The organism is Mesorhizobium sp. M1428 (assembly GCF_040317515.1).
In the GTDB taxonomy this organism is placed as follows: domain Bacteria; phylum Pseudomonadota; class Alphaproteobacteria; order Rhizobiales; family Rhizobiaceae; genus Mesorhizobium.
This window is the reverse complement of sequence record NZ_JAMYKT010000007.1, coordinates 1-226,867: the sequence shown is the minus strand read 5'-3', so window position 1 is coordinate 226,867 and position 226,867 is coordinate 1. Positions and strand designations below refer to the sequence as shown.

Below are 226,867 nucleotides of genomic sequence, written 5' to 3'. Positions count from 1 at the left end.
CCGGCAATGAGGCCACCGATGCCAATCGCCGCAACCGTATCGACGCCCGGTCTGAAGTCCAAATATGTCTTGCCGGGCTTGAAGACAGCAAGATCAAGCACTTCATCGAGACTCTGCTTGATTTCCGGCAACTGGTCCACAGTTGCGATGTAGCTCATCACGAAAACGCCCTCCCTGCCGAGAAAGCGAACGTCGTAGTTAAGCGTGTGGACTGCATCGTTTCCGAACTGCAGTTCCTTGGCCCAGTGCAGGCGCTTGTTGACTGCGTCGTACACGGGCGGTGATGCCCAGCCGATCAGAGTGATGGGCGAATAGCCGTCCTTTACCCTTTGATCGTTGCCCGACAAGGTATCCGCCCGCATGTTGCGCAGCAGTTCATTGTAGTCGATGGATCCCGCCTCGCTGTCGTCGACGTAACCTATCTTCTCCCATCTCAGCTCTATTCCCCAATTGTTCTCGGCAATGGGGTCATTGCTGACTGGAAAGATCATGCCGAGCGATTCGGAAGCGGCGTCGGGTGGATTGCCCCAGGCTTCCGTCAGGACGGAGGCAGTATCTTTCTTGTTCAGAAAATAGAATTTGTCCTTGAGGTCCAGGTGCACGCCTTCGGCTAGGTCTATCGCGCCAGTCTTCGGATCGATCTTGTCCAGGAACGCTTTGCCGGCGTCATTATACTTTTGATAGGATTTGAAGAAGTCCGCGGACTTTTCCGCAAATGCGGGGCAGATCGAAAAGGCAAGCACCAAGCCAAGCCAAAAAAAAAACGTCCTGCCCATCCCTGATCCCCCGATCGTCGCCCAATTCGTCTTTTGATATCTCACGGCCGATGCTGAATCAATACTTCGACGATCAATGTCCCAAGGGACAGCTTGTTATTTTCCTGCCGTGAAACCGCGTATGATCTTCTCTGGCCAGCAATCTGCCACGGCCGTCACTGGAAATCGAAAGCCGACAGCCCAGTCACCATCTCGTCGAGGCCGAGCGGACGTGTCACGGGTGGCTCGGCGCGGGCGAGGCAGCCGATGCGTTCGCACAGCCGACAGGCAGGGCCTATCGGCGCCGCCGGCGCGGCGGCGCTCTGTCCGGTCTTGCCGATGGCGGCTGGCCCCGGCAATGCCGCTCCATAGACGACCTCGTCGCGAAAGCCGATGTCGCAGCCGAGCAGCAGCGCCGTGCGCCGCGGTCGCTCGGCAAACGAGCCCTGCGGCCCCTCGAGCGTGCGGGCCATGCAGAGAAACGCTGCGCCGTCGGGCATTTCCACTGCATCGACCAGGATCTGGCCGGGCTGGGCGAAGGCGGCATGGACCGGCAGCTTCGGACAGCCGCCGCCGAAGCGGCTTTGCGGAAAGCCGTGGCTGCCCGCCTTGCGGAACCGATTGCCGGCACTGTCGACCTCGAGCATGAAGAACGGCACGCCCGACGCACCCGGCCGCTGCAGCGTGGTCAGCCGGTTCGCCGCCTGCTCGAAGGAGACGCCGAAACGCGACCGCAACATGTCGATGTCATAGCGGGCACGGACCGCGGCGGCGTGAAAAGGCTGATAGGGCATCATCAGAGCGTGCGCGGCATAGCGACCGAGCTCGAAACGCGCCAGCCGGCGGGCTTCGTCCGTGGCCAGCTTCAGCGCCTGGATCTCGGCGGCGACAGCGACGCTCATGCGGATCAGGCAGGCCTCCATAGCCACCTCACGCAGCTGATCGAATGGCGACAGGCGCTCGGACAGAAACAGGCGCTGCGAGTGACGGTCATAGCGACGGCGCCAGTTGGGCATGGTGGCGACCGGCAGTACCTTGACGACGATGCCGAATTCACGCCGCAGCCAGGCCTTCAACGCACTGAACAGATCGTCGCCTGGATCGAGCACCGACGTGAATGCCTCGGCTTCTTCTTCGAGCGCAGCAAAATGGTTCGGCCGGCGTTCGAAAATCTCATGCACCTCGTCGATCGGCAGCCTGGCACCCGAGAGGGCGGTGGCCTTGCCCTCACGCGCGAGCAGCTCGTTGATATCCGACAATCGCTCGGCCTGCTCGCGATAGGCGCGAAACAGCTTTATGACAGCGGCGGAAGCGTTCGGCGCCGCCTCGGCAAGCTCGATGAGTTCCTGGTCGCCCGGCAGTTCGCCGGCGAGCAACGGATCTGAAAACACTTCCTTCAAGTCGGCAACCGACCCCCTCGCCTCGCCCTGCAATTCATGCGGGTCGACCTTGTAGACGGATGCCAGCCTCAGGATCAGTTGCACCGTCAGCGGCCGCTGGTTGCGCTCGATGAGATTGAGATAGGACGGCGAGATGCCGAGCCCTTCGGCCATCGCCGTCTGGGTCAGCCCTTTGGCGTTGCGGATGCGACGAATGCGCGGCCCGGCAAAGATTTTGTGGTCGGCCAATCGACTGCCCTTGACAGAAATTTACATCCGCCAATGGCATGGCGGTCTTTACAATCATGACAGATTTACAACTCTCATCAGTCAAACACAACACAGGTTTTCTCTTATTTTTTGGCTAATCTGGAGGTTTAGCTCGCTCGCGTCGAGCCGGCATGTAAATGATGTCACACATATGGCGCACATATTTTCCCCCGCGGCGCCTTCCGAAACCGGCATCAAAACCGCCTGGAGTGACCAATGACCGACTTTTACAACCTTGTCCCGTCGGCGCCGCAAGGCCGCTTTGATGGCATCGAAAGGCCCTATTCGCCGGACGACGTGAAGCGGCTGCGCGGCTCGGTGCAGATCCGGCAGAGCCTCGCCGAAATGGGCGCAAACCGGCTGTGGCAGCTCATCCACGAGGAGGATTTCGTCAACGCGCTGGGTGCAATGTCGGGCAACCAGGCGATGCAGCAGGTGCGGGCCGGGCTGAAGGCGATCTATCTGTCGGGATGGCAGGTCGCCGCCGATGCCAACACCGCTTCCGCGATGTACCCGGACCAGTCGCTCTATCCCGCCAATGCGGCGCCCGAACTGGTCAAGCGCATCAACCGCACCCTGCAGCGCGCCGACCAGATCGAGACTTCGGAAGGGAAGGGGCTGTCGGTCGACACCTGGTTCGCGCCTGTTGTCGCCGACGCGGAAGCCGGCTTCGGCGGGCCGCTCAACGCTTTCGAGATCATGAAGGCGTTCATCGAGGCGGGTGCGGCCGGCGTCCATTACGAGGACCAGCTGGCTTCGGAGAAGAAATGCGGCCATCTCGGCGGCAAGGTGCTGATCCCGACCGCCGCACACATCCGCAACCTCAACGCGGCGCGCCTTGCCGCCGACGTCATGGGTACGCCGACGCTGGTCGTGGCGCGCACCGACGCGGAAGCGGCAAAGCTCCTGACCTCCGACATCGACGAACGCGACCGGCCCTTCGTCGATTATGGCGCCGGCCGCACTGCGGAGGGCTTCTACCATGTCAGCAACGGCATCGAGCCCTGCATTGCCCGCGCCGTCGCCTACGCGCCCTATGCGGACCTGATCTGGTGCGAGACCTCCAAGCCCGATCTGGGGCAGGCCAGGACGTTTGCCGAGGGTGTGCGCAAGCATCATCCAGGCAAGCTGCTTGCCTATAATTGCTCGCCGTCTTTCAACTGGAAGAAGAATCTCGACGACGCGACGATTGCGAAGTTCCAGAAGGAACTCGGCGCGATGGGCTACAAGTTCCAGTTCATTACGCTGGCCGGTTTCCACCAGCTCAACTTCGGCATGTTCGAGCTCGCCCGCGGCTACAAGGAGCGGCAGATGGCCGCCTATTCGGAACTGCAGGAGGCGGAATTCGCCGCGGAAGCCAATGGCTACACCGCCACCAAGCATCAACGCGAGGTCGGCACCGGCTATTTCGACGCCGTCTCGATGGCGATCACCGGTGGCCAGTCTTCGACCACGGCCATGCATGGATCGACCGAGCACGCCCAATTCAGGCCGGCGGCGGAATAGCGGAATAGCAGACAAACAGAGGGAACGCCCAAACGGGCATGGCAACACAACAGACAGGGCAACACAGGGAGAAGACCAATGGCGTCGATAAGCCGCGTCAAGGAACGGGCCGAAGAGCAGGCCACCAGCATGAATGTCGACCAGCAGGCGACCATCCGAATGCTGGCAAACGATCTGCACAGGCTCAATCAGTCGGTGATGAAGGCGGTCGAGGCCGGCGTCTCGGTCGAGCTGGTGCGCTCGGCACGGCACCATGGCGGCGACGGCAACTGGGGCGATCTGCTGATCCCGGTCATCGTCACGCAACGGAACCACGACTGATGAATTCTACCGCACCGCGCCTATTTTGAGCGCATGTCATCGCACCTCGCACGCCGCGGCTCTGCCTAGTCCGGCAGAGCCGCTAATGCAACGATTTCAATGACAAGATCAGGCTGCGCAAGCGCTGCAACGCCAATAACTTCCGATGGCGGCGGGTTGTTGTAGCTGCAATGCTTCGGGCAGTGTTCGGCAAAGAATTCGTCCAAGACGTCCAGGCGAAAATTGGGCGAACTCAGCACGCCGCCATCGGGAAATGGCCCCTTAACAAAGAAGGTCAGCCTGATGAGATGCTCGAGCGCGCTGCCAAGCTCTTCCAGATCTGACTTGATGTTGGTGAGAATTGCGCGCCACTGTGCCGCTGCATCGCCAATGGCGGCGCCGCCGCTTTTGCCGATCGGATCGTAGTCCTCGGCGGTCGCGGTGTTTCCGGAAAGGTAGACGAATCCCTTTGCGCCGGTAACGACCGTACCCTTTCCCCATGGCATCAACCGGCCGTTTTTGAATTTCCTGTGAGTCACGAGTTCCATTGTCATCTCCCGTCGATAAAAGAGACGTGCCTAGCCAACGAGGAAGGGTAGTCCGGCGAGGCGATACGACAAGCTCGCGACAGACCTGCCTCGCCTTCGTTCAACCTTACGTCAAACCGGCTACAGCTGCGAGTTGACGTGTCGCGCTGCAAAGCCAAGCTTCGCTGAAGCCTGCCCGGTTGTGGTGGCAACTTCTCCTTCGGGCGGCGGTAAAGAAAAGCACTTAATTTTAATTTTATTGTTTCTTGCGATATTCTCCTGATATGCCATTTGAGCTTGACATGAGCAGTGATCTCACGCCAATTACCTCTCGAGTTTCAACCCTGCATTGAAACATTGAACAACGGCCTGCCCCGCCATGTGCCCAGCGAATCGTGATATCGAGACTGCAAAACAGCTGCCTTTCGTTAGCCGGGACATGGAGACGCGGATGCTCCCGGATTTCTCGCGGGTGCTGGTGGTCGGAAAATCACCGATCAACCGCGTCGTGGTTTCAAAGATCGTGGAGCGGTCCGGCCTCAAACCGATCTCGGAAACTCCCGAAACCGCGGCAAAGGCCTTGCGCGCGCTGATTCCCGGGGCTGTCGTTCTCGACGGCGGAGCGGAGAACGGGGACTGCGACGCCTTGCTGTCGGGTATCGATGCACTGCGAAGAGCGTCAGGCAGATCGCTTCCGTCGGTGATCCTGCTTTCGGTCAAGACCGGCACTCCGGAGAGCCTGGGCCTGTCCAGCGTCATCGATGCAGTGGTCGTCAAGCCGATCACCACCGAACGGCTGCAGCCGGTGATCGACCGGCTGATCGCAATTAGCCGCAATTGACGCCTACCGCGATGCCTCGGCTGAAGACCTGATCAATCAATCTCGCCGATATGCTCGATCAATCCCGGCAGTTCGCCGAGATTGGCTATCTGGCGAAAGCGTGGCGCCGAGACCGGCGGCTCAACATGTTCCAGCACCCAGGTCAGCTCGTGCGGAACGTGGATGCCCCAACTGCCGGCTTCGATGGCCGGCACGACGTCCGATTTGAGCGAGTTGCCGACCATCATGCCCTTTTCCGGGCCGTCGCCGTGGCGGCTGAAGATGCGGCTATAGGTGGCCGCGCTCTTGTCGCTGACGATCTCGACGGCATCAAACAGCTCGCCCAGGCCGGATTGCGCCAGCTTGCGTTCCTGGTCGAACAGGTCGCCCTTGGTGATCAGCACCAGGCGGTAGGCGCCGGCCAGCTTTTCCACGGTTTCGCGCGCATGCGGAAGCGGCTCGATCGGATGGCTGAGCATCTCGCGGCCCGCGGCGAGAATTTCGGCAACGGTTGAGGCCGGCACCTGGCCCTCCGTGACCTCGATCGCCGTCTCGATCATCGACAGCGTGAATCCCTTGATGCCGAAGCCGTAGACCGCGAGGTTGCGCTTCTCGGCCTCCAGCAATCTTGCCGAGATCCGGTCCGCCTCGGCGTGGTCGGCGAGCAGTGCGGCAAAGCGCTTCTCGGTCACGCGGAAGAACTGTTCGTTCTGCCACAGTGTGTCATCGGCGTCGAAGCCGATCGTCGTCAGTTTGCGGCTGTGTTGCATGCGGCCCATTAATTGCAGCGTTGCGGGAGGCCGACCCTAGACCAGGAGGCTTTTATCCGGAAGTCGTTGTGTTCCCCCGGTTATCGAGGCGCACGCCAGCTGGCTCCCCTTCCCTTTCGTCGTCGGCAACGGCTATACTCCACAATCTGCAACAAATCTGGTGATTGATGCCGCCTGCAAAAAAGGAAGTCCGTCCGTCGAGCCGCGGAGGACGCGCCCGCACGCCTGCCTTCGTGAAAAACCAACGTGGCGTCAAGAACTGGAAGGAAGTCAGCGCCTGGCTGGAATGGCGCGGCATCGAAGACATCGAATGCATCACACCCGACCAGGCCGGGGTTGCGCGCGGCAAGATGATGCCATCGAAGAAGTTCACCTCCAACACCTCGCTGGCGCTGCCTTCGGCGGTGTTCATGACGACGATCTCGGGCGGTTATCCGGAGGACGGCAATGGCTTCCACTATCCGGAGGACGATGGCGACCTCAAGCTGATGCCCGACCTCTCGACGCTGACCGTGGTGCCGTGGGAGGAGGACCCGACGGCGGCAGTGATCTGCGACCTCGTCCACCAGGACGGGCGCTCGGTCGAGTTCACGCCCCGCAATGTGCTGAAGCGCGTGCTTGCCGCCTATGACAAGCGTGGGCTGAGACCGGTCGTGGCGCCCGAGATCGAGTTCTACCTGGTGCGCAAGAACCCCGATCCGGACTATCCGCTGACCCCGCCAGTAGGTCGATCGGGACGGCCGATCGGCGGCGGCGCCGGCTATTCGATCGCCGGGGTCAACGAATTCGACGAACTGATCGACGACATCTACCATTTCTCCGAAAGCCAGGGCCTGGAGATCGACACGCTGATCCACGAGGAGGGCGCCGGCCAGCTCGAAATCAATCTGCGTCACGGCGATCCGATCGAACTCGCCGACCAGGTGTTCATGTTCAAGCGCACCATCCGCGAAGCGGCGCTCAAGCACGAAATCTACGCCACGTTCATGGCCAAGCCGATCCAGGGGCAGCCCGGTTCGGCCATGCATATCCATCAGTCGATCATCGACAAGAAGACCGGCAAGAACGTCTTTTCGGCGGAGGACGGCTCGGAGACCGAGGCCTTCTTCCATTTCATCGGTGGCATGCAGAAACATGTGCCGAACGCGCTGGTGATGTTTGCGCCCTACGTCAATTCCTACCGGCGGCTGACGCAGTCGGCCTCGGCGCCGGTCAACAACAAATGGGGCTACGACAACCGCACCACGGCCTTCCGCGTGCCCCGCTCCGACCCGGCAGCGCGGCGCGTCGAAAACCGCATCCCCTCCTCGGACGCCAATCCCTATCTGGCGATGGCGGCATCGCTCGCCTGCGGGCTGATCGGCATGACCAACAAGATCAAGGCCGAGCCGCCTGTTCTGACCACCGCCAACGAGGACCAGATCGACCTGCCGCGCAGCCTGCTCGAAGCCGTCGACCTGTTCGAGGCAGACGAGGAACTCTGCGCGCTGCTCGGCAAGTCATTTGCCGCCACCTATGCGGCGATCAAGCGAGCGGAATTCGAGACCTTCATGGAAGTGATCAGCCCGTGGGAGAGGGAGTATTTGCTGCTGAATGTGTAGTAGGGGAGTAGGGGAGTAGGGGAGTAGGGGAGTAGGGGAGTAGGGGAGTAGGGACGAATGGCTGAGAAAACGGGTTCCTACAAGGATTTGATAGTCTGGCAGCAGGCCATGGACCTTGCTGTGGCCGTTTACGGCGCGACTAAATCATGGCCCAAGGAAGAACTTTATGGACTGACCAGCCAGGTGCGGCGCGCTGCAAGCTCGGTGCCGTCGAACATTGCTGAGGGATATGGCAGAGAGATCCGAGGTTCCTATCAACAATTTCTCCGTATCGCTCAAGGATCATTGAAGGAACTGGAAACTCAGCTTCTGATCGCCGAGCGTACCGGCATCGCGCCGAAGGCGACCGCGGCTTCATTGTTGGCGAGTACCGAAAGCTTTGGGAAGCTTCTTCGCCTTCTGATCCGCAAACTGTCACCCGACTAGCTTCCCTACTCCCCTACTCCCTACTCCCTACTCCCTACTCCCTACTCCCCTAGCCGAGCATCATGACCTACCAATCCCCAATCTCCCCCGGCCGCTCCTGGTACGAAGACACGGCAGGACCGAGGCCCGAATATCCGGCGCTCGACGGCGACCGGACATGCGATGTGGTGATTGTCGGCGGCGGCTTTACCGGCCTGTCGGCGGCGGCTCACCTCGCCAAGACAGGCGCGGATGTCGTGCTTATCGAAACGCATCGTTTCGGTGATGGCGCATCGGGCCGCAATGGTGGCCAGCTCGGCACCGGACAGCGGGCCTGGGCAGAGGAGTTGGAAGCGGAGTACGGCTTTTCCCGCGCCAAGGCGCTGTTCGAGCTGGCCGAAGAGGCCAAGGCGCATCTGCTCGATTTCGCCGCGATGCACCAGATCGAGATCGACTATATGCCCGGCCAGATGTCGGTAGCGCACAAGAAGCGCTATGTCGACGACTACAAGGCTCATGCCGAGATCATGGCGAGCCGTTTCGGCTATCCGCACATCTCATTCATGGATGCCGCGGAGACAGCCGGGCGGCTGGGCTCGACGCATTATTTCGGCGGCACCCGCGACACCGGCACCGGCCACATCCATCCGCTGAAGCTGGTGATCGGCACAGCGAAAGTCGCGGCGCGGGCCGGCGCAAAGCTATGCGAGCAGACGCCGTCGACCGGCATCACCTCCGGCGGCGGCAAGGTGAGGGTGACGACGCCGAAGGGCACGATCATCGCCGGGAAGTGCTTGATCGGGGTCAACGCCTATGGCGGCACGCTCGAACCGGTGAGTGCCGCGCATATCATGCCGATTGGCTCGTTCATCGGCGCGACGGTACCGCTGGGAGCCGATTCCAAAGTGTTGCCGGGTGGCGAGGCAGTCGACGATTCGCGCTTCGTCGTGCGCTATTTCCGCAAATCGAAGGATGGGCGGCTGCTGTTTGGCGGGCGCGAGATCTACGCGGTCAACGATCCCAAGGACATCCACATCCACATCCGCCGGCAGATCGCCGAGATTTATCCGGCATTGAAGGACGTTGAGATCACCCATGGCTGGGGCGGTTATGTCGGCATCACCGTGCCGAGAAAGCCGTTCGTGCGCGAAGTGATGCCCAATGTGATCTCGATCGGCGGTTATTCCGGCCACGGCGTCATGCTGTCGAACTTTTTCGGCAAGCTTTATGCCGAGACGGTCGCCGGCAACCGCGACCGGCTGAAGCTGATCGAGGACCTGAAAATTCCACCCTTCCCCGGCGGCCGGCGTTTGCGCGCGCCACTGCTCTTTCTCGCGCTCAACTGGTACGCGTTGCGGGACAGAATCTAACCAGACGTTGCAGAACCCTTAACCAGGGCGCAGAATTCGCGCCACGGGCGCAGTGATGCCACAATCGCGGGCGAAAGATGATGCTCGTGGGCAGCTGAACGGGGAATTTTTGCGGGCCTGCCCGCTTTTGGTTTGGGACCGATGCCGATCGAAATGCCGGCTCTCCGGCATCGGTCGTAAGAACATCGGCCCGCAAATGGAGGTGGCAAGAGTGAGAGAGCCCTTCAGTTTCGGCGCGCCGGAACGACGGCGCCTTGCGATGCAATTCGGTTACGATATGCGGCCGACGTTCTGGCACGGGGTCCGGTCGAACGCGCATCTGGTAATCGCCGCGCTTGGCACGGCCGCACTGCTCGGCGTTGCCGCGGTGGCGCTGTGGCTGGCATTGCCGGCAAATGAGCGACAAGCGGCCGCAAGCCCTGAGCAGATCGTTCCGACCATCCCGGTCAAGACGACGAAGATCATGCCTGCCAAGGTTGCTGCGGCGCCGAGGACGACGGGCAAGGCAGATGCAGTTTCCCCAGCGGTGGCCGCAGCGGAAGCCGAGATACCGGCGCTGGCTCCCAACGATCCGCGCTGGACGGGGCCAAAGACGGCATCGGCCGCCGCCACGGCAGCATCCGACCAGCTGGCAAGCCAGACCGAGCAGGCGGCCGATAAATCGTCTGCTTCGGTGGCATTCGCCGACCCGGCGGCAAAACCCGACGCTGCGGCATTGTTTGCCAAGGTGGCGGCTCCCGGCAGCTCGACGAAGAACACAGGGCCTGACGGCGCGCAGACCGCCGCCATTCCCACGCCCAAGCCGCAACCGGCGGCGCAGACCGCGAGCGAAGACGACAACAGCACCAAGGCAAAATCCGGACGGATCCTGAGATCCGTTACCATGCGCACCGGCCCAAAGAAGAATGCGGCCGCCATTCTCACCGTGCCGGCCAAGACCTCGGTGCAAGTGATGAGCTGTAAGCAATGGTGCCAGATCGTCTACAACGGCAAGCGCGGCTGGGTCTACAAGAGCTACGTCAAAACCGGGGCGTAGGGCCGGCAGAGCGATTGCGGGTCGCTCGCCATCAGCCAGTCCTCCGCCGGATGACTGGACCGTTCAAATACAACGCCCGCCATCGACTTCCAGCGCCACGCCGGTGATGAAAGCCGCCTCGTCCGAAGCGAGCCAAAGCGCGGCATTGGCTATGTCGAGCGGCGTCGAAAGCCGGCCGAGCGGGATCGACGCGCGGAACTTCTCGCGGATCTCGGGTGTGTCGGCGCCCATGAATTTCGCGAGCATGCCGGTCTCGCCGGCAACCGGGCAGAGGCAGTTGACGCGGATGTTCTTCGGCGCGAGTTCCACCGCCATCGATTTGGTCGCGGTGATCGCCCAGCCTTTCGATGCGTTGTACCAGGTGAGGCCAGGCCGCGGCCTGATACCGGCCGTGGAGGCCGTCGTCAGGATGACGCCACCGCCTTGCCGCTCCATCACCGGTACCACGGCAAGCGCTGCGTGGTAGATCGCCTTCATGTTGACTGATGTGATCAGGTCAAAGGTCGCCTCATCGACTTCCAGCATATCACCGTTGCGATGGGTGTAACCGGCGTTGTTGACCATGATGTCGATGCGACCGAAGGCGCTCATTGCAGCATGGACCATGTCGTCGAATTCGGACCGCAGCGAGACGTCGGTCTGGGTCCAGATCGCGTTTTCGCCGATCTCGCCGGCGACGCGCTCTGCACCCTTGGCGTTCAGATCGGCGACGACTACCCGCGCGCCCTCCTCGGCAAAGCGCCTGGCCATGCCCTCGCCAAAACCCGAGGCGGCGCCGGTGATGATGGCGACCTTGTTTTTGAGGCGCATGCTTTTCTCACTCATCGTTGAAGACGATCGACGACGCGTTTGGCCACGGCCATCGAAAGATGTGTGTCCATTGCCGATTTCTCCTTTGGCTTTCGCCTTGATCCCGCTCTATGCTGCACCTGCGAACGCTCCCGGAAGCATCGCTTGCCGACAAGCCTCCGGCTAGCGCCGGTGTCAAGAGCACACGCGGATGTGACGCAATGGCACTGGCAAGTTTAAATCGATTAGATTATATCAGCCGCGTTATCGCGACCGGCGTCAGAGCGGACAGACCATGACCAGCCAGATCATCCCCGTCGACCCTTTCGACTTCATCATTTTCGGCGGCACCGGCGATCTGTCGGAACGCAAGCTTCTGCCATCGCTGTACCACCGCCAGCGCGACCACCAGTTTTCCGAGCCGACGCGCATCATCGGCACATCACGTTCGAAGATGACAGACGAGGAGTTCCAGTCTTTCGCCAGGCAGGCGATTGCCGATCATGTGAAACCGGAAGATATCGACGCCACGGAACTGAAGACGTTCCTCGCACGGCTCTCCTATATCCCGGCAGATGCAACAACTGGTGCCGGCTTCGACAGGCTGAAGAAGGCGATCGGCGACAGCGAACACATCCGCGCTTTCTATCTGGCGGTGGCGCCGGCGCTGTTCGGCGACATCTCGCACAAGCTGAAGGAGCACGGGCTGATTACGCCGAATTCGCGCATCGTGCTGGAAAAGCCGATCGGCCGCGATCTCGCTTCGGCGCGCGCGCTCAACGACCTGGTCGGCGACGACTTCCATGAAAGCCAGATTTTCCGCATCGACCACTATCTCGGCAAGGAGACGGTGCAGAATTTGATGGCGCTGCGCTTTGCCAACGCGCTCTACGAGCCGCTTTGGAATTCCGCCAATGTCGATCATGTGCAGATCACCGTGGCCGAGACAGTCGGCCTGGAAGACCGCGTCACTTATTACGACAAGGCCGGCGCATTGCGCGACATGGTGCAGAACCACATGCTGCAACTGCTCTGCCTCGTCGCCATGGAGGCGCCGTCGTCGATGGACGCCGATGCAGTCCGTGACGAAAAGCTGAAGGTGCTGCGGGCGCTGAAGCGCATCAACGGCAACGAGGCGCCGAAGCACACGGTGCGCGGGCAATACCGTGCCGGCGCCTCGGCCGGCGGGCCGGTGAAAGGCTATGTCGAGGAGCTCGGCAAGAACAGCAACACCGAGACTTTCGTTGCGCTCAAAGCCGAGATCGGCAACTGGCGCTGGGCGGGCGTACCGTTCTACCTCCGAACCGGCAAGCGGCTGGCGACGCGCGTTTCGGAGATCGTCATCGAATTCAAGCCGATCCCGCATTCGATCTTCGGCGAGAGCGCCGGGCCGATTTCCGCCAACCAGCTGGTCATCAGGCTGCAGCCCGACGAAGGCGTCAAGCAGTTCATCATGATCAAGGATCCAGGGCCGGGCGGCATGCGGCTACGCCAGATCCCGCTCGACATGAGTTTTGCGCAATCCTTCGACGGCCGCGCCCCCGATGCCTATGAGCGGCTGATCATGGACGTCATCCGTGGCAACCAGACGCTGTTCATGCGCCGCGACGAGGTCGAGGCGGCGTGGAAATGGATCGACCCGATTCAGGATGCCTGGGAAAGCGGAAGGCAAGAGGCGCAAGGCTACACCGCCGGCACATGGGGTCCCTCGGCCTCGATTGCGCTGATCGAACGCGACGGGCGGACATGGCACGAGAGCAATTAGGCGGCGCCTACAACTGGCACGAATTTGCCGGACGCCAGGAGTTGGCGACAGCACTTGCCGGCCACGTCGCCGGCCGCCTGTCAAAGGCGATCGCCGAGCGCGGCACGGCACTGCTGGCGGTCTCGGGCGGCACGACGCCGGCGAAATTCTTTGCGGCGCTTTCGACCGTTCCGATCGCCTGGGAAAAGGTGACGATAACATTGGTCGACGAGCGCTTCGTGCCGCCCTCATCGCCCCGCTCCAATGCCGGCCTGGTTGCCGCCAACCTGCTGCAGAACGCGGCCGCCGCCGCGAATTTCGTGCCGCTCTACCACGCCGCGGCAACGATCGAGGGGGCAGCGGTCTCCGACAGTGAGGCGCTGCAAGTGCTGCCCTGGCCACTCGACGTTGTTGTGCTCGGCATGGGAACTGATGGCCACACCGCCTCGTTCTTTCCGGATGCCGACAACCTGGCAAGATTGCTCGATCCGTCGTCGCAAAGGATTGTGCTTCCAGTTCACGCGGCAAGCGCCGGCGAGCCACGGCTGACGCTGTCACTGGCGCGGATCATCAATGCCGCCTTCATCGCGCTGCATATCGAGGGCGCGGAAAAACGCACCGCATTCGAGGCCGCGCTTGGAACTGGAACACGACAGCCCATTCGCGCCGTGCTCGATGCCACTCAAAAGCCCTTAGAGGTTTTCTGGGCACCCTGATCTCAACTTGGCTGCAGGTCCCGGCAACAGCCGGAAGGTGTTTGCGGGACCTCGCCTGAAAGGACCGACCGCCATGACAGCAAGACGCGACATCGAAGCCATCACCCAGCGCATCCGTGAGCGCTCCAAGCCCGGTCGCGCGGCCTATCTCGGCCGCATCGCCGAAGCCTCGAACCGCACCGCCAACCGGGCCGTGCTGTCTTGCGGCAACCTGGCCCACGGCTTTGCCGTCTGCAGCCCTTCCGAAAAGGTAGCGCTTGGCGGCGACCGGGTGCCGAACCTCGGCATCATCACCTCCTATAACGACATGCTGTCGGCGCATCAGCCTTTCGAGACGTTTCCGGCGCTGATCAAGGACGCGGCCCGCGAGGCCGGCGGCATCGCCCAGGTGGCCGGCGGCGTACCGGCGATGTGCGACGGCGTCACCCAGGGCCAGCCCGGAATGGAGCTGTCGCTGTTCTCGCGCGACGTGATCGCCATGGCCGCGGCGATCGGCCTGTCGCACAACATGTTCGATGCCGCCGTCTATCTCGGCGTCTGCGACAAGATCGTGCCGGGGTTGGTGATCGCGGCGCTGACCTTCGGCCATCTGCCGGCAGTCTTCATCCCGGCCGGGCCGATGACGACCGGCATTCCGAACGACGAAAAAGCCAAGATCCGCCAGCTCTATGCCGAGGGCAAGGTGGGGCGGGCCGAACTGCTCGAAGCGGAATCAAAATCCTATCACGGGCCGGGAACCTGCACTTTCTACGGCACAGCCAATTCTAACCAGATGCTGATGGAGATCATGGGGCTGCACACGCCCGGTGCCTCGTTCGTCAATCCGGGCACACCACTGCGCGACGCGCTGACCAGGGAAGCGACCAAGCGGGCACTGGCGATCACCGCGCTCGGCAACGCCTACACGCCGGTCGGGCGGATGATCGACGAGCGCTCGATCGTCAACGGCATCGTCGGCCTGCACGCCACCGGCGGTTCGACCAATCACACCATCCACCTGATCGCCATGGCAGCGGCGGCCGGCATCGCCATTACCTGGCAGGATATTTCCGACATCTCGGAAGCGGTGCCGCTGCTGGCGCGGGTCTATCCGAACGGCCTTGCCGATGTGAACCACTTCCACGCCGCCGGCGGGCTGGGGTTCCTGATCCGCGAACTGCTCGACGCAGGCATCCTGCACGAGGATGTGCGGACGGTGTGGGGCGAAGGGCTGCGCCCCTATGCGGTCGAGGCCAAGCTCGGCGCCGACGGCGGCGTCGTGCGCGAGGCCTCGCCGCGCCATAGCGGCGACGAGAAGGTGCTGGCGCCGTTCAAGAAGGCGTTCCAGCCGAGCGGCGGTCTGAAAGTGCTTTCGGGCAATCTCGGCCACGCCGTCATCAAGACATCGGCGGTCAAGCCGGAGCGGCGCATCATCGAGGCGCCGGCCAAGGTGTTCGACAGCCAGCAAGGCCTGAACGAGGCGTTCAAGGCGGGGTCGCTGACCGGCGACTTCATTGCCGTCATTCGGTTCCAGGGACCGAAGGCCAATGGCATGCCGGAATTGCACAGGCTGACCACCGTGCTCGGCATCCTGCAGGACCGCGGCCAGCATGTGGCGCTGGTCACCGACGGGCGCATGTCGGGCGCTTCAGGCAAGGTGCCGGCGGCGATCCACGTGACGCCGGAAGCGGCGGAGGACGGGCCGATCGCCAGGATCCATGACGGCGATATCATCAGGCTCGACGCCGAGGCCGGAACGCTCGAAGTACTGGTGCCAGCCGGCGATTTCGCACTGCGCCGCCCCGCGGACAGCGACCTCATAGGCAATGAATTCGGCTTCGGCCGCGAGCTTTTCGCCGGGTTCCGGCAGTTGGTAGGCCGCGCCGACCATGGCGCCAGCGCCTTCGGTACGGCGTGACCCTTTTTCGGCCATGAGGAAGAGCGGCCGATGGCTGCTCCCCCTTTATTTCTGCGCAATTCCGGACGGAAAACCGTTCCACACTTTTCCTGGAATTGCTCTGGATCTATTGAACCGTCAGCTCGGCTCGCGCACCGGCCCTGACCGTGACCGTGCCTTCTTTCGAGCTGTTGTCCGGTTTCTCCGAAACCACCGCGTAGTCGCCGGACGACAGGGTGGCTTCATACTTCTGGTCATAGGCGTAGCCGACCGACTTGCGGGTTCCGTCGATGTTCTTCCTGGCCTCGAATATCTCGATCTTCGAGGCCCCTGGCGCGGTTATCGTCAGCATGCCGGCGTTTATCGCGATCTTCAGATCCTGATGGTCGCCAACCTTGACGCTGAACGGCTGCTCGGCCACCGCAAGGTCGACCGTCGCGACCATTACATAATCGTCGGGCGGCAGATCGAACTTGCTGTCCGGACCGTAGGCATAAGTCACCTCCCGCCTGGTTCCGTCGACGTTCTTTTTCGCCTGGAGCACCTTGAAACCAACGCCCGAACCCTCGGCCTTGTCACCGCCGGCAGCATAATAGGCATTGGCAACGATACGCCCGACGCCGACAATGATGTCCTTGTCGATGACCCTGCCGGCGGCAAGCAGGATCGTCTCGGTAACCATGCCCTGGCCGATCGTGACGGTCACCTTCTGGTCGCCGGCCGGCAGCACGACTTTCGTGTCGCCGTAATAGGTCGGCGGGGTATCGACGCCGGGATAGCCGATTACGACAGCCGCGCCGTCATCTACGTCCGCTCCTTCGCTTGGCCTGGGGTGGATGACCAGCGTGCCGGCATTCAGGTTGAAGTGCGGCTTGGCGACCTGGCCAGGCTCTATCTTGATCTTCTGTTCGGCCCTGGCCTCGCCGGCGCGCGCGACGACGATGTAGTCGCCCGGCTCCAGATTGCCTTTGTAGGCGCCATATTCGGTGATGACGGGATCGCCGCGCGTGCCGTCGGAATTCGCCTTGTAGATCTCCCAGGCATTGCCGTCGGTGACGGGATCGCCACCCTCGGCAAGCACGACGGTGGGCACGAAATTGGACTCCGCCGGCTTGGCGGGGGTCGGCTGGGGAGCAGGCTGCGGGGCGGGAGCCGGTTCAGGGACGGGTGGCGGAGGCGCGACGGTCTCGACCAAGGCGTCGTGCAATGCCTTTTCATCCGATGCCTCGACATATTTGCCGCCGGTGTTGTCGGCGAGGCAAGCAACCTGCTTGCCCTCGGCCGCCGTCAGGCCGAAGCCGACAACATTGACGGTGAAGTCGACGCCGGCAGCCTCCAGTTCCTTGCCGAGCGCACAGGGGTCGCCATTGCATGTCTCGATGCCATCGGTGATGAGAACGACCGTCGCCTTCTCCTCGGTGTATTTCAACGCCTCCGCCGCTTGCTTGACCGCGGCGGTCAGCGGCGTCTTGCCCTGAAATTTCAGGCTGTCCGCCGCGGCTGAGATCGCACTTGCCGAGCCGGCCTGTGGCGGCACGATCAGTTCGATGTCGTCGCAACTGGCCTTCTCGCGATGGCCATAGGCCATGAGGCCGATTTCCTCGTCGGCCGGGACCGATTGCAGCACGTTCCGCAGCGATTGACGGGCGATTTCGAGCTTGGGCTTGCCGTCGATCTGCGCCCACATCGAGCCGGAGGCATCGAGAATGACGATGACGCGATCGGCGGCGAAGCCGAACCCCGTCATCCACAGCAGCAGGGCCGCCGCAGCGGCGCTCCGCACGAATCCGGCCATTGAATATCTCCCCGTCAGTCGCCGCCGCTCGGCGCCGGAAAGCTATTTGACGCTGCGTCGCGACACAAGCCCGGGCGGAGCACGAAGCTCCGCCGCCTCTGTGCAAAACCCTCAATAGGTCGTGCGGCGTTCCTCGGAAGGTGGCCGGCCGAATTGCAGCCGGTAGCTCTGGGCAAAATAGGAATGCGAGGTGAAGCCGGTGGCGATTGCCACGTCGAGGATCGGCATGTTGGTCTGGCGCAGCAATTCGCGCGCCCGCTCAAGCCTGAGCCGCATGTAATAGCGCCCGGGCGTCACACTGAGGTGGCGCAGGAACAGGCGCTCGACCTGGCGCACCGACAGGCCCGCCGACTTGGCGAGCTGCACCGCCGACAGCGGCTCGTCGAGATGGTCGGCCATCAGCTCGACGATGCGCCGCAGCTTTTCTGACTTGCCGGTCAGGTCGCGCTCCGGGCCGACACGCTGGCGGTCACCGGCCGAGCGGATGCGCTCATGCTGGAACTGGTTGGCGACGCCATTGGCGAGGCTCGAGCCGAAATCGCCGCGCACGATCTCCAGCATCAGGTCGATCGAGGTGGTGCCGCCAGCGCAGGTGTAGCGCTTGCGGTCGATCTCGAAGACGTTGCCGGTGCAGTTGATCTCCGGAAAGCGTTCGAGGAAACCGGCGCGGTTTTCCCAATGTATGGTGCAGCGATAGCCATCGAGCTGCCCTGCCTCGGCAAGCAGATAGGACCCGACCGAAAGCGCGCCGAGCGCATTGCCGCGCCGGCCCCAGCTGCGCAGCGCCGCCAGCACCTTGCTCTTGCCGGGAAATTCCGTCGTTAGCCCGACCGAGACGAACAGGATGTCGACCGGCGGCAGATCGGCAACGGCGTAGTCGATCTTGAGCGGCAGGCCGTTAGACGCCATGACGGCATCGCCGTCGGCCGACACCGTCGTCCAGCCATAGAAATCGCGGCCGAGCAGCCGGTTCGCCGACCGGAACGTGTCGATTGCCGCGGCCAGCGAGAACATGGAGAACTTGTCGACCAACAGAAACCCGAACTGCCGGCCGCCCTGAACGGGATCATTGGTGACCGGCCGCTCTAAGGGGACAGTGAGGTTGGGCAAGGACGCTGCTCTCTGGTCAGAAGGAAGGCCGTTTCAACCCGGCTGCGAGGTAGGCGGAAGCTAGCGTGTTGGCCATCAGCATGGCAATGGTCATCGGCCCGACGCCGCCAGGCACCGGCGTGATGGCGCCGGCCGCCTTCGCTGCTTCGGCAAAGGCGACATCGCCGACAAGGCGGGTCTTGCCTTCGCCCTTTTCAGGTGCGGCGATGCGGTTGATGCCGACGTCGATGACGGTGGCGCCAGGCTTGACCCAGTCGCCGCGGACCATTTCAGGCCGGCCGACGGCTGCAACCAGAATATCGGCGGTGCGGGCAAGCGCCGGCAGGTCCCTGGTGCGGCTGTGCGCGATGGTGACGGTGCAGTTGGCGGCAAGCAGAAGATTGGCCATCGGTTTGCCGACGATGTTCGAACGCCCGACGACGACCGCATTGAGGCCGGACAGGTCCTTGCCGCGCACGCGTTCGGTCAGCAGCATCGAGCCGGCCGGCGTGCAAGGTACGAAGGCGGTCTCGAGCTCGCCGGTGCCAAGCTTGCCGACATTGATGAAGTGGAAACCGTCGACATCCTTCTCCGGCGCGATGGTCTGGATGATCTTGCCGGCATCGATATGGCCGGGAAGCGGAAGCTGCACCAGGATGCCGTTGATGGCCGGATCGGCGTTGAGCTGGCCGATGATCTTCAACAGGTCCGGCTCGGAGGTTTCGGCCGGCAGCGTGTGCTGAACCGAATGGAAGCCGCATTCCTTGGCGGTGCGCGATTTGGAGGCGACATAGACCTGGCTCGCCGGATCCTCGCCGACGATGACCACGGCGAGACCGGGCTGCCGTCCGCCCTTTTCCGCGAGTTCGGCGGTCAGGACCTTGACCCGCCGCACCACGTCTTCGGCGACGCTTTTTCCGTCAATCAACTCAGCCATGAACCACCCTCGACGCCTATCGCGTAAGCCTGCCGCGTCAAAACATCCATGCGGCGCGCTCCAGATATCTTTTATGCAGGTCGTTGCCCAGAACCATGCGCAGGCGGGCGGACTGCAGCGCGGCATTTTCACGAAAATCGAGCCGGGCAATCCCGTCAATGCGCCGTCCCATGCCGTTAACTCGAAACCGGCATGTTTTATTCGACGCTTAGAAATAGCGGCGGCGCGTGCGGTTTTCGGTGAGCTCCCGAACGACCTCGCGGAATTCGCGCAGGCTGGCGCGGATTTCTTCGATCTGGGTTTGCTGATCGGCGGCTTCCGAGGCCTGATTTGCCGCCTTCGACCAGGCCTGAGTATGGGCCGAATGCGGCGGCGTGGGTTGCTGCGGATAGAAGACAGGCGATATGGCTGCGCTGGAATTTGTCGCGGCGGAAGTCTCGCCGGACGCCATCTCCTCCGGCGCTCTGCCGGGCATGAGCCTGCGCAGCGCTGACAACACGGCGCCGATCGGACCCCGACGCGCTGCCCGGTACGCTTTGTCCTCAGCGGAGCCGGCATCGGGGCCGCCAAGGGAGCCAGCGGGTTCGAAAACTACATCGGCAGCTGCAGCCTCTTCCATCAGCATGGTGCCGGCCTTTGGCTCATCAGGATCGGGCTGGCTGATACCGGCGGCTGCCAACAGGATCGGGCTGGCACGCGCTTCGCGGCGCGAGCGGGCGAGACGATGGCGTGTGGCGGCATCCTCGCGCCATGACGGGCCTGCGCGGTCCTCTAGCGAAACCAGCGACGCTTCGTCCCCGTCGCTCGCTGCCTCGACGAACGACAGCAGGGACTGCTCGTTCCTCCAGTGTTCACGATTATTCCTATAAGCCATGGTTTCTGGAGCTTTCCCCTCGGGCTGGGACGTAGCGACCGCCACTGGTTAAGCGATGCTAAACAGGCATAGGAAATAAAAGGTTAATTTGGTCGCCGCGCCACTGCACGACTACATGCGCATGCCAACCGCAAGGTCCGGGTTTCCGCCTGATCACGGTCCCAACAGGACTTCCCCGCCCTGCCGCGAACGTCTATGGGGAAGCCATCTCTATGGGAGGCTTTCGATGACGATCAGGCTTGTTCTCGCCGGTTGCGGCAATATGGGCTACGCCATGCTCTCGGGCTGGCTGAAAGCCGGCAAGCTCGCTCCGGCTGCGGTGTTCGTGGTCGAGCCCAGTGCCGAGTTGCGCAAGCGTGCCGAAGCACTGGGCTGCTCTGCTGCCGCGGATGCCGGCGCCATCCCGGCAGACGCCGTGCCGGCCCTCGTCGTCCTTGCGGTCAAGCCACAGGTGATCCGCGACGTGACCGCTGGCTACATCCGCTTCAACGATGGCCGAACCACTTTCCTCAGCATCGCCGCCGGGACGCCGGTCGCCACGTTCGAAGGCGTTCTCGGCGACCGCGCGCCGATCGTGCGCTGCATGCCCAACACGCCGGCGGCGATCGGCAAGGGCATGATGGTGGTGTTTTCCAACAGGCTGGTTTCCGAGGACACCAAACGCCTTGTCGCCGACCTGCTTTCGGCGAGCGGGCAAGTGGCCGACATCGACGACGAAGGCCTGATGGATGCGGTGACGGCAGTCTCCGGATCGGGGCCGGCCTATATCTTCCACTTCATCGAAGCGCTGACCGTGGCCGCCGAGAAGGCTGGCCTGCCTGGCAAGGTCGCAAAGCTTCTGGCCATGCAGACGGTCTACGGCGCCGCCTCGCTTGCCGCCGAAAGCGGCGAGGAGCCTGGCGTGCTCAGGCAGCAGGTGACCAGCCCCAACGGCACTACGGCTGCCGCCCTTGCCGTGCTGATGGGCGAGGACCGTCTGACGCGCCTGCTCACCGAAGCGGTGGAAGCGGCGCGGCTGCGGTCGATCGAGTTGGGGAAGTAGGGCTTTTGAGAGAAGCCGGTCGGCGGCGATCGTCTGCCGTGCGTTTCAGCGGCAATAGCCGCCTTTAGAAAAGCAGGGCTCCTTCGCGCCCCCCTCTGTCCTGCCGGACATCTCCCCCACGAGGGGGGAGATTGGCAGTTTGGGCGCTTCGCTCACGAACTGCGATGCACCTACCCCGCCCCATACAGCATCTCGTCCTGCAGCCGGCGCAAGGCGAACAGCCTGGTCGTCGGGTCGGGCGCAGCATTGTCGGCGGTGAGCAATTCGCCTTTCCTCACCGGTTTCAGCACCTTGCCGCCTTCGAGCAGACCGACCGGCACGGCGCGGTGGGCGCGGGCTTCTTCGACGGTCATGGTCCAGGAGCGGTAGCAGGTCTCGCCGATCGCGTCGAAAACCTCGCCTGCCGCCAGATCCCGCTTGGCCACCGCGCAGACCTCGGCAACCGGCCGCGGCAGCGGCACCATGTCGGGTTTGCCGTAGAGCGCGATACGAGCGGCCGTCAGCGGAACTTCCAGCGAGGTCAGATGGTAGGGCCTGAAGAAGCTGTAATAGGGGCCGTGGCCGATATGCAGATCGTCCATGCGCTCGATGATGCGCGGATGCGTCGCCTCGACGATGACGAAGACGCCGGGCGCCACGCCCTTGCCGACGGTGTAGTCGACGACGCCCTTTTTCGACAGGATGCCGCCCTGCTCGCGCGGGATCAGCACCTTGACCAGCTCGTCGCGATCGGCCTTGGGGCCGTGCATGCCGGGAACGTCGGGCACCAGCCCGGTGGCGTTGGCAATGGCGCACATCTCGACCATGGTTTTCGAGCCGTCGACGAACTCGACCAGCATGCGCGGGTTCATGTTTCGGCGCAGCGCTTCGGCGCGGTAGTCGTCGGGAACGGCGTCGTGGTTGAGCGGGTTGTTCTTGCCCTTGCCCGCGGAGACGATGGTGTAGCCGAGCGCCGAGGCGAACTCGATCAGTTCCATGCAGCTCGACGGCTCGTCGCCGGCGCCGACCGAATAGACGACGCCGAGCCTGTCCGCCTGCTGCTTCAGATAGCAGCCAATGGTGACATCGGCCTCGACATTCATCATCACCAGATGCTTGCCGTGCTGCATCGCCATCAGGTCGAAATCGGCGGCGACGCCGGGCTTGCCGGTAGCATCGATGACGACGTCGATAAGCGGATTGGTGACCAGCATTTCGTTCGAGGTAATTGCGATCTTGCCGTTTTCGATCGCCTGGCTGACCTTCGAAGCGCTGTCCGCTTCGGCTGCCATCGCCTCGTCGCCATAGGCAATGCGGATGGCGTCACGCGCCGTATGCGGCCGGCGGGTCGAGATCGCGCAAACCGAAATGCCCGGCATCAGCATGCCTTGCGTCACCAGGTCGGTGCCCATCTCGCCCGAACCGATAACGCCGATGCGCACCGGGCGGCCTTCCGCGGCACGCTTGGCAAGATCGCGGGCAAGCCCGGTCAATGCGACATTGGTCATACTGGAAACGTCCACTGCTTTTTGATTTGAAGCGGGAATAGCAGGGAACGGCAACCCATTGCCAATCGAAACCGGCCGCGGCGGCGATTTCTTGCGCGTGATGCCAAACCGCAATTGGCTCAATCTTGGAACAGCCGACCAATTCGACGGGCGAGAGGCTGCAGCAGAAACAACACGCGCCGCCAGAGCGAGGAGCCGGCTAACAATGGACGGAAAATCTTAGGCAATCCTTTAGTCGTTGCTGCCCAAATAGGGAAATGGAATGGCGTGCCCGTATTTTCACGCATGTGTTCCGCTCTCTGCAAGGAATCGGCGAGAGCGGCAACGTTGCTACTATATTTGCCCTGTCGTTGCCGATCGTCGTCGGTGCAGCGGGCCTCGGTGTCGAAACGTCCTACTGGTACTATAGCAGCCTGAAATTACAGGCTGTGGCGGATGCGGCAGCCTATGCCGGCGCTCTGGAAAAGGTTTCGGGATCCGACAAGCCAACGATAGTCTCCGCCGCGACGCTGTCGGCGACGACGAACGGCTGGGAACCGGCAACAGGTACGATCGAGGTCTTCATCCCTCCGTCTTCCGGCCCGAATGTCGCGAAAAAGGCGGTCGAGGTTATCGTTCATCAAAAGCTTGATCGATTTTTCACGGCAATATTTACGCAAAACTCGGTTGGCGCCCAGGCAAGGGCGGTGGCTCTTATCACCGACGCTTCAAAAGCCTGCATGCAGGCGCGCGATCCTTCCGCTTCCAAAGCGGTGCTCTTTTCCGGCAGTTCGACCACAAAACTGACCGGCTGCTCCGTGATGTCCAATTCCATAGCTGCGGATGCTATCAAGCTTCAGGGATCGGCCAACCTTCAGGTCGATTGCCTCATATCAGCCGGCGGCGTTTCGTTGAACAACCCTGTAACAACCGTTTGCGCCAGCCCCATAACCCAGGCCTTACCCGCTGGTGATCCCTTTATCGACTTGCCGACGCCACCAGCCACAACTCCCTGTCAAAACTCGAGATTGTCAACCCTGACCCCCGGGACATACTGCAGCGGGTTGAGCCTGAGCGGCAATGTTGTCCTCTCGCCCGGCATATACGTCATCCAAGGCGGTGATTTCAAAGCGAACTCCAACGCGAATATCTCCGGCGACGGAGTCATCATCTATCTGGCCGGCAGTTCGGGCGTCAGCATGAACGGCAACGCCACAATCAAGCTTAGCGCACCGACGTCGGGCACGTATTCCGGTGTCCTGTTTTACGGCAACAAGGGTAACCCGACGGGATCGAACACGTTCAATGGCACGGCGGATTCGCTTTTGACCGGCGCCCTGTATTTTCCAACCCAGGCAGTCAATTACCTCGGCAATTTCTCTGGCAAGGGCGGTTGCACCCAGGTCGTCGCCGGTACCGTGCAGTGGTCTGGCAATACGAGCATCAGCCAGGATTGCACGAGCCTCGGAATGCGTGACATTCCGGCCGCACAATCAATAAAGCTAGTCGAGTAATCTTCGTGGCACGGATTTCAGTCCGGATGTTCCGGAGCGATTCAGGTGCTGCCGCGGTCGAGTTTGCGCTGGTACTGCCGATCCTTTGCCTGGTACTTCTCGGCATTACTGACGGCTGGTCTTTTGTATCAAGCGCATTGTCGATGCGTGCCGGCGTTAAAACGGCGGCCAATCTAGTGATGCAAGGCGCAGCCGACGACGTGACTATCCAAGTCGTCGCCCTTTCGAGCTGGGAAACCCATCCCGATGACGCGCAGGTGACGCTGCGCCGGAAATATATGTGCGGGACCATCGTGGTCGATCCATCTGTCCTGTGCGACAGTTCGAAAGCTCCCGCCGTCTTTGTGGAAATACAGGCGACAGCCACCTGGTCACCGCCCTTCAGTTTTGGCGCGTTTTCCCTCTCGCGCGAACTCAGTCATCAACAGGTGATTCGTGTCCGCTAAGTCGAGAGCTTTCACGGGGGATGCATCAGGCGGAGCTGCATTAGAGTTCGCGCTGATCGCGCCTTTCCTGATAATGCTTTTGATCGGCATCTTTGCATTCGGCTGGGCTCTGAATGCCATGTCGAGTGTTCGGTACACGCTGGAAACGTCGTCACGTGCGCTGCAAATGAAAAACTCGCTGACGCAGGCCCAGATCCAAGCCATTGCCACGGAAAAATTACTGGATTTGGGATTGAAAGACGTCGAGGTGACAATAGCAATCGACGCCCCCAGCGGCGGCTTTCGCATGGCACATCTGACCGCCCAATATGCATTCGCAGTCGAGTTCCCGTATTTCGACCGATATCCGATAAATTATCAGACAACCGTCACAGTTCCCCTGACTGCATCGTGAGCACGACCTGGCCAGTCGAGCGGCACCTTTCGATGTTCGCTGCGCGCCGCCTTTATAGGCGATCGCCTTGTACAGCGTGCCGTTGCCGGCTTTGTTCCGGCCGAGCCTCTCCCCTCGCCCGGCGCTGCGCCGCCGCTACTTGTTTGTTGACAGGCATGCGAGGCCTACATGTGGAATTTGGCAGCAGAGGGCTGGAGGCTCCTCAAGCAGAGCGTCATCGGCTTTATCGACGACAATGCGCTGAGCCATGGGGCGGCGATAGCGTTTTATGCCACGACCTCGCTCGCGCCGATCCTGCTCATCATTGTCGCTATCGCCGGCATGGCCTTCGGGCACGAGGCGGCGCAACTCGCGCTTTCGGCACAGATCGCCGGCCTGATGGGGCCGCAAAGTGCCGATCTGCTGCAAGCGACGATCGAAAACGCCTCGCAGAAGGAAGCGGGAACCCTTGCCAGCATTCTGGGGCTGGTCACGCTGTTCGTTGCCGCATCCGGCGTGTTCGGCGAAATGCAGCTGGCGCTGAACGAAATCTGGAAAGTCAAACCGAGCGGGGCAACGATTTCACGGCTGGTCCGGGCACGCATTGCAAGCCTGGGCCTGGTCGCCGCCCTCGGGTTCCTGCTGCTGGTGTCGCTGGTCGTAAGCGCCGCAATTTCGGCGCTCGGAGAAGTCATCAACGCCTACCTGCCGTTCGGCACCATCATCCTGAGCGCGATCAACGGGATCGTCTCGTTTGCCCTGATCACGCTGCTGTTTGCCGCGATTTACAAGGTGCTGCCCGACCGCAGCCTGCAATGGCGCGATGTCGGCCTCGGCGCCGTGGTCACCGGGTTTCTGTTCACCATCGGCAAGTCGCTGATTGGCTGGTATATCGGAACCAGCGCCATCTCATCATCATACGGCGCGGCCGGCGCGCTGCTTGTCGTGCTGTTATGGGTCTATTATTCGGCGGAGATATTTCTGCTGGGCGCCGAATTCACGCGAGCCTATTCGGTCCGACACGGCAGCCGGTCCGATTTGAAGAACAAGGTGGAATCGCATGAGAAATGAGTTCACACCGAAATTCGACCTAGCCGGCAAGGTGGCGCTGGTCACCGGCGCCTCGCGCGGCAGCAGCCGCGCCTGCGCCTGCATTTGCTGGCCACATCCCGCTCGGCCGCATCGGCGACCCGATCGACGTCGCCGGCACCGTGGTGTTCCTCGCCTCGCCGGCGGCGTCGCTGATCAATGGCGCGAGTATATTGGTGGATGGCGGTTGGTCGGTAGCGTGATAGGGCTCTTTGGCTGGTAGTGCGACACCGCCTCTCCCACTCCGGAAGAAGCGCGCGGACTTCGCAGCTCGTTGAGCGGTTCAAGGTTAGTCCAAGAGGTCTTTTATGGGCGAAAAATCTCAATTGAACAGTGAATTCGACGAACCGCGGAATGAGCCACTCTTCACGGCTATCTCGCAGAAAGACCCCGCCTTCCTTGCAGCTTACGATCGCGCGCTTGCGAGTGTGCCGACATTTGTCGAACACCCGCGATCCCGACGAGTCCGAACGTCTTGGGGAGGACCACTTTGTTTTCCTTTGGCTTGCCGCAGTGCATTATCATGCTGAGGAGCGGCTATTTTCGGGTACGTTTTTCGAGGTGCCACCCGAGCTTCAGAAATGGCATCAGGTTGGACAGCGGCTTGCATTTGAAGGCGATGATATTTTCGATTGGATGGTTCTCGACGCGGGGCACTTGCAGGGGGGATTCACATTGCGCGTAACCCGAGACAAGCTTCCTGAGAAAGATCGTGGCTCATACGATCGATACATCGGAGTTTCAGTTTATGAGCCACTGCCGTCCTGATTCAACGCATGCTTGATGGCCTGGTTTTTCGTTGGAGGATTGGGCAACCGCACTGGTCAAACCAGCTTTCTCATTCATTGCCGGCGAGCCAATGGACCATGTTCGCCATCAGTCTTCCGTAGAACGGCCATCCGAGGAAATCCTGCGAGAGCCAATGCGGGCCGATATCGGTTGCCCAGGCAATCGTGCGGCCGCGGCCATGGCTGCCGACGGCAAGGAGCGGCCAGTCGGCGCCGCGATGGTGGCAGGTCGCCAGAAGCCGGGACGAACCGTCGCGCCTGAATTCCAGCTTGTTCATGCCGAGAATCGGCGGCAGCGGCCCCTCCACTCCGGACAATATCGGATGTGACGGCTGCAGGATGGAGGCCTGCAGGCCTTGCGGCACCTCCATGCCGTCACAGAAGGGCAGGCAGCGGACCGGCAGCACATCCTCAACCGGGGTGTCGTGGAACCGCGCCGTCCCGAACATGCCCTGAAAGCCCATGTAACCGCCGGCCAGCATCAGCCCGCCGCCACCTTCGACATAGGCCTTGAGCAGATCGAGGCGGTTGACGCCGACACGCCCGGCGCGGGCATCCGGCGTCACCAGCAATGTCAGGGCGCCGACATCGGAGATCACCACCGCCTGATATTGGGCGAGCGCATCGAGTTCATAGGGAAACTCCGCGCTGCAACGCTCACCGCCGATCTGCGTGACCGCGATGCCTTCACTGGCCAGCGCGGTATTGAAGGCGGTCGCACCATTTGTCGAGGCCGCGCTTGTAAGTACATCGCTGCCGATGGCGACCGACGTCGTCGCCGCAAAGGTTTCGCCTGCAAGCAATATCTTCATTGCCGCCCCCGCACTGTTTTCATTCGAGATGTTTTAGGAGGGGCGCCGGATGGACCCGGCGCCCCGCTGGAACTTGAGCTCTAAAGGATCAGAACTTGAACTCGGCCAGATTTTCGGGGGTCACGATCTTGGCCGGACCAAGGATCAGTTCGCCGCCGGCGCCAATCGTGTATTCGCCGAGCCTGCCTGCCGTGAACTTCTCACCCTCCTTGCCGGTGATCTTGCACTGCGCAAGCGCCTGGGCTGTCTGATAGGTAAGATAGCCAAGATCGGTGACGTTCCACCAGATATCTTGAGCCGCCCCGTCCTTAATGTATTTCGAGATCAGAGTGGCCGGCGCGAGGCCGGTCAGCTTGACCTTGCCGATCATGCCCGCTTCCTCGAGTGCACGCGCGGCCGCCGGAAGGCCGATGCCTGCCGGGACGATGATCACCTTGAGATCGGGAAACGCCTGGACCAGCGCCAATGCCTGCTGCTGGTTGATCTGTTCGCTTTCTTCGCCGTAGGCCACCTGCACCAGCTTCATCTTGGAGAACTTCGGCTCGGCCGCCATCTTCGCCTTCATGAAGTCGATCCAGGCGTTCTGGTTGGTCGCCGTCGGCGTCGACGACAGGATCGCGAATTCGCCTTCACCGCCACTGAGGGCGAATGCACTTTCGAGCATCATTTCTGCCAGACTGTCGCCCTTGACCTGATTGACAAATGCCGCGCGGGCATCGGCGGCCACATCGGAGTCATATGAAATCACCCTGACGCCTTGCTGAACGGCGCGCTTCAGCGCAGGCGCGACGGCATTGGCGTCGTTGCCGGCAATTGCGATGACCCCGACCTTCTGCGACACGAGGCTGTTGATGAATTCGATCTGTGCCTCGGCAGTCGCCTGCGATGGGGCGACCTGGGTAGCGGTGCCGCCAATTTCCTTGGCCGCCTCTTGTGCGCCTCCGAAGGCCACTTTGAAGTAGGGGTCCGTGTCGAGCTTGGGCAGGAAACCGACCGTTACGGGTTCCTTGGCGCACTCCTGGCTGAAGGCCAGCGACGTTGGCGCAAGCAGAACCGCGGATGCGAGCAGGGCTAATCTAAACGCTTTCATTGTGACTCCTCCGTCAAAATTCGGGCTTGAAGGAAGGGGCCCGAGATCACCCCTTTGTCTCCCGCATTGCGCGGGATCTATTGAGCATCTCCTGTGTGGAGCGCCAGTAATTGCCGACCAGCAGCGAACCGATCAGAAGCAGGCCGATGATCATGCCCTGCGCGTCGCCACCGATCTGGTTCAGCGCCAGCACGTTACGGATGATGGCGATGAGGACCAGTGCCAGCATGACGCCGGTCAGGCGGCCCTTGCCGCCAAAGACGCTGACGCCGCCGAGCAGCACGATGGTGATGACATCGAGCTCCATGCCGAGCGCGTTGTTGGCGCGGGCGTTGGAAAGGCGCGCGGTATAGACGATGCCGGCTATCGCCGCGACGACGCCCGAGACGACGAACAGGTTCAGCACCATCCGGCGCGTGTTTATGCCGGAATAGCGCGCCACTTCGGGGCTGCCGCCGAGCGCGTAGATGCGCTTGCCGGTCGGCGTCTTCTGCAGCACGACCGCGAACACCGGCGCCAGCACCAGGAAGGGCACGATGGTCCACGGTATCTCGGTGCCCGGCAGGTTGTTGATGCCGAAGTCGACGACCGCGGGCGGCAGGATGTTGACCGAGCCGGTGCCGAGCAGGATGTAGCCAATGCCTCGATAGAGCGCCATGGTGCCGAGCGTCACAACCAACGACTGCAGTCCAAGACCCGAGACCAGATAGCCGTTGAAGGCGCCGAGCAGGCCGCCGACGGCGAGCGTCAGCGGGATTGCGGCAAGCGTCGGCACACCGGCCTGGACCAGCAAGCCAAAGACGACGGAGGTCAGCGCCAGCACCGAGGCGATCGACAGGTCGATTTCGCGGGTAATGATGAGCAGCGTCATCGGCAGGATCAGCAATGCCTTTTCCGAGGCGCTGGCGGCCAGTTGCGAAAGATTGAAGCCGGAAACGAAATTCGGCACGAAGATCGCGGCATAGAGGAAGATGGCCACGCAAGAGGTCGCCAGCAGCAGATCCCAGAAGTCGATCGAACGGAGGAACTTTTTCACCGCGCCCTCGCCTGTCTTGCCTGCTCGGCACGCCGCACGATGAAGGTGTCGATGCCGATGGCGACCAGGATAACCAGGCCGTAGACGCCCTGCAGCCACAGCGGGTCGACGCGCACCAGCGTCAGCCCGTTCTTGATGACGAGCAGTGTGAGGGCTCCGAGAATGATGCCGAGCAATGTGCCCGAACCACCGCGGATGGCGACGCCGCCGACCACCGCCGACGCGATGACGGTGAGTTCGAAGCCGAGCGCGACGCGGGCGTCGATGGTCGCATAGCGCGATGCCCACAGCGCGCCGCACAGGCCGCCGAGCAGGCCGGCCATGCCAAAGGCCAGCAGGATGCGGCGGTCAACGGGGATGCCGATCAGACGCGCGCCGTCCGGATTGGAGCCGGCGGCGAACAGTTCGCGGCCGACGGCGGTGCGATAGAGCAGCACATAACCCAGGCACAGGATGACGATCGCGATGACGACGATCAGCGGCACGCCGGCGATCTTCAGGCCGGTCATGTCGAGCCAGGCTTGCGTGACTTCGTCGGCGCTGATCTGGTCGCCGGCCGCCCAGATCGAGTTGAAGCCGCGGAAGATCGACATCGAGGCCAGCGTGACGACGATCGCCGGGATCTTTCCCCTGGTGACGACGAGGCCGTTGATCAGGCCGGCGACACCACCGACGGCGCATGCGGTCATCAGGCCGATGCCAATGTCGAGCCCCGGATAGGCCTGGACCATGCTGGCCGCCATGTAAGCCGACAGGCCGATCACCGCTGCGATCGAAAGGTCGATGTTGCGGGTGATAAGCACCAGCATCTGCGCGAGTGCCGCTACGACGAGCAGCGCGGCATCCATCGACACCGCGGTCAGGTTTGCAGCGCTCACCATGCGCGGGTTGATGATGGTGACCGGGATGGCGACCGCCAGCATCGCGGCGAGCAGGCCGAACTCCCGCCGCTTCAGTATGTCGAGCGGTCCTTTTCTTGTCTCCTCACCGGCGGCCTGTGCCGCCGCATCGGCGCTTTCGCCGGCTTTCGTCGCTGCTTCCAGCACCTTTTCCTGGGTAGCTTCGCCCCTGCTGAATTCGGCCGTCCGATGGCCTTCGCGCAGGACGATGATGCGGTCGCACATGCCGATGAGCTCGGGCATTTCGGAGGAGATCAGGATGATGGCCATGCCTTGCGCTGCAAGGTCGGCGATCATTGCATGCACTTCCGCCTTGGTGCCGACGTCGATGCCTTGCGTCGGTTCGTCGAGGATGAGGACGCGCGGTTCGGTGCGCAGCCACTTGGCCAACACCACCTTCTGCTGGTTGCCGCCGGACAGTTCCTTCACCGGCTGCGCGTAGCCGGAAAAGCGAAGCTTCATGCGCTTCAGCCAGTCCGAAACCAGATCGATCGCGCGGTTCGTGCCGTAGACGCCGGAGCGGGCCGCCTTGTCGAGGACGGGCAGCACGGCGTTGTCGAGGATGGAAAAATCCATCACCAGGCTCTGGCCCATGCGGTCTTCCGAGACATAGGCGATGCGCGCATCCATGGCGTCACGCGCCGACGCGAAGCGCACAGTCTCGCCGTCGATCAGGATTTCGCCGGCATCGGGCTGGTCGATGCCGAACAGCACGCGCGCGATCTCGGTCCGCCCGCTGCCGACCAGGCCGCCGAGCCCGAGCACCTCGCCGGCATGGAGCTTGAAGTCGATATTGGAAAAGCCGCCGGCGTGTGAAAGCCCCCTCGCCTCCAGCACCAGTGCGCCGGTGGCGTGGTTTCGCTGCGGATAGAGGTCGGTGACCTCGCGGCCGACCATCATGCCGATGGCGGCGGCGCGGCCAAGCTCGGCCTTCGGCTTGACACCAATGAGACGCCCGTCGCGCAGCACCGCGATGCGGTCGGCGATGCGGAAAATCTCGTCCATGCGGTGGCCGACGAACATCATCGCCACGCCGTGCAGCCGCAGGTCGGCGACGACGGCGAACAGCCGCTCGACCTCGCGCTGCGACAGGGCGGCCGTCGGCTCGTCCATGATCAGCACCCGCGCGTCGAGCGACAGGGCGCGGGCGATCTCGACCAGTTGCTGTTCGGAGGTGCGCAACGTTCCGAGCCGGGTTTCGGCCGGCACGTCGAGGCCGACTGTCGCCAGCACCCTGCGCGCGCCGGCAAGCATGGCGGCGTTGTCGATACCGCCGAAGCGGTCGCGCGGCATATGGCCGAGATAGATGTTTTCCGCCACCGAAAGATCCGGGAAAAGACCGGGGTGCTGGTGCATGACCGAGATGCCGGCAGCCTGGGCGTCGTGCGGCGAATGAAAGACCACAGGCTTGCCATCGACTTCGACATGGCCGCCGGTCGGGAGATACACGCCGGCCAGCAGCTTTACGCAGGTGCTTTTGCCGGCGCCGTTTTCGCCAAGCAGAGCCAGCACCTCACCTGAGCGCAATTCGAAGGACGCGTCCTTGAGGGCAATCGTGCCGCCGAAGGCTTTTGTCGCCTGAACCAGGGCAACGGGGACAGCCGCGTCGCTCTTCACCATGGCATCGGCTTCGCCTAATGCGCCCAAGTGCAGCACCTTTCCTCCCTGGTCCTGTTTTTTCAATTTGCTATATTAAATGGCTGAATGCCGCAACTGGAAAATTGACTTCCATGGCCGCGAGGGGCACTGTCGCGTCGCGCACGGGTGCGATTGGAGTGCTCGACCCCGCGGCACCCTCAAAGCTGCAAGCGGCTGGAGTGGCTCTGCGGGAATGAAATGAGGAGGCGCCGGTTTTGTCCGGAAAAGGCAGCAATTCGGTCAAGGTTCGGCATTATAACGAGCGCTTCGTGCTGGATGCCATTCGCCGCCTGAAGGAGGCATCCAAGTCCGATTTAGCGCGCGCCGCAAATCTGACGCCGGCTGCAGTCGCAACCATTGTCGACGGGCTGGAATCGTCCGGATTCGTAAAGCAAGTGGGAAAAAGGTTCGGACAACGCGGATCGCCATCCACTCTCTACCGACTTGCACCCGAGCGTATCTACAGCGTCGGCATCAAGATCGGCCGTCGAGCGCTGGAAGCCGTGCTCGTCGACTTTGCCGGCGAGGTCCGCTCCCGCGAGTCGCATGAATATCGCTTTCCAGATCCCGATATGGTGCTCAAGGCCGGCAACATGTCGCTCGCCAATTTCGACAAGCTGGTCGAGGGGCTTGGCGATGCCAGCATTGTCGGCGTCGGCATCGCCTCGCCATATTTCCTCGGCGGCTGGAGCGAAGAGCTCGGCTTTCCCGACGATCTTGGCAGCCGCTGGGAAGCAATCGATCTGACGACGTTCTTTGCCACAAAGCCGACGACCCCGGTCTTCGTGGAAAACGACGCGTCATCGGCCGCACTCGCCGAACTCATCCAGGGGACCGGCGCGCGCTTCCGCGACTTCATGCATATCTCGATCGATACCTTTGTCGGCGGTGGACTGGTGCAAGGCGGCAAGGTCCATACCGGGCCGCACGGCAACAGCGCCGCGCTCGGTCCTTTGCCGGTCTCGCCTTCAAGCCTCGATTCGGTGGCGGCCAAGCCGGCGCGCTACCAGAGCCTACTGCATCGCGCTTCGATCTATGTGCTGGTCAATCATCTCAAATCGCGAGGCATCGAGATCAACCGCGTGCGCGAGCTCGATCCCTTGCCGCCGGGGGCGCGCGAACCGCTGTCCGAATGGATCGACGATTGCGCCAATGCGCTGGTCGAGGCGATCATCGCCATCACTTCGGTCATTGACATCGAGGCGATCGTTCTCGACAGCATCCTGCCGCGGCCGATCCATCTCGAGTTGCTGGCAAAGGTGCAGACCCAGTTCAACAGGGTCAGCGCCATCGGCATCGTGGCGCCGGAAATCGTCTCGGGACAATTCGGCCCCGAGGCCTCGCCGATCGGCGCGGCGATGCTGCCGTTCTCGGCCCTGCTAGCGCCCGACAGCGGCGTGCTGATGATCGGCAAGGACAGAACAATGCTGCCGGGCAGCCTCTCGAGGCTTGCCGGCCAAAGCCAGCAAGCAAGAAGTCCGGCGACTTCAACGGGATAAGATGGCGCTGCGAACGGCAATCAAGCTTTGGATAGCATCAACATCAGCTCGCAGTCCGGCACGGGCACGGCGGGCTTTTTGCGCCGGCACCGGAACTTTTAGCGGCTGCTAATCTTCATTCGTAACCAACATCGAAATGCGGATCGGTCCGCGCTCCGCTCAGTACGGGCCCAGGAAGCAAGGAGGAACATATGAACTGGGATCAAATCAAGGGAAAATGGACGCAGTTCAAAGGCAAGGCGAAAGAGCAGTGGGGTGACCTCACCGACGATGATCTCGATCGGATCGAGGGCAACCGGGACCAGCTGGCAGGCCGGATCCAGGAGCGATATGGCATCGCCAAGGAAGAGGCGGAGCGCCAAATAGATAACTGGTCCAGAAGCATCAGCTAGGTCTTGGACGCAACGCCTTACGCTGCCCATCACCCGGCAAATGTGCGTCGCCCGCCGTGCCGACTGGTGCGGCGGGCTCTTTCGACAGCAAGGCCCGCGAGGAACCTTTAGCCATATCTAATGTTCTACATGCGTGGCGGGCTTCGCCTCGGCGTGCGCCCAGCCCGTAGGCGAAGGAGCGTAATGATGAACAACATTATCTGGCTGGTCGGCGCCATTGTGATCGTAATCGCCATTTTGAGCTTTTTGGGTCTGCGGTAGCGTCCTAGCCCTCTCTTCGACCTCTTCGCCTCGGCAGCGGCTCCCCCGCCGGCATGGCCTCGCTGTCCGTTGCACTCAAGCAGGTCAGACTTAGGTCCCAAGCAAAATACTCCAGGATTGGACCGAAGCCCCGGCTGAGGAACGTAGCCCGCCGGCTCACGTTGTGGTGAGCTTTGGCGCGACGAAGATGCGTCCGGGCGGAGAGTTCAAAGCCAGGGAGGAGAGGCCCGACGCTCCGAACGAGCTTCGGGCCTGGCCGTAAATGCAAACGATCAGCAGACTGTTCAATTCCCATGCCCAGGCAGCACGTGCCGTTGCCAGGCTTCAGGCCGCCGGGATTCGCCGCCGCCAGATCAGCGTCGTCGGATCTTACAACGACAACGATGAACCGATCAGCGTTGCTGGATATTACGATGATGAGGTGAGCGTTCTCTGGCGGGGTGCGGTTGCTGGTGCCGCACTTGGCGCGACGGCTGGTCTGTTGGCCGGTTTCAGTGCTTTTGGAGCTCAAGACATTGATCCTGCGGGCATGACCGGGATGGCCCTGGTCGGTGCGGCGTGGGGCGGCTTTGCCGGCGTGCTTCTCGGAACTTTTGCCGATTTCGCCCAGAAGCCGCGCAAGCCGAAGATCGCACAGGGTGTCGTACTGGTGATGGCACGCGTCGATGAAAGGCAGGCCAGCGCCGCGCATACGGTGCTCCGGAGTTTCGCGGAGATGCCTTCCGGGCCGATGAAGAGGAGCACTTTGCCGAATTCAAGCCGGCTCCGCGTCCGATCTGGTGCCCGATGAAGTTTGTTTCGCGAAACAGGAATTCAAACCGGAGGCGCCCGACGAAAGCTTGGCAAACCAACACTTTGGAAGCATGCGGGCTACTTGCCGTCGTGCTGTCCTTTATTCTTACCGTTCTGTTGGTTGGTCTCATCCTTGGCTGAACCCATGCCCTTGCCACCGGCGACACTATGCCCGGCAATTGGCGAAGGTTGTGGCGAGTTCGAAGGATTAAACCATTCGTGCTAAGCGTTAATAGCTTGTCGCCATAGGAGAGGACGCCAACGTGGACAAACGGGCTGAAGGAGACGCGGAGAAATTGGCTCGAGGCGAGTTCGAGCTCAAAGCCGAACGATATGGCGTGAACGCCTTTCTTCTCGTTGTCGAACTTGTAAATCTGCTGGAGAAGCGCGGAACGATCAGCAGCGACGACGTCGCGAAAATAGCCGAGGCCGCCGCACTTGCCGTTGCCGCATCCAGCGAACCCGACGTGAGCAGCATCAATCTGTTGCAGGCCATCGCTGCCGCACGCCGGCCCAAATAGGCTTATAATCAAATCCGCCGGCAATCAGCGCCAACAAGCGCCATATATTGAACTGATCTCGATCGAGCGTGCGGAGCCATTCCATGTGCAATGACTACGAGCAGCACATCGCCTGGGCCGAGTATTGCCGGATGATGAAATCGCTGGCGCTCAATATCCCCAGTCATCAAACCGAACTGGATCTGCCGCAGGCGGATGACATCCACATCAACGATCCCGCCCCGGTAATGCGGGCTGCCTGCGACGCAATCGAACTGGCGTCGATGACGTTCGGCTTTCCTCCGGCCGGACCAAAAGGCGGACCTGTGTTCAACTTTCGCTCGGAGGGCCGGCAGTTCGGCAACAGCAAGCGCTGTCTCGTTCCCGCGTCGGCATTCTTCGAATTCACGGGAACGAAATATCCAAAGACCAAGCACAGGTTCTCGCTGAATGGCCATTCGTTCATGGCAATTGCCGGGCTGTGGCGCGAGGGTGTCGGCAACAAGCCGCCGACGTTCACGATGCTGACGAGCGAGCCAGGCCCGGATGTCGCGCCATATCACAACCGGCAAGTGGTTGTGCTGCGGCCATCGGACTGGGCGGCGTGGATCCACCTGACGAGGTCCGAGGCTGAACTCCTGCGACCGCTGCCGGAAGGGTCGCTCCAAGTGGAGACAGCTCGGGCAGGTTCGGAGTAGGAACCATCGGGATAATTGCCCGCTGAGCTGCGGCCGCGCTGCATAGTCACAGCGACGCGCGCCATGCTCAGAACGGATGCCCGCACGATATAAGCGCTTCAGCCCCGCTTGACGTAGCCGGCGGTGACCTCGTCCTTGTGGGCGGCGAAAGCTTCCAGGACTTCGGTTTTCTCAGGCTTCGGAATTTTGAAGTGATCCAGGGTCCGCCCGAGTTCCGCTGCGACCTCATCGAATTCCGCTGGGGAGATCCGCAGGTCGCGATGCGCTTCCTCGAGGCCGAGCGGCGTCGCGCCGGGCTTGGTGGCGACGAACTTGAAGGGCCCACCGGAAACGTCGCAGACCCACAGCGTGCGCATGAACTTGAGGCCGGGCAACCTTTCAAGGTTCTTGGTGTGCCATTTGCGCAATTGCGGGTTCTTGGACTTCTGGCCGACGATGGGGTTCTTCACGACGGCGTCGCTGAAATGATCGATCACCGCTGCGATGGCGAACACACCCCCCAGTCGCTCATACAGACTTTTCTCGGATGTGGTTTTCTTCGTCTGGGCGAGCGCCTTGTCGGCAGGCAATACCGACGTTGATGCGGCGGCCAGCGCCAGCCCGGCGACAACACTTCGTCTCGTGAAAGAGGCCGAAATTTTCATCCCTGGTTCCCTTCGAGGTTAGGCCAGAGCAAGCCGCAGCCTGACTGGCGGGCTTCATGAAGTGACATTCGGACACTTTTCCATATTTAGCATCGTCTAAGGAACTAACGAGTCCTTCGCCCGAATTATTCCGATGGACGGCGTTCTCACGGTCCGCGGAAAAGGGCGAAGGCCGCGCGGATGAGGAAGGCTTAAGCACGCGTCGCGGCACGCGGCAGAGGGCATCTGACTTGCTCATTGAGCCAGCAAGATCGACAGGGCCGCCGATGCGGCCGAAGCGGCCGACCAAACGGCTGTGCCAAAGCGGGACCAGACCAATTCGCCTCGGAACGCCGCCAGGCTAGTGCGCCTTCTCTGTGCCTTTTGAGCGACGAAGAGACCTAACTTCCTCCAGCAGTTCGCGCTCATTGGTAGTCACGTTTCGGAAGATTGCGACAATCATCACCGCCAAGGCTTCGGCATCCAGGCTTAGAGGGTCAATGCGTTCATCTGCGCAAACCTGATCAAACACGCGTTCACAAATAGCCAAATCGTGAGGGCTGAGGCGAGTGCGATTGAAACGCCGGCGCGACATTTGCGAGCCTTCGAGGCCCGCTGCCCGTGGAAAAGAGGCGGGTCTTGGCAAGAAACGCGAGGGTTGAGTGATTGTTCCCGGCTGCAAGCTTTGTTACGCCGCCTGCGGCAGGGGCAGACCAGATGCTTTCCCACCTCGACCTTGGCATTTTCCTGGCATGGCGAGATGCTTGGCACCTCAGGCATTTTCGAGCGCCCGCCCGAACGGCTCTGGCTGCCATGCGCGGACTGATTTTGGACGGCTGGACCGTTGGACTCACGTCAGACACAGTAGTCTGGGCAAGACTGCTTCGAACCCTAAACGGGGCCGTCGACTACCGTTTTGCTTCGAGATCAGCGTGGCCGATTTTTGGACCGCCCCAAAATCGCTCGAACCTTTCTTAGCTTCGTCGGGCAGACTGCAGGATCCGTCTAAGAACGTGCTTTGCCGGAGGCGGAACTCACTTCTCGAATTAACTTCCTGATTATTGCCGATTGAAAGGCAGCGGCACTGTCGGCGGGAATGACGAACGAGCCGGGTCCTCCGATCACGTGCCTCGAATAATATTCCGTCGTCGTCTCACCATTTTCAACGTCAGCGCCTATTGGAAGGCCATTAATTACAATGGCTTTCTGGAGTGCTCTCTGACGGCTGTCCTCGACGGACGTTCCGTCATTGTTTGATCCGTCGCCTGAAATATCGATGATTCTGCGCAACGTTGGGACAGGCAGTTTGTCAAAGGCGTCCACAGAGGCGTCGATCGCGTATGAGATCGACGTATTCGATCCGCGCGGACCAGATCGTCGCCTTTCCGACTTCTTCCGGAGTGCCTCAGCGATGACGGCCGCATCATTTGCATCGGAAAGAATGGTCCAGCCCACCCTGGTTTCCAAGGAGCCGCGGCTCGACCATTCGACAAAGGTGACGGCGATCTTGCCGTGCACACCCTCTTTGATCACGTTAAGCACGGTTGCTGATTCCAAAGCAGCGGCATAGCTCTCGCGCTGTAGCTTGGCCTCTATGTGGTTGATGGAGCCGGACATGTCGGCCGCAAGAACGATTGCGACGTCGACTTCGTTAATCGGATCGTCAAAGACAACCTTCTCGCGATTTTCATCAGGAGAGAGACCGTTCGTATAAGGATTAGCGTGAGTATACTGGACAGAGACCAGCACAATTTTCAGCAATCCTGCGACCAGTGCGCTAAAGGATAGGACATGCATCTGCCATCTATCCTCATGAGCTTATGAAACTCTGGGGGGCGGTTGATCGCTGACTTCTATTAATTCTGAAGGGAACTCAAGTAGTTGAGATAAAAGGGGGTTACTCTCCTAACATTAGCTTTCTCTATATTAGCTGTGACTATTTCAAAAGTCAACAAAATGGAGGGAGAGACACGGGGTAGGCAGCATGCCGGAGCGGAACGCGAGAACGGCTGCACAGGAGGACGCTCCAGCATCTTTTTATTAGCTAGTGCTAATTAGCAGGCATATGATCTTCAACATGTGGCCGAAGCGGCAACCGGAAAAGGGAATGGCGCGGCGCCGAGCCACTGCCGCGGTCGTCCTTGCGGCACTTTCGTCGCCAGGGTTTTTGGTTCCCTCGAGGGCGCATGATGCCCCGTCCGGCTGGGGCTATCCGCCGGCCTGCTGTCACGGCGACGCGGAACACGGCGAGTGTCAGCGAATCCCAGCGCGGGCGGTTCATGTTCGTCCCGGTGGCTGGGTTGTCATCCTGAGGCCTGGGGATCATCGGAAGATCACGCGGCAGCAGCGATTTGCCTTCATCCGACCGAAGAGCATGAGAACTGTTTTCTTGCACCGCCCGATGCCATGTGACCCGGGAGCGGCGCTGCGTCCGAAAAATCGCGAGATGCGGGAACGGCGCTGCAAGCCGGGTCCAGGAGCATGCTGGGTCGGCGCCCTAAAGGCCGCAATTACACGGCGAGTCAAAGGGCAATGAAATTCAGGCGCAACACAAATCCTCGGTGACCGAAAATCTGGTGCTGCGAGAGAGGATTGAACTCTCGACCTCTCCCTTACCAAGGGAGTGCTCTACCACTGAGCTACCGCAGCCGCCGATGGCGGGGCTTCTGCCATATCGAACCGGCAAGCGCAAGGCCAAGACAGGGGCACAAAACGGGGCCGGGTTGAAAGGCCGCACCGGTCGATCGTTGCGGACATGGCCGTGCCACAATGTTGGCTATCCCTTGATCCGCACCGGCGGGTCGCCGGCCGGGACGGAACGATGAACGGCAAGACAGTTTCTCCGAACAAGGATGGACCACCGGAGAAGGATGGTTCAGCGAAAAAGGCCGGAACGGGCCGCAAGGATCGGCTGGCCGAGCAGCTGCGCGCCAACCTGCAGAAGCGCAAGGCGCAATCGCGCTCGCGAAGGACCGGCGACGCCGACGAGCGGCCGGAGGGGCTGCAGGCGGCGATGAAAAAAGATTAACGCGAATCGGCTATGTTTATCGCCGGTACTTTGGCCAAAGTCGGCGTGGGCCAAAGTGGGGAGTAGCCTGTTTCTTGAACCAAGCCGGCCAATGGTCTAGACGGCCGCAACAGACTCAACCGATTTAAACCGGCCTTTGCGCCGAGGGGACGCTCTTCATGGATCGCATCAGAATTGTCGGCGGCAATAAGCTTGCCGGAAGCATCCCGATCTCGGGCGCCAAAAACGCCGCGCTGCCGCTGATGATCGCCTCGCTTTTGACGGACGACACGCTGACGCTGGAAAACGTGCCGCATCTGGCCGATGTCGAGCAGCTGATCCGCATCCTCGGCAATCACGGCGTCGACTATTCGGTCAATGGACGCCGCGAAAAGCAGCAGGAAGGCTATTCGCGAACCATCACTTTCTCCGCCCGTAACATCGTCGACACGACGGCGCCTTACGAGCTGGTGTCGAAGATGCGGGCCTCGTTCTGGGTGATCGGCCCGCTGCTGGCCCGCATGGGCGAGGCCAAGGTGTCGCTGCCCGGCGGTTGCGCCATCGGCACGCGCCCGGTCGACCTGTTCCTGGAAGGTCTGCAGGCGCTGGGCGCCGATATCGATGTCGACACCGGCTACGTCATCGCCAAAACCAGGAACGGCAGGCTTGTCGGAAACCGTTATGTGTTCCCGAAAGTCTCGGTCGGCGCCACCCATGTGTTGATGATGGCGGCCTCTCTGGCCAAGGGCGAGACGGTGCTCGAAAATGCCGCCCGCGAGCCCGAGATCGTCAACCTCGCCGAATGCCTCAATGCCATGGGCGCGAAGATCTCCGGCGCCGGTACGGCGACCATCACCATCGACGGCGTCGAGGCGCTGTCGGGCGCCCGTGTCAGGGTGATCCCCGATCGTATCGAGACCGGCACCTATGCGATGGCGGTGGCGATGACCGGCGGCGACGTCGTGCTGGAAGGCGCCCGGCCCGACCTGTTGCAGACGGCGCTCGACATCATCTCGCAGACGGGCGCTGAGATCACGCAGACCAATTCCGGTATCCGCGTCAGGCGCAACGGCGCCGGCATTTCGCCGGTCGACGTGACGACGGCCCCCTTCCCGGCTTTCCCGACCGATCTGCAGGCGCAGTTCATGGGCCTGATGACGATGGCCAAGGGCAAGTCGCGCATCACCGAGACGATCTTCGAAAACCGCTTCATGCACGTCCAGGAACTCGCCCGGCTCGGCGCCCACATCACGCTGTCCGGCCAGACGGCGATCGTCGAGGGCGTCGCGAAGCTGAAGGGCGCGCCGGTCATGGCGACCGACCTTCGCGCCTCGGTGTCGCTGGTCATCGCCGGCCTTGCGGCCGAAGGCGAAACCACGGTCAACCGCGTCTACCACCTCGACCGCGGCTTCGAGCGGCTGGAGGAAAAGCTGTCCGGCTGCGGCGCGGAGATCGAGCGCATTTCGGGCTAGAGCCTTTCCGCAAGGCTTGCGGTCCGGTTGCGCGCATCGCCAAGACCGCCTAACAGAAGGCCAAATGTAAACCTTCGCAGGTGCGAATTCCGCATGAATGGCCTCAAGCTTGTCGCACTCGACGATCAGGATCTGAGCATCATCTCGGCGCATGTCCAGGATGCTGTCATGAAGGTCAGCGATCTCGAATACCTGCCTTCGGTAAAGCGCTTCGTGCTGACCATGAACCGCTTCGTCTGGGAGGCGAAATCCGGCTTCTTCCGCCAGCACAATGAGCGGCGGCAGGCGGTGCTGCATTTCGACCGGGTGCTCGGCGCCAAGACCAGCGGCATTGCCCGCGACAAGCCCGACGAAGTGCTGTCGCTGCTGGCGATCAGCTTTCTCGCGCTCGACAAGCCGGCCGGCATCGTCGAGCTGATCTTTTCGGGCGGCGGCACAATCATGCTCGACGTCGAATGCATCGAGGCACGGCTTGCCGATGTCGGCGGCGCCTGGGAAGCGACGTCGCGCCCGGTCCACAGGGTTTGAGCCGATGGCCGTCACGCTTCGCCAATCCGACCCCGATTTCGAGCAGCGCTTTGCCGCGTTCCTGCTGACCAAACGGGAAGTCTCGGCCGATGTCGACGCCGTGGTGCGCGAGATCATCGCCAAGGTGCGCGCCGAGGGTGACGCGGCGCTTATCGGGTACACGCAGAAGTTCGGCGGCGGCGACCTGGCCAGGCTCGGCATCGCCGTCTCCAGGGATGACATTGCCAGGGCCTACCAAGCCGCCGATCCGCAGACGGTCGAAGCGCTGAAATTCGCGCGCGAGCGCATACGCTCCCATCACCAGCGGCAGCTGCCGCAGGACGACCGCTACACCGATGCCGCCGGCGTCGAGCTCGGCTCGCGCTGGACGGCGATCGAGGCCGTCGGGCTCTACGTGCCGGGCGGTACGGCGAGCTATCCAAGCTCGGTGCTGATGAATGCCGTGCCGGCCAAGGTCGCCGGCGTCGAGCGCATCGCCATGGTGGTGCCGGCCACCGACGGCGAGGTGCCGCCGCTGGTGCTGGTGGCGGCCGACCTTGCCGGCGTCTCCGAAATCTACCGCGTCGGCGGCGCCCAGGCGATCGCGGCCCTTGCCTATGGCACCGAGACGATAAAGCCGGTCGCCAAGATCGTCGGCCCCGGCAATGCCTATGTCGCTGCGGCCAAACGCCAGGTGTTCGGCACGGTCGGCATCGACATGATCGCCGGGCCGTCGGAAGTGCTGGTCGTCGCCGACGGCAGCAACGATCCCGACTGGATCGCCGCCGACCTGCTCGCCCAGGCCGAACATGACGTGTCGGCGCAGTCGATACTGATCACCAACGACCGTGCCTTTGGCGCAGCGGTCGAACAGGCAGTCGAACGCCAATTACAGAACCTGCCGCGCCGAGAAACGGCGGCGGCGAGCTGGCGCGATTTCGGCGCCATAGTCCTGGTGCCGACGATCGAGGCAGCACTGCCGCTGGTCGACCGCATCGCGGCCGAACATGTCGAGCTTGCCATCGACGACCCCGAGGCCTTCCTGGCGCGGATGCGCAATGCCGGCGCGGTGTTTCTCGGCCGCCACACGCCGGAAGCCATTGGCGACTATGTCGCCGGCTCCAACCACGTGCTGCCGACGGCGCGCTCGGCGCGCTTTTCGTCCGGGCTTTCGGTGCTCGATTTCGTCAAGCGCACGTCGATCCTGAAGCTCGGGCCGGAGCAGTTGCGGGCACTGGCGCCGGCGGCGATCACGCTGGCCAAGGCGGAAGGCCTCGATGCACATGGACGCTCCGTCGCCATCCGGCTGAACATGTAGAAATGTCCGACTACGACCAAACCCGCGCCAGGCTGATCGATGTCGAGCTCGACGAGACGATCGGCCGCTCGACGCCTGATGTCGAGCATGAGCGGGCGGTGGCGATCTTCGACCTGATCGAGGAGAACCGCTTCCAGCCGGTCAATGACGACGGCGCCGGGCCGTACCGGCTGAAACTGTCGCTGGCCGAGTCCCGGCTGGTGTTCGCGGTGGCGCGAGAGGACGGCGCCGCCGTGGTCACCCACATCCTGTCGCTGACGCCGCTTCGGCGGATCGTCAAGGACTACTACATGATCTGCGAAAGCTATTACGATGCCATCCGCACCGCGACGCCCAGCCACATCGAGGCGATCGACATGGGCCGGCGCGGCCTGCACAATGAAGGCTCGCAGACGCTGATGGACCGGCTTGCCGGCAAGATCGAGATTGACTTCGACACGGCGCGCCGGCTGTTCACGCTGGTTTGCGTGCTGCACTGGCGAGGCTGAACTGGCTGCCCCGCTGCCCCGCCCGATCCTGCCCCGCTCGATCCTGTTTGTCTGCGGCATGAACGCCGTGCGCTCGCCGATGGCCGAATTGCTGGCGCGCAAGGTGCTTCCGCCCACCACCTTCGTCGCCTCGGCAGGAGTGCGCGGCGGCGAACGCGATCCGTTCGTCGATGCCGTGCTGGCCGAAGAAGGGCTGTCGCTTGGCGAACGGCACCCGAGAACGATGGACGACCTCGAGGACGACTATTTCGATCTGATCGTGACGCTGGCGCCGGAAGCTCACCACACCGCGCTCGAGCTCACCCGCTCGCTGGCCGTTGAGGTCGAGTATTGGCCGATGCCCGACCCGACCGGCGTCAGCGGCACGCGCGAGCAGATCATGGCCGCCTACCGCGACGTACGCGAGCGGCTGAAGGCGCGGATCGGCCGCCGTTTTCTCGGCAACGGGGCTGAAAACGCCGCGGATTAAGCATGTTCACAAGCGGACGTTTATCATATAGGTTCCGCGCAACTTTCCGGCCGGGGCGCTGGAAGTACCCATCCAAGCAAAGGTATCGAATGCCGAAGGAAGAAGTCCTCGAGTTTCCGGGTGTCGTGACGGAACTGCTGCCCAACGCGATGTTCAGGGTCAAGCTCGAAAACGAACATGAAATCATCGCCCACACGGCCGGCCGCATGCGCAAGAACCGCATCCGCGTTTTGACCGGCGACAAGGTCCTGGTCGAGATGACGCCCTACGACCTGACCAAGGGCCGCATCACCTACCGCTTCAAGTAAGTTCAAGGACCCGGCCGGGATCGCGATGGGCATTTTGCAGAAGCTCGTGCTTGCCTCGGGTTCGCCGCGCCGGATCGAGCTGCTGCAGCAGGCCGGCATCGAGCCGGACCGTGTGTTGCCGGCCGATGTCGACGAGACGCCGCTGCGCGCCGAACACCCGCGCTCGCTGGCCAAGCGCCTGGCGACGCAGAAGGCCGAAAAGGCGCTGGCCTCGCTGAAGACCGAGACGGACTACGCGCCGAGCTTCGTGCTGGCCGCCGACACGGTGGTTGCGGTGGGGCGGCGCATCCTGCCCAAGGCCGAGACGCGCGACGACGCCGCCAACTGCCTCGGGCTTTTGTCCGGCCGTTCGCACCGCGTCTATTCGGGCATCTGCCTGATCACGCCGGGCGGCAAGCAGCGCTTGCGGCTGGTCGAGACCAGGGTCCGCTTCAAGCGGCTGCCGCGCGAGGAGATCGAGGCCTACATCGCGTCGGGAGAATGGCGCGGCAAGGCCGGCGGCTATGGCGTCCAGGGGCTTGCCGGCGCCTTCGTCGTCAAGCTTGTCGGCTCCTACACCAACGTCGTCGGCCTACCGCTCTACGAGACGGTGGCGCTTTTGAGCGGGGAAGGGTTCAAGGTGCACGCCAACTGGCTGTCGGGTGCGCGGCTATGAGCCCGGACGACAAGGTCACGCCGTTACGTCCCAAGCGGCCCTGCCCCGAATGCGGCAAGCCATCGGCGCGCGAAACCTATCCGTTCTGCTCGAAGCGCTGCAAGGACATCGACCTCAACCGGTGGCTGAAGGGGGTCTACGTCATCCCGGGTCGCGACGACGAGGACGACAACGACGACCAGAAATAGCGCCGTCCGCCTGCGGTTTTCCACAAGCTTGGGACGGTTTCGCGGCCGCGATCGTGACCGATGATCGGCCTTGCCGACTGCCTCTCGTTTCCCGCCTGAAATCAATGTCCAGGCCCTGTTCCCATCCGGATAGATCGGATGGAACAGGGTCTGGCGTTTTGTCTTTTCCGAAAACCGGATTCCACTTTTCGGGATCATGCTCTAAGCGCTGGACAGGCCGAATTCCCGTGCTATAACCCACGCGCTTTCAAGGGGTGCCGACGGCGCTTTCATGAACCCGGTGTGCAGATTGCCGCGTGCCGGAGCAGGCCCAGATAGCTCAGTTGGTAGAGCAGCGGACTGAAAATCCGCGTGTCGGTGGTTCGAATCCGCCTCTGGGCACCACTACTTCCTCATATAAAATTAATGGCTTGCGGTGTCGCCAACTTGGCGACTTACGGCATTTCATGTCGCGCCGCGTTGCGAACTGATTGAGCCAAGCGAAGCGCAGCCAAAAACGACACTCGATACTTTCCTGCCAATGGCTTCAACAAAGACCAGCCTCATGGCAAATGCTCGGTTTCAAATTTCATGTGCCCGCCGGCTTTACCGCTTTCTGGCAACCACCAGGAAATTCTGCGCAAGCCCCGCCGGAATCCTGGCACTTGCGCAGATCCTTTCAAACGGCACGATCAATATTTCGCAGAGTCTTGGCAGCAAATTCCCGGGTCGCGGCAAAAAACCGTACCCAACTATCCGCTCGACAATAAAGCCATTTGCAATGAGCATCTGCTCGTATCGTTTAATGCTCAAAGTGTGGCGGACTGTCCCTCCTGCATAACGGTTCAGAATGCGGCAGACCAGCCCTATTGGCGAGGTCGCATTCATGTGGATATTCGAGATTAGCAATCCACCTTCGTTCAAATGCGCGCTGATGGCCGACAGTGCATCCTTCCTGAGCTCATCTTCAGCATTGAGGAAGAATCTGAATGCCGTGACCACGTCGAACCTTTCGACAAGCGGAGAGAACGTAAGATCAGCGCGGACCAATCTCACGTTCTTCGGAACCCGTGCGCTAGCCAGCATAGATTGGGAGATGTCAACGCCGACGACTTCACCAAAAAATTGAGCGGCGATATTTGCTATGCGGCCTGTGCCGCATGCGAAGTCCAGGCATTTCCGGTTCGGCCCGCCGACAGGCAGGAGAGTACGTTCGACCAAAGGCTTTTCGATACCCGACCACAGAGCTGCATAGTAGCCGGACCGGAACGTGTCGGAGTAATGGGCACCGTACCCAACCGTCTGATGGCTTGCTCGGTAATCCGGACGAGCGGGTGCACGGTTCTCATGGGCGCTCCCTAACGGTCGCCACTGCGCCCGCAGAAATCTGCGAATGCCAACCAACGATCTCACCGTGAGCACCATGCAACTCGCGCCTCTAGTCTGGCCCGACGCATGCCGTCGCGGGCAATCCGTGCCCCACGATGCGCGCGACGACCTGTTCGAAATTGCGTGGGTCGAGGCCGTCGACACGCATCAGCGGCCATTTGTCTTGCAGGCATTGACCGATCTCCCTCGCGATATCCGCTTGCTTCAGGCCCCTGACCACTCCGACTTCGAGAAGGCGCTCTAGGTATGGCTGCCGCGCATACCGCTCAATGAGCCGGTGGCGCAGCGTTTCCCCGGGCGCGTCGACTTGAATGAGGAGATCCGGTCGCGGCAGGAACGTCAGGCAATTACGAACCATGTCGATACTTTGATCTCGTCCCAACAGGACGAGCGCACACAACGCCTGAACGATGCCCTCTTCGAAAATGAAGTACCCTTCTGAGGCCTGCGCCGTATTCCAGGCTTCGAAGAGCAAAACGACGTCGACCTTCAGACGCAATGCCCATATTCGACTTTTTGGAGGGATCGATGCCAAAAGCCGCGCAGCGGCCCCCTCGCTCGGCGGGGTCGAGAACAAGACCGGACTCGCGGTGGCGAGCTTGTGCACCAGACGCTGGATGCCATGGCGTGTCTCCGGGCCTTCATCCTCGACCGAATCGACTTCGCTGCCGAAAGAGACAAAATCAATCCGGCGATAGCCGTTGACGGTCTTCACACGGATGTCGTGTTTCGCCAGCTCACGGCAAAGGGCGCGGAGAAGGGTCGTCTTGCCTGCGCCCGGCGGACCGAACAACTCGATAATCATGTAGGGATCTCCCGAACAGGAAGCAGAAAGATCGGATGAAGCGAACTCGCCCGCTCCGGCGGTGTGGCGAGCGTAAATACTCTGGCATCCGCCTGGCCGAGTTGACCCCGCTCGCTGGCATCCTGCCGACGCCGCAAAAAGTTTTGGAGGAGATGCGATGCGGCGGAAGATTGCCTTTCCATGGCGTGCAGTCCCGTCTGTTGAGCCGCGACAGCGTTGCCGGTTGACGTGAGAACTTGCAATTGCTTCTCGATCGCCTGCGCTTGCGGCTGGTCGACACGCCTGTCGCTATCGAACTGGCTCGTCGCCCGTGCCATCTCCCGATCGATCGAGCGCCCCTCGGTTGCCCGTTGGTCGACGTCGGTCGTGGTGGCTTCCAGGCGTGCGAGCCTCGACGACGCCGACCCCGGCGCCTGCGCCAACACCTCCGTCGTCGCGCCGCTTGCGCCCATACATGGACCTCAGAAAGTCTCTAAAAACGCCTGGGGATCAAAGCTTACTGTGAGCGCCGAACCACACCATCATCCATCTGAATGACTGTCGGCACCACGGCACGCGCGTTTGGGCGCTGAACAGGGCAACGAGTTCAGGCCGAGCGGGCGCTTTTGGCTTGACGCGACACAAACGCGACATTCGGCCTAAAATCTGAACAATATCAATGACCGACAGCGGACTGAAAATCCGCGTGTCGGTGGTTCGAATCCGCCTCTGGGCACCATTTTTCCCTGTACGGCCCGGAGACATAGGTAACAACCTCGCGCCGATCGGCGATCGGATTGTCGATGGCGTGCAAGAATTATCTGGACCATGGCGCCAGCGACCCCTGCTCGCGGGCCAAATGTCGATGAAGAACGTCTTCGGCATCTTGGATCCCGCTTTGGCCATAACCGCTCTACAGACCGAGGGCGCAGCCGTCTTTGCGCGGTTCAGAACCGCCCAGCAGGGTCCCGTTTGCCCAGTCGATGCGAATGGCCTGCGCACCGCCGATCGGGTCCGTGGCGGGAATGATTTCGAAACCGCGCCGGCTAAGTTCAGCCGCGGTTTCGCCAGCGAGCCCGTGTTCGGCCTGGACCTTCATGGTGCCGCTGACCGGGGCGACCCGCGGCAGATCAATCGCCTCCTGCAGATCCATCCCGAAGTCGAGCACCTTCGTCAGCAGGTGCGCGTGGCCCATTGCCTGGTAGTAGCCACCCATAACGCCGAAAGGCATTTCTGCCCGGCCGCTTCTCGCAAGCATCCCGGGTATGATGGTATGCAAAGGCCGCTTGTTCGGCGCCACTGCATTGGGGTGCCTGGGGTCAAGCGAAAAGCTTTGCCCGCGATTGTGCAAGACGACACCGGAGCGTGGCGAGACCAGGCCCGAGCCAAAGCTGTCGAAGACCGAGTTGATGAAACTGACCGCATTGCGATCCTTGTCGACAACGGAAATATACACCGTGTCGCTGTGCAGCGGCATATCGAACGCGGGCAGGTCCGCGCGAGCGCGCTTTGGGTCAATCATGCCGGCCAGACGATCGGCCCAGGCATTCGACAACATGTCGGCCACCGGGACCTCGGACGCGTCGGGATCGGCGACGAGCAGGTCACGCGCGGCGTAAGCGAGGCGTGTCGCTTCGATTTCCAGGTGAAGCCGGTCGGCGGATTGCGGGTCGCCGTTGGCTTGGAAACGCGAGAGGATGTTTAGAATGAGCAGCGCGATCACACCCTGGCCATTCGGCGGACATTCGAACACATCGCAGCCTCGAAACGCCGTGCTGATCGGGGTCACGTATTCGCCTGTTGCCGAGGCGAAATCTTCGAGTGCGTGCAATCCGCCGAGCCCACGAAGATAGGCGACCATGTCTTCGGCCACAGGGCCAGTGTAGAAGGCCTCTCGTCCTTTTTCGGCGATCAGCCGCAGCGTTGCAGCCAACTCAGGCTGGCGATGCACTTCGCCAACGCGTGGTGCGCGGCCGTTTGGCAGGAAAATCCGTTTCGCCGTCACATCGGAGGCCAGAAGTTCTTCCTCCAACGCCCAGTCACGATGGACCCGCGGTGAAATGGCGTAGCCTTCCTCGGCGAAACGTATAGCGGGGGCCAGGATTTGATCGAAGGGCATGTGTCCATGATCAGCGTGCAATCTGGTCCAGGCATCGATCGCTCCCGGGATGGTGACGGAGCCAGGAGAATTGCGGGCCACCTCGGCCATGCCACGTTCGAGGAACCAGTCAATTGTGAGGGCCGCGGGTGTCCTGCCCGATCCGTTGTAGGCGATGACCTCGCCGGATCCGTTTCGCGACAGGAGAGCGAAGCAGTCGCCCCCAATGCCGGTCGAGGCTGGCTCGACGACACATTGCACTGCGCAGGCTGCGATGGCGGCATCCATGGCGTTGCCGCCGGCCGCCATGATCTCGACCGCCGTCAGGGTTGCCGACGGATGAGAGGTGGCGGCCATGGCCTCGCGTGAAACGACGACCGAGCGCGTTGGTTTCTCAAAATTTCGCATGCTATGCCCTTCTGATCGTGCTCAAGAGGCGGCGTCGCTCATCGTCGAGGGGCGGTGCCGCAGATGCCGCGACATCCAGTATTCGAGTGCCGCCAAGGCACGGATGATCGCGAAGTTCAAAGTGAGATAAATGGCGCCCGCGCAGATGAAGACTTCAAAGGCGCGGTAGGTCTGCGAGATCAATCCCTGCGCAATTCCAGTCACCTCCATCAAGGTCACGATGGAAGCCAGAGACGTGCCCTTGATCATCAGGATGATTTCATTGCCGTAACTCGGCAGCGCCTGGCGAAAGGCCAGCGGCAGGATAACGTGCCGATAAGTCAGACAGGTGGACAGGCCGACAGACCGGGCCGCCTCGACAAGGCCGCGTGGCACCGATTGAATCGCGCCGCGGAGGATTTCGCTGCCATAGGCGGTGGTGTTGAGTGTCAGGGCGATGATTGCGCACCAGTAGGGTTCTCGGAAAACGGCCCATAATCCAATTGCCGACAGTTGGTGCCGGAACTGACCAAGGCCATAATAGGTCAGAAAAATCTGCACCAGCAGAGGCGTGCCCCTGAACATGGCAACAAAGCCACGGATCGGCAAAACGACGAAGGGCGATTCCGATTGCTGGGCAAGCGCCAATGTGACGGCAAGAACGAAGCCGGCAACAATGGAAGTCAGGGCCAGTTCCATCGTAAGCGGCAGACCGGCAAGGAGCTTCGGCAGGATCTCGAGGAAAAAACCGAAATCTATCATGCCGACCGGACGCGCCAAGGCGCCTTTCGTTCCAGACGGTAAAAGGCATGGCCGGTGACGGAAGCGATAGCCAGATAGAGCAAGGCTGCAGCAATGTAGAAGATAAACGGTTCACGGGTCGAACCTGCAGCGATCTGTGCCTGGCGCATCAGTTCAACGAGGCCGATTACCGATATCAGCGACGAGTCCTTCAGAACCAACTGCCACACATTGCCGAGACCCGGCAGGGCGTATCTCAGGAGCTGGGGAAAAATAACCTGTCGCAGCCGCTGCAGCCGGTTGAGACCAAGCGCGCAAGCGGCATCGTGCTGTCCCTGGTCGATGGCGAGGTAAGCCCCTCGATAGACCTCGGCTTGATAGGCGCCCGAGATGATCGCGATAGCCAAGGTTCCAGTGGCAAAGGCCGGAACGCCGACGAATCCGGATCCGCCCAGGCTATGACCAAGCGAGGTCAGGGCGACGCTTCCTCCATAGTAAAGCAGATAAATGGTCAGAAGGTCGGGCACGCCTCTGAAAACGGTGCAATAGCCAAGGGCCAAGAACCTCAATACCTTGGAGTTGCGGAGACGCCCGGCCGCTGCCAGCCCACCGAATACAGTGCCAAGCGCAAAGCCCAGCACAGACAGAAGCACTGTAACCGAGGCCGCCACGAGAAGAGCAGCCCCCCAACCTCCGTGCTGGAAACCAAGCAGCCGGAATGCGTCAACCATTGATACCCCCGGCAGGGCGAACGGCTCAGCTCCGGAACGTGGTCAGGAATGGCCGTTCGCCGACAAGCGCCTACTTGACTGGAGTGACGTCGCTCTTGAGCCATTTAAGCGACAGGGTTTTGATCGTGCCATCTGCGATCGCGGCGTCGATGGCGCCGTTGAGCATGTCTTTCAGCTTGGTGTCCTCTTTGCGGATACCGGCACCGGAGCCAAGACCGAAGAGCCCCCCGACAAATCCTGGTCCTGCAAGCGTATAGTCGCTGAACTCCGGTTTGCTCAGCGTGGCGGCCAGCGCTGTCTGCTGTGCGAAGAGCGCGTCGATGCGACCGGCGGCGAGATCGAGATCGTGTTGCTCGGTGGTCTTGTATTCGCGAATCTCGGCGACGTCCGAGAAGTATTTTTTCACGAATTCCAGGTTCGCCGTTGCGGCCTGAACGCCAATGATCTTTCCCTTCAGCAATGGCTTGAGCTTGTCGATTGCCGCCTGCGCAGAGGCTTCATTGTCCAGCTTGAACCGCTCATTGGAAATGCCGAGCTTGCCCAGTTCGCTATCCTTTGCGACCGCGAAACCTGAGGGATCCACCGCATATGGCTGGGTAAAGTCGATGACCTTCAAACGTTTTTCAGTGATGAACATGCTCGCCATGATCACGTCGAACTTGCCGACGGTCAGCGCGGGGATCATGCCGTCCCAGTCCTGTGCGACGATCTTGCACTCGATCTTCATTCGCCCGCACAGATCATTGGCGAGATCGACTTCGAAGCCGTCCAGCTTGCCGTCGGCTGTTGTGAAATTCCAGGGCGCGTAGGCTCCTTCGGTGGCAATGGTAATTGCCTTTGGTGTTTCTTGTGCAACGGCGGCCTGGACCAGGCCGAACAGGACCGACGCAATGGCTGCGATGCGGCTAATTTTCATGTCATTCTCCTCTTTTTGCCGGTATGGCAGTTCCCTTTCGTCGTGCCGGATTATCTTCCGGCTTCAACGAGTTAGATGATATTTCCTAGCGGCGGCCGGGACTTGCGAAGTTGGCCAGAAGCGGTGCCGTCTCGACGATATGATCCCGCATGACGATCTCTGCCTTGCCGGCATCACCTGACCGCAGCACGTCGATCAGGATCTCGTGCTCGGCACGCGCGCTGGCGGGCTTGTCGACATAGTCGAACCAGATGCGCAGGTAGGGCTCGATCACGACGTGCAGGCTGGCAATCTGCCGGACCAGCTTGGGTCTGTTGCTCAATTGGCAAATCTGCAGATGGAAGGCCTGATGGCGCACGACCCAGTCGCTGCTGCCGGTCTGGCTGGCGCGCTCCATGCGGTCGAGCTGGCGTTCCAGTTCTTCAAGCACTTCGACATCGATGTGCGGCATGGCAAGCCTTACCGCCAACCCTTCGAGCGCCGAGCGTATTTCAAATGTTTCGTAGATCTCATCGAGGGTAAGCCCGGCGACGATGCAGCCACGGTTCGGGCGAATGACCACAAGACCTTCCGCGGCCAGCTGGCGGAATGCTTCGCGAACCGGCATGCGGCTCATGCCGATTTCAGTCGCGATCTCTTCTGGGATCAGCCGGTCCCCGGCCCGATAACGCCCCATCCTCAGGGCCCGCTGAATGTGGCGATAAGCCTCCTCCTCGGCGGTCGTGATGCCCAACGGCCCGATTGCGTCAGCTGCCATGTCCAGGGTCCAATCAGAGCGTATCTGTGTATCCACTTATCCAGTTGTCAGAACCTGTGTCAAGCACCGATGCTTGCGCGCGTTGGAATTTCTCTTGTGAGAATAAGCACTTGGTAGGGAAAATCGGGCAAGCACACCGTAATCGGCTAGCCGCTGATCGGCCTACTTTTCAACGTCCTGCAAAAAAAGGCCCGCCGCCCCATTTGCGAAGCGGCGAGGCCCCATATTCGGGGACGTTGCCGGGGTTACCGGCAGTGCCTACAGTGCAATTCAGGTGCCAGAATTGTTGATCCAAAACGGGTCACCGCACCGGAGGCGCGAACGCGGACCTTCCGCGATCACGCTACTGCCGCGCTTTGCCATTCCTGCTATGTTATTTTCTGGCGGACCTGATTTTTTCCGCCTGGCCGGCGCCCCATCAGGCAACTTACCCCAACGCGCCCCCCAAGTGGCGCCGGCCATTTTCCCCTTATTGGGGCACGGGCGCGCCGATTCTGCGCTTTCGAGCTATGGCAATCCGCCGGCGAGCCGCTTTGTCCAGCCTGCAATTGTCAGCCCGCACGCGATTCCCGCGCAGTCGGCCACCCAGTCGAACAGATCCGGGTCGCGCCCTATCAGTTGCACGGCCTGAAGACCCTCGATCGCCGCGCCGGTGAGAACGAGGAGTACAATCAGCTTCGCCTTGCGTTCCGGCCAGCCGAGACTTCCGAGAGCCGCAAGGACGACGAAGGCGGCGGCGTGATTGAGCTTGTCGTAATCAAACGTGAAAGCCAGGCCAAGACCCTGCAGGAGGCGCTCCGGCAAAAGGGCGAACAGCAGAACGCCGGCAAACGCGGCCGGAAAGGCAATCCTTGCCACGATCTGATAAGAATCCAGGCGCCACAAGGATAGAATGGCCTTTCCGAATGTGCAGGGGGCACCGCCGATCGCTGAATTGAGCGCGAGCGCGGCGTCCAATTTCCGCCGTCCGGGCGTCCGGTGCATCGTCAGAATGAATGAATGCCGCGGTTCTGCCGCTGCACAGGCCGAACTGCTGGGAGTGCTCTGCAATGGTGCGGCTTCCGCGATCACGCAATTACCTGCTGCGCCAGCGCGGCTACTATCTGGCTGCGGCGGACCTGATTTCCGCTTGGCCGGCGCTGCGTCAGGGCACCTTACCCCATGCCACGCGAAGCGGCGCCGGCCAGAATTCCAACGGTTGAGTGAGGAGCGACCCGCGTCAAAAGCCCGCCGCCCTGTCGGACGACGGGCTCCGTTGCCTGGGCGCCAGGGCGCCGCGGTAGCGACTGATGCTACTAATGCTCCCGCAGGTCTCCAATATGCTGCTGCCGGACGGCGTTGCGCATCGGCTAAACAAACGAAGCCCGCGCCTCTGGCGGAGGGCGCGGGCCGACCGGGTTGCAGCCCGATCTGCAGCTGAAACCCGGGAGGTTCCCGCTGCTTAGGATAACAATCAGAGACTTCTAATGTTCCGGTTTAGGGAAGATGCCGGCTGCTTCAGAAATCTCATGGTCGGAGCGATGACGATCGAGGCGTCAGCTCGTGCGCAAGTCGATCTGGAAAATCCGCTCGTCGAAGTGCCGCGTTTCGACGGCAAAGGTCAAGGCCACGTCAAGGACCAGACCGCCATAGTCGTCCCGGACCTTGACTGCAATCCTGCGATGAGGAAGGCCATCCCTGGCCATCTCGCCCAATGTGCGAAGGGCTTCTTTCCTGACCAGCGGGACATCGTCGTATAACGTTCCCTGATCGTCGGAATAGACGATTCCGTCTTCATCGGAATCGAAGAAGTAGCGGGGCATTGCGCTTGGCCGAAGCGGCGGCATCCGGGCACGTTGTCGATAGCTGGCCGCGATCTCGGCCAATCGCGATCAGTGCCTCTCCACCGTTGGCTTGGCCGCCATCTCACTTGCGCTCGCGCAATGCCTTCACCGCCTGCGAGAGGATCATCCGGTCGCCGCCGGTCCTTTTGATCAGCTTGCTCACCTGGCTGGGCGAAACACCATTTTTCCGCGCGAAATATTCGACCTCGTAATACTCATCCGCCGAAACGCGATTGCGATCGCTGAAGTCTCGCTTGGTCTTGTCGTCGGCCATTTCTGTTCTCCTCGCCCCTTCTCTTCGCTTCAGGGGGTCAACTTTGGTGCACGCAGCAATTTAAGGGTTCGCCCGCCACAAAGTGACGGGCGAACCCTTATCGGCGCAGGAAGGGACAGGGCTGCGCAGATGCCGGGTTCGATCGGAATGGAAACAGCCAAGATCGGTGCGAGCAACCGTCGACTTTTTCCATGGAATCCTCCCGGAACGTGCAGCCAGCAACGGCTAGGCGCCGCGGCGGTTCCGGGTCACGCGGCAAACCCACCCTTTGCGCACAAGGATCAGACTTAGGTCCTGCGGCAACACGTCGATTGGTCCCTGCCGGGCGGGACCGAAGCCCCGTCGACGGAACGTTTTCAGCTGCCTTCCGTTCGAGGGAGCCTTGGCGTGAAGAGCGGACCGAGTTCGCAAAGGAGACGACCCATGAGAATGCATCTTTCCACCGCGGTGGCAGGATTGTTGCTGCTGGCAGGCGTCGGTGCCGCCGCGGCGCAAGACGTTGTCATCGAACCGCAGCAGGAAACGGTCATCAAGGAGTATGTGAAGAAGCAGCCGCTGGCCTCGGTGAAAATCCCTGGGGTGGAGCTCAATATCGGCTCAACGCTTCCCGATACTGTCGAGCTTCATGAAGTCCCCAACGTCAAATACCGCTATGTCGTCGTCGACAACCGCACCGTCGTCGTCGACCCAGGCACGCGCAAGATCGTCAAGATCATCGAGTGACGTGAAAGCTTCGGGCAGCCATCGCCCGCCGCTCAGAAATGAGCGGCGGGCGATGTATGCGTCAAGGGTTCCTCGGCGTCCTCGCTCAGCAGGAACCTGCCGTACTATTGAGGGCCGGGGGGCCTCACAGGCAGTTTCAATGCGAACAATCAGCAGACTTTTTGATTTCCATGACCAGGCGGCGCGAGCCGTCGAAGCACTTCAGGCGGCAGGAATTGCGCGCCACCAGATCAGCATCATCGGGCCCTACGACGACGAAATCGGCGCCGTCTTGCGCGGTCCAGGCACCGGTGCCGCCCTTGGCGCGGCGGCGGGTTTGTTGGCCGGCCTAGGCGCCTTTAATATTCCCGGCATCGATCCCCTCGGCGCGGGATGGCTGGCATCGGCCCTCGTCGGTGCAGCCTTGGGCTGCGTTGTCGGCAGACTTTTCGGCACATTGTCCGATATCGGCAAGCAGCCAGGCAAGCCGGATGCCGCACAAGGTGTGATCCTGGTGCTGGCGCATGTCGATGAAAGGCAGGCCGACACCGCACAGGCGGTGCTTGGGGCTTCCGTTCAGGCAACGCAGTCTTTGGCCAGGGCGGCATGAAGATTCAGCTCGAGCAAAGCGCTTGACCAGGCCGCGCAGCGGGACGGCGATCCAAGCGCGAATTCAAAAATCTCTGGCAAGCCGCCGCCAGAAAGTGTTGAACACCGTGCCGATCACATTCGGCGAGCGGTTGCGCTCGGCGAGGCTTGATGATTTGCTGTCGGTTTGCGGAGAACGAATAATGCATGAGCCTGTCGGTCAAGACGAATATGGGTCGACCAGCCCGTTCGATCCGGACGATCTGTCGAGGTTGAACGCAATCGGCCCGAGCGCCGGCAGCAACGATTTCGAAAAATACGCAGTCGCCGTGATCATCGTGTTCGGCGCCCTGATCATCGGTGGCCTGATGGCTGCCGGCTTGAGCTTCGGGCGCCGCAGCACCTTCTTTTTCGCGCTTGGCGGCGCCACAGCGGCATGGATATCCGGCAATGCGCTTCTGCTCGACCGGCCGCGCATCTACGCGCTATTCGTCGGCATCGCGGCACTGATGCTGATAGCGTCGACGATCGCGCTGGTCACCTGATTCAGAGCGTAATCTTCTTGTCGACCATGATCTTATCCGTAAACCGGTCCCCACTTTTTGGGCCTAATACCCGATAGCCTTGCCGGATGCGGCGCGGCTGTCGATGGCGCCATTGTAGCGGGCGCCGCCACCCTTCTCGATTTCCGCCAGGCTCTTGCCGCCGACCAGGATGCCGGCCGCCTGGCCCCAGGTCGTGTCGGCAAGATCGAGGTGGTAGCCCATGCCGGTGAGCAGCTTTTCGGTATCGGGCGACAGGCCGAAAGGTTCGATATAGACCGTGTCGGGCAACCATTGGTGATGGACGCGCGGTGCGTCGATGGCCTCCTGGATGTTCATGCCGTGGTCGACGACGTTGACGATCGCCTCCAGCGTGATGGTGATGATGCGTGAACCGCCGGGGCTGCCGATGACCATGAACGGCTTGCCGTCTTTGGCGAGGATGGTCGGGCTCATCGACGACAGCGGCGTCTTTTTCGGCGCGATCGCGTTCGCCTCGCCCTGGACCAGGCCATAGAGATTAGGCACTCCGGGTTTCTGGGTGAAATCGTCCATCTCGTTGTTGAGCAGAATGCCGGTGCCGGCGGCGACAACGCCGGCACCGAAAGAGCCGTTCAGCGTGTAGGTTACCGCGACAGCGTTGCCATCATTGTCGATGATCGAATAATGCGTCGTCTCGCTGCTCTCGCCAAAGCCCTTCGGCATCAATTCCTGCGAGACGCCGGCCCGGAACGGATCGATCTTTTCGCGGATTTCCCTGGCGTAATTCTTGTCGAGCAGTTTTGCGACCGGGTTGTCGACGAAACCGGGATCGCCGAGCGCCGAATTCCGGTCGACATAGGCGTGGCGCATCGCCTCGACCATAACGTGAACCGTCTCGGCCGAACCGGCGCCGAGATAGGACAGCGGATAGAGCTCAAGCACGTTGAGGATCTCGCAGATGATGATGCCGCCGGAGCTCGGCGGCGGCGAGGAAATGATCTCGTAGCCGCGATAATTGCAGGTCGCCGGCTTGAGCTCACGAACCACGTAGTTTTCGAAATCGGCCCTGGCCAGAATGCCGCCCTTCTCGCCGCTCGCCTTGACGATGGCGTCGGCGGTCGCGCCTTTGTAGAAGGCATCCGCACCGCGCTCGGAAATGGCGCCAAGCGAAGCCGCGAGATCGGGCTGAACGAGGCGCTCGCCGACAGCATAAGGCTTGCCGTCCGGCTTGAGGAAAATGGCTGCCGCCGCTGGGTCCCTCGCCAACCGCTCCGCGCCGCCCCGGAGCGAGGCCGCATCGCCCTGCTCCAGCACGAAACCTTCTTTGGCAAAGCGGATTGCCGGCGCCAGCAAGTCCTGCCGAGACAGCGTGCCGTATTTCTCCCGCGCCATCTCGAAACCGGCAACCGAGCCCGGCACGCCGACCGCCAGATAGCCGTCGAGACTGGCGCCCTTCACCGGCTTGCCGTCCTTGTCGAGATACATGGTTTTGGTCGCGGCCAACGGTGCGCGCTCGCGAAAATCGAGGAAGGTCGAGCGACCGTCCTTGAAGCGGATGGTCATGAAGCCGCCACCGCCGATATTGCCGGCGGTCGGATAGACAACGGCCAGCGCATAGCCGACGGCGACCGCGGCATCGACGGCATTGCCGCCCTTCTTCAGCACCTCGACGCCGACTTCCGAGGCCAGATGCTGGGCGCTCACCACCATGCCGTGCTCGCCCTTCGCCGGCTGCGGCGAGGCGGCAAAGGCGAGGAACGGTACGAAGGTCAGGGTGAGGGAAAGGCTGACGGCGATTAGGGTTCGGCGGGTGTTGTGCATGGCCGTTCTCCGAGGCGTGGGGTAGACCTAGGAAACGCGCTTGGCGGGGTCGAGTCTACTGACATTAATGGGAAGGCGAGGGTTCAGGCCGGCGGAACTGCCGATCTCCCCCCTTGCGGGGGAGATGGCCGGCAGGCCAGAAGGGGGGTGCTGTCCCTCCGACCTCTCCAGCAATGCGCGGGCACATCCTCTGGCTATTTTGCAGGTTGCACGATTCGACGTTGGAGATCCGTCCCACCCCCCTCTGTCCTGCCGGACATCTCCCCCGCAAGGGGGGAGATCGGATTTCGCCTTTGGTTTTCGCCAACATTCAACGCTGACAGGCAACTTTGTTCTTGCTTTGTGCCGGCAGCTATGCTACTAATTCCGGTATGGTGCTAATTGGCTCCAACGACCCGCCCTTCGTGGCGGGTTTTCCATTTTCACCCCAACATCAAACAATCCCGCCACCGACGCTTGCGACCGCCGGCCGTTCGGCTGCGACCTTCGCCCGGTAGCCGGCGGCGCGGTAGGCGGCGACCGGATCGATGGCGCCACCGGTCTTCAGCCGCGCCATGGCGAGGATCGGCTCGACGTCGGTGCGATAGGCTGTCTTCAGCGTTTGCGTCGCCATCAGCGCGTCATTGGCGTCCTGAAAGCCTTCGAGCGCCTTGCGGTCGACCAGCAGCGCCTGGGCATAGGCGCGCTGCACCTCGACCGCCGACAGCATCAGGCTTTCGATCGGATCGGTGACGTTATGGCTTTGGTCGAGCATGTGGGCGGGATCGAAACCTTCGTCACCGGCAAGCTCGGCATCGACCAGTTCATTGAAGACGAGGAACAGGCGGTAGGGATCGATCGAGCCGGCGTCGAGGTCGTCGTCGCCATATTTCGAATCGTTGAAATGGAAGCCGCCGAGCTTCTTGAACTGGATCAGCCGCGACACGATCATTTCGATGTTGACGTTGGGGGCGTGATGGCCGAGGTCGACCAGGCAGAACGCCTTGTCGCCAAGCTCTTTGGCGATGATGTAGTTGGTGCCCCAATCCTGCACAACGGTCGAATAGAAGGCCGGCTCATACATCTTGTGCTCGGTGAACAGCTTCCAGTCGTCCGGCAGCCCGGCATAGATCTCCTTCATCGCGTCGAGATAGCGCTCGAATGCCCTGGCGAAATTGACCTGGCCGGGAAAGTTCGAGCCGTCGCCGATTCATACCGTCAGCGCTTTGGAGCCCAGCGTCCTGCCGATCTCGATGCATTCGAGATTGTGCTCGACCGCCTGCCGGCGTGTTGCTGCATCGGCATGCGACAGCGAGCCGAATTTATAGGAAAGTTTCTGGTCCCTGGCGTCGGAGAAGGTGTTGGAGTTGATGGCGTCGAAGCCAAGGCCGAAGCGGGATGCCGCCTGTTTCAGCCGGTTCGGATCGGCCTTGTCCCAGGGAATGTGCAGCGAGACGGTCGGCGTCGCCTGCGTCAATTGCCGGATTACGGCGCAGTCCTCGATCTTGTCGAAAATGTCACGCGGCTCGCCGGCGCCGGGAAAGCGGGCAAAGCGGGTGCCGCCGGTGCCGACGCCCCAGGACGGGATGGCGACGGCGAATTTCTCGACCTTGTCGCGGATGGCGTCGATGGCGATGCCGCGGCGGTCGAGGCGCTCGCCGAGAGACTCGTAGTCGCGTCTGAGATCGGCATCGCGCGCGGCATTGTGCCTGTCGACGAGGTCGGCGGAGATGATGGTTTCGGACATGGTGGTTTCCTCCCAATTTGCGTTGGTCGGCGCTGCCCCTCACCCTTACCCTCTCCCCGTAAAGAACGGGAAGAGGGGGGATCACCGGCGTTGGAGCGCTTCCCTTCTCCCCGTCACTATACGGGGAGAAGGTGCCGGCAGGCGGATGAGGGGCAGCGCAACCCTTAAAGACGGTCGCTTATCGCGTAAAACTCTGCGCGTTGCCGGCGTCGACGTTGATGATGTTGCCGGTCGATTTGGCCGACATATCGGAGGCGAAGAAATAGATCGCCTCGGCGATGTCTTCGGGGAACACCGACCGCTTCAGCATCGAACGCGAGCGGTAGTGCTCCTCGAGATCGTCGGTCGACATCTTGTAGGCGGCGGCGCGCTGTTCCTTCCACTCGCCGGTCCAGATCTTCGAGCCGCGCAGCACAGCGTCGGGGTTGACGACATTGACCCTGATCTGCGCTTCCGCGCCTTCCAGCGCCAGGCAGCGTGCCAGATGGATCTCGGCGGCCTTGGCCGTGCAATAGGCGGCGGCGTTTGGCGATGCGGCAAGCCCGTTCTTGGAGGCGACGAAGACGACGTTGCCGCCGATCTTCTGCGCCCGGAACAGCCGGAACGCTTCCCGCGAAACCAGGAAATAGCCGGTCGACAGGATGTCCATGTTCTTGTTCCACAGCGCCAGCGTGGTGTCCTCGATCGGCGCCGACGTTGCCAGACCGGCATTCGACACGAGGATATCGATGCCGCCAAATTCGACCGCCGTTTCGGCAAAGCCGGAGATCACCTGATCCTCGGACGTGACGTTGATGACGACGGGCCGGACGAAATCCTTGCCATAGGCCTTGGCAAGCTCGTCATTGGCGCTGGCAAGGGCTGCTTCGTCGATATCGGCCAGCACGACGCAGGCGCCCTCGCGCAGCAGCCGGTTGGCGGTGGCCCGGCCGATGCCGCCGGCGCCGCCGGTGACCAGCGCAATCTGGCCGGCAAGAGCCTTTGGTTTCGGCAGGCGCTGCAGCTTTGCCTCTTCGAGCAGCCAGTATTCGATGTCGAAGGCTTCCTGGTCGGGCAGGCCGACATAGGTCGACACCGTCGAGGCGCCGCGCATGACATTGATGGCGTTGACGTAGAATTCGCCTGAAATGCGCGCCGTCGCCTTGTCGCCGGCGAAGGTGAACATGCCAACGCCGGGCATCAGATAGACGACGGCGTTCGGATCGCGCACGGGCGGCGAATCCGGGTGCTTGCAGCGGTCATAATATGCCTGATAGCCGACGCGATACTCCGCCACATCGTCGGCAAGACGGGCAATGACGGCATCGACGTCGGGATTTTGGGGGTCGAACTCGATGACCAGCGGCCGGATCTTGGTGCGCAGGAAGTGGTCCGGGCAGGACGTGCCTAGTGCCGCCAGCGGCCGCAAATCCCTGGAACTGACGAATTCGAGCACGGCAGGGGAATCGTCGAAATGGCCGAGCTTGTGGCTGTTCTCCGAGATCAGGCCGCGGATCCTCGGCATCAGTTTTGCGGCCACGGCGCGACGCGCCGGCGCATCGAGGGATTTGACGACTTCGCCGCCGAAGATCGGCTTGCCCTGGCTCTTGCGCTCGAACCAGTCGATCGCCTGGTTGATCACCGAGATCGTCGTCTCGTAGCATTCCTTCGGCGTGTCGCCCCAGCTGAACAGGCCATGGCTTGCCAGCACGACACCCTTGGCGTTGGGGTTCTCGAGGCAGAATTTCTCCAGCCACAGGCCGAGCTCGAAGCCCGGACGTTTCCATGGCAGCCAGCCGATCGTGTCGCCGAAGATCTCCTTGGTCAGCGCCTGCGAATCCTTGGCGGCAGCAATGGCGATGATCGCATCGGGATGCATATGGTCGACATAAGGCTTCGGCACGAAGGCATGCAGCGGCGTGTCGATGGAAGCCGCGCGCGGGTTGAGATTGAAGGTGCAGTGAGGCAGATAGCCGACCATCTCGTCTTCGTGTTCGAGGCCGCGATAAAGACCTTTCAGCGCACGCAATTTGTCCATGTAGAGCGTGGCGAAGCCGTCTGTTTTAATCGAGGCGCTGTCGCCGCCCGAGCCCTTGACCCACAGCACTTCCACGCTCTCGCCGGTGAGCGGATCCTTTTGCCAGATCTTGGAGGAGGTGTTGCCGCCGCCATAATTGGTGACGCGCTTGTCGGAGCCAAGAACATTCGAGCGATAGACCAGACGTTCGGGCTCGCTCATTGCTTGCGCTTTTGCGTCATCCCAAAGATTGGCGAGGCGCGTGCCGGAGCGCTTGTCGAGCATAGGTATCCTCCCTTTGGGACACGCAAACGGCGCGGGTCCCTTTTGTACGAATTTCTACGCAAGCGGCGGCCTTGTCAATCACAAACGATCAATATCAGTCATATTGCATCGCACAACGAAATTATCTGATCGGAAATGATTGACACTGCGCGCTTTGGGTGCCTAGATGCTCAGGCAGGGAGGAACCATGCACGAAAAAGAGCGCCACAGGATCATTCTGTCCGCCGTCCAGGAAAAACCTGTGGTGACGGTGCAGGAGATGGTCGACCTGACGGAGTCGTCGGAGGCGACGATCAGGCGCGACATCGCGGCATTGCATGTGCAAAAGCGGCTGCGCCGCGTGCGCGGCGGGGCCGAGGCGCTTTCGCCGCCGCAGTTCATCGGCCTTGCCGGCCGGCCCTTCTCCGTCAACGAGACCATCAACGCTTCGCAGAAGCGGGCAATCGCGCGGGAAGCCGTGGATCTATGCAAGGACGGCGAGCCGATCATCATCAATGGCGGCACCACCACCTTCCAGATGGTGCATTTCCTGACCGGCCGCCGCATGCCGATCTTCACCAATTCCTTCCCGATCGCGGAGCACCTGCTCAGGCACTCCAAGAACACGGTGATGCTGTCAGGCGGCACCATCTACCGCGAGCAGAACATCATCCTGTCGCCGTTCGACAATGACGTGACGCGCAATTTCTACGCGCGCCGCATGTTCATGGGCGCACAAGGGCTGGGGCCGCTCGGTCTTATGGAAGGCGACCCGCTGCTGATCCAGGCCGAACAGAAACTGATCGACCAGGCAGACGAGTTGGTGGTGCTGGTCGATTCCTCGAAATTCCGCAAACGCTCGAGCCTGATCCTGTGCGGCCTGTCGCGCATCGCCACGGTGATCACCGACGACGCCATCGAGGATCGCGAAGCCAAGATGCTGGAGACCGCCGGCGTCACGCTGATCATCGCCCGCACAACGGCAACCAACAAGGAAGAATCTTCGCTGCAGGCCTGAGAAAAACTCACGCCCGCAGCGGTGATGGAATGCAACGCTCAAGGGAGGATATTCGATGAGCTTTCTGAAGAAATTGATGGTTACGGCGGCGTTCTCCGCCGCCATGTTCGTGAATGCCGCCTACGCCGAAAACGTCAAGATCGCGCTGGTGGTGAAGTCGCTCGGCAACGGCTTCTTCGACGCCGCCAACAAGGGCGCCGAAGAGGCGGCCAAGGAGCTCGGCGATGTCGACATCATCTACACCGGCCCGACCAAGGCGACCGCCGAAGCTCAGATCGAAGTGGTCAATTCGCTGATCGCCCAGAAGGTCAACGCCATCGCCATTTCGGCGAACGACGCCGACGCGCTGGTGCCGGTGCTGAAGAAGGCGATGCAGCGCGGCATCACCGTTATCTCGTGGGATTCAGGCGTCGCGCCGGAAGGCCGCCAGCTTCACCTCAACCCCTCCGACACCAACCTGATCGGTGAGACCATCATCAAGCTGGCCGCCGACTATCTGCCGGAAGGCGGCGATGTCGCCATCCTGTCGGCTTCTTCGACCGCGACCAACCAGAATGCCTGGATCGACGCGGCCAAGAAGGTGCTGCCGGAGAAGTTCCCCAAGATCAAACTCGTCGCCACCGTTTATGGCGACGACGACTCGGCCAAGAGCACGGACGAGGCCAAGGGTCTTTTGAAGTCCTATCCGAACCTCAAGGCGATCATCGCACCGACCACGGTCGGCGTCGTTGCCGCCGCGCAGGTGGTGACCGATGAAGGCCTGATCGGCAAGGTCAACGTCACCGGCCTGGCGCTGCCGTCGGAGTTCAAGAAGTTCATCGACAATGGCGCCAGCCAGGCGGTTGCGCTGTGGAACCCGATCGATCTCGGCTATTCCGCGGTCTACCTCGCCCATGACCTGGCGGTGAAGAAGGAAGAAGGCAAGCCCGGTGCTACGCTGTCGATCGGCCGCGTCGGCAAGGTCACGCTCGACGACACCAACTCGGCTGCGATGGCTCCGCCCTTTCAGTTCGACAAGTCGAACATCGAAAAGTTCTCCAAGATCTATTGATCCTGGAGCCTTCGAAACGGTGCGGCGGGGCTCAGGTTCCGCCGCGCTTTCAAACGAACCTTGTTTCAGGGCTTGATACGATTATGGACACGACAGCCCAACACGAAGTGGCGAAGGAAGCGCCTTTGTCTCCCGGACCGCGCCTGATGCTGTCCGGCATCTCGAAAAGCTTTCCCGGCGTGCGGGCGCTGCACGATGTCGGCCTGTCGCTCTATCCCGGCCAGGTAACCGCGCTGATCGGTGAAAACGGCGCCGGCAAGTCGACGCTGGTCAAGATCATGACCGGCATCTACCAGCCTGATGCTGGCACGATCAGCATCGACGGCCAGCCGGTCACACTGCCCAGCGCCCACGCCGCGTTCGGGCATGGCATCACCGCCATCCACCAGGAAACGGTGCTGTTCGACGACCTGACGGTGGCCGAAAACATCTTCCTCGGCCATGCGCCGCGCACGCGTTTCAAAACCATCGACTGGCGCACCATGCGCAAGAATGCCCGCGAGGTGCTCGACACGATGGGCGCCGGCCATATCGACGCCGATGCCAGGCTGAAGGATCTCGGCATCGCCAACAAGCACCTTGTCGCCGTCGCCCGCGCCATGTCGATCGACGCGCGGATCGTCATCATGGACGAGCCGACGGCAGCGCTTTCGATGAAGGAGATCGAAGAGCTTTTCCTGCTGATCGAATTCCTCAAGAGCGACGGCAAGGCGATCCTGTTCATCAGCCACAAATTCGATGAGATCTACCGCATCGCCGACCGCTATACCGTGTTCCGCGACGGCGAGATGGTCGGCGAAGGCCTGATCAAGGACGCCGGCCAGAGCCAGATCGTGCGCATGATGGTCGGCCGCTCGGTCGATCACATCTTTCCGCAGCGCAAGGCCGAGATCGGCGCGCCGGTGCTCGCCGTCTCCGGCCTGTCGCATCCGACCGAGTTCGACGACATCGGCTTCGAACTGCACAGGGGCGAAATCCTCGGCTTCTACGGCCTTGTCGGCGCCGGGCGCAGCGAGGTGATGCAGGCGATATCAGGCATCACCCGCACCAGCGGCGGCACGATCACGCTGGAGGGCAAGGCGATCGCGCCGAAATCAGCGGCGGATTCGATCAATGCCGGCATCGTCTATGTGCCGGAGGAGCGCGGCAAGCAAGGTGTGGTGATCGGCCTGCCGATCTTCCAGAATGTCTCGCTTCCCTCGCTCAGGCGTACCTCCAAGTCCGGCATGTTGCGGCTGGCGGAAGAGTTCGCCCTGGCCCGCGCCTATACCGAGCGGCTCGACCTGCGCGCTTCCTCGCTCAGCCAGGATGTCGGCACGCTGTCGGGCGGCAACCAGCAGAAGATCGTCATCGCCAAATGGCTGGCGACCGCGCCCAAGGTGATCATCCTGGACGAGCCGACCAAGGGCATCGACATCGGCTCGAAGGCAGCCGTGCACGGCTTCATGGCCGAGCTCGTCGCGCAAGGCCTGTCGGTGATCATGGTGTCGTCCGAACTGCCGGAAATCCTCGGCATGTCCGACCGCGTCGTCGTCATGCGCGAGGGCCGCATTGCCGCGGTCTACGACAATAAGGGGCTCGACGCCGAAACCTTGGTCAGGACGGCAGCGGGGATCGCGGCATGAAGGCTTTTCTCAGATATCGCGAGGTCTGGCTGCTGGCGGCAATCGTCGTGCTGATCGGGCTGATCTCAACGCGGTTTCCAGGTTTTGCCGATCCGGCCAATCTGCGCCAGGTGTTCAACGACACGTCGATCCTGATGATCCTGGCACTCGGCCAGATGGTCGTCATCCTGACCCGCTCGATCGACCTGTCGATGGCTTCCAATCTCTGCTTCACCGGCATGGTGGTGGCGATGCTGAACGCCGCACATCCGGCAATCCCGACCCCGCTGCTGATCGTCATCGCACTTCTGGTCGGGCTGGTGCTCGGCGCCATCAACGGCCTGCTGGTATGGCGGCTGAACATTCCCTCGATCGTGGTGACGCTCGGCACGCTCACCATCTACCGCGGCGCCACCTTCGTCATATCAGGCGGCGCCTGGGTCAATGCCGACCAGATGAGCCCTGATTTCATCGGCCTGCAGCGCGCGGCGTTCCTCAGTATTCCGGTGCTGTCGTGGATCGCCCTTTTGGTCATTGCCCTGTTCTTCCTCGTGATGACACGCACCGCGCTCGGCCGCTCGATCTATGCCATCGGCGTCAACCCGACCGCATCGGTCTATGCCGGCATCGATGTCGGCCGGACGAAATTCATCGTCTTCTGCATCTCGGGGATGATCGGCGGCCTCTGCGGTTATCTCTGGATCTCGCGCTACGTCATCGCCTCGGTCGAGGTCGCCAATGGCTATGAGCTCAACATCATCGCCGCCTGCGTCATCGGCGGCATTTCGATCGCCGGCGGCATCGGCTCGGTCGGCGGCGCGGTGCTCGGCGCGCTGTTCCTCGGCATCATCTCCAACGCGCTGCCGGTGATCAATATCTCGCCCTTCTGGCAAATGGCGATTTCAGGCAGCGCCATCATCCTGGCCGTGGTGCTCAACGCGCGCGGCGAACGCCGGCAAGGCCGCATCATTCTCAAAAAGGCGGAAGCGGCATGACCGACACCCCTGCCCCACGCCACATTCCCGATCGGCTCGACAAGCCTTTCACTGCGGCGGTCTTCTCCTGGGAGGCGCTGCTGGTCGTTGTCGCTGTTGCCATTTTTGCCGTCAACAGTTTTGCCTCGCCCTATTTCCTCGACCCATGGTCGCTGTCGGACCTGACTTTCAACTTCACGGAAAAGGCGCTGATCGCGCTCGCCATGGCGCTGCTGATCATCTCCGGCGAAATCGACCTGTCGGTGGCCGCCATCATCGCACTCGCGTCAACAATGATGGGCATGGCGGTGCAGGCCGGTGCTGGCACTCCGGTGCTGATGGCAATCGGCCTCATCGTCGGGCTCGGCTGCGGCGCCTTCAACGGCCTGCTCGTCACCAGGCTCGGCTTGCCGTCGATCGTCGTCACCATCGGCACGATGAGCCTGTTTCGCGGCATTGCCTTCATCATCCTGGGCGACCAGGCCTACAAGGGCTATCCCGCGAGCTTCGCCTTCTTCGGCCAAGGCTACGTCTGGTGGGTGGTGTCGTTCGAACTGACGCTGTTCCTGGCCGCGGCAGTTATCTACTGGTTCCTTTTGCACCGGACGAGCTTCGGCCGCCGGGTCTTTGCCATCGGCAACAACCCGGTCGCGGCGCAGTTTTCCGGGGTACGTGTCGGCCGCATCAAATTCATCCTGTTTTGCCTGACCGGCCTGATGGCGGGCATCGCCTCGGTGCTGATCACATCGCGGCTCGGCTCGACCCGGCCGTCTATCGCGCAGGGCTACGAGCTCGAAGTCATCACCATGGTGGTGCTCGGCGGCGTCAGCATCCTGGGCGGCGCCGGCAGCATTCTGGGTGTGGTGCTGGCCGCCTTCATCATGGGGCTGGTGACCTTCGGCCTCGGCCTGCTCAACGTGCCGGGGATCGTCATGTCGATCTTCATCGGCCTGCTGCTGATCATCGTCATTGCGCTGCCGATCCTGTGGCGGCGCGTGCAGCGGGAGCGCTTTGCCTGATGCCGGAGAAATACGCGTTCAAGATGAGGCTCAATCCGGGCATGAAGGCCGAATACAAGAGGCGCCACGACGACATCTGGCCGTCACTCGTCGCGTTGCTGAAACGGGCCGGTATCTCCGATTATTCGATCCATCTCGACGAGGAGACCAACACCCTGTTCGGCGTGCTGTGGCGGCGCGATGACCACGGTATGGACGAATTGCCGAAGCATCCGGTGATGCAGCGTTGGTGGGCCGAGATGGCGGACATCATGGAGACCAGGCCGAACAACGAGCCGGTGGCGGTGCCGCTGGAAACAATGTTCCATATGGAATGACCCGCCACGTCGCCGTCATCGATATCGGCAAGACCAACGCCAAGGTGGCGCTGGTCGATCTTGCCGCAGCAAGCGAAGTCGCGCTGCGCAGGATGGTGAACGAGCCGGTTCGGCAAGGCCGGTACCCGCACCATGACGTCGAGCGGTTATGGGCGTTTATCCTCGGCAGCCTGGCCGAGATCGATCGCGAGCAGCGCATCGATGCGATATCGATCACCACCCATGGCGCAACGGCCGTGCTGGTCGACGCATCTGGCGAACTGGCGCTGCCGGCGCTCGACTACGAATTCGACGGGCCGGATGCCCTTGCCGGGGACTATGACACGATCCGTCCGGCGTTCTCCGAGACCGGCACGCCGCGCCTGCCGGCCGGCCTCAATCTCGGTGCGCAGCTGTTCTGGCAGCAGAATCGCTTTCCGGCGGATTTCGCCAGAACCGCCGCGATGCTGATGTATCCGCAATACTGGGCCTTGCGCCTGACCGGCGTCGCCGCCAGCGAGGTGACTTCGCTCGGCTGCCACACCGATCTTTGGAACCCGTGGAAAGCGGATTTTTCGTCGCTGGTCGACCGGCTGCAATGGCGCCGGCTGATGGCGCCGGTGCGGCAGGCCAAGGACCGCCTGGGCCCGATCCTGCCCGCTCTGGCGTGGCAAACCGGCCTCGACCCACAAACGCCGGTGTATTGCGGCCTGCACGATTCCAACGCCTCGCTGCTGCCGCATCTCCTATCCGGCAAGCCGCCTTTCTCCGTCGTCTCGACCGGCACCTGGGTGGTGTCGATGGCGGTCGGCGGCAGCAAGGTCACGCTCGATCCGGCACGCGACACGCTGGTCAATGTCAACGCACTCGGCGATCCCGTGCCCTCGGCGCGCTTCATGGGCGGCCGCGAGTTTTCCGTGCTGACCGAGGGCCAATCGGAGAACTGGACGGACGACGATGTTGCCACGGTGCTGGCGCGCAAGACGTCCCTGTTGCCCTCGACCCAACAGGGTTCGGGGCCGTTTCCGCATCATACCGCATCATCGCTTAACGCGGACGGGATGAGCGCCGGCCAGCGCTTTGTCGCCATCTCGTTCTACCTGGCGCTGATGACCGCGACCTGCCTCGACCTGATCGGCGCGGACGGTCCCACCATCGTCGAAGGACCCTTCGCCCGCAACCGGCTGTTTACCCGCATGCTGGCTGCGGCGACAGCACGCGCCGTCATTGCCTCCGAGGCTGCGACAGGCACCAGCATCGGGGCCGCCTTGCTGGCGTCGGACCAGGGGACACCGCAAGGCAGGGGCGAAAGGACCGAACCGTCGGCCGATCCACTCTGGACAAGTTACGTGCGCTCCTGGCGTTCGGCGGTCGACGAACGAGCCTGACCGCCGAGCTCATGGCGCCCTGATGTCGGGAGATGCCTAGCCCGCGTAGAGCAATCCTTGCGGATCGATCTCCGGCTTGCGGCCGGCAACTATGTCGGCAAGGAACTTTCCCGAGCCGCAGGCCATGGTCCAGCCGAGATGGCCGTGGCCGGTGTCGAGGTAGAGATTGTCGTACCGCGCCCGGCCGATGACCGGCACGGAGTTCGGCATCATCGGGCGAAGTCCAGCCCAGAGCTCAGCCTTGCTCTCGTCGAAGGCGCCGGGGAACAGGTCCTTGCCGGTGTTCAGGATCGAGTTGAAATCGCGTGGCTTGAACGTGCGGTCGAACCCGGTGAACTCCGCCGTCGAGGACATCCGCAGCCGATTTCCCAGCCTGGAATAGCCGATCAGCCGATCCTCGTCGGCGCCGCCCATGATCGGCCCCTTGCTTTCATCTTCCAGCGGAACAGTCACGGTATAGCCCTTCACGGGGTAGACGGGGAGGTCGATGCCGTAGCGGCGGCCGAGCAGGCCGCTCTCCGGCCCCATGGAAATGACCACCGCGTCGCCGGCCACCGGGCCGGCCGAGGTCATCACGGCGCGCACGCGGCCGCCGTCGATCTCGAGGCCTTCGACAGTGGTGCCGTAGAGGAACTGGACGCCGAGTTTCTCGGCGGCATAGGCAGCGAGGCGCTGCGTGAATTGGCTGGAGTCGCCGGTCTGGTCGATCGGCGAATAGACGCCACCGGCAATCTTGTCCTTAGCGCCGGCGAGGCCCGGCTCGAGCTCGACCAGCCGGTCGCGGCCGACGATCTCGATCGGCAGGCCGTGTTCGCCGAGATAGCGGTAATTGTCGGTGCCGGTGTCAAAGCTCTGCTGCGAGCGGAAGAAATACAGAATCCCCTTCTTGCGCTCGTCATAGTGGATGCCGGTTTCGGCGGAGATGGCGTTGATGCAGTCGCGCGAATAGAGCCCCAGACGCAGCTTGACGTCGGTGTTGGCGCGCATGCGCTTATGCGTGCACTGGCGCAGGAAGCGCAGGCTCCAGGCGAAAAAATATGGATCGAAGCGCAGGCGCACCTTGATGCCGAGATCGTGGTTATAGAGGCCGCGCAGGAACGTCTTCAGCGCTGCCGGCGAGGCCCAGGCGGTGGCGTCCCCGGGCGACACCAGGCCGGCATTCGACCGGCTGGTGCCGCGTGCTGCCGCCGGATGGCGCTCGATCACCGTCACCTCATGGCCGTCGCTGGCCAGACAATAGGCCGCCGCCGTGCCGACGACGCCGGCTCCAAGCACCAGGATTTTCATTCCGCCCCCAGCGCGCTGAACCAACCTTTGCGGAGAGCCCACTTCACCCCAGAGCCGAATTCTTGCTGGTCAGGATGCGCTCCCAGGCAAGCGCATCGGCAACAATCTGGTCGAGGTTGTCGCGCTGCGGGGTCCAGCCGAGTTCGCCGCGCGCCAGCTCCGAATTGGCGACGACCGCGGCGGCGTCGCCGGCGCGGCGATCGCCCATCCGCACGTCGAAATCATGGCCGAAGACGCGGCGGACGCTGTCGATGACCTCGAGCACCGAATAGCCGTGGCTGTAGCCGCAATTGGCGACCAGGCTCGATCCGCCGGCACGCAGCCGCTGCAGCGCCAGCCGATGCGCCGCCGCCAGGTCGCTGACGTGGATATAGTCGCGCATGCAGGTGCCGTCCGGCGTCGGATAATCGGTGCCGAACACCTGCATGAAGGGACGCTTGCCGAGCGCCGTCTCGCAGGCGACCTTGATCAGATGCGTGGCACCGGGCGTCGACTGGCCGGTGCGGCCCTTCGGATCGGCGCCGGCGACGTTGAAATAGCGCAACGCCGTATAGCGCAACCCATGGGCAATGGCTGCGTCGCGCAGCATCCATTCGCTCATCAGCTTGGACAGGCCATAGGGCGATTCCGGCGCAAGCCGGGCATCCTCGCGCACCGGCTCCAGGCCGGCGCCGCCATAGACGGCGGCGGTCGAGGAAAAGATGAAATTGGGCACGCCTTCGCGCACTGCGGTCTCGATCAAGGTGCGCGTCTTGCAGGTATTGTTCTCGTAATAGGCAAGCGGGTCGGCGACCGATTCGGGGACCACGATCGAGCCGGCGAAATGGATGATCGCGTCGACCTTATTGTCGCGGATGATCGAGGCGACCAGTTCCCTGTCGGCGACATCGCCGACGACGAGCTTTGCTTCCGGGGCTACTGCCCATTCAAAGCCGGTGGAAAGCCGGTCGAGGACGACGACGCTGTCACCCGTGTCCAGCAATTCCCAGACCATATGGCTACCGATATAGCCGGCCCCGCCTGTCACCAAAACCGTCATCCGCATCCTCGCTATTCATGATTTATCGGAACTGTCTCAATCGTCGCCTTACTGGAAAACCTGCCGCCAAGCCATTAGAACCTGCGGTAACCGGTCTCATCGGCGTGTGGCATTGTCCTGAAACAAGATTGATCCACATCAAGGGAATAGGCCACGTTCCGTGGTCGTTAGGAACAGGCTCGGGGCGTGGCATTTTGACCAAAAAGGCCAGGTGGACGACGAATGGGCCAATGACTATGATCCCGCGCAAAACTGGGAAGGCGACATGAACTATCAGCGGTTTTTCGAGGAAGCGATCGACCAGCTCCATGCAGAGCGCCGCTACCGCGTCTTCGCCGACCTTGAGCGTATCGTAGGGAAATTCCCGCGCGCCATCTGGCGTGCCAATGGCCGCGCCGAGGAAATCACCGTCTGGTGCTCCAACGACTATCTCGGCATGGGCCAGCATCCCGACGTCATTGCCGCGTTCCAGAAGGCGGCAGGCAAGATGGGGTCGGGGGCCGGCGGCACCCGCAACATTTCCGGCACCAGCAACCCGCTGGTCGAGCTCGAACTGGAGCTGGCCGACCTGCACGACAAGGAAGCGGCACTGGTTTTCACCTCCGGCTTCGTTTCCAACGAGGCGTCGATCTCGACCATTGCAAAGCTGCTTCCCAATTGCCTGATCATCTCGGACGAGCTCAACCACGCTTCGATGATCGAGGGCGTGCGGCGCTCGGGCGCCGAGAAGAAGATCTTCCGCCATAACGATGTCGCGCATCTCGAAAGCCTGCTGCAGACCGCCGGCCGCGAGCGCGCCAAGCTGATCGTCTTCGAGAGCGTCTATTCGATGGACGGTGACATCGCGCCGATCAAGCAGATCGTCGATCTCGCCGAGCGTTACAACGCCATGACCTACATCGACGAGGTCCACGCCGTCGGCATGTACGGGCCGCGCGGCGGCGGCATCACCGAGCGCGAAGGGCTGGCCGACCGCATCGACATCATCGAGGGCACGCTGGCCAAGGCGTTCGGCACGCTTGGCGGCTACATCGCCGGCAACACTGCGGTGATCGACGCGGTGCGCTCCTATGCGCCGGGCTTCATCTTCACCACGGCGTTGCCGCCGGCGATCGCTGCCGCGGCAACCACCTCGATCCGCCATCTCAAGCGTTCGCAGGCCGAGCGCGACGCGCAGCTGCGCCAGGCGACACGGACCAAGCAAGTGCTGGCCGCGGCCGGCCTGCCGGTGATGGAATCGCCTACCCACATCGTGCCACTTCTGGTCGGCGATCCCGAGCTCTGCAAGATGGCCAGCGACCGCCTGCTCGGTGTGCACGGCATTTACATCCAGCCGATCAACTACCCGACAGTGCCGCGCGGCACCGAACGGCTACGCATCACGCCGACACCGTTCCATTCGGACGCGCTGATCGCCTCGCTGCAGGACGCGCTGGTCGAGACATGGGACGCGTTGGGGATTCCCTACGGTTCGGCCGGCCGGCCTTCGGTGGCCAAAAGCGACCGCGTCATTCCGTTGCTGGTGCCGAAGTCGGGCGGGTAACTCCGCCGCCACGGGCAGCCGCCTATCGGTGCCGCCTCATTTTCAGTGCTGCGATGCCTGGCGCAAACCTCAACACACTTCACACACTCGTCATCCATTTCGCCAGCCGGTGCGCGGCTTCCTCGAGCTGGTCGAGGCGGCGGTGGAAGCACAGCCTGAGGAAGGCTTCGCCGCCGGGGCCGAAGGCGGTGCCGGGAGCCAGGCCGACATTGGCGCGATCGACCATGTCGAAGGCGGCAGCGCGGGAATCGCTGATGCCGTCGACTGCGAAGAACAGATAGAATGCGCCCTGCGGTACGGTGAACCGGGCCCTGCCGGTTTCGGCGAGAATGCCGCAGACCAAGTCGCGCGCCGCCCTCGCCCGCTCGACCTGCTCGACGATGAAGGCGTCGCCTTCATCGAGGGCAATGACGGCGCCGCGCTGCATGAACTGCGCAACGCCGGAAGTCGAATACTGGACCAGGTTCTCGAACACCTGCTGCAAGGCGGGATGGATCTTGATCCAGCCGATGCGCCAGCCGGTCATCGCCCAGTTCTTGGAGAAGGAATTGACGAATAGGATGCGATCCTCATCGGCCATGATGTCGATGAAGGACGGCGCGCGGCCATGGCCGTAATGAAACAGCGAGTAGATTTCGTCGGCGATGATCCACAGGCCCCTCTCGCGGGCGAGATCGAGGATCGCCTGCAGCGTCTCCTTGTCGGCGGTCCAGCCGGTCGGGTTGGACGGCGTGTTGACGAACAGCGCCTTGGTCCTTGGCGTGATCGCCGCTGCGATCTTGTCGACGTCGCAGGACCAGCCATTGCCCGACTGGTCGAGCGTGACCGCGACCGGAACGGCGCCGGCCACCCCGGCGGCGGCGGCGAAGTTCGGCCATGCCGGCGACAGGTAGACGAGTTCGTCGCCCTTGCCGGCCACCGCATCGATGGCCATCTGGATGGCGTGCATGCCGGAGCCGGTGACGATAAATTCCTCGTTGGCGAAAGTCTTGCCGAAATGCCTGGTGTAGTAGCGGGCGAGCGCCTGCCTGAGTTCAGGAATGCCCCGCTGCCAGGTGTAGAAGGTCTCGCCGGCGGCCAGCGCCTTGGCGGCGGCATCGGTGATGAAGGCAGGCGTCGGCAGGTCGCCCTCGCCGGCCCAGAGCGGTATCATGCCGTCGCGGCCGCGGCCACGGTTCATGACGGCGACAATGCCGCTTTCAGGCGCCGCACGCGCCTCGGCGCGCAGAGTATCGATCAGGGTCATGGATGGGTCCGTTTTCGTTTGCTCGACTGCTAGCGTGTTTCAGGGCGGACGAAAACAGAAAACCCCGGCCGCAAGCGACCGGGGTTTTGGTCCAGAAAGTTGCCGCAGGCGCTACTTTCTGGCGAGGAGATCGCGAATTTCGGTGAGCAGCGCGACGTCGGCTGGCGGCGGAGCGGCCGGGGCGGCCGGTTTTTCACGCTCCAGCCGCTGGCGCAGATTGTTCACCGCCTTGACCATCACGAAGATGATGAAGGCGAGGATGAGGAAGTTCAGCGCCACGGTGATGAAGCTGCCATAGGCGAAGACCGCACCCTGTTTCTTTGCATCAGCCAGCGAGGTTGCATTCACCGCGGAAGACAGGGGTATGAAGTAGTTGTTGAAGTCCAGTCCTCCGAAGATCGCGCCAACAATAGGCATGATGATGTCGTCGACCAGCGAGGTGACGATTTTGCCGAAGGCAGCGCCAATGATGACGGCAACGGCCAGGTCCATCACATTGCCCTTGGAAATGAATTCCTGAAACTCTTTCAGCATTCGACTCCTCCTTGTCCTGACCGGCCGTTCTGCCGTCCGCTCCCCCGGCATCGACCGGCAGGCAGAATAGCAAAAACCTGCGGTTGCAACAGGAACAAAAGCTGGTTTCAGCCGGTCACGATTGCCCGACGCAGTCGATATGATACGCCGAAAGCCGCGATGGACTCGATCGCCAAGCTGTGATTGCGTCTGCAAGGCCGGATGAAAAAGCCGGCGCAGGGAGGAAGTTCGAGGCGTGCAGGGCTGGTTCATCGTCATCATCGCGATCGCCTATGTGACGTTGCTGTTCGTCATCGCCAGCCTGGGCGACCGCCGCTCGACTTCAACCGGGCCCGGCTGCGCCCGGCCGTTCATCTATGCGCTCAGCCTCGCCATCTACTGCACCTCCTGGACCTTCTTCGGCTCGGTCGGCCTGTCCTCCGAGCGCGGCCTCGAGTTCCTCGGCATCTATATCGGACCGGTCCTGGTGTTCGTGTTCGGCTTTCCGCTGCTGCAGCGCATCGTCAGGCTGGCCAAGACCGAGAAGATCACCTCGATCGCCGACTTTCTCGGTGCCCGCTACGGCAAGAGCTTCGCTGTCGCGGCGATCGCCACGCTGATCGCGACCATCGGCGCCGTGCCGTATATCGCGCTGCAATTGAAGGCAATCTCCGGCTCGGTCAGCCTGATGGTCGAGCATTATACCGGCTCGCCCCCGTCGTTCGATCCGTTCGTCAGCGACATCTCGCTGGTCGTGGCCATGCTGCTGGCGCTGTTTGCGGTGCTGTTCGGCACGCGCCATGCCGATGCCACCGAGCACCAGGACGGGCTGGTGCTGGCGGTGGCAGTCGAAACCGTGGTCAAGCTCGCCGCCTTCCTTGCGATCGGCCTGATGGTCACGTTCCTGATCTTCGGGGGGCCAGGCGACATGTTCGACCGGCTCGCCGAAAACACGCAGGTGCGCCAGGCGATGGGCTACAACACCTCACTCGCCACCTGGCTGGTGCTGACATGCCTGAGCGGCTTTGCCATCCTCATGCTGCCGCGCCAGTTCTACGTCACCATCGTCGAGAACCGCAGCGAGGCCGAGCTGCGCACCGCGACATGGGTGTTTCCGCTCTATCTGGTGGCAATCAACCTGTTCGTGCTGCCGATCGCATTGGCCGGCCTGGAGCTGGTCGGCCCCAGGACCAGCAGCGACCTCTATGTGCTGTCACTGCCGCTTTTCAGCGGCCACGACGTGCTGGCCATGGCCGCCTTCATCGGCGGCCTGTCGGCGGCGACCGCAATGGTGATCGTCGAAAGCGTTGCGCTGTCGATCATGATCTCCAACGACCTGATCATCCCGCTGTTCGTGAGGCGATTGCTGCGGACCACGACCTCAGAGAGCGAGGACTGGTCGACGCTCATCCTCAATGTGCGGCGGGCGGCGATTTTCATCATGCTGTTCATCGCCTTTCTCTACTACCGCGAGAGCACCAACAGCGCGCGGCTGTCCTCTATCGGCCTGATGTCGTTCGCCGCGATCGCGCAGTTCGCGCCGGCAATGATCGGCGGCCTGGTCTGGCGCGGCGCCAACGGCCGGGGTGCCGCGCTTGGCATGGTCGCCGGCATCGTCGTCTGGAGCTACACGCTGCTGCTTCCGTCGCTCGTCACACCCGATACTGGCATCCTGGTCCACGGCCTGTTCGGCTTCGATGCATTGCGGCCGCAGGCGCTTTTCGGCACCGTCGCCGAGCCGCTGAACCATGGCGTGCTGTGGAGCCTGTCGATCAACACGCTGTTTGTTGTGTTCGGCTCGCTGTCGCGCGCCTCTGTGCCGCTGGAACGCATCCAGGCGTCGATCTTCGTGCCGCGCGAAGCGGGTCCGCTGCCCAGCCTGCGCCGCTTCCGCACCACGATCACCGTCAACGACCTCAAGGACACGATCGCGCGCTATCTCGGTGTCGAACGGACCGAGCGGTCCTTCCAGTCGTTCGAAAAGAGCAGCGGCACTTCACTGCTCGGCAACGAACAGGCCAGCATGGATGTCATCCGCTTCTCCGAGCAGCTTCTGGCCAGTGCCGTCGGCTCCTCTTCGGCGCGGCTGATCCTGTCGCTGCTGCTGCGTCGCAACGACCGCGAATCCAAGGACGCCTTCCGTCTGCTCGACGACGCCACCGAGGCGCTGCAGCACAATCGCGACCTGCTGCAGATCGCGCTCGACCAGATGGAACAGGGCATCACCGTCTTCGACCGCGATTTCCGGTTGATCTGCTGGAACCGCCAGTACCGGGCGCTGTTCGACCTGCCCGACGAGATGGGCCAGGTCGGAGTCTCACTCGATCGTATCCTGCGCCACCTTGCCGAGCGCGGTGACATACCGGCAGACCAACGCGTCACCATGCTCAACCGCCTGACCAGCTTCGTCAGCCCATGGCAGATGGAGTTGAAGACCAGCGGACGCATCCTCGAATTGCGCTCCAATCCGATGCCGGACGGCGGCATCGTCGCCACCTATGCCGACATTTCCGGACGTGTCGAACAGGATCTGGCGCTGAAGCGCGCCAACGAATCGCTGGAACAGCGAGTGAAGAGCCGAACCGCCGAGCTCACCCGCGTCAATGAGGAGCTGGCGCAGGCGCAGATGCTGGCCGAGGAGGCCAATCTCGGCAAGACCCGCTTCCTCGCTGCCGCCGGCCACGACATCCTGCAGCCGCTGAACGCCGCCCGCCTCTATTGCTCGTCGCTGATCGAGAAGACCGGCAAGGGACCTGCCGGCAAGGCGGCGATGAATATCGAATCGTCGCTGGAATCGGTCGAGACCATCCTCGGCGCGGTGCTCGACATTTCGCGCCTCGATGCCGGCGCGATGAAGCCGGACGACACGAGCTTCGGCCTGGACGGGCTGCTGCGCCAGATCGGCAACGACTTCCGGCCGCTTGCCGCCGAAAAGAAACTCGAGCTCTCGATCATGCCCTCGTCGCTCAGCGTCATGACGGACCGCAATCTGCTGCGCCGGCTGATCCAGAACCTGGTCTCAAACGCCATCAAGTATACGCGCCATGGCCGCATCCTGGTCGGCGTGCGGCGGCGCGGCGAACTGGCCGAGATCCAGGTGATCGACACCGGCATCGGCATTGCCGGCGACAAGCTCAACACCGTGTTCCGCGAATTCACCCGGCTCGATGAGGGCATGCGCGAAGCGGAAGGCCTCGGCTTGGGGCTCTCCATCGTCGACCGCATCGCCCGCGTCCTGCGCCTCGAAATCCGGATCTTCTCCAATCCCGGCAAAGGCACGCGCTTTTCCGTGCTGCTGCCGGTGGCGGCCGTGCAGGCACCGCGGCGCGAGGCCGAGGCGAAGCCGCCTGCCCGTGTCGCGGCCTCGCTTGCCGGGCTCAATGTGCTCTGCATCGACAACGACGCCCGCATCCTCGACGGCATGCGGCTGCTGCTGGAGGGCTGGGGCTGCAGCGTCGACACGCTTTCCGGCGCGGAGGATATCGAGAGGTCCGGCATGCATCGGCCGGACATCGTGCTTGCCGACTATCATCTCGACAACAGGACCGGCCTTGAATTGATCGCCCAGTTGCGTGCGATCCATGGCGAGGACCTGCCGGCCGTGCTGGTCACCGCCGACCGCTCGAGCGAGGTTCGCGCCGCCGCCGGCAGGCTGGACGTGCCGGTGATCAGCAAACCGCTGAAACCGGCGATGCTGCGCTCGATGATGGCCAGGGTCAGGCCGCTGGCGCCGGCGGCCGAATAGGAATCAGCCGGCCGTCTGCAACGGGTCGCTGCCGATCTTGGACAAAAGGATGACCGCCTGGGTGCGGCTGTCGACGCCGAGTTTCTGCAGGATGGCCGAGACATGCGCCTTGATCGTCGCTTCGGAGACCCCGAGCTCATAGGCGATCTGCTTGTTGAGCAGTCCCTCGGCCAGCATGCCGAGCACGCGCGTCTGCTGTGGGGTCAGCGCCTGCAGCCGCTTGATCAGGTCGGAAATCTCGGGATCGCGCTCCACCCCGAGATCGATGCCGACGGGAGCCGCGATATCACCTGCAAGCACCGACTGCACCGCATTGCGGATCTCCTCCATGCTGGCCGATTTGGAGATGAAGCCGGAGGCGCCGAGATCGAGCGCGCGCCGGATCGTCACCGGATCGTCATGCGCCGAGACCACCATCATCGGCACCGCCGGATGGATGCCGCGCAACGAAATCAGGCCAGAAAGACCGCTTGCCCCCGGCATCGAGAGATCGAGCAGCACCAGATCGACATCCTCATTGGCCAGGACCAGCGCCTTGGCGCTTTCGAAATCGCCGGCCTCGTGAATGGCGGCAACGTCGCCGATGCCCGCGAGTGCCTCCCTCAATGCACCGCGAAAAAGCGGGTGATCGTCGGCAATGACGAATGTGTAGCCCAACGGTGATATCCCTCCCCGAATCCCGTTTGCGATTTTCCGCCTTGCAGGATCTGAACAATCATAACGCTACGCCTGCTGTTCGGCGTGGCCGGCTTGCTATTCCCGCCCCAGGTCTTTTTGCGAATTGCCTAGGTCTTTTGCGAATTCGGCTTGGCGCCGTCTTCGTCCTTGTCCATGTCCTTGACGATGTCCATGAAGCTGCGCAGGAAGCGCTCCATGTAGCCCATCGTCTTGTTGAAATCCTCCTCGCTGGGCAAAGTCGATTCGAAACGCGCGGCAAGCGAATTTTCGAGTTTGGCGACGCGTTCGTCGAGAGCCTTCACCGAATTTTGCAGCCGGTCGACCTCATCCTGCAAGGCGGCACGTTCGTCGGCCGCCGTCTTGCAGACAAGCTGACCGGAGCGCTCCTCGCAGAGCGACATGGCGCCGGTTTGCGTATCCATGCGCACATAGCCATTGGCCGATTTTTCCAACCGGTAGCGATCGGCTTCCTCGGAAAAGGCCGAGGCCGCGACAAGCGACACCAGTGCTGCGGGGATCAATACGTGTTTCAGACGCATGTTTTCCTCCATGAGCCAGTTGGTTCAATGTATCACATGTTTGCGCCTGAAATGGGGAAGAGTTCGGAGCGTCCGAAACCCGCTTGCCCCTTCCCCGCATGATCTGTTCGGACTATAGCGCAACGATGTCCGAGATCATCTACAAGATAGTTCCCGAGGCGCTGTGGCGCGAGGCTGAAAGAGAAGGCCGCTTCACCGGCGCGCCGATCGACGTCGCCGACGGCTTCATCCATTTTTCCACCGCCGGGCAGGTTCGAGAAACGGCGGCCAAACATTTCGCCGGCCAAAGCGGATTGCTGCTGGTCGCCGTCGATAGCGCGCGCCTCGGCGATGCGCTGAAATATGAGGTCTCGCGCGGCGGCGCCTTGTTCCCGCATCTCTATGGCGGGCTCGGCCTCGATGCGGTCGTTTCAGTGCAGGCATTGCCGCTCGGCGCCGACGGCCGGCATGAATTCCCGGCGCTGGGGGCCGAATGAGCGCGTTCGACCGGATCGGCCAGAAACTGTTGTTCACGCTCGATCCGGAAACCGCGCATGGGCTGTCGATTGCCGCGCTGAGATGCGGGCTGCCGGTCTCCGGGCGCCCTTTGCTAGACGACAGGCTAAGGGTCAGCCTTTGTGGACTCGATTTCCCGAACCCGCTCGGCATGGCTGCGGGTTACGACAAGAATGCCGAAGTGCCTGACGCACTGCTCGGCCTGGGCTTCGGCTTCGCCGAGGTCGGCACCATCACACCGCTGCCGCAGACGGGCAATCCGAAGCCACGCATCTTCCGGCTGCCTTCGGACGGGGCGGTGATCAACCGGCTGGGTTTCAACAATGAAGGCCACGCCGCCGCAGAGAAGCGTCTTGCCGCCCGAAAAGGCCGCCCCGGCATCGTCGGCATCAACATCGGCGCCAACAAGGACAGCGCCGACCGCGTCGGCGATTATGAGCGCGGCGTGATCCGGTTCGCGCGATATGCCAGTTATCTGACAATCAATATCTCCTCGCCGAACACGCCGGGCCTGCGCAACATGCAGGCGCGCGAACAGCTTGGCGAGCTCCTGTCGCGGGTCATGGCTGCGCGTGCGGCGGCACCGGAAAAACCGCCCGTCTTCCTCAAGATCGCGCCGGATCTGGTCGAGGCCGAGCTGGAGGACATCGCCGCCGAGGTCACTGAGAAGAAAATAGACGGCGTCATCGTCTCCAACACCACGATCGCGCGAGCGGGACTGCGCAGCAACGATTTTGTCGAGGCCGGCGGGCTTTCGGGAAAACCGTTATTCGAGCGCTCGACCACCGTGCTGGCAAAAATGCGGAAACTGCTTGGCCGGGATCCTGCCGTCATCGGCGTCGGCGGCGTCGATTCCGCCGAGACGGCGCTGGAAAAGATCCGTGCCGGCGCCGATCTCGTCCAGCTCTATACCGGCATGATCTATGCCGGGCCCGCGCTGCCGGGGCGCATTCTTTCCGGCATGGCCCGTTTCATGGACAGTCAAGGGCTGAAGTCGCTGCGCGAGCTTCGCGACAGCCGCCTCGATCAATGGGCAGCGAAGCCGCTTTAGCGATCAGCCAAAGGCTGTGCGCACCCGCAGCCGCAATATGGCGAGCAGGCTGAAGCCACGCACCAGCAGGAAGACATGCAACGCCGCCCATAGGCCGTGATTGCCGAAGGCCGGCGCCAGGATCAGCAGAGCGGCGCTGAACGACAGGAACGACAACAGCATCATGTTACGCATGTCGCGCGACCATGTCGCGCCGATGAAAACCCCGTCCATCTGGAAAGCTAGCGCGCCGCTGAGCGCGGTGAACGCCGCCCAGGGCAGGTAGATATCGGCAATGGTGCGAACGTCGGTCGAGGTCGTGATCAGGGCGACGAGATCGGTGCCCTCCAGCAGGAAGAAGAGCGTCGCCGCGCCCGACAGCCCGAGCCCCCAAAGCAGCGTCAGCCGCACGGCCTGGTCGAACGCCGTGGCGGCGCGGGCGCCGATGGCGCGCCCGGCGAGCTGTTCGGCGGCGGTGGCGAAACCATCGAGGAAGTAGCCGGCAACCAAGAAGAGGTTCATCAGCACAGCGTTGGCGGCCAGCGTCAGAGTGCCGAATTGTGCGCCTTGGCGCGTGAACAGCGCAAAGGCGGCGAGCAGCGAAAAGGAGCGGATCATGATATCGCGATTGAGCGACATCATGCGCAGGAATGCCGGCAGATCGAGGACGCGGTGGCGCGGCAGCCTGGGCGCCGCCCAAAAGCGACGGCCGACAATGGCGAGACCAAGCAGCATGGCGACGAATTCGCCGGTGAGCGTTGCCCAGGCAACGCCGGCAACGCCCCAGCCGAGCTCTAGGCCAAGCAGGAAGCAGAGGGCGATGTTGATGCCGTTCAGTATCAATTGCAGCATCAGTCCGAGCCCGCCCTCGCCGCGCCCCAGCACGTAACCGAGGATGGCGTAATTGATCAGGGAGAACGGTGCTGCGAGCATCCTGATGCGGATATAGACGTCCATCGCCGCGCTGACGCGCGGTTCGGCGCCTATGAACCATTGCCCGGCAGTGGAGACCAGGGGCGCAAGCGCGGCAAGCACGACGCCGGCGACGACCGCGATCAGCACGGCGCGCCAGAACACCGCCTGCTCCTCCAGCGCATCGCCGCGCCCGAAGGCCTGGGCGACGAGGCCGGTGGTGCCGGAGCGCAGGAAGTTGAAGGTCGTGAAAACGACGTCGAAGATCAGGGCGCCGGCCGCCAGGCCGCCGAGAAGGGCGGCGTCGCCGAACTGTCCGACCACCGCAGTATCGACAATTCCGAGCAACGGCGTCGTCAGATAGGCAAGCGTCATCGGCACGGCGATGGCGAGCACCGAGCGTGGACCGCGGGTCTCGCTGAGGGCGCAGCTCGCAACGGCCGGCACGGTGCTGGCAGCGCGGCTGGCCTTGCTGAACGGCATCGCCTGCAACACCGCCGGCGGCAGCCATCACGCGCGGCGCGCGCAAGGCGCCGGCTTCTGCACTTTCAACGACGTGGCCGTGGCCGCGCTGGTGCTGCTCGCCGAAGCTGCTGTCCAAAATATCCTGGTCGTCGACCTCGACGTGCATCAGGGCGACGGCACGGCGGATATCCTGAACGACGAGCCGGGCGTGTTCACCTTCTCCATGCATGGCGACCGTAACTACCCTGCGCGCAAGATCGCCTCCGATCTCGACATCGCCCTGCCCGACGGAACCGGCGATGCAGCCTATCTGGAGCGGCTGGGCGCCATCCTGCCGGAGCTGTCGGCGCGAGCGCGCTGGAACCTCGTCTTCTACAATGCCGGGGTCGACGTCCATGCCGAGGACCGGCTCGGCAGGTTGTCGCTCACGGATGACGGGCTGCGCGCTCGCGACGATATGGTGATCCGCCATTTCCGCACGCTTGGCATACCGGTGTGCGGCATTATCGGCGGAGGCTATTCGACGGATGTCGCAGCACTCACCGCACGCCATGCCATCCTGTTCGAAGTGGCCGCTGCCTACGCCTGAAAATTCACTTCCGGTAGTTAGCGATCCTGAGCAGGATGAATGCCGGCACGACGATCGCGGCACCGAGCAGGATGTAGCCGAGAAAGCGGTCGATGGCGTGGAAGCCCAAATTCCACAGGTCTATGAAGAATTTGCGGATGCCGTAAAGCACGTCCATCGGCGACCAGCCGAAGGCGTTCATGACCAGGCCGACGAGGAACGACACCACGAGCAGCTTCAGGATCACCCGGAGCGGCGTATCGCCGAGAAAGCGGTTCAGTGCGGACAAGGGCCTGTCTCCACAGTCGGGTGCCGCGATTCGGGCACATGCCAAGAAATACGCAGTCGCCCGCGCCGCATCAAGGCGGCGCCTCAAATCGGATTGCGCATCGGCGCCGGGCCATGATATCGGAGGAACCAGCGCGGGTATGATGTAATGGTAGCTTGTCAGCTTCCCAAGCTGAACGCGCGGGTTCGATTCCCGCTACCCGCTCCAGCTTTTGCCCCGGTGCATTGCACTTGTTCTGGTCAGGCTGAAAACCAGCGGCTTCACAGGCATTTTTTTGCAGCCGGCTGGCCGTCTTTCATCTGTTTGGCCGATGTGCCAGTTCGTGGAATATCTCACATTGAGGGTCGGCGGGGCCTCGAATGACCCCAACCGGAAAGTCTACCCTTGGCCCGCTGGCGTCTGCTGGCGGGCTTTTTTTTGAGCATCACGCGGTATTGCCAACGTGCACCGGCGCCGCTCAGGCGGGCCCGTCTGGTCGTCTGGCTGGCCATGGAATGCGCCCGCTACCCGCGGAATGCGCCCGCTACCCGCTCCAACCCTCAGCCCACCTCCCGCAAAATAAAATCGTGCAGCATCTTGGCTGCCGGTGACAGCGCGCGGTTCTTTACCGTGATCAGGCTGTAAGGCCTGACCTCGATGTCGAACTCAGTCTGGACGACATCGATAGCGCCGGCCAGGCCTTCGGGGTTCTGAATGAACTTCGCAACCTGGACCGACACCGGCGCGATGGCGTCGGATTGCGCGACCATGACCAGAGTCAATAGCAGCGAACTGGTGTTGAGGATGCGGTCCGGCAGCGCGATGTTGCGGTTCAAGAAGTTGCTTTCCATCGCCTGGCGCAGCGGCGAGCCGCCCGACTGGAAGACCCAGTCATAGGCGGCGGTGTCTTCCAGCCGCACTGCCTTGCCCTTGGTCAGCGGGTGGCCGCGGCGCACGATCAGGCAGGCCTTCTCGACGCCGATGACGCGGGCTTCGAACAGCCGCGGATTGAGGTCGTCGGGGATGCGGGCGATGATGAAATCGTGGCGCGAGGCGATCAACTCGCGCGCCAGCACATTCGAGGTCTCGACCTGCATGGTGATTTCGATGCGCGGATAGAGGCGCCGGATCTCGCGGATCGCCGGCACCGCCAGCTCGATCGCCGGTGCTGTCACCGCGCCCAGGAACACCGAGCCGCCCTTGCCCGCCTTGAGCTCGAAAATCTCACGGTCGACCTCGCGCATCTCGAGCAGGATCGATCGCGCGCGCCGTGCCAACGCCTTGCCATAGGGTGTCAGCGTGATGCCGCGCGGCAGCCTTTCGCAGAGCTTGACGTCGAGCACCGCCTCCATCTCGGCGATCATGCGCGAAGCGGCCGGCTGCGAGATGTTCATGACCTGGGCCGCGGCACTCACCCGGCCGTGCTCGTCGAGGGCTGCGATCATGCGCATGTGACGCAGGCTCAAGCCGCTGCGCAGCAAGGTTCCGCCATCACCCGGGATTTCATCGTAACCGGCTGATATTCCACCAGGATTTCGCAGCGCCGCCATGATTTTTCCCTACTTCTGCGCCCGGCGCCCCGGCTGATCATCCGGCAGCCTCGCCACTAGCTTTAGCCATATCGGTTTCGATATAGCAACCATCAAAGATCGCATTTGACAGTTATGGCAAAGCGACACACCCTTCGCGCGTCCTGAGACTTGACGATCGGCGACGAGGGAAAACTCGTATCGATTGAAACCAGAGTTTCGGGGCCGATTGGGAGGATACCGGAGATCGATTGAGGGCAGCGGCGCGTTTGGCGCTCCTGCACGATTGCGCGGCCCACGAAACCCAAGGGTACGCGTCCATCAACCAGGGAGAGTTAATGTGAAGATCATCAAGACACTGGCCGCCGTCGCGGCCCTAGGCATCGCGGCCATGACGCTGCCGGCGCAGGCGGGCGAAGGCCTGATCGGCGTTCTGATGCCCACCAAGACCTCGCAGCGCTGGATCAACGACGGCGACGCCGTCAAGTCCCAGCTCGAGGCTCTGGGCTACACTGTCGACCTGCAATATGCGCAGGACGACATTCCGAACCAGCTCAGCCAGCTGGAAAACGAAATCACCAAGGGCCCGAAGGCGCTGATCATCGCTTCGATCGACGGCACCACGATGGGCGATGCGCTGCAGAAGGCGAATGACGCCGGCGTCGTCGTCGTCGCTTACGACCGCCTGATCAAGAAGACGCCAAATGTCGACTACTACACCACCTTCGACAATTTCGGCGTCGGCGTCATCCAGGCCAAATCGCTGCTCAAGGGCCTTGGTTATCCCGAGAAGAAGGGGCCCTTCAACATCGAGCTGTTCGGCGGTTCGCCGGACGACAACAATGCGTTCTTCTTCTATAACGGCGCCATGTCGGTTCTTCAGCCGCTGATCGACGACAAGACCCTCGTCGTGAAGTCCGGCCAGATGGGCATGGACAAGGTCGGCACGCTGCGCTGGCTGGCGGCAACCGCCCAGGCCCGCATGGACAATCTGCTCTCCGCCAACTACTCGGACGGCAGCCGCGTCGATGGCGTGCTCTCGCCCTATGACGGCCTGTCGCGCGGCATCATCGCTTCGCTGCGCGCCGTAGGCTACGGCACTGCCGATCAGCCATGGCCGATCGTCACCGGACAGGACGCCGAGACCGCTTCGGTCAAGGCGATCATCGCCGGCGAACAGTATTCGACCGTGTTCAAGGACACCCGCGAACTCGCCAAGGCGACGGTCGAACTCGTCGACAAGGTGCTCTCGGGCGGCAAGCCGGAAGGCCTCGACACCAAGACCTACAACAACGACGTCAAGGTCGTTCCCTCGATCCTGTTGACGCCGCATGATGTCGACAAGTCGAACTACCAGGCGCTGGTGGTCGACTCCGGCTACATCAAGGCCGAAGAACTGAAGTAATCGCGGTTACAAAGCCTGGGGTCCTGCGCAGGCAGGGCCCCTTTTCGTTGGCGAGCCAGCCCGGTATTGTTTGCGGACCTCGCAGGAGTGGTATTCTCAATGGCATCGACGATTTTGGAGATGCGCGACATCACCAAGACGTTTCCCGGCGTCAAGGCGCTGTCGAACGTCAAGCTTATGGTCGAGGAAGGCGAGATCCATGCCGTGGTCGGCGAGAACGGCGCCGGCAAGTCGACGCTGATGAAGGTGCTGTCGGGCGTGTATCCGTCCGGCACCTATGACGGCCAGATCATCTATCGCGGCGATGAGTGCCATTTCAAAGGCATCCATGACAGCGAGCGCAAGGGCATCGTCATCATCCACCAGGAGCTTGCGCTGGTGCCGATGCTGTCGATCGCCGAAAACATCTTTCTCGGCAACGAGCACGCCAGATACGGCGTCATCGACTGGAATGCAAACGAGGCGCGCACCAGCGCCCTGCTCAAGAAGGTCGGCCTCAAGGAAGACCCCAACACGCTGATCACCAATATCGGCGTCGGCAAGCAGCAGCTGGTCGAGATCGCCAAGGCACTCAGCAAGGAAGTGAAATTGCTCATTCTCGACGAGCCGACGGCGAGCTTGTCCGAAAAGGACAGCCAGGCGCTGCTCGATCTGCTGCTCGAATTCAAGCGGCAGGGCATCACTTCGATCCTGATCTCGCACAAGCTCAACGAGGTGAACCGGGTCGCCGACAAGGTCACGATCATCCGTGACGGCCGGACCATCGAGACGCTGGCCAAGAAGGACATCTCGGAGGACCGCATCATCACCTCGATGGTCGGCCGTTCGCTCGACGACCGCTATCCGCCGCGCGAGCCGAAGATCGGCGAGACCGTTCTCGAAGTGAAAAACTGGTCGGTCTACCACCCCATCCATGCCGAGCGGCAGGTCATCAAGGGTATCAACCTCAACGCGCGCAAGGGCGAGGTGGTCGGCATTGCCGGGCTCATGGGCGCCGGCCGGACCGAGTTTGCCATGAGCCTGTTCGGCCGGTCCTATGGCCGCCGCATCACCGGCGAGGTGTTCCTTAACGGCAAGCCGATCGATGTCTCTTCGGTGAGCAAGGCGGTGGAACACGGCATCGCTTACGTTACCGAGGACCGCAAGACCTACGGTCTCAACTTGATCGACCATATCAAGCACAACATCACGCTCGCCAACCTGCCTGGAGTGTCACGCCATGGCGTGATCGACGATTTGCGCGAGCTTTCGGTCGCCAACGATTATCGCGGCAGGACCAATATCCGCGCCTCGAGCGTCTACCAGATGACCGGCAATCTTTCTGGCGGCAATCAGCAGAAGGTGGTGCTGTCGAAATGGCTGTTCGCCAATCCGGAAGTGCTGATCCTCGACGAGCCGACACGCGGTATCGACGTCGGGGCCAAGTATGAAATCTATACGATCATCGCGCGTCTCGCCTCCGAGGGTAAGGCAATCATCGTCATCTCGTCGGAAATGCCCGAACTGCTCGGCATCACCGACCGCATCTACGTCATGAACGAAGGACGCATCGTCGGCGAAATGGCGGCAAGCGACGCCAGCCAGGAAAAGATAATGCGCGCCATCGTCCGCGGAGAAGGAAAAGCATCATGAGCACCGAAAGCGCTCCCGGGCCGCAGACCGGCGTTGCCCAGGACCTACAACAGGGACCTCGCATTGCCGTCTCGGCGCTGGTCACCAACTTGCGCGAATACGGGTTGGTGCTGGCGTTGATCGCAATCATGGTGTTCTTCCAGTTCACCACGTCCGGAACGCTGTTCAAGCCGGTGAACCTCAGCAATCTGGTTCAGCAGAACAGCTTCATCATCGTGATGGCGCTGGGCATGCTTCTGGTGATCGTTTCGGGCCATATCGATCTCAGCGTCGGCTCCGTCGCCGGCTTCATCGGCGCACTGGCGGCGATGATGATGGTCATCTGGCCGCTTGGCCCATTGAGCAATCCGCTGGTGGTGTCGATCATCTGCCTGATCGTGGGTGGCGCGATCGGCGCGGCACAAGGCTACTGGATTGCCTATCACCGAATACCGAGCTTCATCGTCACACTGGCGGGCATGCTGATCTTCCGCGGCATCTGCCAGGCGCTGCTGGGTGGCGGGTCTTCGGTGGGGCCGCTCCCCGTCGGCTTCAAGGCGCTCAGTTCCGGCTTCATTCCGGACCTGATCGGCCCATTGACGCTGATACCGCCAACCGTGAACGCCGCCGGCAAAACCATTGTCGGCAGCGGCCTGACGCTGCACCTGACGACGATCGTGATCGGCCTCGTCGCCGTGCTCGCCTATGCCTATTTCGGGCTCAGGGCACGGCGCACCCGCGAGAAGCATGGCTACGAAGCCGAGCCCTTCTCGCTGTTCGTCGTCAAGACCCTGGTGATCAGCGCGCTGGCGCTGTTTCTCGTCTACCAATTCGCCACCTACAGGGGCCTTCCCATCGTTCTCATGGTGATGGGCGTGCTGATCGCGTTGTTCGTCTTCGTTACCAAACGCATGACGATCGGCCGTCGCATCTATGCGATGGGCGGCAATGCCAAGGCAGCCCAGCTATCGGGCATCAAGACCGAACGGCTGACGTTGATGGTGTTCATCAATATGGGCGTACTGTCGGCACTCGGCGGCCTGATTATCGCTGCGCGCCTGGGGCAGGCTGTGCCGGCGGCCGGCCTCGGCAGCGAGCTTGACGTCATCGCCGCGGTGTTCATCGGTGGCGCTTCGGCGATGGGCGGCGTCGGCCAGGTCATCGGCGCGGTGGTCGGCGGTTTCATCATGGGCGTCATGAACAACGGCATGTCGATCATGGGCGTCAATGTCGACTGGCAGCAGGTGGTAAAAGGCCTGGTGCTGCTCGGCGCCGTCGTCTTCGACGTCTACAACAAGAACAAGGCTTGAGAGGCAACCAGGAGGCATACGGGTCACATCGCGGCGCTGCCGGGCGGCGCAAAAAAGTCCCCCGAGGGACCTGATCCGCGAGCGCAATCCGGACGAAGAATTTCAACCGAGGCGCGGACAGGGTCCGGGCCACGCAGGGTAGGGTTTGCCGCCAAAGGCAGGCCAGCCCGCAATTCAGAGAGGGTTACCATGCTGATCTCACAGATCCTCGACGACGCCGAGACGATCCGCGTCGTTGCCCGCAACAGCGGCAAGACCCGCGTCATTAACGGCGCCCGCAGCGTCTATTCGCTGGCGATGGAGGCCGCGCGCACCGGCAGCGGGCTTGTCGCCCTGATCGAGCGCAAGGGCTTCGGCGAAACCGTCGATCTCGACGCAGCCTACAAGAAGGGCCGGCTGCTGTCGCCGATCAACCATCCCGATCCGGCCCATCTCCATCTCACCGGCACCGGGCTGACGCATCTCGGCTCCGCCGCGACCCGCGATTCGATGCACAAGAAGCTCAGCACGGACGGCGAGGAACAGCTGACCGATTCCATGAAGATGTTCCGCATGGGGCTTGAGGGCGGTAAGCCGGCGAAAGGCCAGATCGGCGTGCAGCCGGAATGGTTCTACAAGGGCAACGGCACCATGGCAGTGGCGCCCGGGGCCGCGCTTATGTCGCCCGCCTTCGCCCAGGACGCCGGGGAGGAGCCGGAAATCGCCGGTATCTATGTGATCGGCGACGACGGCGCCCCGTTCCGCGTCGGCTTCACGCTGTCGAACGAGTTTTCCGACCACGTCACCGAGCGCGTGAACTATCTCTTCCTTGCCCATTCCAAGCTGCGCAACGCTTCGTTCGGCCCGGAGATCCTGATCGGCGATCTGCCGTCCGATATCCGCGGCGCTTCACGTATCCTGCGCGACGGCAAGCTGCTTTGGGAAAAGCCGTTCCTGTCGGGCGAGGCGAACATGTCGCACACCATTGGCAATCTCGAGCATCACCACTTCAAATACTCGGCCTTCCGCCAGCCGGGCGACGTGCATGTGCACATGTTCGGCACGGCGACGCTGTCCTTCGCCGACGGCGTCAGGACCGAGGCCGGCGACGTGTTCGAAATCGAGGCCCCTGATTTCGGCCTGCCTCTGCGCAACCCGCTTGAAATCGAGCAGCCGGTGAAGGTCGCGGTGAAGGCGCTTTGAGGCGTCGATGACAGCGTGATCTCCCCCCTCGTGGGGGAGATGGCAGTTCCAACCTCAGCGCGCGGCGCGGAAATGCTTGGACAGTTTCAGGCCCTGCGCCTGATAGTTCGAGCCGAGGTCTGTGCCGTAGAGCGCTTGCGGCCGTTTCAGCATGTGCTCGTAGATCAGCCGTCCGACGATCTGGCCGTGGTCGAGGATGAACGGCACTTCGTGGCTGCGTACCTCGAGCACCGCCCGGCTGCCGGTGCCGCCTGACGCCGAATGACCGAAACCCGGGTCGAAGAAACCCGCATAATGGACGCGGAACTCGCCGACCAGCGGATCGAAGGGCGTCATTTCGGCGGCGTAGAGCGGCGGCACATGCACCGCCTCGCGCGACACCAGAATATAGAATTCGTCCGGATCGAGCACCAGTTCGCCGGCGCCGCTCTTGTAGAGCGGCTCCCAGAAATCGACTACATCCTGCGCGGCGCGCTTGTCGACGTCGACCAGGCCGGTGTGGTGCTTGCCGCGATAGCCGACCAGCCCATCCTTGTCGCCGTCGAGGTCGATCGACAGCGCGATGCCGCCGCCTGAGATGTTGGGCGGTTCAGTGGCGACCAGCATCTCGGCGCGGTGCAGTTCGTGCAGGTCGCTTTCCGACAAGAGCGCATTGCCGGTGCGGAACCTGATCTGCGACAGCCGCGAGCCGGTGCGAACGACGATCGGGAAGGTGCGCGGGCTGACCTCCAGATAGAGCGGACCTTCATAGCCGGCGGCGATCTTGTCGAACTCGTGGCCACGGTCGGTCATCACCCGAGTGAAGATATCGAGCCGTCCGGTCGAGCTTTTCGGGTTGGCGGAGGCGGAAATATGCGCGGGCAGCGCCAGGCTTTCGAGCAGCGGCACGATGTAGACGCAGCCGGTTTCCAGCACGGCACCTTCGGCGAGGTTGATCTCGTGCAGCTTCAGCCGGTCGAGCTTGTCGACAACCCTGTGGTCCGGGCCGGGCAAGAAGGAAGCACGCACCCGCCAAGCCTTGTCGCCGAGCCTGAGGTCAAGGCTGGCCGGCTGGATCTGATCGGCATCGAGCGTGCGCGGCGATTTTAGCGCGCCCGTCTGGAACAGCGCGGAAATATCCTGATCGGGAAGAATGCCTGTCTGCCGCAAGGGTCTGGCTCCGTTCGAACGCCGGGCGAGGTCTTGTTCTGTCGCAGGTCCGACCATGGACGCCTTTGGCACCTGCTTGGTACAACCCTCTTAATCATGCCGGCAATTGACGCAAGCGTGGCGCGGGTCTAAAGCTCGTTATCCCGTGGTGATTTGGCCGGTCGGCTTGCAGCCACGTTAAACAAGTCGCTAAAGGACCGTCGGGCCGCAAGGCCATATGGACCGGTTGCGACTTTCGCGACCGGTTTTTTGTTGTTTGGACCAATTTTGGTGTTTGGATAGAATGATGACCAAGAAGCGCGACTGGAAGCCTCAGACCGCACTCGTGCATGCCGGGACGCTGCGTTCCAGCTTCGGCGAGACCTCCGAGGCGATGTATCTCACCCAAGGGTATGTCTACGAGACGGCGCAAGCGGCGGAAGCCCGCTTCAAGGGCGAGGAGCCAGGCTTCATCTATTCGCGTTATGCCAATCCGACCGTCGACATGTTTGAAAAACGCATGTGCGCACTGGAAGGAGCCGAGGACGCGCGCGCCACTGCATCCGGCATGGCGGCGGTGACGGCAGCATTGCTGTGCAGCGCCAAGGCTGGCGACCATATCGTGGCGGCGCGCGCACTGTTCGGCTCCTGCCGCTGGGTGATCGAGACGCTGGCGCCGAAATACGGCATCGAGGCAACGCTGGTCGACGGCACAGACATCGCCAATTGGCAAAAGGCGGTCAAGCCGAACACCAAACTGTTCTTCCTGGAAAGCCCGACCAATCCGACGCTGGAGGTGGTCGACATCGCCGCCGTCGCGGCACTTGCCAATTCGATCGGCGCCAGGCTGATCGTCGACAATGTCTTCGCCACGCCCTTGCAGCAGAAACCCCTGCAGCTCGGCGCCCACATCGTCGTCTACTCCGCGACCAAGCATATTGATGGCCAAGGGCGCTGCCTTGGCGGCATCGTTCTGTCGGACAAGAAGTGGATCGACGAGAACCTGCATGACTATTTCCGCCACACCGGCCCCAGCCTCTCGCCCTTCAATGCCTGGACGCTGCTGAAAGGCCTGGAGACGCTGCCGCTGCGCGTACGCCAGCAGACGGAAAGTGCCGGCCGCATCGCGGATTTCCTCGCCGAGCGCCCGCAAATCGCCCGCGTCATCTATCCCGGTCGCGCCGACCACCCGCAAGCGGCCGTGGTCAAGAAGCAGATGTCGGGCGGCTCGACGCTGATCTGCCTGGATGTGAAGGGCGGCAAGCAGGCGGCCTTTGCCTTCCAGAACGCACTCGAAATCGTGCTCATTTCCAACAATCTCGGCGACGCCAAGAGCCTGATCACCCATCCGGCGACGACGACGCACAAGAACTTGACCGATGAGGCCCGCGCCGAGCTCGGCATCGGACCGGGCACGCTCAGGCTGTCAGTCGGCCTTGAGGACGCCGACGATCTGCTCGAAGACATCCAGCAGGCGCTGAGAGTTGCCGGATAAGGGCTGGACGAACAGAGGCGAGCGGGGACGCGCCGATCAGGCGCCGGACGGGGTCTGTTCCAGCTCCGCGACGGCCTTGCTCTGGATAGTCATCACATTGCCTCGCCAATCGACGGCGCCGCTCAGCCATCCGCGCGCCCAAATGGCGGGAAGCATCAGGTCTCGCGCCATCATCGCCGGGATCGTGCGCAGCGACAGGTGCCATCCCTTGGCCGAGGCCAAGGCGCATTCCGGCAGGTAGGCCGCGACCAGCACGGCGGTGGCGGTGGCCGGCAGGCTGACGCCGGCGTCAGCCGCGGCAACCAGCGCAAGCACCAGCGGCGGTGCCGCGCCGATCAGGATTTCGGGGGCAAAGAACAGTGCAAAGGTGACGCGGCGCAGCCGCGCCCAGCGCGCCTGCCGCGACCAGATCTCGCCAAGCGTGCGCCGGCCGAGCGGCTGTTCGAAGGGCGAGGCGACAAGATTGACCCGCAGTCCGAGCCGGTTGACCAGCTTGGTCGCGGCGGCGTCCTCGGCGATCTCGGCAGCAAGCGCGCGGATGCCACCATTGGCGTCGAGCATGGGCTTGTTCCACAACATGCTCTTGCCCTGGGCGAAGCCGAGGCCGAGCGCCGCTCCAGCGTACTGCCAGCGCGCCTGCAGCGTGTTGAGAAAGGCGCATTCTACCTCCCCCCAGAAGCCGTCCGGCCGCGAGCCGATCGGCGTCGAGCAGACGAGGCCGGTGTCGTGCCGCCACGCCGCCATCAGGTGCTGGACGTAATCGCTCGGCATAAGCACGTTGGAATCGGCAAGGATGACCCAGCGATAATGCGCCGCCTCCCAACCCTTCACACAATTATTGAGTTTCGGATTGCCGCTGATGCGGTCGTCACCGACTAAAAGGCGGGCGCGAATAGCTGGAAAGCGCGCCATTGCGGCGGTGATCGGCTCGACCACCGGGTCGTCGGCATGGGCGACGCAGAAGATGAGTTCGTAGCGCGGCCAGTCGAGGGAGAAGGCGCGCTCCAGCGTCTCTTCGGCAAACGGCTCGACGCCGCGCGCCGGGATGACGATCGATACCGGCGGCGCGTTGGCCGCGGGCGGTGCAATCCTGGCTGGTCGCTTTAGCTTCAGCAAGGCTAACAGGATGCTGGCGAGATTTGAAAGAAGGAGGGCTATGGAAAGGAGAGCGGCTGCGAATGTCGGTTCCATCGAGATCTGGTCACTCCAGAAATGCTGGCCGCATGACGGCCGTTTTCAACAAATCGACAAAACGCTGAGTCGCCCGGCACAAGCCTGCACACCATCATTGTCATGTGTCACTCAAATGACATTGTTTTTCGGCACCTGCGCTTGAGATCGGGCAAGAAGATGCCGCGCATCGTTGACCAAACTGCGCTGAGCATCGAAAGTTCCATCTACATTGCTTTGGAGCAGTTTATGTACAGCGCCGTCACCCGCAACATCGAAGTGCAGGTCAGGCCGTTCTATCTGGAGGATCACTCCGACCCGCCACAAAACCGCTATGTCTGGGGCTACCAGGTGACCATCGACAATCAGTCGGACGACTTCGTGCAGCTTCTGTCGCGCTACTGGCACATTACCGACGGCACCGGCAAGGTCGAGGAAGTGCGCGGCCCCGGGGTCGTCGGCGAGCAACCTGGACTCAACCCCGGCGACAGCTATCAGTATACGTCTGGATGCCCGCTCTCGACCCCGTCCGGCATCATGGTCGGGCACTACACAATGCGCAACAAACGGGGTGAGACCTTCGACGTCGCCATCCCCGCCTTCTCGCTCGATTTGCCGGGCACGCGGCGCACCGTCAATTGACGTTCACTTGGATTCCTCTCCCCGCCTTGCGGGGGCGAGGAAATCCAAGTTCTGCGAAGGCAGCCGCACTGATGCTCGTTATTGAGCCGCTGCAAATTCCGCCGGATCGAAGTCATATTGTTTCGAACAGAATTCGCAGGCCACGTGAATGCTGCCATCCTCGGTGCTGTCCCTGATCTCCTCGGCGGAAAAGCCTTCGAGGATGCCCTGGATCTTCTCCCTCGAGCATGAGCACTGGTCGGCGACCGGCACCCCGCCGAAGACGCGGACGCCATGCTCGTGGAAAAGCCGGTAAAGCAGCCGTTCGGCGCCGATCGTCGGATCGATCAGCTCGGTCGGTTCAATAGTACCAAGCAGCGCCAGCAGCTCCTGCCAGGAATTGTCGGCCGGGTCGTGGATTTCCTCACGCGGATCGCCGTCGCCACCGGGAAAGTCGGGGACGCGCATGCGCTCCGCCGACTGCGGCAGGAATTGTGCCAGCAAGCCACCGGCCCGCCATTGCTCGCGGGCACCGCCGACGCCGGGCGTCAGAAGCTTGGCAACCGAAAGCCGGAGGTCGGTCGGAATCTGCTCCGACTGGCGGAAATAGGTGCGTGCGGCATCTTCCAGCGTGACGCCGTCGAGCTGGACGATGCCCTGGTAGCGTTGCGTGTGGGCGCCCTGGTCGATGGTCAGCGCCAGGACGCCGCTGCCGAGCAGCGTCTGCGGTGACGTCTCGCCGGCAGAAGTCAAAGCCTGCAGCCGGTCGGCATCGAAGCGGGCATAAGCGCGCAGCGCGTGCGGCGTGGAGAAATCCGCGACCAGCATGTCGACCGGCCCGTCGGTGCGGGTCTGCAGAATGAACTTGCCCTCGAACTTCAGCGAAGTTCCGAGCAATACCGTCAGCACACAGGCTTCGGCCAGGAGGCGGGCGACCGGCTCGGGATAGTCGTGGCGGCTGAGAATAGCGTCGAGCATCGGCCCGAGCTGGACGGTGCGGCCGCGCACGTCGAGCGGGCCGACCTCGAACGGCACGACATGGTCGTCGCCGGCGTAGCCGAATTCGCCGAGCTTGGGTTTATGTTCAGCCAATTGATGAGTTTCCAACATGACAAAGCTCCGGGGCGCGGCGATGCCGCCCTCCGGGGCGCATGCGACGAGACGCGCTCGATTTGCGTGATGCGCCTGAGATAGGCACCACCCACTCCCGGATCAAGGCGGCCCGGATCAACGCGGCGCAGATCAGGCCAGCCCGGATCAAGGCGGCCCTTATCAAGCGCCCAGGCACCAGGCCAAGACCGCCTTCTGGGCATGGAGCCGGTTCTCCGCCTCATCGAACACCACAGAATGCGGTCCGTCGATGACCTCGTCGGTAACCTCCTCACCGCGATGCGCCGGCAGACAGTGCATGAACAGCGCGTCAGGCTTGGCTTTCGCCATCAGTGCCGCATTGACCTGGTAGGGTAGGAAGACATTGTGGCCGCGGGCACGGTGCTCCTGGCCCATCGACACCCAGCAGTCGGTGACGATGCAATCGGCCTCGTGAACGGCCTCCTCGGGCGAACGGGTGAATTTCAGCTTGCCGCCATTGGCTTTCGACCAGTCGACATGCTTCTGGGCCGGTTCGCTGCCCTCGGGCACGGCGATGTTCAGCTTGAAGCGGAAGCGCGCAGATGCCTCCAGCAGCGAATGCAGCACGTTGTTGCCGTCGCCGGTCCAGGCGATCGTCTTGCCGGCCACCGGACCACGGTGCTCTTCGAAGGTCATGATGTCGGCCATCAGCTGGCAGGGATGGGTCTCGTCGGTCAGCCCGTTGATGACGGGAACCGTAGCGTTTTCCGTCAGTTCCAGCAGCCGGTCATGCGAGGTGGTGCGGATCATGATGGCATCGACATAGCGTGACAGCACCTTGGCCGTGTCGGCAATGGTCTCCGAGCGGCCAAGCTGCATCTCGGTGCCGGTCAGCATGATCGTCTCGCCACCCAACTGCCGCATGCCGACGTCGAACGACACGCGCGTCCGCGTCGACGGCTTGTCGAAGATCATCGCCAGCACCTTGCCTTCGAGCGGCTTGCTGCGTTCGCCGGCCTTGAGCCTTGCCTTTCGCACAGCTGCGTCGTCGAGCATGAAACGCAGATCGCCTTCGGAAACGGCGGAAAGATCGGTGAAATGGCGAAGGGACATCAGGAATTCCAGGATTACTTCGCTGCGGCAGCGACGATGGCATCCGCCAGGCTCTTGGCGCCGGCACGAATGCGCTCGAGCGCTTCGTGGATCTCGGCGTCGGTGACGGTGAGAGGCGGCAGCAGGCGGATAACGTTGTCGCCGGCCGGAACCGTCAAGAGATGCTGGTCACGCAGTGCCACCGTGACTTTGGTGTTGGGCATCGCGCATTTAAGCCCGAGCATCAGGCCGGTGCCCCTGATGCTTTCGATAACATCCGGAAATTCGTCGGCGACGCCTGCAAGCCCCTGCTTCAACAGCAGTGCCTTGCGCTGGACGTCCTCGAGAAAGCCGTCCTCCAGCACCACGTCGAGCACGGCGTTGCCGACCGCCATCGCCAGCGGATTGCCGCCGAAGGTGGTGCCGTGCACGCCGGCGGTCATGCCGACCGCTGCCTCGTCGGTGGCGAGGCAGGCACCCATCGGGAAGCCGCCGCCGATGCCCTTGGCCACCGCCATGAGGTCGGGGGTTACACCCGCCCACTCATGCGCGAACAGCTTTCCGGTGCGGCCGACGCCGCACTGGACCTCGTCGAAAATCAGGAGCAGCCCGTGCTGATCGCAGAGCTGCCTGAGGCGCTTCAGCGATTGCGTCGGCACTTGCCTGATGCCGCCCTCGCCCTGCACCGGCTCGATCAGGATCGCCGCGGTCTCAGGCGTGATCGCCTTTTCGGCCGCATCGATATCGTCGAAACCGACCTGGTCGAAGCCGTCGACCTTGGGGCCGAAACCTTCCAGGTATTTGTACTGGCCGCCGGCGGCGATGGTGGCCAGGGTGCGGCCGTGGAAAGCGCCTTCGAAGGTGATTGTGCGGTAGCGCTCGGGATGGCCCTTGACGAAGTGGTAGCGCCGCGCCGTCTTGATGGCGCATTCGAGCGCCTCTGCGCCGGAATTGGTGAAGAACACCTTGTCGGCGAAGCTGGCGTCGGCCAGCCGCTCGCCGAGCCGGCTCTGTCCCGGAATCTCGTACAGATTGGAGACATGCCAGAGCTTGGCGGCCTGCTCGGTGAGGGCCGCGACCAGATGCGGATGGCTGTAGCCCAATGAATTCACGGCGATCCCGCCGGCGAAATCGAGATATCGCTCGCCCTTATCAGTGACCAGCCAGGTGCCTTCACCGTGGTCGAAAGCCAGGGGTGCGCGAACAAAGGTCTCGAAAAGCGCCGAACCGCTCATTATATGCGTCTCCGGAACCGGAAAATCAAAAAGCCGCCAAAGCGGCGGCCCTTGTGGCTTATCGTGTTTTTCGGCCGTGAAGTCAACGAAAAGGTCGCGTAAGGACGTGCGGCAAGCCCTCCAGCACAACGCCGGCTCATAAGCGACCGGGCAAGTTGGGGAAAACCGAAAAAACCGATTCGTGTTGGCGTTGGGACTCTTGTCACCGAGTCAGCGCATAAGGTAATTGTAGTAGAGAAATAACTAGATTTCGTGCGGCGGACCTAATCACCCGATATATGTGGTGTCTGCCCGGCAGAAGCCGGGTCGGGAATGGATTCCGATTGCCGCACGTTTCAGCAGGAGCGCGGTCTCATGAACTGGACTGACGAGCGAGTCGAACTTCTCAGAAAATTGTGGTCAGAGGGCCTCAGCGCCAGCCAGATCGCCGCACAGCTTGGCGGGGTCAGCCGCAATGCGGTCATCGGCAAAGTGCACCGGCTGAAACTGTCCGGTCGCGGACGCACGACCGCCTCACCGGCACGCCAGAAGAAGACGGCACAGGGATCGACGATCCAGAAATCGGTGTCCCGGGCAGCAAGCGCCACGCGCCATGCCACCACGTCGATGTCGATCGGTGCGACCGCGCTCAAGGCACAGTTCGATGCCGAACCGGTGGCGCGCCACTATATTCGCCCGGTCGAGAACGTCGTCGTGCCGATCTCGCGGCATCTGCAACTCGTCGAGCTGAACGAGCGCACCTGCAAATGGCCGAATGGCGATCCGCTTTCGGAAGACTTCCATTTCTGCGGCAACGACGCCGCCGAAACCGGGCCCTACTGCAAGTACCACGCCCGCGTGGCGTTTCAGCCGGCATCGGAGCGGCGGCGGAGCAGATAGTTAGGGGAGTAGGGGAATAGGGCAGTACGGCAGTATGTGGTGAATTGCAGAGAAGCGTGGTCAGAAGCGATATCCTACTGCCCTACGCTTCATAGCCACCCATTCTTGCGAAACCGCCAGTAAAGAAACGTGCAGATCAGGGCAATCGCCGCCAGGACGGCCGGGTAGCCATATTCCATCCTCAGTTCCGGCATGTCGCTGAAATTCATGCCGTAAATGCCGGCGAACGCCGTGGGCACCGCCAGGATGGCGGCCCATGAGGCAAGCTTCTTGGAGATCGCCGTCTCCTGGCTTTGACCGACCAGAAGGCTGGCCTCGAAGGCGAAGGCGAGAACCTCACGCAGGCTGTCGATCTTTTCCTGGACAGTGCGGATGTGGTCGGTGACGTCGCGAAACAGTGGGTGCATGGCTGTGTGGATTTGCGGCAGATCGGCGCTGGTGAGCCGCCGGCAGACCTCCACCAGCGGCAGGGCCGCATTACGCAGGCGCAAGAGATCGCGGCGCAGCATATAAAGCCGTTCGATATCGGAGCCGGTCATCGGTTTCAGCAGAACCTTGTCCTCGATCGCCTCGACCTCGTTTTCGATCTGCTCGAGCACCGGCATGTAGTTGTCGACGATGAAATCGAGAATGGCGTAGAGGACGAAATCCTCGCCCTTGGCAAGGGAATGCGGGCAGCTTTCCCAGTGCTGGCGAACGGCTGCGTAGGAGGTCGACGGGCCATGCCTGACGCTGACGATATAGCCGGCGCCGACGAACAGATGCGTCTCGCCGAAGGTGACACGGCTGTCGATCAGCTGCGCCGTGCGGGCAACGATGAACAGGGCATCCCCATATTGCTCGATCTTCGGTCGCTGGTGCGGATGCTCGGCGTCCTCGATCGCCAACTCATGCAGATGGAATTGCGCCTGGACGCGCAGCAACAAATTGCGGTCGGGCTCCAGCAGTCCGATCCAGACCACGTGGCCCGGCTTCCCGGCCCATTCGCCGGCTTCCTCGATCGGAATGTCGGCGATGCGCCGCCCAGCCGTATAGACGCCGCAAGCGATGATGCCCGACATCGGCGGCGCGGGAGCAAACTCGCGGACATATTCCATCGCAGCCTCCTGAAGGCGGGGCCTTCATCGCGGAACTGAGAAGTCGGCGTGTCGAGAGCTTAGCGCAATTGTCTCTCAGGTGGCGAATCCGAAATTCGCACCAGTGCGGAGAGAACTCACTTCGCTGGTTGGGTTGCCGGAAGAACAATCTTGTCCGTCTTGTCGCCCTTCGGACGATCGGCCGGCATCTGATCACCGGTGACGACATAGTAGATCGTCTCGGCGATGTTGGTGGCATGGTCGCCGATGCGCTCGATGTTCTTGGCGCAAAACAGGAGATGTGTGCAGGGCGTGATGTTGCGTGGGTCTTCCATCATGTAGGTCAGCAATTCGCGAAACAGCGAGGTGTACATGGCATCGATCTGGTCGTCGCGGTCGCGCACGAAACCGATTTTTTCCACCGACCGCGATGCGTAGACGTCGAGTACTTCCTTGAGCTGGGTCAGTGCCAGATTGGCCAAAGCCTCGAGGCCGCGGAACAGACTGTTCGGCTGGCGCCCGTCTGCAACGGCAACCACCCGCTTGGCGACGTTCTTGCCGAGGTCGCCTACCCGTTCGAGGTCCGCCGAGATGCGGATCGCGCCGACGATCTCGCGCAGATCCGTCGCCATCGGCTGGCGCTTGGCGATTATGATGATCGCCTTGTCGTCGATCTCGCGCTGTCCCTCATCCAGAACCAGGTCGTCTCGAATGACTTTCTGGGCAAGCCCCGGATCCGCATTGACCAGCGCCGCGACTGCCTGCTCGACCATGCGCTCGGCATGCCCGCCCATCGCCGCGATGCGCTTCGACAGATATTTCAGCTCCTCGTCATAGGCGCTGACTATATGCACGGACTGCATGGACGAAATGCCTTCCCGGGATTTTCTGGTTGAGTCGTTCCCTCGAATCCCCGCTGATACGCTAGCCGGATGACAGAAAAAAGAAACGGCCCATTATGTGCTAGAGATAGTACCGCGTCAGCGAGCCGGCAAATGGACCGTGAACGCCGCACCCTTGCCGACCTCCGACCTGATGGAGAGCCTGGCGTTGTGGCGGGTCAGGATATGCTTGACGATGGACAGGCCAAGGCCGGTGCCCTTTTGGCTCCGGCTGTTCTCGACGTCGACGCGGTAGAAGCGCTCGGTGATGCGCGGGATGTGCTCTTCGGGGATACCGGGGCCGAAATCCCTGATGGTGACGTCGATGCCCGGCTCGGGATCGCTGTCGCTGCGCGTGATCGACACCACGACGCGTCCGCCCGACTGACCGTATTTGCAGGCGTTTTCCAACAGATTTTCGAAGACCTGGAAAAGCTCGTCCCGATCGCCGGGCACGTCGAGCGGCCCTTCCGCGAAATCACGCTCGATGACGACGCCGTTTTCCTTTGCGAGCGGCCCAAGCGAATCGATGACGCTGTCGATGACCTGGCGCAGGTCGACCTCGGTTCCCGGCTTGAGATAGGGCTTCATCTCCAGGCGCGACAGCGACAGAAGGTCGTCGATGAGGCGCGCCATACGGCTGGTCTGGTTCTGCATGATCTGCAGGAACTGCTCGCGCGCCGCGGGGTCGTTGCGGGCCGGCCCGCGCAGCGTCTCGATGAAGCCGGCGATCGACGCGAGAGGCGTGCGCAGCTCGTGGCTGGCATTGGCAATGAAGTCGGCACGCATTCTGTCGATCCGGCGCGCCTCACTCTGGTCCTTGAACACAAGCACGTAGAGATCCGTGGCATGGCCGACTGAAGACGCGCTCACCCGATAGGCTCGTTCGACCGGCAGCTTTTCTGTGTAGTCGACGCTGTCCGAAGCGACGTTGCCCGCCAAGATACTATCCAGCAAGGCCTGCATTTCCGGCGCGCGGAATTTCAGCGACAGCGACATGCCGGGGGCAATTCCGCCAAAGGCGGCAAAGGCGGCGGCGTTGGCGTGGACGATGGCGGCGGAGCGATCGAAAATGATCAGCGGATCGGCAACCGCCGCCGCGAGATATTCGCCGGAAAGCCGTTGCAGACCGCTCGCCTCGATGGCCGCAGCATTTTCGGTCGATTGACGCGCGACGCCGGCCGGCAGCATCGCAGCGGCAACCAGCAACGCGCCTGCCAGCAGCACCACATAGCCGGACATGCCGGCAAAAGCATAGACCATCAGCACCGCAACGAGGCCGGCCGCCAGCAGCCAGCGGCTGTTCCACAGCCGCATGGCGACACCTTGCGCCCTGCCTTTCCGCTTTGTGCCGATGTCGGCCATTTGCGCTCCGTCTGCGGCCAACTTCAAGAACTTCCTGCTGGACCGGCGCTAGAGCACAGTGCGTTCAATTGGACGCACAAAGGACGCTCTACCACTTCATCTGCTGCATCGTTCTTTCCGAAAATCGATTCCGATTTTCGGGCCGATGCAGTAAGGCTCCCAATAGCATGAGTCCGAAAGCTGGAAAGGCTCGCCTCGATGAAAAACACCAAGGAAAGTCCCGCCGTACCTTCATCGGGTCCGCTGAAGATCATCATCGACGGCAAGGAGCGGGCGTTCGACATCGAGGCCCCGATGCTTCCCGACTGGGTCGAGGACCGCAAGCTGACCGCCGGCGGGTATCCCTACGACAAGAAGATGAAGAGCGAGGAGTATGACGAGAGGCTTGAGAAGCTGCAGATCGAGCTGGTCAAGGCGCAGGCGTGGCTGCAGTCGAAAGGCAAGCGGGTAATGTCGCTGTTCGAGGGGCGCGACGCTGCCGGCAAGGGCGGCACGATCTTCGTTTTGCGCCAGTATCTGAACCCTCGCACGGCGCGCAACGTGGCGCTGACCAAGCCAACACCCACCGAGCTTGGACAATGGTACTTCCAGCGCTACGTCGACCACTTCCCGACGTCGGGCGAATTCGTCACTTTCGACCGCTCCTGGTATAATCGCGCCGGCGTTGAACCGGTGATGGGATTCTGCACGCCCGAGCAGCACGAGCAATTTCTGGACGAGGTTCCGCATTTCGAGCGGATGATCCGCAACGAGGGCATACATTTCTTCAAATTCTGGCTGAACATCGGCCGGGAAACGCAGCTCGAGCGATTCCATGACCGCCGCTGGAGCCCGCTGAAGAGCTGGAAGTTTTCGCCAATCGACATCGCCGGCATCACCAAATGGGACGAATACACCAAAGCGCGCGACCTGATGGTCGAGCGCACGCACAAGGAGTTCGCGCCCTGGATCATTGTGCGGGCGAACGACAAACGGCGCGCGCGGCTGGCCGTCATGCAGCGCATTCTCCTTTCGCTTCCCTATGACGGCCGCGACCTCGACGTCATCGGCAAGGAGGACAGGAAGATCATCGGCGAAGGGCCGACTTTCCTCGAAAAATAAGCTCACCTCGATACGCGGCTCTCATGCCGCCAGCCGGGCAATCCGCTGCAGTCGCTTCAGCGTTGTGTCGTCCTGCAGCGCCTGCTGGAAAAGCGAGATCTCCTGGTCGATGCGGTCGCAGAGCGCGCCGGTGTCGCCCCTGAGCAGGTCGCGCGTCTGCTGCAGCGCCGCGACAGGCTTCTTGGCGAGTTGCCTGGCTCTTGCCAACGTGGCTTCCTCGACGCTGCCGTCCGTCACGATCTCGCCGACAAGGCCCAGTGCCCTGGCATCTTCGGCGGCGAGCGTGTCGCCCAGGCAGAAGAAGCGGAACGCCCCGGCATAGCCGAGCTTCCGCGGCGCCAGAATGCTGGTCGCCGCGTCCGGCACCAGGCCGAAATCGACGAACGGCACCCGAAACGTGCTCTTGGTCGAGGCGATCACCATGTCGCAGTGGAACAGGATGGTGCAACCGACGCCGACGGCGTCGCCGTCGACACAGGCAAGGACCGGTTTCGGGAACGTCGCCAGCGTGCGGAACATATCGGTGACGGCGGCGATCAGTCGCCGATGTTTGGTGGCGTCGAGAAATTCGGAGAAATCGGCACCGAGGCAGAAGCACCCGGCCAAGCCGCGCAGGACCACAACGCGGACGTCGTCGTCGACAGCGGCTTCGTGGAATGTCCTGGCCAGGCTTTCATAGGCCCGCCTGTCCAGCACCGGGCGGCCGTCACCCGACGATACCGTGACGATCAGCGTGTGATTGCGGAATTCTGCTTTTGAGTGAACGTTCATGGCCTCTCTCCAATCTCACGAGGCGCGTCTCTGTCCGAGCATGTCCGGGTACCCTCTGGCCAGCACCGGCGCAAAGTGGTTGCGGCGCGAACGCACCACGTCGAGCGTGTGCTCGTTGAAGGTGAGCAGTGTGGCAACGACCTGCTGGTTGCCATAGGTACGCTGGTAACCGAGCGGCGTTGCCAGGAAATGCAGCTGCAGCGCGCGAAGCACCCACATCGGCTCGAATTCGATGATCACCTGGTTGACGTTGCGCTTCAGGCCCCACTCGACGAAGCCGGCGATCAGCTCCGTGCCCACCGTTGACACGCCGCGCCGACCGTCGCGGAACCCCGGCGCAACCGCATAGCGGGTCAGTTCATAGACATTCGGGCCCGACGGTGGGGTTCCCTCATAAAGGTCCGCCAGCACGTCGGTTAGAAGATGTGCCCGGGTCGTCGGCAACATCCGCTGGTAACCGGCGAGCTCGCCATTGCGGATGACGATCTGGTGCACTGCCTCGTCGTGGTCGAATTGATCGATCTCCAGGCCATCGGGGCGCTGCAGATCGGTCCATCCCATCTCTTCGACGAAAATCTTGTAACGCAAACGATGAACTGACTCCCAGAGGTCGGGCCGTTCCATCAATTCCTGGGTCGTGAGGGAAAAAAGCATCTTGCCGTCTCCTGTTTCAATAGGAAGATACGGCCGTGCTTTCCCAAAAAAATTACGCGATCACGCAAGCAAGAATTTCTAGGCCGGCGCGGCCGACCTAGTTAATATAGCCGCGCCTTATCGCTTCCGCGACGGCCTGGACCCGGTTGACGGCACCGAGTTTGCTTTTGGCGTTAAGAAGGTGTTTCTCTGACGTGTGTTCCGAAATGCCGAGAATTTGTGAGATCTCCCATTCGGACTTGCCAACGGCGGCCCATTGCAGGCATTCGCGCTCACGCGGCGTTAATTCGACATGATCGATGGTTTTGCCCGCCATGGTGTGGAGCTGCATTGCGCGGCCAATCGCATAAGTCGAGACCAGCGACACCAGCCCGAACTCGGCGCTCGACAATTCGACAGCCTCGCCGCCCAGTGACACCATGACGATCTGGCCATCGAGCGTGATTAGCGGGAAGGCCAACCCGTCGCGCAGCTTGAATTCGCCGGCATCGCCCATCACCTCGCCGCCGCTCTTGCCGATGCGGATGCCCTGAGACGCTTCCCGCCACTGGAATGGCGCTTGAAGCTGCTTCATGTGACTGACGACGGGGTCGTGATCGACGTAGTTGCGCGCAACGTAGCGCTCAAGCCATTCAGCCGGCCAGTCGCAGAGCAGCACATGGTCCTTTTGCTGGTTTCTCGGCGTGCCAGGTTGCGGAACCGTCCCGGCCATCAGCGCCGTCAGCCCGAACCCGCTTGTTACCCCCAGCAGCTTTTCGCAGACGGCGGCCGCTGTGCCGGCGTGCTGCAACTGATCTATCAGTTCCAGGGTACGATCGAAATGACCCATCGCAACATCTACCCCATGTTGCCTTCCGCTCTTGAGGCCAATGGCAGTGATCAACCCGCACCACGCCATCAACCCCGGACTGCAAAGCTGCTTCCCCTGTGCGTCCTACTGCTCCTCTTCAGCCGGCATCACGCAGTCATTTGCAAACTCACTAAACAATATCCCTAAATCGTCACGATGAAACCAAAAACCGTTGTACCTGTGTTATTTTCGTACAAAAACCTGTGTTATTTCGTACTAAAGTCGGTGCAAGACCGGACGGAGTCGTCGCGTGGCGTTTCGGCGCATATCCATTTCATTGATCTCGATACTGATCGGAGCGCAATTGCTTGCGGCTGCTGCGCTCGCCGCGGAGCCGCAGGTGCCGGTGTTTTGGGACGCCAAGGAGCGGCTGCCAAAGCCGGACCTTTCGATGCTGCCGCGGCTGCGATTCCTGACCACCACGGATTTCCCGCCGTTCAATTTCCTCGATGGGGCAGGCCGGCTGTCGGGCTTCCATGTCGACCTGGCGCGCGCCATCTGCGCCGAGCTCGGCATTGCCGAAAAATGCCAGATCCAGGCGCTGCCCTGGGCCGAGCTCGAAGGTGCGCTCGGGAAAGGCGAAGGCGAAGCGATCATCGCCGGCATCGCCGCGACTCCGGAGTCGCGGTCGAGATACGCATTTTCACGCTCCTACCTGCAATTTCCGGCACGCTTCGTCATGCTAAAGACAAAGGCGCTGACCGAACCAATGTTCGACAGGCTGCGCAGCAAGCGTGTCGGCGTGATCGCCGGCTCCGCGCATGAGCGGATGCTGCGCGACTATTTCGGCGACGTCCAAATCGTCCCCTTCGCAAAGCCGGAGGAGCTTTATGGCGAGCTGAAAGCCGGCAAGATCGACGCCGCCTTCGGCGACGGCATGCGTTTCGCATTCTGGCTCGGCGGTTCCGATGCGACGGGCTGCTGCCGCTTTGCCGGCGGCCCCTATCTGGCGCCCGAATATCTCGGCTCAGGCATGGCGATCGCCACCAGGGCCGACGATCCGGCACTGGCCGCCGCTTTCGACTACGCGCTGCAGGAAATTTCGGTGAAAGGCACGTTCGCCGAGTTCTATCTGCGCTATTTTCCGGTCAGCTTTTTCTGAGCTTGGCTGCCGGCTCACGTCAGCGTGCGAAGGCGGGCCTTGGCGGCTCGGGCAATGGCGGCGACCGTCAGCGCATCGAGGTCGAGTGCCCGGCGGACGAGCTGCAGCACGCGCACCTCCTCCAGGCGCATTTCGAGATCGACGGCCGCGACCTCGAAGGCGGCCGCATAGGCGGTGTCACGCAGGCGTTCGGGCAGCGCCTCGGCGACACGCGCAAGGACGCCCTCCAGCCCGTCTTTTTCCTGCAGCATTTTCTGGCAGGCCTGGGCGACTTCGACCAGCCGCTCCCGGTTGAAATCCTCAAACACCGGCCAGGATCGAACGACGTCGCCGATCCGCGCCAGTTCGACGTCGGTCATGTCGCGGTCTGACGCCGAGGTGATGACCATCAGGTAGATCATGGCTTCGTGTGGCGACAATGGCATTTACAACTCCTTGAGATGGTCCCGAAGTTAGGAACGAGGGACCGGCGCCGCAAGGAAAAACAGCCGCGATCGTCGGCGCTTCGGTCACACCTTGGAACTTGATCCATCCTGACTATCGGGACGGGGGCTCTTAATCTTCTTGCCTGATCACGGTCCTGCCCGGAAACCGGGTTCCACTTTTCGGGATCATGGTCTAGAGCATGCGGCTGCCGGCATGGATGCTGGCAAAGTCGCAGGAATAGCATCATGGCCGAACAACAGCCGATCGATCTCAGCCCGGAAGTCCTCGCCGCCGCCGCCGAAAGCAAGGCGTGGCCGTTCGAGGAAGCGAAAAAGATCGTCGCCCGTTACGCGAGCAGCGGCTACCCGGAAACGGTGCTGTTTGAGACCGGCTACGGCCCGTCGGGGCTGCCGCATATCGGCACGTTCGGCGAGGTGGCGCGCACATCTATGGTGCGCCACGCCTTCCGCGTGCTGACCGAAGACAAGGTCAAGACGCGGCTGCTGTGCTTCTCCGACGACATGGACGGATTGCGCAAGGTGCCGGACAATGTGCCTAACAAGGACATGCTGCGCGCCTATCTCGGCAAGCCGCTGACCAGGATACCGGACCCTTTCTCCAATGAGTATCCGTCGTTCGGCGCCGCCAATAACGCACGGCTGCGCGCTTTCCTCGACCGTTTCGGCTTCGATTACGAATTCGCTTCCTCGACCGACTATTACACTTCCGGCCGCTTCGACGCGACGCTGCTCAAGATGCTCGAGCGCTTCGATAAGGTGATGGCAATTATGCTGCCGTCGCTGCGCGAGGAGCGGGCGCTGAGCTATTCGCCCTTCCTGCCGATCCATCCCAAGACCGGCATCGTCATGCAAGTCGCGATCGACGAGCGCAAGCTCGATGCCGGTACCATCGTGTGGCGCGACCCGGACACCGGCGAGCGCTTCGAGACGCCGGTGACCGGCGGTCATGCCAAGCTGCAATGGAAGCCCGATTGGGCGATGCGCTGGGCAGCACTCGGCGTCGATTACGAGATGTCCGGCAAGGATCTGATCGATTCCGTCAAGCTCGCCGGGCAGATTTGCCGCGCGCTCGATGCTCCGGCACCGGAGGGCTTCAATTATGAGCTGTTCCTCGACGAGCACGGCCAGAAGATCTCGAAGTCGAAGGGCAATGGGCTGACCATCGACGAGTGGCTGACTTACGCGCCGACCGAGAGCCTCAGCCTTTATATGTTCCAGCGCCCGCGAACCGCGAAGAAGCTTTATTTCGACGTCATCCCGAAGGCGGTAGACGAATATTACACGTTCCTCTCTGCCTATCAGAGGCAGGACTGGAAGGAGCGGCTGGGCAATCCGGTCTGGCACATGCATGACGGCAATCCCCCGGCAGTCGACCTGCCGGTGCCGTTCGCGCTGCTGCTCAACCTGGTCAGCGCCTCGAATGCCCAAAACAGGAGCGTGCTGTGGGGTTTCATTTCGCGCCACGCGCCGGGTGTGACGCCGACGACGCATCCCGAGCTCGACCGACTGGCCGAATATGCGATCCGCTATTTCGACGATTTCGTGAAGCCGGCCAAAGTGTACCGTGCTGCCGACGCGGTGGAGCGCGAGGCGCTGACCAAGCTTTCGGAAGCGCTCGCCGCGCTGCCGGCTGATGCCGACAGCGAGGCGATCCAGAACGCTGCCCTCAATGTTGCGCGCAAGATCGAGCGCTACCAGGATCATTCCAAGCAGAGCCCGGAGGGCGGACCCGGTGTCTCCGTCGCCTTCTTCCAGATGATCTATCAGGTGCTGATAGGTCAGGAACGCGGGCCGCGCTTCGGCTCCTTCGCCGCGCTCTACGGCATCGCCGAAACGCGCGAGCTCATTCAGCGGGCGCTGGCTGGTCAGCTGGCGGCATGAGGACGCCGTCCTGCTCTTCCAGGATCGAGCTCGGCGCTACAGGCGCGGATCGCGACGCAGCCGGGAGCGGCGGCAGGCCTGAAACGCTCGGCGCCGGCCCGAAGACGCCTTTCTTTGCTGCACGCGCCTTCTCGCCGGCTTCTACGTAAGCGCCGCCCTTGGCGGCGCGCGCCCAGCCGTTTTCGACCAGCCATTGGCCGATATCCTGGTTGCCGATCCGGCACTCGGCGGCGATCAGATCACGGCCGCCTTCGGGCGGCACGGCACAGACCACCGCACGACTACGCAGAAAGGCGCGGAAGGCCGTTCGCGCCTGGATGCCGCAATTCCAGGATTTGCCGCCGTCGGTGCAAGTCTCCTCCTGCTTGACGATGTCGATACCGGAAACTGCAATCGAATAGCCCTTTGCCTCGATGAGCCCGGCGGCCGGCGCGACAGGCTGGAACAGTTTCGTGCCTTTCCAGTCGTCGGGCATTTTCGTTTTTGGCGGCTTGGGCGGTCCGGCCAATGCCAGATCGCTCAACGGGGCGCGCGGCTCGATCCGCTCGAGCTCGTTGGAACCGAGCTGCGGCGGCACCACGATTTCTGGATCGATTGCCCTCGAATGCGCCGCCTGCTTGGCCGGCTCTGGTTTGGGGATAGCCGACGTAGCCGGCGCGACGGGCTGCGGTTCAGCGCTGACCTGGATTTGCTCCCAGGGGCCGCCGCTTTCGCTCTGGACGGCGCGGCCGCCGGCGACAATTGCCGTGGCCATCGCGGGGATCGCCAGAACAGCCAAGGCAAGGTGAGGCAGACGCACCGGCCCCGCGCCTACTGGCTTGCCCAGACAATCCGCGCCACCCATTCGACATCGCGCATGGGGATGTCGCGGTCCGGGTGATCGGGATTGAGGGAGACCAGCGCGATCGACCTCGGTGTCTGGCGGTCGAGCACCTTGGCCATCACCTCGCCGGCATTGGTCTTGACGACGACGCGATCGCCCTTTCGTATGGTAGCCCCCGGCTCGACGATCAGGACATCGCCATTGCGATAGAGCGGCAGCATGGAATCGCCCTGGACCTTCAAGGCATAGGAGGTTTCGGTTGCCCTTGCCGGAAGCTCGATCAGGTCCCATCCCTGCCCCGCCGGAAACCCGGCGTCGTCGAAGAAGCCACCGGCGCCCGCCTGGGCGAAGCCGAGCAGCGGCACCGACGATCTCTGCACGGGCAGTGCGCCGGAATTACCCCGACCCTCGACCAGCCCCGCAAATTCATCCAGCGAGGCGCCGGTCGCCTCGATGATCTTGGCCAGCGATTCGGTCGACGGCCAGCGCGGCCGCCCGTCTGAGGACAGCCGCTTCGATTTGTTGAAGGCGGTCGAGTCGAGGCCCGCGCGCCTGGCCAATCCGGAGGCCGAAAGCGAATAACGCTCGGCAAGAGCGTCGATGGCGGCCCAAACGCGGTCGTGCGAGAGCACCTTGCTCTCCTTCAAAACAGGAAAAAATACCTTCCCTGTTCTACCCCTTGGCCGCCATCTTGTCCACCGCCGAAGACGGCGTCACGCGGCCTCCTTGGCCTCGTCCCTGGTATAGGGATCGAAGCGCTCGTAGAAGGTCTCGCCCTTCTCGGCCATGTCGAGCAGCAGCTTCGGCGCCTTGAACTCGGTGCCGTATTTCTTCTGCAGGCGCTTGGCGAGTTTGACGAATTTCTTCGCGCCGATGCCGTCGATGTAGGACAGTGCACCGCCTGTATAAGGCGCGAAGCCGAAGGCCAGGATCGAGCCGACATCGGCCTCGCGTGGGTCAGTAACGATGCCTTCTTCCATCACCCGTACCGCCTCAAGCGCGATGGTGACCAGCAGCCGCTGCTTCAGTTCCTCATAATCGACCTGCTCCGGCGCCAGCTGCGGATAGAGGTCCCTGAGGCCTGGCCACAGCTTCTTCTTCGCCGGTTTTGCCGGATAGTCATAGAAGCCCTTGCCGTTCTTGCGGCCCAAGCGACCATGCGTGTCGACCATCGTGTTGATCAGCGCCATCTGCTTCGGATCGACCGCCTTGTCGCCGAGGTCGCGCATGGTCTGCTTCATGATCTTCTGGGCAAGGTCGATCGCCGTCTCGTCGGTCAACGCCAGAGGACCGACCGGCATGCCGGCGGCTTTCGCCGCATTCTCGACCATCGGCGCCGGAACACCTTCGATCAGCATCTTGTAGGCTTCCGACATGTAACGCAGCACGCAGCGATTGACATAGAAACCGCGCGTATCGTTGACGACGATCGGCGTCTTCTTAATGGCGCGGACAAAGTCGATCGCGGTGGCCAGCGCCTTGTCGCCGGTTTTCTTGCCGAGGATGATCTCGACCAGCATCATCTTGTCGACCGGCGAGAAGAAATGGATGCCGATAAAATTCTTCGGCCGCGCCGAATTCCTGGCCAGCGATGTTATCGGTATGGTCGACGTATTCGAGGCGAAGATCGCCGACGGCTTGAGCACAGCCTCGGCCTGTTCGGTGGCACCCTTCTTTACGGCCGAATCCTCGAATACCGCCTCGACCACAAGATCGCAGCCGGCGAGATCGGCGTAGTCGGCCGTCGGCGTGATCAGCGACAGTAACTGGTCCTTGTCCTGCGGCTTGGCACGGCCCTTCTTTACCTGATCCGAGATCAGGTTGTCGGAATGCGCCTTGCCCTTGGCGGCGGACTCCATGTCGCGGTCGAGCAGCACCACCGGAATGCCGGCCTTGGCCGTCACATAGGCTATACCCGCGCCCATGAAGCCGGCGCCGAGCACGCCGATCTTCTTGAACGTCGTTTCCGGTACACCGGCCGGGCGGCGCGCGCCCTTGTTCAGTTCCTGCAGCGACACGAACAATGAGCGGATCATCGCTGCCGCTTCCCTGGTCTGCATGATCTCGGTGAAATAGCGTTGCTCGATCCGCAAGGCGGTGTCGAACGGCACCAGCAGGCCCTCGTAGACGCATTTCAGGATGGCGGCAGCCGCGGGATAGTTGCCATAGGTCTCGCGGCGCAGGATGGCGATAGCCGGCGGCCACAGATTGGCACCGGCCATCGAATAGATCGGAGCGCCGGGCAGCTTGAAGCCCTTTTCATCCCAGGGCGCCACCGGCTTCAAGCCGTTCCTGATCATCGCCTTGGCGGTTTCGACCAGTTTGTCCGGCTCGGCAATTTCATGGATCAGGCCCATCGACTTGGCCTTCTGAGGCGACAGCGTCTGGCCGGACGTCAGCATTTGCAGCGCCTGCTGCTGGTCGGTCAGCCGTGGCACGCGCTGGGTGCCGCCGGCGCCCGGAAAAATGCCGATCTTCACTTCGGGAAGCGCCATCCTCACCTTGTCGGAATCGGCCGCGACACGGCCATGGCAGGCGAGCGACAATTCGAACGCCCCACCCATGCAGGTGCCATTGATCGCCGAAACCCATGGCTTTCCCGAGGTTTCCAGCTTGCGGAACAGGCCGTTCATGGTGCCCGCATTGTCGAACAGCGCCTTGGTCGCCTTCTCCGGGTCCTTCGCCTTGTCGGCGGCGAAGGCCGCCAGCATCTTCTGCAGCATGGTGATGTCGGCGCCGCCCGAGAACGTATCCTTGCCGGAGGCGATGACCGCGCCCTTTATCGCTGCATCGCTCGCCACATTGTCGACGATGGCGTTCAGTTCGCGCATCACCTCCTCGGTGAAGACGTTCATCGAACGGTCCGGCATGTCCCAGGTGACCAGCGCAATGCCATCGGCGTCGACTTCGAGGGTGAAATTGGTGTAGCTCATCATCTCTCTCCGTCAGACGCGTTCGATGATCGTTGCGGTGCCCATGCCGGCGCCGATGCAAAGCGTCACCAGCGCGGTGTTGAGGTCGCGGCGTTCCAATTCGTCCAGCACCGTACCGAAGATCATCGCACCGGTGGCGCCGAGCGGATGGCCCATGGCGATGGCACCACCATTGACGTTGATCCGGTCATGCGGAATGTCGAAAGCCTGCATGTAGCGCAGCACCACCGAAGCGAAGGCCTCGTTGAGCTCGAACAGGTCGATGTCCGACAGCTTCATCTTCGCCCGCTTCAACAGCTTCTCGGTGACGTCGACCGGGCCGGTCAGCATCAGCACCGGTTCGGAGCCGATATTGGCAAAGGCGCGGATGCGCGCGCGCGGCTTGAGGCCGAGCGTCTTTCCGGCCTTTTTCGAGCCGAGCAGCACGGCCGCCGCGCCGTCGACGATGCCGGAGGAATTGCCGGCATGGTGGACGTGGTTGACCTCTTCCACCTCGGGATGCTTCTGCACGGCGACGGCATCGAAGCCGCCCATCTCGCCGGGCATGACAAAGGACGGATTGAGTGCGGCCAGCGACTGCATGTCGGTTGAGGGCCGCATGTGTTCGTCGTGGTCCAGGATGGTCAGGCCGTTCTGGTCCTTGACCGAGATCACCGAATTCTTGAACCGGCCCTCGCCCCAGGCCGTGGCAGCACGCTTCTGGCTCTCGACCGCGTAGGCATCGACGTCGTCGCGCGAAAACCCGTATTTGGTGGCGATCAGATCGGCCGAGATGCCTTGCGGCACGAACCAGCCGGGCAGACCGACCGACGGGTCCATGAACCAGGCGCCGCCGGAGGCGCCCATGCCGACGCGCGACATCGATTCGACGCCACCGGCAATGACGATCTCGTCGGCGCCTTGCGCGATTTTGGCGGCGCCGAAATTGATAGCGTCGAGGCCCGAAGCGCAGAAGCGCGATATCTGCATGCCAGGCGCCTTGGTGTCGTAGCCGGCCTCGAAAGCAGCGGCACGTGGAATGACCGCACCCGCCTCGCCAACCGGATCGACACAGCCGAAGATGATGTCGTCAACAGCGGCGGTGTTCAGTCCGTTGCGGTCGCGGATGGCCTCGAGCACCTTGGCGCCGAGCCGCACCGCCGGCACTTCGTGCAGCGAGCCATCCTTCTTGCCCCTGCCGCGCGGCGTGCGCACGGCATCATAGACATAAGCTTCGGCCATTTTCCTGCTCCTTGGGTTTGCTGAAACTCGCTCAGAGCGAGCGCCCGATCAGCAATTTCATGATCTCGTTGGTGCCGCCGTAGATGCGCTGGACGCGGGCGTCGCGAAACATGCGCGCAATCGGATATTCATTCATGTAGCCATAGCCGCCATGCAATTGAAGGCATTCGTCGACGACTTTTCCCTGCAGGTCCGACAGCCAGTATTTGGCCATAGACGCCGTCACCGGGTCGAGGCCACCGTTAATGTGGCGGGCAACGCAGTCATTATAGAAGACGCGGCCGATGGTCGCCTCGGTCTTCAATTCGGCAAGCTTGAACTGGGTGTTCTGGAATTCGATGATGGCCTTGCCGAAGGCCTTACGCTCCTTGACGTAGTCGATGGTAAGCGCCAGAGCCCGCTCGACCATGGCGATGGCTGTGGTGCCGATCTGCAGCCGCTCCTGCGGCAACTGTTGCATCAACTGGACGAAGCCCTGGCCTTCGTCGTTGCCGAGCAGGTTCGAGGTCGGCACACGCACGTGGTTGAAGAACAGTTCCGACGTGTCGTTGGCTTTGAGGCCGATCTTGTCGAGGTTGCGGCCGCGCTGGAAACCCTCCACCTCGTCGGTCTCGACGACGATCAGCGAGATGCCCTTGGCGCCCTTCTCAGGATCGGTCTTGGTAACGACGATGATGAAATTGGCGAGCTGGCCGTTGGTGATAAAGGTCTTCGAGCCGTTGAGCTTGTACCGGTTGCCGTCCTTTTCGGCGCGGGTCCTGACGCCTTGAAGGTCGGAGCCCGCACCCGGCTCGGTCATGGCGATGGCGCCGATCAGCTCGCCGGTCGCCAGCCTCGGCAGCCACTTCTTCTTCTGCTCCTCCGAGCCGTAATGGAGGATGTAGGGGGCGACGATCGAATTATGCAGGCCAATGCCGAACCCGTCGACGCCGACATGGCCGATCGCCTCGATGATGGCGCTCTCATGCGCGAAGGTGCCGCCCGAACCACCATATTCCTCCGGCATCGAGGCGCAGAGCAGGCCGGCAGCACCCGCCTTCAGCCAGCTTTCGCGGTCGACCATCTCGTTCTTCTCGAACTCGTCGTAACGCGGCGCGATCTCTTCCGACATGAAGCGGTGCGCCATATTGTAAAGCATGCCGACCTCGTCCGCCGCCCAGGCGGGCTTGGGAAGGCCAAGGATTTCGGCGGGGTTGGTCATGTTTATTCTCCGATCCTCCTTCCAAGCACGCCGCCAGAATTGAGCTGGCGCGCTGCCGTGGCGACCGTTCCCTTCGGGCCACCCTCCTCTCAAAGGGGGAAGGGAATGCCGAACCTAGAACGCTTCCGCCGGCAGTGCCATCAATGTATCGGCACCGCTGGAGATGCGGGCAAGATGCGCCGACGTCTCCGGCATGATCCGCTCTATGAAGAAGCGCGCCGTCACCAGCTTGTTATCGTAGAAAGACGAAGCGCCGTCGGCGCCATCAGCCAATTTCGCTGCGGCCACCTTGGCCATCCGGGCCCACATATAGCCCAGCGCCACCAGGCCGAAGAGATGCATGTAGTCGGTCGAGGCGGCACCGGCATTGTCGGGCTTGGCCATGCCGTTCTGCACCAGCCACATCGTCGCCATCTGCAGATCGTTGACGCCCTTCTTCAGCGCCTTGGTGAAGGGCGCCATCTTCTCGTCGGTGCGGTTTTCCTCGCAGAACTCTCCGACTTCCTTAAAGAAAGCCTGGACCGCGCGGCCGCCATTCAAGGCCAGCTTGCGGCCGACGAGGTCGAGCGCCTGGATGCCGTTGGCACCCTCATAGATCATGGCGATGCGGGCATCGCGGACGAACTGGCTCATGCCGTGCTCTTCTATATAGCCGTGGCCGCCGAAGACCTGCTGCGCCATTACCGCATGATCGAAACCCTTGTCGGTGAGCACGCCTTTGACCACCGGCGTCATCAGGCCGGTGTAGTCGTCTGCGACCTGGCGATCTTTGTCGTCACCGGAGCGGTGAGCGATGTCGGACTTGATCGCCGTCCACAGCGCCAGCGCGCGGCCGGCCTCGTTGAACGCCTTCATGGTCATCAGGCTGCGGCGGATGTCCGGATGGACTATGATCGGATCGGCCTTCCTGTCCGGCGCCTTCGGTCCTGACAGCGAGCGGCCCTGCAGACGATCCTTGGCGTAGGAAACCGCATTCTGATAGGCGACCTCCGATAGCGAGAGCCCCTGCAAGCCGACGCCAAGCCGCGCCTCATTCATCATGGTGAACATTGCTTTCAGCCCGCCATTGGCCTCGCCGAGCAGCGTGCCTTCAGCGTCGTCATAATTCATGACGCAGGTCGAGTTGCCATGGATACCCATCTTCTCCTCGATCGAGCCACAGGAGACGGCGTTCTTCTCGCCCGGATTGCCTGAGGCATCGAGCTTGAGCTTCGGCACTATGAACAGCGAGATGCCCTTCACGCCATCCGGCGCGCCGTCGATACGGGCCAGCACGAGGTGGACGATATTGTCCGATATGTCATGCTCGCCGGCCGAGATGAATATCTTCTGGCCGGAGATCCTGTAGGTGCCGTCGCCATTTGGGACGGCCTTGGTGCGCAGCAGGCCAAGATCGGTTCCGCAGTGCGGCTCGGTCAGGTTCATGGTGCCGGTCCATGCGCCCTCGACCAGCTTCGGCAACCATGTTGCCTTCTGCTCTTTGGTGCCATGGGTGATGATCGCAGCGATCGCGCCTTGCGTCAGGCCGGCATACATCATCAGCGACATATTGGCCGACACCATATATTCGGCAACCGCGGTGTGCACCGCGTAGGGCAAGCCTTGCCCGCCGAACTCGACAGGTGCCGCGAGCCCCATCCAGCCGCCTTCGCGATACTGGTCGAAAGCTTCCTTGAAGCCTTTCGGCGTCGTTACCGAACCGTCGTCATGGCGCACGCAGCCTTCCACGTCGCCGACACGGTTCAGTGGTTGCATGACGTTTTCGGCGAGCTTCGCGCCCTCGGCAAGGATGGCCTCGAGCACATCCGGCGTCGCGTCGGAAAATCCGGGAAGATTGGAATAGCGCTGATATCCCAGCACTTCGTTCAGTACGAACAGCGTGTCCCGGACCGGCGCTCTGTAGATCGGCATGCGTTTCCTCCACCATGCGGTCTCGACCCCGAAATCAGCCCCAGCATATGAGGATGGCAGGCGGACCAACGTTACGGTCGAGATAACAAATATTGACGTTTGCGTAAACGTCAATTCTGCGATGCGGCAAATTTTCCCCGCGCGCCAAGACGGCAAACGGCGAAGGACGGTAAACGACGAAGAACCGCGCAGCGAAAGCCACGCGGTTCTCATTCGTCGAAAATCCAAAGCTTAGTTTAGCTCGCCACGCTGGCCTGCGGCGTCGAGCGCTCGATCAGCATTTGTCGGACGGTCGACATCGAAGCACTCAGCTCGCTGATGGCGTCGTCGATCAGCGCCCGCTGCTTCTGCAGACGGGCAAGCTGCTTCTCCGACTTGTCGAGCGCCAACCGCAATTGCTTGGTGTTGGAGCCGTTCGGATCATAGAGGTCCATCATCTGCTTGACGTCGCGCAGCGAGAACCCGACCTTGCGGCCAAGCAGGATCAGCTTCAGCCGGGCCCTGTCGCGGCGTGTATAGAGACGGGTCGATCCGTCGCGCTGCGGGTTGAGCAGACCCTTGTCCTCATAGAAACGCAGCGTACGCAGCGTCACTCCGTATTTCTTGGCCATTTCGCCGATGCGGACAAGCTCTTCACCGGCTTCGCTCGACATATCGTTGGTGTTGGCCGCGGCCTGGCCGGGCGAAATAAGTTTCATGGTCACTGGCTTTCCCCGTCTGGTGGCGTCGCGGTCGCGGACCTTGCGTCGCCTGAGTGAAAGCGGGGGCGTGCTTCCACTCGTGGTTTCAACAAACAAATCGCAAACGGCGTAATCCGCTCATTTACGTTTACGTCAATTCTATATCGATAGCCGCCTCACCACGCAAGAGCGTTCTGGTCTTGCAACTTTATGCCGCAGCACCAGCGGATAGCCCAAAAATCGCGGTCGACTTCGGAAAGAACCCTGCGGCAGATCAAAATTCTACAGCGTCCTTTCTGCGTCCAAAGGGACACGCGACGCCGTCGGCAGCCAGCCGACAAAGTTGCAACTTCTTAAGCTTGGTTAACGCGTTGTTTACCACGTTGGGGCGAAATGTGCGCATGTCGGTTACCCGTGTCTATCCTGTACTGAATTTTTCACGGTTTTTCGGAGCGCGGATGAGACCCGGGAAGCTCGTCTTCCACTGCAACAAGCCAAGCAGTCGCCTTCGTCCCGGCAGGACTTTGGGAACCTGGTGAAAGCCAGCAATTCTGAAACGGGCGCATTGATGAACAGCAAGCGGTCCTACCTCGATACACTCAACGCCGGCAGGCAACGCCGGCCGCACACGACGCTTGAAGAGCTCAACCGCTCCCTGGAAACGCTGGAGCAGCGGCTGGAGCGGACGCGCGAGGAGACGGCAAGCCACCCCGATCCGCGCCGACCAGCGGCAGAACCGCGCTATCCCAGCGCCCAACCCTATGGCCAGCAGCGCCGGTATGAGGATCCACGCGCGCAGCGGCCGAAAGGTCCAGCAGCGGCTTTCGACCAGAATTACCAGGCGATCGCCCGCGATATCGACCGGGTGCGCGGCCAAGAGGACGGCGTCGCCCTAGCCGGCAAGATCGCCGGGGAATTGCGCGGCCTGCGCGAAGAGCTGCGCCAGCAGATGACCTCCGGCCTGCAACGCGAGTTCGAGGTACTGCGCAAGAATATTGAGCGAGCCTTCCAGTCAAATGGCGGCGGCAAAGGCAGCGCCGAACTCAACGTCGAATTCGAGCGGCTTTCCGGCGCCATCCAGACATTGGCCGAAAAAAGCGACGACAGAAGCGTCAATATGCTGCGGCTCGAGCTTGAGCAGGTCAAGGCCGCGCTCGATACGCTGGCGCGCGAGGAGAGCGTGCAGGCGGTCGGACGCCGCTGGGACGATTTCGACCGCCGCTGGAACGCCTTCGAGGACCGCGTCGAGGCCGACCAGCGCAAGCGCTCCGATGCACCCGGCCTGTCGGCGCTGACGGAGCGGCTCGAACAGATCAGCAATGCCGTCAGCAATCTGCCGGAATCGCTGTCGCTGCGCTCGCTTGAGGAAAAGGTCCGCACGCTTGCCGGAGCGGTCGACCATTTCGCCCGCCAGCAGGACAATCGCGGCGGCGACACATTCAGTCAGATCGACGAGCGGCTCGACGAGATTTCCCGCGCAATCGTCGCCTCGACGGTTGCCGCGCAAGCCAATTCGTTCGACCCCGAGCCCTTCGAACGCATCGAGAAGCGGATCGATTCACTGGCCCAGCAAATCGAAGAAGTGTCGCAGGATCGTCCGGGCCGGGAGGTCATCGACCGTCTCAACACGTTGTCGACCCGCGTGGATGAGCTGGCCGGCCGAGCCAATCTGCCGGAACAGGCGATGGAGCGCCTTGCCAGGCAAGTCGCGCTTATTGCCGACAAGATCGACCACGCACCCGCCATGCCCGACGCCGACTACATCTTCCAGGGGCTCGAGCAGCGCTTCGACGTGCTGTCCAGCATGATGGAACGTCGCCAGGGCGACGCCATCGAACAAGGCAACATGCTGTTTCGCGACCTTGAGCGCCGGTTGGACGAGGTCGCCGACAGGCTGGACCAGCGCATGCCGCAGGTCGACAGCGCCGGCATCATGGATGCCATCGACGCTCGCTTCACCGCGCTGGCCAAGCGGATGGAGACGCGCGTTCCAGACCCCGCCAACGAGGCGGCGATCCGTGGCCTGGAGAGCCGGCTCGAAGACATCTCAAGCCGGCTGGATTCGTCCGCGGCACAGGTTGCCAGCATCGACCCGGCTTTGATCCGCAGCCTCGAAGCGCAGGTCGCCGGCCTGACGGCGCATCTTTCCAAGCCCGGCACGCCGCTGCCGGAATTCGACGACATCAGCCCACGTCTCAACGAAATCGAGAAGTCGCTGGCCGGAACCCGCGATTCCATCCTCGGCGCGGCGCGCGAGGCGGCTGAGAGCGCCGTCCGCTCGCTGGCCGGATCAAGCGCGAACACGGCGGCCGTTACCGGCCTGGCCCAGGACCTGAAGACGCTCGAGGCACTGACGCGCCGTTCGGATGAGCGCAACTCGAGGACGTTCGAGGCTATCCACGATACGCTGCTCAAGATCGTTGACAGGCTTGGTTCACTGGAGACCGGCGAACTGGCAAGCGCGGAATTGAGCAAGCGCTTCGGCCGGGCATCCAAGATCTCGGTGCAGGACGCACCGTCGATGGACCTCGACCAGCCGCTGCCGTTGACGGGCAGCATGGCCGATCTCGACGGCCGCGCCGCGGCGCTCGCGCGCGACGAGCCAGGTCCGCGTACGCCAGCCGAGGCCGCAGCAGCAGCCGCCCTGGCGGCTCTCGGTTCAGACACGACGCGCGAAAAAACCGAGCAGGGCGGCGGCAGGAAATCAATGTTAGGCGGGCTGGCACGCGCCTTGAAAGGCAAGAAGGAGGCCGAGATGCCGCCGCTTGCAGGCTCGGCGCCGAGCGCCGAGATACCGAGCGTCGATCTCGACGAGCCCCTCGACCCCAAGCTCGCCAACCGGCCACTGGAACCCGGCTCCGGCGCACCCGACCTCAGCGCCATCATGAAGCGTGTGCGCGACGAGCGCGGGCAGCCGGCTCGGGAAGGCGGCGCCGAGGCGGCGAAATCGGACTTCATCGCGGCAGCCAGACGGGCTGCGCAAGCGGCGGCCGCCGAGGCGGACGCCCTCAAGCGCCAGTCGACGATGAAAGGCCCGGTCAAGGCACTCAGGATCGGCGACCTGCTCAAGGCGCGGCGCAAGCCGATCCTGATGGGGGCAATCGCCATCATGCTGGCGCTTGCCGGCCTGCAACTGGGCCAAGCCTTCTTCTCCGACCCGGTCGAAGTCGCCAACAATGAGGCGGCACCCGCCGTGGCCGTACAGCCGGTGGAAACCGCATTGGCCAGCGTTGCCAGCGAGCCGAAGGCGGACGCGCAGACGACAACACAGGAGAGCGCGCCCTCGCCCACCGTCAGGCAGGCAGAGCCATCCGCACCGATGACCAAGGACGACACGGCGGCGCAAACCGGCCCCGCTACACCGGCAACCGAGGCATCGACCGCGCCCTCAGCTTCCACGGCGTCCGCTGACCTGGCGGCGCCAGACACCACGGCCGCAGTCCCCGCGCCGGCAGCGGCGACGGCCAGCGACGCCGAGCCAATGGCTGCCGCGCCTGCTACCACCACCGCTGCTACGCAAGACACGACCGGCACGGTGCCGCCGGCGGATGCTGCCGCGGCAGGCGTTGCCAAGATCGACGTTCCGGCCGATGCCGGTCCGGCCGCCCTGCGCGATGCAGCGGCCGGCGGCGACGCCAAGGCGATGTTCGAGATCGGCTCGCGCTACGCCGAGTCGCGCGGCGTCAAGGAAGACATGGCGGCGGCGGCCAGATGGTATGAGAAAGCTGCCGAACTCGGTTTCGCACCGGCAGAATACCGCATCGGCAATTTCTACGAGAAGGGCATCGGCGTCGCACGCGACATCAAGAAAGCGAAGACCTGGTACCAGCTTGCCGCAGAGCAGGGCAATGCCAGCGCGATGCACAATCTGGCCGTCTTGTTTGCAATGGCGGCGGATGGCGTGACCGACAATGAATCGGCAGCGCACTGGTTCCAGGCGGCGGCGGATCTCGGTGTCAAGGACAGCCAGTTCAATCTCGGCATCCTGGCGGCGAAGGGCGTCGGCATGAAGCAGAACCTCGAGGAGAGCTACAAATGGTTCGCGCTCGTCGCCAAGACCGGCGACAAGGATGCGGCGGCCAAGCGCGACGAGATCGCCAAGGCGCTGAGGCCCGAGCAGCTGGAGCGTGCGCGGGCCTCGGCTGAACTGTGGAAGGCCAAGCCGCTCGATCCAACCGCCAATTCGGCCGACATTCCTGAATCGTGGCAGGACGGCACACCGCAGACGACCGCCGGCATCGACATGAAGAAAGCGGTCCAGAACATCCAGCGCATTCTCAACAAGAACGGCTACGAAGCCGGCAATCCGGACGGCATGATGGGTCAGAAAACCAAGAACGCGATCATGGCCTTCCAGGCCGACAACGATATGAAGGCAACCGGCGCGATCGACGAAAAGCTGGTCAAGGCACTGCTTGCGCGTAAATAACGGCGGATGCGTCGTTTCCGCGACGCCCTTGCCACAGATTTGCCTGTTAACTGATTGAGTTGTTTTTTGTTTCGGCGGTGCGGCGAAGTTTGACTTCACCGCCCGTCCGGCGCAAGAACGAGATAGCCTTTTGGCGCAAAATGCCCGCAACGGCTGCATTCGCCAAGAGACAAACTGATCGAGACTGACGGGTGGGCATCTATCTCCCGATCGCGGAAATTTCCGTCAACATCTTCGTACTGCTGGCCATGGGTGCGGCGGTGGGTTTCCTGTCGGGCATGTTCGGCGTGGGCGGCGGCTTTCTCATTACGCCGCTGCTGATCTTCTACAACATACCGCCGGCAATCGCGGTCGCCACCGGCGCCAACCAGGTCATCGCTTCCTCCTTCTCCGGCGCCCTGTCGCACATGAAGCGCGGCACGCTCGACTTCAAGCTTGGCGGCGTGCTTTTAGCCGGCGGCATCGTCGGCTCGACCGGTGGTATCTATGTCTTTGCGCTCCTGCGCCGGCTCGGCCAGCTCGACCTGTTCATCTCGCTGCTCTACGTCGTGCTGCTCGGCACCGTCGGCGGACTGATGCTGGTCGAGAGTGTCAATGCACTGCGCGCCACTCGCAGCGGCGCCGCACCGGTATTGAAGAAATCCGGCCAGCACAATTGGATCCACCGTCTGCCGCTAAAGATGCGGTTCAGGGCCTCGAAGCTCTTCGTCAGCGTCATTCCGGTGCTTGGGCTAGGCGCGGCGATCGGCTTCCTGTCCTCGATCATGGGCGTCGGCGGCGGCTTCATCATGGTTCCGGCCCTGATCTACCTTTTGAAAGTGCCGACCAACGTCGTCATAGGCACCTCGCTGTTCCAGATCATCTTCACCTCGGCCTACACCACGCTGGTCCACGCCACCACCAACCAGACGGTCGACGTCATGCTCGCCTTCCTGTTGATGGCAGGCGGCGTCGCCGGCGCGCAATATGGCGCCAAGGCTGGTCAGAGGCTGCGGGGCGAGCAACTCAGGGCGCTGCTGGCGCTGCTGGTGCTGGCGGTAGCCATCCGGCTTGCCATCGATCTTTTCGTCACGCCGCCCAATGTCTATTCGCTGTCCGGCGTGGGCCTGAGCTGATGGCTGGCTTGAGGACGCTCGCGGCCGTCGCCTTGCTGTCGCTGCTGGCGGCTGCGCCACCGGCGAAGGCGCAGACACCACTAACCGAAAATATCCAGATCGGCCTTTCCACCGACAATGTCTCGATTACCGCCGGCTTTTCCGGCGCCGACCTGACCATCTTCGGCTCGCTGGAAAATGCCGATCCGCTTGTCGCGCGGCAAGGGCGCTACGACGTGATCGTCGTGCTGGAAGGCCCGGCCCGACCCGTCGTCGTGCGCCGCAAGGACCGGGTGCTCGGCGTCTGGGTCAATCTGGAGTCGGAGACCTTCAAAAACGTACCTGTCTCCTATTCGGTGGCGACGACGCGGCCGCTGCAGGACGTCACCGATCCGAACAGCTACAAGCAGCTGTCGCTTGGCGCCTCGAACCTCTATTTGCAGCCGGCCGACGCCGAGGAAAGCCCGGCGACAATCGAGGAGTTCACCGCCGCGCTGCGCGAGCGCAAGGCGGCGACAGGCCTCTACAGCGAGAATGTCGGCGGTGTGCAGTTCCTGTCGCAGAACCTGTTCCGCGCCACCGTCAGGCTCGCCCCAAACGTTCCGGTCGGCACCCATAAGGCCCGCGCCTTCCTGTTCAAGAGCGGCCTGTTCATCAAGGAAAGCTCCGCCCAGCTCGAAATCCGCAAGTCCGGTTTCGAACAGTCGATCTTCCGTGTCGCGCACGACTATTCGTTCCTCTACGGTGTCTTTGCCGTTTCGCTGGCCATGCTGACCGGCTGGCTCGGAAGACTGGTCTTCAGGAAAGACTGAACTCTCGTAAAAGTGGTTTCCCTTTCCGAGGGTATGGGTTAGACCGCGACCCCCGGCCCGACCGGACACGAGCTGCTGCTCCCCAAATCAGAAATACAGGAACGCACGATGCGACCAGCATTTGCCGGGATCGACTTCGGCACTTCAAATTCCACCGTGAGCGTGGTCAGGAACGGGCAGCCGCGGCTGGTGGCGTTGGAAGACGGCCAGGTCACGCTGCCCAGTGCGGTGTTTTTCAATTTCGAGGACAACCGCACCTATTTCGGGCGACGCGCCATCGCCAACTATACGGACAGTATCGAAGGCCGCCTGATGCGCTCGCTGAAGAGCGTGCTCGGCAGCTCGCTCGCTCACGAAAAGACGCGCATCAAGGCGCGCTCGATCGGCTTCATGGAAATTGTCGGCCTATTTGTCGGCCATCTGAAAAAGAAACTCGAAGAAAACGCCCTCGACACAGTCGAAAGCGTCGTGCTCGGACGGCCGGTACAGTTCGTCGACGACGATGCCGGGGCCGATGCCGAGGCCGAGCATGAACTCGAAAACGCCGCTCGCGCCCAAGGCTTCAAGCACATCGCCTTCCAATTCGAGCCGATCGCGGCGGCACTCGATTACGAACAGAAGGTGACGCGCGAGGAACTGGCGCTGATCGTCGACATGGGCGGCGGCACGTCCGACTTCTCGATCGTGCGGGTCTCGCCCGAGCGCGCCCGCTCGCTCGACCGCAAGAACGATATCCTGGCCAGCCGCGGCATCCACATCGGCGGCACCGATTTCGACCGGCTGCTGAGCATCGCCCATGTGATGCCGCAGCTCGGGTATCTGACGCCAACCAAGGACGGCAAGCGCAATCTGCCGGCGAGCTACTTCATCGACCTGGCGACATGGCAGCGCATCAACCTGGTCTACACCGCAAGGGCGATGACGCATCTGCGCCAGATCCGCTACGAGGCGGAGCGCGCGGACCTGGTCGAGCGCTTCATCCACATCGTCGAGCATCGTTACGGCCACGCGCTGGCGGCGCTGGTCGAAAGGGCCAAGATCGAGCTGACGGACCGATCGTCGGCCAATATCGAGGTCGCGCTACCGGAGGTGAGGTTCATGGCAGAGATCACGCGCGAAGGTCTCGAAGCCACTATCGCTCGGGATATTGAGCGCGTTGCAGCTACCGTCGAGCAGACCGTCCGCGACGCGCAGGTGAAGCCCTCCGACATCACGGCGGTGTTCCTGACCGGCGGATCGACCGCGATCCCGCTGGCCAGACAACAGATCCTGGCTCTGGTGCCGCAGGCCTCGGTAATCGAAGGCGATGTGTTCGGCTCGGTCGGGCTTGGGCTGGCGCTCGACGCACAGCGGAAGTTCGGCTGATCGGCTTAAAGCGGCGTGGCTCTCTCAGCTTTGCCGCCGAGATGCGCCTTGAGCGCCATCTGGGCCAGGCTTGGCTGGCGGTCGCGATGCGTGATCATGGCAAATTCGCGCTTCGGCAGATCGGTCGGCACGGAACGCAGGCTGCCTTCGGCGACCGCGCGCGCGACGACGAGTTCCGAAATGATGCTGGCGCCGGCGCCGGCCTCGACCGCCTGGCGAATAGCCTCATTGCTCGGCAATACCAGGAATATCTGCAGGTCCGCGAACGAAATCCCGTCGCGTCGGGCAAGGTCCTCCAGCGCCTCGCGCGTGCCCGAGCCGCCTTCGCGAATGATCCAGCGAAGCCCGCCAAGGTCGGGATGTCCAGGCGAAACTTCTGCGATCTCAGGGTGCGAGCGCGCTACTACCAGCATCATGCGATCGATATCGACCTTGGCACGCCGCAAAATGTCGGACTCGGTGCGCCCCTCGACCAGGCCAAAATCGGCTGCGCCATCAAGTACATTGGTCTCGACCTGCCTGGTGTTGCCAATGCTCACGCTCAGCCTGACGGCAGGATAGGCTTCGTGGAAAGAGGCGAGCCGGCGCGGCAGCCAATAACTGGCGATGGTCTGGCTGGCAGCGATCGAGAGACTGCCTGATATCGTCTGCGAGACATGCTCCAGCACATTGTGGGCGGCCGCGGCCCGCTCGAGGACCGCCTTGGCCTCGGGCAAGAATCGGCGTCCGGTCTCGGCGAGCTCGATATTGCGGCCCACTCGGTTGAACAACTGCACGCCGTGCTGCTGTTCGAGCGAGCGGATGGCGGCCGACGCGGCCGACTGTGAAATGCCTAACAAGTCGGCCGCTTTGGTCATGTGCGCCCGTTCGGCGACGGCGACGAAGATCCGCAATTGGTCCAGAGTCATGCCGGTATTAAGAAGCAAATCCGATTAGAATTACAAGAGCAAGTTGTTAGACAGATTGATTGCTTTGTTCTAAATTTTGGCTCGAAATTGGAAAAAAGTCGCGCCAGAACAGTCGAGGGTAGAAATTTGGTGAGGCTGTTCAAATCCGTGTTCACGCACTGGTCCCGCAGCCTTCGGTGGCGGCTGGTCGGTGAACGCTATCGGCCGGAACAGCATTACATGCGCGGCCCAGGCCCGAAGACGAGAGCCAAGGCCGCGGAACGCAAAAACATCGCCGGATCATGACCAACAAACCGCTGCGCGGCGCCAACTCAGCACCATCCCAACGGCCGCTTGCCGATACGCGCGCGCCCGCTGAAGACGACGGCGTCGATACTTCGCCCGATGTCTCCGACAGCATCGCCAAGACCACCTGCTATATGTGCGCCTGCCGCTGCGGCATCGACGTCCATATCAAGGACGGCAAGGTCCGCTACATCAACGGCAACAAGGACCACCCGGTCAACCGCGGCGTGCTGTGCGGCAAGGGCAGCGCCGGCATCATGCAGCATTACAGCCCGGCCCGACTGAAGAAGCCGCTACTGCGCATCGGCCCTCGCGGCTCGGGTGAGTTCCGCGAAATCGAGTGGGAGGAAGCTTTGTCGATTGCGACAGAACGGCTTTCGAACATCCGCCGAACCGATCCGAAGAAACTCGCCTTCTTCACCGGGCGCGACCAGTCGCAATCGCTGACCGGCTGGTGGGCGAGCCAGTTCGGCACGCCGAACTTTGCCGCCCATGGCGGCTTCTGCTCGGTCAATATGGCGGCCGGCGGCCTCTACACGATTGGCGGCTCGTTCTGGGAGTTCGGCGAACCCGATTGGGACAACACCAAATATTTCATGCTGTTCGGGGTTGCCGAAGACCATGATTCCAATCCGATCAAGATCGGCCTCGGCAAGCTCAAGGCGCGCGGCGCCAGGGTGGTTTCAATCAATCCCTGCCGCACCGGCTACAACGCGATTGCCGACGACTGGGTCGGCATCCGGCCCGGCACCGACGGCCTGTTCGTATTCGCCCTCATCCACGAATTGCTGAAGGCCGGCCGCGTCGATCTCGACTACCTCTTGCGCTACACAAACGCCCACATCCTGGTCATTCAGGAGCCTGGTGCTGCCGATGATGGGCTGTTCATGTGCAATGGCGACGGCAATCCCCTGGCCTGGGACAGGGTGGCGAAGATACCTATCAATGCCAACGATACCGACGCGAGGCCCGCATTGACCGGCAGCTTTCTCGTCGACGGCCGCCGTTGCGTGCCGGTCTTCCAACTCGTCGCCGACCGCTATCTGGACGAGAGCTATTCACCGGACGCCGTCGCTGACCGGTGCGGCATCTCCGCCGACACCATCCGACGCATTGCCGCAGAACTCGCTCATGTCGCCTTTGAACAGCAAATCGAATTGCCGGTGGCCTGGACGGACTGGGCCGGACGCCGGCACGAGACCATCAAGGGCCGCCCGGTGTCGATGCATGCGATGCGAGGCATCTCGGCCCATTCGAACGGTTTTCACTCTTGCCGCGCCATTCATCTGCTTCAGGTACTTCTCGGCACGGTGGACGTGCCGGGCGGCTTCCGCTTCAAGCCTCCCTATCCGCGGTCCGCGCCGCCGGGCCCCAAACCAGCCGGCAAGAATGTGAAGCCAATGACGGCGCTCGAGGGCATGCCGCTCGGCTTCGTCTGCGGACCGGAGGACCTGCTGGTCGATGAAGGCGGCAAGCCAATTCGTATCGACAAGGCCTACTCCTGGGATGCGCCGCTTGCAGCACACGGCCTCATGCACACGGTCATCCGCAACGCATGGGCCGGCGATCCCTACACGATCGACACACTGTTCATGTACATGTCGAACATGGCCTGGAACTCGTCGATGAACACGGTCGAGACGATGGCGATGCTGACCGATGTGGATGCATCGGGTGAGTACAAGATCCCGTTCATCATCTATTCTGATGCTTATTATTCAGAGACCGTGCCTTTTGCCGATCTGGTGCTGCCGGATACGACCTATCTCGAGCGTCATGACTGTATCAGTCTGCTCGACCGGCCGATCAGCCACGCCGACGGGCCGGGCGACGCCATCCGCCATCCCGTGGTCGAGCCGGACCGCGACGTCAGGCCGTTCCAGTCGGTGCTGATCGAGCTCGGCGCGCGGCTCGGCCTACCCGGTTTCGTCGACGACGATGGCGCCGCCAAATATCGCGACTATGCCGACTACATCGTCAATCACGAGCGCACGCCAGGTGTCGGTCCGCTCGCCGGCTGGCGCGGAAAGGACGGGACCTCGGTCGGCAAGGGCGAGGTCAATCCCGACCAGTTGCAGCGCTACATCGATAATGGCGGCTTCTGGCACCAGGATTTCGCCGCCGATCAGCGCTACTACAAAATGGGCAACCGCTCGTATCTCGAATTCGCCGAGAGCATGGGCTTCATTGCGAAGGCCGAGCCGATCGTCTTCCAGCTCTATTCCGAGCCGATGCAGCGCTTTCGCCTCGCGGCGCGCGGCCATGGCGGGGTGCTGCCGCCGAAGGCAGAGCGCAGCCGCATCGAGACCTATATGGATCCGCTGCCGTTCTGGTACGCGCCCTTCGAAGAGGCTGCGGTCGATAGCCAAGCCTATCCGCTCCACGCGCTGACGCAGCGGCCGATGCACATGTACCATTCCTGGGGCGGACAGAACGCCTGGTTGAGACAGATCACCAGCCAGAACCGGCTGTTCGTCCACCAGCGGACCGCCGCCGGCCTCGGCCTTGTCGACGACGACTGGGTATGGATCGAGAGCATCAACGGCAAGGTCAAAGGACAGATCAAGCTGGTCGACGGCGTCAATGCCGATACGGTGTGGACCTGGAACGCCATCGGCAAGCGGCGCGGCAGCTGGGGGCTGAAGGATGACGCGGCCGAATCCAATCGCGGCTTCCTGCTCAACCACATCATCGGCGACCAGACCTCCGCCGATGCCAGCGGCAAACGCTATTCGAATTCCGATCCGGTGACCGGCCAGGCGGCGTGGTTCGACCTGCGCGTGCGCATCGTCAAATGCGCGCCCGAAGAAGCTGGCTTCACCGAACCGCAGTTCGAGCGGTTCCGGCAGCCGCCGGGCTTCGAGTCCTCGCCCGACAAACTCAGTTTCGGCGCCGAATTTCGCCGGGAAAGAGAAGCTGCCGAATGACCTGCCTTCCCGCCCATACCGACAAGAAGCTCGGCCTCGTCATCGATCTCGACACCTGCGTCGGCTGCCAGGCCTGCGTTACCGCCTGCAAGGAATGGAACACCGGCGGCCATATGGCGCCGCTAACCGACATCGACCCCTATGGCGGCAATGTCGACGGTGTCTGGTTCAACCGGGTGCACAGTTATGAGCACATGACGGAGATGGGCGGACGCACGGTGAACTTCCCGCGCTCCTGCCTGCACTGCGAGACACCAGCGTGCGTCACGGTCTGCCCGACCGGCGCCTCCTACAAACGGGCGTCGGACGGCATCGTGCTGGTCGACGAGGACAAGTGCATCGGCTGTAAATTGTGCAGCTGGGCCTGTCCCTACGGAGCGCGCGAATTCGACACCGATGTCGGCGTGATGAAGAAATGCACGTTGTGCGTCGACCGCATCTACAACGACAATCTGGCGGAAGAAGATCGTGTGCCGGCCTGCGTCGCCGCCTGTCCGACCAGCGCGCGGCATTTCGGCGATCTGGGCGATCCGGAATCGGCTATCTCACAATTGGTGGCCGAGCGCGGTGGCGTCGACCTGATGCCGGAGATGGGCTACAAGCCGACCAACAAATATCTGCCGCCACGTGCCCACACCACCCGCGCCGCCTCGGTGCCTGCCCCGGCCCTAGAAGCGGTGCGTGCGGAAGGCGGCTTCCTCGGCTGGGTCGACCGCATGCTTTCGAACTGACCCGCGTCTCATGCATCCAGCATTCTCGGTCGTCTTTTTCACCACCGCCACGGGCGCCGGCTACGGACTGCTCGCGCTGCTTGGCGTGCTAGCCGGACAGGGCTTTATCCCGCCCGATTTCTGGCTTGGCCTCACCGGCATGGGGCTGGCGCTTGGCCTGATTTCGGCCGGCCTGCTGTCGTCAGCCGGCCATCTCGGTCGGCCCGAACGCGCCTGGCGTGCCTTCTCGCAATGGCGAAGCTCATGGCTGTCGCGCGAAGGCGTGGCGTCCGTCGTCACCTTCGTGCCGGCGGGACTGTTCGGTATTGGCTGGGTGGTCCTCGGCCGTACGAGCGGCTGGGTGGCTGTCGCCGGGCTGCTCGCTGCCATGGGCGCGGCCGCCACCGTCTGCACCACCGGCATGATCTACGCGTCGTTGAAGCCTATCGCCCAATGGCACAGCCGCTTCACCCTGCCCGGCTATCTGATCTTTTCGGCGATGACCGGCAGCGTACTGCTCAACGCCCTGCTGCAGGGATTTGCCGCAGGCTCGAGTGCGCTTCTGGTGGCTGCCCTGTTGCTGACTGCGCTCGGCTGGGGTTTGAAGCTGGCGACCTGGCGATACAATGACAGGCTGGAGATCCCGACCAATGCCAACACCGCAACCGGGCTCGCCGGCGGCACGGTGCGGTCGATCGAGTGGCCGCATACGGAAGAAAACTATCTGCTCAAGGAAATGGGTTTTCGGATCGCGCGCAAGCACAGCGCTAAACTCCGCCAGATCACGCAGGTGCTGGCCTTTGCTTTGCCCGCGTTGCTGCTGGTCGCGGCGTTCGCCTTGCCGTGGCCCTATGCGGCAGCACTGTCGATACTCGCCGCAATCGCCCAACTCGCCGGAATGCTGGTCGAGCGCTGGCTGTTCTTCGCCGAGGCCAAGCACACCGTCACTTTGTACTACGGCAGGTAGGTTCAGCCCGGCCTGAGCATCGCGTGCGAAATTGCGAAGATGCGTTCGGCGCCAAGCATGTAGGCCATCAGCGTTTCGCGCTTGAACAGTCCCAGATAGGCGCGATCGAGCACGTTGAGCGAGCCGGTATAGGCGCCGAAAGCCGGCATGATCATGCGGCCGCCATCGCCGGCAAAGCAACGCCGCCGCACCGAGCGGCCTTGCTGCACGATGCGGGCACAAGGATGCAGGTGGCCTGATATCTCGCCTTCCACTCTCACCACCGAAGGCTCGTGCCGGAAGAGTAGAGAGCCGATTGCCAATTCACGTACGGTCTCGCCTGGCAAGTCGGCCGGCGCTTCAGGATCATGATTGCCGGCGACCCAGAACCAGTCGCGCCCGACCATCAGCCCTTCCAGCCTGTCGCGGAAGCTTGCGTGCATGCGCGCTGCGCCGCCACCATCGTGAAAACTGTCACCCAGGCTGATGACGATCGCAGGCTGATAGTCGGCAATCACCGCCTGCAGCCGGAGCAGCGTCGCGCCGGTGTCGTAAGGTGGGACCAGCGTGCCGCGCCTGGCCAGTGATGAGCCTTTTTCCAGATGCAGGTCGGATACGGCCAGAAGCCGGAATTCGGGAAAATAGAGCACGCCACGACGGTCGCAGATCGCGCGTTCGCCGGCGATACGGACAGCGCCCGCATCCGCCAGCGGCGCAGCCATGGCCAGCGCGACAGTCATTTCGTCCCCATGGCCTCCTCGACCAGCGTGGCTGCATCCATCAGCAGCGTGTCATCGGCCTCGCCGTGCACCGGCATTTTGCCGATCTCGAGCATGATCGGCACGGCGAGCGGCGATATCTGCTCGAGGTTCTTATGCATGATTCGACCTTGGACGCGCGAGAGCATCTCGGCAAGTCTGCTGACATCCAAGAGACCGGTCGCGGCATCGGCCCGCGTCGCCTGCAAAAGGATATGGTCGGACTCGTGGCTGCGCAGCACGTCGTAGATGAGATCCGTCGACACGGTTACTTGGCGGCCGCTCTTCTCCTGCCCCGGGTGGCGTTTCTCGATCAATCCCGAGATCAGCGCGCAATTGCGAAAGGTACGCTTCAACAACCAACTGCCGGCGAGCCAGGCTTCGAGGTCGTCGCCCAGCATGTCCTGATCGAATAGCTGAGCCAGCGACGGTTTCTTCGCCGTGAACATATAGCCCATATCGGCCAGCGACCATATGGCAAGCGCATAGTCGGTGGCGACGAAGCCGAGCGGCTTGGCTCCCGCCCTGTCGAGGCGGCGGGTGAGCAGCATGCCGAGCGTCTGATGCGCCAGCCTGCCCTCGAACGGATAGGCTACCAGGTAGTAGCGGTTGCCGCGCGGAAAGGTCTCGATCAGCAGATCGTCGCGTTTCGGCAGTACCGACTTGTCGGCCTGGAAGCGCAGCCAGTCTGCGACCTGCTCCGGCAGCTCCTTCCAGCGCTGCGGATCGTCCAGCATGGCGCGGACCTGTTCGGCCAGGTACGTCGAAAGCGGGAATTTGCCACCGCCATAGTAAGGCACCTTGGCGTCGCTGCCGGGTGCATTCGAGACGAAGCACTCATTCTCGCGGATGCCTTCGAAACGCAGAACCTTGCCGGCGAACATGAAGGTGTCGCCATGCGTCAATGTTTCGAGGAAGGCCTCCTCGATCTTGCCCAGAACCCGACCGCCACGCGAAGCCGCGCCTCTGCTGCCGGCCTGGACGTAGCGGACGTTAAGCGCCGGCACTTCGATGATGGTGCCGACATTGAGCCGGTATTGCTGGGCGACGCGAGGATTTGAGACCCGCCACAGCCCATCCTTGTTGAGACGAATACGGGCGTAGCGTTCGTAGTTCTTCAGCGCATAGCCCCCAGTGGCGACGAAATCGACGACGCGATCGAATGTCGGCCGGTCGAGATCGGCATAGGGTGCTGCCGTCCGCACTTCCTCGAACAGCGCATCGGCATGGAACGGCGCACCGCAGGCACAGCCCAGCACGTGCTGCGCCAGCACGTCGAGCCCGCCATCGACCAGCGGCGGCGTATCCTGGGCGCCGAGATAATTGGCGTCGAGCGCCGCCCGGCATTCCAGCACCTCGAAGCGATTGGCCGGAATCAGGATCGCCTTGGACGGCTCGTCCATGCGGTGGTTGGCGCGGCCGATTCGCTGCGCCAGCCGGCTCGCCCCCTTCGGCGCGCCGACATGGACGACCAGGTCGACATCGCCCCAGTCGATGCCGAGGTCGAGCGTCGATGTGGCGACGATGGCGCGCAGGGCGTTCTCGCCCATCGCCTTTTCGACACGCCGGCGCTGCGCGACGTCGAGCGAGCCGTGATGCAGCGCGATCGGCAAGGTGTCCTCGTTGACCCGCCACAACTCCTGGAACAGCAACTCCGCCTGGCTGCGCGTGTTGACGAACAGCAGGGTTGTCTTGTGGCGCTTGATCTCGTTGTAGATCTCCGGCGTTGCGTAGCGGGCTGAATGTCCCGCCCACGGCACGCGCTCCTCCGAATCGAGAATGGAGATCTCGGGCTTGGCACCGCCGGTGACGACGATCAGTTCGGCCATCGGCCCCGGAGGATTCTGGCTGACCAGCCAGCGCCGCAATTCGTCGGGCTCGGCGACCGTCGCCGACAGGCCTATCGTCTGCAGCGCGGGCACAAACGAGCGCAGCCGGGCCAACCCGAGCGACAGGAGATGCCCGCGCTTCGAGGTCACCAGCGAATGCAATTCGTCGAGCACGACATAGCGCAGGTCCTCGAAGAAGCGCCTGGCATCGGGCGCGGCAATCAGCAGCGCCAATTGCTCGGGTGTGGTCAGGAGAATGTCGGGCGGCGCCAGCTTCTGCCGCTGGCGCTTGTGTGCGGGCGTGTCACCGGTGCGCGTCTCCACGGTGACCGGCAGCCCGATTTCTTCGACGGGTTTGCCGAGATTGCGCTCGATGTCGACGGCCAGCGCCTTCAGCGGCGAGATGTAGAGTGTGTGGATGCCTCGGTGCGCCTGCCCCGGCCTTCTCCTCGGTCGGCCAGCCAGTTCGGTCAGCGATGGCAAGAACCCGGCCAGCGTCTTGCCGGCGCCGGTCGGCGCGATCAGCAATACCGACTGCCCGCCCTGGGCCTTGGCCAGCAAATCGATCTGGTGGGCGCGCGGCGACCAGCCCTTTTCTGCAAACCATTTGACGAATGGCTCGGGCAGGACGACGGCGGCATTCTGTTCGGCAAGGCGCGGCTGCTCTGTCACGCGCCAGAGGTAGCGCGGTGACGCGCAATCGCCAAGCAGAATCAGAACAAAAGGTGATCGATTCGCATTACGGCCGGCGAAACCCGGTCGGTCCGCCATAGAGATAGCCGATACGGGCGACCGCCTCCCTCAGTCCTTCAAGCGACACCAGCATCGTGTGGCCGTTGGCGTGGATCATGGTCTCCGGGTCCGTCATGATCGCGACGTGGCCTTTCCAGAAGACCAGGTCGCCGCGCCGCAACCCCGCAAAATCCGGCCCGGGGTCGAGCGGTTCACCGATGGTGGTCGCCTGCATGTCGGTGTCGCGCAGCACTTGCCTGCCAGCCATGTGCATTGCAAGTTGCACGAGACCGGAACAATCGATGCCAAAGCCGGAGGCGCCGCCCCACAGATAGGGCGTGCCGAGAAAGGCCTCGGCAACCGCGACGTAGTCGGCAGCCGCCTCGGCGATAGGCCTGAGATGGCCAGATATGACCGCCTCGCCGGACGGCAACAGCGCATAATGCGTGCTGCGCGTTTCGGCCGAGCCCGTCACGGTCACCAACGATCCCATCGACAATTGCCCGCTCAGCGGGAAGCGCAAGTCGGGTCCCGGGTAGAGAAAGGTGCGTGGCACCGAAACGATGTGGGTTGGCGCATGGTCGCGCGTGCCCAGCGCCGTGTCGGCGACATAGCCGACATAGCCGTCGCGCTCAGCCTGGATCCAGGCCCAGCCTTCCGCGTCATCGAAGACGAGAATATCGTCGCCGAACAGGGCTTGCGTGTTGACGCCGGCATCCGGGCGCGGAGCCTTGCGGATATCGGCCACGGAGGCTGATATGCGCGCCGGCCGGCCGGCGACAAAACGGTCGGCGGCGACCTCGCCTTTCAGCCTGGCGTCGGCGAGATCGGAGCGGAAGGCATGGAGGCGGGCATCCCTGGCGGTCAAATCGGCACTCGTTCAAATGGGCAACTTGGTTAAATGGGCAACTCTTGGGCTCTGGCGATGATAACATCGCCAAAGCGCTCGACAAAGAGCGCGCCTTCGACTGTGCGCCTGACCAGCACGTTGCGCTTGTCGAGCTCGTCGCGGTGGCGCGACACCAGTTTCAGCGCCCCCATCGTATCGAGCGCACGGGTGATCACCGGCTTGGTGACGTTGAGGCGGGCGGCTAACCCCCGTACCGTGTGTGGCGGCGGATCGAGATAGATGGTGAACAGGATCGCCGTCTGGCGCATGGTGAGGTCGGGCGCGTCATCGCGCACCTCCGACAGCACCACCTGTTGCCACAGTCGCAAGGCCTGGCTTGGACGCATGATAATCGACATCCGGCCAGCATGACGGAAAATTGTTTCGGTTCCGTTTCAGTCAGCACCTTCGTCGGCTTGCCCGAGAATCAGCCGTAGCGGTTCGAAATGACCTGCTCCAGCGCCCTGATGCCTTGCGCTTCGCCGCCGGCAAGGCCGTGCGGGCGGTCGGACGGGTTCCAGGCGAAGATGTCGAGATGCGCCCAGTTGGCGGTCTTTTCGACGAAGCGCTTCAGGAAAAGCGCCGCCGTGATCGAGCCGGCGAAACCATCCGGTGTGACGTTATTGATGTCGGCCACCTTCGACGCCAGCTTGGCGTCATAGGGCTTCCACAACGGCATGCGCCATAGCGGATCCTCGACCGCAACGGAGGCGTCCGCCAGCTCGGATGCAAGCGCCTCGTCACCGGTATAGAACGGCGGCAGGTCGGGACCGAGCGCAACACGGGCAGCGCCTGTCAGCGTTGCCATATCGACCAGCATCTGCGGCTCCTCGTCATCGGCCAAGGCCAAGGCATCGGCGAGCACCAGCCGTCCTTCGGCGTCGGTGTTGCCGATTTCGACGGTGATGCCCTTGCGGCTCACCAGCACGTCGCCTGGCCGGAAGGCGTTGCCGGCTATCGAATTCTCGACAGCGGGGATGAGCACACGCAGCCGAACCTTCAGGCCGGTGGCCATGATCATGGAAGCGAGGCCCAGCACGTTGGCAGCGCCCCCCATGTCCTTCTTCATCAAAAGCATGCCCGAGGACGGCTTGATGTCGAGACCGCCTGTATCGAAGCAGACGCCCTTGCCGACCAGCGTTATCTTGGGGGCATTGTTCAGCCCCCAAATCATGTCGATCAGGCGTGGCGCGTCAGCAGAAGCCCGACCGACGGCGTGGATCATCGGAAAGTTGGCGGCAAGAAGATCGTCGCCTTTGGTGACCGATATTTCGGCCTTGTGCGTCGCGGCCAAGCTCCGGGCGGCTTTCTCCAACTGCCCGGGGCCCATATCGCTGGTCGGCGTGTTGACCAGATCGCGCGCCAGGAAAACGCCATCGGCGAGGCGGCGGATGCGGGCGGCGTCGGTGCCAGCCGGGAGCGCGAGGCGCAGCGTCTTGCCTGGCTTCTTGCCGTAGCGGGTGAAGACATAGCCGCCGAGCGCCACGGCGAGTGCCGTAAGCTCGGGCTTGGCCGGCGCGGACGCAAAATGCCAGTCGCCTTCGGGCAAGGCTCTCGCTAGTGCGCCGATGGCCAGTGCGCCCTCGCCATCACCGGTGCCGAACAGGGCTCCGGCAATCGCGCCGTTGTCGCCAGGTACAATCAGCGTCCTGCCGGCCTCGCCGGAAAAGCCGTTGGCCTTGGCCCAGGCGACCGAGGATGGCGCAAGGCCCGACGCCGCCAGAGCATCCTTGGCCACCAGATGGACCGGCAGCGCATTGCTCAATTCTTTCTCGACGAGTTCGACAGGCATTCGCTGGTCTCCGCTTCCGAGTCGGCGTTTCTTAACTCTCCGTTAGGGTTAACAGAATATTTCTGCGGGAGGGAAGATGGCCACGCAAATGGTCACGCGATGAACGGAGCCCTGGTGCCGATGCCGACCAACCGCAGGATGAACGCCAGCGCAAATAGGCTGATCACCACGGCGTTGATGATGGTGCTTGCCGCAGGCGTCGCCGGCTGCGGAACCAGCAAATTGACGACTGGCTCGATTTCTCGTCCAAGCGGCAAGCCGCTGGAAACAATGTCGGCGGGCGAACTGCACAACGCTACGATGGCGCTCGGCCAGTCCTATTCGAAAAACCCCAGCGACAAGCGGATCGCGACAAACTATGCAGCGGCGCTGCAGATGGACGGCGACGCAGACCAGTCGCTTGCGGTGATGCGCAAGCTGGCGATTGCCTTGCCGAAGGATCGCGACGTGCTCGCCGCCTATGGCAAGGCGCTAGCCGCCAACGGTCAGTTCGAGCCGGCTCTCGATGCCGTGCGCCGCGCGCAGACCCCCGAATATCCTGACTGGAAACTGGTGTCGGCGGAAGCTGCCATTCTCGACCAGCTCGGCCAGAAGGACGAGGCGCGCCAAGGCTATCGCAAGGCGCTTGACCTCAGGCCGAACGAACCATCGGTCCTTTCCAATCTCGGCATGTCGTACGTGCTGGAAGGTGATTTGCGCACGGCCGAAACCTATATGCGCTCGGCCGCCCAGCAGCCGAATGCAGACAGTCGCGTCCGCCAGAACCTGGCGCTGGTCGTCGGTCTGCAAGGCCGTTTCGACGAGGCCGAGAAGATCGCCTCGCAAGAGCTGTCGCCGGATCAGGCGCAGGCCAATGTCGCTTACCTGCGCCAGATGCTGGCGCAGCAGAATGCCTGGAGCCAGCTCAAGGACCAGGACAAGGCAAAGCCCGCCACCAACTGACCGGCTCAAGCGCCGAACCGGTGCGCGAAATTCCGCAACACGCCTAACGCAAAGAGCCGCGCTGCACCGGCCGCGCGGCTTTGAAATCATATCAGCGTTTGTGGCGACGCTACTGGCGCTACTCGCTGCTGGATTTCGGCTGGTCGCCAAAGATGCCGCGCTGGCTCACCTGGATGCCGGCGGGACCCAGAATGATGGCGAACAGCACCGGCAGGAAAAACAGGATCATCGGCACGGTGAGCTTCGGCGGCAAGGCCGCGGCCTTCTTCTCGGCGGCATTCATGCGCATGTCGCGGCTCTCAGCGGCAAGCACGCGCAGAGCATGCGCCACCGGCGTGCCGTAGCGCTCGGCCTGAACCAACGCCTGGGACACCGACCTGACGGATTCCAGGCCGGTTCTGCTTGCAAGGTTCTCGTAGGCCTGCTTGCGCTCCTGCAGATAGGAAAGCTCGGCGTTGGTCAGGATGAATTCTTCCGCCAATGCCACCGATTGCGCGCCGATCTCATCGGCGACCTTGCGAAGCGCTGCTTCCACCGACATGCCGGACTCGACGCATATCAGCAACAGGTCGAGCGCGTCCGGCCACGCCATCTGAATCGACTGCTTGCGCTTGGTAGCGCGGTTGTTGACGTAGAGCACCGGCGCGTAGAACCCCGCATAGGCTACCACGATGCACACGAACAGCTTCACGAAAAGCGGCTGCTCGGGCAATCCTCCGAGCACGAACAGATACATCGCCGCCAATGCAAAGCCGATAAAGGGCAGAACGAGACGGAAGAAAAGGAAGCGCGTCAGCGGATTTTGCCCGCGAAAACCCGCCACTTTCAATTTCTGCAAGGTACCTTCATCCGCCAGCGCACGCCTGAGATCCAGGCGATCGACAATATTGCGCATGCCGACCGACTGTTCTTCGCGCAGGCCCTTGCGTCGGCGGTCGGCTTCGACTGCCAGCCGCGCACGCTGCTTGGCGCGCAGCTCATCGCGCTCCAGCGCCACGGATTTCATGCGCGCCTTGAGCTGGTTTCCGCCAAAGGCGGGCAGCAGCGTGAAGACGGTCGCAAACACCGCAATGCCGACCAGCAGTGCGATCAGCAGAGACGGATCGGTGAGAGTTCTGATGACGTGATCGGTCATACGCGAGTCCTAGACTTCGAAGTTCATCATCTTGCGCATTACCAGGACGCCCATCGACATCCAGATGCCGGAACAACCGAGGATCAGATGGCCGGTGCTGGTGGTGAAGAGGGGCATGATGTAGTTCGGGCTCGTCAAATAGACGAGAAAGGCGACGACGAAAGGCAAGGCGCCGATGATCACGGCGGATGCCTTGGCTTCCATGGACAACGCCTGGACCTTGGCTTTCATTTTCTTGCGGTCGCGAAGCACGCGCGAAAGATTGCCCAGCGCTTCGGAAAGATTGCCGCCGGCCTGAGACTGAATCTGGATGACGATGCCGAAGAAGCTCGCCTCGGTGCACGGCATCGTTTCTGGCATGCGCATGGCAGCGTCGGGGATCGACAAACCCATTTGCTGCGAATCGACGATGCGGCGGAACTCGGTCTTGACCGGCTCGGGGGATTCGTTGGCGATCAGGCGCACGGCATCGTTCAGCGGCAGACCGGATTTTACCGCACGCACGATGATATCGAGTGCGTTCGGAAATTCGTTGAGGAACGCCTTGACGCGGCGCGCGCGGCGAAACGAGACGAACCAGCGGGGCAGACCCAAGACGCCGACCAGCAGCGCAGCCGGCAAGACCAGCAGTGGTGCGCCGATGAAATAGACAAGAGCCGTCAAGACGACGCCGCAGACCGCCGAGTAGACATAGAAGCGCTCAAGCGAGATCTTCATGCCTGCCTGACGGATTTGGATCTTCAGCGGTGGCTTCTTGACCAGGCTCTGATTGGACTTTTGCTTTTGATCGAGATCCTTCAGCGAATCCTGGACGGACTTGCGACGCTTGGCCGCTTCCGCCACGCGATCGCGCGAAGCCTTGACGACCGAACGATCCGTCTCGGCGGTCTTGATCGATTCAAGCCGCTTGCCGACCTGCTTCTCGGTGCTGATCCGGTTGAACAGGAAAGCATAGGCCACAGCGCCGGCGCTGAAGCCGGCGAGCACGACGAATGCCAATACGGTGCCGTCAATTCCGAACATCGACCCTGGCCCCCACGCTTCCAGACGGATCAGTCAGCGCGTTTCTCCATCGCCTCGAGCGCAACCGCGAGGCGCTGCTCCTCGCCGTAATAGCGGGCGCGCTCCCAGAAATGAGGACGGCCGATGCCAGTCGACACGTGCTCGCCCAGCAGCCTGCCGTTCGCGTCCTCGCCCTTGATGTTATAGAGAACGATGTCCTGGGTGATGATGACGTCGCCTTCCATGCCGATCACCTCGGTGATGTGGGTGATCCGCCGCGATCCGTCGCGCAGGCGTGCAGCCTGTATGATCACGTCGATGGAGCCTACGACGATTTCGCGCACGGTTTTTTGCGGCAGCGTGTAGCCGCCCATGGCGATCATCGACTCTATACGGTTGAGGCATTCGCGCGGGCTGTTCGAGTGGATCGTCCCCATCGAGCCGTCATGGCCGGTGTTCATCGCCTGCAGCAGGTCGAACACTTCGGGTCCGCGCACTTCGCCGACGATGATGCGTTCGGGCCGCATGCGCAGGCAGTTCTTGACCAGGTCGCGCATGGTCACTTCGCCCTCGCCTTCGAGGTTCGGCGGACGGGTTTCGAGACGCACCACATGCGGCTGCTGCAATTGCAGCTCAGCTGAGTCCTCGCAGGTGATGACGCGTTCCTCGCGGTCGATATAGTTGGTCAGGCAATTGAGTAGCGTCGTCTTGCCTGAGCCGGTACCGCCCGAGATGACAATGTTGCAGCGAACACGGCCGATGATCTTGAGAATCTCGGCCCCTTGCGGCGAAATCGAGCCGAACTTGACCAGCTGGTCGAGCGTCAGCTTGTCCTTCTTGAACTTGCGGATGGTAAGTGCGGTGCCGTCGATAGCCAGGGGCGGTGCGATGACGTTGACACGGGAGCCATCAGGAAGACGCGCATCGCAGATCGGGCTCGATTCATCGACGCGGCGGCCAACCTGGCTGACGATACGCTGGCAGATGTTGAGGAGCTGCTGGTTGTCGCGGAAACGGATGCCGGTCTGCTCGACCTTGCCGTTGACTTCGATGTAGACGTTCTTGGAGCCATTGACCATGATGTCGGCAATATCGTCGCGGGCAAGCAGTGGCTCCAGTGGCCCGTAGCCCAAAACGTCGTTGCAGATATCCTCGAGAAGCTCTTCCTGCTCGGCGATGGACATCGCGAAATTCTTGATCGCGATGATGTCGTTGACGATGTCGCGGATTTCCTCGCGCGCGCTTTCGGGATCGAGTTTGGCCAGCTGCGACAGGTCGATCGTGTCGATCAGTGCGGCGAAGACCTGGCTTTTGGTATCGTAGTAGGTTTCGCTCTTTTGGCGCTGGATCGTTTTCGGCTCCGGGGCCAATGGCGGCGGCTCGACCGCACGGCGAACCGCCGGCGCACCAGATGGCGGCAGCGCCGCCGGCCTGGCAGCTACAGCCGCTTCCACAGGGTTCGCGGCCGCCGGCGCAGCAGGCGCAGGTGCTGGCTGACGGAATTCCGGAATGGTCCGGTTGCCGTCGTCGCTGCCTCTTTTACCAAACATGATCGCTTACCAATTCCACCGCTGAGGCATCACTTCTTGTTGCGCGAAAGCTTGCCGATCAGGTTGCCGAGGCCAGCCTTTTTCTTCACCTTGATTTCGCTGCGCCCTGTCAGCACATGGGCGATCTCGTTGATCGTGGCGACGACCGGATTCTTGGCATCCATTTCACCGAGCATACGCCCATTATTGGCAGCATTTCCGAACAAAAGGGGCTCGAACGGGATGATCGACATCGGCGAAAGGCCGAGTGATTCGGAGAAGTCGGACGGTGTAATCTCGGGACGTTTCGGCACGCCGGCCTGGTTGATTACAAGCTTTGGTGCGGGATCGTTCGGACGAAGCCGCTTCAGCATGTCGACCAGGTTCTTCGTGTTGCGCAGATTGGCCAGTTCGGGCGTAGCCGTGATGACGATCTCGTCGGCCTTGACCAGGGTGTTCTTGGTCCAGCCGGCCCAGACATGGGGAACATCAAGCACGAGGAGCGGCGCGCTACGCTGGGCTATGTCGATAAGCTGGGTGAAGGCGTCAGGATCGAAATCGTAGACCCGCTCCAGGGTCGAAGGTGCCGCAAGCAGCGACAGATGCTCGGCGCATTGGGCGAGCAGCCGGTCGAGATAGACCTCGTCGACGCGTTCCGGCGAGAAGACCGCCTCGGCAATGCCTTGCGCCGGGTCCTGGTCGAAATTGATATTGGCCGTTCCGAAGGCGAGGTCGAGATCGGCGACAACCACTTCGGATTTGAAAAGGGACGACATGGCCCACGCCACATTATGGGCTATGGTCGAGGAGCCGACGCCACCCTTGGCGCCGATGAAGGCAATCGAGCGGCCGATCGGCTCAGCTTCCGGATCAACGAAGATCGAAGACACCACGCTGACGATGTCGGCCATCGATACGGGCGCGATGACATATTCGGAAATGCCCGAGCGGATGAGTTCGCGGTACAGGCCGACATCGTTGTAATGGCCGACAACCACCACCTTGGAGCTCGGGTCACAATGCTCGGAGAGCTGCGCGAGTTGTTCCAGCAACAGCTTCGGCTCGCTGCGCGATTCAAGCAGGATCAGGTTCGGTGTCGGCGCCGACTGATAGAATTCGATAGCGGTGGGGATGCCCCCCATATGCACCTTCAGATGGGCCTTGGCCATGCGGCGATCCTCGCCGGCGCGCTCGACCGGATTGGCTACGCCTTCGGTCTCGCAGAATGCTTGGATCGAAATGCGCGGGATCGGCCGCAACGCCTGCATCGCGGCAATATCCTGCTCCGAGGTTTCGCCGCCCGGTACCTCTGTTTCATAGGCAAGATTGCTCATTATCATCACTTTCCGTGACTTGCGCGGCTTAGGGTTTGTTGAGCCTCAACACTCGTTAATATTCGACTTCCGAATTGCCGAGGAATTCGTCCGAAATACCTCTGTCACGATAGACGTCGATCACCGCGCCGCGATTTTCCGCGTCGATCGGCGTCGGCTTGCGTGGCCCGATCAGATCGGACGGATTGGCCATTTGGGCAGCCAGGTTGTTCTGATACGAACAGCCGAAATCGGCATAGTGCTTGTTTTCCGAAGTCTCCAGCAGGTCTTCGGGCCAGCGCCCGCATTTATCCGTCTGAGCCTTCACCGAGACGTAAGCAACACGGACCGGTGCGGACGCTTCGGCCGAAACAGACTGATAGGACCGCATGGCGATCCGCTTCCGGCTGATGCCGCTGGCTATGGCCAGCCTGGCGAAATCGCGGCCGGCCGCGGCCGCTGCGATTTCGTTGGCCGAGCCGCTCGGAATCTCGATCGTCAGCACCGGAGCCGCGCTCCTGTCGTATCCGTCCAGGAAGCCGAGGAGCGTGTTACGCTGGGATCTGGTCATGCCACGGTCGCCGGCGCCGACCGGAAGGTCGATCTTCTGGATCTTCTCGGCGATGACAATCGGATGAGTGGTGCGATAATCGTCCGGTATGGCACCGACCGTGACGCTGTCGCGATTGGCGCAGCCGGCCAGTGATGCCGCCACCGCGATCGCTATGATGGGAACGGCCGGCCGCCAGATTCGCGAATGGACGGACCGTATCGCGGTGACCGCCCTTGCCTTCGATACTGACTGAGACATGTCCACTTCCCCGCTTACTTGTAGATGAAGCCGACAACGCCGTGATAGCGGCCGTTGGGCTTGTCGGTCTGCATGGTGCCGTAGACACGGTTGACGCGGCCAAGGAACATGCCGGCGCCATCGCTGGCTGCGTTGAAATTGTCATCCGGTTTGGCAAGATCGTTGCGCGCCACCGGCTTCACCAGATAGGGCGTGATGATGATGACGAGTTCGGTCTCGTTGCGGACGAAATCCCTGCTGCGGAACAGCGTGCCTAGCACCGGTATTTTGGTCAGGCCGGGCAACCCGGCAACCGCCTGCCTGATGTCGTCGCGGACAAGGCCCGCGATCATCATGGAACCGCCGGAGGGCAATTCCACCGTGGTGTCGGCCAAGCGTTTGCGGATCGACAGAAAAGTGGTGCCAGGCAAGTCACCAAGCCCTTCGAGCGCTACCGCGCCTTCCGTCGTAGGTTCCGAAACCGACGTCCTCACTTTTAGGCTGATGCGGCCCGCCGAGAGCACGACCGGCTGGAATTCGAGCCCAATTCCATATTCAAGGCGTTCGTGCTCGTAGGTAATCTGGCCAGTTTGATTGTCGTTTGAAACGTTGCTTGTTCGGCCGGTGATGATATTGAATTCGCCGCCGACCTTGAAGGTCGCCTTCTCGCCGGAGACGGCGGTGAGAGTCGGCTCGGCCAGCGTCTTCATGACACCGCTTTGCTCCATGGCGTTTATGTACGCCTGGAGCGTCGAGGTGCCGATCGAGGCCCCCGAAAATTGCGACAGTGGTTTTCCTAATCCATATGCGGGGGTGCTGAACGACTTCCAACTAATGCCGTTGCTGCTACCGTTGCCGACCATGTTGACGCCGAGCTGCTTCATCACCGAGCGGCTGACTTCCGCGACCGTCACCTTCAGCGTCACCTGGTCGTCGCCGATAATCTGCAGCAGGTTGACGATCTTGCTGACGCGGCGCTCGGCATCCGGGTTGTCGATGGCGACGCCGGCTTCAGCCGAACCGCCGGCAGCGGTCTGCGAATATTGACCCGTGGTCGCCTCGCCGCCGGACACGAAGATGTTCGCCAGATCAGCCGCGCGCTTGGCGTCCAGAGGAGTGTCAACGGTTCCGGTCAGAACGACGTTGTCGTTCAGCAACTCGACCTTGACCTCCGATGACGGGATGAAGCGCTTGATGTAATCCTCCAGCCCGGCGACGTCACGTTCGACCGCTAGGTCAAGGCTGACGATCTGCTCGCCATTCGGGCCAAAGACGAAGATATTGGTCTCGCCGACCGCCTTTCCAAACAGATAGATGCGCCTGGCGGTGCGGGTCACCGCGTCGGCTACAGCGGGGTTGGCGACGAGAATGTCGTAGGCATCACTCGGGAGGTCGATGACCACCGACTTGTTCAGTCCAAGCTTGACCCGCTGGGTGGCGGTCGAAGCCGTAACCCTGGCATTGCCCGCCGCACTGGCATCGAGGATGCCATATGCATTCGTTCCAAGGAGAAACAGGCCGATCGCCGCAGCCAGCGTGAGCGGCAGTTTGGTTTTTAGACTCATTTCCTTGCCCCCACTTCGGAAACTTCGCCCGACTTGATCAACCGCACCGTTCCGCGCCGGCCATTGCCGGAAACCAGGTAATCGGCTTCGCCCACATTCTTGTCCTGGCTATCCTTGATCGAGCGCAGCGCCAATGTCAGGCGATCCGCCATCTGCTGTGCGACGGTGATGATCTCTGACTGCTGCGGCGTCAGTTCCAGGGTGGCGGTCTGGCCCACCCTGGTCTTCTTGCCTTCCTCGTCTTCCTGAATGGTCTGGTCGATCGCCAGGACGCGAATATTCTTGAGAATAGTTTCGGTCGTGAAGCCCGAACCACCGCCATTGGCGGGATCGGCTCTGCGGGTCATGATGACGTCGACGAAATCGTTGGGAAGAATAAAGCCACCGGCCGAGGTGTCGGCCGAGATGCTTGTGGCAACAGCCCGCATGCCGGAGGGCAGGATCGACGACATGAAGCTTTGCCCCTCACCGATCAGCTTCGAGCGCCGCAGCGGTTCGCCGGCGTAGAGCGCCACGCGGGCGACGGCGCCCTTCAGCTTGTCCAGCGCTTCAGGCTCGGCGGCGCGGGTGATGAAATTTGCGTTGATGCCGGCGGACGGCCATGACTCCCAGGAAATGTTGTTTTCAAGCGGACTGCCCATCGGAACGTCGCCGGAAAGAACAAGCACATCCTGCAGTGCGATCGTCGGCGCCTGAGGACCGGAATCGACAACCGGAGGCGGGGGAGCCACGACCATGTTCTTCGCGACATAGCCTGCACCACCGGCCGCGGCTATCGCCACGCTCAGAATAATCAATCGGGATGCTGGCATCTGTCCGAACCTCGCCTTGGCAAACCACGTAGCCAAGCGGGACTTTGCAGCGGCAATCGTCAAAACAAGGTTAATGTTATACTTACGATCGTGATTAATTTAACGTTTATATAAATTAGATCGACAAGCCCGGCCCGAAGGAAAACGTGGCCAACTCGCCTGCTCGGCGCCAACGGCGTAAAGCGAAATTCAGCCCGCCAGCCTGGTAAGTGCCCAGGCCATCAATGGCGAGTCGGAATAGGTGAGCAGACCGCCAACGCCAAGCGCGATGCCGTACGGAACGCCGGTCGCCTCATCGGCGAAATGGCGCAGGAACGGATTGTGGCTTGTGACGGCGGCAAGCGGCGATTTCCGATAGGCGAGGATGGCAAGCGTCAGCAGACCGCCGATGAATGTCGAGGCGACGAGGTATTCGATGAGATGGATGTTCAGTCCCATCCACATCGCAGTGGCGGCCAGCAGCTTGGCGTCGCCGCCGCCCATACCGCCGAGCGCGAACAGGCCGAACGTCACCGCGAGTACCAGGCCGGCGGCGGCGAAATGCCAGCCATAGGTGGCCCAGTCCATGCCGGCCAAAGGCGCAACCAAGGCGAAGACAACCACAAGCAACACCGGCACGCGATTGGCGATCGTCATCGACAGCATGTCGGAGATTGCGGCAAACAGCATGCAGAACGGAAACACGACGAAGATCACGGCTTCAAGCATCGGCGCGCCTGTGGTCAAATTGCATCTGGCCCTCAGCCTAGTCACATTCGCTTAACGATTGATGAGGCCCGAATTTCAAATCGTGCTGGGACTAAAGACTAAATAAGGGCCGCCAGTGCGGCGGCCCTTATTTGGAGAACAAGCGAGTTACGATCAGCTACCGCTCACCTTAGTGGAGATGGTGCTGAACTTGGCGTTCAGCGCGTTGCCGAGCGAGCCGGCGCCGACCATGATGGCAAGCGCGATAAGGGCGGCGATCAGACCGTATTCGATAGCGGTCGCGCCGGATTCGTCCTTCACAAAACGTGCGATGAGGTTAGACATTCGAGCTCCTACTCCAATTGTTACAGCACTTCCGTCAACTTCTCTTGGTGGCTGATCGGATACTGCGAATCTAAGGAGAAGCTGTTTCAATCGGCTTAATAAACAGGCTTACCGATTCCTTTCCCGCTTCGACGACATTGCGTGGTTAACCCAGAACTAAAATACCCGCCGCTGGGCCCACGGGCTGACAAAAGGCGCAAAAGGCGCAATTCGGCAAGGACGTTCTGCCGTGCCGGCTAGGCCCAATGCCGGTTCCGGCTTAATCCTGAACTCCAGCCGCTTAACGGTTGGTTCACCAATCTCGTTCATGTTCTGTTGAACAGTTTGCCAGGGGGCGCCTCAATGGCCGGGCCGAGATCATCATTTCCAGTTGCCGTGCTTTTTGCCGCAGCGGCTTTCGCCTTTCCAGCCAAGGCCGGCGCCGGCATCGAGGTGACGATGAACCAGGCAAAGATTATCAAATTGTCGCGCGCCGCCGATACGATTGTCGTCGGCAATCCGGCGATCGCCGACGCCTCCGTGCAGGACGCATCGACCATCGTACTGACCGGCAAGGGATTTGGCGTCACCAATCTCGTCGTCCTCGACCAAGAGGGTAACCCGATCGTCGATGAGCAAATAACCGTCGTGCGCCAGGCAGCGTCGTCGGTGCGCATCTATCGGCGTTCCGAAGTACAGACCATGTCCTGCGCGCCATATTGCGAAAGCTCGTATAAGAGCGATGCCGAGAAGGCCTCTGAAGCCGAAATGAGCGCCGGGCATTAGCTAGCCGACGTCTCCGCCTTTAGCGGGAACGTGCTTCGGTTATCGCCGGGTTAAGGCCTTCCCGTTGAATTTAATGGTCATTCCAACCGGACTTCAATCGGTTCCGACTAAGGGTGGGACCGATACAGAAGCGGCATCGGCGGGCAGAGGACATGAGCAAGGCAGGACGAGCAGGTTTTCCAAGACGGTTTCTGGGCGACCGCCGCGGAAGCACGGCGATCGAATTCGCCATGCTTGCAATTCCTTTCGCGCTTCTTGTCTTCGCCATCCTGGAGAGCTGCATTTCTTTTGCCGCACAGGAAGTGATGGCAAACGCCACCGACGACATCGCGCGCCAGCTGCGTACCGGCCAACTAAGACCGACCGATGTGTCCGGTACCAAGCTGCGGGATATGATCTGCACCAAATTGGAGATCATGGTCGCCAAGACCTGTCCCGGATTGCTGGTGGACTTGCGCGAATATCCCACCTTCGCCGATGCGGCGCTGGCCGGTTTCAAGATCCAGGATGGTGACGTCGTGCTGACCAAGGGCACGAGCACACAGACCTTCACCGTCGCACCTGGCCTGGCGGAGTCGAGAAACATGCTGCGGGTTTTTTACAAATGGCCGGTGATGACCGACTTCATGGCCAAATCGATGGCCAACCTAAAGGACGGCAAAACGCTGCATTTTGCTTCGATCACTTGGCAGAACGAGCCGTTCGACAACTGAACCACGTAGTCGCTTGAAAAGGGCAAAGCCATGATTCGTGCGGGGGCACAGCTGGGCATCGCAGGGATTTGTACAAGAGCAGTCCGGCTTTGCTCGGACCGCCGCGGTATTGCGGCTGTCGAGTTTGCCCTCATCGTGCCTGTCCTGTTGATCATGTACTTTATGACAATGGAGGCCTCGCAAGCCATCGAGACCAGCAAGAAGGTCAGCCGCATCGGCAGCATGGTAGCGGATCTCGTCACGCAGCAGCAGACCATCAAGGCGGCCGATGTCGATGCCATCATGGCGATCGGCAGTTCCACGCTGCAGCCCTACAACCGCTCGAAACCGAAGATCATTATCACGGCGATACAGGTGACGAACGAGACGACGCCGAAAGTCCTGGTCGTGTGGTCGCGCAAGCTGGTCGATGGCGTGTCTAGTGTCGACGCGGTCAAGGATTCCACCACAACGGTCCCGAGCGCGCTCAAGATCAAAGGCACTTTCCTCATTCGGGTCGAAAGCGATCTCGCCTACAAGCCAATCATCACCTGGTCGGCGGACGGCCAAAGCCGGTTCGGGTTGAGCTCGGTCTTCAATTCGATATCGATGGCGGAAACTTATTATCTGCGGCCGCGCAGGAGCCCGACCATTCCGTGCAGCGATTGCTGACGCCTGAAGCCCGCTAACGGGCTGTTGCTATTGCTTGCGACCGCGGGCCGAGACTAGACGCACGATGGCTGCAGCCAGCACATAGTCCCTCGGACCGGCAACGGTTCGGCGACGATACCGATACGGAACGTTCCGATAACATCGCGCCAATCGGCTCGCGCCAGGTTTGCGCAAGACGCATCCAGCAGCAAAGCCAGTACGGCGGCGAATGCGTTCAGGGCAGGCCTCATGCGAGTTCCACGCCGCGCATTTCGATCGGCAGATCGACCATGCCGCGATTCGTCTCTCCCGGGCCAGCACGCCAAGCCGTGCCGTTCGGGTTTCCGAATTGCCAATGGCGGCGCGGAACCCTATGTCTGAGCCAACACACAGGCAATGATGAACCATTAGATGGCACGCGCCTTCCTTTTTGTCCTCGACTCTTTCGGCATCGGCGGCGCGGCCGATGCCGAACGCTATGGCGACACCGGCTCCAACACGTTCGCACACATCGCGCGGGCCTGCGCAGAAGGCCGCGCCGATCGCGAAGGCCTGCGTGACGGACCCCTTCTCGTACCAAATATGCTCGCGCTCGGCCTCGGCCAGGCCGCGGCAACGGCGACGGGTTTCAGGTTCGAGAATGCCGGCAGTGCCCCGCTTGCCGCCGCCTTTCATGGCGCAGCCCAAGAGGTTTCGAGCGGCAAGGACACGCCATCGGGCCATTGGGAAATAGCCGGCCTGCCGGTCCGTTTCGACTGGGGTTACTTCCCGGACACGATTCCCGCCTTTCCAGCCGAATTGACCGAAACAATGGTGCGTGAAGGGAAGGTGCCCGGCATCCTCGGCAATTGCCATGCTCCGGGCACCGAGATCATCGAACGGTTCGGCGAAGACCATATCCGCACCGGCAAGCCGATCTGCTACACCTCGATCGACTCCGTCCTGCAGATTGCCGCGCATGAGGTTCATTTCGGCCTGGAACGGCTTTACGAGTTCTGCAAAGTGGTGCGCAGGCTCGTCGATCCGCTGAATATCGGCCGCGTCATCGCGCGGCCGTTTATCGGTGAAACCGCCGCCACGTTCGAGCGAACGCATAATCGTCGCGACTATGCCGTACCGCCGCCGGAACCGACCTTGCTCGACCGGCTGACGGCGCGCGGCAGCCGGGTTATCGCGGTCGGCAAGATCGGCGACATTTTCGCCCATCGCGGGATCTCGGAAGTCCGCAAGGCTGCCGGCAACATGGCAATGTTCGACAAAGCGCTTGGCGCCATGGAAGATGCCCGCGACGGCGACCTCGTCTTCGCGAACTTTGTCGACTTCGACACCGAGTTCGGGCATCGGCGCGACGTTGCGGGGTATGCCGCCGCACTCGAAGCTTTCGACCGGCGCCTGCCCGAGGCATTCGCACGGCTGAGGCCAGGCGATCTGCTCATTTTGACCGCCGATCACGGCAACGATCCGACGTGGCGCGGCACCGATCACACGCGCGAGCGAATTCCGGTTATCGGGATGCGGCCGGGTTTCAAAGGCGCAGACATCGGACTGAGGACGACATTTGCCGACATCGGCGAAACCGTGGCCGAACATCTCGGGCTGGCGCGCGGCCGTTACGGCACCTCCTTCCATGCCACGATAGATGGCCATGCCTGAGCTGCCGGAGGTCGAGACAGTCAGGCGCGGCCTGCAGCCGGCCCTTGAAGGTGCCCGCATTGTCGGTATCGAGGCACGCCGGCCGGATTTGCGGTTTCCGTTCCCCGAGAGATTTTCGGAGCGGCTGATCGGCAAGACGATTGCGGCGCTCGGCCGCCGTGCCAAATATCTGACGATCCACGTGGACAACGGCCCGGTTTTGATCTGCCATCTCGGCATGTCGGGTTCGTTTCGCATCGAAACGGCCGACGAGAGCGCAACGCCCGGCGCGTTCCACCACGAACGTTCGAAAAATACCGCTCACGATCACGTCGTCTTCGACATCGTATCACCTGCCGGCGTCCGCTCTCGCGTGATCTTCAACGACCCGCGCCGCTTCGGGTTCATGCTGTTTTCGGAAGGCGAGCCCGACATGCATCCGATGCTGGCGGGATTGGGCGTCGAGCCTACAGGCAATGCACTGGACGGCGCGCTGCTCGCTTCGTTGCTGAAAGGTCGCAAGTCACCGCTGAAAGCGGCACTTCTGGACCAGAGGCTGATCGCCGGGCTAGGCAATATCTACGTCTCTGAAGCGCTTTGGCGGGCCGGCCTGTCGCCGCTGCGCGAAGCGGGCACCCTCGCGAGAGCCGGCAAGATAGCCAAAGAGCAGAGCGAACGCCTGGCCGAAGCAATCCGCTCGGTCGTCGCCGATGCGATCGCCGCCGGCGGCTCGTCGTTGCGCGATTATATGCAGACCGATGGATCGCTGGGCTACTTCCAGCATTCCTTCGCGGTTTACGATCGCGAGGGCGAAGCCTGCTCCAAGCCTGGTTGTGGCGGCCACATCGAGCGTATCGTGCAAAGCGGTCGTTCGACTTTCCACTGCCGGACCTGTCAGGCTTGAACCAGAAGCGAGGAGGAGGAGCAAAGCATGGGCTATGAAACCATCATCGTCGAAACCCGCGGCAAGGTCGGGCTGATTACGCTGAACCGGCCGCAGGCGCTCAACGCGCTGAATTCACAAGTGCTGGCGGAACTGGTCGCGTCGGTGAATAGCATGGGCGCCAATGCCGACATTGGCGCCATGGTCATCACTGGTTCGGAAAAGGCTTTCGCGGCAGGTGCCGATATCAAGGAAATGCAGTCGATCTCCTATGTGGATGCCTATCTGCAGGACTTCTTCGTCGGCTGGGAAGAATTTACGCGGGCACGAAAGCCGATCATCGCGGCGGTGGCGGGCTATGCGCTGGGCGGCGGCTGCGAACTGGCGATGATGTGCGACTTCATTATTGCCGCCGACACCGCCAAGTTTGGCCAACCCGAGATCACGCTTGGCGTCATGCCCGGCATGGGCGGGTCGCAGCGCCTGACCCGCTTCGTCGGCAAGTCGAAGGCGATGGACATGTGCTTGACGGGGCGAATGATGGACGCAGCCGAGGCCGAGCGTTCCGGCCTGGTCTCGCGCGTGGTGCCAGCCGGCGAGTTGATCGAGGAAGCGCTTAAGGCAGCGGCCAAGATCGCCGGTTTTTCCTTGCCGTCGGTGATGATGGCAAAGGAGGCCGTCAACCGCGCCTATGAGACGACGCTCACCGAGGGTCTGCGGTTCGAGCGCCGGCTATTTCATTCGCTGTTTGCGCTGGATGACCAGAAGGAAGGCATGGCGGCCTTCACCGGCAAGCGGAAGCCGAATTTCACGAACCGATGAGATGACGAAGGCGCCGGTCAAAAAGAAAGCGCTGCAGCGTTGACGCGCCGGAAAAGCTGAACTATAAGCCGCACCAATCGAGGCGGCCCTGTGGCTGCCCGTTTGTTTTTGCGCCCTGCGGTATCCCGCAAGCGCCCACCAGATCAGAAGAGAGGCACCATGGCCAATACCTCCTCGGCCAAAAAGGCAACGCGCAAGATCGCCCGTCGCGCCGCGATCAACAAGAACCGCCGCTCCCGCGTCCGGACCTACATCCGCCAGGTCGAAGAGGCGCTCGCGGCTGGCGACAAGGCGGCCGCACAGGCTGCCTTCAAGGTGGCCGAGCCGGAATTGATGCGCGCCGCGACCAAGGGCGTGGTGCACAAGAACACGGCATCGCGCAAGGTGTCGCGGCTGGCCCAACGGGTCAAGGTGCTGTCAGCCTAATATATCCATCTTGAACTGCGCTTCTTCAAACCCGGCCAATCGCGCCGGGTTTTTTCGTTTGCCGGCAAGTACTTAAAAGAAAGCCCGCAAAACGGCGCTCCGCGAGCATTTCAAAGTTCGAAATGCTTTGCCGGCATATACATGCCCGCTCATATTCGGAGCCTCCGAATCCGCCCATACGAAAATTTCCGAGCGTCACAGATTACCATTTCTTTTCAGCAGCTTACCGATGGTGATCCACAGCTTGTTCACATCAGCTGCAGTCGATAGGCGACAATTGGCTGTCAAGTGAATTATTTCAGAAAATTTCGCGTTGTGTGGCCTTTTTCATATTCGGCGGAAAAGGGTTTGAATCACAATGGCTTTGTCAAAATCAACTGTTGCAGCATGGCGTCCGAAACGTTCCTTGCCAGTCAGATTCCTTAAAAATCCGTTAGGGGTGGCCTTGCCCTATCCACAGCGATTTCGGTAATGTCTGTCCATCGAAGGGACGGGCCCTTGGCCCTTGACCAGCCTGAAACCGGCCAGCTCAAATTGGCAGAGTTTACAGCGCGGATTCAACTCCGCGGACGGGGTTGGTTTGTCTTTTCGATACGGTAGGGGACTGGCGTAATTGTACATGGCAGGTCGACGGTGCGCCGGCGGTTTTTCGCCGGACGGCATTTTGTTGCCCTGACATGACCAAAGCGGATCGGCTCTTCGGCGCCGGACCGACAACGAGGCGATTCATCAGCCGGCGGCGGCGATGGTGTCGCAGCGAAGACACGGTCGCCGGAAACATGGATGCAGGAGGCGCATCCCCGGCGGAAAACAGGTACAAGAGACAAGGAACTCGATCATGCAGAGCGGCGGCATCGAAAGGGAGCTTACAGGCGACCTCCCATTTCCTGGAACGTTAATCGGAAGGAACGACATGGCGGCTTCCAATGAAGCTGAACAGAAGTTCGATCGGGTCAAGGCCCAGTTGAAGGCGCGTCTGGGGACCGAGGTCTATTCGAGTTGGTTCGGGCGCATGAAGGTCGCTGAATCTTCCAAGGGCATTGTCCGCATCTCTGTGCCAACCGCATTCCTGCGTTCATGGATCAACGGCCACTATCTCGATCTCATCACCGAGTTGTGGAAGCACGAGGATCCGGAGATCCTCAAGATCGAGATCGTCGTTCGTACCGCCACACGCCAGGGCCGCAACAGCGTCGAGCCAGAAGTGGCCCCGGCGCGCAAGATGACCAGGCAGACGCAAACCGCGCTCTCTGCCGGCACGGCGAGCCCCAGCAGGGTCGAACGGGTCCCGGCACCCCGCCCAGGGATGCCGGCAGAAACCGAGTTCCGGCACAATGTTCTCGGTTCGCCGCTCGATCCACGCTACACTTTCACCTCCTTCATCGAAGGACCATCGAACCGAGTGGCTTTTGCCGCCGCCAAGGCGGTCGCGGAATCGCAGTCGAGCGCGGTGCGTTTCAATCCACTCTTTCTCCACGCGACGGTCGGGCTGGGCAAAACGCATCTGTTGCAGGCGATCGCCGCAGAATCGCTGAAGCAGAATCCGAAATCGCGGGTCGTCTATCTGACGGCTGAGTATTTCATGTGGCGGTTCGCCACCGCGATCCGCGACAACAACGCACTGACGCTGAAAGAACAGCTGCGCGACATCGACCTCCTCATTATCGACGACATGCAGTTCCTGCAGGGCAAGTCGATCCAGCACGAATTCTGCCATCTGATCAACATGCTGCTCGACAGCGCCAAGCAAGTGGTGGTCGCTGCCGACCGGCCGCCGTCCGAATTGGAGTCGCTGGAGCCCCGCGTCCGCTCGCGCCTCAATGGCGGCGTCGCGCTGGAAATGTCAGCCCCGGATTTCGCTATGCGTATCGGTATGCTCAAGCTCAGGCTTGCCACCGCCAAGCTCGACGATGCGTCGCTCGATATTTCCGAAGAGATCCTCAACCACGTCGCCCGCACGGTGACCGGCAGCGGACGCGAGCTCGAAGGTGCCTTCAACCAGCTTTTGTTTCGCCAATCCTTCGAACCGCAGATCACCATCGACCGCATCGACGAGATCCTTGGCCACATCTATCGTTCGGGCGAACCCAAGCGGGTGCGTATCGAGGACATCCAGCGTATCGTCGCGCGCCACTACAACGTGTCGAAGACCGAACTTCTGTCCAACCGGCGCACACGCACCATCGTCAAGCCACGGCAGGTCGCCATGTATCTGTCGAAGGTGATGACGCCGCGCTCGCTGCCGGAGATTGGGCGGCGGTTCGGCGGCCGTGACCATACGACCGTGCTGCATGCGGTGCGCAAGATCGAGGATCTTTCCGGTGCCGACAACACACTGGCGCAGGAACTCGAATTGCTGAGAAGGCTGATCAACGACCAGGCCTGACGGCCCGAAAAACGCCAGCTCGCGGACTTCGGCCTTTTTATCCCCAGAAAGCCCGTGCAGCCGGCCCGAACCGGTGGCCCGGGCTTGCGTTTGCCGGGTTTTTCCTGTCAGTTTACGCAGATTCTGAGCCTGTTCAGACCTTTCGCGGGGCGCCGGTTGCCGGAGACCCGTTCATTCATTCAAGCGAGCCTGTTTCGTCATGCGTGTTATCCTGGAACGGTCAAATCTCCTGAAGTCGCTCAACCATGTTCACCGTGTGGTCGAGCGGCGCAACACCATTCCGATCCTGTCGAACGTGCTGCTCAGCGCCGAGGGGGCCAGCCTTGAAATGAAGGCGACCGACCTGGACCTGGAGGTGACCGAAGCAACGCCGGCAAAGGTCGAGCGTGGCGGGGCGACGACGGTCCCGGCACATCTGCTCTACGACATCGTGCGCAAGCTTGCCGATGGCGCGGAGGTGGCGCTGAAGACCGACGAAGACGGCAACGCCATGACGGTGACGTCGGGGCGCTCGAGCTTCCGCCTGCAATGCCTGCCGCAGTCCGACTTTCCCGAGCTTTCAGCCGGGTCGTTCTCGCATATTTTCCGGCTCGATTCCGTCGGACTAAAGGGGCTCATCGAAAAGACCCAGTTCGCCATCTCGACCGAGGAGACGCGCTATTATCTGAACGGCATCTATCTGCACACGCACGAGGCCGGCGGCAAGCTGAAGCTGCGCTCGGTCGCGACCGATGGCCACCGACTGGCGCGCGCCGAGATCGATGCGCCGGCAGGCTCCGAGGGCATGCCTGGCGTCATCATCCCGCGAAAGACGGTCAGCGAGCTGCAAAAGCTGGTCGACGATCCCGATGTTGCAGTGACCACCGAGCTGTCGGACACCAAGATCCGTTTCACCATCGGCAGCGTCATCTTGACCTCCAAGCTGATCGACGGCACTTTCCCAGACTACCAGCGCGTCATTCCGACCGGCAACGACAAGAAGCTGATTATCGATCGCCAGAGTTTCGCCGCCGCCGTCGATCGCGTCTCGACCATTTCGTCCGAACGCGGCCGGGCGGTGAAGCTTTCGATTGCCGAAGGGCAGGTCACGCTTGCGGTCAACAACCCGGATTCGGGCAGCGCCACCGAGGAACTGGCGGCCGACTATTCGTCCGATCCGATCGAAATTGGCTTCAACGCCAAATACCTGCTCGACGTTGCCGCGCAACTGACCGGCACGGAGGCGAAGTTCATGCTGGCGGATGCCGGTTCCCCGACGCTGATCCACGACATGGCCGACGAGACCGCGCTCTACGTGCTGATGCCGATGCGGGTGTAGGGCCCGAACGGGGCCATCTTGCTGTCGTGACCAGATCTGCAAAACCGCAGCAGACCTACATAAGTAAGCTCACACTTACGAATTTTCGCAACTATGCGGCGTTGGCAATCGACCTTGATCCCGGCGCTGTGGTTTTCTCCGGCGACAATGGCGCCGGCAAGACCAATCTGCTTGAAGCGATCTCGCTGCTCACGCCAGGCCGGGGCCTGCGCCGCGCACCCTATGCCGAGGTGGCGCGCGAAGGCGGCGATGGTGGCTTTGCGCTGCATGCCCGGCTTGACGGACCGGAAGGCCAGGTCGAGATTGGTACGGGGATAGCGGGCAGCGACGGCGAAGGCGGCCGGCGGGTGCGGATCAACGGCGCGGCGGCACGCTCAGCGGAAGACATGCTGGAATGGCTGCGCGTGGTCTGGCTGACACCGGCCATGGACGGCCTGTTCCCCGGGCCGGCCGCCGACCGCCGGCGCTTCCTCGACCGGCTGGTGCTGGCGATCGATCCCGGCCACGGCCAGCGCGCGCTTGACTACGAAAAGGCAATGCGCGGCCGCAACAGACTGCTCGCCGACGGTTCGCGCGACGGTGCCTGGTTCGACGCAATCGAGATACAAATGGCCGAGACCGGCGTGGCAATTGCCGCGGCGCGTGCCGAACTGGTGCGCCTGCTCGCCGCCATGATCGACCGTCTGCCCGGCGACGGACCGTTTCCGCAAGCCGACATCGGCATCTCGGGCGAACTGGAAGGCGAAATCGGTATGTTGCCAGCCGTCGACGTCGAGGAACGGTTCCGTCGTGCGCTTGCCCAAGGGCGCGACCGCGACCGCACTGCGGGACGCACGCTCGACGGCCCGCACCGTTCCGACCTTGTGGTGCGCCACCGGCCCAAGGCGATGCCGGCCGAGCTCTGTTCGACCGGTGAGCAGAAGGCGCTGCTGGTCGGCATTGTCTTGTCGCATGCGCGGCTAACCGGCGAGATGTCGGGCATGACGCCGATCCTGCTGCTCGACGAGATTGCTGCCCATCTCGACGGCGGTCGACGGGCGGCCTTGTTCTCGATCCTGGAGGAGCTGAACTGCCAGGCTTTCATGACCGGGACCGATGCCGCATTGTTTGACAGCCTCAAGGGACGCGCGCAGTTCCTGACCGTCGATCACGGTACGGTCAGGCCGACCATTTGAACTTGGTTCATGGCGCACTTCTGAGCGGCATGCATTGATACCTGACAAGCTTTTTCCTCCGCTATATGGTCCGGCGATGATCACAGCCGCCCTCACCGATGAAGAGCTCGAACGCTACGCCCGCCACATCGTGCTGCCCGAGATCGGCGGCGCCGGCCAGCAGCGGCTGAAGCGGGCGCGGGTGCTGGTCATCGGCGCCGGCGGATTGGGAGCGCCGGTGCTCGAATACCTCGCCGCCGCAGGGATTGGCACTCTCGGTATCGTCGACGACGACATCGTTTCGCTTTCCAACCTGCAACGACAAGTGATCCACGCCACGGGCGATGTCGGGGTGGCGAAAACCGACAGCGCCAGGGCGGCGATCATCCGCATCAATCCAAACGTCGTCGTGGAAGAGCACAATTTCAGGCTGACCGTGGACAACGCCCCTGCTCTCATCGCCCGTTATGACATCGTCGTTGACGGCTCCGACAATTTCGAGACACGCTATGCGGTGGCCGACGCCTGCGCCGCCGAGAGCCGGCCGCTCGTGCATGCCGCCGTTGGCCGCTTCGACGGCTCGGTCACCGTGCTGAAACCGTTCGAAACCGGTCCGGACGGCACGTTGAACCCAAGCTACCGCGATCTCTTTCCCGAGGCGCCGCCGCCGGGACTGGTGCCGTCCTGCGCGGTGGCCGGCATTGTCGGCGCGCTGACCGGGGTCATCGGCACGCTGCAGGCCATGGAAGCGATCAAGCTGATCACCGGGATTGGCGAGCCGCTGGTCGGACGACTGCTGCTCTACGATGCGCTTGCGGCACGCTTCGACACGATCCGCTACAAGCGAACCAGCCCGTGAGCCTGCCTGCCGACGTTTCCATCGTGCAGCTTGCGGCCGATTTCGACCGTTGGGACGAGATCTTGGCACTTGTCCTGCGCGCCTTCGCCTTCATGGACCGGGTTATTGACCCGCCATCCTCGGCGCATCGGCTCACCGTCGAAAATCTCAGAGCTAAAGCGACGGAGGAGACAACATTCCTGGCGCTGAAGCAAAGCGAGATCGTCGGTTGCGTCTTCGTCCTGAAGCGCGCAGACGACCTCTATATTGGAAAGCTCGCGGTCGAGCCGGCTCTTCAGGGACAAGGCATTGGAAAACGACTGATGCAGGCCGTCGAAGATCTTGCCCGCAGCCACAACAGGACCGCCATCGAGCTCCAGACCCGGATCGAGCTGACCGGAAATCACGCAGCCTTTGTCCGCCTCGGTTTTCGTGAAACCGAACGGACAGCGCACAAGGGCTACGACCGGCCGACCTCAATCACCATGCGCAAGGCGCTTTCGTAAGCCAACATTGTGCAAAGACGAACGTGTGGTTGCCGCGGCAAGACCATGACGGCATGACGGCAGGTCACGCCCGCAGCGGCAGCACGCGGTCGGGCGGGCGATGACCGTCGAAGAAGGCGCGGATGTTGATGATCACCTTCTCGCCCATGTCGATACGGCCTTCGAGCGTCGCCGAACCCATATGCGGCAACAGCACGACCTTGCCTTTGTGGGCGAGCTTCAGCAGCTTGCTGTTCAGCGCCGGCTCGTGCTCGTACACGTCGAGGCCGGCGCCAGCGATCTTGCCGTCATGGATGAGCTTGACCAGCGATTCCTCATCGATGATATCGCCGCGCGCGGTGTTGACTATGTAAGCTGACGGTTGCAGAAGCGCCAGCCGCCGCGCCGAAAGCAGGTGGAAGGTTGCCGGTGTCGATGGGCAATTGACCGAGATAATGTCCATGCGGGCGAGCATCTGGTCGAGGCTTTCCCAATACGTCGCCTCCAACTCGTCCTCGATTGCTGGCAGCACGCGGTGGCGGTTGTGGTAGTGGATCGAGAGGCCAAAGGCCTTGGCGCGCCTGGCGACGGCGGTGCCGATGCGACCCATGCCGACAATGCCGAGCCGTTTGCCCCAGATGCGCCGGCCGAGCATCCAGGTCGGCGACCAGCCCGCCCATTTCTTGTCGCCGGTCAGCACGTTGGCGCCTTCGGCCAGCCGCCGCGGCACGGCCAGCATCAGCGCCATGGTCATGTCGGCCGTATCTTCGGTCAACACGTTCGGCGTGTTAGTGACGGTGATGCCTTTCTTGGCCGCTGCCGCAACATCGATCTTGTCGACGCCATTGCCGAAATTGGCGATCAGCTTGAGGTTGTCGCCAGCCTGGGCAATCAGCGCCGCATCGATATTGTCGGTCACGGTCGGCACCAGCACGTCGGCCTCCTTGACCGCCGCCACTAATTCCGGCTGCGTCATCGGCCTGTCCTCGACATTCAAGCGGGCGTCGAACAATTCGCGCATGCGGGTCTCGACCGGGTCGGGCAATTTGCGCGTGATGATGACGAGGGGCTTCTTTTTGCCTGCCATTGTTTCCTCGAACCCGATCTCGTTGAGACCTCTTTAACCAAGAACGGCGAAACTGAGAGCCGATCGCGGTACCGGTCATCCATGTAACAAGCGGTTCCGCCGAAGACAAAGAAAAAGGGGCGAAGGCCGATGGGCCGGCGCCGAAAGGAACGAAAGTGTCTGGTTTCGCGTCGCTCCGCCTGACCCTCAGTGCAGCATTCCTCGGCGCTCTCATCCATAGCCCACTGGTGATGGCGCAAAGTGCCGCGGCACCCGCCCAGAGCGTCACGCTCGGACCAAGCGGCTTGCCGCTGCCGCGCTTCGTCAGCCTGAAATCCGGCCGCGTCAACTCGCGCGTTGGGCCGGGCGTCAACTATTCCGTCGACTGGATGTATATGAAGCCGGGCCTGCCGATGGAGATCATCCAGGAGTTCGATACGTGGCGCCGGGTGCGCGATGCCGACGGCTCGGAAGGCTGGATCAATCAGTCGCTGCTTTCGGGCCGCCGCACGGCGATCGTCGCCCCCTGGCAGCGCGGCAAGGACGCTCGCGTCAACCTCCTCGACGACCCGGCAAAAGATGCAGGCGTCATCGCGATCCTCGAACCGGGGGTGATGGGCACGATCAAGTCCTGCGATGGCCAGTGGTGCGAAATGACCTTCGACGGCCACACCGGCTGGCTCGCGCAGTCGCTGGTCTGGGGTGCCTATCCCGGCGAAAAGGTCAAGAACTGACTTTTCCGAACCGGAGGTCGGACCAGCGCTGCAAGCACGGATCCGGCATTTGTTTCGCTGATCTTCGGTTCGGGGATGGTTTAGCGGCCGATGCGGCCGAGATGGGTATCCTGGAAACTGCTCGACAGCTTCAAACCATAGCCCAGAGCGCGGTCGATAGCGATGTGGGCGATCCAGATCAGCGCAACAGCTATCGCCATTGCATTGTCAAACACGCTGCCGACAAGCGCCAGCAGAACGGGCAAGATCAGTATGTGCAAGGCGTTGTAGGCGACGGCCCCGACGCGCGGCCCGGCCATGTAACCCAGCATCGACAGGTCGGGCGCCAGAATGAGCACGGCAAACAGCCACCAGGAAACACCGGCGATTGCATAGAAGACAAGAGCCGCCACCGCGACGGCGACCCATTCGAGCCGGAGCGTCAAATCCAGGAATTTCATAAGGCGCCGGTCAGTCGCAGCGTTTCGGACGCAGTCTCACCACGATATCGACATTGGCGATCTCCATGCCCTCCGGCGGTTCCGGCAGGTTGGAAACCGTCACCGGGCCGCTGTCGATATCGAAGATCCTGTTTTCGCCCTCGATATAGAAATGATGGTGATCGGAGGTATTGGTGTCGAAATAAGTCTTCGATCCCTCGACGGCGAGGATGCGCAGAAGACCTGCCTGGGTAAACTGGTGCAGAGCATTGTAGACGGTGGCCAGAGACACCGGCACGCCGGCGGCAAGCGCCTCCTCGTGCAGTTCCTCGGCCGAAAGATGGCGGTCGCCCTTGGCGAAAAGCAGATCGGCCAGCGCGATGCGCTGGCGTGTCGGCCTCAGACCGGCCTCGCGAACCCGCTTGTCCACAGCGACATTATCCTTCCGGCAACCCAGATCCATCTACCCGTCGCGCTCACAGTTCCGCCTCAGACACGCCCAAAATGGCAGAAATAGAGCATCTGCCGAAACTGAACGTGTCGTGACATATATTCTGTCGACCGAATGCGATCAATAGTGCGCATTGACCCGGGCAGACGGGCAGGTTAAGCGCAAACGCCGGTTTCCGGCCTGAAACAGATTGTGTTAGGAAACCACCGACAAGGGCGCCTATCGCCCGAGACGATCACGGGGACGAGATTGATGGCGGGTTCGAAATCCAACTACGGTTACGAGGAATTGCTTGCCTGCGCCCGCGGCGAGCTGTTCGGACCGGGAAATGCGCAGCTGCCCTATCCGCCGATGCTGATGTTCGACCGCATCACCGAGATCAGCGAAACTGGCGGTGCGTTCGACAAGGGTTTCATCCGCGCGGAATTCGATATCAAGCCGGATTTGTGGTTTTTCGCCTGCCATTTCATCGGCAATCCGATCATGCCGGGATGCCTGGGCTTGGACGCCATGTGGCAGTTGACGGGGTTCTATCTCGGATGGCTCGGTGAACCCGGCAAGGGGATGGCGCTGTCGACCGGCGAGGTGAGGTTCAAAGGCATGGTCACGCCCTCGGTCAAGAAGGTGGAGTATGGCGTCGACTTCAAGCGAGTGATGCGCGGTCGGCTTGTGCTTGGCATCGCCGATGGCTGGCTGAAGGCAGATGGCGAGCCCATATACGCGGCAACGGATCTGAAGGTCGGTCTGTCCAAGCAACCGGCCGCCGTCTGAACGAAGACCCTACAGTGCCACGTCTTGGACGTCCAAAGGACGCTGTAGCACTTTAATTTGCGCATGGTTCCGTTCCGGAAATTGATTTCAGGTTCAGGGTCCGCGCTGGAAGGAGTTGCGAATGAGACGGGTCGTAGTCACAGGTCTCGGCATCGTGTCGTCGATCGGCAACAATGCCAACGAGGTGCAGACCTCGCTGCACGATGCCAGGTCCGGCATCAGCTTCTCCGACTCTTTCGCCGAGCATGGCTTCCGTTGCCGGGTGTGGGGTGCGCCGACGCTGGATCCATCGAACATGATCGACCGTCGCGCCATGCGCTTCCTGTCGCAGGGTGCTGCCTGGAACCACGTCGCAATGGACCAGGCGATCGCAGACGCCGGCCTCGACGAGACCGACATCACCAACGAGCGAACCGGCATCGTGATGGGCTCCGGCGGACCGTCGACCCGAGCAATCGTCGAAGCGGCCGAGACCACGATCAAGAACGGAAGTCCCAAGCGGATCGGCCCCTTCGCGGTGCCAAAGGCGATGTCGTCGACCGCGTCGGCGACGCTTGCCACCTGGTTCAAGATCCACGGCGTCAACTATTCGATCTCATCGGCCTGCTCGACGTCTGCGCATTGCATCGGCAATGGCTACGAGCTGATCCAGTGGGGCAAGCAGGACATCGTCTTCGCCGGCGGCCATGAGGATCTCGACTGGACGATGTCGGATCTCTTCGATGCCATGGGCGCCATGTCGTCCAAGTTCAACGACAGGGCATCGGTCGCCTCCCGCGCCTATGACGTCGATCGCGACGGTTTCGTCATTGCCGGCGGCGCCGGCGTGCTGATTCTTGAAGAGCTCGAGCATGCCAAGGCACGCGGCGCCAAGATCTATGCCGAGATCGTCGGCTATGGCGCGACCTCGGACGGCTACGACATGGTGGCGCCGTCGGGCGAAGGCGCGGCGCGCTGCATGAAGCAGGCGCTCGCAACGGTGTCCTCGCCGGTCGACTACATCAATACGCACGGCACTTCGACGCCGGTCGGCGATTCCAAGGAAATGGGCGCCATCCGCGAGGTGTTCGGCGAGAAGATGCCTTTCATCACGTCGACCAAATCGCTGACCGGCCATTCGCTGGGTGCGGCCGGCGTGCAGGAATCGATCTACTCGATCCTGATGATGCAAGGCGGCTTCATCGGCGAGAGCGCCCACATTGACAACCTCGATCCGGAATTCGAAGGCATGCCGATCGTGCGCAAGCGCATCGACGAAGCCAGGATCGACACCGTTTTGTCCAATTCGTTCGGTTTCGGTGGCACCAACGCTACGCTGATTTTCCAGCGCTATTCCGCATAAGGATTTGCCTACCATGGACGGATTGATGAAGGGCAAGCGCGGGCTTGTCATGGGTGTCGCCAACGATCATTCGATCGCCTGGGGTATCGCCCGCAAACTGTCCGAACATGGCGCGGAACTCGCCTTCACTTATCAGGGTGAGGCCTTCGGGCGCCGGGTCAAGCCTCTCGCCGAGAGACTGGGCGCATCGCTGGTCGTGCCTTGCGACGTAGAGGACAGCGCATCGGTCGCTGCCACCTTCGAGACCCTTGGCAAGGCGTGGGGCGGGCTGGACTTCGTCGTCCATGCCATCGGCTTTTCCGACAAGAACGAGCTGAAAGGCCTCTACGCCGACACCAGCCGCGACAACTTCATCCGCACCATGGTGATCTCCTGCTACTCCTTCACCGAGGTCGCCCGTCACGCCGCCACGTTGATGAAGGATAGCGGTTCGATGATCACGCTGACCTATGCCGGTTCGGTCCGTGTCATGCCGAACTACAACGTCATGGGCGTCGCCAAGGCCGGGCTGGAGGCCAGTGTCCGCTATCTCGCCAACGACTACGGCCCGCGCGGCATCAGGGTGAACGGCATATCGGCGGGACCGGTACGGACGCTTGCGGGCGCCGGGATTTCCGACGCACGCCACATGTTTTCCTATCAGCAGCGCAACTCGCCGCTACGTCGTACAGTGACGATCGACGAAGTCGGCGGCTCCGCGCTTTATTTGCTGTCCGACCTGTCCTCCGGCGTCACCGGCGAAATCCACTATGTCGATTCCGGCTATCACATCGTGTCCATGCCGACGCTTGACGAGTTGAAGCGGACCGACGGCGGGCGGGAATAGCGCGAGCGACGTATCGCCGGCTGACCCCGCAGCATTTCAGCGTCGCGCCGAGAAGACCTTGAACATGCCGTCGCGGGCGAGCTCCGCATGGCTGGAGAAGGCAGCGGCCAGCACCGGTTCGTAGGGAAGCTGACGGTTTGCCACCATGAACAGCCGGCCGCCCGGTTTCAGCGCCTTGCCTGCCGCGCGGATCATGCCGGCACCGATTTCCGGCTCAGTCGCCCGGCTGCGGTGAAAGGGTGGGTTCATGACGACCACATCGTAGCGGCGCTCGACCGGTTCGCTCAAAAGATCTATCCAGAAGAAACGTGGCTCCACGCCTGTGTTGCCGACATTGGCCTTCGCCGCCTCCAGCGCTTCGCAATCCGCTTCGTAAAGGTCAAGCGCCGATATGCCGGGTGAACGGGCGGCGACTTCGGCGGCGACATAGCCCCAACCGGCACAGAAATCCGCAACGCCGCCACGCAGATCGTTGGGCAGATTTTCGACCAGCAGCGTCGATCCCGCATCGATCTTGTCGAACGAAAACATGCCTGGGGCCGTGCGGAAGCGGTCCTCGACCACCAAGTCCGGATTGGCGGCGCGAAGCGTTGCCGCGGCAATGGTATCGGCCGGCCTGCGAAACCAGAAAGCAATGCCGTGATGCTTCGGCAGGTGGCCTTCGAGCGGCACAAGGGCGCCGACATGCTTGCGCAGGCTGGCGATGCCATCGTCCTTGCCGCCCGCGACGACGATCAACCCGCCTGGTGCCACGCGTTCGACCGCTTCGGCGACGCGCAACTCGTTTTGGCCGCGATGGCGGCCGGCGAGCACAAATGCCGCGTCGAAAGTCTCGCCTTCGACCTGCGGCGTCACCGTGAAGCCGGATGCCTGCAAGGCGCGAAAATGCGGCCGGAAGCCTTGGACGAGATGAAGCCTGGCATCAAAGCCTTCAGGCAAGCGAAAGCCGGGCTCGGCACCGAGAAAGAGAATGCGTTCATCCTTTCCTGGCAGGGAAACAGCCCCGGCCTCGAATGGATGGAAAAGCGTCTTCAGCGGCTCGGCGGACATTCACCTACTCTGCAAGGCTGTTGTTGAAATGCAAACGGGCGCGACCTTCCGGCCCGCCCGCTTCGATTGCATAGTTAGATCAGCTTAGGCGGCGTTTTCTTCGCCTTCGCTCTTCTTGTCGCGCACGATTTCCTTGCCGGTAGCCTGGTCAACGACCTTCATCGACAGGCGAACCTTGCCGCGCTCGTCGAAGCCCATCAGCTTGACCCAGACCTTGTCGCCTTCCTTGACCACATCGGAGGTCTTGGCGACGCGGTCATTAGCGAGCTGCGAGATGTGGACGAGGCCGTCACGCGGACCGAAGAAATTGACGAAAGCGCCGAAGTCGGCGGTCTTGACGACCGTGCCTTCGTAGATTTCACCGACTTCCGGCTCGGCGACGATGGTGTGTATCCATTTCTTCGCCGCCTCGATCTCCTTGGCATTGGCCGAAGCGATCTTGACCGTGCCGTCGTCCTCGATGTTGATCTTGGCGCCGGTCTTTTCGACGATCTCGCGGATGACCTTGCCACCCGAGCCGATCACGTCGCGGATCTTGTCGGTCGGGATGTGCATGACCTCAATGCGCGGCGCGAACTCGCCGAGCTCGGCACGTGCGCCGGACAACGCATGGGCCATTTCGCCGAGAATGTGCTGACGGCCATCCTTGGCCTGGTCGAGCGCGATCTTCATGATCTCCTCGGTGATGCCCTCGATCTTGATGTCCATCTGCAGCGAGGTGATGCCGTAGGCGGTGCCGGCAACCTTGAAGTCCATGTCGCCGAGGTGGTCCTCGTCGCCAAGGATGTCGGAGAGCACGGCGAAGCGCTCGCCTTCCTTGATCAGGCCCATCGCAATGCCGGCGACCGGCTTGGCAAGCGGCACGCCGGCGTCCATCAGCGCCAGCGAGGTGCCGCAGACGGTAGCCATCGACGACGAGCCGTTGGACTCGGTGATCTCCGAAACGACGCGCAACGTATAGGGGAACTGGTCGGCGGTCGGCAGCATCGGCCGGATGGCGCGCCAGGCGAGCTTGCCGTGGCCGATTTCGCGGCGGCCCGGCGAACCCATGCGGCCGGTTTCACCGACCGAATAGGGAGGGAAGTTGTAGTGCAGGAGGAACTTCTCCTTGTACATGCCGGTCAGCGAATCGACATACTGCTCGTCCTCGCCGGTGCCGAGCGTGGCGACGACCAGCGCCTGGGTCTCGCCGCGGGTGAACAACGCCGAGCCGTGCGTGCGCGGCAGGACGCCGACTTCCGAGACGATCTTGCGGACCGTCTTCAGGTCGCGGCCGTCGATGCGCGAGCCGGTGTCGAGGATGTTCCAGCGCACGACCTTGGCCTGGAGTTCCTTGAACACGGTGCCGATCTGTTCGGACGTGTATTTGGCCTCTTCGCCTTCTGCCGGCGCGAACGCGGCCTTGACCTTCGCCTTGACGGCGTCGACGGCGGCATAGCGCTTCTGCTTGTCGGTGATCTTGTAGGCGTCGCGAAGCTCGCCTTCGACGATCTTCAGCATCTCGGCTTCAAGTGCGGAATAGTCCGGCGCGGTGAAGTCGCGCGGGTCCTTGGCGGCGACTTCGGCCAGCTTGATGATCGCGTCGATCACCGGCTGGAAGCCCCTGTGGCCGAACATGACGGCGCCGAGCATCAGGTCCTCGCCGAGTTCCTTGGCTTCGGACTCGACCATCAGCACGGCGTCGGCGGTGCCGGCGACGACCAGGTCGAGCTTCGATTCCTGCATCTCGTCGACATGCGGGTTGAGCACGTATTCGCCGTTGATGTAGCCGACGCGGGCGCCGCCAACCGGGCCCATGAACGGCACGCCGGACAAGGTCAAGGCGGCGGATGTGGCGACGATCGACAGAATGTCCGGGTCATTTTCGAGATCGTGCTGGACGACGGTGACGACGATCTGGGTGTCGTTCTTGTAGCCCTCGGCGAAGAGCGGGCGGATCGGGCGGTCGATCAGGCGGGAAACCAGTGTTTCCTTCTCGCTCGGACGGCCTTCACGCTTGAAATAGCCACCCGGGATCTTGCCGGCGGCGTAAGTCTTTTCCTGGTAGTTGACCGTCAGCGGAAAGAAGTCGAGGCCGGGCTTCGGCTCTTTCATCGAGACGACGGTGGCGAGAACCTTGGTTTCGCCATAGGTGGCCAGCACCGCGCCGTCAGCCTGACGTGCGATCTTGCCGGTTTCGAGAATGAGCGGACGGCCGCCCCATTCGATTTCCACTTTGTGGTAATTGAACATGTCTTGTCCTTCGTATGCGGAAAGGGCCGCGCCGTTTCAGCGTGCGCGGATGCCCCTTTCCCTTGGCTTCCTTTCTCGGGCAGCCACGGGCAAGACAACGGGAGGCTCGGCTTATTCGGCGCGGTGCCGCACGAGCGTCCTGCAATCCTGCCCCATGACCGTCCATGGGCGGTTTCGAGTGGCCCTCTGCTGTTTCGAAACCGGTTGGCCAATCGATCCGACTGGCCTTGCGCGTGAACCCGAAAACCAGGTTTTCGGAAAATATCCCGCGCAAATCTAAACTTCAGAGCGTCCTTTGCGCATCCAAACCGATGCGCGGCGCTCTACTTTCTTCATTGGAGCCTTGGATGACCCGATGCTCCAATGCGCGACCGGCGGGCTCTCGAAAGAACCCGCCGGTCAATTCGTCAACGGCGCAGACCGAGCTTCTCGATCAGCGTCTGATAGCGCGCGTCGTCCTTGCGCTTGAGATAATCAAGCAGGCTGCGGCGCTGGGAAACGAGAGCGAGCAGACCACGGCGGGAATGGTTATCCTTCTTGTGGTCCTTGAAATGGTCGGTCAGGTTCTTGATGCGCTCGGAAAGGATAGCCACCTGGACTTCCGGAGACCCGGTGTCGCCCTTGGCGGTTGCGAATTCGCCCATCAATTCCTTCTTGCGTTCGGCAGTAATCGACATCGTGTTTTTCCTTGTGTGTTTGAGGAAACGGGACGCCCTCAGCCGGGATGTCGTCCAGCAGGGGCCGGTGCAAGCAACGCGTCAAAGCGCGAAACTGCGGCGCATATAGTGCAATTCCGACAAAAAGGCCAGCCCAATTCACAGGCCGGCTTTTTGCTGCATAAACGGGCACTTCCGCTCGGTCAGAGCCATTTCTTCCATTTGAAGTACGCGTAGAGCCCGACCGCAACGAGCAGCATGAAGACGAGCGACAGGGGATAGCCGTAATAGGCTTTTAGCTCCGGCATATTCCAGGGCGAGGTGTCGGGGTCGAAATTCATCCCCACACGCCGACGAGAAATGTGAGCGGCAGGAAGATCACCGAGACGATCGTCAGATAACTGATGACGTCGTTGGTGCGCGCCTGGCTGAGCGACAAGTGCATCTCGATCAGGCCGGTCAGCATGTCGCGCTGGGTTTCGACCAGTTCGATCAATCGCAGCGAATGATCGAGCGTGTCGTTCAGAAATATCTTGGTTTCGGCCTTCACATAGGGCACGTCGTTGCGGATCATGGTCGCCAGCGCATCGCGCATCGGCCAAAGCACGCCCTTCAGCACATTGGCATCGCGCCGCAATTCGTGAAGCTGCCGCATCTGGTGCTTGTGCGCCTGGTTCAGCATCTGGTCCTCGATGCTGTCGACCAATTCGCCGGCAGCCTCGATCGGCGGGAAATAGCTGTCGACGATGGCGTCGATCAAAGCATAGGCGAGATAGTCGGCGCCGCGCGAGCGCAAGCGGTTGGGCACCGAGCTTGCGATTCGCTTGCGCACGGGATCGAACGGGTCGCCTTCGCGCTCCTGGAAGGTGACGACGAAGTTCTTGCCGAAGAAGACGGTGATCTGTTCGTAGCGATGCGCGGTGACATCGTCGATCATCCTGACGACGACAAAGGCATGGTCCTCGAAGAAATCCACCTTCGGCCGCTGGCCCGTGTTGACGACATCTTCCAGCGCCAGCGGATGCAGGTTGAATATCCGGCCGATCTCCTCGATCAGCCGGATGTTGGCGAGGCCTGTGCAATCGAGCCAGATGACCGGCCAATTGTGGCAATGGGTGTCGACGTCGTCGATGCTGGCATTGTCGATGGTCTTGAACTTCTCGGGCGAGATCAACGTCAGCCTGAGCTCGGAGCGGCGTGCCGCCGGGTCGGCGATCAGCGTGCCGGGCGAAGCCCCGACCGGCGGCCGCCGTGTGTTGAGCACCGCCCGCTTCCTGCCCGTCTCAGCCTTTGCCATATGCCCCCTCGAGTGCAGCGTCGGATGGCCCTACAGCGCCGCGCATCCCTTCGGACGGCAAACGACGCCGTAGCCCTGTTGATTTAGCGCATGATCCTTTCCCAAAATAGAATCCGGTTTGGAGATCATGCGCCGAGAGACAGCTGTTACCCGATAAAGACCCGCTTTGGCTTGAACATGCCTTGCTCGATGGCGCCGATGGCGACCAGCTTGCCGCGCGCGGTGGCGCAGGCCTCTTCAGCTTCTACCGGCGCGTCACGGCCGCGAATGATGACCGGATTACCGAGGCGGATTTTGGTTGCCGCATCATCGCTGATCGCGACTTGCGGCAGGCATTCGAGCGCCGCCGCGGTGTCGACCAGAAGTGCATCGATGGCACCGAAGTCGATCGGCGCGTCCGCTGCTAGCGAACCTTCCCCGCTCTGTTCGCCGAAGCGGGCGGCCTCCAGCTCGGCCAGGGTGACGAAATCGTCCTGCGTGAACGGCTCGACCTCGACCCGCCGCAGCTCGGCGATGTGACCAAAGCAGCCGAGGTCGCGGCCCATGTCGCGCGCCAGCGAGCGGACATAGGTGCCCTTGCCGCATTCGACCTCGAAGATGGTGCGATCGGCCATGTGCTCGACCACGTCGAGCCGGCCGATCTCGACCTCGCGTGCCGGAATGTCGACCGTCTCGCCATCGCGAGCAAGATCATAGGCGCGCTCGCCGGCGATCTTGATCGCCGAAAATTGCGGCGGCGTCTGCATGATGACGCCGGTATATTTCGAAAGCAGCGCCCGTACGTCGGCTTCAGCCGGACGACGATCCGAGCTTTTGGTCGCCGGGCCTTCGAGGTCGTCGGTCGAACGCTCCTCGCCCCAGGCAACCGTGAAGCGGTAGACCTTGGCACCGTCCTGGACGTAAGGCACGGTCTTGGTCGCTTCACCAAGTGCTATCGGCAGCATGCCGGACGCCAGCGGGTCGAGCGTGCCGGCATGGCCGGCCTTCTCCGCCTGGAACAGCCATTTGATCTTGGAGACGGCTTCGGTCGAGCCCATGCCGACCGGCTTGTCCAGTACCAGCCAGCCCGAGATCGGCCGGCCCTTCTTCTTGCCGCGACGCGCCACTATTCGCTGTCCTTCCGGTCGTCTTTGTCTTTGTCGTCGGCGCTGAGATCGCGCGCCACTTCGGGCGAGTGCAGCAATTCGTTGATCTTCTGGAAATTGTCGTAGCTGGTATCGAGCCGGAAGCGGAATTCCGGCATGTACTTCATCTGCCGCAGCGCGCCGGAGACGCGGCCGCGAACAAACTTCGCATGCTTGTTGAGCGCTTCGACCACCGCACCGGCATCCTTGGCGCCGAGCGGCGAGACGAAGGCGGTGGCGATCTTCAGATCGGGCGACATACGCACTTCGGAGACCGAGACCACGGCATTCTCGATCAGCGGATCGAGGATCTCGCCGCGCTGCAAAGTCTCGGACAGCGCATGGCGCACCTGCTCGCCGACGCGCAGCATGCGCTGGGAGGGGCCTTTGGTAGATGCTATCATTTTTCTTTCCAGACTGTCGCGCCGAGATCGGGTTGATGCGCCGACTTATCAGGATACCACAACGCGTATTGAGTTTTGCTTGAGTGAACGCTGCTTTGCGTCGTCGGAGAGACGTTGGAAAACATCTCTTACAAACGTTCGACTTTCGTCAGATGAGCCGAACGCGCGTTTGGGCACATAGTGTGCTGATCCAGCTGAAACAAACCCCACTAGTCTCTCCGTCTCGTATATCTGATCGATGTCCGGAAAACCCAATCTCATAAGGCTGTGGGCGCTTTTCCACTGCAACCCGTCTGCTTCGATGGAAAAAACAACCGCTGTTTCAGTTCTTCGTTGTCTTATCCAGCGAATACCCAGACGCCGGGCAAGCCTCATTACGAGCTTGGCGCCTGCGAAATAGAGTAAAAATGCTATCGATGCGGAAGCCGCGAGTCCGCCCACCCTGCCCAGAGAACGGCCCCAATGGGCCCACGACCAGCCTAAGAACCAGCCAATGGCTAGACCCAGAAGCAGATAAACAGGCCAGCACCAGTATCTCTGCCAAAAGCTAAACGCATTGCGGGCCGCTGCGCGACCCGCAATGATCGATTCCTCATAGTTCGGCGTGAAGCCAATCTCCATCGGCAAACCGAACCTTCTATAGCGTCCTGGTCACCATCTCGACTCGGAAGCACTCGATGACGTCGCCGACGCGCATGTCCTCGTAGTTCTGGAAGGCCATGCCGCATTCCTGGCCTCCCGGAACTTCCGAAACCTCGTCCTTGAAGCGCTTCAGGGTCTTCAGCGTGCCTTCGTGGATGACGACATTGTCGCGGATCAGGCGCACGCCCGCACCACGTTCGACCTTGCCTTCGGTGACACGGCAGCCGGCGATCTTGCCGACCTTGGTGATGTCGAAGATCTCGAGGATCTCGGCATTGCCGATAAAGGTCTCGCGACGCTCCGGCGAGAGCAGGCCGGAGAGCGCCGCTTTCACATCATCGACCAGATTGTAGATGATCGAATAGTAGCGGATCTCGATGCCTGCCGCAGCCGCGGCCGCGCGGGCCTGCGCATTGGCGCGAACGTTGAAGCCGATGATCGCAGCCCCCGAGGTTTCCGCCAGCGACACGTCGCTTTCGGTGATGCCGCCAGCCCCGGCATGGACGATGCGGGCGCGCACCTCGTCGGTTCCGAGATTGTCGAGCGCCGCGTTGATCGCTTCGATCGAGCCCTGCACGTCGCCCTTGATGACCAGCGGGAATTCCTTCAATCCGCTGGTCTGCAACTGCGACATCATCTGTTCAAGCGAGCCGCGCTGGCCGGCATGCCTGGCCACCGCCTTCTCACGCGCCAGACGCTGGCGATATTCGGTGATCTCGCGGGCGCGGGCTTCGTTGTTGACAACGGCGAAACGGTCGCCGGCCAACGGCGTACCTTGCAGACCGAGGACTTCCACCGGCATTGCCGGCGGCGCTTCCTTGACCTGCTCGCCGCGATCGTTGACGAGCGCGCGTACCCGGCCCCATTCGTTGCCGGCGACGAGAATGTCGCCCGGCATCAGCGTGCCGGTCTGCACCAGCACGGTAGCGACTGGGCCGCGGCCCTTGTCGAGCTGGGCTTCGATGACAACGCCTTCGGCGGTGCGGTCCGGATTGGCCTTCAGGTCGAGGATTTCGGCCTGCAGCAGGATCGCTTCGAGCAACTTGTCGAGATTGATGCCCTTGGTCGCCGACACCTCGACATCCAGCACCTCGCCGCCCATCGATTCGACGAACACCTCGTGGCGCAGCAGTTCCGAACGCACCTTCTGCGGATCGGCGTCATGCTTGTCGATCTTGTTGATCGCCACGATGATCGGAACGCCGGCCGCCTTGGCGTGATTGATCGATTCGATCGTCTGCGGCATGACGCTGTCGTCGGCTGCCACCACGAGGATGGCGATATCGGTCGCCTGGGCGCCGCGGGCACGCATCGCGGTGAAGGCGGCGTGGCCGGGCGTGTCGATGAAGGTGATCTTGTGACCGTTCTTCTCGACCTGATAAGCGCCGATATGCTGGGTAATGCCGCCGGCTTCGCCGGACACGACGTTGGCATTGCGGATGGCATCGAGCAACGAGGTCTTGCCGTGATCGACATGGCCCATGATCGTTACCACCGGCGGACGCGGCTGCAGGTCCTCGGGACGATCGGCGATGTTGAACAAGCCCTCTTCGATGTCGGACTCGGCGACGCGGCGGACCGTGTGGCCAAATTCGGTGGCGACGAGTTCGGCCGTGTCGGCGTCGATCACGTCGCCAGGCTTCAGGATCTGGCCCTGCTTCATGAAGAACTTGACCACGTCGACAGCGCGCTCGGACATGCGCTGCGCCAGCTCCTGGATGGTGATGGTTTCGGGCAGGATCACTTCACGCATGACTTTCTCGCGTGGCTCGTTATGCAACGCGCGCTTGAATTTCTCCTGACGGCGGCGCATCGACGAGAGCGAGCGGGCGCGCGCATCCTCGTCGGAAAGAGCCGAATTCAGCGTCAGCTTGCCGCGGCGGCGGTCTTCCTCGCCCTTGGTCGGCTTGGCCGGACGCGCCACTTCGGGCGTGACCAGACGGCGCACTGGTGCACCGGCACCGGTCCGCTTCGGCTTGACCTCTTCCTCGTCATCCACTGTCGCCAGTTCGGCGGCCAGCGGCGCACGGCGGCGCGCCTCTTCCTCGGCACGGCGGCGGGATTCGGCCTCGGCTTGCAGCCGTGCCTCTTCCTCGGCCTGACGTCGAGCCGATTCCTCGCGCTCGCGGCGGCGGCGCTCTTCGTCCTCGCTGCGGCGCTTGGCTTCCTCGATGGCGCGCTGGCGATCCTCGACGTCGCGGACCTTCGAGCCCTCGAGAGCCCTGCGGCGTGCTTCCATTTCCTGGCGCGACAACTCGTTCAGCACCATGCCGCCGCGTTCGACCGGCGGCGGAGGCGGCGGCGCCTTGGGAGCTTCCTGCACAGCAGGCGCTGCCGCGACCGGCTTCGGCGTGAAGACGGATACAGGCGCTGCCGCCGGCTCCGGCTTGTCGCCGGGCAGCGAGAACTTGCGCTTCTTGGTCTCGACGACCACCGACTTGGTGCGGCCGTGCGAGAAGTTCTGGCGCACAGTGCCCTGCTCCATACCGGGGCGCTTCAGCGTCAAGGTCTTCTTCGGCGTAACACTCAGCGTCTTGTCGTCGCCCGATTTCGTATCGCTCATTCCATATCCTCTGCGGCATCATCTTCGTCAGCAACGGCCGCAAGCATTGCCAGATCGTCCGGGGAACCGCCCCGATATCGGTCGAGCGCAACCATGCGCTTCTGGACCGCCCTGCCCGCGTCTCCCGCGAGAACGGCAGCATGTATCACATTTGTACCCCCCAATGCCAAGCTCAACTCGGCCTCGGAGAAAAGTTTGTAAGCGCGGATCGCAGGCCCGCCGAGGTGGACGGTTGCCCGTCGCGCCTGGCTTATCTTGCGGACGCCATCGTCGGAAGCCTCGGTCGCGTGGAGCACGAAAAGTGCAAGTCCGCCGCGCACGGCGCTCTCGACCTTGGTCGCTCCGAGCGCTATGGCGCCCGCCTTGCGGGCCAGGCCAAGCATGCCCAAAGCGGACCTGGAAAGCAGCGCGTCGACCATACCACCAAGATCGGCCGGCACGGTCACCTGCGCCTTAAAAGCACGGGCAAACAGGTTTTTGGCCGCTGCCTTTTCTATATGTAGGCGGTCGGCCGTCACCCAGCAACCGCGGCCGGGCAGGTTTCTCTTGATGTCCGGAACGACGGCCGAATCCGGGCCGACGACGAAACGGATCAGCTCATCCGGTTCGGCTTGCCTGCGGGTGACGATGCAGGTGCGATCGTTCATCTCGTCCAAGGGCGGGTTCGGTGCGATGCGGTTTCACCTCACGCACCGACGGTTTCGTCAGCCGGCGCGCCCTCGGCGGCAAGCTCGTCTTCGGTGATCCAGCCAGCCTTCAGGCGAGCGGCCAAGACCATCTGCTCGGCATCGGCGCGCGACACGCCGTGGTTGGCGAGCACACCCGGGAATACCTTCGTCTCGCCGTCCTTGCGTTCCTTCCAACCGGTCAGGTCGTCGGCGGCGTAGCCGGCGAAATCCTCGATCGTCTTCACGCCGTCCTCGCCGAGCGTCACCATCATTGCGGTGGTGATGCCGGGAATCTCGCGCAATTCGTCCTTGACGCCGAGCGCCTTGCGCTTCTCGTCATGCTCGGCTTCGATCTTTTCCAGATATTCGCGGGCGCGGGTCTGGATTTCCGAAGCCGTGTCCTCGTCGAAGCCGTCGATCGACGCGATTTCACCGGAGTCGACATACGCGACCTCCTCGACGCTGGTGAAGCCTTCGGAAGCGAGCACCTGACCGACCATCTCGTCGACGTCGAGGGCTTCCATGAACAGCGACGACCGTTCGACGAATTCCTTCTGGCGGCGTTCGCTCTCTTCCTGCTCCGTCAGGATATCGATGTCCCAGCCGGTGAGCTGCGAGGCAAGACGGACGTTTTGGCCACGGCGGCCGATGGCCAGCGACAGCTGATCGTCGGGAACGACGACCTCGATGCGCTCGGCATCCTCGTCGAGCACGACCTTGGCGACTTCCGCCGGCTGCAACGCATTGACGATGAAGGACGCGGCCGAAGGCGACCACGGAATGATGTCGATCTTCTCGCCCTGCAATTCACCGACGACCGCCTGGACGCGGCTGCCGCGCATGCCGACGCAGGCGCCGACCGGATCGATCGAGCTGTCGCGCGAGATGACAGCGATCTTGGCGCGCGAACCGGGATCGCGGGCGACCGACTTGATCTCGATGATGCCGTCGTAGATTTCCGGCACTTCCATCGTGAACAGCTTCGCCATGAACTGCGGATGGGTGCGCGACAGGAAGATCTGCGGGCCGCGCTGTTCGCGACGCACGTCATAGACATAGGCGCGGACGCGATCACCATATTTGTAGTTTTCGCGCGGAATCAGCTCGTCGCGGCGGATGATCGCTTCGCCGCGGCCGAGATCGACGATGACGTTACCGTATTCGACGCGCTTGACGGTACCGTTGACGATCTCGCCGATACGGTCCTTGTATTCGTCATATTGCCGGTCGCGCTCGGCCTCGCGCACCTTCTGCACGATGACCTGCTTGGCCGACTGGGCGGCGATACGGCCAAAATCCATCGGCGGCAGCTGTTCGGCGATGAAATCGCCGAGCTGGGCATCCGGATTGCGCTCGCGTGCCGAGGAAATGGCAATCTGGGTCGCGTAGTCGTCGACCTTCTCGACCACTTCCATCAGCCGCTGCAGCTTCATCTCGCCGGTATTCGGATTGATATCGGCCCGGATATTGGTTTCCTGGCCGTAGCGCGAGCGCGCGGCCTTCTGGATCGCATCGGCCATGGCGGCGATGACGATCGACTTGTCGATCGACTTTTCACGCGCGACCGCATCGGCGATCTGCAGCAGTTCAAGCCTGTTGGCGCTTACAACCATCTTCTTTCTCCCGAGCTTGTTGCCGACCTTTACGGCCGGCAGCCCAATCACATTTCCTGTTCGGTTTCGTCTTCCGCACCCTCTGGTGCGTCTTCGGGTTCGCCGCGGCGTTTCCTGGCTTCCTTGCGCGCCCGATTGTCCTTCGACAGCGCATCGCGGATAAGATCGTCGGTCAGGACCAGCCGCGCTTCGGCAATCGCGTCGTAGGGAACACGCACCGTCGGCTCCTCGCCGTAAGCGGCCTTGTCGCGCTCGATCAGCACACCGTCCGCGTCGCTTTCGGCGATCTTGCCCTTGAAGCGCTTGCGGTCGGCGACGAGAACCGATGTTTCCATCTTCACCAGGTGGCCGGTCCAGGCTGCAAAGTCCGATTTGCGGACCAGCGGCCGGTCGATGCCCGGCGACGACACTTCGAGATGATAAGCCTTCTCGATCGGATCATCGACATCGAGAGCCGGCGACACCGCCCGGCTGACCTCTTCACAATCTTCGACCGTCATGGTGCCGTCCTCGCGCTCGGCCATGATCTGCAGCGTCAGCCCGTTCTGGCCCGACAGGTGCACACGTACCAAGCGGAAGCCAATGGCGCGCAGTACCGGCTGAACGATCAGCGCGATGCGCGCATCGATGCCGCTTTCGCGGATGATGCGGTCGTCGCCTTCGCTTGCCGTCACTGTCATTCGGTCCCTGTCGCTCGATTCCTATTTGGCCGGCAGGTAATAAAAAAGAGCGGGACCGGGTGGACCCACTCTTCGTCATACCGACCAAGAATTTGAAGCTGATATAGACGATCATGGTCCTCGTTTCAAGCCCGTCCTGCATGACGGCAAGGCTCCGAGTCCGCAGCGCTGTGCCAAATGCATGGCGCCCATGCAGTGATCCCCTTTGAGCACCGGCGGCGCACGACTATCTATGTTGCATTGCACAATTGGAGCGCTCGCTGCGCTCGAAAGGGTACCATCATGAACGATCGTCGATTTTTTTCAGCCATAGGCAATGTCTTTTGCGTGTTCGGCAGCGCCGTAGCAGCGTCGCGAGCCGTGGAAAACGGTCGCAAGCCGCTTGCGCATGATTTGCGCAATCTCGGGATGGAGCCGGCAGCCTTCGACAAGATCCGTCGCTTCTGAGCCAGGTGAGCGCCGAGGGCCTTCGGCCCGCTCGCCTTGTGCTCAGCTCTAATTTCCCGCTTATTTCCGCACGAAGGTGAGATAGGCGGGCCGGCGGCCTTCGCGAATGGCCTTGGCCTCATAGCGCGTCCCCGGCCAGCCATCATAGGGCCGATGCCAGTCGGCCGCTTCGCTTGCCTGCCACGTGAAGGCGCCGTGCGCCCGGCAATGCAGGAGCGTCCAGTTCACATAGCTGTCGATGTCGGACGCAAAGTGGAACTTTCCGCCGTGCTTCAGGACACGCGCGAAGCGGTCGAGATTGACCGGGCTGACGAAGCGCCGCTTCCAGTGCTTCTTCTTCGGCCACGGATCCGGATAGAGAAGATCAATGCCGTCAAGCGAAGCCTGCGGCAGCCAGTCCAGCAGGCGTGTGGCGTCGTCGTCATAGACGCGCAGATTGGCAAGCGGCCGCTCCCGGACCGCCATCATCATCTTGGCCATGCCGTTGACGAAGGGCTCGACGCCGATAAACCCGGTCGCCTGGCTGGCCGTGGCACGGTGCAGAAGATGTTCGCCGCCGCCAAAACCGATTTCGAGCTGGACAGCCGAAACTTCTGCTTCGAAAAGGCTGCGCAGATCGGCTGGCGGTTCAACCGTCAGATCGAGCTTGTAGGCGGCGAAACCGCTCTCCAGCGCCGCCGCCTGCTGTGGTCGAATGGTCTTGCCGCGCCGGCGACCGAAAAATGCCTCGGTCGCACGGCTTGGCCGGTCCTTCGGGTCCATAGGCGCCGCGGTTAGGCGGCGACTGCTTCGGCGACCGGTTCGGCGAGAGCGTCCTTGAGCGCCTTGGCGAGATCGGTCTTCTCCCAGGAGAAGGATCCGTCGCGGCCGGCCTTGCGGCCAAAATGGCCGTAGGACGACGTCTTGGCATAGATCGGCTTGTTGAGATCGAGGTGGCGGCGGATGCCGGACGGCGACAGGTCCATCACGGTGCGCAGCGCACGCTCGAGCTTTGCCTCGTCGACCTTGCCGGTGCCGTGCAGGTCGACGTAGATCGACAGCGGCTGGGCAACGCCGATTGCATAGGAAAGCTGGATCGTGCAGCGATCGGCGAGCTTTGCGGCAACCACGTTCTTGGCGAGATAACGCGCCGCATAGGCGGCCGAGCGATCGACCTTGGTGGTGTCCTTGCCGGAGAAGGCGCCGCCGCCATGGGGCGCAGCCCCACCATAGGTGTCGACGATGATCTTGCGGCCGGTCAGGCCGGCGTCGCCGTCGGGCCCGCCGATGACGAACTTGCCGGTTGGGTTGATGTACCAGTTGCAATTGTCGGCGATCTTCAGATCGCCCAGTGCTTCGCGGATATAGGGCTCGACGACGTTGCGCACCTTCTTCGAATCCCACGTCTCATCGAGATGCTGGGTCGACAGCACGATCTGCGTCACTTCCGCCGCTTTGCCGTCGACATAGCGGACGGTGACCTGGCTCTTGGCATCCGGCCCGAGCCTGCCGGCATCACCGCTGCCTTCATGGCGCGCAGTGGCCAGCAATTCGAGGATCTTGTGGCTGTAATAGATCGGCGCCGGCATCAGGTCCGGGGTTTCGCGGCAGGCATACCCAAACATGATGCCCTGGTCGCCGGCTCCTTCCTCGCCTTGCCGGTCGGAAGCGTTGTCGACGCCTTGGCCGATATCCGGCGACTGGCCGTGCAGCAGGACCTCGATCTTGGCCGTCTTCCAGTGGAAGCCGGCCTGCTCGTAGCCGATTTCGCGGATTGCCTTGCGGGCGACCGACTTGAACTTGGCTGGGTTGACAATCGGATGGCCGGCCGCATCCTTCAGGACGTTGCCCTCCTTGTCCTTCTTGAGCAGCGTCTCGGGGACGCGCACCTCGCCGGCGATGACAACACGATTGGTCGTCGCAAGCGTCTCGCAGGCAACGCGGACCTTCCACGGGTCCATGCCGGTCTTTCTGGCTTCGCGATAGACGAGATCGACAATCTCGTCGGAGATGCGGTCGCAGACCTTGTCGGGATGGCCCTCGGCAACGGATTCCGAGGTGAAGAAGTAATTGTGCCGCGTCACGGGTGTCCCCTCTTGAAAAAAATATCGGCAGGCCGCCGATTTTGGCGCGCCAGTTGTTAACGGTGCCGGGCGCCGCTCGTCAAGCCATGCAGCCGTTCTGGCATGAATTTTGACGTTATTATCTTTGCATCCCGAGACGGCGGCAGGGCGGACTGCGATCAGCCCTCGCACCAACAGACTGAGGAAAACGGCTTCGAGGAAGTGTGTCGAGCGAAATCGATCCGCGCTTTAGCGTATCTGCGGAATACACATCCCTCGATACGCGCAGCGGCGAGAAATTACATCCCAGCTACGACGACCTCTTCCTCTTTGAACTCTTCACGGGCCAGTCAATCGACCTCGCCGGCGGAGAGCGACTTCACAAGCTCGATGATCTTGCGGCGCACTTTCACGTCGGCGATCTTGACGAAGGCGCGGTTCAGCTGGAGCCCTTCCGGGCTGCCGCAGAATTCGACGGCGGAGGTCATCGACGCATCCTCGGCAAATCCACGGGTGCCCACGGACTCCTGACCGGGCGCATCCTCGAAGAAGAAGGCGACGGGCACGCCGAGTATGGAGGCGATTGCCTGCAGACGGCTGGCGCCGACGCGATTGGTGCCCTTTTCGTACTTTTGGATCTGCTGGAACGTTATGCCGAGGTTTTCGCCCAGTTTTTCCTGGCTCATTCCCAGCATATTGCGGCGAAGCCGGATGCGGCTTCCGACGTGGATGTCGATCGGATTCGGCTTTTTCTTGTTTTCTTCTGTCATTTTTTCCTCGCCGAATTTTTCCGGCTTTTCCATTTTGCTGCCCAAACGAAGACGGCGGCCCGTGCCCCAACAGAACGACCTTATCGACTTCGAAAATTTTCAGGCGCTTACAGTATGAGTTTCTAATGTGTCGGCTGTCAATTCGCCCGTAGCCTTTGCCTTACGTTCAAAATGCATGCCGCAACGGCAAGCAAAAACATGATCAGCATTCCGTTAATGCGTCGTTGGCTGGAGGAAACGATGGCTTGGTTGGAGATCGGCACACGCACATCGATGGCGCCGCGTGCATCGATTGCCAGCGCGTCGACGATGCGACCGCGCGGGTCGACAACGGCCGAAATGCCGTTATTAGCCGCGCGCAACAGGGGTACCCCATTCTCCACCGCCCGGATCTGCGCCTGCCGGAAGTGCTGGTACGGCCCCGGCGTGTCGCCGAACCAGGCGTCATTGGTGACATTCACAATAAGCTCGGCTGCCGTTGCGTCAACCGCGACCAGATCGGGAAAGATGACCTCATAGCAAATAAACGGCAGCGCCCGGATACCGCCGGGCAGCGCGATCGGGTGCCGCTCATTGCCGGCCGCGAAGGTCATCGGACCGGCAACAAGCTGCTCAAGCCCGAAGCGGCCGAGCAGATCGGCGAAAGGCAGGTATTCGCCGAAGGGTACCAGGTGGACCTTGTCGACGGCATCGACGATTTCGCCCCTTTCGTCGATCGCCACCACAGAGTTGTAGTAACGGCTGCCGGCCGCCGAGCCGCTTTCCTCGCGAACGACGCCGGCGACCAGCATCTGGCCATCGCCAAGCATCTCTCCGATCGCAGGCAGGGCATCCGGACGTTCGGTGAACAGAAACGGCACGGACGTCTCCGGCCACAGGATCAATTGCGGCCTGTCATGGCCGGGTTCCGGCGCCTTGGCCGAAAGCCCCATCATGGTGGCGAAAATGCGGTCACGCACCGAGGCATCCCATTTTTCCGTGAGGTCGACGGCAGGCTGCACGATACGGACGTCGAGGCTGCGGGCAGCCGGCTTTTCGGGGGCGGCGAGCCGGATATACCCGAAGCCGGCATGGGCGGCGACGAGAACGACAAGCAATGCCGCGCCGAGGCGAAGATGCCGGCGCGCCGCAAGCAGCGCCGGCAGCGCGAAGACGAAGACCGCAAGCGCGTTCATGCCGACCATGCCGGTCACCGAGACGCTCTGCATCAGCAAAGGCACCGGCATCGCCGCATAGCCGACGGCATTCCACGGAAAGCCCGTGAACAGGAAGCCGCGCAGCCATTCCGCCAGCGCAAAGCCGAAGGCCAGCGCGGCGATGCGGCCAATGTCGTTGCTCCACAACAGCCGGGCAACCACGGCAGCGAAACCGTAAAAGAAGGCCAGCGCGAGGGGGATGCCGACCACCGCGAACGGCAAAGCCCAGGCAAAGCTGTCGGCCTCGACCAGAAGCGCCGAGCCGACCCACCAGAGACCGGCAAGAAAGTAGCCGAAACCGAACCACCAGCCGGTGGCGAAAGCCGGCCGCAAGCGCCGCAGAAAACCGTCCGAGGCTTCGCTGGTCGCGCCATCGAGGAGCCACACCAGCAGCGGGAACGAAACGAAGCAGACGGCGAAGAAATCATAAGGCGCCTGGGCAAGAACCGCCAGCGCCCCGGCAAGAAACGCCACCAGCGCGCGCCGCCAGCCCCAAAGCAGAATTATCCGGCCGGCCTGGCGCTCCATCAATGCTTCCGAGTCGTGCGAATCAGGAAGCAAGATTTATCAGGCCGCGGGCTTGGCTCCAAACAAACCCTAAGCCTGCTCGGTGCGGACGGCGCGGCGGCGCCGCTCGCCCTTCAGGGTCTCGACGATGCGCACGCGCTTGACGCGGCGCGGATCGGCGTCGAGCACATGGAACTCGAAGCCGGGTATGGCCTGCACCACTTCGCCGCGCGCCGGCACCCGGCCAAGCGTGTTGAAGATCATACCGCCGATCGTGTCGACATATTCGCCGTGCTCGCCGGCGGCGAAATCCTCGCCGATCATCTTGGCGACGTCGTCGATCTCGGCCTTGCCGTCGACGATGAAGACGCCTTCGCCGGCCTGGGTGATCATCGGCTCGTCTTCGTCATGCTCGTCCTCGATGTCGCCGACCACCATCTCGACAATATCCTCGAGCGAGACAAGACCGTCGGTGCCGCCATATTCGTCGATGACCAGCGCCATCTGGGTGCGCGTCGTCTGCATTCGCCCCATCAGGTCGGAGGCGAGCATCGACGGCGGCACGAACAGCACCGGTCGGATCAGGTTGAGATCGCCGATGGTGCGCGCCAGATCGACCTGGGCGAGATCGAGAACCGTCGCGACCGGAGTTTTCCTGGTCGTCCTGCCCTTTCTGACGCGGGCGACCTTGGTGATGTGCGCCAGCACGTCGCGGATATGAACCATGCCGCGCGGATCGTCGAGCGTCTCCGAATAAACCGGCATGCGGGAGTGGCCGGACTGTTCGAACAGCCCCAGAAGATCGCCAAGCTTCGTCGTGATCTCGACCGCCTCGATGTCGGCGCGCGGCACCATGACGTCCTCGACCCGCACTTCGCGCAGGCGCAGGATGTTGTTGAGCATGGCGCGTTCGCCGGGCGAGAAGGATTCTGCATCGCTCGCCGTTTCGGCAAGCGCACCGGCAATCTCCTCGCGCAGACTGGTGCCGTTGCGGTGCCTGAAAAGCCCGAGCACGCGATCGAACAGGGAAGGACCGGCAGGCGATGCCTCGCTGGCGAAGCTGCCGGTCGTGGTACTCGGACTCGAGCCCTCTTCCGTCGTTTCGGAAGGCTTGATCGCACTGCCGGCGTCGGAGCGGGCGGCAGTCTCTGGTTTGTCGTTCATCATCGTCCGGTCAATTGGTCTTTTGTAATTACGTGTAGGGATCGGGAATGGCAAGCCTCGCAAGTGCTGCGCGCTCTGTCACTTCCATCAGTTCCGCTTCGGCATCCGTTTCGTGATCATAGCCCAGCAAATGCAGCAGGCCATGAATGACGAGATGGGAGATATGGTCCTCGAGCGGCTTATGTTCCAGTGCCGCTTCGCGCGCGACAGTCTCGGCGGCCAGCACGATGTCGCCGAGCATCGGCGGCAGAGGCCCGCCCCTGGCAAACGGAAAAGCCGGAAAAGACAGGACGTTGGTCGGCTTGTCCTTGCCGCGCCAGCCGGCATTGAGCGTACGGATATGGGCATCGTCGGAAAAGACGATGCTAAGCTCGGAACGGCCCTCCGCGCCGGTTTCGGCAAAGGCGGCCGAGACCGCACGGTCGACAAGCCGCATCAGCGCCGCCTCGTCGGGCCAGTCGCCCGCCTCGATCGCGATATCGATTTCGACGGGAAGCGGTGCCCCCGCCTTTTGCTCCTCAGCCATGCGGCCGCATAATCATATCAGCTTTCGACACCCAAGCCCCTGGCCAGCTTGCCGTCACGGTCGTAGGCCTTGACGATCTCGGCGACCAGCGGATGCCTGACGACGTCGCCTTCATTGAAGCGTACGGTCACCATGCCGGTGACGCCGTCGAGGATTCTCAACGCCTCGACCAGGCCGGACTTGGTGTTCGGCGGCAGATCGATCTGGGTCGGATCGCCGGTGACGATCATGCGCGAGTTCTCGCCGAGCCGGGTCAGGAACATCTTCATCTGCATCGGCGTGGTGTTCTGCGCCTCGTCGAGGATGACGGCGGCGTGCGCCAGCGTACGGCCGCGCATGAATGCCAGCGGCGCGATCTCGATGACCTCGGCGGCGATCGCCCGCTCGACCTTGTCGGCCGGCATCATGTCGTAGAGCGCATCATAGAGCGGCCGCAGATAGGGATCGACCTTCTCCTTCATGTCGCCCGGCAGAAAGCCAAGCCGTTCACCGGCCTCGACCGCGGGGCGCGACAGCACGATGCGTTCGACCATGCCGCGTTCGAGCAGCATTGCCGCATGCGCCACCGCCAGATAGGTCTTTCCGGTGCCGGCCGGGCCGATGCCGAAGACGAGTTCCGACCGCTCCAGCGCGCGCATATAGGCGTCCTGGTTGAGCGAGCGGGCATAGATGGTCTTCTTGCGCGTCGATATCTGGGCGGCGGACACCTTGCCCTTGCGCTCCAGCGTCGGCAGCGTCAGCTGGTCGTCGGAGGCGATCGCCATGCGTACCGCGCCGTCGACATCGGACTGGCCGATATCGGTGCCTTTCTGGAGGATGCCGTAAAGATTGTCCAAGGCACGGCGCGCCTGCTCAGCGGCCGAAGAGGAGCCCTTGATGGTCAATTGATTGCCGCGCGAGCGGATATCGACGCCGAGCTTCTGCTCGAGCCTGGCCAGATTCTCGTCGAACTGGCCGTAAAGGGCGCTGGCAAGCTTGTTATTGTCGAAAGTCAGTACGATGTGCGCCATATCCGAGGCCCCGGAGGGTAGATTCTGGGGCAGGTTCTTGACTTCAGCAGCGCTCAACCGTCTCTCCTCATCTGCCGAGGCCTTCAGGCCAATTCGGCGAACAGGCTGTTGTAGCCCGTCTTCGTGATTCGTACCTGGATAATGTCACCGATTTCGCCGGCCTTTTCATCAACAATAACCGGCTGCAGCCACGGCGAGCGGCCAACCTTCTGGCCGGCCTGGCGGCCCGGCTTTTCGATCAGCGTGTCGATAGTCCTGCCGACCAGGCTTGCGCCGAAATGCTGCTGCTGTTTCAGAAGCAGCGCCTGCAGCCGCTGCAGGCGCTCGTCCTTGACGGCCTCCGGCACGTGATCGCTCATCTCGGCGCCCGGCGTGCCGGGGCGCGGAGAGTATTTGAACGAGAAGGCCGAGGCATAGTTGACGTCTTCGACCAACTGCATCGTCGCCTTGAAATCCGCCTCCGTCTCACCGGGAAAGCCGACGATAAAATCGCCGGACAGTGCGACGTCGTTCCGTGCGGCACGGATGCGGTCGATCAACGTCAGATAGTCCTTGGCCATATGCCTGCGGTTCATCGCCTTGAGTATGCGGTCGGAGCCGGATTGCACCGGTAAATGTAGATAGGGCATCAGCGCAGGCAAATCACGATGGGCGGCGATCAATTCATCGTCCATGTCGCGCGGATGGCTGGTCGTGTAGCGCAGCCGCGCCAGACCCGGAATCTCAGCCAGCCTGAACAGCAGCCGGCCAAGGCCCCATTCCTCGCCGTTTTCGCCTCTTCCGTGCCAGGCGTTAACGTTTTGGCCGAGCAGCGTCACCTCGCGCACGCCGGCATCCGCCAGGCGCTCGGCCTCGGCGACGATCTGTGCCACCGGCCGCGAGACTTCCGAGCCGCGCGTATAGGGCACGACACAGAAGGTGCAGAACTTGTCGCAGCCTTCCTGAACGGTCAAGAACGCGGTCACGCCGCGCCTGATCAGTTCGGCGCGCTTTGGCTGCGGCAGATGCTCGAACTTGTCCTCGACGGCATAGTCGGTCTCGACGATCTTTTCGCCGCTCCGTGCCCTCGCCAGCACACCGGGCAGCCGGTGATAGGTCTGCGGGCCGATGACCAGATCGACGGCCGGCGAGCGGCGGATGATCTCAGCACCCTCGGCCTGCGCCACACAGCCGGCGACGCCGACCAGCATTTCGCGCCCGGTCTTGGCACGTTCCGCCTTCAACTCACGGATGCGCCCAAGTTCGGAATAGACCTTTTCCGCCGCTTTCTCGCGGATGTGGCAGGTGTTGAGCAGCACCAGATCGGCCTCGCCGATGGCATCGGTCGCGGCATAGCCATCGGCCGCCAAAGCATCGGTCATGCGCTGCGAATCGTAGACGTTCATCTGGCAGCCATAGGTCTTGACGAAGACCTTCCTGGTCGCGGCAGCCGGAACGACCAGGTCTTCGGCGGCAGCGCCGATGTCGTCGCGCTCTATCGTGTTCAATTCCATTTCGCGGCTTCTAGCGCCTTTCCCTGACAAAAAACAGACGAATCTGGCCGGAACCTGCGCAGACTACCGGCTTGGGCGCGGTTCGGCGAGCGCCGCCTGCACCATCTCGCGCACCTGGCGTTCCATCTGCTTTGCCGTCTCCTTGCGGCTCGAGCCCTTGGAGAAAGCGATCGCCTCGCCAAAATGCACCTCGACGTCGAGAGCGCCCTCGGCCATCAGCACCTTGAGGTGCGGCATCAGCTCCTCGTCGCCAATCCAGGCGGCAACCGGCCGATGCCGGCGCCCGAGCGGCACGCCATGCAGGCGCGTATAGACGATCGCCACCGGCTGGATGAAGACCTGTTCGGCCGCCCCTTCAGCAATCGCCATTGTAGCGGCGCCGAACAGCGTGCTCTTGAACGGCAGGATCATGTTGCCGTCGCCGGTCGAGCCTTCGGCGAACAGCACCATGGCGTCGCCCTTGGCCATGCGGGCGGCGATCTCGCTCGCCTGGTCGCCCGACGAACGTTTGCGCTCACGTTCGATGAAGACGGTGCGCTGCAGCTTCGACAGCATGCCGATCAGCGGCCAGCCGGCCATGTCGGCCCTGGCGATGAACGTCACGTCGACCATCGACCCCAGCACCATGATGTCGGTCCAGGAGATGTGGTTGGCGGCAACCAGCAATGGGCGCTGGCCGGACAGCGCCCCCTTGACATGGATGCGCAGCCCCAGCGCCCTGACGATCATCCTGTGCCAGATCTTCAGGATGAAGGTCTCGCGCCAGAGCCCGGTCTTCATCGACAGGACCTGCAAAGGCACAAGCACCAAGGAGCCGACGACAACCAGCCCAAGCGCCAGGAAAATCCTGATTTTTCCGATCATCCGCACCACCCCGGCGTTTGGCTAGCGAAGATCGCGGCGCATGACAAGCGCGCCGGTCGGGCCGTGTTCCGGCGACTTGTAATAGTTGGCGCGCTTGCCGACCTCGCGGAAGCCGAGCCGCCGGTAGAGCGCAATCGCGGCGACATTGGTCTCGTCGACCTCGAGGAAAAGTGCCTCGGCGCGCTGTGCGTGCAGTTCACGCAGCACCGCATCCATCAATTGCCAGCCGAGCCCCTGGCGCCGATGCGAGCGTGCCACCGCGACCGTCAGTATCTCCCCCTCGCCGGCCGCCAGCCGCGCCAGCACGAAGCCGACCGGCGGCTTGGCGCCCTGTCCGGTCTCGCGCGCGGCATAGCCGAACACAGTGTCCTGCTCAAGCAGCGCGGCGAATTCGTCGGCGGTCCACGGCCGCGCGAAATCCTCGCGATGCAGCACCGACATTGCCGTGCTGTCGGCAATCGTCAGCGGCTCGATCGCATAGTCCCTGCGACGCGGCTGGAGGAAGGGAATGCGCATCAGTTTTTTTGCCTCGACAAAACAAAGCCGGCCTGCGGCTTGGCGTCCGCGCCGCGCAAATACAACGGCTTCGGCTTTTCACCATCGTCCTTAGCAGTCGCCAGCCGGGCATAGACGGCGATGTCGGCGGTGGCCCCTACCGGGCCGGTGTCAAAAGCGCGCCCGATCGAGGCGACAATTTGCGACGTCGCGGTGCCGGCGAGAACCGCAGATCTGTCGACCGCCATGGCGGCGGCTTGCGAGAGCGTGGTCACAGCCGGACCATAGACCAGAACCGACCTCTCATCGTAAAGTGCCGCGTGGATCTCCTCGCGGCCTGCATCGAGCGCGGCGAGCACGGCGCGACCGGGAAATGCCGCTCTCGCTTGCGTCGCCAGTGCCTCCAGAGTCGTCACGCCGATCGCCGGGATTTTCAGCGCCAGCGCAAGGCCGCGCGCCGCCGAGACGCCGACGCGCAGACCGGTGAAGGAGCCCGGACCCGTCGAAACGGCAATGGCGCCGAGGTCGGAATAGTCGGTTCTGCTGGTCCCCAACGCCTCTTCGATGACACCCATCAGATGCTCGGCATGACCCTTGCCGAGATCGAGCACCGAACGGCCGAGTTCTTTCCCGACCGCCGCGTCGTAGACGCAGGCGGCGCAGAGATTGGCGGCACAGTCGATGGCAAGCAATTTCATGAAGCGGCCGGTTGAGACAGTTTCGAAAACAGGTTCCCTCTGCCCGCCAGGGCTGATCCCCGCAAGGGAATAATGGATAAATCGTCGGGCGACTTGGCTTCGGCGCGGGTCCAAAATGTAAGTTTCGCCGCACGCAATCGCCACAATAGGTATCGGGACTAGCCGACCTGCTCGATACGCAGCACGTGATTGTCCCAGACATAGTCCGGCTCGGAATGGATCGAGCCACCGGCCTCGACGATCTCGCCGGCGCCGGTCGTGGCCATGAAGCTTTCCCCATCGGGTGCCACCCCGCAGACCTCGACCAACGCCTTGGTGGCGACGATGCGGCCGCTGGCCGCGTCGATCACGGCAAGCGAATTCCCCTCAGGCGAAGACACGGCGATGGTGCCGGCGGCAGGGTTGGCGGCGACCGAGCCAATATAGTTCCTGAAGCCGGAAAGCACGTCCTGCGACATGTCGAGCAGTTTCAAGTCCATGCCACGCGGCGCGCGGCCGACCAGCGGGGGACGATCGGTACCCGGCCCCCTGTACTGACAGCCGAACCAGACGGTGCCGGAGCGGTCGGCATCCATATGGCGGATCGACAGCTGGTGCAGCGCCGGCGGTAATTCGTGCTTTTCGGTGAAATCGCCTGTGAGACGGTCGACCAGCACATAGGACGGCCTCATCGTCGCAATGTTGAGCTCGGTGCGGCCGAAATCCGGATGTGTTTCGATGCCGCCATTGGCCACAGCAATCGTCCTGCCGTCGGAAAGCAGCAAAAGCTCGTGCGGACCTGTGCCGTAGGTCGGGAACTCGCCGATGCGCTTGAATTTCGCATGCGCGTCATAGACGCCGACGACGCCGGCGGCATTGTCGAAATCGTTCTCGGTTGCGTAGAGCAGCGTGCCGTCGGCCGAGAACACGCCATGGCCGAAGAAATGCCGGCCGGCAACGCTGGCAATTGTGTGCGGTTCATCGCGGCCGGTATGGTCGAAGACGACAGCAAAGGTGCCCGGCTGCCTGGCAAACACCACCGAACGTTTAGACACCGGATCGAAGGTGACGTCGTGGCCCCGATCGGGCAGATCGATCATGTGCAACAACTTGCCGGCCTCGGACAGGACGGCCGCGCCATAGCTGCCGTCGCGCTTGACGAAAGCGGTGGCGAAGACCGCGTCGGCGTCGAGTGTCTTTGCCCAGGCCGACGGCGCCATCGCCGTTATGAACCCGGCGCCTGCGGCCCTCAGGAAATCGCGCCGATCGATCAGCGGCGTCCTCATGGTCAGTCGCCATCCAGCGACGAGAACCCGGCGGTCAGGCCGAATTCGGCGGTCAGCCTGGTGCCGAGCAGGGTCGTCAGGCTGGATGTCACCAGCGAGAAATAGTCGAGCTTCCGGCGCAGCGCCGGATCGGCAAGTGCCTTGTCGATCGGTCCTCTGATCGCCTTGGCCGCCTCGATCCCGTTGGTGAGTTGGATGTGAACCGATTCCGCCATCCAGCGCGCATCGGGCGGCAGCGCGTCGCCAAGCTGCGAGGCCTGGAACAGCGCGTCCATGCCCCCCAGATTCCCGGTCAGCGAGCGGGCGGTGTTTTGCGAGCGCCAATAGATCGCCTGTTTCGGTTTATCGGCCTCCGGCTTGGCACCCAGGAAGCCTTTCAGGCGTACGTCGCGGACCATTTCCAGTTCGTTGATGAAGACGCCGACCAGTTCCGTCACCGCTTCAGTGCCGTTGTGGTAGAGCGCGTTCTGCGGACCCGGATTGGCCCAGAGCGCGGCGAAGCCGTCGGGCTTGGTCCAAGCATCGCCGACGTCGCCGGCGATTGCCTCGATATTGCCGGCAATGGCCGCGCCATAGGCGCAGCGATAGGCGTCGTCCCTGCCGGCCAATTGATCGGCGCCGTCACCGTAGAGGACGAATTCCAGTGCGCCGAGCCCTTGCATGGCGACGCTCTTTGTCGCCAGCTGGGCTGGATCGGCGGCTGTCGGATCCTTGCCGGCAAGTGCTGCCTGCACCTGCTTCAGGCCGATGCTCTTGCGGTCCGGCCAAAACAGCATGCGCTCAAGCCGGTTGTTTTCCGCGATCGGCCCCAAACGGATGATTTCCACCACCGACCAGGCATCCACGACACCCGAGAATTCGGCGCGCGCCGCATCGAGATTGTCTTGCGAGGGCGTCTTGCAAAGCGCGTGCATTGCCTCGGTCAAGCTGTCCGCATGGTCATACAGCCTGGCATAGGCCGGGCGGACGAAGCCGTCGATCGCCCGCTGTATCACATCCGAAGCCTTCACCGCCGCGGATGCCGGCAGCGCACCGGCGAGGACCAGCATCAGAGCGAGTGCAAGACGCTTCCGCATCAGAGCGACTCCAGAAACTTGATCAGCGCGGCGCGATCGGCCGCATCGGCAGCGGCAAAGCGGTCACGCGCCTTCTGGCCCTCGCCGCCATGCCACAGAATCGCCTCGGCCAGGCTGCGTGCGCGCCCGTCATGCAGGAAGAAGGTGCTGCCGCTGACGGTCTGGGTGAGTCCGATGCCCCACAGCGGCGGCGTGCGCCATTCACTTCCCGTGGCCTCGCCCACCGCCTGTCCGTCGGCAAGGCCGGGTCCCATGTCATGCAGCAGGAAATCCGAATAAGGCCAGATCAGCTGGAAGGCCTGCGCCCTGTTCGGGGTGCCGCGACGGGTGACGAATTTCGGCGTATGGCAGGAGATGCAGCCCATATCGTAGAACAGTTTTTTGCCGACGAGCACGTCCGGTCTGTCGAGATCGCGCCGGGCCGGCACGGCAAGGTTTTGCGAATAGAAGGTCACGAGGTCCATGACCGGCGGCGGCGCTTCGACCGGACCGAGACGCTCTTGCACACCGTTGGCTAGGGCAAGGCAGGTCTTTTCGGCGGCGGTGCAATCACCCCAGTGCTTCGGCACCTCTGGCGTCGAAATGCCGATATCGCCGGCAAAAGCATCCGCCGATTGCTGGCGGATCGATGCCGCCTGCGCCTTCCAGCCGAAACGGCCGAGCGTCAGTTCACCGCTGCTGCCGTCGCGTATTATATTGGGCCTGCCGGAAATCCCGTCACCATCGCGGTCGGCCGGGTCGGTGCGGGCAAGGATGTCGGCAGGAGCGATCTGCTCGACCAGGCCAAGGCCGATCATCGGCGGCGTCATGCGCGGCGACAGCGTGGTGTGTGGACCGAGCGGCCCGTAGGCGAGACCCTCGACCGAATAGCTCGGCTTGTGCAGCGACACCGTGCTGCCGTCCGCCAGTTTTACTTTTTGCTCCTGATAATCGACATGCATCCTGCCTTCGCCCTGCAGGCCGGCAACGGCCAATTCCTGCAATTGCGTGCCGTAGACCGGGTCGGGGAAGTTGAGCACCTTGTGATCGGCGAGCGCGGCTTTCTCCTCCTCGGTACTGGCTTCCCTTGCCAGACGCAGGAACATCGACGTGGTGCCGCTGTCGCCTTCCGGCGGATGGCCGCGGCCGTCCTTCAGATGACAGTTCTGGCAGGCGCGCTCGTTGAACAGCGGACCAAGCCCATCCGAGGCCTGTGTCGAGGATGGCGAGGATACCCAGTTCTTGCGGAAAATGGCATTGCCCAGCTTGAACGTGCCCTCTTCCTCGAAGCTGATGTTGGCAGAGGATTGCGAGAAGGCGTCCTTGTTGACGTCCTTCTTCGACGTGCCGGCGCCGCCCTGCATCAGCTCGAATTGCTCGGGCTTGGAGAAATCGCTGGTCGGCCTGGTAATGGCGATGACGCGCGCCAGATCCTTCGGCGTCAGATCCGTGCGGCTGGTGGCAAGCCCCGCCGGTTGCGGCGCCCCGGCCAGCGCCGAGGCTGTGAGCGTCGCCACCACGGCAAGAAAGGCGCCGCGAAAGATACCGTATCGCGGCATCTTCTGAGGCGGCAGGCCGCAATGCTCGGCCGGCCGCAAGCGGCGCATGAAATCTAGGGGGCGCCGCATTCCCGCATATCCTTATTCCGCCTCGTCGGCCGACGCCGCGTTGAGCTGGCCGTACTTTTCCTCGCCGATCGAGGCGAGCAGGTCGAGTTGCGTCTCGAGGAAGTCGATATGACCTTCCTCGTCAGCCAGCAATTCCTCGAACAGCTTCATCGTCACGTAGTCGCCTGCTTCGTTGCAAACTTCGCGCGAACGCTTGTAGGCGGTGCGCGCGTCATATTCGCCGGCAAGATCGGATTCGAGCACTTCCTTGACATTCTGCCCGATACGCAGCGGCGCCACGGACTGCAGGTTCGGATGGCCCTCGAGGAAGATGATGCGCGCCACGAGCCGGTCGGCATGGTGCATTTCCTCGATCGATTCAGCGCGTTCCTTCTTCGCCAGCTTGGCGTATCCCCAGTCTTCCAGCAGCCGGAAATGCACCCAGTATTGATTGACCGCCCCAAGTTCCAGAAACAGAGCCTCGTTAAGCCGCTCGATGATCTGCTGTTCGCCTTTCATGCGTTCTGCTCCCGTATTGGACGCGCAGGCCTCTGACGCGATCCAGGTGTGAAACGATGTCCACGCCACTCGCCGCCGAGCGGGCGTGGTAATTTTCGGTGACCCGAATGATCGTTTCGACCACATTTGGGAAGCAGCCGCAACAGCGACCGCGCTTGTGCATGGCATGATAGACCTTCGCCGGCACGATCAGCTGCCAGGGGTCCTCATCCAGCAGTCCGACGATCGTCTGCTCTATCTCCTTTTCGGTGATGATGTTGCAATGGCAGATCAGCATTTGTCGCTCTGGCTAACGGCGCTTCGTTGCGCCGCGTGGCTGGTGGTTTCGATAGTTTACTGGAACACCTTGTCCGGTGAATCGAGGCTGTCCGAGCCCTCGAAGGCGATGGCATTGAGCTTCAGGGTACCGACGGCGCGTTCGATCGACTTGGTCTGATCGACCAGTGCGTCGATCGCCGCCTGCACGGTGGCGTTGCCTTCCGCGTCGCCTTCTCCGATCTGCTGGTCGTAGGCCTCGCCGGCAAGCGCCCGCGCCTTGATGGCCTCCATCTTGGCGATGGTGACGTCCAGTTTGTCCGATAACTCCTTGTCAACCGCCGGGTCGGCCGCCTTGACCATGTCGGCCACCGACGGCCCCTCGACGACCGTGCCGTCAAGCCGCGTGTAGCTGCCGTGATAGGCGGCACGGATGCCGATCGCGTCATAAAGATGGGAGTTGTAGGTGTTGTCGGAGAAGCAATCGTGCTCCTCTTCCGGATCGTGCAGCAAGAGGCCGAGCTTCATCCGCTCGCCAGCGAGCTCGCCATAGGACAGCGAGCCCATACCGGTGAAGATGGTCGAAATGGCGGCGTTCGGCTCGCCATCGACAAGGTTCTTGCGGGCGGCGCCGCCTTCCTTCCAGTCGTCGACCATGTCCTTGAGATCGGAAACCAGAAGGTCGCTCGCCGATTTTAGGTACTGTCCGCGACGGTCGCAATTGCCGCCGGTGCAATTGGTGAGGTCGTAATCGGTGTAGGGCCGCTCGCCAGCCCCCGGACCGGTGCCGTGCAGGTCTTGCCCCCAAAGCAGGAATTCGATGGCGTGATAGCCGGTCGCCACATTTGCCTCGATACCGCCGGCTTCCTGCAGGGTGCCGGAGAGGAACTCCGGCGTCAGATTGGTGGCATCGACCTTCTTGCCGTTGATCTCGATCGACTTGTTGGCGATCACATTGGCGGTGTAGAGCGCGTTGGCGTCCGACTCGGTGCCGTAGCTCTTGGCGACATAGTCGGTCAAGCCTTCGTCGAGCGGCCAGGAGTTCACCTTGCCTTCCCAGTCGTCGACGATGGCATTACCGAAGCGATAGACCTCGGTCTGCTGATAGGGAACGCGCGATGCCTTCCACGCCTCGCGGGCGGCGTTCAGCGTTTCGGCCGATGGCTTGGCGAGCAGTGCATCGACAGCCTTGTCGAGCGCCTCGGCCGTGATCAGCGAATCCTCGTATTTGGCGAGCGCGATGTCGGAATAAGTCTTGATGACCGCCTTGGCATCGGTTTGCGCCTTGGCCGGCAGCACGAACACCGCCGCCGTCAGCATCGCGGTGGCGCCGATCGCCGCAAGCCTGCCGCCATACCGCGCGGTCATCATCGTTCTCATGATTGTCTCTCCTTGGGAATCAATGAAATGCCGGTGCCGCGGCGGGCAGCTGCCAGCGGGCAAAGAAGGGTCGCGCCATCGCGCGGTTCGCGGAAGAAAGACACCGAAATGCCTCCAATCGAAAGGGTTCAAGGCCCAGACATCAAAGGGATGCGCTGACGCGCGAGCTTCCATAAAACGGCGAAGACACCGGATGTCAACTGGGGGCGTAGAAAAAATTCAATTGAAACAACAGTTTAGAATTATTCTAAACTAGAACTGTCAACTTTAACGCCGATGTATAGGGTATGCCGGCGCATGACTCGGTTGACAGGCGGCCGTTCCGGGTGCGACCCGGATCGGCGCTCTTGCGAGGCGCCGGACAATCGCCACCTGGCGGGACGTCCTAGATTTGGATGAGGAATCGGGCTGTTATGAAGAACGGGGTCGTCATTGTCGGTGCGGGTCATGCGGGCGTGCAAGCGGCCGCCAGCCTGCGCGAAGAAGGCTATGACGGCCCGGTGATCCTGATCGGCGACGAAAACGAATTGCCCTACCACAAGCCGCCGCTGTCGAAGACCTTCATCAAGGATCAGCAAGCAAAGCCGCAGCCGTTGCGTGGCGAAGCTTTTTATACCGGCAGCACCATCGACTTCCGGCCAGGCATCCGGATCGAGCGCATCGACGCAGGCGGCCACAGGCTGGAGATATCAGGCGGTGGCGTGCTGCCGTTCGACCGGCTGATCCTCGCCACCGGCGCCCGGCCGCGCCTGCTGCCGCTGCCGGGTTCGGAGCTTTCCGGCGTTGTGTCGCTGCGCTCGCTCGGCGATGCCCGCCTGATCCGCGAATTGAGCGCGCAAAGCGAGGAGGTCGTCATCCTCGGCGGCGGCTTCATCGGCCTGGAGATTGCCGCGACGCTCACCGCGGCCGGCCGCAAGGTTGCGGTGGTCGAAGCGGTCGACCGGCTGCTCGGCCGCGCCGTGGCGCCGGTCATCGCCGGCCATGTGCGCCAGCGGCTGGAAGCCACCGGTGTGCGCATCCTTACCGGCACCACCATCGAACGGCTGGAGGGTGAGAACGGCCGTATTTCGGCTGCTATCACCTCATCCGGCGAAAGATTGCCGGCGCAGATGGTCGTCATCGGCATCGGCGTCGTGCCGAATGTCGAATTGGCCGAAGCCGCCGGCATTGCCATCGCCAACGGCATCCGCGTCGACCAGCAGATGCGCACGTCGGTGCCGGAAATCCTCGCCATCGGCGACGCCGCCTCCTACCGGCACTGGTTCACCGGCGGCGATGTGCGGCTGGAATCGGTACAGAACGCCACTGACCAGGCGCGGCTTGCCGCGCGCACCGTCGTCGGCCACGCCGACAATTACTCGGCGGTGCCGTGGTTCTGGTCCGATATCGGCGACATGAAGCTGCAGATGGTCGGCCTGATTGCGGGCGGCGACAGCCATGTCGTGCTGGGCGACGTGGCCGAGAACAAATTCTCGATCTACCACTACGCCGGAAGCCGGCTGCTCGGCATCGAATCGGTCAATCGGCCAGGCGACCATATGCTTGGCCGCAAGATGCTCGGCGCCGGCTTTTCGCCGTCGCCGCAGATTGTCGCGACCGGGCCCGAGGGGCTGAAGGCGGCGCTCGCCGCCTTCCAGCAGGCAGAGCCTGCCCGCGCTGCGGGATAAGATCAAACCCAATCACCCTGAATGACCGAGTTCGACCGGGAGCTGACCTTCAAAACGTATAGCGAAGTAAAGGAAACAGCGGTATTTTGACCAATTGAAATCGTCGGGGGTGCTCATGGCTCTATTTGTCATTGGCGCAGGCATGGGTCGCACTGGCACATATTCGCTGAAGCTCGCGTTGGAGCATCTTGGGTTCGGGCCGTGTCATCACATGGCAGATGTCCACGCCAATCCCGAGCAGAAGGCGCTGTGGCGCGCCGCCGGCCAGGGACAACTCCCGACCTGGGATGCGGCATATGCCGGCTATCTTTCCGCGGTCGATTGGCCAACGGCGCATTTTTGGCGCGAAGTGAGTGACCACTACCCTGATGCAAAGGTTATCCTGACAGTTCGTGAACCGGAAGCCTGGTATGACAGCATGGTGCAAACAATAGGGCTCACGATGGATGCTGCTACCAATGATCCACAGTCCTTTGGTGTGGCGGTGGTTGGAAACACTGTCTTTGGCGGTCGATTTGATAACCGTGATCACGCAATCGCTGTCTATGAAGCACATAACGCTTCCGTGAAATCAACGCTGCCACCTGAACGCCTTCTTACTTATCAGGCCTCCGAAGGGTGGGAGCCGCTTTGTGCCTTTCTCGGTGTACAGTTGCCTTCCGAACCGTTTCCACGCACCAATTCGACTACCGAATTTCGTGCTCGCATAGGGCGTTGAACGGCGGCTTGCCGCCTATCTCGGCCCTCGCCGCAGTTGAATCTAGGCGATATCCTCGCCGCTCAGGCGGAGCGGGCCTCGCGGATCGAACTTTCCAGGATGTCGAGCGCTTCGTTCATGACGCCATCCTGGATGGTGATCGGCGCGAGGAAGCGGATGACGTTGCCGTAGACGCCGCAGGTCAGCAGGATCAGGCCCTTGTCGAGCGCCTTCACCCGGACCGCATTGGCGAGTTCCGGCGACGGCAGGCCCTTCTTCACGTCGTTGAACTCGACCGCGTTCATGAAGCCGGGGCCTCTGATATCGACGATCTCCGGCGTCTCGTCGCGGATCGATTGCAGACGCTGCTTCAGACGGTTGCCCAGCGTGTTGGCACGGTCGCAGAGCTTCTCCTCGTCGATGACGTCGAGCACCGCATGCGCCGCGGCAACGCCGATCGGGCTGCCACCATAGGTGCCGCCGAGCCCGCCGGGGTTCGGCGCATCGATGATCTCGGCACGCCCGGTGACCGCCGCCAGCGGGAAGCCGCCGGCCAGGCTCTTGGCCATGGTGGTGATGTCGGCTGCCACCTCGTGGTGGTCCATGGCGAACATCTTGCCGGTGCGGGCAAAGCCGGTCTGCACTTCGTCGGCGACCAACAGCATGCCGTGCTGGTCGCAGATCTTGCGCAATGCGGTCATGAAATCGCGCGGCGCCTCGTAGAAGCCGCCCTCGCCCTGCACCGGCTCGACGATGATCGCGGCGACGCGGGCCGGATCGACATCGGCCTTGAACAGCCGGTCGAGCGCCGCCAGCGAATCGGCGACCGACACGCCGTGCAGCGCCACCGGGAACGGCGCATGGAAGACATCCGCCGGCATGGCGCCGAAGCCGACCTTGTAGGGCACGACCTTGCCGGTCAGCGCCATGCCCATGAAGGTGCGGCCGTGAAAGCCGCCGGAAAAAGCGATGACCGCCGGCCTGCCGGTGGCGTTGCGGGCAATCTTGATGGCATTCTCCACCGCCTCGGCGCCGGTGGTGACGAAGATCGTCTTCTTGTCGAACTTGCCGGGCAGCATGCCGTTGAGCCGTTCGGCCAGCCTGACATAGCTCTCATAGGGCACGACCTGGTAGCAGGTGTGGGTGAAGCGGTCGAGCTGCGCCTTGACCGCTTCGATCACCTTCGGATGACGGTGGCCGGTGTTGACGACAGCGATGCCGGACGAGAAATCGATATAGCGCCGGCCTTCGACGTCCCAGATCTCCGAGTTTTCGGCGCGATCGGCATAGATCTGCGTGGTCATGCCGACGCCGCGCGAAATCGACTGGCTCTTGCGTTCGGAAATGGCTGAATTTGTCATCGTATCCCTCACCGGGCCAGCGCCCGCTCTCGTTTGATGGCTGTTGAGACTCTTCTGGGCTTATTTCAGGTTTTCCTCAAGTTGGCAGCATCGCCGGGCGATTGGGCCTGCCGATGCCGGTGTCGGCAGCCGAACGCCCGCCGCTCATGCCGTCCTGACAAACCCTTCGCTCGCCCGAAGCAGATTGCGCGTGTAGTCCTCGGTGACGCGGCGCTCGACGAGATCGCCGGCGGTGAGGTGCTCGACCGCTTCGCCGTTCTGCATCACCATCAGCCGCTCGCACATGTGGGTGATGATGGCGAGGTCGTGGCTGACCATCAGGAAGGTCAGCTTGCGGCGGCGCCGGATCTCCTCCAGCAGGTTCAGCACCTCGGCCTGCACCGAAGCGTCGAGCGCCGAGGTCGGCTCGTCGAGCAGCAGGATCGATGGTTCCAGGATCAGGGCGCGCGCGATCGCCACGCGCTGGCGCTGGCCGCCGGACAATTGATGCGAATAGCGAAAACGGAAACCGGTGCCCAGGCCGACCTCGTCCAGCGCCCGCTGGATGCGCTTTTCGCCGTCGGCGAAGCCGTGGATGGCGAGTGGCTCCTGCAGCAGGCGGTCGACGGTCTGGCGCGGGTGCAGCGAGCCGTACGGGTCCTGGAACACCATCTGTACCTCGCGATAAAACGCCTTGTCGCGGCGCGCGCCGAGCGTTTTGCCGTTGACGGTAATGGTGCCCGATGCGGCAGGCGCCAGGCCGGCGATTGCCCTGAGCAACGTCGACTTGCCGGAGCCGGACTCGCCGACGAGGCCGAACGATTCACCGGATTGCACCTCGAGGCTGACGCCTTTCAGCGCGCGGAAGCGGTCGAACATCACCTCCAGCCTGTCGACGGAAAGGGCTGCCGTCATGCCGCCCACTCCGGCTTGCGGTCGAGCACCGGCAGCGGGTGGCGGTCGGCGCCGATCTTCGGCATGCAGTTGAGCAGGCCGCGCGTATAGGGATGCTGGGCGCGGCCGAGCTCCGAGGCCTTGAGCTGTTCGACCACCTTACCGGCATACATGACGATGACACGATCGCAGAAGGACGAGACCAGGCGCAGATCGTGCGAGATGAAGATCAACCCCATGCCGCGCTCGCTGACCAGCCGGTCGAGGATGCCGAGCACGTCAAGCTGCACGGTGACGTCGAGCGCCGAGGTCGGCTCGTCGGCGATCATCATCTCCGGCCCGGCGATCAGCATCATGGCGATCATGGCGCGCTGGCCCATGCCGCCGGAAACCTCGTGCGGATGCAGGTCGAAGACACGGGCCGGATCGCGGATCTGCACAGCCTCCAGCATGGCCAGCGCGCGGTCGCGGGCTTCGGCCCTGGAGACCTTCTCATGCGTGCGCAGTGTCTCGACGATCTGGCGGCCGATGCTCATCACCGGGTCGAGCGAATATTTCGGATCCTGCAGGATCATGGCGATACGCTTGCCGCGCAGCGCCCGGCGCTCGCGCGGCGAGGCCGCCAGCAGGTCGATGCCGTCGAAAGCAAGCGTCTTCGCGGTCACCTCGGCCTGCGGCGGGGTGACGCCCATGATGGCGCGGCCGGTCTGCGACTTGCCCGAACCGCTCTCGCCGACGATGCCGAGCCGCTCGCGGCCGAGCGAAAAGGAGACGCCGCGCACTGCCTCGATCAGGCCGGTGCGCGTCGGGAAGGTGACGCGCAGGTCGTCGACTTCGAGAAGCGTGCTCATTGGTCACCGCTCATTGGTCGCCGCTTCGGGGGTCGAGCGCGTCGCGCAGGCCGTCGCCGAGCAGGTTGAAGCCGAGGCTGACGATGAGGATGGCAAAGCCCGGCGCGCCCGCCACCCACCACTGGTCGAGCACGAAGCGGCGGCCCGATGCGATCATCGCACCCCATTCCGGCAGCGGCGGCTGCGCGCCGAGGCCGAGGAAGCCGAGACCGGCGGCGGTCAGGATGATGCCGGCCATGTCGAGCGTCACCCTGATGATCAGCGAGGAGATGCAGAGCGGCATGATGTGGCGAAGCACGATGCGGAACGGCGAGGCGCCCATCAGCTGCACCGCCTTGATATAATCGGAATTGCGCACGGTCAGCGTTTCGGCGCGCGCGATGCGGGCATAGGGCGGCCACGAGGTGATGGCGATGGCAAGCACGGCGTTTTCGATGCCGGGGCCGAGCGCGGCAACAAAGGCCAGCGCCAGGATCAGCTTCGGAAAGGCGAGAAAGATGTCGGTGATGCGCATCAGGATCGCATCGGTCCAGCCGCCGGAGTAACCGGCGACGGTGCCGACCAGCAAGCCGATGGGCGCGGCGATGATGGCAACCAGAACGACGACGTAGAGTGTCCAGCGCGAGCCGAAGATGATGCGCGAATAGATATCGCGGCCGAGATCGTCGGTGCCAAACCAGTGCGCCGTACTTGGCGCTAGCAGCCGCGAGCCCTTGAGGTCGCCGAATGTCGGCGAATAGGGCGCCAGTACGTCGGCGAAGGCTGCGACCAACAACAAGGCGATGATGGTGAGCAGGCCGAGAAACGCCAGCCGGTTGGCGGAGAAGCGCCGCCAGGCGACATAGGCGCGGCCGAGCCTTGCCTGCACGCGCGACGCCGGCCGCTCGCTGAGCAGCCAGTCGCGGCGGGTTTGAATCGCTTCTGCGCTCATCCTGCCTTGGTCCTCATGCTGCCTTGGTCCTTGGGTCGAGCACCCGGTAGAGCAGGTCGGACAAAAGATTGATGCCGATGAAGACCGAGCCGATGATGATCGTGCCGCCAAGCACGGCGTTCATGTCGGCGTTCTGCAGCGAGTTGGTGATGTAGAGGCCGATGCCCGGCCACGAAAACACCGTCTCGGTCAGCACCGAGCCTTCCAGCAGCCCGGCATAGGACAGAGCGATCACCGTAACCATCGGCACCGCGGCGTTGCGCAACGCGTGACCCCAGATGATGCGCGTTTCCGACAGGCCCTTGGCGCGCGCCGCGACGATGTATTCCTGGGTGAGTTCGTTCAGCATGAAGGAGCGCGTCATGCGGCTGATATAGGCGAGCGAGAAATAGCCGAGCAGCGAGGCCGGCAGGATGATGTGGCGGAAGGCATCGGCAAATACGTCCCACTGCCGCTGCCAGAGTGCATCCAGCAGGTAAAAGCCGGTAACCGGCGTGAACGTGTATTCGTAGACGACGTCGAGGCGGCCGGGAAAGGCTACCCATTGCAGTTTGGCGTAGAACAGCACCAGCGCCAGCAGTCCCAGCCAGAAGATCGGCACGGAATAGCCGACAAGGCCGATGATGCGCACGACCTGGTCGATGATGCTGCCGCGCCGCACCGCAGCCAGCACGCCGAGCGGCACGCCGATCACCGAACCGATCAGTGTCCCCAGCGTCGCCAGTTCGAGCGTCGCGGGAAAGGCGCGGCGAATATCGGTCATCACCGGATTGGTGGTCAGCACCGAGGTGCCGAAATCACCGTTCAGGGCATGTTTGACATAGATGTAGAACTGCTCGACCAGCGGCAGGTCGAGGCCCATCTCGCGGCGCGTGCGTTCGACGACATTGGCCGGCGCCCGGTCGCCGAGCACCGCCAGCACCGGGTCGATCGGGATCACGCGGCCGATGAAGAAGGTCACCGCGAGCAGACCGAGATAGGTCGTTATCGCGATGACCAGGAACCGGGCGATCGATGAGGCCACGGCAACGGCGCGGGCGCCGCCGCGCCCTGCTGTCACTTCGCTTTCAGCCACACTCATACGGCGCGTCCGCCGGCGTCACTCCTTCGAGACGGGCCCGACGAAGTTGGTGTCGAAGCTCGGGCCGAGCGCAAAGCCCTTGAGGTTCTTGCGCAGGCCGGCCACTTCCAGCTGCTGGTGGATGATGACAAAGGGGCTAGTGTCGAGGATCTTCTTCTCGAGATCCTGGTACATTGCGGCGCGCTTGGCCGCGTCCTTCTCGAGCAGAGCCGCTTCGGTCTGCTTGGTCAGGTCCGGGATGTCCCAGGCGTTGCGCCAGGCCAGCGTCTTGGTCTTGCCTTCATCCGAATTGTCGGGGTTGCTAGCAAAGGTCTGGGCGTTGGAGTTCGGGTCGAAATAGTCCTGGCCCCACTGGCCGATATAGATGTCGTGGTTGCGGGCGCGGTATTTGGTCAGCGTCTGCTTGCCGTCGCCGGGGATGATCTCCAGCTTGATGCCGGCCTGTCCCAGCGTCTGCTGGATGGATTCCGCCATGCCCGTCGTCGGCTGCCCGGTGCGCACGTCCATGGTAACGCTGAAGCCGTCGGCGAGGCCGGCCTTGGCAAGCAGTTCCTTGGCCTTGGCCACGTCGAGCTTGAACGGGTTTTCGTCCAGTTCGCCGAGCACGCCCTTGGGCAGGAAGGTCTGATGGATCTCGCCGATGCCCTTGAGGATGGTCGAGCTCAAGGCATCGTAGTCGACCAGATATTTGAAGGCCTGGCGAACCTCGGGCTTGGCGAGGTTCGCGTTCTTCTGGTTGAGGCTGATGTAAAAGACCGTGCCCTTCGGCGCTGAGGTGGTGGTGAGGTCGGCGTTCTTGGCAATCGCGTCGAGATCGTTCGGTTCGAGATTGCGGGCAACGTCGATGTCGCCGGCTTCCAGCGCCAGACGCTGGCCGGAGCTTTCCTTCATGTTGCGATAGATGACCCGCGCAAGCTTTGCCTTTTCACCGTTGTAATTGTCGTTGCGCTCGAGGACGACGGCCTCGTTGGCGCGCCATTCGCGCAGCTTGAAGGCGCCGGAGCCGGCATAGCCGGTCTTCAGCCAGGCATTGCCGAAATCATTGTCCCATTTGTAGTCGGCGCTCGGCGTGACCGCGGCGACATGCTCCTTGACCAGCTTGGCGTCGACGACCGAGGCGACCGTCGCCGACAGGCAGTTCAGCACGAAGCTCGGCGCATAGGCCTTGTCGACGGTGAACTGGAACGTCGTATCATCAACAGCCTTGGCCTTCTCGGTGACGTTGCCGCCATCGATGCCGAACTGGCCGATAATAAAGGCCGGGCTCTTGTCGAGCTTGATGGCGCGCTCGAACGAATAGGCGACGTCCGCCGCCGTGATCGGATTGCCGGAAGCGAATTTGAGGCCGGGCTTGAGCTTGAATGTGTAGGTCAGGCCATCGTCGGAGACGCTCCAGCTTTCCGCGAGATCGCCCTTGACCTTGGAGGTGTCGCTGAGGTCGAGGCGCACCAGAAGATCATAGGTGTTGCCGGTGATTTCGGCGGTCGACAATTCGAATGCCTCGCCCGGATCCATGGAGATGATGTCGTCGATGGCGAAACCCTCGACCAGCGTGTCGGCGGGCGTGACCGCGAAGGCAGGCGCACCGGCCAGAAGCAGCGCGGACATGGCCGCGCCCGCGAGCAAGAAGCGGGAGCGTAGAGCAAACTTTTCCATCATCATTTTAACTGTTCCCTGTTTTTGTTGACCTGAGTTCCCGGCTCAGGGTTGTGGCATTTCTTGCCGCGTCGAACGGTGATCCCCGGACCGTCGTCTTGGCAATTTTTTGTGCGGTTCCGGTTCACCATATCCGGCGGTTTCGAGCGCGGCAACGAGCATTTGCAGAACGGTTGATTGGGCCAGACCGGCGGTGCGAAAATCCGGCTATTTCAGCGCGGTAACCAGGTCGGCGTCGGGAAAGCAGGTAGCGGAACGGCCGTTGCTGGCCTGCCATTTGCCGATCGAGCGGCGCGTCTTGAAGCCGGGCAGGCCGTCGGCGCTGCCGACATCGTAGCCCTTGGCTTCCAGCGCCCGCTGCAGGGCGGCGATGTCGGAGCGGTAGAGCCCGCCGACCGCGCCCCAATTGCCTGAGAAATTGCTGTCGCCATGGGCGATGCGATCGGCGCCATGGCCGATGAACAGGGCATAGAGATCGCTGGTGTTATACTGCTTCAGCACATAGAAATTGGGGGTGACGATGAAGGCCGGGCCGCTACGCCCGGCCGGCATCAAAAGAAAGCCCTCGGCTTTCAGTTCGCTCGCCGGGAACGGTTTACCCGACACACGCCTGATGCCCATATCAGCCCATTGCGAAATCTTCTTGCCCTGGTCGGGACCTTCGAGCGAGCACGAGACGCTGTCCGGCACCGTCACCTCGAAGCCCCAGTCGCGGCCCCTGACCCAGCCATAATCCACGAGATAATTGGCGATCGAGGCCAGTATGTCGGGCGTCGAATTCCAGATGTCGGTGCGGCCGTCGCCGTCGAAATCGACGGCATGCTTCAGAAACGATGTCGGCATGAACTGCGGCTGGCCAAGCGCGCCGGCCCAGGACGACTTCATCGCGTCGACCGGGGCAAGCCCGCGCTCGACGATCTCGAGCGCCGCGACGAGCTCGGTGCGGAAGAATTCCTTCTTGGTCGACATGAACGCCTTGGTGCCCAGCACCTCGAGGGCGTCATAAGGCATCTTCGCCGCCCCGAAGCCGCTCTCGCGGCCCCAGATCGCCAGCAGCACTTCGCCAGGCACGCCGTAGCGTTTCTCGATCGCGGCCAGCATGCTCGCATTGGCCGCCTCGCGGGTGCGGCCGCCGGCGGTCACCGCTCGGACTATCCTTTCGGCGAAATAGGCGCCCGGCGAACCGAACTCGGCCTGATGCTGCTTCTGCGGCGTCGCCGCCTTCTCGCCCGGCTTCACCAGGTCGGGCAGCTTGAGGTTCGGCTTGACGCCGTCGAAGGCGGCATCGAAGGTTTTCTTGGAGATGCCTTTGGCCTTGGCTTCGGGCCAGAGGTCGTTGCCAAGCCAGGCGCGGAACTGGTCGTCGATCTTTGAGGCGGAGGCGGGGGTGGCGAGGAGGAAGGCAAAGAGGACTGCAAGAAAGATCGCCAATCCGCAAAACCGACGTTCTGTCGCGCCCCCCTCTGTCCTGCCGGACATCTCCCCCACTTGGGGGGAGATTGCCAGCCTTGACGGCGGCGCCTTTTCTCCGGCTTTGAAGGTTAGCGAAAGCCGGCGTGACGTCCGATCTCCCCCCTCGTGGGGGAGATTTCCGGCAGGACAGAGGGGGGCGCGACGGAACGCAATCATCTCAGAACTACCCTGCAACTCGCCTCAAAACACCGTCCGCGAGCGCAGTGCGGCGGCCAGCGTGCCTTCGTCGAGATAATCGAGCTCGCCGCCGACCGGAACGCCGTGCGCCAGGCGCGTCACCTTGATGTCGAAGCCGGAAAGCTGGTCGGTGAGATAGTGCGCGGTGGTCTGGCCCTCGACCGTGGCGTTGACGGCGAGGATCACTTCCTTGACCTCGCCGCCGGCGACGCGATCGACCAGCGAACGGATGTTGAGCTCATCGGGGCCAATGCCGTCGAGCGGCGACAGCGTGCCGCCGAGCACATGATAACGCACGTTCATTGCGGTCGCCCGCTCCAGCGCCCAAAGGTCGGCCACGTCCTCGACGACGATGAGCGTAGTGGGGTCGCGGCGCGGGTCAGTGCAGATCATGCATGGATCCGAGGTATCGACATTGCCGCAGGTCGAGCAGATGCGCACCTTGTCGACCGCCTCGCCCATGGCGGCAGCGAGCGGCGCCAGCAGCTGCTCCTTCTTCTTGATGAGGTGAAGCGCGGCGCGGCGTGCCGAACGCGGGCCGAGCCCCGGCACCTTGGCCAGCAGCTGGATCAGGCGTTCGATCTCGGGACCGGCGATTCGCTTCGACATCGCACCGGTTTAGACCATGATCCCGAAAAGTGGAAACCGGTTTTCGGAAAAGATCATGGTCAAACAAGACGATAGAGCCCATTCCGATCTATCGGAATGGATCAGGGTCTAGATTTTTCAGCGGGTTTTGGAACACTGCTGAGGCGCGTGCTGTTCGGCGCGCAAGGAGGCAATCGCTTTAGGTTTGCGCCGCCCCTCATTGCCCTGCCGGGCATTTCTGCCCGTATAGTGACGGGGAGAAAGGGCCAACCGCGACCTCGGCACCCTTTTTGCAGCGCCGGAAATTGGCGAAGTCCTTGGCAAAGGCGTCCTTCTCCCCGTCACTATACGGGGAGAAGATGGCGGCAGCCAGATGAGGGGCGGCGCCGACGTTGACCGCCTCAGTTTTCTTCCAGCGGCCGGGTCTGGCCGGCGATCATCGCGCCGATGGCGTCGGTGTTCTCGGGTGTCGTCTCGAACGACATTGTCGGCTCCGCCGGCGCCGCCTGGAAGGACGTGACAGGCTGAGCGCTCACGGTTCCGCCAAAACGGGCCGCATCCGGCTCCTGCATTGGTTCTTGCAGCGCCACAAGTATCGGCTTCTCTTGGGCCGCCCTCTCCGAGGTCGCCATTCCGGCAGTCACCCTTGTCTGCTTTGCCGGCAGCGATGCGGCGGCGGTCACATAGGTTGCCTTGGCGAATGGCGGCTTGGCCTCGCGTGCCGGTTCCGCCGAGGCGACAAGTATGGCCTGAGCGGCAGGCGCTTGCGGCTTGGCCTGGGCCACGGCGACCATCGGTTCGTCCGGCAGCGGCTGCCAGTTGCGGCCGCGCTTTTCATAGAAGGCATTGCCGCCGGCGACCATGGTGTAGTGCATGTTCTTGTAGGGGAAACGCAGGCCGGCGGTGTGGAAATACATGGTATTCTTCAGCTTGGCTTTGCGCTCGCCCTTGAGCACCGCCTCGGCGGCTTCCTCGACGTCGGGCATCGCCTTCGAATTCATCGGCCGTGTCATGACGCCCGGCGCGAACTGCCCGCGCTCGCCAACCACTTCGCAGATGGTGTTGCCGTGCTTGCCGGACCGCAGCCGGTTCATCACCACCGTGCCGACCGCAATCATGCCGTCACGGCTCGACCGGTTGGACTCGAAGAACATTGCCCGCTCCAGGCATTCCTTTTCCTTGGGCGTGGAATTGTAGGAGCGCGAGCTCAGGAAACTCGGCGTAATGGCATCGGTCAGGCTGGACATGCCGTGCGAGGCGGTCTGACTGCAAGCGGCCAAAAACAGCGGCGAGATAACGACGCCGAGCCGCAACGGCGTCTTCCATCGGGTAGAGATCAAACAGGCGTCCCCTCATTCTGCTGCCAGCCCGCCCCTGGTTGCGGCAAGAATGAGACACTTTCAGGCAAAAAGATGGCTAAAGCGTTATTAAGTGTGGGGCGTTGCCCAATAGACACAGCTGGCGGGCGGGAGTTGGTGGAACAAGACTGGCCTAAGGGTATTCAGCGGAAGCTGCGACGCTCGAAGAATGGGCCTGGCGGACGGCTCCTCGGTTATGAGGCTGTTAACGTTTCTAGAACGGCAGCTTCATTCCCGGCGGGATCGGCAGTCCCGCGGTCAGCGCCTTGGTCTTTTCCTGCATGGTCTGCTCGACCTTGGTCCTGGCATCATTGTGGGCAGCGAGGAGCAGGTCCTCGAGAATCTCGACCTCGTCCTCCTTGAACAGCGACGGATCGATCTTCAGCGACTTCATCTCGAATTTGCCGGTCAGCGTGACGCTGACCAGGCCGCCGCCGGCCTGCCCGGTGGCTTCCAGCGTGGCAATCTCATCCTGCATGGCCTGGAACTTAGCCTGCATTTCCTTTGCCTTGCCCATCAGGCCGAGAAGATCTTTCATCGCACTGTCCTTTGCAGTTGGTGCTGGTTGTTCAGGTTTCGTCGTCGTCGGCCGGCGGCTCGACCGGCATTTCGGCCTCGGCCGCATCGGCTTCCGGCGCGTCGGGAATGCGCACGTCGATGATCTTGGCGCCGGGAAAGCGCGCCAGGATGGCGGCGACCGTCGGGTCGCTCTTGGCATCGAGGAAGGCGTTTTCGCGCTTTGTCGATTCCATCTCGGCCAAGGTCTGGCCGCCCTCCTCCTTCGACAGCGACACCAGCCAGTTGCGGCCGGTCCAGGCGCGCAGCTTGGCGGTCAAATCATTGAGCAGCATCTTCGGCGCATCGTCGGTCAGGCTGACGTCGATACGGCCGGGCTCGATGCGCACCAGGCGCACGCAACGCTTCACCAGCACCTTGAAGGCCATGTCGCGCTGGGCGTCGGCAAGGGCGACAATGTCTGCCAGCGATTTCACCGGCACCGGCGGCGCCTCGACCACCGGCTCCGGCGGAGCAACGAAATTGGTCGGCACAGGCTCGGCCTCGACCAGGCGCATCGTCTGCGCGCCGCCATTGGCCGTCGGCATCCGCGTCTGCGCCACGGCGCCGGCACCACCGCTTGCAGGCGCTTGGCTTGCGGGGCCGGGGCTTGCCGGCGTGCCATTCACGCGCGGCGCGGCGCCCGGCAGGGTACCGCCGTTCTCCAGCGATTTCAGCGCCTCGTCCAGCGTCGGCAGGTCGGCGGCATGGGCCAGCCGGATCAGCACCATCTCGGCGGCGCTGACCGGGCGGTTGGAGGTCTGCACCTCGGGTATGCCTTTCAAGAGCATCTGCCATGTCCGCGACAGCACCTTGACCGACAGCGTGTTCGCGAAATCGGCGCCGCGCCGGCGCTCGTCCTCGGATAGCGAGGCGTCGTCGATGGCAGCCGGCACGAAACGCAGACGGGTGACCAGATGGTTGAACTCGGCAAGGTCGGTCAGCACGGCGGCAGGATCGGCGCCGGTATTGTACTGGGCACGGAATTCGGCAAGTGCCGCGGCGACGTCGCCCATCATGACATGTTCGAACAGGTCGACGATGCGGGCACGGTCGGCGAGGCCGAGCATGGCACGCACCGCTTCGGCGCTGACCGCGCCGCCGCCATGGGCGATCGCCTGGTCGAGGATCGACTGCGCATCGCGCATCGAGCCTTCGGCTGCGCGCGCGATCATCGCCAGCGCATCGTCTTCGACTTCGATGCCCTCCAGACCGGCTATCCTGGCAAGGTCGGCCTTGATCATCGCCGCATCGATGCGCCTGAGGTCGAAACGCTGGCAGCGCGACAGGACCGTGATCGGCACCTTGCGGATTTCGGTGGTGGCGAAGATGAACTTGACGTGCGGCGGCGGCTCTTCCAGCGTCTTCAGCAAGCCGTTGAAGGCCTGGTTGGAAAGCATGTGCACTTCGTCGATGATGTAGACCTTGTAGCGCGCCGACACCGGGGCGTAGCGCACGCGCTCGATGATGTCCCTGATGTCGTCGATGCCGGTATGCGAGGCGGCGTCCATCTCGATGACGTCGATATGCCGGCCTTCCATGATCGCCTGGCAATGCTCGCCGAGCACGGCAAGCTCGACGGAAGGCTGGTCGACGGTCGGTGTTTTGTAGTTCAGCGCCCGCGCGAGTATGCGCGCGGTCGTCGTCTTGCCGACGCCGCGCACGCCGGTCAGCATCCAGGCCTGGGCGATGCGGCCGGTGGCAAAGGCATTGGTCAACGTGCGGACCATCGGCTCCTGGCCGATCAGCTCGGAGAAATTCGACGGCCGGTATTTGCGCGCTAGCACGCGATAGGCGGCAGGCTTGTCCAATTTCCCGGCCTCGTTTCCGGCTTCGCTCATTCGCCCGTTAAGCTCCAAGGGCTGCCACTGGAGGCGGCCGATTCCTGCGCATAGTTTCGCCCGCACGGCTTGGCGCCGTCAATGTCGGGGCAAAAGGCGAAGAGGCGGGAGGCTGGAACAATGACCCGTTCCGGGCTCGTTAGGGCTGCTTCCTTCCGGACCTGACCCGGTTGGCGAGTGGACCGTCCACCACCAACCTCCCAGCCTCCATATCGGCAATCCGGCGATGAAATGCAAGTGCGGATGATGGGGTCTTAAGCGACGGCGACAGCTGAAACCAAAAACCCGCCTCGGCGGGCGGGTCGTTGGGGCGAATAATCACCATAACGAGATTAGTAGCATAGCTGCCGGCACAAAGCAAGAACAAAATGTGGCGCCGTCGGCGAAGCTGCCGATCTCCCCCCTTGCGGGGGAGATGGCCGGCAGGCCAGAGGGGGTGCCGTCCCGCCGACTTATCAACCAAACGCAGCCAAGCCCTCAGGCTAGTTACCGGTTCAGACGGGTAGCCGAAAGTTGGCGATCCTTCACACCCCCCTCTGTCCTGCCGGACATCTCCCCCGCAAGGGGGGAGATCGGATGCTGCTTCGGCTTTCGCCAATCACCAAGGCTTGAAAGGAAAGTACAGGGTGGCGAGAATACCTGCGGGAACCACAACCTGAAACCACTACCCTCACTTCTTCGCGAACAATCAGCGCCACGACGGCCAATGTTGCTTGCTGCCCCTTGCGGCCCTTCGGAAGCCGCTCTAGCGTCGATGGAGTTCAAAAAACGTCAAAAAGTGAGAGAAACGCCGATGCTGCCGGGCCTCAAGGCCGGATTCACGCTTGACGCCCAGCTGGAGGCCGACAGCGAACAGCTGATGTGGCTCGGCCTGTGCGAATTGCGCGTCATGAACGACCGACGCTGGCCGTGGCTTCTGCTGGTGCCGCAGCGGCCGGGCATCGAGGAAATCCACGACATGACGCCGCTGGACCAGGCGATGCTGACCTTCGAGACCAACATGGTGGCGCTGGCACTCAAGCGCGTGACCGGCTGCACCAAGATCAACACCGGCGCACTCGGTAACATCGTGCGCCAGTTGCATGTACACGTCATTGCGCGCTCGGAAGGCGATCCAGGCTGGCCCGGACCGGTATGGGGGCACGGCCTGCGCGAGCCCTATCAGCGCTCCGACCTTCGCAAGTTTGCGGAAAAGATCAAGGCAGCGCTATAAGCCTCTCCCGTGTCCACCTTGAACCTTCCCGAGTCTGCATGAGCTTCCGCCTGTTTGACGCGCCCTTGCGCGAGCCGAGCCAGTTCGTCGGCTTCGCCGGCAACATTATCGACCGGCAGTCCGAAAACCGCGCCGATGATTCCGTCGAAAAAGCGCTCGCCGATCCCTTGGCGCGGCTTTTGCTGATGCGTGGCGGCCGGCTCTATCTGAAGCTTGCGCAAGGCGCATTCGACCCCTGGTTCGGCGCGGCCGAAAGCCGGCCGCTCGAGGCATCGCTCGAAAACGGCGTCCTGCTCGGTTTCTCCGAAAGCGGTCCGGTGCTGGCGGTGCCGGCCGGGGTCGAGCCCGAGCAGCTTCCCGAGACGATCAAGGCGATAGACTATCGCTCGGTCTATATGCAGGGGCTGATCGACGAAGCGGCGGCCGGCGCGCTGGCGCAAGGGGCGGCGCTGCTAGCCTGGCATGCCAGCCATCGCTTCTGCAGCAAATGCGGCACCGAAGCCGAGATGCGGGCGGGCGGTTACAAGCGGCATTGCCCGGCCTGCGGCACCGAGCACTTTCCGCGCACCGACCCGGTGGCGATCATGCTGACGGCAACGCGCGAAAAATGCCTGCTCGGCCGCGGCCGGCATTTCGGGCCCGGCATGTATTCTGCGCTCGCCGGTTTCATCGAGCCGGGCGAGACGATCGAGGCGGCGGTGCGCCGCGAAACGCTGGAGGAGGCCGGCATCCGGCTCGGCCGCGTCGTCTACCATGCCAGCCAGCCCTGGCCGTTCCCCTATTCGCTGATGATCGGCTGCTTCGGCGAACCGCTCAACGACGATATCCAGCCCGACCTCAACGAGCTGGAAGATTGCCGCTGGTTCTTTCGCGACGAGGTGCTCTCGATGCTGGCGAGGGAGCATCCGGGCGGCCTGGTGACGCCGCCGAAAGGAGCGATCGCCTATAACCTGATCCGCGCCTGGGCCGACAGCGCATAGCAGGATCGACATCGCAGGAGCAGAAAATGATCCGTCACACCGTCGTGTTCACGCTGAAACACCCGCCGCATTCGCTCGAGGAAAAAAGGTTCCTCGCCGACGCCAAGAGGATCCTCACGGCGATAAAGGGCGTCACGCATTTCGAGCAGTTGCGGCAGGTCAGCCCCAAGAACGACTACCGCTTCGGCTTCTCGATGGAGTTCGCCGATCAACGGGCCTATTCAGGCTACAACGATCATCCCGACCACGTCGCCTTCGTCCGCGACCGCTGGATCCCGGAAGTCGAGGCGTTCATGGAAATCGACTACGTGCCGCTCGGCTGGGGCTGAGACCGGAAAGCGGTGCTCTGGAAATCAATACCCCGCGTCGCGATCCACCACATTTTCCAGCGCTTCGCCGCGCTCGAAGGCATCCATCTGACGCCGCATGATCGGCGCCAGGTGGACCGGATCGGAAGTCGCCGCGGCGTGCGGCGTCACGAACACTTTCGGGTGGCTCCATAGCGGGCTGGTCTTCGGCAGCGGCTCGACCTCGAACACGTCGAGGCTGGCTTCCTTCAGCGTGCCGTCGTCCAGTGCGCGCAAAATGTCGGCGTCCTTCTGCAGCCTGCCACGCCCGGCATTGATCAGCACCGAGCCGCCGAGCCCGTTGCGCTTGCGCAGCTCCTTCAGCACGCCGTAATTGATGATGCCGTGCGTCTGCGGCGTCAGCGGCAGAAGCACCACCAGGATGTCGGTGGCGTTGAGGAACGGGATCAGGCCGGCCTCGCCCGCGTAAGTCGAGACACCTTGCATCGGCCGATCGCTGCGCGACCAGCCATTAACGGGAAAGCCGAGTGACAACAGCACCGATGCCGCCGCGCGGCCAAGCGTGCCGAGCCCCATAATGCCGACCGAGATGTCGCCGGCCGGCCGCTGCTGCGGTTCGTGCCAGATCTTCTTCTGCTGCTGGGCGCGGTAGAGCATGCCCTGGCGATGGTGGTCGAGCACCCGCCAGACGACGTATTCGGTCATGTACTGGGTCAGGTTGTCGGCCACCACCTTCACGACCGGTACGTCGGGCAAGGTGGGATCGGCGAAAATGTGGTCGACGCCGGCGCCGATCGAGAAGATAGCCCGCAGATTGGGCAGCGACGACAAGAGGTTCGGCCGCTGTTTCCACACCACCGCATAGGTGATCGAGGGATCGCCGGCGCCATTCGGCTCAAGCACCACTTCGCGCTCCGCCGACAGTAGTTCGCGCCAGCGCAGCGGATGAATACCGGTGAGGGCGAGCAGGATGCGGCCTTTTTCCATTGCGGATCGTTTTTCCCTTTTTACCAACAGCGTTCGCGTCCCGATGCGAAAAGGCGCGGCAGCGTTTTGATTTTGTGCATGATCTCTGGCGAAAATCTACTCGCTGACGATGCCGACCGGCGCCGTTTCGATCTTGAAGGCGGCCGAGATCAACGCCTTTGTGTAGTCAGTCCGCGGGTTGCTGAAAATCTGTTCGGAAGGACCGGCCTCGACGATCCTGCCGTTGCGCATGACGATGACTTCGTTGGCGAGCGCGCGGATGACCCTCAGATCGTGGCTGATGAAGAGGTAGGCGAGGTCGTGCTTGGCCTGCAGGCTGCGCAAGAGGTCGACGACCTGCGCCTGTACGCTCATGTCGAGCGCCGAGGTCGGCTCGTCCAGCATGACGAAACGCGGGTTGAGCACCATGGCGCGCGCGATGGCGACGCGCTGGCGCTGGCCGCCGGAGAATTCGTGCGGATAGCGGTTGCGCGTCGCCGGATCGAGGCCGACTTCCTTCAGCACGTCGACGACACGCTCGTCGCGCGCATCGGGAGACAGTTTCGGCTCGTGGATCTTCAACCCTTCCTCGATGATCTCGGCGACCGACATGCGCGGACTGAGCGAACCGAACGGATCCTGGAAGACGATCTGCAGCTCGCGCCGCAGCGGCCGCATTTCGTTGAAGGACAGCTGATCGATGCCGCGTCCGTTGAACTGGATGGTCCCGGTCGACGAGATCATCCTGGCCAGCGCCAGGCCGAGCGTCGTCTTGCCCGAGCCGGATTCGCCGACGACGCCGAGCGTCTGACCGGCCCGAACGGTGACGTCGATGCCGTCGACTGCCTTCACATTGTCGACGGTGCGCCGGAAGAAGCCCTTCTTGATCGGAAACCAGACCTTGACGTCCTTGCCGACCATCACCGGCTTGGCGGCCTGGTTGGCCGCCGGCGGCTTGCCTTTCGGCTCGGCGGCAAGCAGATGCCGCGTATAGGCGTGCTGCGGATTTGCGAATATCGCCTTGGTCGGGCCGGTCTCGACGATCTTGCCCTTGGTCATCACGCAGACCCGGTCGGCGATCTTCCTGACGATGCCGAGATCGTGGGTGATGAACAGCATCGACATGTTCTTGCGGCTTTTCAGGCCGGCCAGCAATTCGAGGATCTGCGCCTGGACGGTGACGTCGAGCGCTGTCGTCGGCTCGTCGGCGATCAACAGTTCAGGCTCGTTGGCGAGCGCCATGGCGATCATGACGCGCTGGCGCTGGCCGCCGGAAAGCTGGTGCGGATAGGCGTCGAGCCGTTTCTCCGGTTCGCGGATGCCGACCTCGTGCAGAAGTTCCAGCGTGCGCGCCTTGGCGTTGCGATCGCCCAGGCCCTGGTGCAGCTTCAGCACCTCGACGATCTGCTGCTCGATCGTGTGCAGCGGGTTGAGCGAGGTCATCGGCTCCTGGAAGATCATGGTGATCTTGTTGCCGCGCACGCGGCGCAGGTCTCTCTCGTCCGCGGCAAGCAGGTCGGCGCCGAGGAACAGGATCTTTCCCGACGGGTGGCTGGCGGTCGGATAGGGCAGCAGCTTCAGCACCGACAGCGCGGTGACCGACTTGCCGGAGCCGGATTCGCCGACCAGCGCCACCGTCTCGCCCTTGGCGAGGTCGAAGGAAATATGGTCGACGGCGATCGACTGGTCGCCGCCTTGCGTGAAGGCGACGCTGAGGTCTTGGACCGAGAGCAGCGGGGTGTCGCTCATCTGAACGTCTTGCGCGGATCGAAGGCGTCGCGCGTCGCCTCGCCGACGAAGACCAGCAGCGACAGCATCAGCGAGATGACGACGAAGCCGGAAATGCCGAGCCAGGGGGCGTTGAGGTTGCGCTGCGCCTGCTTCAGCAGCTCGCCGAGCGAGGCGGAGCCCGGCGGCAGGCCGAATCCGAGATAGTCGAGTGAGGTCAGCGTCGAGATCGAGCCGCTGAGCAGGAACGGCAGGAAGGTCAGCGTCGCCACCATGGCGTTGGGCAGCAGATGCCGGAACATGATGGTGATGTTGGACACGCCGAGCGCGCGCGCCGCATTGACGTATTCGAAATTCCGGGCGCGCAGGAACTCGGCCCGCACGACGCCGACCAGTGCCACCCACGAAAACAGCAGCATCAATCCGAGCAGGATGAAGAAGCCGGGCGGCAGGATGGCGGCGACGATCAGGAGCAGATACAGCACCGGTATCGCCGACCAGATCTCGATGAAGCGCTGGAACAGAAGGTCGGTCCAGCCGCCGAAATAGCCCTGCAGAGCGCCGGCCGCCACGCCGATCAGCGCCGAGCCGGCAGTCAGGATCAGGCCAAACAGCACCGATATCCTGAAGCCGTAGATGACGCGCGCCAGCACGTCGCGGGCCTGGTCATCGGTGCCCAGCCAGTTCCAGTTGCCGACGTTGCAATTGGGGTCTGCCTCGCCTTTCGGATACTGGTTGCAGCGCGTCTTCTTGTCGTAGAGCCAGGACGGCTTGGTGGGTGCTGCTTCGGGAATAGCGTTGTTGACGGTCTGGTAGGAGTAGCGCACCGGCGGCCAGACCATCCAGCCATTGGCATTGATCTCGTCCTGGATGACCGGGTCGCGGTAGTCGGTGACCGCATAGAAGCCGCCGAACTTCTCCTCGGGATAGGCGACCAGGACCGGGAACAGGATCTCGCCCTTGTAGGAGGCGATGATCGGCTTGTCGTTAGCGACCAGTTCCGAACCCAGCGACAGCACGAACAGGAACAGGAAGATCCACAACGACCAGTAGCCGCGCCGGTTGGACTTGAAGTTCTGCAGGCGCCGCTGGTTGAGCGGCGACAGGAAGGGCCGCGCGATCCGCGCCGGCGCCGTTTCGGCTGCGGCCTGCGCCATCAGACGTCTCTCCGCTCGAAGTCGATGCGCGGGTCGACCCAGGTGTAGATCAGGTCGGACAGCAGCCCGACGAACAGGCCAAGCAGCGAGAAGATGTAGAGATTGGCGAAGACCACCGGATAATCGCGCTGCACCACCGAGTTGAAGCCGAGCAGGCCGAGGCCGTCGAGCGAAAATATGTTCTCGATCAGCAGCGAACCGGTGAAGAAGGCCGATATGAAGGCACCGGGGAAGCCGGCGATGACGATCAGCATGGCGTTGCGAAAGACGTGGCCGTAGAGCACCCGCCGTTCCGACAGGCCCTTGGCGCGGGCGGTGACCACATATTGCTTGCGGATTTCCTCGAGGAAGGAATTCTTGGTCAAAAGCGTCGTCGTGGCGAAGGCCGACAGCACCAGCGCCGTCAACGGCAAGGTCATATGCCAGAAATAGTCGACGATCCGCGCAGGCCATGACAATTGGTCCCAATTGTCCGAGGTGATTCCGCGCAACGGGAACCAGTCCCAGAACGAGCCGCCGGCAAACAGCACCATCAGCAATATGCCGAACAGGAAACCCGGAATGGCGTAACCGACGATGACGACGCCGCTGGTCCAGACGTCGAAAGTGGAGCCGTCCTTGACCGCCTTGCGGATGCCGAGCGGGATCGAGATCAGATACGACAAGAGCGTAATCCACAGCCCGATCGAGATCGACACCGGCATCTTTTCCAGGATCAGGTCGAGCACCGAGATGTCGCGGAAATAGCTGTCGCCGAAATCGAAGCGGAGATAGTTCCACAACATCATGCCGAAGCGCTCGAGCGGCGGCTTGTCGAAACCGAACTGCTTCTCCAGCTTCTTGATGAATTCCGGGTCGAGCCCTTGCGCGCCGCGGTATTTCGAGCCGACGTCGCCGGCGACATCGAAATTGGCGCCGCCGGCATCACCCCCGCCGCCGCCGAGGCGATCGCTGCCACCCTGGTTTGTCAGCCTGGCGATGACCTGCTCGACCGGCCCGCCCGGCGCGAACTGGATGACGGCAAAGGACACCGCCATGATGCCGAACAGGGTCGGGATCATCAACAGGATACGGCGCAGTATATAGGCGCCCATCAGGCTCCCTGCCTCGCTTGTGGGAAAATGTCAGGCTTTGCCAATCTTTGCCGCCTTGTCTTTGTCGAACCACCACGACGTCTCGACCGGGAAGTCGTAATCCGGCTTTTGAGCGGGAAAGCCGAACATGTCCCAGAACGCCGCTCGGTGATTCGCCAGATGGTATGTTGGAATCCAGTCTAGCCGCGCGCGCAAGACCCGATCGAGGGCATTGAGCGCGGTGACGAGTTCGATGCGGCTCTGCGCCTTACCGGCTGCCTCGATCAGCGCGTCGATGGCTTTGCTTTCCGTACCGGGATAGTTGCGCATCCCCGGCGTTTTCGCCATCCGGGAAGCATAGAGGATCTCTAAGCCGTCGGCGGTGGGCGTCGCTCCGATCGACCATGCGAGCATGTTGAAGTCGAAATCGTAGTTGCTCTGCCGCGCTTCGAATTGCGTCGAGTCGACCTGCCGGATCGAAGCATCGATGCCGATCGCCTTCATATTCTCGGACCACGGCGCGAAAATGCGAACCAACCCCTCGTCCTCGGCCAGCATTTCCACCTGCAGTCGCTCGCCTTTGTCGTTGACGACGAAATTGCCGACTCGCTTCCAGCCGGCTTCGGCGAGCAGCCTCGAAGCCTCGCGCAGCAGCTTGCGGTCGTGTCCAGAACCGTCGGAAACGGGTTGCATCACCGGTTCGCCGAAGGTCTCCGGCGGCAATTCGGCTCGAAACGGCTCCACGAGTTTCAGTTCCTGGGGTGAGGGCAGGCCCTTGGCCTTGTAATCCGATCGCTCGAAGTTCGATTGCGAACGCTCGTAGGAGTCGAAAAACAGCACCCGCTTGGTCCATTCGAAGTCGAAGCAATGGGCGATTGCCCGTCTCACGCGTATGTCGCGGAACTGCGGACGGCGCTGGTTGAGCGCGACAGCCTGCATGGAGGGCGTTTTCTCGCCGGGAAATTCGCGTTTGAGGACCCTGCCATCCTTCAGCGCCGGAAAATCGTAGCCGGTCGCCCATACCCGCGCGGTGAACTCCTCGCGAAAATGCGTGTCCCCTTTCTTGAACGCTTCAAATGCCGCCTGGCGATCGAGATAGAAATCGATACGGATGCGGTCGAAATTGTTAAGCCCGCGGTTCACGGCCAGATCGCGGCCCCAATAATCGGCGACGCGTTCATATTCGACTGTCTGTCCGGCCACGACCCGCCCCATTCGGTATGGCCCCGAGCTGAGCGGAGGGGTCATCGTCGAGGCGTCGAAATCATTGGCCGTGTAGAAGGCTTTGGAGACGATCGGCATCGCGACGACGGCGAGGATATTCTGCGCGGACTGCTGGCCGTTGAAGGTAAGGTTGACCGTAAGCGGATCGACTGCGACCGCATCCGTCATATGTCGCAGCGCTTGGGAAAGGTTCGGATGTCCCCGGTCTTTGTAGAGGTTCAAGGCGAAGGCAATGTCTTCGGCGGTCAGCGGCGAGCCGTCGTGGAAGCGCGCTTGTGGCCGCAGGCTGAAGCGGTAGCCGTTGCGGTCCTGCGACAAGGTAACGGATTCGGCAAGCAGGCCGTAGACAGCATCCGGCTCATCGACCGCCCTTGTCATCAGCGAATCGAAGCAGAGCTCGGTGCGCGGCGGCGAATCCCCCTTCAGCACCAGCGAGTTCAACGTGTTGAAAGTCAGGAAACTCTGATTGAGGGTGGAGTTCGGCGGAGCGAAATTCATCCGGCCGCCCTTGGGAGCGTCCGGATTGACATAGTCGAAATGCGCGAAATCCGGAGGATATTTGAGATCGCCGAAGGCAGACAGGCCGTGCAGTTTCACGCCGGTCGGGATGGTGGCGAAAGCCCGGCCGGGCAGCCATGCAGCTGCCGCGGCGGCACCGCCGAGGGCGAGGAAGTCGCGACGGGGCAGAGCCGCCATCAATTGCCACTCTTGTATTTGGCCGCCAGCGCCTTTTCCTTGTCAGGATCGATCCACCAGGAATTCTGGTCGACGCCGCTATAGGCGGGCTGTTTTTCCGGCATGCCGAACTTGTTCCAGTAGGCGAGCCAGACCACGGCGCGGTAATATTGCGGCACGACGTAGAAATTCCACAACAGCACCCGGTCGAGCGCATGGGTGGCGGCAACGAGATCGTCGCGGTCGGTGGCATAGATGATCCGATCGACCAGCGCATCGACGACCGGATTCTTGATGCCGGCGTAATTGCGCGATCCGGGCGAATCGGCAGCCTTGGAGCTCCAGAAATCGCGCTGTTCATTGCCGGGAGAGTCCGACTGGCCGAGTATCGAAGTGACCACGTCAAAGTCGAAATGGGTGACGCGGTTGATGTACTGGGTCTGGTCGATCAGGCGCAGTGTCGCGTCGACGCCGATCTTACGCAGATTGGCTATGTAGGGGCTGGCGATGACCTGGTCGGTGTCGTTCCAGCCGAGGATTTCGAATTTGAACGGTTCGCCGGTCTTGGCGTTGACCATCTTGCCGCCTTTGATCACCCAGCCTGCCTTGGCGAACAGTTCGACCGCGGTCTTCAGGTATTTGCGCTCCGCCTGCGGCGTGTCGTAGACCGGCAGCTTGAATTCCTCGGTAAAAACTTCAGGCGGCAGCTTGTCGCGGTACTGCTCGAGGATTTCGAGTTCCTTGCCCTGCGGCAGGCCACTCGACGCCAGTTCGGTGCCCTGGAAATAGCTGCTGGTGCGGGTGTTGGAACCGAAGAACAGGGTCCGGTTCATCGTCTCGAAATCGAACGGATACATCAGCGCGGCGCGCACCAGGCGATCCCTAAACAGCGGGCGCCTGGTGTTGAGCATGAAGGCCTGCATCGGTTCGGGCGACGCGGTCTTGAATTCCTTCTTGATGACGTCGCCAGCCTGAACTGCGGGGAAATTATAGGCCGTGTTCCAGCGCCTCGAACTGTTCTCCGGCTTGATGTCGTCCAGCCCGCCCTTGGTGAAGGCCTGCCAGGCGGCATTGTCGTCGAGAAAATAGGTGAAACGCTGCCTTTCGAAATTCTCGCGGCCGATCTTCACGGGCAGCTTGGCTGCCCAGTAATCGGGCACGCGCTGCCAGATGATTTCGGAGCCAGGCTTGAAGCTGGCGATCTTGTAGGCGGCCGAGCCGAGCGGCGGCTCCTGCGTCGGCTTTGTGACGTCGCGCTTCTTGCCGCTGGCGTCGGTGCCTTCCCACCAGTGCTTGGGCAGCACGACGAGATCGCCGATGATCTTCGGTAGCTCCCGGTTGCCCTTCTGGTTGAAATGGAACTCGACCTCGCGGTCGGAGATGGCGACCGCGTCGGTGACGTTTTCGAAATAGCGGCTAAATTGCGGGCTGTTGGCCTTCAGCACCTGGAACGACCAGATCACATCGTCGGTGGTGATCGGCTGGCCGTCATGCCATTTCGCCCGCGGGTCGAGCCGGTAGGTCGCCGAGGAATAATCGGCCGGATATTTATAGGCATCGGCGATCAGCGGATGGCTGGTGCTGCCCTCGTCGGTCGCCTGCTCCATCAGCGTGTCGTAGAGCAGGCCGCCGCCGAACTGCGCGAAGCCGGCAGCCGGCGAACCCTGCACGATGTAGGGATTGAAGCTGTCGAACGTGCCAAGCACCACGGAATTCACTGTGCCGCCCTTGGGTGCATCCGGATTGACGTAATCGTAGTGCTGGAAATTATCGCCATATTTGGATTCGCCGATCAGCGACGAGGTCGTGCGCCATTCGTCCGCGAAGGCCGCCTGCAGGCCGCCAGCAAAAGCAGCCAGCATCAGCACCGATTTCAGAAGCGTCCGCGCTCGGCCAACCGTCATGCGTTCTCCTCTTCGCGATATAGCGCCGTCACCATAGCGTCTGGGCTCAATCTAGATCATTTGGCGGCGCTGAAAACCGCAACGGACCGGCTTTGTCGTCGCATATGCATTTTTCCTAACGAAAAAGCCGGGCTGAACCCGGCTTTTTCAAGGATTATATCATTACAGTTTTGTTATTTTGCGGGGGCGGCCGGAGCTGCCGGCGCCGCGCCTTCTGCCGGCTTGGCAGGGGCTGCACCTTCGGCCGGCTTGGCGGGCGCGTTTTCGGCCGAGGCGCCGGGCGCCGGCAGCGGCTTCGGATTGTCCGACAGCGTGCGCAGATAGGCGATGACGTTGGCGCGGTCCTCGTCCTTCGGCAGGCCGGCGAAGCCCATCGCCGTGCCCTTCACGAACTTCTTCGGCGAGGTGATGAAGTGGTTCAGGTTGTCGTAGGTCCATTTCTCGCTGCCGCCCTTGGAGAACTCCTTCATGCCGGCCGAATAGGCAAAGCCCTCATGCTCGGCGACCGGACGGTCGACGATGTCCCACAGATCGGGGCCGACCTTGTTGGGGCCGCCCTTTTCGCCGGAGTGGCAGGCCTGGCATTTCTTGAAGATGGCGGCGCCGGCTTCGGCGTTGGCGGTGGCCAGCAGCTCGGCAATCGGCTTGGCCTCCGCGGCGGGAGCGGCCGGGCCGCCTTCGGCGGGCTCGGTCGCCTCGATGGCGAAGCCGGGCTTTTCCGGCGCCGGCGAGGCAAACAGCGCGTCGGACACGATGCCAACGGAAAAGACGATGAACACCGTGCCGAGGAAACCGGCGAGCAGCTTGTTGACTTCGTTGGAATCCATACGCCCCAGGCTCCCTTTTCCGGCGGACCGATCCGTCCACTCCGTCCGTCGGTATCGTGAACCACCCTGCGAGGCGGTCAAATCGCGCGGAAACTAGGTCTTTTGCTCCGGCGTTGCAACACCTATAAGGGCGCTGCCAGTGAGACCTTTTGCCACTTTTGTCCCCCTCTTTTTCGAGCCCCTGCCCGCCTCATGTCCACGCTCATCCTGATCCCGGCCCGCATGGCCTCGACCCGCCTGCCGGGCAAGCCGCTGGCCGACATTATCGGCACTCCGATGATCGTCCACGTCGCCCGCCGCGCCGCCGAGGCCGGGCTCGGCCGGGTGGTCGTCGCCACCGATACGCAAGGTGTTGCGGAGGCGGTGCGCGCGCATGGTTTCGAGGCGGTGATGACGCGGGCGGACCACGAAACCGGTTCCGACCGCATCTTCGAAGCGCTGACCATTCTCGACCCTGGCAAGACGGTCGAGACGATCGTCAATGTGCAGGGCGATCTGCCGACCATCGACCCCCTTATTATCGGCGCCGCGCTGAAGCCTTTCGAGAACGCAGCGGTCGACATCGCCACGCTCTGCGTCGAGATCGTCCGCGCCGAGGAAAAGACCAATCCGAACGTCGTCAAGCTGGTCGGCTCGCCACTCTCGGCGACGAGGCTCAGGGCGCTCTATTTCACCCGCGCCACCGCGCCCTGGGGCGAAGGCCCGCTCTACCATCATATCGGCCTCTATGCCTATCGGCGCGCCGCACTCGAGCGCTTCGTTGCGGTGAGGCCGTCGCCGCTGGAGCGCCGCGAGCGGCTGGAACAATTGCGGGCGCTGGAGGCCGGCATGCGCATCGATGCGGAGATCGTGCAGTCGGTGCCGCTTGGCGTCGATACGCCGGACGATCTCGAGCGCGCCAGGGCGCTCCTTTCCAACTAAGAAGTTCTTCCCCCAATCCCCGAGACTCTGCGCATGCCTGAAAAGACCAACAAAATATCCTTCCAGGGCGAGCCTGGCGCCAATTCCGACACCGCCTGCCGCAACATGTTCCCGTCGATGGAGCCGTTGCCGTGCCCGACCTTCGAGGACGCCTTCAACGCGGTCGAGACCGGCAAGGCCGATCTGGCGATGATCCCGATCGAGAACACCATTGCCGGCCGCGTCGCCGACATCCATCACCTCTTGCCGGAATCGAAGCTGCACATCATCGGCGAATATTTCCTGCCGATCCACTTCCAGCTGATGGTGCTGCCCGGCGTCAGGCGCGACGAGATCAGGACCGTGCACAGCCACATCCACGCGCTCGGCCAATGCCGCAAATACATCCGCAAGAACGGCTGGAAGGCGACGGTGGCCGGCGACACCGCGGGCGCCGCCAAGATGGTCGCCGCGATGAAGGACCGCACCATGGCCGCGCTGGCGCCGGCGCTGGCTTCGACGCTCTACGGGCTCGACATCATCGAAGAGAATGTCGAGGACACCGACAGCAACGTCACCCGCTTCGTCGTGCTGACCAAGAACAAGCAATGGGCCGAGCGTCCCTCCGCCGACGCCAGGATGATGACGACCTTCATCTTCCGCGTCCGCAACGTGCCGGCCGCACTCTACAAGGCGATGGGCGGCTTCGCCACAAACGGCATCAACATGACCAAGCTGGAGAGCTACCAGCTCGGCGCGTTTACGGCGACGCTGTTCTACGCCGACATAGAGGGCCATCCGGACGATCCGCTGGTGAAGCTGGCGCTCGACGAGTTGCGCTTTTTCTCGCGCGAAATGCGCATTCTCGGCGTCTATCCCGCCAGCGCCTCGCGCGAGCAATGGAAGGTGGCGGATTAGGATCCGGTCAGGTCAGGCCGAGCTTGTTCTGCTTGGCCGGCTTGCCGCATTCGCGGCGGCTGATCGACCGGTTCATGGCATCGATCTTGCCGCTTGCCTGGTCGGCGTCACGCCTGGCTTTCGAGCGCATGTCCGGCGTGAACGGGCCGAAGCCCGTAGCCGGGTTGGAGAAGGACGGCTTGGCGTCCACCGGCAAATGATATTGCTGCGCCAGGCCATTTCGTTGCGCCAGCAATTGATCGCAAGGCACCTTGTCATATAGCAGCGAGGACTGGACGTTTTCGTCCTGCCGTTTGGACATCGAATTGCCGACGCAGCCGGCCATCGCCAGGCAAGACGCCAAGACCATCATGTTCCAGCGCATGAACGTGCTCCTTGTCGAAACCCGCATGATCCGGACATGCGATTCGGGCTTTTTCGCAGCAAACATTACACCGAGGTCGGCGGGACAGTACCCCCCTCTGTCCTGCCGGACATCTCCCCCGCAAGGAGGGAGATTGGATGTCATTTCCGCTTTCGCAAACCTTCAGCGTCGCAAGAAAGGCGCCGTCGGCGAAGCTGCCGATCTCCCCACTTGCGGGGGAGATGTCCGGCAGGACAGAGGGGGGTGGGAAGGATCGCCGCCTTGGTCATGATTGTGAATGCTTCAAGCGGCGTTTCTCCGCCACGACGGCC

209 protein-coding genes, 3 tRNA genes, 1 other RNA gene, 5 pseudogenes and 1 riboswitch (1 of these 219 cut by a window edge) are annotated in these 226,867 nt (G+C 62.5%); of the genes and pseudogenes, 91 read left to right on the top strand and 127 right to left on the bottom strand.

The window, feature by feature from the left end; translation table 11 throughout:
- Both NKG60_RS12955 and NKG60_RS12950 read right to left on the bottom strand, forming a co-directional pair.
- Positions 1 to 776, bottom strand: partial view of a DUF2167 domain-containing protein gene (locus NKG60_RS12955; RefSeq protein ID WP_352664033.1) — the 5' portion only. The gene continues 127 nt to the left of window position 1, outside the view; the window shows 776 of its 903 coding nt (coding positions 1–776); it begins with the start codon at positions 774 to 776; its stop codon lies off the left edge, out of view.
- A 155-nt stretch (positions 777 to 931) separates the two neighbouring features.
- Positions 932 to 2,383 (bottom strand): helix-turn-helix domain-containing protein, encoded by a 1,452-nt coding sequence (locus NKG60_RS12950; protein ID WP_352868510.1) that lies wholly within the window; start codon positions 2,381 to 2,383, stop codon positions 932 to 934.
- 237 nt (positions 2,384 to 2,620) lie between these two features.
- Here NKG60_RS12950 and aceA point away from each other — a divergent pair, with 237 nt between their 5' ends.
- Positions 2,621 to 3,910 (top strand): isocitrate lyase, encoded by a 1,290-nt coding sequence (aceA, locus tag NKG60_RS12945; RefSeq protein WP_352664037.1) that lies wholly within the window; start codon positions 2,621 to 2,623, stop codon positions 3,908 to 3,910.
- 78 nt (positions 3,911 to 3,988) lie between these two features.
- Positions 3,989 to 4,231 carry an SMc00767 family acetate metabolism repressor gene (locus NKG60_RS12940; RefSeq protein WP_352664039.1) on the top strand — a complete coding sequence of 81 codons (243 nt, stop codon included), beginning with the start codon at positions 3,989 to 3,991 and terminating at the stop codon, positions 4,229 to 4,231.
- Positions 4,232 to 4,296: 65 nt separating this feature from the next.
- On the opposite strand, the gene NKG60_RS12935 is transcribed toward NKG60_RS12940, so the two are convergent.
- Positions 4,297 to 4,758, bottom strand: a complete 462-nt coding sequence (locus NKG60_RS12935) for a RidA family protein (protein ID WP_352664041.1) — start codon at positions 4,756 to 4,758, stop codon at positions 4,297 to 4,299.
- 430 nt (positions 4,759 to 5,188) lie between these two features.
- Here NKG60_RS12935 and NKG60_RS12930 point away from each other — a divergent pair, with 430 nt between their 5' ends.
- Positions 5,189 to 5,578, top strand: coding sequence for an ANTAR domain-containing protein (locus NKG60_RS12930; RefSeq protein WP_352664043.1), 390 nt, complete (start codon positions 5,189 to 5,191; stop codon positions 5,576 to 5,578).
- 32 nt (positions 5,579 to 5,610) lie between these two features.
- Here NKG60_RS12930 and NKG60_RS12925 read toward each other — a convergent pair whose 3' ends face one another.
- The gene (locus NKG60_RS12925) at positions 5,611 to 6,327 is read right to left on the bottom strand and encodes an HAD family hydrolase (protein ID WP_352664351.1); all 717 of its coding nucleotides are present in this window, start codon (positions 6,325 to 6,327) and stop codon (positions 5,611 to 5,613) included.
- A gap of 167 nt (positions 6,328 to 6,494) precedes the next feature.
- Here NKG60_RS12925 and NKG60_RS12920 point away from each other — a divergent pair, with 167 nt between their 5' ends.
- The 4 genes from NKG60_RS12920 to NKG60_RS12905 all read left to right on the top strand — a co-directional run bounded on the left by NKG60_RS12920 (position 6,495) and on the right by NKG60_RS12905 (position 10,739).
- Complete coding sequence (locus NKG60_RS12920) at positions 6,495 to 7,928, top strand: glutamine synthetase family protein (protein WP_352664045.1); 1,434 nt, start codon at positions 6,495 to 6,497, stop codon at positions 7,926 to 7,928.
- Positions 7,929 to 7,985: 57 nt separating this feature from the next.
- Positions 7,986 to 8,354 (top strand): four helix bundle protein, encoded by a 369-nt coding sequence (locus NKG60_RS12915; protein WP_352974980.1) that lies wholly within the window; start codon positions 7,986 to 7,988, stop codon positions 8,352 to 8,354.
- A 62-nt stretch (positions 8,355 to 8,416) separates the two neighbouring features.
- Positions 8,417 to 9,703 carry an NAD(P)/FAD-dependent oxidoreductase gene (locus NKG60_RS12910; RefSeq protein ID WP_352664047.1) on the top strand — a complete coding sequence of 429 codons (1,287 nt, stop codon included), beginning with the start codon at positions 8,417 to 8,419 and terminating at the stop codon, positions 9,701 to 9,703.
- A gap of 259 nt (positions 9,704 to 9,962) precedes the next feature.
- Positions 9,963 to 10,739 (top strand): SH3 domain-containing protein, encoded by a 777-nt coding sequence (locus NKG60_RS12905; RefSeq protein WP_352566409.1) that lies wholly within the window; start codon positions 9,963 to 9,965, stop codon positions 10,737 to 10,739.
- A 63-nt stretch (positions 10,740 to 10,802) separates the two neighbouring features.
- Here the strand turns inward: NKG60_RS12905 and NKG60_RS12900 are convergent, their stop codons facing one another.
- The gene (locus tag NKG60_RS12900) at positions 10,803 to 11,549 is read right to left on the bottom strand and encodes an SDR family oxidoreductase (RefSeq protein WP_352664049.1); all 747 of its coding nucleotides are present in this window, start codon (positions 11,547 to 11,549) and stop codon (positions 10,803 to 10,805) included.
- Positions 11,550 to 11,823: 274 nt separating this feature from the next.
- On the opposite strand from NKG60_RS12900, the gene zwf reads away from it, so the two are divergent.
- The 3 genes from zwf to edd all read left to right on the top strand — a co-directional run bounded on the left by zwf (position 11,824) and on the right by edd (position 15,885).
- The gene (gene zwf, locus NKG60_RS12895; RefSeq protein WP_352472717.1) at positions 11,824 to 13,293 is read left to right on the top strand and encodes a glucose-6-phosphate dehydrogenase; all 1,470 of its coding nucleotides are present in this window, start codon (positions 11,824 to 11,826) and stop codon (positions 13,291 to 13,293) included.
- On the top strand, positions 13,275 to 13,988 hold the full coding sequence (gene pgl / locus NKG60_RS12890) for a 6-phosphogluconolactonase (protein ID WP_352664052.1): 714 nt from the start codon (positions 13,275 to 13,277) through the stop codon (positions 13,986 to 13,988). The genes zwf and pgl overlap by 19 nt, the downstream gene beginning before the upstream one ends.
- 73 nt (positions 13,989 to 14,061) lie before the next feature.
- Positions 14,062 to 15,885, top strand: coding sequence for a phosphogluconate dehydratase (gene edd / locus NKG60_RS12885; protein ID WP_352664054.1), 1,824 nt, complete (start codon positions 14,062 to 14,064; stop codon positions 15,883 to 15,885).
- Positions 15,886 to 15,991: 106 nt separating this feature from the next.
- Here edd and NKG60_RS12880 read toward each other — a convergent pair whose 3' ends face one another.
- From NKG60_RS12880 to NKG60_RS12860, 5 genes are all read right to left on the bottom strand, one after another.
- The gene (locus NKG60_RS12880) at positions 15,992 to 17,659 is read right to left on the bottom strand and encodes a vWA domain-containing protein (RefSeq protein WP_352974979.1); all 1,668 of its coding nucleotides are present in this window, start codon (positions 17,657 to 17,659) and stop codon (positions 15,992 to 15,994) included.
- A 111-nt stretch (positions 17,660 to 17,770) separates the two neighbouring features.
- Entirely contained in the window at positions 17,771 to 18,769 is a 999-nt protein-coding gene (locus NKG60_RS12875; RefSeq protein WP_352464953.1) for a GlxA family transcriptional regulator, read from the bottom strand.
- A 16-nt stretch (positions 18,770 to 18,785) separates the two neighbouring features.
- Positions 18,786 to 19,685 carry a bifunctional methylenetetrahydrofolate dehydrogenase/methenyltetrahydrofolate cyclohydrolase FolD gene (gene folD / locus NKG60_RS12870; protein ID WP_352664058.1) on the bottom strand — a complete coding sequence of 300 codons (900 nt, stop codon included), beginning with the start codon at positions 19,683 to 19,685 and terminating at the stop codon, positions 18,786 to 18,788.
- 37 nt (positions 19,686 to 19,722) lie between these two features.
- Positions 19,723 to 19,857, bottom strand: coding sequence for a hypothetical protein (locus tag NKG60_RS12865; protein ID WP_352664060.1), 135 nt, complete (start codon positions 19,855 to 19,857; stop codon positions 19,723 to 19,725).
- A 36-nt stretch (positions 19,858 to 19,893) separates the two neighbouring features.
- Entirely contained in the window at positions 19,894 to 20,559 is a 666-nt protein-coding gene (locus NKG60_RS12860; RefSeq protein ID WP_352664062.1) for a hypothetical protein, read from the bottom strand.
- A 226-nt stretch (positions 20,560 to 20,785) separates the two neighbouring features.
- On the opposite strand from NKG60_RS12860, the gene proC reads away from it, so the two are divergent.
- A complete protein-coding gene (gene proC, locus NKG60_RS12855) occupies positions 20,786 to 21,601 on the top strand; it encodes a pyrroline-5-carboxylate reductase (protein WP_352664064.1) in 816 nt (271 codons plus the stop codon).
- Positions 21,602 to 21,771: 170 nt separating this feature from the next.
- Here the strand turns inward: proC and NKG60_RS12850 are convergent, their stop codons facing one another.
- A complete protein-coding gene (locus NKG60_RS12850; RefSeq protein ID WP_352664066.1) occupies positions 21,772 to 23,088 on the bottom strand; it encodes an NAD(P)H-dependent oxidoreductase in 1,317 nt (438 codons plus the stop codon).
- A 257-nt stretch (positions 23,089 to 23,345) separates the two neighbouring features.
- Between NKG60_RS12850 and NKG60_RS12845 the strand changes: the two genes are divergently transcribed.
- The 6 genes and pseudogenes from NKG60_RS12845 (at position 23,346) to NKG60_RS12820 (ending at position 27,257) form a co-directional block, all read left to right on the top strand.
- Complete coding sequence (locus tag NKG60_RS12845; protein WP_352664068.1) at positions 23,346 to 24,581, top strand: pilus assembly protein TadG-related protein; 1,236 nt, start codon at positions 23,346 to 23,348, stop codon at positions 24,579 to 24,581.
- Positions 24,582 to 24,586: 5 nt separating this feature from the next.
- Complete coding sequence (locus NKG60_RS12840; RefSeq protein WP_352664070.1) at positions 24,587 to 25,027, top strand: TadE/TadG family type IV pilus assembly protein; 441 nt, start codon at positions 24,587 to 24,589, stop codon at positions 25,025 to 25,027.
- Positions 25,017 to 25,421, top strand: a complete 405-nt coding sequence (locus tag NKG60_RS12835) for a TadE/TadG family type IV pilus assembly protein (RefSeq protein ID WP_352664072.1) — start codon at positions 25,017 to 25,019, stop codon at positions 25,419 to 25,421. Before NKG60_RS12840 ends, NKG60_RS12835 begins: the two co-directional genes overlap by 11 nt.
- A gap of 168 nt (positions 25,422 to 25,589) precedes the next feature.
- Complete coding sequence (locus NKG60_RS12830; RefSeq protein WP_352664074.1) at positions 25,590 to 26,471, top strand: YihY/virulence factor BrkB family protein; 882 nt, start codon at positions 25,590 to 25,592, stop codon at positions 26,469 to 26,471.
- Positions 26,472 to 26,551: 80 nt separating this feature from the next.
- Positions 26,552 to 26,692: pseudogene (locus NKG60_RS12825) on the top strand (SDR family oxidoreductase); the annotation flags it as partial.
- 196 nt (positions 26,693 to 26,888) lie between these two features.
- Positions 26,889 to 27,257, top strand: coding sequence for a DUF2314 domain-containing protein (locus NKG60_RS12820; RefSeq protein WP_352974978.1), 369 nt, complete (start codon positions 26,889 to 26,891; stop codon positions 27,255 to 27,257).
- 70 nt (positions 27,258 to 27,327) lie between these two features.
- Here NKG60_RS12820 and NKG60_RS12815 read toward each other — a convergent pair whose 3' ends face one another.
- The 4 genes from NKG60_RS12815 to NKG60_RS12800 all read right to left on the bottom strand — a co-directional run bounded on the left by NKG60_RS12815 (position 27,328) and on the right by NKG60_RS12800 (position 32,770).
- Positions 27,328 to 28,089, bottom strand: a complete 762-nt coding sequence (locus NKG60_RS12815) for a glutamine amidotransferase (protein ID WP_352664078.1) — start codon at positions 28,087 to 28,089, stop codon at positions 27,328 to 27,330.
- A gap of 88 nt (positions 28,090 to 28,177) precedes the next feature.
- Entirely contained in the window at positions 28,178 to 29,179 is a 1,002-nt protein-coding gene (locus tag NKG60_RS12810) for a rhamnose ABC transporter substrate-binding protein (RefSeq protein WP_352488291.1), read from the bottom strand.
- Positions 29,180 to 29,225: 46 nt separating this feature from the next.
- On the bottom strand, positions 29,226 to 30,215 hold the full coding sequence (locus NKG60_RS12805) for an ABC transporter permease (protein ID WP_352664080.1): 990 nt from the start codon (positions 30,213 to 30,215) through the stop codon (positions 29,226 to 29,228).
- On the bottom strand, positions 30,212 to 32,770 hold the full coding sequence (locus NKG60_RS12800) for an ATP-binding cassette domain-containing protein (protein WP_352664082.1): 2,559 nt from the start codon (positions 32,768 to 32,770) through the stop codon (positions 30,212 to 30,214). Before NKG60_RS12800 ends, NKG60_RS12805 begins: the two co-directional genes overlap by 4 nt.
- A gap of 197 nt (positions 32,771 to 32,967) precedes the next feature.
- Between NKG60_RS12800 and NKG60_RS12795 the strand changes: the two genes are divergently transcribed.
- The 5 genes from NKG60_RS12795 (at position 32,968) to NKG60_RS12775 (ending at position 36,894) form a co-directional block, all read left to right on the top strand.
- Positions 32,968 to 34,251: an ROK family transcriptional regulator gene (locus NKG60_RS12795; protein ID WP_352664084.1), complete on the top strand. Its 1,284-nt coding sequence runs from the start codon at positions 32,968 to 32,970 to the stop codon at positions 34,249 to 34,251.
- A 191-nt stretch (positions 34,252 to 34,442) separates the two neighbouring features.
- Positions 34,443 to 34,643 (top strand): CsbD family protein, encoded by a 201-nt coding sequence (locus NKG60_RS12790; protein WP_352664086.1) that lies wholly within the window; start codon positions 34,443 to 34,445, stop codon positions 34,641 to 34,643.
- A gap of 523 nt (positions 34,644 to 35,166) precedes the next feature.
- Positions 35,167 to 35,694, top strand: a complete 528-nt coding sequence (locus NKG60_RS12785) for a hypothetical protein (RefSeq protein ID WP_352664088.1) — start codon at positions 35,167 to 35,169, stop codon at positions 35,692 to 35,694.
- Between the two features lie 265 nt (positions 35,695 to 35,959).
- Positions 35,960 to 36,217, top strand: coding sequence for a hypothetical protein (locus tag NKG60_RS12780; protein ID WP_352664090.1), 258 nt, complete (start codon positions 35,960 to 35,962; stop codon positions 36,215 to 36,217).
- Positions 36,218 to 36,300: 83 nt separating this feature from the next.
- Positions 36,301 to 36,894 (top strand): SOS response-associated peptidase, encoded by a 594-nt coding sequence (locus tag NKG60_RS12775; protein ID WP_352974976.1) that lies wholly within the window; start codon positions 36,301 to 36,303, stop codon positions 36,892 to 36,894.
- A gap of 98 nt (positions 36,895 to 36,992) precedes the next feature.
- On the opposite strand, the gene NKG60_RS12770 is transcribed toward NKG60_RS12775, so the two are convergent.
- The 3 genes from NKG60_RS12770 to NKG60_RS12755 form a co-directional block, all read right to left on the bottom strand.
- Entirely contained in the window at positions 36,993 to 37,538 is a 546-nt protein-coding gene (locus NKG60_RS12770) for a group I truncated hemoglobin (protein WP_352664094.1), read from the bottom strand.
- 984 nt (positions 37,539 to 38,522) lie between these two features.
- Complete coding sequence (locus NKG60_RS12765; RefSeq protein ID WP_352488279.1) at positions 38,523 to 39,314, bottom strand: DUF1194 domain-containing protein; 792 nt, start codon at positions 39,312 to 39,314, stop codon at positions 38,523 to 38,525.
- 777 nt (positions 39,315 to 40,091) lie between these two features.
- A tRNA-Thr gene (locus NKG60_RS12755) sits at positions 40,092 to 40,166 on the bottom strand.
- 172 nt (positions 40,167 to 40,338) lie between these two features.
- Here NKG60_RS12755 and NKG60_RS12750 point away from each other — a divergent pair.
- The 10 genes from NKG60_RS12750 (at position 40,339) to NKG60_RS12705 (ending at position 46,313) form a co-directional block, all read left to right on the top strand.
- Complete coding sequence (locus NKG60_RS12750; protein ID WP_352664096.1) at positions 40,339 to 40,545, top strand: hypothetical protein; 207 nt, start codon at positions 40,339 to 40,341, stop codon at positions 40,543 to 40,545.
- A gap of 158 nt (positions 40,546 to 40,703) precedes the next feature.
- Entirely contained in the window at positions 40,704 to 41,996 is a 1,293-nt protein-coding gene (gene murA, locus NKG60_RS12745) for a UDP-N-acetylglucosamine 1-carboxyvinyltransferase (protein WP_352664098.1), read from the top strand.
- Positions 41,997 to 42,089: 93 nt separating this feature from the next.
- Positions 42,090 to 42,524 carry a DUF2948 family protein gene (locus NKG60_RS12740; RefSeq protein WP_352488277.1) on the top strand — a complete coding sequence of 145 codons (435 nt, stop codon included), beginning with the start codon at positions 42,090 to 42,092 and terminating at the stop codon, positions 42,522 to 42,524.
- 4 nt (positions 42,525 to 42,528) lie between these two features.
- Entirely contained in the window at positions 42,529 to 43,821 is a 1,293-nt protein-coding gene (gene hisD / locus NKG60_RS12735) for a histidinol dehydrogenase (protein WP_352664100.1), read from the top strand.
- A gap of 2 nt (positions 43,822 to 43,823) precedes the next feature.
- Entirely contained in the window at positions 43,824 to 44,309 is a 486-nt protein-coding gene (locus tag NKG60_RS12730; protein WP_292663977.1) for a UPF0262 family protein, read from the top strand.
- Position 44,310: 1 nt separating this feature from the next.
- A complete protein-coding gene (locus NKG60_RS12725; protein ID WP_292663983.1) occupies positions 44,311 to 44,778 on the top strand; it encodes an arsenate-mycothiol transferase ArsC in 468 nt (155 codons plus the stop codon).
- Between the two features lie 89 nt (positions 44,779 to 44,867).
- Positions 44,868 to 45,086, top strand: coding sequence for a translation initiation factor IF-1 (gene infA / locus NKG60_RS12720; RefSeq protein WP_006200926.1), 219 nt, complete (start codon positions 44,868 to 44,870; stop codon positions 45,084 to 45,086).
- A 25-nt stretch (positions 45,087 to 45,111) separates the two neighbouring features.
- The gene (locus tag NKG60_RS12715; protein ID WP_352664102.1) at positions 45,112 to 45,741 is read left to right on the top strand and encodes a Maf-like protein; all 630 of its coding nucleotides are present in this window, start codon (positions 45,112 to 45,114) and stop codon (positions 45,739 to 45,741) included.
- A complete protein-coding gene (gene yacG / locus NKG60_RS12710; RefSeq protein ID WP_352488273.1) occupies positions 45,738 to 45,929 on the top strand; it encodes a DNA gyrase inhibitor YacG in 192 nt (63 codons plus the stop codon). Before NKG60_RS12715 ends, yacG begins: the two co-directional genes overlap by 4 nt.
- A 308-nt stretch (positions 45,930 to 46,237) precedes the next feature.
- Positions 46,238 to 46,313 (top strand) — tRNA-Phe (locus tag NKG60_RS12705).
- A gap of 201 nt (positions 46,314 to 46,514) precedes the next feature.
- On the opposite strand, the gene NKG60_RS12700 is transcribed toward NKG60_RS12705, so the two are convergent.
- From NKG60_RS12700 to NKG60_RS12660, 9 genes are all read right to left on the bottom strand, one after another.
- On the bottom strand, positions 46,515 to 47,333 hold the full coding sequence (locus NKG60_RS12700) for a class I SAM-dependent DNA methyltransferase (RefSeq protein ID WP_352664104.1): 819 nt from the start codon (positions 47,331 to 47,333) through the stop codon (positions 46,515 to 46,517).
- 13 nt (positions 47,334 to 47,346) lie between these two features.
- The gene (locus tag NKG60_RS12695) at positions 47,347 to 48,102 is read right to left on the bottom strand and encodes an AAA family ATPase (RefSeq protein WP_352664106.1); all 756 of its coding nucleotides are present in this window, start codon (positions 48,100 to 48,102) and stop codon (positions 47,347 to 47,349) included.
- On the bottom strand, positions 48,099 to 48,554 hold the full coding sequence (locus NKG60_RS12690; RefSeq protein WP_352866254.1) for a hypothetical protein: 456 nt from the start codon (positions 48,552 to 48,554) through the stop codon (positions 48,099 to 48,101). Before NKG60_RS12690 ends, NKG60_RS12695 begins: the two co-directional genes overlap by 4 nt.
- Positions 48,555 to 48,994: 440 nt before the next feature.
- The gene (gene ggt / locus NKG60_RS12685) at positions 48,995 to 50,587 is read right to left on the bottom strand and encodes a gamma-glutamyltransferase (protein WP_352664110.1); all 1,593 of its coding nucleotides are present in this window, start codon (positions 50,585 to 50,587) and stop codon (positions 48,995 to 48,997) included.
- A gap of 21 nt (positions 50,588 to 50,608) precedes the next feature.
- Complete coding sequence (locus NKG60_RS12680; protein WP_352664355.1) at positions 50,609 to 51,328, bottom strand: ABC transporter permease; 720 nt, start codon at positions 51,326 to 51,328, stop codon at positions 50,609 to 50,611.
- The gene (locus NKG60_RS12675; protein ID WP_352664112.1) at positions 51,325 to 52,038 is read right to left on the bottom strand and encodes an ABC transporter permease; all 714 of its coding nucleotides are present in this window, start codon (positions 52,036 to 52,038) and stop codon (positions 51,325 to 51,327) included. Before NKG60_RS12675 ends, NKG60_RS12680 begins: the two co-directional genes overlap by 4 nt.
- A gap of 70 nt (positions 52,039 to 52,108) precedes the next feature.
- Positions 52,109 to 52,954 carry a transporter substrate-binding domain-containing protein gene (locus tag NKG60_RS12670; protein WP_352664114.1) on the bottom strand — a complete coding sequence of 282 codons (846 nt, stop codon included), beginning with the start codon at positions 52,952 to 52,954 and terminating at the stop codon, positions 52,109 to 52,111.
- An 85-nt stretch (positions 52,955 to 53,039) separates the two neighbouring features.
- Complete coding sequence (locus NKG60_RS12665) at positions 53,040 to 53,687, bottom strand: GntR family transcriptional regulator (RefSeq protein WP_352664116.1); 648 nt, start codon at positions 53,685 to 53,687, stop codon at positions 53,040 to 53,042.
- Between the two features lie 531 nt (positions 53,688 to 54,218).
- A complete protein-coding gene (locus tag NKG60_RS12660) occupies positions 54,219 to 54,668 on the bottom strand; it encodes a VanZ family protein (protein ID WP_352664118.1) in 450 nt (149 codons plus the stop codon).
- Between the two features lie 92 nt (positions 54,669 to 54,760).
- On the opposite strand from NKG60_RS12660, the gene NKG60_RS12655 reads away from it, so the two are divergent.
- Positions 54,761 to 54,913: a hypothetical protein gene (locus NKG60_RS12655; protein WP_352664120.1), complete on the top strand. Its 153-nt coding sequence runs from the start codon at positions 54,761 to 54,763 to the stop codon at positions 54,911 to 54,913.
- 333 nt (positions 54,914 to 55,246) lie between these two features.
- On the opposite strand, the gene NKG60_RS12650 is transcribed toward NKG60_RS12655, so the two are convergent.
- Complete coding sequence (locus NKG60_RS12650) at positions 55,247 to 55,576, bottom strand: DUF6894 family protein (RefSeq protein ID WP_352664122.1); 330 nt, start codon at positions 55,574 to 55,576, stop codon at positions 55,247 to 55,249.
- A gap of 40 nt (positions 55,577 to 55,616) precedes the next feature.
- Positions 55,617 to 55,808: a DUF3606 domain-containing protein gene (locus NKG60_RS12645; RefSeq protein ID WP_352664124.1), complete on the bottom strand. Its 192-nt coding sequence runs from the start codon at positions 55,806 to 55,808 to the stop codon at positions 55,617 to 55,619.
- Between the two features lie 423 nt (positions 55,809 to 56,231).
- Here NKG60_RS12645 and NKG60_RS12640 point away from each other — a divergent pair, with 423 nt between their 5' ends.
- The 3 genes from NKG60_RS12640 (at position 56,232) to NKG60_RS12630 (ending at position 57,643) form a co-directional block, all read left to right on the top strand.
- Complete coding sequence (locus NKG60_RS12640) at positions 56,232 to 56,531, top strand: DUF1236 domain-containing protein (RefSeq protein WP_352664126.1); 300 nt, start codon at positions 56,232 to 56,234, stop codon at positions 56,529 to 56,531.
- 139 nt (positions 56,532 to 56,670) lie between these two features.
- Positions 56,671 to 57,120 (top strand): hypothetical protein, encoded by a 450-nt coding sequence (locus NKG60_RS12635; protein WP_352664128.1) that lies wholly within the window; start codon positions 56,671 to 56,673, stop codon positions 57,118 to 57,120.
- Positions 57,121 to 57,301: 181 nt separating this feature from the next.
- The gene (locus NKG60_RS12630) at positions 57,302 to 57,643 is read left to right on the top strand and encodes a hypothetical protein (RefSeq protein WP_292663955.1); all 342 of its coding nucleotides are present in this window, start codon (positions 57,302 to 57,304) and stop codon (positions 57,641 to 57,643) included.
- 63 nt (positions 57,644 to 57,706) lie between these two features.
- On the opposite strand, the gene ggt (NKG60_RS12625) is transcribed toward NKG60_RS12630, so the two are convergent.
- The 3 genes and pseudogenes from ggt (NKG60_RS12625) to NKG60_RS12615 form a co-directional block, all read right to left on the bottom strand.
- Entirely contained in the window at positions 57,707 to 59,443 is a 1,737-nt protein-coding gene (gene ggt, locus NKG60_RS12625) for a gamma-glutamyltransferase (RefSeq protein ID WP_352664130.1), read from the bottom strand.
- Positions 59,444 to 59,876: 433 nt separating this feature from the next.
- Positions 59,877 to 61,169 (bottom strand): annotated as a pseudogene (gene rhaI, locus NKG60_RS12620) (L-rhamnose catabolism isomerase).
- A 178-nt stretch (positions 61,170 to 61,347) separates the two neighbouring features.
- Complete coding sequence (locus NKG60_RS12615; RefSeq protein ID WP_352664134.1) at positions 61,348 to 63,450, bottom strand: bifunctional rhamnulose-1-phosphate aldolase/short-chain dehydrogenase; 2,103 nt, start codon at positions 63,448 to 63,450, stop codon at positions 61,348 to 61,350.
- 187 nt (positions 63,451 to 63,637) lie between these two features.
- Between NKG60_RS12615 and NKG60_RS12610 the strand changes: the two genes are divergently transcribed.
- The 7 genes from NKG60_RS12610 to NKG60_RS12580 all read left to right on the top strand — a co-directional run bounded on the left by NKG60_RS12610 (position 63,638) and on the right by NKG60_RS12580 (position 70,779).
- Positions 63,638 to 64,447: a DeoR/GlpR family DNA-binding transcription regulator gene (locus tag NKG60_RS12610; protein WP_023677380.1), complete on the top strand. Its 810-nt coding sequence runs from the start codon at positions 63,638 to 63,640 to the stop codon at positions 64,445 to 64,447.
- A 55-nt stretch (positions 64,448 to 64,502) separates the two neighbouring features.
- Complete coding sequence (gene rhaS / locus NKG60_RS12605; protein WP_352664136.1) at positions 64,503 to 65,498, top strand: rhamnose ABC transporter substrate-binding protein; 996 nt, start codon at positions 64,503 to 64,505, stop codon at positions 65,496 to 65,498.
- A gap of 83 nt (positions 65,499 to 65,581) precedes the next feature.
- Entirely contained in the window at positions 65,582 to 67,123 is a 1,542-nt protein-coding gene (locus NKG60_RS12600) for a sugar ABC transporter ATP-binding protein (protein ID WP_352664138.1), read from the top strand.
- Positions 67,120 to 68,097 (top strand): ABC transporter permease, encoded by a 978-nt coding sequence (locus NKG60_RS12595; protein ID WP_352664140.1) that lies wholly within the window; start codon positions 67,120 to 67,122, stop codon positions 68,095 to 68,097. Before NKG60_RS12600 ends, NKG60_RS12595 begins: the two co-directional genes overlap by 4 nt.
- Positions 68,094 to 69,095, top strand: a complete 1,002-nt coding sequence (locus NKG60_RS12590; RefSeq protein ID WP_352664142.1) for an ABC transporter permease — start codon at positions 68,094 to 68,096, stop codon at positions 69,093 to 69,095. Before NKG60_RS12595 ends, NKG60_RS12590 begins: the two co-directional genes overlap by 4 nt.
- Complete coding sequence (gene rhaM / locus NKG60_RS12585; protein WP_352664144.1) at positions 69,095 to 69,412, top strand: L-rhamnose mutarotase; 318 nt, start codon at positions 69,095 to 69,097, stop codon at positions 69,410 to 69,412. The genes NKG60_RS12590 and rhaM overlap by 1 nt, the downstream gene beginning before the upstream one ends.
- Positions 69,409 to 70,779, top strand: coding sequence for an FGGY-family carbohydrate kinase (locus NKG60_RS12580; RefSeq protein WP_352664146.1), 1,371 nt, complete (start codon positions 69,409 to 69,411; stop codon positions 70,777 to 70,779). Before rhaM ends, NKG60_RS12580 begins: the two co-directional genes overlap by 4 nt.
- A gap of 36 nt (positions 70,780 to 70,815) precedes the next feature.
- Here NKG60_RS12580 and NKG60_RS12575 read toward each other — a convergent pair whose 3' ends face one another.
- On the bottom strand, positions 70,816 to 72,066 hold the full coding sequence (locus tag NKG60_RS12575) for a D-amino acid dehydrogenase (RefSeq protein WP_352664148.1): 1,251 nt from the start codon (positions 72,064 to 72,066) through the stop codon (positions 70,816 to 70,818).
- Positions 72,067 to 72,109: 43 nt separating this feature from the next.
- Positions 72,110 to 73,105: a UDP-glucose 4-epimerase GalE gene (gene galE, locus NKG60_RS12570; RefSeq protein ID WP_352516604.1), complete on the bottom strand. Its 996-nt coding sequence runs from the start codon at positions 73,103 to 73,105 to the stop codon at positions 72,110 to 72,112.
- 265 nt (positions 73,106 to 73,370) lie between these two features.
- On the opposite strand from galE, the gene hemA reads away from it, so the two are divergent.
- The gene (gene hemA / locus NKG60_RS12565) at positions 73,371 to 74,648 is read left to right on the top strand and encodes a 5-aminolevulinate synthase (RefSeq protein WP_352448656.1); all 1,278 of its coding nucleotides are present in this window, start codon (positions 73,371 to 73,373) and stop codon (positions 74,646 to 74,648) included.
- Positions 74,649 to 74,727: 79 nt separating this feature from the next.
- Here hemA and NKG60_RS12560 read toward each other — a convergent pair whose 3' ends face one another.
- Together NKG60_RS12560 and mscL are read right to left on the bottom strand one after the other, a co-directional pair.
- Positions 74,728 to 75,894: a pyridoxal phosphate-dependent aminotransferase gene (locus NKG60_RS12560; RefSeq protein ID WP_352664150.1), complete on the bottom strand. Its 1,167-nt coding sequence runs from the start codon at positions 75,892 to 75,894 to the stop codon at positions 74,728 to 74,730.
- A gap of 111 nt (positions 75,895 to 76,005) precedes the next feature.
- Positions 76,006 to 76,428 carry a large conductance mechanosensitive channel protein MscL gene (mscL, locus tag NKG60_RS12555; RefSeq protein WP_352664357.1) on the bottom strand — a complete coding sequence of 141 codons (423 nt, stop codon included), beginning with the start codon at positions 76,426 to 76,428 and terminating at the stop codon, positions 76,006 to 76,008.
- A gap of 235 nt (positions 76,429 to 76,663) precedes the next feature.
- Here mscL and NKG60_RS12550 point away from each other — a divergent pair, with 235 nt between their 5' ends.
- The gene (locus NKG60_RS12550) at positions 76,664 to 80,152 is read left to right on the top strand and encodes a PAS domain-containing hybrid sensor histidine kinase/response regulator (protein ID WP_352664152.1); all 3,489 of its coding nucleotides are present in this window, start codon (positions 76,664 to 76,666) and stop codon (positions 80,150 to 80,152) included.
- Between the two features lie 3 nt (positions 80,153 to 80,155).
- Here the strand turns inward: NKG60_RS12550 and NKG60_RS12545 are convergent, their stop codons facing one another.
- Complete coding sequence (locus NKG60_RS12545) at positions 80,156 to 80,818, bottom strand: response regulator transcription factor (RefSeq protein ID WP_031211969.1); 663 nt, start codon at positions 80,816 to 80,818, stop codon at positions 80,156 to 80,158.
- A 119-nt stretch (positions 80,819 to 80,937) separates the two neighbouring features.
- On the bottom strand, positions 80,938 to 81,369 hold the full coding sequence (locus tag NKG60_RS12540; RefSeq protein WP_352470125.1) for a hypothetical protein: 432 nt from the start codon (positions 81,367 to 81,369) through the stop codon (positions 80,938 to 80,940).
- 125 nt (positions 81,370 to 81,494) lie between these two features.
- Between NKG60_RS12540 and NKG60_RS12535 the strand changes: the two genes are divergently transcribed.
- Positions 81,495 to 81,845 carry a DUF952 domain-containing protein gene (locus tag NKG60_RS12535; RefSeq protein WP_352664154.1) on the top strand — a complete coding sequence of 117 codons (351 nt, stop codon included), beginning with the start codon at positions 81,495 to 81,497 and terminating at the stop codon, positions 81,843 to 81,845.
- Positions 81,842 to 82,915 (top strand): quinone-dependent dihydroorotate dehydrogenase, encoded by a 1,074-nt coding sequence (locus tag NKG60_RS12530; RefSeq protein WP_352664156.1) that lies wholly within the window; start codon positions 81,842 to 81,844, stop codon positions 82,913 to 82,915. The genes NKG60_RS12535 and NKG60_RS12530 overlap by 4 nt, the downstream gene beginning before the upstream one ends.
- Before the next feature lie 3 nt (positions 82,916 to 82,918).
- Here the strand turns inward: NKG60_RS12530 and NKG60_RS12525 are convergent, their stop codons facing one another.
- Positions 82,919 to 84,253 (bottom strand): MATE family efflux transporter, encoded by a 1,335-nt coding sequence (locus tag NKG60_RS12525; RefSeq protein WP_352664158.1) that lies wholly within the window; start codon positions 84,251 to 84,253, stop codon positions 82,919 to 82,921.
- Between NKG60_RS12525 and NKG60_RS12520 the strand changes: the two are divergent.
- Positions 84,210 to 84,860 (top strand): annotated as a pseudogene (locus tag NKG60_RS12520) (histone deacetylase family protein); the annotation flags it as partial. The gene NKG60_RS12525 and the pseudogene NKG60_RS12520 overlap by 44 nt on opposite strands.
- Before the next feature lie 4 nt (positions 84,861 to 84,864).
- Here NKG60_RS12520 and NKG60_RS12515 read toward each other — a convergent pair.
- The gene (locus tag NKG60_RS12515; protein ID WP_023677362.1) at positions 84,865 to 85,128 is read right to left on the bottom strand and encodes a DUF6460 domain-containing protein; all 264 of its coding nucleotides are present in this window, start codon (positions 85,126 to 85,128) and stop codon (positions 84,865 to 84,867) included.
- 133 nt (positions 85,129 to 85,261) lie between these two features.
- Here NKG60_RS12515 and NKG60_RS12510 point away from each other — a divergent pair.
- A tRNA-Gly gene (locus NKG60_RS12510) sits at positions 85,262 to 85,335 on the top strand.
- 332 nt (positions 85,336 to 85,667) lie between these two features.
- On the opposite strand, the gene NKG60_RS12505 is transcribed toward NKG60_RS12510, so the two are convergent.
- Positions 85,668 to 86,657, bottom strand: coding sequence for a LysR family transcriptional regulator (locus NKG60_RS12505; RefSeq protein ID WP_352488235.1), 990 nt, complete (start codon positions 86,655 to 86,657; stop codon positions 85,668 to 85,670).
- Between the two features lie 319 nt (positions 86,658 to 86,976).
- Between NKG60_RS12505 and chvE the strand changes: the two genes are divergently transcribed.
- From chvE to araD1, 4 genes are all read left to right on the top strand, one after another.
- Positions 86,977 to 88,041, top strand: coding sequence for a multiple monosaccharide ABC transporter substrate-binding protein (chvE, locus tag NKG60_RS12500; protein WP_352664160.1), 1,065 nt, complete (start codon positions 86,977 to 86,979; stop codon positions 88,039 to 88,041).
- A 99-nt stretch (positions 88,042 to 88,140) separates the two neighbouring features.
- Positions 88,141 to 89,673 carry a multiple monosaccharide ABC transporter ATP-binding protein gene (gene mmsA / locus NKG60_RS12495; RefSeq protein WP_023677359.1) on the top strand — a complete coding sequence of 511 codons (1,533 nt, stop codon included), beginning with the start codon at positions 88,141 to 88,143 and terminating at the stop codon, positions 89,671 to 89,673.
- Positions 89,670 to 90,962, top strand: coding sequence for a multiple monosaccharide ABC transporter permease (gene mmsB, locus NKG60_RS12490; RefSeq protein ID WP_292659525.1), 1,293 nt, complete (start codon positions 89,670 to 89,672; stop codon positions 90,960 to 90,962). Before mmsA ends, mmsB begins: the two co-directional genes overlap by 4 nt.
- A gap of 189 nt (positions 90,963 to 91,151) precedes the next feature.
- The gene (gene araD1 / locus NKG60_RS12485; protein ID WP_352664162.1) at positions 91,152 to 92,144 is read left to right on the top strand and encodes an AraD1 family protein; all 993 of its coding nucleotides are present in this window, start codon (positions 91,152 to 91,154) and stop codon (positions 92,142 to 92,144) included.
- Between the two features lie 54 nt (positions 92,145 to 92,198).
- On the opposite strand, the gene NKG60_RS12480 is transcribed toward araD1, so the two are convergent.
- A complete protein-coding gene (locus NKG60_RS12480) occupies positions 92,199 to 93,350 on the bottom strand; it encodes a 2'-deoxycytidine 5'-triphosphate deaminase (RefSeq protein WP_502903374.1) in 1,152 nt (383 codons plus the stop codon).
- Positions 93,351 to 93,428: 78 nt separating this feature from the next.
- A riboswitch (SAM riboswitch) is annotated at positions 93,429 to 93,506 on the top strand.
- Positions 93,507 to 93,576: 70 nt separating this feature from the next.
- On the opposite strand from NKG60_RS12480, the gene NKG60_RS12475 reads away from it, so the two are divergent.
- Positions 93,577 to 94,767, top strand: coding sequence for an O-succinylhomoserine sulfhydrylase (locus tag NKG60_RS12475; protein ID WP_352664166.1), 1,191 nt, complete (start codon positions 93,577 to 93,579; stop codon positions 94,765 to 94,767).
- 36 nt (positions 94,768 to 94,803) lie between these two features.
- On the opposite strand, the gene NKG60_RS12470 is transcribed toward NKG60_RS12475, so the two are convergent.
- The gene (locus NKG60_RS12470; protein ID WP_352664168.1) at positions 94,804 to 95,958 is read right to left on the bottom strand and encodes a ceramide glucosyltransferase; all 1,155 of its coding nucleotides are present in this window, start codon (positions 95,956 to 95,958) and stop codon (positions 94,804 to 94,806) included.
- Positions 95,959 to 96,186: 228 nt separating this feature from the next.
- Between NKG60_RS12470 and apaG the strand changes: the two genes are divergently transcribed.
- On the top strand, positions 96,187 to 96,579 hold the full coding sequence (apaG, locus tag NKG60_RS12465) for a Co2+/Mg2+ efflux facilitator ApaG/CorD (RefSeq protein ID WP_352664170.1): 393 nt from the start codon (positions 96,187 to 96,189) through the stop codon (positions 96,577 to 96,579).
- A gap of 78 nt (positions 96,580 to 96,657) precedes the next feature.
- Here the strand turns inward: apaG and NKG60_RS12460 are convergent, their stop codons facing one another.
- From NKG60_RS12460 to NKG60_RS12450, 3 genes are all read right to left on the bottom strand, one after another.
- Positions 96,658 to 97,668 (bottom strand): Hsp33 family molecular chaperone, encoded by a 1,011-nt coding sequence (locus NKG60_RS12460; protein WP_352866231.1) that lies wholly within the window; start codon positions 97,666 to 97,668, stop codon positions 96,658 to 96,660.
- 162 nt (positions 97,669 to 97,830) lie between these two features.
- Positions 97,831 to 98,742 (bottom strand): ornithine carbamoyltransferase, encoded by a 912-nt coding sequence (argF, locus tag NKG60_RS12455; RefSeq protein WP_352664174.1) that lies wholly within the window; start codon positions 98,740 to 98,742, stop codon positions 97,831 to 97,833.
- Between the two features lie 14 nt (positions 98,743 to 98,756).
- Positions 98,757 to 99,956 (bottom strand): aspartate aminotransferase family protein, encoded by a 1,200-nt coding sequence (locus NKG60_RS12450; RefSeq protein WP_352664176.1) that lies wholly within the window; start codon positions 99,954 to 99,956, stop codon positions 98,757 to 98,759.
- A gap of 354 nt (positions 99,957 to 100,310) precedes the next feature.
- Between NKG60_RS12450 and NKG60_RS12445 the strand changes: the two genes are divergently transcribed.
- The gene (locus NKG60_RS12445) at positions 100,311 to 100,835 is read left to right on the top strand and encodes a GcrA family cell cycle regulator (RefSeq protein WP_352664178.1); all 525 of its coding nucleotides are present in this window, start codon (positions 100,311 to 100,313) and stop codon (positions 100,833 to 100,835) included.
- 89 nt (positions 100,836 to 100,924) lie between these two features.
- On the opposite strand, the gene NKG60_RS12440 is transcribed toward NKG60_RS12445, so the two are convergent.
- The 3 genes from NKG60_RS12440 to NKG60_RS12430 form a co-directional block, all read right to left on the bottom strand.
- The gene (locus NKG60_RS12440) at positions 100,925 to 101,932 is read right to left on the bottom strand and encodes a magnesium and cobalt transport protein CorA (RefSeq protein ID WP_023677347.1); all 1,008 of its coding nucleotides are present in this window, start codon (positions 101,930 to 101,932) and stop codon (positions 100,925 to 100,927) included.
- A 116-nt stretch (positions 101,933 to 102,048) separates the two neighbouring features.
- Positions 102,049 to 102,774 (bottom strand): phosphate signaling complex protein PhoU, encoded by a 726-nt coding sequence (phoU, locus tag NKG60_RS12435; RefSeq protein WP_352664180.1) that lies wholly within the window; start codon positions 102,772 to 102,774, stop codon positions 102,049 to 102,051.
- Between the two features lie 117 nt (positions 102,775 to 102,891).
- Positions 102,892 to 104,157 carry a sensor histidine kinase gene (locus tag NKG60_RS12430; protein ID WP_352664182.1) on the bottom strand — a complete coding sequence of 422 codons (1,266 nt, stop codon included), beginning with the start codon at positions 104,155 to 104,157 and terminating at the stop codon, positions 102,892 to 102,894.
- Between the two features lie 198 nt (positions 104,158 to 104,355).
- Here NKG60_RS12430 and ppk2 point away from each other — a divergent pair, with 198 nt between their 5' ends.
- Complete coding sequence (gene ppk2 / locus NKG60_RS12425) at positions 104,356 to 105,258, top strand: polyphosphate kinase 2 (RefSeq protein WP_352664184.1); 903 nt, start codon at positions 104,356 to 104,358, stop codon at positions 105,256 to 105,258.
- 21 nt (positions 105,259 to 105,279) lie between these two features.
- Here the strand turns inward: ppk2 and NKG60_RS12420 are convergent, their stop codons facing one another.
- The 3 genes from NKG60_RS12420 to NKG60_RS12410 all read right to left on the bottom strand — a co-directional run bounded on the left by NKG60_RS12420 (position 105,280) and on the right by NKG60_RS12410 (position 107,512).
- Positions 105,280 to 106,029 (bottom strand): enoyl-CoA hydratase-related protein, encoded by a 750-nt coding sequence (locus NKG60_RS12420; protein ID WP_352664186.1) that lies wholly within the window; start codon positions 106,027 to 106,029, stop codon positions 105,280 to 105,282.
- Positions 106,030 to 106,044: 15 nt separating this feature from the next.
- On the bottom strand, positions 106,045 to 106,683 hold the full coding sequence (locus NKG60_RS12415) for an acyl-homoserine-lactone synthase (protein WP_352475930.1): 639 nt from the start codon (positions 106,681 to 106,683) through the stop codon (positions 106,045 to 106,047).
- A gap of 97 nt (positions 106,684 to 106,780) precedes the next feature.
- A complete protein-coding gene (locus NKG60_RS12410; RefSeq protein ID WP_023677341.1) occupies positions 106,781 to 107,512 on the bottom strand; it encodes a helix-turn-helix transcriptional regulator in 732 nt (243 codons plus the stop codon).
- A 271-nt stretch (positions 107,513 to 107,783) separates the two neighbouring features.
- On the opposite strand from NKG60_RS12410, the gene NKG60_RS12405 reads away from it, so the two are divergent.
- Complete coding sequence (locus NKG60_RS12405; protein WP_352664189.1) at positions 107,784 to 108,635, top strand: ABC transporter substrate-binding protein; 852 nt, start codon at positions 107,784 to 107,786, stop codon at positions 108,633 to 108,635.
- A gap of 14 nt (positions 108,636 to 108,649) precedes the next feature.
- On the opposite strand, the gene NKG60_RS12400 is transcribed toward NKG60_RS12405, so the two are convergent.
- A complete protein-coding gene (locus NKG60_RS12400; RefSeq protein WP_352664191.1) occupies positions 108,650 to 109,060 on the bottom strand; it encodes a tellurite resistance TerB family protein in 411 nt (136 codons plus the stop codon).
- A gap of 246 nt (positions 109,061 to 109,306) precedes the next feature.
- Between NKG60_RS12400 and NKG60_RS12395 the strand changes: the two genes are divergently transcribed.
- Positions 109,307 to 110,962 (top strand): lysine--tRNA ligase, encoded by a 1,656-nt coding sequence (locus tag NKG60_RS12395; RefSeq protein WP_352664193.1) that lies wholly within the window; start codon positions 109,307 to 109,309, stop codon positions 110,960 to 110,962.
- Here NKG60_RS12395 and NKG60_RS12390 read toward each other — a convergent pair.
- The 7 genes from NKG60_RS12390 to NKG60_RS12360 form a co-directional block, all read right to left on the bottom strand.
- Positions 110,925 to 111,761: a thermonuclease family protein gene (locus NKG60_RS12390; protein ID WP_352664195.1), complete on the bottom strand. Its 837-nt coding sequence runs from the start codon at positions 111,759 to 111,761 to the stop codon at positions 110,925 to 110,927. The genes NKG60_RS12395 and NKG60_RS12390 overlap by 38 nt on opposite strands.
- An 11-nt stretch (positions 111,762 to 111,772) precedes the next feature.
- Entirely contained in the window at positions 111,773 to 112,417 is a 645-nt protein-coding gene (locus tag NKG60_RS12385) for a S24 family peptidase (RefSeq protein WP_023677336.1), read from the bottom strand.
- An 81-nt stretch (positions 112,418 to 112,498) separates the two neighbouring features.
- Positions 112,499 to 114,718, bottom strand: a complete 2,220-nt coding sequence (locus tag NKG60_RS12380) for a 3-hydroxyacyl-CoA dehydrogenase NAD-binding domain-containing protein (protein WP_352664197.1) — start codon at positions 114,716 to 114,718, stop codon at positions 112,499 to 112,501.
- 12 nt (positions 114,719 to 114,730) lie between these two features.
- Positions 114,731 to 115,939 (bottom strand): acetyl-CoA C-acetyltransferase, encoded by a 1,209-nt coding sequence (locus NKG60_RS12375; RefSeq protein ID WP_352664199.1) that lies wholly within the window; start codon positions 115,937 to 115,939, stop codon positions 114,731 to 114,733.
- 31 nt (positions 115,940 to 115,970) lie between these two features.
- On the bottom strand, positions 115,971 to 117,140 hold the full coding sequence (locus tag NKG60_RS12370) for an acyl-CoA dehydrogenase family protein (protein ID WP_352664201.1): 1,170 nt from the start codon (positions 117,138 to 117,140) through the stop codon (positions 115,971 to 115,973).
- A gap of 114 nt (positions 117,141 to 117,254) precedes the next feature.
- The gene (locus NKG60_RS12365) at positions 117,255 to 119,051 is read right to left on the bottom strand and encodes an acyl-CoA dehydrogenase (protein ID WP_352664203.1); all 1,797 of its coding nucleotides are present in this window, start codon (positions 119,049 to 119,051) and stop codon (positions 117,255 to 117,257) included.
- Positions 119,052 to 119,287: 236 nt separating this feature from the next.
- Positions 119,288 to 119,749 (bottom strand): MerR family transcriptional regulator, encoded by a 462-nt coding sequence (locus NKG60_RS12360; RefSeq protein WP_023677331.1) that lies wholly within the window; start codon positions 119,747 to 119,749, stop codon positions 119,288 to 119,290.
- A 550-nt stretch (positions 119,750 to 120,299) separates the two neighbouring features.
- On the opposite strand from NKG60_RS12360, the gene NKG60_RS12355 reads away from it, so the two are divergent.
- The 4 genes from NKG60_RS12355 (at position 120,300) to NKG60_RS12340 (ending at position 127,431) form a co-directional block, all read left to right on the top strand.
- Positions 120,300 to 124,160 carry a peptidoglycan-binding protein gene (locus NKG60_RS12355; protein WP_352664205.1) on the top strand — a complete coding sequence of 1,287 codons (3,861 nt, stop codon included), beginning with the start codon at positions 120,300 to 120,302 and terminating at the stop codon, positions 124,158 to 124,160.
- Between the two features lie 191 nt (positions 124,161 to 124,351).
- Complete coding sequence (locus tag NKG60_RS12350; protein WP_352664207.1) at positions 124,352 to 125,275, top strand: sulfite exporter TauE/SafE family protein; 924 nt, start codon at positions 124,352 to 124,354, stop codon at positions 125,273 to 125,275.
- Complete coding sequence (locus tag NKG60_RS12345) at positions 125,275 to 126,066, top strand: TIGR02186 family protein (RefSeq protein ID WP_352664208.1); 792 nt, start codon at positions 125,275 to 125,277, stop codon at positions 126,064 to 126,066. Before NKG60_RS12350 ends, NKG60_RS12345 begins: the two co-directional genes overlap by 1 nt.
- A gap of 108 nt (positions 126,067 to 126,174) precedes the next feature.
- Positions 126,175 to 127,431: an Hsp70 family protein gene (locus NKG60_RS12340; RefSeq protein ID WP_352664210.1), complete on the top strand. Its 1,257-nt coding sequence runs from the start codon at positions 126,175 to 126,177 to the stop codon at positions 127,429 to 127,431.
- A 5-nt stretch (positions 127,432 to 127,436) separates the two neighbouring features.
- Here NKG60_RS12340 and NKG60_RS12335 read toward each other — a convergent pair whose 3' ends face one another.
- Positions 127,437 to 128,339, bottom strand: coding sequence for a LysR substrate-binding domain-containing protein (locus NKG60_RS12335; protein WP_352664212.1), 903 nt, complete (start codon positions 128,337 to 128,339; stop codon positions 127,437 to 127,439).
- Positions 128,340 to 128,620: 281 nt separating this feature from the next.
- Here NKG60_RS12335 and NKG60_RS12330 point away from each other — a divergent pair, with 281 nt between their 5' ends.
- Genes NKG60_RS12330 through NKG60_RS12320 form a run of 3 tightly spaced genes read left to right on the top strand, consistent with a single transcriptional unit; the run spans position 128,621 to position 133,228 of the window.
- Positions 128,621 to 131,551 (top strand): molybdopterin oxidoreductase family protein, encoded by a 2,931-nt coding sequence (locus NKG60_RS12330; protein WP_352974966.1) that lies wholly within the window; start codon positions 128,621 to 128,623, stop codon positions 131,549 to 131,551.
- A complete protein-coding gene (locus NKG60_RS12325; protein WP_352866215.1) occupies positions 131,548 to 132,282 on the top strand; it encodes a 4Fe-4S dicluster domain-containing protein in 735 nt (244 codons plus the stop codon). The genes NKG60_RS12330 and NKG60_RS12325 overlap by 4 nt, the downstream gene beginning before the upstream one ends.
- Positions 132,283 to 132,292: 10 nt before the next feature.
- Entirely contained in the window at positions 132,293 to 133,228 is a 936-nt protein-coding gene (locus tag NKG60_RS12320) for a dimethyl sulfoxide reductase anchor subunit family protein (protein WP_352664218.1), read from the top strand.
- Between the two features lie 2 nt (positions 133,229 to 133,230).
- On the opposite strand, the gene pdeM is transcribed toward NKG60_RS12320, so the two are convergent.
- The 5 genes from pdeM to NKG60_RS12295 form a co-directional block, all read right to left on the bottom strand.
- Positions 133,231 to 133,947, bottom strand: a complete 717-nt coding sequence (gene pdeM, locus NKG60_RS12315) for a ligase-associated DNA damage response endonuclease PdeM (protein ID WP_352664220.1) — start codon at positions 133,945 to 133,947, stop codon at positions 133,231 to 133,233.
- Positions 133,944 to 136,466 (bottom strand): ligase-associated DNA damage response DEXH box helicase, encoded by a 2,523-nt coding sequence (locus tag NKG60_RS12310; RefSeq protein ID WP_352664222.1) that lies wholly within the window; start codon positions 136,464 to 136,466, stop codon positions 133,944 to 133,946. Before NKG60_RS12310 ends, pdeM begins: the two co-directional genes overlap by 4 nt.
- Before the next feature lie 67 nt (positions 136,467 to 136,533).
- The gene (locus NKG60_RS12305; protein WP_352664224.1) at positions 136,534 to 137,394 is read right to left on the bottom strand and encodes a C40 family peptidase; all 861 of its coding nucleotides are present in this window, start codon (positions 137,392 to 137,394) and stop codon (positions 136,534 to 136,536) included.
- Between the two features lie 29 nt (positions 137,395 to 137,423).
- The gene (locus tag NKG60_RS12300; RefSeq protein WP_023676939.1) at positions 137,424 to 137,774 is read right to left on the bottom strand and encodes a MarR family winged helix-turn-helix transcriptional regulator; all 351 of its coding nucleotides are present in this window, start codon (positions 137,772 to 137,774) and stop codon (positions 137,424 to 137,426) included.
- Positions 137,775 to 137,842: 68 nt separating this feature from the next.
- Complete coding sequence (locus tag NKG60_RS12295) at positions 137,843 to 139,207, bottom strand: leucyl aminopeptidase family protein (protein WP_352664226.1); 1,365 nt, start codon at positions 139,205 to 139,207, stop codon at positions 137,843 to 137,845.
- A gap of 120 nt (positions 139,208 to 139,327) precedes the next feature.
- On the opposite strand from NKG60_RS12295, the gene NKG60_RS12290 reads away from it, so the two are divergent.
- Entirely contained in the window at positions 139,328 to 140,149 is an 822-nt protein-coding gene (locus NKG60_RS12290; RefSeq protein ID WP_352465090.1) for a tetratricopeptide repeat protein, read from the top strand.
- A 118-nt stretch (positions 140,150 to 140,267) separates the two neighbouring features.
- Here NKG60_RS12290 and NKG60_RS12285 read toward each other — a convergent pair whose 3' ends face one another.
- From NKG60_RS12285 to NKG60_RS12245, 9 genes are all read right to left on the bottom strand, one after another.
- Entirely contained in the window at positions 140,268 to 141,284 is a 1,017-nt protein-coding gene (locus tag NKG60_RS12285) for a type II secretion system F family protein (protein WP_292654024.1), read from the bottom strand.
- A 9-nt stretch (positions 141,285 to 141,293) separates the two neighbouring features.
- The gene (locus NKG60_RS12280; protein WP_352664228.1) at positions 141,294 to 142,307 is read right to left on the bottom strand and encodes a type II secretion system F family protein; all 1,014 of its coding nucleotides are present in this window, start codon (positions 142,305 to 142,307) and stop codon (positions 141,294 to 141,296) included.
- Between the two features lie 29 nt (positions 142,308 to 142,336).
- On the bottom strand, positions 142,337 to 143,836 hold the full coding sequence (locus NKG60_RS12275; RefSeq protein ID WP_352664230.1) for a TadA family conjugal transfer-associated ATPase: 1,500 nt from the start codon (positions 143,834 to 143,836) through the stop codon (positions 142,337 to 142,339).
- Positions 143,837 to 143,865: 29 nt separating this feature from the next.
- Positions 143,866 to 145,149 carry a CpaE/TadZ family protein gene (locus NKG60_RS12270; RefSeq protein WP_352664232.1) on the bottom strand — a complete coding sequence of 428 codons (1,284 nt, stop codon included), beginning with the start codon at positions 145,147 to 145,149 and terminating at the stop codon, positions 143,866 to 143,868.
- 55 nt (positions 145,150 to 145,204) lie between these two features.
- Positions 145,205 to 145,939, bottom strand: a complete 735-nt coding sequence (locus tag NKG60_RS12265) for a CpaD family pilus assembly protein (protein WP_352664234.1) — start codon at positions 145,937 to 145,939, stop codon at positions 145,205 to 145,207.
- Positions 145,940 to 145,953: 14 nt separating this feature from the next.
- A complete protein-coding gene (locus tag NKG60_RS12260; protein ID WP_352866207.1) occupies positions 145,954 to 147,483 on the bottom strand; it encodes a type II and III secretion system protein family protein in 1,530 nt (509 codons plus the stop codon).
- On the bottom strand, positions 147,480 to 148,295 hold the full coding sequence (cpaB, locus tag NKG60_RS12255; protein ID WP_352488187.1) for a Flp pilus assembly protein CpaB: 816 nt from the start codon (positions 148,293 to 148,295) through the stop codon (positions 147,480 to 147,482). Before cpaB ends, NKG60_RS12260 begins: the two co-directional genes overlap by 4 nt.
- 189 nt (positions 148,296 to 148,484) lie before the next feature.
- Complete coding sequence (locus NKG60_RS12250; RefSeq protein ID WP_352866204.1) at positions 148,485 to 149,003, bottom strand: A24 family peptidase; 519 nt, start codon at positions 149,001 to 149,003, stop codon at positions 148,485 to 148,487.
- A gap of 153 nt (positions 149,004 to 149,156) precedes the next feature.
- Positions 149,157 to 149,327 carry a Flp family type IVb pilin gene (locus NKG60_RS12245; RefSeq protein ID WP_352488184.1) on the bottom strand — a complete coding sequence of 57 codons (171 nt, stop codon included), beginning with the start codon at positions 149,325 to 149,327 and terminating at the stop codon, positions 149,157 to 149,159.
- A 342-nt stretch (positions 149,328 to 149,669) separates the two neighbouring features.
- Between NKG60_RS12245 and NKG60_RS12240 the strand changes: the two genes are divergently transcribed.
- The 3 genes from NKG60_RS12240 (at position 149,670) to NKG60_RS12230 (ending at position 151,456) form a co-directional block, all read left to right on the top strand.
- The gene (locus tag NKG60_RS12240) at positions 149,670 to 150,092 is read left to right on the top strand and encodes a pilus assembly protein N-terminal domain-containing protein (protein WP_352455128.1); all 423 of its coding nucleotides are present in this window, start codon (positions 149,670 to 149,672) and stop codon (positions 150,090 to 150,092) included.
- A 152-nt stretch (positions 150,093 to 150,244) separates the two neighbouring features.
- Entirely contained in the window at positions 150,245 to 150,805 is a 561-nt protein-coding gene (locus NKG60_RS12235; RefSeq protein WP_352664241.1) for a TadE/TadG family type IV pilus assembly protein, read from the top strand.
- Positions 150,806 to 150,835: 30 nt separating this feature from the next.
- Positions 150,836 to 151,456, top strand: a complete 621-nt coding sequence (locus NKG60_RS12230; RefSeq protein WP_352664242.1) for a TadE/TadG family type IV pilus assembly protein — start codon at positions 150,836 to 150,838, stop codon at positions 151,454 to 151,456.
- A 101-nt stretch (positions 151,457 to 151,557) separates the two neighbouring features.
- Here the strand turns inward: NKG60_RS12230 and NKG60_RS32240 are convergent.
- Positions 151,558 to 151,686: pseudogene (locus NKG60_RS32240) on the bottom strand (phosphate/phosphite/phosphonate ABC transporter substrate-binding protein); the annotation flags it as partial.
- A 160-nt stretch (positions 151,687 to 151,846) separates the two neighbouring features.
- Between NKG60_RS32240 and NKG60_RS12225 the strand changes: the two are divergent.
- The 9 genes from NKG60_RS12225 to NKG60_RS12185 all read left to right on the top strand — a co-directional run bounded on the left by NKG60_RS12225 (position 151,847) and on the right by NKG60_RS12185 (position 161,400).
- Positions 151,847 to 153,088 (top strand): phosphopentomutase, encoded by a 1,242-nt coding sequence (locus NKG60_RS12225; protein WP_352866200.1) that lies wholly within the window; start codon positions 151,847 to 151,849, stop codon positions 153,086 to 153,088.
- A complete protein-coding gene (mutM, locus tag NKG60_RS12220; RefSeq protein WP_352664246.1) occupies positions 153,081 to 153,971 on the top strand; it encodes a bifunctional DNA-formamidopyrimidine glycosylase/DNA-(apurinic or apyrimidinic site) lyase in 891 nt (296 codons plus the stop codon). Before NKG60_RS12225 ends, mutM begins: the two co-directional genes overlap by 8 nt.
- Positions 153,972 to 153,998: 27 nt before the next feature.
- On the top strand, positions 153,999 to 154,772 hold the full coding sequence (locus NKG60_RS12215; protein ID WP_023719544.1) for an enoyl-CoA hydratase: 774 nt from the start codon (positions 153,999 to 154,001) through the stop codon (positions 154,770 to 154,772).
- A gap of 159 nt (positions 154,773 to 154,931) precedes the next feature.
- Positions 154,932 to 155,198: a 30S ribosomal protein S20 gene (rpsT, locus tag NKG60_RS12210; RefSeq protein WP_023676922.1), complete on the top strand. Its 267-nt coding sequence runs from the start codon at positions 154,932 to 154,934 to the stop codon at positions 155,196 to 155,198.
- 838 nt (positions 155,199 to 156,036) lie between these two features.
- Positions 156,037 to 157,584, top strand: coding sequence for a chromosomal replication initiator protein DnaA (gene dnaA / locus NKG60_RS12205; protein WP_376702025.1), 1,548 nt, complete (start codon positions 156,037 to 156,039; stop codon positions 157,582 to 157,584).
- A gap of 199 nt (positions 157,585 to 157,783) precedes the next feature.
- Positions 157,784 to 158,902, top strand: coding sequence for a DNA polymerase III subunit beta (dnaN, locus tag NKG60_RS12200; RefSeq protein WP_023676920.1), 1,119 nt, complete (start codon positions 157,784 to 157,786; stop codon positions 158,900 to 158,902).
- Between the two features lie 26 nt (positions 158,903 to 158,928).
- Positions 158,929 to 160,077, top strand: a complete 1,149-nt coding sequence (gene recF / locus NKG60_RS12195) for a DNA replication/repair protein RecF (RefSeq protein WP_352664248.1) — start codon at positions 158,929 to 158,931, stop codon at positions 160,075 to 160,077.
- A gap of 76 nt (positions 160,078 to 160,153) precedes the next feature.
- The gene (locus NKG60_RS12190; RefSeq protein ID WP_352664250.1) at positions 160,154 to 160,915 is read left to right on the top strand and encodes a molybdopterin-synthase adenylyltransferase MoeB; all 762 of its coding nucleotides are present in this window, start codon (positions 160,154 to 160,156) and stop codon (positions 160,913 to 160,915) included.
- Positions 160,912 to 161,400 carry a GNAT family N-acetyltransferase gene (locus tag NKG60_RS12185; protein ID WP_352974960.1) on the top strand — a complete coding sequence of 163 codons (489 nt, stop codon included), beginning with the start codon at positions 160,912 to 160,914 and terminating at the stop codon, positions 161,398 to 161,400. Before NKG60_RS12190 ends, NKG60_RS12185 begins: the two co-directional genes overlap by 4 nt.
- Positions 161,401 to 161,464: 64 nt before the next feature.
- On the opposite strand, the gene NKG60_RS12180 is transcribed toward NKG60_RS12185, so the two are convergent.
- Entirely contained in the window at positions 161,465 to 162,466 is a 1,002-nt protein-coding gene (locus NKG60_RS12180; protein ID WP_254816279.1) for a 2-hydroxyacid dehydrogenase, read from the bottom strand.
- A 155-nt stretch (positions 162,467 to 162,621) separates the two neighbouring features.
- On the opposite strand from NKG60_RS12180, the gene NKG60_RS12175 reads away from it, so the two are divergent.
- Positions 162,622 to 163,179, top strand: a complete 558-nt coding sequence (locus NKG60_RS12175; protein ID WP_023676915.1) for an SH3 domain-containing protein — start codon at positions 162,622 to 162,624, stop codon at positions 163,177 to 163,179.
- Positions 163,180 to 163,259: 80 nt separating this feature from the next.
- On the opposite strand, the gene NKG60_RS12170 is transcribed toward NKG60_RS12175, so the two are convergent.
- Positions 163,260 to 163,619, bottom strand: coding sequence for a DUF4260 domain-containing protein (locus NKG60_RS12170; RefSeq protein WP_023676914.1), 360 nt, complete (start codon positions 163,617 to 163,619; stop codon positions 163,260 to 163,262).
- 10 nt (positions 163,620 to 163,629) lie between these two features.
- On the bottom strand, positions 163,630 to 164,061 hold the full coding sequence (gene irrA, locus NKG60_RS12165; protein WP_023676913.1) for an iron response transcriptional regulator IrrA: 432 nt from the start codon (positions 164,059 to 164,061) through the stop codon (positions 163,630 to 163,632).
- 240 nt (positions 164,062 to 164,301) lie between these two features.
- Between irrA and fabA the strand changes: the two genes are divergently transcribed.
- The 3 genes from fabA (at position 164,302) to fabI (ending at position 166,988) form a co-directional block, all read left to right on the top strand.
- Positions 164,302 to 164,820: a 3-hydroxyacyl-[acyl-carrier-protein] dehydratase FabA gene (gene fabA / locus NKG60_RS12160; protein WP_352866191.1), complete on the top strand. Its 519-nt coding sequence runs from the start codon at positions 164,302 to 164,304 to the stop codon at positions 164,818 to 164,820.
- Positions 164,821 to 164,941: 121 nt separating this feature from the next.
- Positions 164,942 to 166,162, top strand: coding sequence for a beta-ketoacyl-ACP synthase I (gene fabB, locus NKG60_RS12155; RefSeq protein ID WP_352866188.1), 1,221 nt, complete (start codon positions 164,942 to 164,944; stop codon positions 166,160 to 166,162).
- A gap of 13 nt (positions 166,163 to 166,175) precedes the next feature.
- Complete coding sequence (gene fabI / locus NKG60_RS12150) at positions 166,176 to 166,988, top strand: enoyl-ACP reductase FabI (RefSeq protein WP_352664258.1); 813 nt, start codon at positions 166,176 to 166,178, stop codon at positions 166,986 to 166,988.
- A 36-nt stretch (positions 166,989 to 167,024) separates the two neighbouring features.
- On the opposite strand, the gene NKG60_RS12145 is transcribed toward fabI, so the two are convergent.
- The 11 genes and pseudogenes from NKG60_RS12145 to rimP all read right to left on the bottom strand — a co-directional run bounded on the left by NKG60_RS12145 (position 167,025) and on the right by rimP (position 179,917).
- Positions 167,025 to 168,038: a class I SAM-dependent methyltransferase gene (locus tag NKG60_RS12145; protein ID WP_352866186.1), complete on the bottom strand. Its 1,014-nt coding sequence runs from the start codon at positions 168,036 to 168,038 to the stop codon at positions 167,025 to 167,027.
- 84 nt (positions 168,039 to 168,122) lie between these two features.
- On the bottom strand, positions 168,123 to 170,270 hold the full coding sequence (gene pnp, locus NKG60_RS12140) for a polyribonucleotide nucleotidyltransferase (RefSeq protein WP_292654001.1): 2,148 nt from the start codon (positions 170,268 to 170,270) through the stop codon (positions 168,123 to 168,125).
- A gap of 407 nt (positions 170,271 to 170,677) precedes the next feature.
- A complete protein-coding gene (gene rpsO, locus NKG60_RS12135; protein WP_352866269.1) occupies positions 170,678 to 170,989 on the bottom strand; it encodes a 30S ribosomal protein S15 in 312 nt (103 codons plus the stop codon).
- 140 nt (positions 170,990 to 171,129) lie between these two features.
- Positions 171,130 to 172,223: pseudogene (gene corA, locus NKG60_RS12130) on the bottom strand (magnesium/cobalt transporter CorA).
- Between the two features lie 146 nt (positions 172,224 to 172,369).
- A complete protein-coding gene (gene truB, locus NKG60_RS12125; protein ID WP_352866183.1) occupies positions 172,370 to 173,329 on the bottom strand; it encodes a tRNA pseudouridine(55) synthase TruB in 960 nt (319 codons plus the stop codon).
- A complete protein-coding gene (gene rbfA / locus NKG60_RS12120; RefSeq protein WP_352866180.1) occupies positions 173,329 to 173,751 on the bottom strand; it encodes a 30S ribosome-binding factor RbfA in 423 nt (140 codons plus the stop codon). Before rbfA ends, truB begins: the two co-directional genes overlap by 1 nt.
- 48 nt (positions 173,752 to 173,799) lie before the next feature.
- Positions 173,800 to 174,372, bottom strand: a complete 573-nt coding sequence (locus NKG60_RS12115; protein WP_352866267.1) for a YcxB family protein — start codon at positions 174,370 to 174,372, stop codon at positions 173,800 to 173,802.
- A 16-nt stretch (positions 174,373 to 174,388) separates the two neighbouring features.
- Positions 174,389 to 176,956: a translation initiation factor IF-2 gene (gene infB / locus NKG60_RS12110; protein WP_352664270.1), complete on the bottom strand. Its 2,568-nt coding sequence runs from the start codon at positions 176,954 to 176,956 to the stop codon at positions 174,389 to 174,391.
- The gene (locus NKG60_RS12105; RefSeq protein WP_352488163.1) at positions 176,953 to 177,603 is read right to left on the bottom strand and encodes an RNA-binding protein; all 651 of its coding nucleotides are present in this window, start codon (positions 177,601 to 177,603) and stop codon (positions 176,953 to 176,955) included. Before NKG60_RS12105 ends, infB begins: the two co-directional genes overlap by 4 nt.
- A 38-nt stretch (positions 177,604 to 177,641) precedes the next feature.
- Positions 177,642 to 179,237: a transcription termination factor NusA gene (gene nusA / locus NKG60_RS12100; RefSeq protein ID WP_352686820.1), complete on the bottom strand. Its 1,596-nt coding sequence runs from the start codon at positions 179,235 to 179,237 to the stop codon at positions 177,642 to 177,644.
- 47 nt (positions 179,238 to 179,284) lie between these two features.
- The gene (gene rimP / locus NKG60_RS12095) at positions 179,285 to 179,917 is read right to left on the bottom strand and encodes a ribosome maturation factor RimP (RefSeq protein ID WP_023719564.1); all 633 of its coding nucleotides are present in this window, start codon (positions 179,915 to 179,917) and stop codon (positions 179,285 to 179,287) included.
- A gap of 282 nt (positions 179,918 to 180,199) precedes the next feature.
- Between rimP and NKG60_RS12090 the strand changes: the two genes are divergently transcribed.
- Positions 180,200 to 180,364 carry a hypothetical protein gene (locus NKG60_RS12090; protein ID WP_352866177.1) on the top strand — a complete coding sequence of 55 codons (165 nt, stop codon included), beginning with the start codon at positions 180,200 to 180,202 and terminating at the stop codon, positions 180,362 to 180,364.
- A 60-nt stretch (positions 180,365 to 180,424) separates the two neighbouring features.
- Here the strand turns inward: NKG60_RS12090 and trmB are convergent, their stop codons facing one another.
- The 17 genes from trmB to NKG60_RS12005 form a co-directional block, all read right to left on the bottom strand.
- A complete protein-coding gene (trmB, locus tag NKG60_RS12085) occupies positions 180,425 to 181,126 on the bottom strand; it encodes a tRNA (guanine(46)-N(7))-methyltransferase TrmB (RefSeq protein ID WP_352866175.1) in 702 nt (233 codons plus the stop codon).
- 11 nt (positions 181,127 to 181,137) lie between these two features.
- Positions 181,138 to 182,427, bottom strand: a complete 1,290-nt coding sequence (metK, locus tag NKG60_RS12080) for a methionine adenosyltransferase (protein WP_352866173.1) — start codon at positions 182,425 to 182,427, stop codon at positions 181,138 to 181,140.
- 329 nt (positions 182,428 to 182,756) lie between these two features.
- Positions 182,757 to 183,176: a helix-turn-helix domain-containing protein gene (locus tag NKG60_RS12075; RefSeq protein WP_352664277.1), complete on the bottom strand. Its 420-nt coding sequence runs from the start codon at positions 183,174 to 183,176 to the stop codon at positions 182,757 to 182,759.
- A 137-nt stretch (positions 183,177 to 183,313) separates the two neighbouring features.
- Complete coding sequence (gene lnt / locus NKG60_RS12070; protein ID WP_352866171.1) at positions 183,314 to 184,900, bottom strand: apolipoprotein N-acyltransferase; 1,587 nt, start codon at positions 184,898 to 184,900, stop codon at positions 183,314 to 183,316.
- Between the two features lie 69 nt (positions 184,901 to 184,969).
- The gene (locus tag NKG60_RS12065) at positions 184,970 to 186,043 is read right to left on the bottom strand and encodes a hemolysin family protein (RefSeq protein ID WP_254816261.1); all 1,074 of its coding nucleotides are present in this window, start codon (positions 186,041 to 186,043) and stop codon (positions 184,970 to 184,972) included.
- A 28-nt stretch (positions 186,044 to 186,071) separates the two neighbouring features.
- On the bottom strand, positions 186,072 to 186,569 hold the full coding sequence (gene ybeY / locus NKG60_RS12060) for an rRNA maturation RNase YbeY (RefSeq protein ID WP_352866168.1): 498 nt from the start codon (positions 186,567 to 186,569) through the stop codon (positions 186,072 to 186,074).
- A 17-nt stretch (positions 186,570 to 186,586) separates the two neighbouring features.
- Positions 186,587 to 187,579: a PhoH family protein gene (locus NKG60_RS12055; RefSeq protein WP_473556448.1), complete on the bottom strand. Its 993-nt coding sequence runs from the start codon at positions 187,577 to 187,579 to the stop codon at positions 186,587 to 186,589.
- An 83-nt stretch (positions 187,580 to 187,662) separates the two neighbouring features.
- A complete protein-coding gene (gene miaB / locus NKG60_RS12050; RefSeq protein ID WP_352866166.1) occupies positions 187,663 to 189,072 on the bottom strand; it encodes a tRNA (N6-isopentenyl adenosine(37)-C2)-methylthiotransferase MiaB in 1,410 nt (469 codons plus the stop codon).
- A gap of 63 nt (positions 189,073 to 189,135) precedes the next feature.
- Positions 189,136 to 189,936: a lyso-ornithine lipid O-acyltransferase gene (gene olsA, locus NKG60_RS12045; RefSeq protein WP_352866163.1), complete on the bottom strand. Its 801-nt coding sequence runs from the start codon at positions 189,934 to 189,936 to the stop codon at positions 189,136 to 189,138.
- A gap of 21 nt (positions 189,937 to 189,957) precedes the next feature.
- A complete protein-coding gene (gene rimI, locus NKG60_RS12040; RefSeq protein ID WP_352866161.1) occupies positions 189,958 to 190,452 on the bottom strand; it encodes a ribosomal protein S18-alanine N-acetyltransferase in 495 nt (164 codons plus the stop codon).
- Positions 190,452 to 191,129, bottom strand: coding sequence for a tRNA (adenosine(37)-N6)-threonylcarbamoyltransferase complex dimerization subunit type 1 TsaB (gene tsaB, locus NKG60_RS12035; RefSeq protein WP_352866159.1), 678 nt, complete (start codon positions 191,127 to 191,129; stop codon positions 190,452 to 190,454). Before tsaB ends, rimI begins: the two co-directional genes overlap by 1 nt.
- Before the next feature lie 158 nt (positions 191,130 to 191,287).
- Complete coding sequence (locus NKG60_RS12030) at positions 191,288 to 192,394, bottom strand: DUF1513 domain-containing protein (RefSeq protein ID WP_352866157.1); 1,107 nt, start codon at positions 192,392 to 192,394, stop codon at positions 191,288 to 191,290.
- A 2-nt stretch (positions 192,395 to 192,396) separates the two neighbouring features.
- The gene (locus tag NKG60_RS12025; protein ID WP_352866155.1) at positions 192,397 to 193,470 is read right to left on the bottom strand and encodes an imelysin family protein; all 1,074 of its coding nucleotides are present in this window, start codon (positions 193,468 to 193,470) and stop codon (positions 192,397 to 192,399) included.
- The gene (locus tag NKG60_RS12020; protein ID WP_502912303.1) at positions 193,470 to 195,008 is read right to left on the bottom strand and encodes a di-heme oxidoreductase family protein; all 1,539 of its coding nucleotides are present in this window, start codon (positions 195,006 to 195,008) and stop codon (positions 193,470 to 193,472) included. Before NKG60_RS12020 ends, NKG60_RS12025 begins: the two co-directional genes overlap by 1 nt.
- Before the next feature lie 81 nt (positions 195,009 to 195,089).
- The gene (gene bfr, locus NKG60_RS12015) at positions 195,090 to 195,575 is read right to left on the bottom strand and encodes a bacterioferritin (RefSeq protein WP_023676883.1); all 486 of its coding nucleotides are present in this window, start codon (positions 195,573 to 195,575) and stop codon (positions 195,090 to 195,092) included.
- Complete coding sequence (locus tag NKG60_RS12010; RefSeq protein WP_023676882.1) at positions 195,541 to 195,852, bottom strand: (2Fe-2S)-binding protein; 312 nt, start codon at positions 195,850 to 195,852, stop codon at positions 195,541 to 195,543. The genes bfr and NKG60_RS12010 overlap by 35 nt, the downstream gene beginning before the upstream one ends.
- A gap of 56 nt (positions 195,853 to 195,908) precedes the next feature.
- Complete coding sequence (locus NKG60_RS12005) at positions 195,909 to 197,198, bottom strand: imelysin family protein (RefSeq protein ID WP_352866264.1); 1,290 nt, start codon at positions 197,196 to 197,198, stop codon at positions 195,909 to 195,911.
- A gap of 425 nt (positions 197,199 to 197,623) precedes the next feature.
- Between NKG60_RS12005 and NKG60_RS12000 the strand changes: the two genes are divergently transcribed.
- Positions 197,624 to 198,877, top strand: a complete 1,254-nt coding sequence (locus NKG60_RS12000; protein WP_352866150.1) for an NAD(P)/FAD-dependent oxidoreductase — start codon at positions 197,624 to 197,626, stop codon at positions 198,875 to 198,877.
- 115 nt (positions 198,878 to 198,992) lie between these two features.
- A complete protein-coding gene (locus tag NKG60_RS11995; protein WP_352866147.1) occupies positions 198,993 to 199,595 on the top strand; it encodes a sulfotransferase family protein in 603 nt (200 codons plus the stop codon).
- A 62-nt stretch (positions 199,596 to 199,657) separates the two neighbouring features.
- Here the strand turns inward: NKG60_RS11995 and NKG60_RS11990 are convergent, their stop codons facing one another.
- From NKG60_RS11990 to ffs, 12 genes are all read right to left on the bottom strand, one after another.
- Positions 199,658 to 200,935 carry a 4-aminobutyrate--2-oxoglutarate transaminase gene (locus NKG60_RS11990; protein WP_352866144.1) on the bottom strand — a complete coding sequence of 426 codons (1,278 nt, stop codon included), beginning with the start codon at positions 200,933 to 200,935 and terminating at the stop codon, positions 199,658 to 199,660.
- Between the two features lie 144 nt (positions 200,936 to 201,079).
- Complete coding sequence (locus NKG60_RS11985) at positions 201,080 to 201,829, bottom strand: ABC transporter ATP-binding protein (protein WP_352664305.1); 750 nt, start codon at positions 201,827 to 201,829, stop codon at positions 201,080 to 201,082.
- Positions 201,826 to 202,659 carry an ABC transporter ATP-binding protein gene (locus NKG60_RS11980; protein ID WP_352664307.1) on the bottom strand — a complete coding sequence of 278 codons (834 nt, stop codon included), beginning with the start codon at positions 202,657 to 202,659 and terminating at the stop codon, positions 201,826 to 201,828. Before NKG60_RS11980 ends, NKG60_RS11985 begins: the two co-directional genes overlap by 4 nt.
- A gap of 10 nt (positions 202,660 to 202,669) precedes the next feature.
- Positions 202,670 to 203,590, bottom strand: a complete 921-nt coding sequence (nikC, locus tag NKG60_RS11975; protein ID WP_352974951.1) for a nickel transporter permease — start codon at positions 203,588 to 203,590, stop codon at positions 202,670 to 202,672.
- A 13-nt stretch (positions 203,591 to 203,603) separates the two neighbouring features.
- Positions 203,604 to 204,671 carry an ABC transporter permease gene (locus tag NKG60_RS11970; RefSeq protein WP_352866138.1) on the bottom strand — a complete coding sequence of 356 codons (1,068 nt, stop codon included), beginning with the start codon at positions 204,669 to 204,671 and terminating at the stop codon, positions 203,604 to 203,606.
- A gap of 18 nt (positions 204,672 to 204,689) precedes the next feature.
- The gene (locus NKG60_RS11965) at positions 204,690 to 206,333 is read right to left on the bottom strand and encodes an ABC transporter substrate-binding protein (RefSeq protein ID WP_352866135.1); all 1,644 of its coding nucleotides are present in this window, start codon (positions 206,331 to 206,333) and stop codon (positions 204,690 to 204,692) included.
- Positions 206,334 to 206,534: 201 nt separating this feature from the next.
- Positions 206,535 to 207,806: a lytic murein transglycosylase gene (locus NKG60_RS11960; protein WP_352866132.1), complete on the bottom strand. Its 1,272-nt coding sequence runs from the start codon at positions 207,804 to 207,806 to the stop codon at positions 206,535 to 206,537.
- A gap of 174 nt (positions 207,807 to 207,980) precedes the next feature.
- Positions 207,981 to 208,586, bottom strand: coding sequence for a recombination mediator RecR (gene recR / locus NKG60_RS11955; protein ID WP_352448580.1), 606 nt, complete (start codon positions 208,584 to 208,586; stop codon positions 207,981 to 207,983).
- A 380-nt stretch (positions 208,587 to 208,966) separates the two neighbouring features.
- Positions 208,967 to 209,905 (bottom strand): cell wall hydrolase, encoded by a 939-nt coding sequence (locus NKG60_RS11950; RefSeq protein ID WP_352869825.1) that lies wholly within the window; start codon positions 209,903 to 209,905, stop codon positions 208,967 to 208,969.
- A 232-nt stretch (positions 209,906 to 210,137) separates the two neighbouring features.
- Positions 210,138 to 210,461, bottom strand: coding sequence for a YbaB/EbfC family nucleoid-associated protein (locus NKG60_RS11945; RefSeq protein ID WP_023719593.1), 324 nt, complete (start codon positions 210,459 to 210,461; stop codon positions 210,138 to 210,140).
- Between the two features lie 31 nt (positions 210,462 to 210,492).
- Entirely contained in the window at positions 210,493 to 212,319 is a 1,827-nt protein-coding gene (locus tag NKG60_RS11940) for a DNA polymerase III subunit gamma/tau (protein ID WP_352869827.1), read from the bottom strand.
- A 104-nt stretch (positions 212,320 to 212,423) separates the two neighbouring features.
- Positions 212,424 to 212,520, bottom strand: an RNA gene (gene ffs, locus NKG60_RS11935) — signal recognition particle sRNA small type.
- Positions 212,521 to 213,112: 592 nt separating this feature from the next.
- Here ffs and NKG60_RS11930 point away from each other — a divergent pair.
- Genes NKG60_RS11930 through NKG60_RS11920 form a run of 3 tightly spaced genes read left to right on the top strand, consistent with a single transcriptional unit; the run spans position 213,113 to position 214,841 of the window.
- Positions 213,113 to 213,532, top strand: a complete 420-nt coding sequence (locus tag NKG60_RS11930; protein WP_023676868.1) for an HIT family protein — start codon at positions 213,113 to 213,115, stop codon at positions 213,530 to 213,532.
- Between the two features lie 38 nt (positions 213,533 to 213,570).
- Complete coding sequence (gene nudC, locus NKG60_RS11925) at positions 213,571 to 214,512, top strand: NAD(+) diphosphatase (protein ID WP_352869829.1); 942 nt, start codon at positions 213,571 to 213,573, stop codon at positions 214,510 to 214,512.
- Between the two features lie 26 nt (positions 214,513 to 214,538).
- Positions 214,539 to 214,841, top strand: coding sequence for a Dabb family protein (locus NKG60_RS11920; protein ID WP_023676866.1), 303 nt, complete (start codon positions 214,539 to 214,541; stop codon positions 214,839 to 214,841).
- 24 nt (positions 214,842 to 214,865) lie between these two features.
- Here the strand turns inward: NKG60_RS11920 and NKG60_RS11915 are convergent, their stop codons facing one another.
- The 7 genes from NKG60_RS11915 to NKG60_RS11885 form a co-directional block, all read right to left on the bottom strand.
- On the bottom strand, positions 214,866 to 215,807 hold the full coding sequence (locus tag NKG60_RS11915) for a 2-hydroxyacid dehydrogenase (RefSeq protein ID WP_352869831.1): 942 nt from the start codon (positions 215,805 to 215,807) through the stop codon (positions 214,866 to 214,868).
- Between the two features lie 96 nt (positions 215,808 to 215,903).
- A complete protein-coding gene (locus NKG60_RS11910; RefSeq protein ID WP_352664331.1) occupies positions 215,904 to 217,535 on the bottom strand; it encodes an ABC transporter ATP-binding protein in 1,632 nt (543 codons plus the stop codon).
- The gene (locus NKG60_RS11905; protein WP_352664333.1) at positions 217,532 to 218,671 is read right to left on the bottom strand and encodes an ABC transporter permease; all 1,140 of its coding nucleotides are present in this window, start codon (positions 218,669 to 218,671) and stop codon (positions 217,532 to 217,534) included. The genes NKG60_RS11910 and NKG60_RS11905 overlap by 4 nt, the downstream gene beginning before the upstream one ends.
- On the bottom strand, positions 218,671 to 219,765 hold the full coding sequence (locus NKG60_RS11900; protein WP_352664335.1) for a microcin C ABC transporter permease YejB: 1,095 nt from the start codon (positions 219,763 to 219,765) through the stop codon (positions 218,671 to 218,673). The genes NKG60_RS11905 and NKG60_RS11900 overlap by 1 nt, the downstream gene beginning before the upstream one ends.
- A 30-nt stretch (positions 219,766 to 219,795) precedes the next feature.
- On the bottom strand, positions 219,796 to 221,664 hold the full coding sequence (locus NKG60_RS11895) for an extracellular solute-binding protein (RefSeq protein ID WP_352869836.1): 1,869 nt from the start codon (positions 221,662 to 221,664) through the stop codon (positions 219,796 to 219,798).
- Entirely contained in the window at positions 221,664 to 223,547 is a 1,884-nt protein-coding gene (locus tag NKG60_RS11890) for an extracellular solute-binding protein (RefSeq protein WP_352869838.1), read from the bottom strand. The genes NKG60_RS11895 and NKG60_RS11890 overlap by 1 nt, the downstream gene beginning before the upstream one ends.
- Before the next feature lie 173 nt (positions 223,548 to 223,720).
- Positions 223,721 to 224,374 (bottom strand): c-type cytochrome, encoded by a 654-nt coding sequence (locus NKG60_RS11885; RefSeq protein ID WP_352664341.1) that lies wholly within the window; start codon positions 224,372 to 224,374, stop codon positions 223,721 to 223,723.
- A gap of 192 nt (positions 224,375 to 224,566) precedes the next feature.
- Between NKG60_RS11885 and NKG60_RS11880 the strand changes: the two genes are divergently transcribed.
- Positions 224,567 to 225,295 carry a 3-deoxy-manno-octulosonate cytidylyltransferase gene (locus tag NKG60_RS11880; protein ID WP_352869841.1) on the top strand — a complete coding sequence of 243 codons (729 nt, stop codon included), beginning with the start codon at positions 224,567 to 224,569 and terminating at the stop codon, positions 225,293 to 225,295.
- 33 nt (positions 225,296 to 225,328) lie between these two features.
- Positions 225,329 to 226,192 carry a prephenate dehydratase gene (locus tag NKG60_RS11875; protein WP_023717847.1) on the top strand — a complete coding sequence of 288 codons (864 nt, stop codon included), beginning with the start codon at positions 225,329 to 225,331 and terminating at the stop codon, positions 226,190 to 226,192.
- A gap of 7 nt (positions 226,193 to 226,199) precedes the next feature.
- On the opposite strand, the gene NKG60_RS11870 is transcribed toward NKG60_RS11875, so the two are convergent.
- Entirely contained in the window at positions 226,200 to 226,556 is a 357-nt protein-coding gene (locus NKG60_RS11870; protein ID WP_352869843.1) for a hypothetical protein, read from the bottom strand.
- Between the last annotated feature and the right edge of the window lie 311 nt (positions 226,557 to 226,867).

Excerpts from the sequence above, each read along its gene's own strand:
- NKG60_RS12025 (WP_352866155.1), bottom strand. The coding sequence starts at position 193,470 with ATGCGGAAGCGTCTTGCACTCGCTCTGATGCTGGTCCTCGCCGGTGCG.
- NKG60_RS12920 (WP_352664045.1), top strand. The coding sequence starts at position 6,495 with ATGCCGCCTGCAAAAAAGGAAGTCCGTCCGTCGAGCCGCGGAGGACGC.
- olsA (WP_352866163.1), bottom strand. The coding sequence starts at position 189,936 with ATGATCGGAAAAATCAGGATTTTCCTGGCGCTTGGGCTGGTTGTCGTC.
- NKG60_RS12470 (WP_352664168.1), bottom strand. The coding sequence starts at position 95,958 with ATGGAACCGACATTCGCAGCCGCTCTCCTTTCCATAGCCCTCCTTCTT.
- infB (WP_352664270.1), bottom strand. The coding sequence starts at position 176,956 with ATGAGCGATACGAAATCGGGCGACGACAAGACGCTGAGTGTTACGCCG.
- NKG60_RS12250 (WP_352866204.1), bottom strand. The coding sequence starts at position 149,003 with ATGCTTGAAGCCGTGATCTTCGTCGTGTTTCCGTTCTGCATGCTGTTT.
- NKG60_RS11915 (WP_352869831.1), bottom strand. The coding sequence starts at position 215,807 with ATGGAAAAAGGCCGCATCCTGCTCGCCCTCACCGGTATTCATCCGCTG.
- NKG60_RS12590 (WP_352664142.1), top strand. The coding sequence starts at position 68,094 with ATGACCGACACCCCTGCCCCACGCCACATTCCCGATCGGCTCGACAAG.
- NKG60_RS11980 (WP_352664307.1), bottom strand. The coding sequence starts at position 202,659 with ATGAGCACGCTTCTCGAAGTCGACGACCTGCGCGTCACCTTCCCGACG.
- hemA (WP_352448656.1), top strand. The coding sequence starts at position 73,371 with ATGAACTATCAGCGGTTTTTCGAGGAAGCGATCGACCAGCTCCATGCA.
- NKG60_RS12680 (WP_352664355.1), bottom strand. The coding sequence starts at position 51,328 with ATGATAGATTTCGGTTTTTTCCTCGAGATCCTGCCGAAGCTCCTTGCC.
- mmsA (WP_023677359.1), top strand. The coding sequence starts at position 88,141 with ATGGCATCGACGATTTTGGAGATGCGCGACATCACCAAGACGTTTCCC.
- NKG60_RS12560 (WP_352664150.1), bottom strand. The coding sequence starts at position 75,894 with ATGACCCTGATCGATACTCTGCGCGCCGAGGCGCGTGCGGCGCCTGAA.
- NKG60_RS12190 (WP_352664250.1), top strand. The coding sequence starts at position 160,154 with ATGATCACAGCCGCCCTCACCGATGAAGAGCTCGAACGCTACGCCCGC.
- NKG60_RS12280 (WP_352664228.1), bottom strand. The coding sequence starts at position 142,307 with ATGTTCGGAATTGACGGCACCGTATTGGCATTCGTCGTGCTCGCCGGC.
- NKG60_RS12285 (WP_292654024.1), bottom strand. The coding sequence starts at position 141,284 with ATGACCGATCACGTCATCAGAACTCTCACCGATCCGTCTCTGCTGATC.
- NKG60_RS12935 (WP_352664041.1), bottom strand. The coding sequence starts at position 4,758 with ATGGAACTCGTGACTCACAGGAAATTCAAAAACGGCCGGTTGATGCCA.
- NKG60_RS12670 (WP_352664114.1), bottom strand. The coding sequence starts at position 52,954 with ATGAAAATTAGCCGCATCGCAGCCATTGCGTCGGTCCTGTTCGGCCTG.
- NKG60_RS12375 (WP_352664199.1), bottom strand. The coding sequence starts at position 115,939 with ATGGCCGAAGCTTATGTCTATGATGCCGTGCGCACGCCGCGCGGCAGG.
- NKG60_RS11985 (WP_352664305.1), bottom strand. The coding sequence starts at position 201,829 with ATGACGGCAGCCCTTTCCGTCGACAGGCTGGAGGTGATGTTCGACCGC.
- NKG60_RS12715 (WP_352664102.1), top strand. The coding sequence starts at position 45,112 with ATGGGCATTTTGCAGAAGCTCGTGCTTGCCTCGGGTTCGCCGCGCCGG.
- NKG60_RS12020 (WP_502912303.1), bottom strand. The coding sequence starts at position 195,008 with ATGCCGCGATACGGTATCTTTCGCGGCGCCTTTCTTGCCGTGGTGGCG.
- lnt (WP_352866171.1), bottom strand. The coding sequence starts at position 184,900 with ATGGAGCGCCAGGCCGGCCGGATAATTCTGCTTTGGGGCTGGCGGCGC.
- NKG60_RS12635 (WP_352664128.1), top strand. The coding sequence starts at position 56,671 with ATGCGAACAATCAGCAGACTTTTTGATTTCCATGACCAGGCGGCGCGA.
- NKG60_RS12480 (WP_502903374.1), bottom strand. The coding sequence starts at position 93,350 with ATGGTCGGACCTGCGACAGAACAAGACCTCGCCCGGCGTTCGAACGGA.
- NKG60_RS11965 (WP_352866135.1), bottom strand. The coding sequence starts at position 206,333 with ATGATGATGGAAAAGTTTGCTCTACGCTCCCGCTTCTTGCTCGCGGGC.
- NKG60_RS12505 (WP_352488235.1), bottom strand. The coding sequence starts at position 86,657 with ATGGCGGCGCTGCGAAATCCTGGTGGAATATCAGCCGGTTACGATGAA.
- NKG60_RS12360 (WP_023677331.1), bottom strand. The coding sequence starts at position 119,749 with ATGAAACTTATTTCGCCCGGCCAGGCCGCGGCCAACACCAACGATATG.
- NKG60_RS12335 (WP_352664212.1), bottom strand. The coding sequence starts at position 128,339 with ATGACTCTGGACCAATTGCGGATCTTCGTCGCCGTCGCCGAACGGGCG.
- NKG60_RS12420 (WP_352664186.1), bottom strand. The coding sequence starts at position 106,029 with ATGAACGTTCACTCAAAAGCAGAATTCCGCAATCACACGCTGATCGTC.
- NKG60_RS12535 (WP_352664154.1), top strand. The coding sequence starts at position 81,495 with ATGTCCGAGATCATCTACAAGATAGTTCCCGAGGCGCTGTGGCGCGAG.
- NKG60_RS11890 (WP_352869838.1), bottom strand. The coding sequence starts at position 223,547 with ATGACGGTTGGCCGAGCGCGGACGCTTCTGAAATCGGTGCTGATGCTG.
- rimI (WP_352866161.1), bottom strand. The coding sequence starts at position 190,452 with ATGCGCATTCCCTTCCTCCAGCCGCGTCGCAGGGACTATGCGATCGAG.
- NKG60_RS11870 (WP_352869843.1), bottom strand. The coding sequence starts at position 226,556 with ATGCGCTGGAACATGATGGTCTTGGCGTCTTGCCTGGCGATGGCCGGC.
- NKG60_RS12915 (WP_352974980.1), top strand. The coding sequence starts at position 7,986 with ATGGCTGAGAAAACGGGTTCCTACAAGGATTTGATAGTCTGGCAGCAG.
- NKG60_RS12325 (WP_352866215.1), top strand. The coding sequence starts at position 131,548 with ATGACCTGCCTTCCCGCCCATACCGACAAGAAGCTCGGCCTCGTCATC.
- NKG60_RS12115 (WP_352866267.1), bottom strand. The coding sequence starts at position 174,372 with ATGGAGATTGGCTTCACGCCGAACTATGAGGAATCGATCATTGCGGGT.
- NKG60_RS12170 (WP_023676914.1), bottom strand. The coding sequence starts at position 163,619 with ATGAAATTCCTGGATTTGACGCTCCGGCTCGAATGGGTCGCCGTCGCG.
- NKG60_RS12900 (WP_352664049.1), bottom strand. The coding sequence starts at position 11,549 with ATGCGCCTCAAAAACAAGGTCGCCATCATCACCGGCGCCGCCTCGGGT.
- hisD (WP_352664100.1), top strand. The coding sequence starts at position 42,529 with ATGGCCGTCACGCTTCGCCAATCCGACCCCGATTTCGAGCAGCGCTTT.
- NKG60_RS12750 (WP_352664096.1), top strand. The coding sequence starts at position 40,339 with ATGAACGGCAAGACAGTTTCTCCGAACAAGGATGGACCACCGGAGAAG.
- NKG60_RS12055 (WP_473556448.1), bottom strand. The coding sequence starts at position 187,579 with ATGGCGCACATCGTACTGACTTTCGACAATAACAAGCTTGCCAGCGCC.
- fabA (WP_352866191.1), top strand. The coding sequence starts at position 164,302 with ATGGCGGGTTCGAAATCCAACTACGGTTACGAGGAATTGCTTGCCTGC.
- NKG60_RS12830 (WP_352664074.1), top strand. The coding sequence starts at position 25,590 with ATGTGGAATTTGGCAGCAGAGGGCTGGAGGCTCCTCAAGCAGAGCGTC.
- NKG60_RS12675 (WP_352664112.1), bottom strand. The coding sequence starts at position 52,038 with ATGGTTGACGCATTCCGGCTGCTTGGTTTCCAGCACGGAGGTTGGGGG.
- NKG60_RS12065 (WP_254816261.1), bottom strand. The coding sequence starts at position 186,043 with ATGAACGACAAACCAGAGACTGCCGCCCGCTCCGACGCCGGCAGTGCG.
- NKG60_RS12290 (WP_352465090.1), top strand. The coding sequence starts at position 139,328 with ATGCCGACCAACCGCAGGATGAACGCCAGCGCAAATAGGCTGATCACC.
- argF (WP_352664174.1), bottom strand. The coding sequence starts at position 98,742 with ATGTCCCTTCGCCATTTCACCGATCTTTCCGCCGTTTCCGAAGGCGAT.
- rhaM (WP_352664144.1), top strand. The coding sequence starts at position 69,095 with ATGCCGGAGAAATACGCGTTCAAGATGAGGCTCAATCCGGGCATGAAG.
- phoU (WP_352664180.1), bottom strand. The coding sequence starts at position 102,774 with ATGCAGTCCGTGCATATAGTCAGCGCCTATGACGAGGAGCTGAAATAT.
- NKG60_RS12230 (WP_352664242.1), top strand. The coding sequence starts at position 150,836 with ATGATTCGTGCGGGGGCACAGCTGGGCATCGCAGGGATTTGTACAAGA.
- pgl (WP_352664052.1), top strand. The coding sequence starts at position 13,275 with ATGGCACGAGAGCAATTAGGCGGCGCCTACAACTGGCACGAATTTGCC.
- NKG60_RS12630 (WP_292663955.1), top strand. The coding sequence starts at position 57,302 with ATGCATGAGCCTGTCGGTCAAGACGAATATGGGTCGACCAGCCCGTTC.
- NKG60_RS12400 (WP_352664191.1), bottom strand. The coding sequence starts at position 109,060 with ATGCCATTGTCGCCACACGAAGCCATGATCTACCTGATGGTCATCACC.
- NKG60_RS12615 (WP_352664134.1), bottom strand. The coding sequence starts at position 63,450 with ATGCTCGACAAGCGCTCCGGCACGCGCCTCGCCAATCTTTGGGATGAC.
- fabB (WP_352866188.1), top strand. The coding sequence starts at position 164,942 with ATGAGACGGGTCGTAGTCACAGGTCTCGGCATCGTGTCGTCGATCGGC.
- NKG60_RS12580 (WP_352664146.1), top strand. The coding sequence starts at position 69,409 with ATGACCCGCCACGTCGCCGTCATCGATATCGGCAAGACCAACGCCAAG.
- NKG60_RS12340 (WP_352664210.1), top strand. The coding sequence starts at position 126,175 with ATGCGACCAGCATTTGCCGGGATCGACTTCGGCACTTCAAATTCCACC.
- NKG60_RS11905 (WP_352664333.1), bottom strand. The coding sequence starts at position 218,671 with ATGGCGCAGGCCGCAGCCGAAACGGCGCCGGCGCGGATCGCGCGGCCC.
- NKG60_RS12910 (WP_352664047.1), top strand. The coding sequence starts at position 8,417 with ATGACCTACCAATCCCCAATCTCCCCCGGCCGCTCCTGGTACGAAGAC.
- NKG60_RS12865 (WP_352664060.1), bottom strand. The coding sequence starts at position 19,857 with ATGGGACGGCGCATTGACGGGATTGCCCGGCTCGATTTTCGTGAAAAT.
- folD (WP_352664058.1), bottom strand. The coding sequence starts at position 19,685 with ATGGCTGAGTTGATTGACGGAAAAAGCGTCGCCGAAGACGTGGTGCGG.
- NKG60_RS12395 (WP_352664193.1), top strand. The coding sequence starts at position 109,307 with ATGGCCGAACAACAGCCGATCGATCTCAGCCCGGAAGTCCTCGCCGCC.
- NKG60_RS12640 (WP_352664126.1), top strand. The coding sequence starts at position 56,232 with ATGAGAATGCATCTTTCCACCGCGGTGGCAGGATTGTTGCTGCTGGCA.
- NKG60_RS12415 (WP_352475930.1), bottom strand. The coding sequence starts at position 106,683 with ATGCTTTTTTCCCTCACGACCCAGGAATTGATGGAACGGCCCGACCTC.
- NKG60_RS12810 (WP_352488291.1), bottom strand. The coding sequence starts at position 29,179 with ATGAAAGCGTTTAGATTAGCCCTGCTCGCATCCGCGGTTCTGCTTGCG.
- mutM (WP_352664246.1), top strand. The coding sequence starts at position 153,081 with ATGCCTGAGCTGCCGGAGGTCGAGACAGTCAGGCGCGGCCTGCAGCCG.
- NKG60_RS12600 (WP_352664138.1), top strand. The coding sequence starts at position 65,582 with ATGGACACGACAGCCCAACACGAAGTGGCGAAGGAAGCGCCTTTGTCT.
- NKG60_RS12695 (WP_352664106.1), bottom strand. The coding sequence starts at position 48,102 with ATGATTATCGAGTTGTTCGGTCCGCCGGGCGCAGGCAAGACGACCCTT.
- NKG60_RS12300 (WP_023676939.1), bottom strand. The coding sequence starts at position 137,774 with ATGTCGATTATCATGCGTCCAAGCCAGGCCTTGCGACTGTGGCAACAG.
- NKG60_RS12245 (WP_352488184.1), bottom strand. The coding sequence starts at position 149,327 with ATGTCTAACCTCATCGCACGTTTTGTGAAGGACGAATCCGGCGCGACC.
- rpsT (WP_023676922.1), top strand. The coding sequence starts at position 154,932 with ATGGCCAATACCTCCTCGGCCAAAAAGGCAACGCGCAAGATCGCCCGT.
- pnp (WP_292654001.1), bottom strand. The coding sequence starts at position 170,270 with ATGTTCAATTACCACAAAGTGGAAATCGAATGGGGCGGCCGTCCGCTC.
- cpaB (WP_352488187.1), bottom strand. The coding sequence starts at position 148,295 with ATGCCAGCATCCCGATTGATTATTCTGAGCGTGGCGATAGCCGCGGCC.
- NKG60_RS12260 (WP_352866207.1), bottom strand. The coding sequence starts at position 147,483 with ATGAGTCTAAAAACCAAACTGCCGCTCACGCTGGCTGCGGCGATCGGC.
- infA (WP_006200926.1), top strand. The coding sequence starts at position 44,868 with ATGCCGAAGGAAGAAGTCCTCGAGTTTCCGGGTGTCGTGACGGAACTG.
- nudC (WP_352869829.1), top strand. The coding sequence starts at position 213,571 with ATGAGCTTCCGCCTGTTTGACGCGCCCTTGCGCGAGCCGAGCCAGTTC.
- NKG60_RS12000 (WP_352866150.1), top strand. The coding sequence starts at position 197,624 with ATGAAGAACGGGGTCGTCATTGTCGGTGCGGGTCATGCGGGCGTGCAA.
- NKG60_RS12440 (WP_023677347.1), bottom strand. The coding sequence starts at position 101,932 with ATGGAATATGTCCGCGAGTTTGCTCCCGCGCCGCCGATGTCGGGCATC.
- NKG60_RS12355 (WP_352664205.1), top strand. The coding sequence starts at position 120,300 with ATGAACAGCAAGCGGTCCTACCTCGATACACTCAACGCCGGCAGGCAA.
- rbfA (WP_352866180.1), bottom strand. The coding sequence starts at position 173,751 with ATGATAGCATCTACCAAAGGCCCCTCCCAGCGCATGCTGCGCGTCGGC.
- nusA (WP_352686820.1), bottom strand. The coding sequence starts at position 179,237 with ATGGTTGTAAGCGCCAACAGGCTTGAACTGCTGCAGATCGCCGATGCG.
- NKG60_RS12730 (WP_292663977.1), top strand. The coding sequence starts at position 43,824 with ATGTCCGACTACGACCAAACCCGCGCCAGGCTGATCGATGTCGAGCTC.
- ggt (WP_352664110.1), bottom strand. The coding sequence starts at position 50,587 with ATGCGAAATTTTGAGAAACCAACGCGCTCGGTCGTCGTTTCACGCGAG.
- tsaB (WP_352866159.1), bottom strand. The coding sequence starts at position 191,129 with ATGAAATTGCTTGCCATCGACTGTGCCGCCAATCTCTGCGCCGCCTGC.
- NKG60_RS12610 (WP_023677380.1), top strand. The coding sequence starts at position 63,638 with ATGCACGAAAAAGAGCGCCACAGGATCATTCTGTCCGCCGTCCAGGAA.
- NKG60_RS12430 (WP_352664182.1), bottom strand. The coding sequence starts at position 104,157 with ATGGCCGACATCGGCACAAAGCGGAAAGGCAGGGCGCAAGGTGTCGCC.
- NKG60_RS12345 (WP_352664208.1), top strand. The coding sequence starts at position 125,275 with ATGGCTGGCTTGAGGACGCTCGCGGCCGTCGCCTTGCTGTCGCTGCTG.
- NKG60_RS12145 (WP_352866186.1), bottom strand. The coding sequence starts at position 168,038 with ATGTCCGCCGAGCCGCTGAAGACGCTTTTCCATCCATTCGAGGCCGGG.
- apaG (WP_352664170.1), top strand. The coding sequence starts at position 96,187 with ATGTACAGCGCCGTCACCCGCAACATCGAAGTGCAGGTCAGGCCGTTC.
- NKG60_RS11885 (WP_352664341.1), bottom strand. The coding sequence starts at position 224,374 with ATGGATTCCAACGAAGTCAACAAGCTGCTCGCCGGTTTCCTCGGCACG.
- NKG60_RS12790 (WP_352664086.1), top strand. The coding sequence starts at position 34,443 with ATGAACTGGGATCAAATCAAGGGAAAATGGACGCAGTTCAAAGGCAAG.
- NKG60_RS12785 (WP_352664088.1), top strand. The coding sequence starts at position 35,167 with ATGCAAACGATCAGCAGACTGTTCAATTCCCATGCCCAGGCAGCACGT.
- NKG60_RS12645 (WP_352664124.1), bottom strand. The coding sequence starts at position 55,808 with ATGGCCGACGACAAGACCAAGCGAGACTTCAGCGATCGCAATCGCGTT.
- NKG60_RS12365 (WP_352664203.1), bottom strand. The coding sequence starts at position 119,051 with ATGCCGATCTACAGAGCGCCGGTCCGGGACACGCTGTTCGTACTGAAC.
- trmB (WP_352866175.1), bottom strand. The coding sequence starts at position 181,126 with ATGGACCCGAAGGACCGGCCAAGCCGTGCGACCGAGGCATTTTTCGGT.
- NKG60_RS12180 (WP_254816279.1), bottom strand. The coding sequence starts at position 162,466 with ATGGCAGGCAAAAAGAAGCCCCTCGTCATCATCACGCGCAAATTGCCC.
- NKG60_RS11990 (WP_352866144.1), bottom strand. The coding sequence starts at position 200,935 with ATGACAAATTCAGCCATTTCCGAACGCAAGAGCCAGTCGATTTCGCGC.
- NKG60_RS12225 (WP_352866200.1), top strand. The coding sequence starts at position 151,847 with ATGGCACGCGCCTTCCTTTTTGTCCTCGACTCTTTCGGCATCGGCGGC.
- mmsB (WP_292659525.1), top strand. The coding sequence starts at position 89,670 with ATGAGCACCGAAAGCGCTCCCGGGCCGCAGACCGGCGTTGCCCAGGAC.
- NKG60_RS12575 (WP_352664148.1), bottom strand. The coding sequence starts at position 72,066 with ATGAAAATCCTGGTGCTTGGAGCCGGCGTCGTCGGCACGGCGGCGGCC.
- NKG60_RS12940 (WP_352664039.1), top strand. The coding sequence starts at position 3,989 with ATGGCGTCGATAAGCCGCGTCAAGGAACGGGCCGAAGAGCAGGCCACC.
- NKG60_RS12075 (WP_352664277.1), bottom strand. The coding sequence starts at position 183,176 with ATGACAGAAGAAAACAAGAAAAAGCCGAATCCGATCGACATCCACGTC.
- NKG60_RS12880 (WP_352974979.1), bottom strand. The coding sequence starts at position 17,659 with ATGGCCGGATTCGTGCGGAGCGCCGCTGCGGCGGCCCTGCTGCTGTGG.
- NKG60_RS12105 (WP_352488163.1), bottom strand. The coding sequence starts at position 177,603 with ATGAACGATCGCACCTGCATCGTCACCCGCAGGCAAGCCGAACCGGAT.
- NKG60_RS12460 (WP_352866231.1), bottom strand. The coding sequence starts at position 97,668 with ATGTTGGAAACTCATCAATTGGCTGAACATAAACCCAAGCTCGGCGAA.
- NKG60_RS11880 (WP_352869841.1), top strand. The coding sequence starts at position 224,567 with ATGTCCACGCTCATCCTGATCCCGGCCCGCATGGCCTCGACCCGCCTG.
- NKG60_RS12445 (WP_352664178.1), top strand. The coding sequence starts at position 100,311 with ATGAACTGGACTGACGAGCGAGTCGAACTTCTCAGAAAATTGTGGTCA.
- NKG60_RS12815 (WP_352664078.1), bottom strand. The coding sequence starts at position 28,089 with ATGAAGATATTGCTTGCAGGCGAAACCTTTGCGGCGACGACGTCGGTC.
- rimP (WP_023719564.1), bottom strand. The coding sequence starts at position 179,917 with ATGACAGTGACGGCAAGCGAAGGCGACGACCGCATCATCCGCGAAAGC.
- NKG60_RS12010 (WP_023676882.1), bottom strand. The coding sequence starts at position 195,852 with ATGCTGATCTGCCATTGCAACATCATCACCGAAAAGGAGATAGAGCAG.
- murA (WP_352664098.1), top strand. The coding sequence starts at position 40,704 with ATGGATCGCATCAGAATTGTCGGCGGCAATAAGCTTGCCGGAAGCATC.
- NKG60_RS11875 (WP_023717847.1), top strand. The coding sequence starts at position 225,329 with ATGCCTGAAAAGACCAACAAAATATCCTTCCAGGGCGAGCCTGGCGCC.
- NKG60_RS12240 (WP_352455128.1), top strand. The coding sequence starts at position 149,670 with ATGGCCGGGCCGAGATCATCATTTCCAGTTGCCGTGCTTTTTGCCGCA.
- NKG60_RS12380 (WP_352664197.1), bottom strand. The coding sequence starts at position 114,718 with ATGAGCTACACCAATTTCACCCTCGAAGTCGACGCCGATGGCATTGCG.
- NKG60_RS12275 (WP_352664230.1), bottom strand. The coding sequence starts at position 143,836 with ATGTTTGGTAAAAGAGGCAGCGACGACGGCAACCGGACCATTCCGGAA.
- edd (WP_352664054.1), top strand. The coding sequence starts at position 14,062 with ATGACAGCAAGACGCGACATCGAAGCCATCACCCAGCGCATCCGTGAG.
- aceA (WP_352664037.1), top strand. The coding sequence starts at position 2,621 with ATGACCGACTTTTACAACCTTGTCCCGTCGGCGCCGCAAGGCCGCTTT.
- miaB (WP_352866166.1), bottom strand. The coding sequence starts at position 189,072 with ATGGAATTGAACACGATAGAGCGCGACGACATCGGCGCTGCCGCCGAA.
- ppk2 (WP_352664184.1), top strand. The coding sequence starts at position 104,356 with ATGAAAAACACCAAGGAAAGTCCCGCCGTACCTTCATCGGGTCCGCTG.
- NKG60_RS12850 (WP_352664066.1), bottom strand. The coding sequence starts at position 23,088 with ATGACCAATGTCGCATTGACCGGGCTTGCCCGCGATCTTGCCAAGCGT.
- nikC (WP_352974951.1), bottom strand. The coding sequence starts at position 203,590 with ATGAGCGCAGAAGCGATTCAAACCCGCCGCGACTGGCTGCTCAGCGAG.
- NKG60_RS12005 (WP_352866264.1), bottom strand. The coding sequence starts at position 197,198 with ATGACCGCGCGGTATGGCGGCAGGCTTGCGGCGATCGGCGCCACCGCG.
- NKG60_RS12690 (WP_352866254.1), bottom strand. The coding sequence starts at position 48,554 with ATGGGCGCAAGCGGCGCGACGACGGAGGTGTTGGCGCAGGCGCCGGGG.
- NKG60_RS12925 (WP_352664351.1), bottom strand. The coding sequence starts at position 6,327 with ATGCAACACAGCCGCAAACTGACGACGATCGGCTTCGACGCCGATGAC.
- NKG60_RS12265 (WP_352664234.1), bottom strand. The coding sequence starts at position 145,939 with ATGTCTCAGTCAGTATCGAAGGCAAGGGCGGTCACCGCGATACGGTCC.
- ggt (WP_352664130.1), bottom strand. The coding sequence starts at position 59,443 with ATGCACAACACCCGCCGAACCCTAATCGCCGTCAGCCTTTCCCTCACC.
- NKG60_RS12330 (WP_352974966.1), top strand. The coding sequence starts at position 128,621 with ATGACCAACAAACCGCTGCGCGGCGCCAACTCAGCACCATCCCAACGG.
- NKG60_RS12765 (WP_352488279.1), bottom strand. The coding sequence starts at position 39,314 with ATGCATGTCCTATCCTTTAGCGCACTGGTCGCAGGATTGCTGAAAATT.
- NKG60_RS12700 (WP_352664104.1), bottom strand. The coding sequence starts at position 47,333 with ATGGTGCTCACGGTGAGATCGTTGGTTGGCATTCGCAGATTTCTGCGG.
- NKG60_RS11930 (WP_023676868.1), top strand. The coding sequence starts at position 213,113 with ATGCTGCCGGGCCTCAAGGCCGGATTCACGCTTGACGCCCAGCTGGAG.
- NKG60_RS11900 (WP_352664335.1), bottom strand. The coding sequence starts at position 219,765 with ATGGGCGCCTATATACTGCGCCGTATCCTGTTGATGATCCCGACCCTG.
- irrA (WP_023676913.1), bottom strand. The coding sequence starts at position 164,061 with ATGGATCTGGGTTGCCGGAAGGATAATGTCGCTGTGGACAAGCGGGTT.
- NKG60_RS11920 (WP_023676866.1), top strand. The coding sequence starts at position 214,539 with ATGATCCGTCACACCGTCGTGTTCACGCTGAAACACCCGCCGCATTCG.
- pdeM (WP_352664220.1), bottom strand. The coding sequence starts at position 133,947 with ATGACTGTCGCGCTGGCCATGGCTGCGCCGCTGGCGGATGCGGGCGCT.
- dnaN (WP_023676920.1), top strand. The coding sequence starts at position 157,784 with ATGCGTGTTATCCTGGAACGGTCAAATCTCCTGAAGTCGCTCAACCAT.
- recR (WP_352448580.1), bottom strand. The coding sequence starts at position 208,586 with ATGTCGAAGCGAATCGCCGGTCCCGAGATCGAACGCCTGATCCAGCTG.
- mscL (WP_352664357.1), bottom strand. The coding sequence starts at position 76,428 with ATGCTGAAAGAGTTTCAGGAATTCATTTCCAAGGGCAATGTGATGGAC.
- NKG60_RS12775 (WP_352974976.1), top strand. The coding sequence starts at position 36,301 with ATGTGCAATGACTACGAGCAGCACATCGCCTGGGCCGAGTATTGCCGG.
- NKG60_RS12090 (WP_352866177.1), top strand. The coding sequence starts at position 180,200 with ATGAACGATCGTCGATTTTTTTCAGCCATAGGCAATGTCTTTTGCGTG.
- bfr (WP_023676883.1), bottom strand. The coding sequence starts at position 195,575 with ATGAAAGGCGAACAGCAGATCATCGAGCGGCTTAACGAGGCTCTGTTT.
- NKG60_RS12930 (WP_352664043.1), top strand. The coding sequence starts at position 5,189 with ATGCTCCCGGATTTCTCGCGGGTGCTGGTGGTCGGAAAATCACCGATC.
- fabI (WP_352664258.1), top strand. The coding sequence starts at position 166,176 with ATGGACGGATTGATGAAGGGCAAGCGCGGGCTTGTCATGGGTGTCGCC.
- NKG60_RS11960 (WP_352866132.1), bottom strand. The coding sequence starts at position 207,806 with ATGTCCGGCAGGACAGAGGGGGGCGCGACAGAACGTCGGTTTTGCGGA.
- NKG60_RS12845 (WP_352664068.1), top strand. The coding sequence starts at position 23,346 with ATGGAATGGCGTGCCCGTATTTTCACGCATGTGTTCCGCTCTCTGCAA.
- NKG60_RS12655 (WP_352664120.1), top strand. The coding sequence starts at position 54,761 with ATGGTGCGGCTTCCGCGATCACGCAATTACCTGCTGCGCCAGCGCGGC.
- NKG60_RS12030 (WP_352866157.1), bottom strand. The coding sequence starts at position 192,394 with ATGAGGACGCCGCTGATCGATCGGCGCGATTTCCTGAGGGCCGCAGGC.
- zwf (WP_352472717.1), top strand. The coding sequence starts at position 11,824 with ATGACCAGCCAGATCATCCCCGTCGACCCTTTCGACTTCATCATTTTC.
- rhaS (WP_352664136.1), top strand. The coding sequence starts at position 64,503 with ATGAGCTTTCTGAAGAAATTGATGGTTACGGCGGCGTTCTCCGCCGCC.
- galE (WP_352516604.1), bottom strand. The coding sequence starts at position 73,105 with ATGACGGTTTTGGTGACAGGCGGGGCCGGCTATATCGGTAGCCATATG.
- NKG60_RS12860 (WP_352664062.1), bottom strand. The coding sequence starts at position 20,559 with ATGGCTTATAGGAATAATCGTGAACACTGGAGGAACGAGCAGTCCCTG.
- NKG60_RS12270 (WP_352664232.1), bottom strand. The coding sequence starts at position 145,149 with ATGAGCAATCTTGCCTATGAAACAGAGGTACCGGGCGGCGAAACCTCG.
- NKG60_RS11910 (WP_352664331.1), bottom strand. The coding sequence starts at position 217,535 with ATGAGCGACACCCCGCTGCTCTCGGTCCAAGACCTCAGCGTCGCCTTC.
- NKG60_RS12770 (WP_352664094.1), bottom strand. The coding sequence starts at position 37,538 with ATGAAAATTTCGGCCTCTTTCACGAGACGAAGTGTTGTCGCCGGGCTG.
- proC (WP_352664064.1), top strand. The coding sequence starts at position 20,786 with ATGACGATCAGGCTTGTTCTCGCCGGTTGCGGCAATATGGGCTACGCC.
- NKG60_RS12475 (WP_352664166.1), top strand. The coding sequence starts at position 93,577 with ATGATGACCAAGAAGCGCGACTGGAAGCCTCAGACCGCACTCGTGCAT.
- NKG60_RS12540 (WP_352470125.1), bottom strand. The coding sequence starts at position 81,369 with ATGCGTCTGAAACACGTATTGATCCCCGCAGCACTGGTGTCGCTTGTC.
- dnaA (WP_376702025.1), top strand. The coding sequence starts at position 156,037 with ATGCAGAGCGGCGGCATCGAAAGGGAGCTTACAGGCGACCTCCCATTT.
- NKG60_RS12215 (WP_023719544.1), top strand. The coding sequence starts at position 153,999 with ATGGGCTATGAAACCATCATCGTCGAAACCCGCGGCAAGGTCGGGCTG.
- NKG60_RS12450 (WP_352664176.1), bottom strand. The coding sequence starts at position 99,956 with ATGAGCGGTTCGGCGCTTTTCGAGACCTTTGTTCGCGCACCCCTGGCT.
- araD1 (WP_352664162.1), top strand. The coding sequence starts at position 91,152 with ATGCTGATCTCACAGATCCTCGACGACGCCGAGACGATCCGCGTCGTT.
- NKG60_RS12905 (WP_352566409.1), top strand. The coding sequence starts at position 9,963 with ATGCAATTCGGTTACGATATGCGGCCGACGTTCTGGCACGGGGTCCGG.
- NKG60_RS11895 (WP_352869836.1), bottom strand. The coding sequence starts at position 221,664 with ATGGCGGCTCTGCCCCGTCGCGACTTCCTCGCCCTCGGCGGTGCCGCC.
- NKG60_RS12410 (WP_023677341.1), bottom strand. The coding sequence starts at position 107,512 with ATGGGTCATTTCGATCGTACCCTGGAACTGATAGATCAGTTGCAGCAC.
- NKG60_RS12740 (WP_352488277.1), top strand. The coding sequence starts at position 42,090 with ATGAATGGCCTCAAGCTTGTCGCACTCGACGATCAGGATCTGAGCATC.
- NKG60_RS11970 (WP_352866138.1), bottom strand. The coding sequence starts at position 204,671 with ATGAGTGTGGCTGAAAGCGAAGTGACAGCAGGGCGCGGCGGCGCCCGC.
- NKG60_RS11945 (WP_023719593.1), bottom strand. The coding sequence starts at position 210,461 with ATGAAAGATCTTCTCGGCCTGATGGGCAAGGCAAAGGAAATGCAGGCT.
- NKG60_RS12370 (WP_352664201.1), bottom strand. The coding sequence starts at position 117,140 with ATGACCAACCCCGCCGAAATCCTTGGCCTTCCCAAGCCCGCCTGGGCG.
- ybeY (WP_352866168.1), bottom strand. The coding sequence starts at position 186,569 with ATGGCTGAGGAGCAAAAGGCGGGGGCACCGCTTCCCGTCGAAATCGAT.
- NKG60_RS12320 (WP_352664218.1), top strand. The coding sequence starts at position 132,293 with ATGCATCCAGCATTCTCGGTCGTCTTTTTCACCACCGCCACGGGCGCC.
- NKG60_RS12530 (WP_352664156.1), top strand. The coding sequence starts at position 81,842 with ATGAGCGCGTTCGACCGGATCGGCCAGAAACTGTTGTTCACGCTCGAT.
- NKG60_RS11940 (WP_352869827.1), bottom strand. The coding sequence starts at position 212,319 with ATGAGCGAAGCCGGAAACGAGGCCGGGAAATTGGACAAGCCTGCCGCC.
- NKG60_RS12235 (WP_352664241.1), top strand. The coding sequence starts at position 150,245 with ATGAGCAAGGCAGGACGAGCAGGTTTTCCAAGACGGTTTCTGGGCGAC.
- NKG60_RS12295 (WP_352664226.1), bottom strand. The coding sequence starts at position 139,207 with ATGCCTGTCGAACTCGTCGAGAAAGAATTGAGCAATGCGCTGCCGGTC.
- NKG60_RS11995 (WP_352866147.1), top strand. The coding sequence starts at position 198,993 with ATGGCTCTATTTGTCATTGGCGCAGGCATGGGTCGCACTGGCACATAT.
- yacG (WP_352488273.1), top strand. The coding sequence starts at position 45,738 with ATGAGCCCGGACGACAAGGTCACGCCGTTACGTCCCAAGCGGCCCTGC.
- NKG60_RS12595 (WP_352664140.1), top strand. The coding sequence starts at position 67,120 with ATGAAGGCTTTTCTCAGATATCGCGAGGTCTGGCTGCTGGCGGCAATC.